The following is a 181,093-nucleotide window of genomic DNA, read 5'->3' on the forward strand; positions in this document are numbered from 1 at the left end:
TCGTCATCGTTTTGTAGTTTCGTCACCACAAAAATAGGACATACTGGTTCTTGCCTTTTTTTATGAGAAAGCCCTGTATGCGGGTGGTCAATACGGCGATGTACATTCCGTTAAAAATTGGTAATATCCAGTCGATGGCAACCTATTTTCATCACTACGATCTTTTTTACGGATTAATCTGCGGTATTTTAATAGCACTCATTCTGTATAATTTATTTGTTTACTGGGTTGTCCGTGACCGGCTTTTTTTATATTATTTCTTGTATATTCTCTTTTCTTCGTTAATCATTTTTAAGGCCGATAACCATCACCATGAATTTATTTTCAAGCAGATTCCGAATTTTAGTTTTGATATAAATTTTATATCAACAGTTGCTGTATTTTTTGTGCTGATATTTTCAAACAGCTATTTGAGGATAAAAGAATTAGCTCCTTTCCTCTATTGGATATTGTTTGGCCTGTGGGGTGTCGGTTTTGTGCTCTTGCCGAGTGACTGGTTACCCTACAGAGCTTGGGTCAGTGATGTTTACCAGTTGCTGTATATGGTTTTGATGATTGTGCTTCTGGCCACAAGCATTTACATTTATTTTCTGGGCTATAAACCTGCCCGTTTCTTTATTCTGGCTTTTGGGTTTTACACGTTTGGCGTTGTGTTTATTTTGTTAGGTTTTCTGGGAGTAACGCCGATGAATACATTATTATCAGCCTACACCTATCACATTTGTTCTGTGCTGGAAGCATTATTTTTTTCGTTTGCGGTTGCTCACCGGTTTAATACATACCGGACAGAAGCCAGAGATGCCAATGCGCTTGCGCTAAAACGGTCGCAGGAGCAGGAAGAGCTTCTGGTAAAAAATACCCGTTTACTAGCCGAAAAGATAAGAATCGAACAGGAAATGAATCATCTGAAAGATAACGAAGGCGTTCTCCGGTACATTCACCAGATTCAGGCTGGTCAACAACTGGTTAAGAAGATATCGATTCCGACGATAGAAGGCGTAATTATGTTTCCTGAGCAGGACATCAGCCGTCTTGAAGCAATGGGTAGCTACTGCACCATTCATCTGACAGACTATAAAAAAATTACGGCATCAAAACCCATGGCGCATTTTGAACAGGCAATTGATCCGAAACTGTTTATGCGGGTTCACAAGTCACATATTGTGAATCTGAATGATGTAGTCCGGTACGTAAGAGGGGAGGGCGGCTGGGTCGAAATGAAAGATAAAACGGAGGTGCCGGTATCCCGACGGCTTAAAGCCGAACTGCTGCAACGCCTTTCTATTGAGTCGCCAGCCGTTTAGAAAGCCGTTCCTACCATTCAGAAAACGGATTTGTTTTGACGCTGACGGGCCGGATACATTTGTGGCGAACCTTTTCTGCAAAGCCATACTGCCATGTCAAAGTCTGCTAAAACGCTTCTGTATTTCAGCTATTACCTTTTTGTTGTCGGGATAGAACTGACGTTTATCCCTAACGTATTTACCAAAACAGCCCAACTGCCGGTTACTGATGAACCGTATATACGTGTAGTGGGTGTATTAGCCTTTATTTTAGGTTTATATTATTACCAGGCTGCCCGGCACGACCTGACTCCCTTTCTGAAGGCTTCTGTCTGGGGCCGCTCCGTTTACTTAATTGCTGCTGTCGGGCTGGTTGTTTCTGCCATTGCTCCTCCGGTGTTTATCGTGTTTGGTTTCCTGGATGCACTCGGCGCTTTCTGGACGTGGCGGATGCTGCGGTACGAAGGTAAAATGTAATTGCCTTCCGGATAAGCAGATAAAACTAAACGACCGGACGTAAATAATTTTCGTTTAATTGTAAATCAAATAACTGATAAAGTCATGAAAAAAATCATCTTTATTTGCTTTAGTATGCTTGCTGTCTGTCAGGCCGTATTTGCTCAAACTGAGACGGAAAAACTATTTCAGACAATGGCCGAGAGTTATAAGAAAAATCCAAAAGAAGAAATCAGTAAAAATGCAGCTGAGGATTTCGTCTTAATTTCAGGAAACGGATATATGGCTAATAAAGCCAAAACAGTGGAAATATTTAAGCATGTGAAAAATGTTGATGCAAGTTTCGACAATTTAAAACTTCGTCAATATGGTAATACGCTTATTGCTACCGGTAAAGAACATTCAGTCCGGCATTATGATGATGGGACTCCGGATTATGTATCAGACTATTGGGTAACATATGTCTACGAAATCAAAGAAGGGAAACTGATTATGCTAAGTGCCCAGCATACAGCAATAGCCAAATAAAAATACTTTTTAAGTAAGACACACTGCCGGATCAATTAAAAATATAAGCCGGTTCGGGCAGACAGTCACAAATTTATCCGGTACGTTTTGAATGATTTTGCCCTGAATCATGTTAGGCATTATCAGTCACCAGGGTTTTCTACTTACAATGACACCCGGAATTACACGGCTGGTTATTGTAAGCTATTGAACAGTAGCGTGATTAGGGCGAAAATCAATTTTAATCGCAGGGCTTTGAATTCTGCTAGTATTATAATTTTTGGTTTGTAAGTTGCTCATTTTGAGTTTTTTATAGTTAGGATGTCCTTTCTTGGTACAACATAGGTACAACACACAGAAATTATCTGGACGTTTTGCAAAAGGCTAATTTTTACCCCAATTAAAATTCAGATAGCTTCAATAAGTTTATATTGCAGGAAAAAATATCATGCAGGTCATTTGCTTAGAGGAAGAAGCTTTCTTTGCTTTGATTGAGCAGGTCGTTGCACGGCTAAAGGAAAACCATGCCCAGCAGGAAGATAAATGGGTTACAGACGAAGAGGCCATGCGTCTGTTAAATATCAAATCAAAAACTACTTTGCAGAAGCTCCGGGACGAGGGCCGGATTCGATTCACCCAACCTCAGAAGAAGATCATTCTTTATGACAGATCTTCTATCATTACCTATCTTGAGCATAACGCTAGAAACACGTTTTAATCATGGAGGAGCAGGAAAAAGCCGAGCCAGAGTTCGTAAGAGGTTTTAATGAAGGTTATTTGATGGCCCAACATATGCCTGAACTCGCTGAGAAATTAGCTAAACTGGATAGCGATTTTATTCGGCTTGTGGGCTTTAAAGAGGGGCGTGAACAGTACAAGACCGAACAGTCCAAAATGCGTCTGCCAGGATGGCTCACAGGAGACCGACCCAACAGGGATAATACCATTGTTGATAAGACTAAAGATCGTGATATTGATTTGGAAAAATAACTCAGTCTTTATCAATATCCTTATCAACATCTTTTACCGGAGTTTGTGAGACGTCTGATGTTTCGGCTTTCGTAAAGCTGAGATTGTCGATAAACATGGCCGCAACCGACATCTTTGTTGTTTTTTCTTTAGGGACAGATTTGGCTGCGCTGTTTTCTTGTTTAGAGAACAGGGAATCCATATAATCCTGTGACGCCTCCAGATCTCTGGTTTGGCTATGAATCGTCTTCTTTTCTGAAGTACTCATCTTTGAGAAAGGGTTCGGAAAAAGACTTTCACGCACATTGTCTTTGACTATTCTGCCAGTTGCCTGATCCGCTTCTTTCACTTCTCTTTCAGCCTTATCCAGCATATCATGCTTAATCTGGCTTTTATCATGCTCTAGACCTGCAATAATACGTTCACGATCAAAGCGTTTCGGCTGAACGAAGCCTGGCGGTCTAAACGCGGGGGCAGGTTTACTGTTTTGAGGGACGTTTTTAATCTGTTCATCGATCTGCTGCACACGTTCCTGGGTTTGTTTAACCTGCATGCCAATATGACTGAACTCAGGCGGAAATGCCTTATTCGTATGATTGTCGTTATCCATACCTCCTTATGTTTTAGCTTGACGGTCAGTATACTTATGCTAATATACAAAATAGGCTGAACTCTTGTTTGCAGGAGAGTAAAATATGGACTGGCAGCGTGATATTCTTGGCAACAATACAGGTCAGCCTATGCATGCCAACGCCATTGAAGAAGGTCGTTTATATACCATTCAATGGAGCGACTTGGAGCGTAGTAGTGCAGTTCTGCCTAATCTGGAAACGAAAGGGCGAGAATTAATTCAACAAAAATTAGGCTATCTGCCACACGATGTCTGCATATTGGAACAAGAGCCATTTATTCGTGCTCTGATTCAGGCAAATCGCACTGGTTATATATCGGATGCTGATTTTGACCGGCAAGTTGATGAGCATATCAAGCTTATCCGCAATGCTGACATGCGGCATAATACATGCTGGGTTTATGAGGTCGAAATATACGATAGCTATTGGAAGACGTATGTTCCCTGTGGATATACTGTCAAAAAGCGGCTGACAACATTTTTAGGGTATACACCTGAGCTCAGACATTCACTGATTGCTGAAATGTGGTTGCGAGATGTGATGGCTCAGGACGAAGTTCATTTACCCGATTATCCCATAGCCGTCGATTATCGGGCTATAGCATTGATTAAATACCGTGAGGTTTTGTTAGAGCAGGGAAAAGAGGCAGCAGATGCCTCTCCATTTGAATATGGTTTATTGTATATGTAATCAATTAAAAGAAGAATATCACCTTCAGAAGAATAAGCGGAAATATAAACCTTAGTGCTTATAGTCATTTTGAATAATCATAGATTCCTGTAAATTGCCGATCTGTTAAAAGCTATAAGAAAGTGGTAATAAATCCTATTACCCGTTAACACCAAGTCTTCATTACACGCCAGATCAAACTCTATGCCGCTCAGTTGGAATGAAATTAAAACACGTGCTGTCACTTTCTCAAAAGAATGGAAAAGGGAAAGCAGCGAAGACGCTGAAGCAAAATCATTTTGGGATAGTTTTTATAGCGTTTTCGGCATCAGTCGATGGTGCGTAAATATTCAACCAGACCTCATTAAAGCTCATCAAACCTCAGATAAAGTTGTTGATCAATGCTATAGGCTCCAGCCTTTCACAACAGAGCTAAATCGGATGGAATACCTTTTTGGACTTTATGGGCAATATACTCTGCCAATCATGGGCGCTCCCTCAAAAAACGCCAAAGTAAAAAAATCAACGACTGCAAAAGAAAGATAAACAGATGATACCTGATTTTCAGACGTTGATGCGTCCAGTCCTAGAAGAAGCTAATTCTGGTGAAGTTCATATAAGAGATGTGATTAAGCGTCTTGCATTAAAGTTTCAGCTATCGGATGATGAACTTATGGAAATGCTGCCCAGCGGAAAGTATCCTAAATTTGAGAACAGAGTACATTGGGCTAAAAGTTATCTTAAGCAAAGCGGTTTAGTAAATATAACTAGACGTGGCTTTTTTACGATAACTGACAGAGGAAGAAAAGCACTATCCGAAAATCAGACGATTAATACAAAATATTTAAAACAGTTTCCTGAGTTTAACGAGTTTTCCAAAGCCCGTGATTCAGACATGAGTCTTAATAATTCAATCGCTGATGAGCCTACGCCTGATGAAGCATTAAGAGCGGCATATACAAAAATTAATGCTTCACTTGCCGCAGATTTGTTAGATAGGGTACGAAATTCTTCTCCTGCTTTTTTTGAAGATGTAATTGTGTCATTGCTTCTAGCCATGGGGTATGGTGGTACATCTGAACAAGCTGGTCGGGCAATAGGACGCACAGGGGACGATGGAGTGGATGGTGTTATAGATCAAGATCCACTTGGTGTAGATCAAATATATATACAAGCAAAACGCTATGCAGAAGGTAATAATATTGGATCTAGTGCGCTTAGAGACTTCTATGGTGCTCTTAATCTTAAAAAGGCGCAAAAAGGTATTTTTGTAACCACTTCCTCTTTTAGCCCAGCGGCTATCCAGACTGCAAGAGATTTAGGCATGCGTATTGTATTGATTGATGGAATTGAGTTAACAAAACTGATGCTAAGATATAATGTCGGTTGTCGAAATGAAGATATCCTTTACCTAAAGAAAATAGATGAGGAGTTCTTTAATGATCTCTCAGCTTAATTGGTATTTAAAAATCCAATGCTTTTAGCAAATGGCATGAGCAATCGCCAATAAAACCTCTTATAAGAAGAGTAATGAATAGCAAATATTGAATGCTCTTGGTATCAATTTTACATTAAAAGTAAGGAAATAATTACATGCAAGATAAAAGAGGAAGTCTTTGGAGAAAATGGGATTTACATTTTCATACACCATCTTCATATGACTATGAAGATAAGTCAGTTTCAGATGAGGAGATTATAAATGTACTTATAAAAAATGAAATTGAAGTTGTTGCTGTAACAGATCATCATAAAATTGATATAGTTAGAATTAAAAACTTACAAAAAATTGCTGCAGATAATATTACAGTTTTACCAGGTATTGAATTTTTAGGGGATGTAAGAGGTAAAGAGCCTATTCACTATATTGCTATCTTTTCAGAAGATTGTGACTTAGACTATATATGGGGGCAAATTGAGAATAGGACAGACATAAGAGATATAAAAGGACGAGGTAGAAAAGAAAATGAAATTTATTGCGACTTATTAGATACAAGTAAATTAATAAAAGAACTTGGCGGTATTATTACAATCCATGCTGGTTCAAAAACCAATGGGATTGAAAATATAACTAATTCTTTACCTCACACTCTTGCCCAAAAAGAAGATATTTCACAAGTAATTGATATTTTTGAGTTAGGTAAAGAAAAAGATATCCAAGGTTATGAAACACACGTTCTGCCTCACTTACAAAAAAAAATTCAAAAAAGATTACCTCTAATTATTTGTTCTGATAACCATAATATCAGGCAATATTCAAATAAACAAAATTTATGGATAAAAGGAGATAGGAATTTCTCCACTTTGAAGCAATTACTTAATCAGCCAGATAGGGTATATGTTGGACATAGACCTATAGCTTTACAAACAATTGAATCTAGCCCAACAAAATATATTGAAAGAATTAATATAAAGAAAATAGCGAACTCAGATCTCGATGAGGTATGGTTTAATAATATAGATATACATTTTAATCCCGGTCTTATCGCCATTATTGGTAATAAGGGTAATGGTAAAAGTGCTTTAGCTGATATTCTAGGATTATGTGGAAATACACATAACCACTCTGGGTTTTCGTTTCTAAATCCAAAGAAATTCTGGGAAAGCAAAAAGAAAAAATCTAATAATTTTGAGGCTACCTTAACTTGGAAGAATGGGAAAGTCGTAACTTATTGCTTATCACACGATATTGATACTAGCCAAGATGAGAGAATTAAATATATTCCACAAAGCTATTTAGAGAAGTTGTGTGCTTCCATTGAAGAAGGAGCATTTGAAGAAGAATTAAAAGATATTATTTTTTCGCACATACCTAGTTATGAAAGGTTAGGTCAAAATAGCCTAGATGAATTAATAGTATTCAAGACACAGATAATTAGAGACCAGATAGAAAAGATAAAAAGTGAGTTATCTATCTTAAATAGTAAAATTTTATTGTTAGAAGAAAAACAGAATCCGGACTACCTAAATAAGTTAGAAGAGTTACTTCGACTAAAGCAAGATGAATTAATTGCACATATAAATCTGAGACCTGTTTATCAAGACCCACCCGAACAAGTAAATGGAAGTGCAGATAATACAAATGTATTGATTAAAAATTTGCGAGCAGAGTTTGATACTATAAATAACAGCTTACTTAGCTATAAAATAGATATTTCTAAATTAAATAAAGAATTAGAGTTCCTTAAACAAAGAAAATTAAATCTTGATTTGCTAGCAGAAAATCTCCGGAATGAACAAGCCGAGAATAAAGTATCGCTGGAGCCTTTTGGTATAGATGTTGGATCTGTTTTTAGCTTTAATATTGATACAACAGCTTTACATGCCTTGATTATAGCTAAAGAAGCAGAGTTGTCTTTTCTAGAGGGACTTATACGTCCTGACGCTGACCTTTTAATACGTCATGAGCAAATAAAAGCTGAAATTATAGAATTACAAACTACTCTTGATAGACCAGCTAGATTATACCAAGAATATCTCAATAATTTAGAACGTTGGACAGCAATTGAGCGAGAGATTAATGGTTCCGTTGATAAAGAGGGTTCTATTGAAAATATAACGTACTTAATAAGTTATGTTAAAAATGAGTTAGAGCCTGAAATTAAAATTAAATTCTCTGAACGGAAAAAACTTATCAAGGATATTTTTGATAAGAAAAGAGAGATTCTAAATATTTATAAAGAGTTATATAAATCTGTTACTGACTTTATACAAAGTCACGAAAGTTTAATGAAGGCATATAAAATAACTTTTGATACATTATTTAAAGAAAATGGATTGATAAATAAGTTTGAAAGTATTATTAACTTTAATTCTTCTGGTAGTTTTTATGGGGTAAATCAAGGTTTATCTAAATTAAAGGATTTCTTTGATAGCTGTACTTTTGCTGATAGTGATGAAGCATACTCTTTTGTCTTTAATATTTTAGACCATATAAAATATGATAATCGACAAGGGAATAAGTCATTTAGGGATATCAGAAAACAATTGAAATCAGGTAATAATCCAGTTGAATTTTATAATTTTATATGTGCACTAGATTACCTTGTTCCTGCTTATGATTTGAAGCTTAGTAGTAAAAATGTGTCAACTTTATCGCCTGGTGAGCGTGGAGCATTATTGTTGATTTTTTATTTGGTGTTGGATAATAATCATATTCCTCTAATTATTGATCAGCCTGAAGAAAACTTGGATAACCAGAGTGTATATAATATTCTTGTTCCATTTATTAAAATGGCTAAGTCCAAGAGACAGGTTATCATTGTTACACACAATCCAAACCTCGCTGTAGTATGTGATGCAGATCAGATTGTATATGTTCGGATAGATAAAGAAAATAAAAACGAAGTTTATATACAATCTGGAGCTCTTGAAAATGGTGATATTTCTGCAAAAATTGTTGAAATATTAGAGGGAACTTATCCTGCTTTTTCTACGAGAATGAATACATATAAAAATATTTCAGGAGTATTTTAGTGCTCAAGTGCATTATCAACTTCGTTTTCCTCTATGTGATGAGTTTTATGAATTTATCGTTTTTCTAAAGTGCTACTAATTTTGAATTTTATTTTATCTTTTGAAAATTTATATTCTTTTTTTAATTGCAAAATATGATATATTTTTAAGCAAAGTGGCTGTAAGTGTTCGCTGAGGCTTTTTGATAAGGGATTATTATATAATTAATGGTTTGATCAAGTAATAAATTTTTTCGCCCTAGTATAACTACTTTCTAATAGATATAATATGTGGTCTGATAACGAAACTACTAAAGATCTACTTGGCTTTCAAGTACATGCTGAATTGTTAGAGAACTTAGTTCTCGACGATGGTATTCTGCCTGTTACCATTGGAGTATTTGGTGATTGGGGAAGTGGCAAGTCCAGTATTATGCGCATGATGGAAACCCGGTTAAAAGGTCTCGACGATCAAACGGTCTGTCTTTATTTCAATGGCTGGGTATTTGAAGGGTATGATGATGCCAAGGCCGCTCTGCTAGACTCTATTCTAAAGGTTTTTGATGATGAAAAGCGTTTTGGACCCAATGTAAAAGGAAAGGCTACACAACTTTTTAAGTCCGTTAACTGGATGAGGGTCATGGGCTTAGGCTTTAAAAATGTAGCCTTGCCTTTGATTCTCGCTTCTATGAGTGGCCCTGCTGGCTGGGTCTCGGCCATATCGAATTTACTTCCTGCTGGAGTATTTGATAAAGTCGCCGGAAAGCTCGGTCTAGGCAAAAAGAAAGATAAAGAAAGTGAAGACGAAGATGTGCTTGATTGGGACTCTTTGCTAAAAGAGCCACCAGAAGACAAAGCTATGCTCGTAAGGGAGTTCCGACAAAAATTTGAAGAGTTGTTGGATGAGACGAAAATTAAACGTTTGGTCGTTCTCATTGACGACCTTGATCGATGCAGTCCAGAAAGACTGATTGAAAATCTGGAAGCTATAAAGCTTTTTCTTAATGTACCTCGTACAGCATTCATAATAGGTGCAGACCCACGCATTGTAAGACATGCCATTGAATACCGCTACAAAGCGCGGATCACATCTGATGATCCTACCAACGCCGATGCCAAGACAGAGAGGATTAGTGACCAGTTTGTAAAAGATTACCTTGAGAAGTTAATTCAGATACCTTATCACTTGCCACGCTTATCAGATCCTGAAGTAGAGACATATTTGTCACTACTTTTCTGCGAAAAGAATCTACTACAGGCTACGCATGAAAAAGTAATTAGTAAATTCGCTGAGTTTAGAGCAACAAACCGCTATGGTGCTTTTGGCTTTGCTGATATTAACTCGCTATTGACTCCTAATGAGGCAGAAAAACTTCAGCAGAATGCACCTTTGGTCACTTCATTGGGGCCCGTTATTACCGAGGGTCTAAAAGGTAATCCTCGGCAAATCAAGCGTTTCCTAAATTCGTTCACATTACGTACAAGATTAGCAACTGTTGCCAATATTACATCCCTTAAACTGGACGTATTGGGTAAGCTTATGGTGTTGGAATACATCGAACCTGATCTATTCCGTAAGTTATACGATTGGCAGTCAAACCAGAAGGGTGAGTCTGAAGAGCTAGCTAATTTGGAAAGTTTAGCGGCTGAATCTAAGGCCGATGAAATCAGTAATAACTACGGATCTCAATGGAATGCAGGTCAAGTGTTGCGTTGGCTGCGTGTTGAACCAAAATTAAAAGATGTCGATTTACGCGACTATTTCTGGCTTTCGCGTGATCAGCTTTCCGGCAGTATCAGCGGCGCATCGCTTGTTCCGCCTTTGGTTAAAACGCTATTTCGAGAGCTAATGGAACATGGCTCCGAAACAATATTGGTAGCTAGCGCTGCAAAAGCAAAGTCGAGCTTGATGGAAAACGAACATGACCTATTATTAGGCCTGTTAGAGCAGGAAGTTGTAAAACGGTCGGAGGTTGCAGTTGGCCACCTAGTTTTCTTCCAACTTATTGCGACTGGAATGCCAACAGCACTACCACGTTATAAAGCTACATTAAATAAAATCAGTCATGACAAAATTCCATTTAGCTTGCACAACAATATCAAGATGATTGGCAGTAAGGTGCCTGAAATATTAGAATTATTAGATGTTTATAAAGTAGGTTCACCAATCCGAAAAGCCATTGATGGCAAGAAAAAATAATGGGTACGACACAACGAATTATTCCTGGGGTAACTGGTGAGCCTAACTGGGGCGATGTGAGTCGTGGTGTTACCTCAGTTGCTGGTACGATTAGTAAGGAAGAACAAGAAGCTGAAAAAGCTGAACCAAATTTGAAACGCCAGCAGAAGCTGAAAACGCGTCGAAAAGGTCAGGTTAATGCAGCCGTAGAGCGTCTCCTGCGGGCGGCTGGTGGCAGAACTGTTGTCAAACAGGGTGGTTCTAGGTCTGTAGGTCGTGCGGGCATACAAGTTGCCCGTAGACTTTCGACATTTTTATCGACTGTAAGTACTGGAGGTCTCGCCAATGCGATCTCTACGGTGGAGTCACCGTTGGCTGATCTTGCAGGTTTAACAATAGAACAGATTATTCAGCGTGTCATCGTTTTATGCTCAGACACGAGTACCGGCATGGACGAGACTGCCGCTATGGCGGCCTGTAATCATGTTATGCAGCAACTAGCTGAACAAGCAGATACACCTCAAGAATTGGAAGCATCGATACAAGAGGTAGTGGCAACTGATAAAGTGGATTTTTTGCTGTGCGAATATTTTGGATTTTATATATTCGAACACCTATCACAGCGTTTTCAGGAAAAAATTACCCAAGTCCGGGGTCAACCTTTAGCTGCGGCAACCTTCAATGAAATCAAGCTTGATATTATTGGCCGCATTCGTGTAATGGCTGCCACACGACCTATATCTCGTATTAATTGGCAGGGTGCTCAAGGGAATCAAATAATTGAAGACATTTTCGACAACGTAATGGCAATCTTTTTACCATGAAATTAAATCTAACTGTTACTTCTCCTGCAACCTTAGATACGGATAAAGTCTTACGGGCAATTATCGTCTTTAACGACCCCCGATCCAATCAGCAGACTCAGCGTGCTGAAGTAGTCATTGACTGTGCCGAAATAATCGATTTTTGTGTACATGCACCAAGTGTAGCTTTTGATTTCTTTTTTCTAGCCTCCTGTGCCTACGGTATCGATCGGTTAATTGAAAGACGTCCATATTCAGTAGATGGATGGTCTAGAGAGCTAAACATTACTATTCCTGTGATAGATAGAGCCGCTTGGCAGGGGCGTGAAGTGCAGGTATCAGGTATTCTTTCTTTCTTGACTGGTGACTATTGGGGTGTGACATTTACAGACAGTCCACTGGCTTTACCAGCTAAGACACATATTCCACTAACTCATCCAGAAGTAGACCACATCAACTTATTTTCTGGTGGGCTTGACTCTTTAATTGGTGCCATTGATTTCTTGGCCAGAAAGCCAGAAGCAAAACTGTTACTTGTCTCTCATTATGATCCAAATATGCATGGGCCTAAAAGTGACCAGGATAAGTTATATAACTTATTAAGCCACCATTTTAATCGGCCTATTGCATGGAGTAATTCAGTAGGCGTGTTCCTTGAAAATGCAAGTCAGCCTACCCGTGAGAACACACTACGTAGTCGTTCTTTGCTATTTATCAGTTTAGCTGTTATTGCTGCAAGCGCCAATGGTAAGAGAGTTCCGATTTGGGTGCCAGAAAATGGTAGTGTTTCTCTTAACTATCCACTCAGTGCTTCACGGCGTACCTCATGTAGTACGCGAACTACTCATCCACGGTTGCTAGGTGATATTCGAGTGCTACTAGAAAGTCTTGGCTTACCGTTTGATATTATTAATCCTTATGAGTTAAAAACAAAGGGTATGATGGTCGCTAGCTGCGAAGATCAACCTTTTCTACTGAGTATTGTAGATCAATCGAACTCTTGCGGTAAACGTGGACATAGAAAGGGCTGGATTCGTATGAACGCTTCTCACTGTGGTGTATGTATGCCATGTGTCTATCGCCGAGCTGCGTTAAAAGGTTTTATAGACACTACAACGTACGGTACAAATTTGGAAGAACTTTATAGAGATAATACAACAGGACGTTTCCCGACGAAACGGGGGCAAGATATTGATGCCTGCTTAGAATTTCTAAATGTTCCGCTTACGTTGCAGCAGATACAAAGCGAACTAATTATAAATGGCATAAATGACCTAACCCAATTACCAGACTTTGCTAATGTCGTAGAGGCCACTCGGCAGGAACTTAAAGATTGGGTTAAATTAAGTTCGGAAAAAACGATCAGAGCTAAAGCTGGGCTTCCATGATTGATACACATTGTCATATAGACTTGTATCCTAACCCGCTGATGGTAGCTAAAAGATGCGAAAAAGCAAATGTCAATACTTTAGCTATGACTAATTTACCCAGTCATTTTGCTCAAGGGATTCATCACTTGCAGGGTTTTCGCAAAATTAGATTAGCATTAGGTATGCACCCACTCTATGCCGAAAGGCATGCTAATGAGTACAGTCTATTTGAAAAATATTTAGATCAAACTTCCTATATAGGAGAAGTAGGGCTTGATTTTAGCCGTGAAGGATTTGCAACCCAAAATGAGCAGCTTCGTAGTTTTCGATTTGTTTTAGAAAAAGTGCAGAATAAAAAAAAGTTACTTAGTATACACTCTCGCGGGGCCGAAAAAGCAACGTTAAGTTTATTATTAGAGAGAGGAATAGAGTTGGCTATTTTTCATTGGTATACAGGTCCTACATCGATAATAAATGAAGCTACAGAAAATGGTTATTATTTTTCGGTCAACCCTGCTATGATCAGATCTAACACAGGACGCGCTACGATTGCTGCAATCCCACGTCAAAAAATATTGACCGAAACGGATGGCCCTTTTGTTCAAATAAATAATACACCAGCTGAACCCGCTGACGTAAACCTTGTACTTGACTACTTGTCAAAATGCTGGAGAGTTTCATTCGAAGAAGTAGAGGCAACAGTCAAATCTAATTTTTTAAACCTTATAGGAGCTTTGCGATAGTTTGAACCAAGTAGGGTCAAAAGATTTGGCTTATTGGGCTACCCAAGCGTATATAGGCTATATTCCGCAACCAGGCTTGATCTGGGCGGTTGTTTTAACTTCAATAACAGAATTGTTTATGTCGGCAGTTGTTTTCCTGCGTTAATAAATCTCACTTAGCGAGCCCCCTCCATTACTTCAGTCTAGAGGCTTTAACGATTTTGTTTTATAAAGTTTTCATCCAATGATTTGTATAGAAGTATACGATCATTAACCCTTAAACATTTCCTCCTCTTCTTTTCAGTTTCTCAATCTGTAAAGTCTTGCCTTTCAGGGTATTTTCTATCTGCGCTAACCGAATTTTAAGCTAATTCTGTTCAAAGGTAATCCATCGTACACAACTGAACAAAATTACGCTTAACCCGCTATGAAACAAGCTATTGCCTACTATCGTGTTTCCACTCACAGGCAGGGGCGTAGCGGTTTGGGCTTAGAAGCACAACAGGTAGCAGTCGTCAATTACTGCCGACTTAGTGGCTATGAGTTGATTGATGAAGTCATAGAAGTCAAATCGACACGTAAACAACAAGATGCCTTGTTTGAAGCGCTTGGGCGATGCCGACTATCCAAGGCAACGTTAATGGTGGCTAGGCTTGACCGCTTAGGTCGGGATGTGGAAAAAATTGCGCGTCTGGTTAAATCTGATGTTGAGATTGTTGTCACAGATAATCCTCATGCCAACCGGTTTACCATCCACATTCTGGCTGCGGTTGCAGAGGAACAGCGTCAACGTATTAGTGACACTACTAAAGACGCACTGGAGGCTGCCAGAAAGCGGGGAGTAATCTTGGGAAAACATGGAAAGACGCAGGCTAAACGTAATAAGAAAGCCGCTCAGGATTTTGCAGATCGTCTTTCACCTACGCTCCGGAAATTAAATAAACGGGGTATCACCACTGTACGGGCCATTGCGAGGGAACTCAACCGGAAAGGCATTCCTACTTTTCGGGGCAATAGCCAGTGGCACCCCAGCACTGTATGCACATTACTAAACCGGCTTAAATAAAAAATACGATGGAAACTATAATTGCAACGACGCAGTCAATTCCCCAATGCTTACTTTTTGATGACCGCTTATTGCTTGAAGCTGCGTTATGGAAAGATGCCTTAACCTTTTCGGCCATCAATGCCAACTGTGATTGTGATGCGTATTATAACCCTCAAACCGATGAAAGCTTTAATACCTGTCAAATCACCTCATTTACTGCTTCGGCCGATTAACCCAGAGTATTCCTATATCGTCAATTGTGCTTATCCACATTCACTCCGTCTGTTGACCAAAGCACAAGCAGACATTTTGGCAGTAATTGACGGACAATCTTCAATAGCCGTATTGAGCGAGCGTTTAGTTATTTCCACTGTTGTTTTAGAGGACTTTTTGAACCTCCTCGCTCAAACAGAGATCGTTAAGTTTGATCACCATTTCAGTAAGCCGCAGAAACCAGCTACGCCACAATCACTTAACTTTTGGATTCATATCACCAATCGCTGCAACCTGGCCTGTAGCTACTGCTATATTTCGACTTTAAATACGACCGAGGGTATGTCGGAGGCAACCAGACAGCAATTATTGGAAAAAGTACTCCAAACGGCCATCCGGCGTAAGCTGAGGCATATTAAATTCCGATTGGCAGGTGGCGAGCCCTTAACTCAATTTAAAGCCTGGAAAGTCTTTATCCCTGAAATTCGTCAACGGTTAGCGGAAATAGGTTGCCGTTTTGAAGCATCGTTCATTACCAATCTGACCATTTTAACGGATGAGATCATTTCGTTTTGTCAGGAAAATGCCATAAGCTTTGGCATTTCATTGGATGGTCTGGAAGAATACAATGATAAAAGCAGACCTTTTAAACAGGGGGCAGGTACGTTTAAATATATTGATCGTCATTTGCGTACATTATTGGCAAACCAAATCCCGGTAACGACCAATACAGTGATAAGCAATCAGAACCTGTCAGGATTACCGCCCCTGACCCGCTATCTGATTGAGTTGGATGTTCCATTTCGGTATTCAGTTGTTAAAGGCGAGGGGATTGACGCCGAACGGTTGGAAAGCAGCCTGTTAGCTTCCTATGCGATTATGGAGGAAGCAATTGGACAGGGCTGGTCATTCTCGCGTCGTCACCAGTTCTGTGATCTCAAACCACATGAGCTGGGATTTCAGACGTGTGCCTCAGGCTTTTCAGGTGGAGCTATTTATGTCGATGGAAGCCTGAATTACTGCCATGTTCATTTCGGGGATAATAGCCAATCCACCCCCTCTATCTTTGATCCGTCATTAGATCTGGTAGATATGATTGAGCAGGGCAGCCATGAGGAACATAATCGCTCGGATGATTGCCGGACCTGCCGCTACAGTTCGGTTTGTACTAGTGGCTGTCCCGTTTACCGGGTGAATGGTAAAGACCCGCAATGCAGCCTTTACCACCGCATTATTCCGGTAATATATGACCTTCAGGCAAAAGAACGGCTAAAGCTTTTACACGACTTTAAGATCCTTTAACTCCTTCGGCATATCCTCTTTTCAGACTGTGACAGGAAAGGTCTGGCTGAAATGACGATAGATATGACGATGTTAATTTCGGTACTGGCGTTATTAGGCTTGTTTTGGCAGGTACATTTGCAACGAACCCATAACGAAAAATCACTTAAACCCTTGGGTCAGATCGATTTCAGAGACCGGGGAAATCAGCTCTATATTCGTGTGAGTAATAATGGCTTAGGACCGCTGATTATTGATCGGCTCTGTTTCATCAAGGACGGAAAGACCTATAAGACTATTGAAGAGTGTCTGGAACTGGATCGGCGCTCCTATTCACGGATAGACAGCAATGAGTCTATACAAAAAGTGATTTTACCCAATTCGTTCCTGACAATTTTTGAAACACATTTTGAAGAGCATGAGGGTGATGTGGTCATGGGCCATGTCCGAAAACAATTAGCTCCAATCGCCTTAAAAGTAGAATTCCGCGATATTTACGACAATAAAATGAGTCTTAACCGCAATTTTCAGTGGTTTCTAAGGCATGACTTAAGCGATAGTAAAAGTGTTTGATTTTCAGTGATATGTATTGTATATATCCATGCTGGATATAGGTTCAGACTAGCATAAATTAAAATTTGACATCAAATACTAATTGTGGTACAGCATTAAAAACTAACTTTGATGAAACATCAAAAACTAGTAACGGTGCATTATGGCAAGCCCTGCCGAAAAACTGGCTCAATCCCTAGAAGTTCTCCACTCTTTGCAACAAACTCAGAAAGCTATTGCCATCCGAGGCAACGACTTAACCCGTACCCATCGGGAACGCTTACTCAAGAATGGTTTTTTAAAAGAAGTCCTGAAGGGATGGTATATTGCCACCAGACCTGATGAACAGCTGGGGGACACGACCGGCTGGTACGCATCTTTCTGGCAATTTTGTGCGGCTTATCTACAGGAGCGGTTTGATCAGCAATGGATTTTGTCGGCTGAGCAATCCTTAGCCTTGCATAGTGGGAATTGGGTCGTTCCGGGACAACTGCTGGTCAAGTCACCAAAGGCCAATAATAATCAAACTAACCTGCTGTTTGGCACGTCCTTGTTCGATATAAAGGGTACGGTACCTGATGAGGATGAATTAGTGATCAAAGACGGAATACGGGTTTATTCCTTGGCGGCTGCATTGATTTTCTGTTCACCCGTTTTCTTTACCCGTTCGGAGATGGATGCCCGCAATGCTTTGTCATTAGTGCGGGATGCCTCCGATTTACTAGCGATTTTATTACGGGGAGGGCACAGTGTGATCGCCGGTCGGTTGGCTGGTGCTTTTCGCAACATGGGCAATCATAAAATCGCTGATGAATTGATCCAGACAATGCAATCGGCTGGTTATAACGTCCGTGAAGATGATCCATTTACCTCACCATTTGCAGGTATCTTATCGTTTCGGGAAACCTCACCCTATGTCAACCGAATCCGGCTGTTGTGGCAAAGTATGCGCGGGCCGGTTATTGATCGATTTCCGGCGGCTCTCGGATTGTCACAGAGCGTGGACAGCTACCTGCAACAGGTCGATGATGTATTTGTGACGGACGCCTATAATTCGCTTTCCATTGAAGGTTATCAGGTTACTCCTGCTTTGATTGAGCGGGTCCGTCAGGGCCAGTGGGACCCCGATCAGATCATTACCGATCAGGAACAAAAAAATGCGCTGGCAGCGCGTGGTTACTGGCAGGCGCATCAGGCAGTCAAGAAAACAATTAAATCAATTCTGCAAGGTCAGAATGCCGGTGAGGCTGTCGAAAACGATCACCGCATCTGGTATCGGGAATTATTTGCCCCCAGTGTAAGTGTTGGTTTGTTAAATGCCAGTGATCTGGCAGGTTATCGCACGGGACAGGTATATATCCGGGGCTCCAAACATGTGCCGCTCAATCGGGAGGCGGTTCGTGATGTGATGCCGGTATTTTTTGAGCTACTTGAGTCTGAGCCGGAGGCCTCGGTGCGGGTGGTGCTCGGCCATTTTATCTTTGTTTATATCCATCCCTATATGGATGGTAATGGCCGGATAGGGCGTTTTTTGATGAATGCGATGCTAGCCTCAGGAGGCTACCCTTGGACAGTCATTCCCCTCAGTGAGCGCAGCCGGTATATGCAAGCTCTGGAAAAAGCCAGTGCGGAACAGAATATTGGTGATTTTGCTAATTTTCTGGCTGGTTTGCTAGAGAAAAACAAAACTCCATAGTTCAGAGTGGCTTGCAAGTCTTTTCTGAAAAAATAGCCAGATGGTGCTGCAATTGTGCGGTCTTCATTAGTCTCGGCTGAAGGCCGAAGTTATAGAGTCAGTGGGACGGCCCGTGCACTGAATTATTGAGCATAGACGATGCAAATGCTGAAATCGGCGCCAAAGTCGACAACTATTATGTTATGCGAAAATATTCCAGCATAAACGACTGCAGTCATGTTCAATTTAAGTCTAATCGCCTTCCTCAAAACTAGCAAGACGACTGTCCGCTAATAGCCGACCATCCGACATATTTTGCCAATATCAGAGACTTTACTGGTGAAATTGATAGCTCAACACCTTTACAATTAAGCATTATTTTAGTAATTTAATATTTATGCATGAAAAAGGAATTCTAGATCAAAGAGCTTTACCATCCGCAGAGTTCGACGAACTTTGGGAACGTATCATTCTACCAGGTAAGATAAAAAAGCAGCTACAAGCGCAAGTATTACTCGAATTAACATTGAGATCTAAAATTCCATCTAAGGCCGCAATACCCCTTCATGGAATCATACTTTTAGTTGGTCCTCCTGGTACGGGCAAAACTTCTATTGCTAAGGGCGTGGCTTCTTCTGCTGCTGCTGCGTTGAAAGGCGCAAAAGTTGAATTCATTGAAGTTGAGCCACATGCGCTTACCAGTTCTGCATTAGGAAAAAGTCAGCGTGAGATTCGACGTTTTCTGGAGGAGGTAGTGTCAGAACAAGCTAATCGAAGCCCGCTTATTGTATTACTGGATGAGGTGGAAACGTTAGTTGCCGATCGTTCAAAGATGAGTTTGGAGGCAAACCCTGTCGATGTGCACCGCGCTACTGATGCTATGCTTGCTGGATTAGACAACCTTGCGGCAAAATTCCCTAAATTATTATTTATAGCTACTAGCAATTTTGAAGGCGCGTTAGATCCCGCATTCATTTCGCGGGCTGATCTTGTCTTGCGAATAGAGAAGCCCACCGCAGAAGCTTGTGAAGTTATTTTAACGGATACCCTGCATGCACTAGGTGAGCAGTGGCCAGAAATTAATAAAATTCCAAAACATGCTGATTATAAGACGCTTGTGCATGAAGTTGTGGGTATGGATGGACGACAGATTCGTAAATCAGTGATTAGTGCCTGCACACAAGATATTCAAGTCGTCTTGAATCCTGGCCTTCTGACCATTCAACATCTCAAACAATCCATCAAGCAGTCTAAACAGAATTAATAATGAGCATTGTTACTAGAAGATTTTCTGCTTGTCCGGTTAGAACATCAGCTAACACATGGAATACTATTGTGGATGTAATTGCATCAGCATCAGCGCAGGCTCGTCAAGAATTATTAAAAATAGAAGGTATAGCTGCTTCTATTATATCAGATGAAACGCCCAAGAAAAATCCTATAACAATTATAGGAAGTGGTTCTCGATTGCGAATATACTGTCTGTACGATGAAGACGGTTCTACGGAAGATGCAAGTGAAGCAAAGCTTAACTGGAATCCGTTTGAGAGTGATTGGGAAATCTATCTGCCTGTCGAGACGAATGATTTGGTTTGGGTTCGCAATGCACTAAAAGAAAAAGGCACACGCTTTAAAGCGTATGAACAAGGTACTACACCTGATATAGAAGATAGCTACAAATCCAGTAATGGCACAGATCAAGAACTGACTATTGATGTTTCAAAACTGTAAAAGAACATGAGTACGCTTGTCTCAGTAAACACTTATGCACATACCGTAACGTATGTTACGGATAAAATGCTAAAGTCGTTACGGTTCATTATAACTAGTACCGGTTTAGATCCTAATAAATTTGTAAGCGATTGGTCAGTTTACGAACGGGCAATCGAGACTTGGTTGACCTCTCGTCACCTCAGAACAGTCGTGTTGGAAGTAATAAGTTCATCAGGAACACTTGTCACGAGGTGTGATTTTGATATTGACTACACATACGGTAATGGAGAAGGGTCTATGTGGGTCGATACTGACGCCTTGAAGTATGCAATTGCAAAGTTTGGCACTATTCCATCAAACTGCACTTACAAAATAATATTGACAGTTGCACCTGGTGAGCCAGCTGTTTCTGGGTGGGGAGATGCTTCATTTCTTTCGACTGATGGTTTTGTTAAACAAGGGTTAGGCACCACAATTGGCACAAATGCTATTGGTGCTCAGGCTTCATATTGGAGAAAATCATGATATCAACTTTTGACGCTTTCAAGAAATTTAAATCCCGCTTGGAATTGAGAGCAGGAGAACAAACTAGAGCAAGTAATCTCCAACAGGAGGTTCGAAAGCTGGTCGCTAACCATTTTGCCGTTGACAGAGACTTTCTAACCGGCTCTTATAAAAGACATACGAAGACACGTCCACTAAAAGATGTGGATATATTCTTCGTATTGAACAAGGAAAAGGAAAAAAAATATTTGGATAATCCACTAATTTTACTTGAAGATATTTGTGAAACACTTGCTCCAGAATATGGAGAAAAATGCGTGAAGATTGGACGCAGATCAGTTGGGATTGATCTAGCTTATGATCCTAATGATGAAGATAAGATAATCAGTCTTGATGTTGTACCAGCCTTTGCTAAAAGTGATCATTATCAAATTCCGGATAGAACTCTAGAAAAGTGGGTATTCACTAATCCGGAAATTCACGCTGAAGAAGCGACTGCGGCCAACAATGCATTTAACTGTGAATGGAAGCCAATGGTTAAGATGATAAAGAAGTGGAATGAGAATCAAGGAAAGCCTATCAAGCCTTCTTTTCTTATTGAGGTAATGGCTATGGAGTTATTATATCCTCCATTCTCTGGAGGATATATTTACGAGCTCAAAAGCTTTTTTGCCACGGCTGCAGATCGCATTGCTGAAACTTGGAATGATCCGGCAGGATTAGGCACGCCAGTTTCTGATCAAATGGACTCAGCAATGATTGCTACTGCTCGTCAGAAATTGCAGCAGGCAGGTAAGTTTGTAGACCAAGCAATACAATTAGAGCGTACAGGTAACCAAGGTGGTGCGTTACGTGTATGGCGAGATAGTATTTTCGGTGAAATGTTTCCATTATCATGAGTGCAGAAGCAGAAATGGAAGGGCCAACTAATGAAACTAATAAGCCGTTTACGCTTATTAGTCCTATGGGCATGGGAGGAATAATTGGTGGTGATGGGTATTCATTTCAAGAACGCTACATAGTTTGTAAAATTCCAGAATGGCTCGCTAATAGTTCTTTTTTGAAATTGATGAACGAAGGAACTGGTGACGTAGACGTTGTTTATGCAGAAAATGGAAATTCGTATTATGATCATATCCAAGTTAAAGACCATAACGTTACTCCCGCAGAACTCTTGGAAGTAATTAAAGGTTTTGCTTCTATTGATAATGGAACAAGTAAAGTATATAGAAAATATATTTTGGTGGCACCTTCTACAAGTCAGATTGTAAAGTCTTTAGTAGACGCGGTCGCAAGATATAGGAATGCAGAAGAATTTTTTAATGACGAAAAGGGAGTGGAAGCTCTTAGTACTACTAGAGAAGCACTAGTAGAAAAAATTGCTAGCATTGGAGCAAGTGCATATACCGATATTATAAAGAACAAAGTATATTTCGAGATTGGAGTTTTTGATTTTAATGACAATCATGTTTGCAAACGTCAGTTCTTATCATCGCTTGCCGAGCATGAGCGTTACAAAGAATACTTATATCATCTGCTTGATCCTGTGTATTCTAAACTGATTGATGAGATTTCAGCTCATAGAGGTAAAGCGCTAGATCATTATAGAATACACAGTTTAATTGAATCTGCATTAACTGCGCCAGAAAAAATTAGCAGAGGCACTGTTCTATATATCCATAATTGGACAGCAGAAAAATATGATATAGAAGCCTCAATAACAGTAGATTGGTCTGAGCATTTCGTTAGATACACACGATCAGTTCCTGACCCTGATGTTTGGAACTCCACACTAATTCCTCAACTGTATAATGTTCAGCAAGATCTAGCAAAATCTACAAGTAACCGAGATATTATATTTAGAGGTAAGTGTGCTTTGTCGACTGGGTTCGCACTTGGAATGATCTTTCCTGAGATCGGAAACTGGAATTTTGAAATTTTCCAATATCCACAGATTTGGAGATCAACTGCAAAAAAAGTGGAAGTCTACAACTTGAAGTACGAGACTGTTAATCCGCTTGACTATGGTATTGGAATAGAAAATCAAGAATTAGCTGTAGTTTTTAATATTAGTGGAAAAGCAATGGATGAAGTTGTTGATTATCTAATAGAAAGTAATATATCAGTTAAACAGTTAGTACTAATTGATCCATCTAACACACCTGGTAATCTATCTATAAAAGATGATTCAGAAGCAGTCTCTTTAGCAAGTGCCTCTAAGGATATAATCAAAGAAATGATAGTCAGGTATAAGTCGAAGAAAACACATTTATTTTACTTTGGTCCTCTCGGACTATCTATATTTATTGGACAAAAACTGACTTCCGTTGGTCAAATTCAGCTTTATGAATTTCAAGACCCTGGTTACAAGGCTTCCTGCTTAATTAGAACGTAATCTAATAAGTTAACTAGCTTAATAACTGGCAAAAAAATATAACATTAGACCTATCTTAATCTAAAAAAAATGTTACTAACCGTAAGCTGTAAAAATCATGAGAGATAATAAGAAGAGCGACCCTTTTTTACATTTAAGTCTGTCCGAAAAACAAGACGTATTTGATGATTACTTTGAAAGAGATTTAGAAAGCTACTTCACATCAAGCGTTATTTGTTGCGATAAATGTATGTCAAGCTTTACGAAGCAATGGCCAGGCACTTATTCGCAAAGTGACGCATTATGCCATTGGAAAACAGAAGATTTTATCAAACAATCTAGGATTTCAGATGTATTTACAGCCGACGAAATTCAGTTGTTGTTACCCGGATTGCTTTGCCCTAAATGTGGTTCGAGCCTGAATGGTAGCGGATTTATGATTTATGAGCATCCTTTTTCTTTGCCTGATAACTTTGAGAATATACTTTCTGAAATTTCAAATATTGCAAATGAATTTCCATTCCTACTATTAACTCATCCTTTCGCAAAAAGCGTCTATGATACTATTGGAAGGATGAAAAATATTGTAGCTGTCACACATATGAAGAAAACCTTTTACAGAGGACGTGACGCATCAAATGGCGTATTTATTTCGCTAAACGATTTTAGTTATCCTCCAAAAGAATTTGTTACTGAAGGAAGATATAATCACAACGGTCATTCTATGCTATATTTAGCTGATTCAAAAGAAACTGTTTGGGCTGAAATAGGAGCTCCAACAACTAGCCTTTACATTGCTGCACTTACCATAGATATAAAGTTGACTGTGCTTGACCTTACAGTAAAAGATGAATGTAATAATACGGATGAAGAGACCATGCAGACTATTGCCGCTTCTTCAATCTGTGCTGCACCGAGACTGAGCACAGGTTGGAGTAAGCCTGAATATGTATTTACGAGATTTGTTGCGGATTGCGCTAAATCATTTGGATTTGACGCAATTAAGTACGGCTCAACAAAGAGCCCCCACGGATACAATTTGGTGCTATTAACACCACCGACTGATTTTAGTACTATTGCAACCCTCGAGAATATCAGTCTGAAAAAACCATTGTCAGAAAGTATCATTTCGTGAAATCTTTCATACTAACTGTGAAAGAACTTTTTTGGGTAGAATTGCTTTAAACGACCCGCGCAGTTTAAAATCGTAATAGTCATTATACTGCTGTTATTCTTATGTTATTATCCATGCCCTGAAAAAGAATTCTTAAAGACAACTCATGTCGATCGCCATATTATTCTTGACTCATAGGTCCCCTGTCATGCGAGCGGTAGAATATTGTTTAATTTAATAAACGGTATTCCTCATTTGATTACGAGCATATGTTATACTAAATCATGACAGTGTTCAGCTTAGCATCTTCAACACACTAGAGTATCGGATTAAGTGTCAAACGTGAATATGTTTGAATAATTACAATTCAAATTTAAAAAAGCACAAACATTTGACTGTTCCTCTGATGGAAAACTAAATGCAACAATATATTTGTAGTATTTAAAAAAAATAGTAATTGATCGTTTTTGAGAAATGAAATCGCAAAATATTCATCTGCCGCCAGAATATAAAAAAAGGTTTGATACTGTCAAGGCATTCAAGTTTATTTTGCCCTTATTAAAATTATTTGTACGTATAAAGGTTGCTGGAAAAAAGACAAAACTGTTTATAGAGGAAATAGAAAAAATAAACCGGTTTATGGATGAGTTTACGATAATGCTTGAAGAATTTAACGCAATATTTCAAAATAGATGCTGGATAATATCTGAGTCCACAGATATTCTGGTAGCAAAAAAAGCCATACTATTGGCAAAAGATGATAAGATTGATGAAGCTGAAATGTTATTGGCTTCATGTTTTGAAGGGCAAAAATTACAGCATACAATACAGCGATTATTAGGGATTAAAGCATTTCGCCAGCGAGAGCACCTTCTTGAAGAAGCAGCAATATTGTGCGGCGAGAAAAGATTTCTGGGAGCTATACCCTTATTGTTCATCATTATCGATGGAGTCGGTCAAGACTGTTTTGGTAAAGCTATTTTTAGTCAAGGTGTGGACTTAAATGAAATAAATGCAATCGCCGGCCATGCAGAAGGCATAGCCAATCTTACTATCGAAATGGCAAGAACCAGACAAGCGCTTAACCTTGAAGAGATAAACTTCCCTTATAGAAATGGCATCATGCATGGACGAGATGTTAATTTTGGTAATGCTATTTTGGCTGCAAAGCTTTGGTCTTATTTATCATGTGTTGCTGACTTAATCAGAGCTCGTCAAGAAAGTAATAATAAAAAACCAGAGGATGATGCTACACTATTAGATATTTTATCAAGCCATAAAAAGATCAAATTAGAACGTAAAGAGCTTGATGCATGTATAAAACGTCCAGCATTTGAAACAGAATGGAGTTTGAGCTCCCCAAAGCAAAACTCTTTACAAAGTGGAAGCCCTGAGCAGAAACTTTCAGAATTTCTAGGTATGTGGAAGCGTAATAATTTTGGCGAAATGGGGAAAATGACAGTTTATTTTGATAGTAGACCTATAAATAAGCGGGCAGGAGGTATTAGAAATGATTTAAAAGGTATTACATTAATTGACGCAAGTATTATAAAGGTTTCCGATGAAGCACCGGCTATAACAAATATTGATTGTCTGCTTACAGCTCAATTAAAAGGTAATCAAATAATTGAGAGCTTTACTTTTCGTTTAATTTATAGTGATGATTATAACAACCCTGTCACGAGAGGTAATTCCAGGGGTACGTGGAAAATTCTTGCATCTTACCAGGGCTGGGCTTGGAAACTACGCAGCATTTAGGGCAGATAAGGCATACTACATCACAGATACGATTCCTGCCGAGCTGGATTGTGGTTGTAATTATAATATCAATCATTTGATTAGTAACTGACTCTACATCGTTGCATAAAAAGATAAAATGATATTTTTATATAGACATTACTCTGGAATGGGGGCATAATTTGGGGCATGTAAGATGCGAAATCAACTGCATTCATAATCAATTCAAACGCTTAGGGTTGAAATGGCAATGCGACATCCGGCACCACTCTTTTTTTTACTGACATTATTTGTCTTTAACAAAGCGGGAATTATTCAATTTTCGCAATGCCTTAGGTTTATCCTGTCTTTATCAATATATTCCTATCATTCACCCACAGTAACCAAAAGTGGGGGCATGATTGGGGGCATGAAATGGCCCTTGGACTTCGAAATTGATAGTAACAAGCAGCATGAGGTGTAATCATGGCATTATCAAATATGGCATGCCAGACAGCTAAACCCAGAATCAAGTCTTATAAACTGGCAGATGGTGAAGGATTATACCTTGAAGTCACTCCGAATGGGACAAAGTTATGGCGCCTCAAGTACCGGCTTCACGGTAAGGAAAAGCGTATTTCTATTGGGGCCTATCCTGCCATTTCAATAGCAGATGCCCGTAAGGCCAAAGATGAGATTAAACGAGATATAAAAATAGGTATCGATCCTGTATTGAAACGACTCAAAGAGGCTCAAACGCAGGCATTGAAACAGCAGCTAGATTTTAAGTCGATGGCTCTGGAATGGTATAGCAAGCAGATTTCTTTATGGAAGCCAAAACATGCAGATATCATTAAACACCGTTTTGAGAAATATATATTTCCCTGCTTGGGCGGTTTCCCTCTTTCTGAAATTAAACCGGTTCTTATGCTGAATTGTATTCAGAAAATTGAAAAAACAGCTCCTGATCTCGCGCGCCGGATGAAGGCCATGTGTAGCCATGTATTTAAGTATGCTATTGCTACCGGTCGGGCAGATAGTGATCCTACATATGGTTTAGAGGCAGCAATGCAAAAGTTTAAACGAGGACATTATGCGTCCATTTCAGTGGATGAATTTCCTGAATTTTTAGCTTGTCTCAACAACTATGAGAGCAAAGTGCATCGACAGACTTTTTTGGCCATCAGACTTTTACTTCTGACATTTGTTCGTACATGTGAACTTGTAGAGGCGAGGTGGGATGAAATCAATTTTGATAAGGCTATCTGGATCATTCCTGCGGAACGCATGAAAATGAAGCTTCCTCATATTGTTCCATTAGCACAGCAGTCATTGAAAATTTTCCAAGAACTTAAAGAATTGAATGAAAACAGGGGTTTTATATTTCCTAGCTACTATAACACAAAGACACATATGTGTAAAAATACTATGCTTGTCGCAATAAAACGGATGGGTTACAGCGGTAAAATGACAGGTCATGGATTTCGATCACTTGCCTTGGGAATCCTGAAGGAGAAGTTGTGTTATCCTCACGAAATTGCTGACAGGCAACTGGCTCACGTTCCTAAAAGTAGTGTAGACCGCGCTTATGACCGTGCCCTGTTTCTGTCACAGCGTACAAAAATGATGCAGGAATACGCTGATTATATTGATGGAGTTCTGGAATAGGTTGTGTTATTACAAATTTTGAGGATAAGAGCATAAGGTACGTTTTCACACGTAACTTGATTGAATACTATAGAACTCTCAAAAAATCTACGATCAAAAAAAGGCTGTAATCTGAACATATCCTGATCCGCCCGAGCCTCCATCCCCAGACTTATTGCTACCTGAACAGGCTAAAGCACCGCCGCCGCCGCCGCCAGCACTACGACCGCCAGCTCCACCGGTTGGACCATCTATACAACTCAAGGTCGAGGCAGCACCATTTCCTCCTGATCCTGCTATAGCACCATTTATACCAGAAGAAGATGATGCAGAGTTAGTCGTTACGCTTCCAAATTGTGCTGAGCCGCCAGCGCCAAAAGCAGTAGAGGTTGTCATGTATGTAGTACCTCCACCTCCACCTCCGCCTCCGCCTGAAAACCCTGATGATGAGCTACCTGCGATTGCTGCGGCCAGTCCACCGCCTTTTCCGCCCGAAACTCCTCCTGTAACAGCAGTTCCGCCGTTGTTATTACCCCCAAAAGTCCATGTACCACCATTTCCTTTTATGCCACCAGCAGCAGATAGTAGGGTAGTAGATCCTGCAATAACAGTACTTGATCCGCCGTCAGTGCCCGCGTTGCCCATAGAACTGGCTGTAACTCCAATGCCCCCTGATCCGCCTGTACCAACAGTGATGTTTAGACTAGCTGGATTGCCATAGTTAGCTAAAACAAAATTTCCGCTTGCTGCGCCGCCTGACCCCCCGCCACCGCCACCACCCGTATTATATCCCGGGGTATATTTTCCGCCTGACCCGCCTCCACCTCCACCGCCTAAAACCACAATATATAGGGAAGTTGCATTTGCCGGAACTGTGTAAATAAAGCTTCCGGCAGAAGTATACTCAGTCATCTGTGCGCTTGAGCTTGTTGTTAAAGCTGTCCATGTAGTCCCGTTGCATACTTGTACTGTTGTTCCTGTATAACGTAAACGACCATTACGTGAGCTATTACATGTGCTGGAGTCATTTCCTAAGTCAATATTTTTTGTGCCGCTGGAAGTCCATATTTCTAATGGTAAAAAGGACGCACCATCACAGACCATTCTTTCGCAAACGTTTGAAGCACAGTTTTCGTAAGAGTTTCCCGCATGTGTGGAGTTTGAGCAGGGAGGTGTTTGTGCCCAAGAGCTAGAGGAAATGATAAATCCAACAAATAGAATAATAATAAGGTATGCGTTTATATAAAATTTCATTTCTTTGCTCCCTTGAATTAAAAGTAAGTCATTATACGAACGATTCCATTTCCACCACTTCCGCCAGCCCCCGAGCTTCCACTTGAATTAGCTCCCCCACCCCCGCCGCCAGCGCCTCGTCCCCCTGCGCCACCATTTCCTCCAAGAGTGCCACCGTTTCCTCCTGATCCTGCTAAAATACCATTCATACCCGCGCTACCTGCTATATTAGGTGTGCTAGTAGTGCCAGACTCTGCATATCCTCCCACACTAAATGAAGTTTGTATTGCTGATGCATTTAGCCCGCTACCCCCGCCGCCGCCGCCGGAATAGGTAGGTCCATTTCCAGCAGAACCTGCAGCGGAAGTATTTCCCCCGTTTGCACCAGAAGCGCCATTAAAAGGGGCTGCGCCACCTGAACCAGCTAAATTAATCCCACCACCATTGCCTTTTGTTCCCCCGTCAGCAGAAACTAGCCTTACATTATTTGCTATCACATAAGATGGAGTACCGTCCGATCCATTTATGCCATTTGTTCCTCCAGAAGGGTTACCGCCAGCACCACCACTGCCCACTACAATTATTAAATTTGTTGGATTTCCATATTTTGTTAAATTAAATGTTCCTCCAATCGCTCCACCAGAACTTCCACCACCCCCACCGCCCCGAGCAGTACCACTTCCGCCGACTGATCCTGATCCACCACCCCCACCACCCCCGATAGTAATTACTGTAATATGTGTGGCACCCGCTGGAATTGGATAAATCCCAGTGCCTACAGATGTAAAGTCAGTAATTTGAGGCCCTGGCAAAGTGCGCCAAGTGGTTCCACTACAAACTTCTATTATGGTTCCTGTCCATCTTAAGCGTCCAGTGCGTCCGGTATTACAGGTACTCGTGTCATTGCCTAAATCAATATTTTTGGTTCCAAGAGTTTTTGACCAGATTTCAAGCGGAACATAGGCCGAGCCATTACACACCATGCGCTCGCAATTATTACCAGCACAGTTTTCATAGGAGTTACCGGCATCGCTTGCGACGGCGCAAGGCGGGGTTTGCGCATAAGCAGTGCTATACACACCAATCAATAGGAGTGCGACAATTAATCGTCGCGGCCAGCGCCAAAGCGTTTCCATGTTTTACCGTTGCAATAGATAAAGAGATCAAGCGGCTTGTCGTAGAAAATGGTGCCGGGCGGCATGGCGCAGGGTGATCCAACAGGATCGGCACGGCCACCGACAACATGAGGTTCGGTAACCTGATAGAGCATGGGATTTACGCGCATCTGCGCGTAAATAGCCTTTAAAGACTGTTCTACATTTGGGTTAGAATCGGCCGCAGATGAAAAGCCGGTCGTCAGAGACCATATTGTTATTGTAAGAAAGAGTAATAATACGGCGCTGTATTTTAAGCGAAACGATAAACGGCCATTATGAATAATATGAAAATAGGGGGGGGGGGTCATGTATTGCTTACAACGAACATTGAATGGCCGTTTAAAAACCATTTCAGCCTTGTCGGATGCAGTAAAAGCATGAAGCATAAGGGGTTTCCTATTAGCGAGCGAAAGCCTCTCAGGCGGGCTCCTTATATAAGCATACCGGTTAAAGTGTATCAAATTTCTTAATAAATATCAGAGAGCTTTCCGGCTGCCAAGAATATCATAAAAAGGCTATGACTTTGTCCGTATATACATTATTCCTTATTAACAGGATAAAATTCCTATTGATTTCCGGCTACTTCTGCTGATAACATGAATATATTCCTAGTCATAGGACGTTGGCCTTGTTAATGTCTGCCTATAGCCCGAGCGATGGAGGATACCGATGACTGAAAAAATCGAACCCTTACTGGACCGCAAAACTGCTGCCCGTTATCTGAACGTTTCACCTGGTACACTGGCGGTTTGGGACTGTACAAAACGCTATGATCTTAAGCCGATTTACATCGGCAGATCGGTGCGTTATCGGCGGTCAAATCTGGACAAGTTTATTGAGCAGCGGCTGCATCGTTAAGTGCTGACTGCTTTATAAAACCCCTTTTCTCAACTTTGTCTAATGAGGTCGCCATGAATATTGATCAGGCGAAAGCCATTCCTATTGCCGAAATTCTTCTTAATCTGTCGATACACCCACGGCGGCAAACAGTTGATAAGTTACTTTATCTTTCACCTATAAGAAAAGAGAAAACACCGAGTTTCTGGGTCTATACCAAAGCCAATAGATGGCACGACTATGGAGATGGAAGAGGAGGGGACCCTATAGATTTGGCATGTGCTTACTTAAAACACACGAAAGAGGATTATACCGTTTCAGATGCATTACGGTGGCTGGGAAATATGTCTGTCGCTCCGCTTAACGTCCATTCCTTTTATCCGGACCCGCTGCCTAAGCCTGAACCCGAATTGATATTGAAAGATAAAAAGCCTATTCAGCATCTTGGATTAATTCAGTATCTGACAAAGCGTGGTATTGATCCGGATTTGGCTCGTTTATATTTAAAAGAAATTCACGTTCGAAACCGTCAGACACATAAAAGCTTCTTTTCGTTGGGCCTCGCTAATGTAGAAGGGGGCTATGAACTTCGGAATCCTTTCTTTAAGGGTTCACTTGGCCATAAAGCCATTTCATTTATACGGGGGCAGGTACCGAAACCAGATAGTATCCACCTGTTTGAAGGAGGCATAGACTACCTTTCGGCATTGATGCAGGCAAAAATACCAGGGTTCAAAGGAGATACGATTGTTCTTAATTCTGTAACCGGTTTGACAGAAGCCATTGCCTACATCCGGAATTATGGATACCGCGTTGCCTACAGCTGGCTGGATAACGATTATGCTGGAGGAAAAGCAACTCAGACTTTCGCAGCGTTTGCCGCCACTCAAGCCGATTTACTTCATAAGCCCATGAACCGGCTTTATATACCACACAAGGATGTCAATGCCTGGCATATGCATCAGCTTAACCTCTCTTTTTAGGGAGCCTATATGCAGTATAACATACAGTCTTTGTTTAAGGTCAATGAGGTCGAGATCGTGTACCGGAATAAAATTCCTTATCCGGATCGTATACACTCACCCGTTCGGCAACGGCATATGAGATCCTTTTACAGGCCTGGGATGATAACAAAGTCGAGTTGGTTGAACAATTTAAAATTCTCCTGCTTGACCAGCAAAATAATTGCCTGGCCATATCCAGTATTGCATCAGGCACCATGACGTCGTGTTTCGCCAATCCACGACTGATCTTCGCTACAGCGATCAAGTCAAAAGCCACATCTATTATTTTAGCTCATAATCATCCAAGCGGAAATTTAAAACCGAGCGCAAGCGACATCAGCCTGACGCGTAAACTCGTAGAAGGGGGTAAACTACTGGATATCTCTATTCTTGATCACCTGATCATTACACCGCGTAATTATTGTTCTCTCGCTGATGAAGGGCTGATGCCAAAATAGTATTCAGGTCTTGTCTGGTGTGATTGCATACCCTCTGTCTGCGGTTAGTCATTTAGCTGAATGCTTACCGGACAGCGCTCAGCGTCACCAACCACAATATTCGCCTGCGAGGCACAGCCTCGCATTCCCCGCCAGACCAATATTCTGGCTGGTTTGTTCGCTAAAGCCGCCCGGTTTTTCGCCATCAACTGACCAACCACAAACAGAAGGATATCTGAAATGACTTCTACACCAACCGACACTCAATATAATCATGGATCAGATACATCTCAGGGGGATATCTATAACCGTATTACTAATAAAATACTGGCTGATCTGGAAAAGGGGCAACTGACTTGGCGTAAGCCCTGGCATAGTGATCATTTAGCCGGCCATGTTACGCGGCCTCTCCGATGGAATTCAATCCCCTATACAGGAATTAATACCCTGCTTTTATGGGGGACATCCGCAGATAAGGGCTATATCTCTCCCTACTGGATGACCTTTAAACAAGCTGCTGATCTGAAAGCCAGTGTTCGTAAAGGCGAAAAAGGAACTCCGGTTGTGTATGCAGATAAGATAATTAAAGAGCATGAAAATGAGGATGGTGAACGTAGTGTAAGCCAAATTCCGTTTTTGAAAACCTTTACCGTTTTTAATGCCACTCAGATTGATGGTTTACCGGAGAAATTCTATCAGGGGCCTGAAATTACTTCTGTTAACACTCATCAAAGAAATGAGGCGCTCGATCTCTTCTTTGCTCAGACGAAGGCAGACATCTATACCGGAGGACAAGCTTCATATTCACAAATAACGGACCGTATTCAGATGCCGCCATTTGAGAGTTTTGAAAGCGTTACCCGATACTATGGCGTATTAGCTCATGAGTTGACTCACTGGACAAAACACCCTCAACGTTTGAACCGCGACTTAGGCCGTAAACGCTACGGAGATGAAGGTTACGCCCGCGAAGAGCTTGTTGCAGAATTAGGTGCTAGTTTTTTGGCTGCTGATTTGGGTTTTGAGCCTGTACCGGAGGAGTACCATGCAGCTTACCTGCAATCCTGGCTTGAGGCTCTACAGAATGATAAGCGCCTGATTATTACAGCTGCATCCCACGCTCAGAAGGCCGTTGAGTATATTCATAAACTACAGCCCTCCTGATCTCTGTATGGGACTGCCGGAAGGTGATGGATATATTGAGGCTTGTGGAGGCATCAGACGATCAATTTTCCTGTTTTGATCTGTTGACAAATGAATGGCAGCCTAAGCGAGACTGTCTGGCCAACGCTTATCCCTCATTTTTAACGTCGTTAAAAATGCTCTGCGACTTAGCCTGAAAATAGACACTATGTATCGATTTTCAGGCTTCGGGGAGCTATCCCGCCTGCCTGCGCTTTTTTCGCTACCATCATCAACAGCACAAAAAAGGAGATTTGCTGATGACAGACCAAACCGAAAATAATTCCAAAACCCCTACCCATGCTGTTTACGTAGTTGAAGTCAGAGAAGGCAGTAACAAATCTGAATGGCATCGGGTTGGAAGTGCGTGGGAGCATAGTGACCAGGACGGTCTCAATCTTTCAATCAATGCGTTAGGAATTGCCTATCTGCAAACTAAAGGACAGGGCGCAACTTTAGCTGTCCGCCGTAATAAGCAACAGCGCTAAATCAGAAACAGCCGGAGGGCCACAATCTCCGGCTGTCTTTCTGGTTTTTAAGACTAATATCAGATTGACGCCTTAGTTAATTTCGCTGTTCGATCTGTGCATCCGTTACCATTGTTCCTGTGTCTTCAATGATCCTGTAACGCTCATCCTGAACGATAATCCAGCGGACACTCATCTCAACCAGATCCAGAAATAGCGGCTCCAGACTATAACCGGTGATTGTTAGTGAGTATCCGGAAAATAGGAGCTGTATTATATTTTTTTCTCCATCAGATCGGAACTCGCCTGCAATCAGATAGGCGTAGTTAAGAAAATGCTGCCGGGCGTCCGGCCATAATATGGCAAGGCTTCGTGGTCGGTCAGGTGGAGTGTAAGCCGTTCCCTGATTTACTGTTTCCGGATCACCTGTTGGGTTGCCTTCCCGCATTTGATCAAAACGTAATTTAAAGCTGTGGCTCATAATGACGATCTTTACGTTTAGACGGTGATAAATTAGCGCTGTCCTTAGCGACCGGCGCGTTGTGTGGCGTTCTGGTTAGCTCCTCACGGATATGATGATGTATCAGATCTTCTGTCATATCAGACTGGAGGACCAGTTCTATGGCCGACTGGCGATCGCCCATCCGCGATGCGTATGACAGTAATGCTTCATAGTTATCAGTATAAATACGGGCTCGGTCACGTCCCCTTGAAACAGATACGTAGAATTGTTTAGCATCTGTTCCCGGAAATGTGGCGGCTGGCTGTGCAATAAAGACCTCATCTACGGTCTTGCCCTGTGAAGCATGTGAGGTGACACAATAAGCATACGCAAGATGGCCATACTGCTGGTTCAGCCTGTACTCTGCACGGCTGACTGGGTTCCGTAAAATGATAGGGCTGGACTTGCCAACTTTGACAACCTCTAAGACTTGTCCGTTATTAAGCCGATTTTTTTCCTGATCGAATCCGTTCCGTGTGATACGTACTTTATCTCCCTTGGCAAGCTTGATTTCTTCCGGCTTATAAAGTTCATAATCACTGCTTTTTCCAACGGGTAAAGGAAGTATATCTTCTCCATTGCGAATAAAAATACCTTTGGCTGAAGCCCGTTCTACTATCCACTGGCTTCCTCTTTTAATGCCAGGTCTATTCTGACTGAACTGTATAACCTGACCCGCTTGAAAATTTCGCCAGTCAGCTTTCTGAGCCTGGGTCAGATTTAAGTTGCTTAACCGGTTTACCGTTAGCTCTTTCTTTCCTAGATTTCCGTTGGCTTTGAGCTTCTCCCGAATCAGATGCGTTACATTGTCACCTTCAGCATGCGTGGGCGATACGACTAGTGCCGTTTTTCCGGCTTTAATTGTATCCATATAGTCCGCAACAAGCTGCTCATGAGGTTTTAGCGGGTCAACCTGCTGGATAAAGCCTATATCTTGTAGCTTCTTAAACGCATCGGTAACCTTTCCATCAGCAAGTGCTTCAACGGCCTCCCGATACGGAATATGCTTTTGCCGGTAAATCCGGCTTACCTCAGCCGTCCGTATTCCGGCTACGGTATTGAGTATACGTAGCGCATCTCCGCGCAGTACGCTGCTGTGTTGTCTACTGTCGCCCCCCAGAATAAGCCTCGCATTTTGCCGTTGCGCCAGTTCAAGTAAGGCTGTCATATCTGTGGTGCCAAGAAGCCCCGCTTCATCAACCCATAATACCTGATTTGTCAGTTGCTTCTGCAATGCAGGGTCAACAAGTAGTCTGGCGACTGTTTCAGCTTGGGTGAAACCTTCATTCCGCAAAACGTTCCGTGAAGCTTCAGAGGAAGGAGCTACTATCAGAACCTGTTTACCTGCTTTTTCAATATGCCCAACAGCTTCCTGCATTAAAGTCGTTTTGCCCGTACCCGCCGCTCCTCTGATAATTGAGACCCGGTTGGTAGTTGTCAGGATATGACGAATTGCCTCTGCCTGCTGGCCATCCAGTTTGAGTTCAGGGGCAGAATGGTAAAGTGGTTTAAGCTTGCCCTGATCCTGTCTGGCAAGTTTAACCATCTGCTGCTCTTCGCCTAAAACGGTCTTAGTTGTGCAAAGTATACGGCTGTTATTCTGAACCTGAATTAAGCGCTTATCCTGCCTGAAATGAATTGTCAGCGTATCCAGTGTCAAGTGCCGGTTACCAATACTGTGGCGATAGGCTGTTTCAAGCAGACGCCGGTCATGAATAACGGAAGCCCTTTCAAAGCCATGCTTGAGAGCATAGTCTATACAATGATCAGCCGTTAGGTTGGCTGATTCACGCACTTTGGCATGACGAATGGCTTGCTTACCAGTCTCTTTTTCATTTTCAGGTAGCTCCCTGATTTGTCGCCGCCAGTCTGATTTCAGGTCATCCAATGAAACGCCGTATTGTTTTCTGGAACGAGTGCGGGCACCTAGTTCACTGAGTTCTTTTGCGTCTGTAATGCCTTTCTCTTTTGCAATGCGTCCAATTTCATCAGTACGTTTAGAAAAGAGGTCAATAGCCGATTGGGGGACCCCGGAAATCTCAAAGGATTTGCCGGTTCGTCTTATATCGTAACCCAGATCAATCAACTGGTCTGATAAGCGTTTGTGAAACCGCGCTTGGTAGTATGGCATATCCCGTTTAATATCCCGAAACTGAACAGCTTTAATTTTTTGTTCTGTCTGATCATACGTTGCATTAAATACATAGCAATGAGCATGAAGGTGAGGGTCCGGAAGCTGACCATCTACAGGCCTTGCGGTCATATGAGTAAAATCTGCCCAAAGCATTTCGCCGGTTTGACGTTCGTCTTGAGTATAGTCTTTGCGCACCCGCGTTTTAGTATCAGCTTCAATATCCTGCATCGTTTGCCAGACAGCTTCCTGAAAGGCTTCTAACAAGTGATCATCCTTCGATAAGGCATGTAAGACAGAGAGGCTTTTAGGCGCATGAAAATTAATATCATAGCCTACCGTTCGTTCATCGCGGGTACGTGCTGTTAAGGGAGTGTTCGTAAGTGGATTACGGTTTTCGCACAATGCGAAAAACACCTCTCGGGTCACCGGCCCCGTCAGTCCCAGCCGTTCTGCCAGTTTCCCCTGGACCTGACCGCTGAGTTCCTGATCATTGATATAATAATCAGCCTGGCTGAGTGCTGACGTATAATAGGCTTTAGCGTGCCCCGAAGAGGTGCTTTGAATCATGCGGATCATGTGTCAATTGTAATGATGATTACCAATTGAACCCCTGACTTTCAGAGTCAGTTAATGAATAGCTATGGAGGATAATAGGTGGAGACCAGGCTATAAGCTGTGTTAGAACAGTATCTGGTTATGTCTATTGTTTTCATCAGACTTCTTCCCTTAGCACTGCTAAGGAGCTTTAGAGAGCGATGACCGCATCGTCTTCCTCGAAAAAACTGTCCACCAGCTGACGACGCATATCGGGGTCAGCAGGCCTTCGGCCATAAAAGTTAAAGCCGCGCGTTTCGTCGGCAGAACGGCCTTCGACAAAAGCGTTGACCAGCTCTTCATTACAGATCATCTCATCTATTTTATCCATGACAAAATGATCACCATTGCGATAAGCAGCCATATAGCTAAATGAATAGAAAATACTACAGAACATGAGCAAGTTGCCTAAAGCTTGGCCGAATATCCATAACAAAAAACCCACCATAAAACAGGCGACTGGCTCTAATAGAGTTGAGATCCGGCGTACATCTCCTTTATTACCTTCATAATCAAAATCTAAAAACCAAGGGTGAATCAATCCTGTTGAAAGGCTGAACCTTTTGAAATCAAAGACGGATGGTAAGCGTTTTATTTCTTCACGGCGCTGGTAGCTTACGTATAAAAAGACCACTACAAATAAGTACCAGGTCGCATAATGAAACAAAAATTCTTTTGAGCTCGAAGAGTGACGAAACTTATCTAACACAGAACTCAGCGCTGTAGGAAAAATAAGCAGTAATGCACTGATAATAAGCACATTTGAAAATGAAAAATAGCGCTCACCCATGTTGCGTCGTAAAAATACTTCGAGCACTAATCGAGGCCAAGAGCAAAATGTTAGAAAAAAGCCTAAGAAAGCGTCCTTGATAAGGTTTTGACGGCGAAATACTGTTTGGTAATAGAGATTTTTTTTCATGGTTTTACGTGTTTTAATAAATGATGAATTAAGGTTGATATTCTTGACTAAATGTCATCTTGACGTGATTAAGCCCCTTAAGAAGGCTATCGCCCTGACGATGCAGATAGCCTTCGACCTCGAATTTACACTTGGGTCCACCGGTTTTTAGGCGAACAAAAGCTTCTGGCCGTACCACCCGTTCGAGCTTGAGTGACTTTGACCGGGTTTGGGCAAAGTTTTGGGCAATGGTTGTGCTCTCGGATTGATCTTCAAAGAAGGCGTCCCCGATGAGCTCCGAAGCATACCGATTGGTTTCTATATCAGCGTTAGCATGAAAGATTTTAGTGCCTAATGTCCCCAAGAATGACTTGACGCGATATTCCGCTTTAGCTCCCCCCATCGAAGCATAGTAACTGGGAATATTCTGCGTGATGTAAACCGTACAAATACGGCTGCTACGAGCCGTCGCCTGATACTCGGCATCATGTTCATGGAGGAAGTGCTGGGCTTCATCCGCCCAAAGAAAGACAGGACGTCCATTTTGGTTAATGTCCCGCTTTTCCATGGCCCGTTGCCAGATATACTTGAATAGGATCTGGCAGTCCCGCCCAACCTTGTGATAGAGTTTGACGGGCAGGTTAATCAGAATAATCTTGCCATTCAGACTATCCTCAGGGGTAAATGTAGAACGCCCTTTGCAGAAGAGGGAATAGACGGGCTCCCGCAACAGACGAAACAAAAATCCGGAAAAGGTAAAATCAATAATTGACCTGGTCTTATCACTTAAGTTCAGATAGTTCTCCATAAAGAAAGTATCTAGGAATTTGAGGAGCCGGGCGTCGGGCAAGGCGTTAATCAGTCGCTGCTCAAACATTATATCATCCTGCAAGGCCTGGCGGTCTTCGACCGGTAATGAAGCTGCCCAGTGATCGATTTGCTGATTTACAACTTTACGAGCTGCTTCAAACGCCTGTTGAAATGGTTTGACCGTCTGATGATCTGTCAGAAGACTCTCACTTCCCTTGGGTATACTCATGACAATGTCATACATGTCCTGAATAGATACCTTGTCATAGGCAAGCTGGCACAAGTCGATTACATTGTAGAGCAACATATCCAACGCGGATTCCCAGAAAGCGTCATCTGACTTGCCGGCATCTTTTTCTTCACCCGCTCGAATAACGGTTTTGAGAACCTGTACTAAGTTATCGGTGAGAGCTTTTTCACCCATGGAATGGCGCGCTTCGTAATCGAGGAAATTGAAGGCGTGCTTTCCGCCTGGCTCCAGCACAATTAAATCCTTGCTGCGTCCGGCAAGTTGGCAACAGTGTTGCCACATTTGTTTTTCATCTGGTTTGGCTGTTAGAACCAGCCCCCCAAAATTATTTAATAAAAACTTACATAATATCGTATGTCCGGATCCAGAGGTCTTTCCACTGCCAATACCTCCAAATATTTGCGTGCCCTCAAGGCTGTTGCGAATGGTCCAGCTATTACACTCCGTCCTGGAAACCATTTCGATTAAAGGCTGGTCAAGATCGAATTGTTGCATTTCTAAAAGAGTTTTTTAGGTTAGATATCAGCGACAGAGATCGGTAAAGCTATCTGTGGCCGATGGGAATTATCTTTTATTTACGCAGATAGCAACCACCCAGCGGGCTTCTAACCATGAGCTGACCATACCGTGTGCGAACAACTTTGGGGCCTATACCATCCCATTCAAGTACAATTATGGCGAATGAAAAGCCGCATTGGTCTTTGACTTTAGTTATCATTGACTTTGAAGTTTAAAATTTGACGAATTGAAAGTTGTATTATGTTCAATGAGAACTAGCTGATCTGGGCCCTTGGATCAATTAGGTTACCAGCAAGCTAGTATTATTTATGTTTTTTGATGTAATTTTGTAATGTACATTACAAAATTATCCGGAGGAGGACTTTACAAAACCTGAAGCTGAAAATATTAAATAGACCATTTAATATTCTTGACCTAAAGGCGTAATCACTATCTCAATCAACCATGTCTGGAATTACCAAACAGCAGTTTAATACCCTTGAGGATTTATTCAGTTACTACAACGAAGCCCTCTTCAAAAACCAATTACCATTCTGTTTAATCAATCTATCACGACACCGGCGGGCGGCGGGTTACTTCATAGCTGAATACTGGAAATCAACCGATAACCAGACCAGACATGAAATTTCCATCAACCCTGATACGCTCTATAAAGGTGATGAGTATTGGCATAGTACCTTGGTGCATGAAATGTGCCATATGTGGCAGGCAGAGTATGGTGAACCATCACGCTATTCCTATCACAACAAAGAATGGGCAGCTAAAATGATCGAGGTTGGTTTAATACCATCCAGTACCGGCCAGCCTGGTGGAAAAAAAACAGGCCAGCATATGAGCGACTATGTTTTAAAAGATGGTCCATTTGAGAGAGCTTTCCAGTCGATTAGTCAGAAGTCTCTCCATAATCTGCGACTTCCCTTCATAACCAATATTACACTTACAACAGTCTTGCCCGAGACGGGAGCCGAACGTAAATCTGGCATTAAGATAAAATACTCTTGTAATTGTGGGACAAACGTATGGGGAAAATCAGGATTGCAGTTAAAATGTCTTCAATGCAATTCTATTTACAAAGAGAATGCACTGACACGCAAGGAGAACTTGTAGAAATGCACTGCTTAGCAGTTCTTGTAAATCGATGTTAGCAAGCCCAAAACACGGAGATATCGCTTATCATTAAATGGGAAAATAATAACCGTCAGCCCCACGTTGGAAAAAGCTCTGACCATTAACGACTAAAAAAGGCAGTTTTTTCTCTGATTGATCTTGGGCCAGATCACCGAACCCCCAATCGACAACTTGGGCCCAGGTTGAGCCACCGAAACATAGTTTGATCTTGATGTACATAATTTCTGAGTTTAGATGTTTGTCTTATTAGTTTAGTCCATTCAAATTAGCCTAAACGGAAATTAATGATACAGTGATCACATACTGGACTGGGCCCAGTCCAGTATGTGATTTCACATTGAAACACTGACTAAATGTCAGAAGAAATATGCTTCTGATTAAAAAATAGGGTCATTTTTGCTCTTGATGTGCTTTTCTTCATCAAATGGTTCCCAGGGATGTGTTGAGTCTAAACGCACCCAATTTGATCCGTCAGGGTGATTGTGAATGGTTCTGTTGTCTGGGTGAATAATAGCACGCTCTTCTGCTTCAGAATTGCTGTAGCCTCGATCTTGTAAACTTTCCATTGTTTCTAATTATTAATAAGACTCAAAAAAAACTCGTTAAGCATTAACTACGGCGTAAAGCCGCCTCCGGGCATCCAAATATCTCTTTACATTATGTATAAATTATGTATTATACCTTAGTAGATTTTACTTTATAAGGAGTTTAGTTATGAGTGAACCATCCTCGATTCCCCCTGTACAAGCGCTGAAATATGGAACAGAACCAGCTCCAACTCCTGAAACATGGAAAGATTTTTTTCAAGACAACGTAGGATCAGTAGCGGCTTTTAGCTATGTTGATGCTACGTACGACATGTTGGCAAAGCTGGAGCAGGTTATAAAGCTCAATGACTTTCAGGAGATGAAAGAAACTCTCACCGACTATTATATTGAGCGCTACAATTTCGTTAAACATGCTCTTGAAAATGATCTGTGATGTAAAGTTGTATAAAAAACTGATCTGCACGTTGAACTTTTCTTGCAGGTCTTTTTCAGAAAAACTATAGTTTTATGGAGTCAACTTATATATTGAGTCGATGGCAGGCTGTTGAATTATTTGTAAAAATAATTGCAAAATATGAAGATAAGCCTTCTCTTGAAATTGAAAAAGACCTCCCAGCCAAACTTCTTATGTATGGTCGGGCTGAGAAGTCGCTGGAAGTTGCAAAAAATGTTTTAGAGCCTATAGCTAATGCTATGGGTAGTCGTCAGTATTATCCTAAATTTCTATATGAGCTTAGTAACGAAATACGAAAAGGCTCTCCGGTTATTCGTACGTTTAGGAGGATGAACTTAGTGTTATGCTATTTGGGGGAGAGTGAAAGGCTATCAATTTATAACACAGTAGGGAATTTTGATGTAAAGCAAAATACGATTAAAAATACAGTATGGGTACTTTATACATATGAAAACTATTTCGATAGTGCTTTAGGCCAGAAGCAACCACTTTTATATTGTTATCCTGTTTATTTGTTAGATTATGGCTATACTAAAATACTAACTTTCGCTGCCAGAGATGGCGAAGTTGTTAGTAGGCATGAATATAAAGGTCAATATTGGATTAAAGAAAAAAGATATTTGCTAATGGATCTTCATATGGACGAAGCTCAAGAAAAAGAACTACGCGTAGTTTTTGATATAGGGCTTGGGGATATGAAAGAAGGCGATGTGGCATTAGGATATTATCTTAATGCAAGTAATAAAATCTATTTTGGTCCAATTGTGCTAGAAAAAAGTGCATATTCAAATATAGCTCAGCCAGCGATTTTTAAAAAGGATGATCCTCAGATTGATAAAGAGATTTGGGCGTATTTTGATGGTATAGAGAATATCCCTAACGAAGTAATGACCGAAGTGAAGATCAAGAAAAGACTGAAGAAATTCCTAAAATAGTACTTCCTGTAGAATTAGTAGCGAAAGGCACGATACTATAAATAATCACAAAAGATTACTTATACCGTAAAAAGAGTAGATAATAAGTACACTGAATAACAGTATACCAATTTTTATGCTTACATAAACTAAGACGTAATAAATGTAAATTACCCAATTATTATATCGAGTGCTTCATCAGCATCCTTATTGATAAAGTGGCCTTGGTAGCCAATCGTTGTTGTAATTGAGGTGTGGCGATAGAGCTTCTGTAGTAGCTGAATAGGAATCTTATCGCCGGAGAGATTTCCGAATGTATGACGGGCAATGTGCATAGTCAGTGGTTTGTGGATACCCGCAAAAGCGGCAATTTTTTTCAGATGCACATCCAGCCGCCTAATAGCTGAAGCAATTTTGCGCTGCACGTCGTAGTTGTCGGTGAAATCAGTCAGTACCTGTAATTCCGGAAAAACAAGGTCATTTTTATCGCCTTTCGGATATTGAGCAATAATTTTAACAACCTTGTCAGGTACTTTCAGCGATCCGGGTTTGGCGTTCTTACCCATGGTGTAATGTAGCCGGTCATTCTGAAAGTCAGAATGTCTCAGCCGCAGGACATCTGAAGCCCGCATACCCGCAAAGTAGAAAGCCAGCAACCATATATTACGGGCATGAGCCCAATATGCAGGGCATCCGGATAGATCGACGTTTTCAAGCAGCTTGACTTCGTCAGCGTTTAAACCAATCTTGTTAGCTTCCGGTAGCTTGATCCCGATTTTTCCTTTGCCAAACGGATAATATTTCTGGTCAACCAGTCCATCAGCAATTGCCTGATTAAATATTGTCCGGATGATAATCATGTAATTAGCAACCGTCCGGTCGCTGACATGACGTTTTCCTTTGAGGTGAGCTTTAAATTTATTCAGGACTGAGATCGTAATCTCAGGGAAGGTGATATCTCGGCCATCAAGGAAATTTCGGAATATATTCAGACGCGCTTGCTCTGTGGTAACCCTGTTGTATTTTCCCTGCTTACGCATGTTCTCAATAAAATCGTCCGCCAATGTGAAGAACGATCCTCCTTCTTTAGTTTTAATCTGCTTGCGCACGGCGTGTGAGGAGAGCGCCTTATGCTGAATATCCAGCTGGATCAGCTTATTGTTTGCTTCAGCTTTTTTACTCAGGATCAGATTATTCAGCCAGGTTGAATTTGAATGGCTTTTCTTGACCTTTTGCTGAGTTCTATCCCAATCAGCTTTACGGATATGCTGGCCTAAGTAGATATAGGATGTTCTTCGGTTAATGGTAATCCGAATGGCCAGGGGATAGAGACCGTCTGAGTTTGCTTTGCTGCGAAGTACGACTTTCAGGGAAGATGCCATAAATTTGTCAGCTTATTAGTGAATCGTTTTAATGTCAGTTTTGTTATGCCGTATCAGCACTGGCATGATCAGCTAAAACAAAGATAAGAAAACTTGGTACAACATAGGTACAACAAATTGCGGTTTAACCTGTATTTGTCTATTTTATCTGTTTTGTAAGTAGCTGATAATCATTACAAATTGATATATATTAAACCAAATAAAACCAATAATCGCAGGGCTTTGAACCCTGGACGGATCCAATGAGCAAACACGGACGCATTCTGGTCGCTATGAGCGGCGGCATCGACTCTTCACTGGCAGCAGTACTATTACACGAAGAAGGGTATGAAGTAATTGGTATGACGATGAAAACCTGGGATTATGCGTCCTCGGGTGGTACCAAAAAAGAAACCGGCTGCTGTAGCCTTGATTCTATCAACGATGCCCGTAACATCGCCGTTAGCCTGGGCTTTCCGCATTATATTCTCGACATCCGGTCAGAATTCGGGGATTATGTAATCGATCATTTTACCAACGAATACCTGTCGGGACGGACGCCGAACCCGTGTGTATTGTGTAATACGCACATTAAATGGGATGCCTTGCTCCGCCGTGCCGACCGCCTTGACTGCGAATTTATCGCAACCGGCCACTATGCGAATCTGCGCGAAGAAAACGGCCGGCAGGTGGTTTCGAAAGGTATTGACAACCTGAAAGATCAGTCGTATGTGCTTTGGGGGGTGTCACAGGAAAGCCTGAGCCGGACAAAATTACCGCTTGGCTACCTACGCAAATCCGAAATCCGGGAGATGGCCAAAGAACGCGGATTCATTGAGCTGGTTACGAAATCGGAGTCCTACGAAATCTGCTTTGTGCCGGATAACGACTACCGTGGTTTCCTGAAACGCCGTGTACCCGGGCTTGAAAAAGAAGTGGCCGGCGGAAACTTCGTGATGGAAGACGGCCGTGTGGTTGGTAAACACGAAGGGTATCCGTTCTATACCATTGGCCAGCGGAAAGGGCTTGGCATTGCGCTGGGACATCCGGTGTTTGTGACTGACATCCGGAAAGATACGAATGAGGTTGTGCTGGGGCTAGATCAGGATTTGTACCGCGATGGTATGCTGGTGAGTAAACTGAACCTGCAGAAATACGCCCGGATCGACCAGCCGCTGGAAACCGTGACCAAAGTGCGCTATAAAGATCAGGGCACTAAAGCCATTATTTCGCAGGAAAGCGACGACCAGATTAAGGTGTTGTTTGAACAGGGTGTATCGGCCATTGCACCCGGACAGGCGGCTGTTTTCTACGAAGGTGAAGACGTAATCGGCGGTGGCTGGATCATGAAAAGCTTCCGGCAGGAATAGATCTGACCGGCATTTCTATAAAACATGTACCTTGCAACAGGATTGACAGACAAACTGTCAATCCTGTTTTTTTATGCCTTTATTATCTGATTCCATTCACTATGATCGTCCGCGAAACACCCCGGCTGGAAATCCGGCAGTTGGTTATTGATGATGCCCCGTTTATTCAAACCTTGCTGACCAGCCCGTCCTGGATGGAGTTTATCGGCGACCGGGGCGTAAAAAGTGAAGCCGATGCCCGCTGGTATATCCGGGATGTGCAGCACGTGAATTATGAAAAATATGGGTTCGGCCTGTATCTGATTTATGAAAAGGCATTGCTGCTGCCGATTGGCCTGTGTGGGTTGCTGCAACGTGATTTTCTGGATGCCCCCGATATGGGATTTGCCCTGCTCGATGACTATGCCGGAAAAGGTTATGCCCGTGAGGCGGCAGAGGCTGTACTGGATTTTGCCCGGGAAAAGGGGTATCCGAGACTTTACGCGTTTACTATTCCGCATAATCCACGCTCGCAAGGGCTGCTGAGCCGGCTGGGATTTGCCCATACCCGTACTATGCCCAGCCCGGACGGCCTGCATGAGTTTTGGGTTTTTGAGCGTGTGCTATAACACCGGTTTGGAAACTTCAGGTGTTTGCAAGTTAGGCTGATCAGTGGCTACCGGTGGCCGATATCCTTTGAAGGGTACTGTCAGCATAGTGCCAATGCGCTGATGTTCATCAGGTTGCGCATAGGTGTCTAACCCATAAACAAGTTTATGGTTATCAACCTGCGCGAAGGTGCCCAGTAAGCGGTCCCAGACTGAAAAAATGTTGCCGTAGTTGGTATTAGAGAGCGGCAACGCAAAGTGGTGATGTACATGGTGCATATTCGGTGTGACAACCAGCCAGCCGATGGCTTTATCAAACCATGCCGGCAGCAGGATATTGGCGTGGTTAAACTGAGATAATATCACCGACAGGGACTGATAAAGAAAGAGCAGCCACATGGGAGCACCCGTCACGACAACGGCCAGCGTCGTAAATACAAACCGGATGACACTTTCGCCCGGATGATGACGGTTGGCCGTCGTGGTGTCAACGTGGGTATCTGAATGGTGGATGGTATGAAACTGCCAGAGCCACCAGACATGATGTTCCGTCCAGTGGGCCAGCCATGCCCCGATAAAATCCATCAAAAGCAGACCGATCGCCAATTGAGCCCATACCGGCATCTGCACCCAATGCAGAACCCCGATTTGCGCCTGTGCTGTCAGATCGACGGTTTTAACCACAATAAAGGCTAATACGAGGTTTACCAGAATGGTGGTAAACGTGAAAAAGAAGTTGATACCGGCATGGCTCCACTTTTTGTAGGAAAACCGGAACAGAGGAACAGTACTTTCGAGCAGCCAGAAAAATGTAATGCCGCTGACCAGAATCAGACTGCGGTGTAACGAGGGGATATGGTCAAAATAATTGATGAAGTCGTTCATGGGAAAGTACTGTTTTTTCTGCCTATAACAAAAATAAATACTTTCCCATAAAATGCCAGCCTGACCGGATTATTTGCGGGTCATGGTTTCTGCTTTTTGGTCAACCTCCTCCTGATCGCGGGCAATTTCAATACGTAATTTATGGTTTTCCCGCTCAAATACCTTCATTAGCACAATGAAATAAGAGAGCAGCAAGGGCCCGATAACCAGTCCCAGTATGCCGAATATGGGAACACCCAGCACAATGCCGACCAGTGTTATCAGCGGATGAACATCGCCCATCCGTTTGGCCAGCCAGATGCGCAGCAGGTTGTCAATATTGATGATCACAATCGCACCAACCAGCAGAATACCAACCCCCTGACCGGTGTTGCCACTGGAGATCTGCATGAGCGCAGCCGGTACAAAAACCACCGGCGTACCAAGTACCGGAATAAAGGCAAAGAAAAACGTAACCATGCCCCAGAACGCCGGATCAGGTACACCAAAAATCCAAAGCGTGAGCCCGGTCAGAACAGCCTGGACAAACGAAACCAGCGCCTGACCAAGCACATTGGCATTCACCATGTTCTTTAGTTCCTCGCCCAGGTTGTTCAAAGTCCCCGTTTTAAACGGCAGGTACTTCCGCAAGCCTTTCATGAACGACTCTTCTTCCATAAACATGAAGTAGAGTGCTACGTAGAGCAGGCCCATGATGATGATAAAATCCAGGGTGCCGCTGAGAACCGACGGAAACTGCTTACTGGCAAACGAAGCGCCCTGCTGCACCATCGACCGGATATTTTTCTCGTCGGTAATTTTGAATTTGGTCAGCTGTTCAACTTTACTGATCAGGTCAAGAATAGGCTCCGGATTCCGGCTATAGTACTGAATCCGGCTGGCAAGCAGTAAGCTCAGTGCCAGAAATGGCAGAATGATAACGACAAGTGAAAAAACGATCAGCAGGACAGTGACCAGTGTCCGGTTCCAGCCACGTTTGTGGACCAGATTGTGGAACCAGGGCCGGAAGACGACGTACAGAATTACCGCCCCCAAAAAGGCAGTGATGTATTGGCTGATGCCGACAATGATAAAGCCGCCAATGATAAACAGGCTGGCAATCAGTAATATTCGCTGTTGGTTGGGTGTATAGATATTCGACATGGTAATGTTTTTTACTCGTGATGGTTACAGAACAATTGCTGTATTCTGGTTTAGCTACAAACGCAGCAACGCAAAACACAGCAACTAAGGATTGTCTGTTAAACTGTCGAATATCAAAAATGTTAGCACTCCGTAGCGCTGAGAGCCAGACCGGCCTCGGAGGTCTCCTTGTATTTTGTGGACATATCGCGGCCGGTTGCCTTCATGACCTTGATGACTGAATCGAGGGAAATTTTCTGCATAGACGGCGCGCCGGAGGTGGCCAGCAGAAAGGCATTGTAGGCTTTGACGGCTCCCATGGCGTTGCGTTCGATGCAGGGAATCTGCACATAGCCGCCGATCGGGTCGCAGGTCATGCCCAGGTGGTGTTCGATACCGATTTCGGCGGCAGATTCGACCGCATCGATGGATTTGCCGGCTGCATAGGTCAGAAAGGCAGCCCCCATGGCCGACGCTGAACCGATTTCGCCCATACAACCCATTTCGGCCCCCGAAATACTGGCGTTGTGCTTCACCAGAAAACCAACCGCGGCCGCGGCCAGCATCCCTTTCCGGAGTGTCGCCTTATCGTAATGAAAATGATGCTTAGCCAGGTACGTCAGGCCCGGGATTACGCCGGAAGCGCCTGAGGTCGGTGCCGTTACGACAATGCCGCCGGCCGCGTTTTCCTCAGAAGCCGCCAGGCAGTAGGCATTCAGAAAGATCAGAAAACTGTCTGATGAGTGAGACATGCCCTTGGCCTGTTGGTAGAGCAGGGGGGCTTTCCGCCGCAGTTTAATCGAACCCGGCAGCGTACCCTTATGCCGCAGCCCGCGCCGGACCGCCTTGTGCATAAAGTCCAGAATCTGATCGATGCGCTGGTTAATTTCCTTCGCCGACCGTCCGGTCAGGGCAATTTCATTGGCCATGATGAGTTCTTCCAGCGTCAGGTTGTTGCGGGTCAGGTGCGCTTTCAGTTCTTTCATGGTCTGGTAAGGGTAGGGTGGTTCAACCGCGGCCGATGGTGTTTCGGGTTCCCCTTTGCGGATCACGAAGCCGCCGCCTATAGAATAATATTCTTCCTCCAGCAACACGCCATCGCCACCGGCCAGCCGCAGTACCATCGTATTGGCATAGGGCGAATCGTAGCGGCGGCGTTCAAAATAAATATCGGCCGGACCAACGGGATAGGTGTGGCCGTTGACAGAGATGGGATACTGTTGTTCTGCATCTTTCAGCAGGGCAAGCAGCTCGTCCGGATCGGTGGTTTCGGGCTGCCAGCCGAGCAGACCTGCAACAATAGCGCGGTCGGTACCGTGGCCTTTTCCGGTAGCACTCAGCGAGCCAAACAGCAGAATATCAATACGGTTTGCGCTGGCAAGCGTTTCTTCCGGTAATTCGCCGATGCGGGTGCGAAAGTCAAATGCTGCTTTCATAGGGCCGATCGTGTGTGAACTCGACGGGCCGGGGCCTACTTTAAATAAGTCAAAAACAGACGTTGTGATGGCTAAGGTACTCATAAAAACTCCGCCGTTAGGTTGATGAAGGAGGCCAAAAATACAAAAAGAAATGCCAGGCAATAAACCCGGCATTTCTTTTTGAGGGGTACTCAGAAATCAGATGTATAGACTAAAGCTCACATCAGTGTATTACTTACAACTGAGCTGCTAATTTTTGCTCCAGAATGTTTTTCGGAACAGCACCGACGATTTTGTCTACCTGCTGGCCATTTTTAAAGATAAGCAGTGTCGGGATGCTGCGGATACCGAATTTAGCAGGTGTAGCTGAGTTTGCATCAACATCCATCTTGGCAACGACTGCCTGACCCTCGTACTGACCGGCTAAATCTTCAACAACCGGGCCAATCATTTTACATGGTCCACACCACTCAGCCCAGAAATCAACCAGTACCGGTTTATCCGAATTAATCAGTTCATTAAAGTTAGCATCCGTTGCTTCCAGGGCATATTTGGTCTCTGCCATAGCTGTAATTGTTTATGTTTCTATTTGTTTAATGGCATAATATTTTTCAATTGGATTAAGTTCCCGATCCGTTGGCGAGTCTATCGTTTGCACGATTTAACAAGTTCGTTTGCGCTGATTCTGCCGGAGTTGTGTTATTTTGCGGTCTGGTACTTACTTTATTTCATGCAATCTATCAAAGCATTTCTGTTTGATCTTGATGGCGTAATTGTTGATACAGCCATTTACCATTATCAAGCCTGGCGCCGGATGGCCAATGAACTGGGTTTCGATATTTCCGAAGAATTTAATGAAGGACTGAAAGGCGTCAGCCGGATGGATTCACTGGAACTGATTCTGGAACACGGCCATGTACAGCTTCCGGAAGAAAAAAAGCTGGAACTGGCTACCCTGAAAAATGAATGGTATCTGGAACTGGTGAGCCGGATGACGCCGAACGATATTTTACCGGGCGTGCCGGCATTTTTCGCGCAGGTGCGGGAGGCCGGCCTGAAAACGGCGCTTGGGTCGGTCAGTAAAAATGCCGGTCTGATTCTGGAGCGCATCGGGATGACTGATCAGTTTGATGCCATTATCGACGGGAATAAAATCGCCAAAGGCAAACCCGATCCGGAGGTTTTTCTCAAGGGAGCAGCAGAGCTGGGCGTAAATCCGGCAGAATGTGTGGTCTTTGAAGATGCCGTGGCAGGGATTGAATCAGCAGTCCGGGCGGGTTCCCGGTCGGTTGGTATTGGGTCACCGGATGTCCTGACAAAGGCTGATATGGTGTTCCCGTCGCTGGAAAATGTTACGGTTTCGCAAATTTTAGCTCGTTTATAATCCATGCAAAAGCTCGAAACTGCCCGGCAGCTACAAGAGCGTCTATCGGCGGTATTAACGATCATTGATCAGGAATTCCGTCCGCTGACAGCTGATCAGCTGAGCCATAAACCGGCGCCCGACAAATGGAGTATGATTGACTGCCTGCAACACCTGAATCTGGCCGAACGGTTTTACATCCGGAACATCCAGCATAAGGTTGATCAGCTGGGGCTGATTCAGCACCAGCCGGCAGATCAGGAACTCAAATCCGGCTGGGTAGGACGAGCGTTACGTTGGGCAGTTGACCCGAACACGAAGATGAAGCTGCCGGCCCCGTCGTTTATCAAACCCCGGAAAACGCAGGAACTGGATGTGGCGGATGTATTGCAGCAATTTGTTGATTTGCAGCAAACACTACATGCGCAGATCGACAAGGCCATCTATCTGGACTGGAACACCACCAAACTGGCTACCTTATTCGGCAACAGTATTAAACTTCGTCTGGGCGACGCCCTGCTGATGCTGGTGGCCCACACCGAACGCCACATCAATCAGGCGCTGCGGGCGAAAGAAACAATAAACTAAGAAAGAAAGAAAGATATTTCGCAGTACCCACTTATGAGACCCATGCATGCGTAATCGGTAAATCCCTATTTTCGCATGCTATTTTTACCTCTGATGAAACAATATCTTATCAATGATCCCTGGTGTATAGTCGAAGAAGGCTTCCACCGTGACTACAATGAAATAACGGAAAGCGCCATGAGCCTCGGCAACGGCCGGATGGGGCAGCGTGGTAATTTCGAAGAACAGTTTACCGGCAAAACCTTGCAGGGTAATTACGTCGCCGGGGTGTATTATCCCGACAAAACCCGCGTGGGCTGGTGGAAAAACGGCTACCCTGAGTATTTCGCCAAGGTCCTGAATGCGGCCAACTGGATTGGGATCAACATCGATGTCGAATACGAAAGCCTGGACCTGAACCACTGCGATGTCCGTGACTTCCGCCGCGTGCTGAACATGCAGGAAGGCTATCTGGAGCGTTCGTTTGTGGCGATACTGAAAAGCGGTAAAGAACTGAAGGTAATTGCCAAACGCTTCTGCTCAATTGTTGATGACGAGGCCGGTGTGATCCGGTACGCCATTACCCCGCTGAACTTTGACGGTAAGATTACGATCACGCCTTACATCGACGGCGACATCCGGAATAAGGATGCCAATTACGATGAGAAGTTCTGGGACGAAGTGCGCAAGGAGACCGCTTACGGAGAAGCCTACATTGAACTGCGGACCCGTAAAACCGGCTTTCACGTTGCCACCGGTATGTGCGTTGAGATTGAGCAGAACGGCAGCCGGATTGATTACCAGTCGCAGCCGATAAAATACGAGAAATACGTAGCCAACCGCATAACACTCGACTGTGAGCGCGGGCAGGAAACGGCGATTTATAAGTACGCGGTTAACCTGTCGTCGCTCAACTACGACCCTGATCACCTGCTGGCCGACGCCCGTCAGTATATTCAGCGGATTACCCGTAAGGGATTCGACAAGATGCTGTTTGAACAAAAGCAGGCGTGGGCCGACAAATGGAAAATGAACGACATTACCATCGACGGTGATGTGGCGGCCCAGCAAGGCATCCGGTTCAATATTTTCCAGCTCGAACAGACATATACCGGCGAAGACGAACGACTGAACATTGGCCCGAAAGGCTTTACCGGCGAGAAATACGGCGGATCGACCTACTGGGATACCGAAGCTTACTGCTTACCGTTCTATCTGGCTACGGCCGATCAGAAAGTGGCCCGGAACCTGCTGGTCTATCGCCATAAGCAGTTGGGTAAAGCCATCGAAAACGCGCAGAAACTTGGCTTTAAGGCTGGTGCGGCGCTTTATCCGATGGTGACCATGAACGGTGAAGAATGCCATAACGAATGGGAAATCACCTTTGAGGAGATTCACCGGAACGGGGCCATTGCCTATGCCATTTACGATTATGTACGGTATACCGGCGATGAACAGTACCTGGCCGAATTTGGTCTGGAGGTACTGATTGCCATCAGCCGTTTCTGGAGTCAGCGGGTCAACTGGTCGGCTGCCAAACAGCAGTATGTGATGCTGGGAGTAACCGGTCCGAACGAATACGAAAATAACGTTAACAATAACTGGTATACCAACTATATCGCCGCCTGGACACTGCGGTATACCATCGAGGCCGTTGACAAGGTGAAAGCGCTGAATCCGGAAGCCTTTACCGAGCTGGCCGAGCGTATTCATTTCCGTGAAGAGAAAGAGGTAGCCACGGCGAAACACATCGTTGCGAACATGCACTATCCGTTCGATCCGGAGCGCGGCGTATTTCTGCAGCAGGAAGGCTTCCTGGACAAGGAGCTGATGCCGGTCAATGACATTCCGAAAGGACAGCGGCCGCTGAACCAGAACTGGTCATGGGATCGTATCCTGCGTTCGTGTTTTATCAAACAGGCCGATGTGCTCCAGGGCTTTTATTTCTTCGACGATGAGTTTGATACGGAAGCCCTGCGCCGGAACTTCGACTTTTATGAGCCGATGACGGTGCATGAGTCGTCGCTGTCGCCCTGCGTACACTCAGTGCTTGCGTCGAAGCTGGGGATGAAGGAGAAAGCGTACGAGATGTATCTCCGTACGGCCCGTCTGGATCTGGACGATTATAACAACGATACCGAAGATGGTCTGCACATTACGTCTATGGCGGGTACGTGGCTGGCCGTAGTCAAAGGTTTTGGTGGGCTGCGCGTGCAGAACGAAACCTTGCTGCTTGATCCGTATTGCCCGGATAACTGGCAGTCACTGGCCTTTAAGCTGCGTTTCCGCGGGGTATTGATACAGGTGTCGGTAACGCAGGACTCGGTAACGGTCGAGAATTTTTCAGCGCAGCCGATAACGCTTCAGCTGCTGGGTCAGCCGCTGACCATCGGCCGGGAAAGCACTGAAACAGTCGCGATTGCAGAATAATGAAGCGGCCCCGATCACATTGATCGGGGCCGCTTCGTTTATATAGTGTCTTCGTCTTCAAACGAGTTGTTGATAATCTCGATAAGTTCTGTTTTGCTGATGGCAGACTCTTCAGACTTGTCATAAATTGTAACAAGGAAAACCGTTTCGATGTCGTCAATCTTTTCGACATAGTAGGTTATAATGCGAAATCCGCCGCTTTTTCCCTTTCCTTTGCTCTTACTGGCAAGCCGTATTTTGTAAAGGCCGGCTCCAAGATCAGTTCCAAGTTTGGGGTTTTGTTCAAGTTCCTTTTCTAAGACCCTTAGTTCTTGAGTAAGCGATAGATATTTTTTTGCTAATCGTTTCAGCTTTCGGTCAAAATAAGGAAGGGCAAGAATTTCAGGCTTCATCTTCAAGTTCAGTTAATACCTGATCCAATGTTTTAGCCTTCAATTTTCCTTGCTTAATGAGTTTGATTTCTTTCAAACCTTCCTTAATCTGATCTTTAAGCGGGACGACATCTTCCGCTTCTTCCTGAATAATCATTTCCTTAAGCTCCCGTTTTACGCGGGACGGCAGCACTTTATATTGTTCAAACAAAATCTGGGCTGTTGTCATAATGGCACGTCATTTTGTCAATACCGGTGTATAGACAAAATTAAACAATTGACAGCCACAAAAAAATCCCCCAACCGCAAGGTTGAGGGATTGTATCGTCTGCTTTAGCAAGGCAATTGATTACATCATGCCGCCCATGCCACCGCCGTGTGCGTGTGCACCACCACCGGCAGGCGCTTCTTCCGGCTCATCAGCGATCACACACTCTGTTGTTAACAACAGACCGGCGATAGACGCTGCGTTTTCCAGGGCTAAGCGTGTTACTTTCTTAGGGTCGATGATACCGGCTGCGAACAGGTCTTCGTACGAGTCGTTTTTCGCGTTGTAGCCAAAACCACCAGTGCTTTCCTTAACCTTGTTGATTACTACAGAACCTTCGCCGCCAGCGTTTGATACAATGGTACGTAGTGGAGATTCCAGGGCTGTGCGGATGATCGCAACACCTGTTTTCTCATCGTCATTGATTGTCTGAACGCTGTCCAGTGAAGAGATTGCACGGATCAGCGCAACACCACCACCGGTAACGATACCTTCTTCAACGGCAGCGCGGGTAGCGTGCAGGGCATCGTCAACGCGGTCTTTCTTCTCTTTCATTTCAACTTCAGTAGCCGCACCAATGTACAGGATCGCTACACCACCTGACAGTTTCGCCAGACGCTCCTGAAGCTTCTCACGGTCATAGTCTGATGTTGTGTTTTCGATCTGTGCCTTGATCTGGTTTACACGGCCCTGAATATCTTCTTTGTGACCAACACCGTTAACAATAGTTGTATTGTCTTTGTCGATCAGGATTTTTTCGGCCTGGCCTAAGAACTCGATAGACGCGTTTTCCAGTTTGAAGCCACGCTCTTCGCTGATCACCTGACCACCTGTCAGGATCGCGATATCTTCCAGCATAGCTTTCCGGCGGTCACCGAAGCCAGGCGCCTTAACAGCTGCCACTTTCAGGGCACCACGGATTTTGTTAACTACCAGCGTAGCCAGAGCCTCACCGTCAACATCTTCAGCGATAATCAACAGCGGACGGCCTGTCTGAGCAACCTGCTCCAGAACCGGCAGTAACTCCTTCATTGACGAAACTTTCTTCTCAGAGATCAGGATGAACGGACGCTCCAGTTCAGCTTCCATTTTCTCTGTGTTGGTTACGAAGTACGGAGACAGGTAACCACGGTCGAACTGCATACCTTCAACCGTTTTAACTTCGGTTTCAGTACCACGTGCTTCTTCAACGGTGATAACGCCTTCTTTACCCACTTTCTTCATGGCCTCAGCAATCATGTTGCCGATTTCTTCGTCGTGGTTAGCAGAGATGGTCGCAACCTGGGCAATTTTACCGAAGTCGTCACCTACTGTCTGAGCCTGCTCCGCAAGGTTTTTCACAACGGCAATAACCGCTTTGTCAACACCACGCTTCAGGTCCATCGGGTTGGCACCGGCAGCTACGTTTTTCGCACCGATCGAATAGATCGCCTGTGCCAGAACAGTTGCTGTTGTTGTACCGTCACCAGCTGAGTCAGCTGTTTTTGACGCTACTTCCTTAACCAGCTGAGCACCCATGTTTTCCATGGCATCTTTCAGCTCAATTTCTTTTGCTACAGTTACACCATCTTTTGTGATCGCTGGTGAACCGAATTTTTTATCAAGGATTACGTTACGGCCTTTTGGTCCTAATGTAACTTTTACGGCATCAGCCAGTGTATCAACACCCCGCTTGATCTTGTCACGGGCTTCTGTGTCAAAAAATATTTTCTTTGCCATTTTTTAGAGAATGAATAATGAACAATGTAGAATGAATAATCTGGTTTGTATGTGTACAAAGCGCGTTAGCCCATTGTACAGTATACATCATCCATTAAGTAATTAGAGGATTGCGAAGATGTCTGATTCACGCATGATCAGGTACTCTTTGCCGTCAACAGTGATCTCTGTACCGGCGTATTTGCCGTACAGAACAGTATCACCAACTTGTACCGTCAGAGGCTCGTCTTTTTTGCCTGTTCCAACGGCCACTACTGTACCACGCTGTGGTTTTTCTTTGGCAGTGTCAGGGATGATGATACCAAAAGCGGTTTTTTCTTCAGCCGGGGCGGCTTCTACCAATACCCGGTCAGCTAGCGGGCGTACGTTCACTTTTACGTTTTCCTCTGCTGCTACCATAGCAATAAAGTGATTAAGGTTATAAATGAGAATTGTTAAATACTGATTTCTACTAGCCCCGATTGCCAATTACTGTGCCAGAATTCAGAACTGACATTTTTTCAGTTTCAGACCATTAGTTGGATAATATCGGGTTGGTACAGGCGTTTCTTAGGCAATGGCACAAAAAAGGCAAACAATGTTTTGGATTATTCTCTTTTTAGTGTACATTACTGTTACTTAAGTTTAAGTCCAACCGTAAATAATGTTCGCTATGAAACGCCTGGAATCTGACTGGTTGACACAGGGATGGCTGGATGCCGAATACAAAAAGTATGTCGTAATGGCATATTTGCATGCGGTTCAGCAAAACTTCTCTGACAAGAAACTTTACCCCGATTTACCCGAATTACGCCAGCATTACGAAAAAGGGCTACAATTCAGACAAGGCAAAGGTACGCTTAAAGCCGCGTTTCCCAAGAGTCCGATCCGATTTGACATCAAAACACAGTCGGTACGGTATAAAACCGAGGAAGCGGACAATGATTTTCTGGCAGATCTGGACGAGGTGGTTGACTTTGCCATTCCCCGTTTTCAGAAACTTTTTCAGGAAGGGCAACAGCTCTGGAATGAAATTCTGTCAGGGCTGAGCCTGATTCCGATTGGGCTCATGCCACTGCGTCCGGAAGAAGGCTATCTGCTTATTCACCGGACACGACAGGCCGAAACCCAGATTTACACCTATAACCTGACCTTGTATTCCGATGGCGAACCGGGCGGACGGTATGTACACATCCGGTACGTGGAGTCGATGCCGAAAAGCATTAACCTGACTTTTGAAAACATGAAACTGGATCTGGTACGCCGCTACCGGCATCTGCCAAACCCGGCGACATACATGCTTGAGAGCAGCTGGAATTATCCGGTACAGGAAACGTTACTGCCCATTGCCCGGCAGCTGATTGCCCGGGCCGCGCAGGCGTAGCTGTCTGGAAACAACTAAAACGGCATAAAAAAAGCCCTTCCGGTCGGGAAGGGCTTTTGCATATAGCGACGGTAAATTATTTCGTAGCTGAGCTCGGTGCTGCGGCTGGAGGAGGGGTTGTACCCGTACCGGCAGGTGCAGCGGCTGGTGTTTGCTGAGCAGGAGCAGGAGCGCCGGCAGGAGCCGCGGCCGGTCCGGCAGCAGGTACTGTACGCGTTGCAGCCCGGTCAACGTTTACCGATGAGGACTGTGTACCAACGCCTGATTTGTCAATCATGATGTACGATGCTAACGTCAGTACCATCATACCAACGCCGAGGCCCCATGTAATTTGTTCTAATAAATCGGTCGTTTTTTTAACGCCCATTAATTGGTTTGACCCTAATCCGCCAAGCTCGCCTGAAAGCCCGCCACCTTTTGAGTTTTGAACCAGTACGATCAGGATAAGCAAAACGGTAATAATGCAGATGATAATAATCGTTGCCGTTACCATGTAAACTGTTTAACTAATTGTAAGATCATTTTTGACAGGGCTACGAATCAAGTTCCGTGCCGGAATTTGCTGAACTTTCCCGTAGCTCGTCAATTCTGGACGCAAAGTACGCTTTTTTATCGGGATTTTTCAACAATAGCTTTTCATAGATTTCAATGGCCTGATTTACCTTTCCCTGCTTAATAAGTATTTTGGCAAAGCTCTCTGTGGCCAAAGAAAGTCCGGATGACGCATTGCGCTGCGCCAGATCAACCTGTTCGACAGGATCGGTAAGGCGGGCTCTGAACGGTGCGATACGGGGTTCGTTGCGGATGAACGTATCGATAATTTCAGACTGACGCTGACGTTCTTCCTCGTTAACCACAGGTTCTTTTTCCGGTTCAACGGCCGTTGACTGCTGGGCTAACTCAGTTTGTAATGTATTCTCCAGAAGAGGGAGCTCATCGGGCTCCGGAATAACTAATTCAGGCATTTTTGGCTCTGGCAATCGAATCAGCGGAACACCCGCCAACCCATTGTTTAGGCCCGACTTCGACTTGAAAAGCGCGTAACTTTCCTGTTGATAATCGTCAGGAATCGGTACTTGCCCGGCCGACAGTTCATTCAGACGGGAAAGCAGGTGATCTGACCATTGGAATTCATTATCAATCAGCCGGCGTAGTGCGTTGCGGCTCAGTGCATAGGCAGCTGCTTTACGTACATACGTGATGGTCTGGCTTTTCTGATGAACTGAAGCGGCTTTAGCCGTCAGCGAATAAAGCGCCTGACAATAAGGATACACTTGCAGGTTTTCCTGCAACTGCTGAAAATCACTATCCGTTAAGTCATTGGGATGGGTCACCCAATATGAAAGTGTTTCCTTATCAAGAGGCTGCATTACCGGTGGTGTCGGGTGTTATTAATTAATTTTCTAAAGTAGACAAAAACCACGTTCCGGCAAAAAAAGTTTCGGACCGGAATAAAGTTAATGTTAACAAGTTGCTGAATCTGAATACACTACCAGTCGGCGGCTGTTTTATTAAAAATATCCAGAACCAGCTGGTCCAGAATTTTAGGTACTAACCGGCTCTCGTTTTGGGTTAATGTCTGATTCTGCGGGAAATCCTGGTAAAACGAAAAGGATTGTTCAAAATTTTTGGTTTCGTCCTTGTTGTTCACAAACCGCACCTGTACCGTCACCTGTAAGCGGTTCAGACCTGCCTGATCGGATGCAGTAGGCGCAACAGCCAGCAGGTCATAGTTGGTGATAGAGCCTTCCAGCGATAAATCACCGTTGTTCGGCAACACTTTCAGGTTGGTATAGCGCTGGTAATATTCCTTAAGCTTTTCGTTGAAGTTCAGTGCCAGGTTGGCCGGACCACCTGCTGTCGCCATCGTAAAGTTGCTGATGGTAATCGACTTCAAATCAGGCGAAAGGGTCGTGCCTGTAAACGAATAAACGCCGCAGGAATTAAAGAAAAATGAAAATTGAATAATGAATACTGTCCGGATAACCCATCTGAAACCGGAAACTGGTTTCAGCATTATCCGTTTTACATTACTCATTTCAGATATTCGCTGCTTACTCTTCATCAATCTGGTACTGTTTAATTTTCCGGTATAACGTCCGTTCAGAGATGCCAAGTGCCTGAGCTGCGTACTTTCGCTTGTTATTATTGCGACGGAGTGCCTTCACAATCATTTCCTTTTCTTTTTTCTCCAGCGAAAGCGAATCATCTTCCTCGGTTTCATGCGAAATGTCCTCGATGGTGATTTCTTCGTCCTCGTCGATGTCATTGTAGGTATCAATGGCTTCGGCCGGCGGGAGCAGTTTGGCTACATGCGTCTCCGATGGCTCGGTTGACGGCACATAGGTATCGGTTTGGAGCGTATCGAACAACTCTTTATGATTATTTAAGATTTGCCGCCCATACTGCTCATTCCCCAACACTTCAAGCACAAGCTTTTTCAGGTCGGTCATGTCCCGGCGCAGATCAAAGAGTACCTTGTAGAGAATTTCCCGCTCGTTGAAGTTCTCGGTTGATCCGCTACCGGCAGCTGAAGGCACCATCACCGGCATCCGGCTTGCAGGCTGCTGCTGGGGCAGGTAACGGCCCAGCACATCGGTATCAACCGGCCGCGCGTGATCTGATTCGAGAATCGAAATCTGCTCAGCCATGTTTTTCAGCTGGCGGATATTGCCCGGAAACGGGTACCGGAGCAGCATCTGCTTGGCCGGCTCCGTTAACTGAATGGGTTTGATCCGGTAGCGTTCGGCAAAGTCGGTCGTGAATTTGCGGAACAGCAGTTCAATGTCTTCGCCGCGCTCGCGGAGGGGGGGCACGAAGATCGGGACGGTGTTGAGGCGGTAGTACAAATCTTCCCGGAAACGCCCTTTTTCGACCGCCTCCATCAGATTTACGTTGGTCGCAGCCACTACCCGTACGTCGGTCTTCATGACTTTCGACGAGCCTACGCGGATAAATTCGCCGTTTTCGAGTACCCGAAGCAGCCGGGCCTGCGTACCAATCGGCATCTCCCCGATTTCGTCGAGGAAGATGGTGCCGCCGTTCGTCGTTTCAAAATAACCTTTCCGCTGGTCAACCGCACCGGTAAACGAGCCCTTTTCGTGGCCGAATAATTCAGAATCAATCGTTCCTTCCGGAATAGCGCCGCAGTTGATGGCAATGAACTGCCCGTGTTTGCGGTGACTCAGGCTGTGGATGATCTTCGAAAACGATTCCTTACCGCTTCCGCTTTCACCCGTAATAAGTACTGTAAGGTCTGTAGCAGCCACCTGCATCGCCACGTTAATGGCGTAATTCAGGGCAGGTGCGCTGCCGATTATACCGAAGCGTTGTTTGACGCTTTGAATTTCCTGTAGATTCATGCTGTCAGGGTAAATATTCCAAATCACCCAAGTCTTTTACCCGACCCGTTGAGGCTTTATTAATTTTCAGGTCATTCAGGTGAACAAAATTTACCAGTAACCCTTCAAGATCTGCTTTTATACTTCTGGAGAAACAATCATCAAACGAAAGTCCTGTAACGGAAGTCAAAATGTCGATGCGTACCGGTTCGTAACCGAGTTGGATCACTATATTTTCCTGCATCAAATCAGGTTGTTGTAGACCAGAAGCCGCAAAACCGAAATCATGCAGAACCTGAATAACTTTCTTTGCATTCTCTGCCGAAATTGCTATCCAGAAATCAATATCACCGGTAAACCTGGGATGGCCGTAATATGCTACAGCATAACCGCCAACAACTAAGTATTCAACTTCGTGTATGTTGAGTAATTCGACAAACTCTCTGAAGTCTTGATGAAGGTCCAGCATATTGACGACGTAAGGTTTCCACAGCAGAAATACGTTCAACAGGTGTTCTGGTTAACCAGAACTGATGTGGCGAAACTTCATCAGTCTGCTTTCTAATGGTAATTACAGAACGATCAAGGCGTTGTAGGCTCATAAAAATCTGAGTTATGGAACGACAACTTCACCCCGTAATGTTGCAGGAGTACAGTCAGTGATACGGACCTGAACATACTGCCCTTTCTGCAGGTCGCCTTTCGGGAAAACAACCATTTTATTCTGGTCGTTCCGGCCACACAGCTCCTCGGCTGAGCGCTTCGATGTACCCTCAATCAACACTTTATGAACCTGTCCGATATTCCGCTGATTGCGCTCCAGCGAGAGTTTCTGCTGCAGGGCAATGATTTCGTTCAGCCGGCGGAGTTTTACGTCATGCGGCACGTCATCGGCATATTTTTTGGCTGCCGGTGTGCCCGGACGCTCCGAGTAGGCAAACATGTAGCCGTAATCGTAACGGGCGTACTCCATCAGTGTCAGGGTGTCCTGATGTTCTTCTTCCGTCTCTGAGCAGAAACCGGAGATCATGTCATGCGAAATACCGCAGTCTTCGCCCAGGATAGCACGGATCCGGTCAATTTTCTGAATATACCAATCCCGGTCATAGGTCCGGTTCATCAGCTTCAGAATCCGGCTGTTACCGCTCTGGGCCGGCAGGTGAATGTAGTTACAGATGTTTTCGTACTTCGCTATTGTGTGCAGTACATCATCCGTAATGTCTTTCGGGTGCGAGGTGGAGAACCGGACGCGCAGCTCGGGACTGATCTGCGCCACCCGTTCCAGCAAGAGGGCAAAATTAACATGCTCGCTGCCGTCGGCACTTGTCCACTTGTAAGAATCAACGTTCTGGCCAAGCAGCGTTACTTCCTTGTAGCCGTCAGCCACCAGCTGCTCGGCCTCGCGGACGATTGAATGGGCATCGCGGCTCCGCTCACGACCACGGGTATAAGGCACCACGCAGAAGCTGCACATATTGTCGCATCCCCGCATGATGGAAATAAAGGCGGTAATGCCGTTTGAGTTCAGGCGGATCGGCGCAATATCGGCATACGTTTCCTCACGCGAGAGAAATACGTTTACCGCTTTCTGACCGGTTTCGGCTTCTTCAACCAGCTTCGGAATATCGCGGTAGGCATCTGGTCCGGCCACAATGTCAACGATCTTTTCTTCTTCCAGAAGCTTGGTTTTCAGGCGCTCTGCCATACAGCCCAGCATACCGACAACCAACTCCGGTTTCCGCTTTTTCAGGGTGTTCAGCTGCTTCAGGCGGTTCCGTACCTTCTGCTCGGCATTGTCACGGATAGCACAGGTATTCAGGAAAATCAGATCAGCGTCGTCGGCGGTTGACGTGGTAGCAAAACCGGCATTCCGCATGACGGCAGCCACAATCTCACTATCGGAGAAGTTCATCTGGCAACCGTAGCTTTCGATATACAGCCGCTTCTTGCCCACCGCCAGCTCGTCTTCCGAGACGCGGGGCAGTTCAGTAGCTTCTTTATCTTCCGGGGTTAATATTGTGAGTGTTTCGGCAATACGTTCCATTGAAACAAATGTCAGTTCTGTGTTGATGTCTGGTTTGCAGGTGCCTGACTGCCTGAGTCTGGCTGGCGCAAATAGCTGAAATGGGTAAACAGCAAACCAAAACCAATTGGTTCTTGCAAAATTACAAAGATTAGGGGAAGTTTCCTGACATTTTGGCAGGTTAATTTAAAACGGATACCCAATACCAAAATTAACTACCAGTGGATTAGGCCCTTTTGAAAGCTGGCGCAGGGAGAACTTCGGCAGAATGAACCGCTCATCGATCCATTGCTTTGTTTCCGGGTCTACATACCGGCGGGCCGGATCCCAGACACGGATTGCGGCATCAAACCGGATGATAAAGTACGAGAAGTCAATCCGGACCCCGTAGCCGGTGGCCACGGCAATGTCCGATAAAAACCGGTTGGCTTTCAGGGTTGCCAGCGGTTTGTTCGGGTTCGGGCGCAACAGCCATACGTTACCGGCATCAACAAACAGCGCGCCGTTGACATCGGCCCCGAAATGAAACAGGCGGTGGCGTAATTCCGCAGAGCCTTCCAGCAGCAAGTCACCCGGCTGTTCGAACCGATAGGCAAACTGATCGTACCGGACCGTAGAATCCCGGCTGTACCGGAATTTCGGGCTATCTGGGTTTGTATCATCGGTTTCCGGCAGGGCTGAGCCCGGGCCTAACCGGCGCGGCAGCCACCCCCGGATACTGCTGCTCCCTCCGACAAAGAACCGGCGTTCGTAGGGAGCTGTTTTGTTGGGTCCGTATCCGTACAGAATACCGGTATTGAGCCGGAAGGCAAGGGTTGTATGCGGCCGGATCGGAATATACCGGCGGTAATCAATGTTCAGCCGCAGGTACTTATAAAACTGCAGACCGGTTACACTGGAGTCGCTCCAATGCTGAATCGTTTTGTTATTAAACAGGTTCAGCGTTGTGCCGCCGGATTCCAGGGCCATCCGGAAGAAGTTGGTGCGGCGGTTCAGCGTAGCGGCATTGGCATTATAGGTATAGGCAAAGCTGATGTTTGACGAGAAGGCCGGATTAAAGCTGTTGGCCAGAATGGTGTTGCCGCTCCGGGCCTGGGCTATGATAAAGTCGCGGTAAATCTGGCCGAATTCGCGGTTGGCAAAACTCGAATTGATAAGGTTGATGTCGGCAATATAAAACGTGAACTGCCGGGTCTGAGAAAGTTGCCAGTTGTAGGCCATAGTAGCCCGTAAGGTCCGGCGCAGGTAGTCCGGCCGGCTGGTAAACGTGAACCCGAGACCTACCTGGGTACGCGGGGTAAAGTGGCTGAAAATAAAGCGCGATTTTCCCGGAAACAGGATTTGCGGGAAGAGGAGGGACGTGCTCAGGGAGACTTCGGTGGCCATCAGGGCCCGGTCAACCCCCGGATAGCCGGCCTGTGCCTCGAGTCCGTAGCGGAAGTTGGTTTCCAGCGCTTCCAGTCCGTTAAACATGTTCCGGACGCGGAACGACACGTTACCGAAAGGCCCCGGAACACTCTGGTTCTGGTATAGCACAAAAAGTCCCCCTTCAAAAGTCGTTTCATACTTATCGAGCGGACTAAGCGTGATGTCGGTACGGAGCTTCCGGTTGGTGGTATCGGTAATGTTGACGCTGATGTATTTATACTGGTTCAGCATAAACAACTGGCGCTGGGTTTCGGCCAGGTCTTCCTGCCGGAACTGATTGCCGGGCCGTAACCGGATTTTGGTGCTGAGTAGCCGCGTAGCATATCGTGGACCGGAGTAATAGAAACGAATCCCGTTGCGGACATCGCCGGACGATTCGCGCAGGCTGTCGGTCTTTGGCAACGCAGTTATAATCCCGTTCGGATTATCGTTGATCGTGACCTGCACCTGACCGATCGTAAAGCGGGGGTGAGCGGTCTGGCCTGACGGATTAACAATCCGGAATAACCAGTCGACCTGACGGCGGGTGGAGTCACGGCTGAGTACGACCGAGGTGTCTGGCTCCGGCAGTACATACTGGCGGGAAAAGCCATAATACCCGTTATTCCGGAGCAGGGTTTCAATCCGGACACGTTCATTGAGCGCTTTATCTGTGCTGTACCGTTCGCGGGGCTTCACATAAGCATCGGCTCTGGCGCGTTTGACAATTGAATCGACGACGGGATCTTCGGCTTCAAAATCAACCTGACGGTTATAGAAACCGCTGCGTTCGTTGATCTGGTACGTGACCTGCACCTGACGGCGTAGGAGTGTATCCAGCCTGTATGTAACATAGGCATTAAAGAAACCGTTGTTAAACAGGTACTTCTGGATTTTCAACGCATTCGCCTGCCCGTCGCGCGGATAAAAATACGATGGCGGTTCGCCGAGGTTTCGCATCCGGCCGTTTCCTTCTTCAATGTATTTTTTCAGTTTCTTCGCCTGTCTGCCAAACCGGCGGTTCAGTTTTTTCAGCGCCTTCGGATCGTTGGTCAGTTGCTGGCTTTGTTGTTCAAATTCGGTAGTTTTGGCCTCCAGTTCCTTTACTGCCGCCTCCCGGTTATAGCTCTTTAAGCCCCATTCGTAGAACCACAGGGCAGGGGTAATGGGTAACCGTAAAATCCGGCGGTTAGGCTTTTGGGGCAGAAGGGCTTCCAGTTCTTCGGTGGGAATGGAGCGGTTACCCCGGATGGTCTGGCCATAGAGTAAATACTCACCAGTGCGTACTGAGCGGTTGCTGATACAGCCAGAGACTAACGTGGTAATGGCGGTGAAAACAACGAGCCAGCGCTTTGATAATACCATATATGCTTACAAATAATCAGCGAAAATACATCCAATCACTCCATCAGAAAAAATTCCGGCAACAATCGGGCGCTTTTCTGGTCGAAGGAGCCAAAAGTGTGCAGGAAGTGATTGCTTCTGACTTTACCATCGACCTGCTGCTGACCACGGAGGACTTCCGTAGCCAGAACGCCCGGCTGATAGACACTCAACGTATACCGGCCGAAATTGTGTCGGTTTCCGAGTTAGAGCGCGTCACCACGCTGGAAAGTAACAATGCGGCCGTGGCTGTCGTAAAAACGAAAGAAAACCGGCCTTTAGTCGCCGGACCGGATGAATTTGTGCTGGTGCTGGACGACATCCGCGATCCGGGAAATCTCGGAACCATTCTCCGCATTGCCGACTGGTATGGTATCCGCAAATTGATTTGCTCCGAAACGACGGCCGAAGTGTATAACCCCAAGGTTATTTCGGCCAGCAAAGGATCGTTTACCCGGGTCAGCTGGTGGTATGGTAATCTGGCCGGTTTTTTTGCGGAGGTTAACCCGCAGCGGGTTCCGGTTTACGGAGCCTTTCTGGATGGCAAAGACGTTCATGGCATGTCATTCAGTAAAGGCGGGTATCTGGTGATGGGCAATGAGTCTAACGGCATCGGACCGGCTGTCAGTCCGTTTATTACCGAAAAAATTACGATTCCGCGCTTTGGTGATGCTGAATCCTTAAACGTTGGGATCGCTACGGCAGTTATAGTAGATAACTGGAAACGTTCAACGAAGTAAAAGGCGGCATCTGCCGACGTAAGTATGGTAAGTCCTGTCATTATTCATAAAGTGATCGGCGGTGAGTTGCAGGAACCGCAGCCGGATTTGCTGGTCATTGAAGAGCCGCTGGAAATCCGGCTGGGTTTTGGCCCCGTCGATAACCGGCAGCAACGCAGTCTGAGTGTGACGATGCGGACGCCCGGCGCCGACGGCCCCGGTGCGGATCAGGAACTGGCGCTGGGCTACCTGTATGCCGAGGGGATTATTCGTTCGGCATCGGACGTAGTGTCCTGCCGGCACTGCGTGCAGGATGCAGCAAAGCAAGGCAATGTGCTGCGGGTGGAACTACAACCGTCAGTAACCATCGACTGGCAGTTGCTGGAGCGGCATACCTATGCTTCGTCTAGCTGCGGTATCTGCGGAAAAGCATCCATTGATGCCGTTCGGGCGAGTTGTCCGGCGAAAATGACCACGACCGGTTTTGCGGTGTCAGCATCGGTGTTACAAAGCCTTTCTGATCATGTGCAGGCGGCGCAGCGGGCCTTTGCCTATACGGGTGGTGTGCATGCCGCCGCCTTGTTCGATGCGGACGGTAAGGTACTTATGCTGCGGGAAGACGTCGGGCGCCACAATGCACTCGATAAACTCATTGGAGCAGCCCTCTGGAACGACCAGGTGCCGTTACAGCAGTACGGGATTTTTCTAAGCGGCCGGATTGGTTTCGAACTCGTTCAGAAAGCCTGGATGGCCGGAGTGCCGGTACTGGTTGCCGTCGGTGCACCGACGAGCCTGGCCGTTGACATGGCCAAAGAGGCCGGTATTACGCTGATTGGGTTCATGCGGAACCAGCGTTTTAATGTGTATACCGGTCTGGAACGCGTGATGGTGGATGAGGGCGTGAGGCTAGAAAAAAGGTAATACAAACGTAACAGCAAGGGCCGGCCTTTTGAAAAGGCAGAGGAGTAGTTTTACCGGAAAAACTGATTCTTCTGCTACCATGAAAATACACATTAACCTGCTGATAACCGGAGTGCTGCTGACTCCGCTTACGATACATGCCCAGCAAGTCGGGCAACCTTTGCCGGCCTGGAAAGAAGGCTATCTCGATATTCATCAAATCAATACCGGTAGGGGAAATGCGGGGTTTTATCAGTTTCCGGACGGCACAACGGCACTGATCGATGCCGGTGAACTGAATCTGACAGACCCCAGAACACTCGGGCCGCGAAACACGGCGGCCAGGCCAAACGACAGCCGTCATGCCGGCGAATGGATTGCCCGGTATTCCCGGAAAGCTCAGGGAAGCCGGCCCGACGCTGTGATTGACTATGCTATCATGAGTCATTTTCATGACGATCACATGGGGCACCCGTCGTCGCTGGCACGGCTGTCCTCCGGCGGTAATTACAAGCTGACTGGTATCACGGAAGTAGCCGAATTCATACCCGTTCGTAAGATCATTGATCGCGGCTGGCCGTCCTATGACTATCCGCGCCCGCTCGATATTGATCCGCTTGTGAAAAATTACCGTGCGTTTCTGGACTGGCAGATGAAAAACAACGGCCTGAAAGCTGAGCGGTTTGCCGCCGGCCGCAATGACCAGATTACACTGCTGAAACAGCCGGAAAAATACCGGGGCCTGTTTGAGGTACGCAACATTGCGGTCAACGGTGAGATCTGGACCGGTGTCGGTCAGGTTACGCGCCAGCATTTTCCAGAGTTGAAAAACCTGAACGAACTCCAGTACCCAAACGAAAATATGTGCAGTATGGCCCTGCGCATCAGCTACGGGAAGTTCGACTTTTTTACCGGCAGTGATATTCCGGGCGTATTGAAATTCGGGGCGCCGGTCTGGCATGATGTTGAAACGCCGGTATCGCAGGTGGTTGGACCGGTAGACGTGCATTTGCTGGATCACCACGGCAACCGCGATTCGCAGAACGGCACCCTGCTGGCAAATCTCCGGCCGAGGGTACTGGTGATTCCGGTCTGGTCGTCGGACCATCCGGGGCATGATGTACTGGACCGTATTTACTCGCAACAGGTCTACACCGGTGAACGGGATGTGTTTGCCACCGACATGCTGGAGGCCAATAAACTGGTCATCGGCAGTCTGCTGGACCGGCTGAAGAGTAATTCCGGTCACATCGTAATTCGGGTTGATCCGGGCGGCGATACGTTCAGAGTGCTTATTCTGGATGATACCGACGAGTCATTCCGGGTAAAGGCAATACATGGGCCGTATCAGTCACGGTGATGGTACCGTTACCGGATAGTTAACCGCCATACCGGAATTTTTTGTAAGTCGCCGAACAGTATGTAAGTTGAGCTGTTTTTATAAAAAGAAGTGAAGAAACACGAACGGGTCATCGACCTGCCTGCTATAACCTTATGAACGCGACGCCTCCGGAAGAATTAAGCGGTGAACTGACCATCGGTGAACACAAGACCGAAGCCGCCGGTCTGACCGCCATTGTTAAGTCATTTGAGCATGTCTTTACGCGGACAACGCCCGCACGGGGCTGGACGGCTCTCTACAAACTTAATCAAAAAGATGGCTACGACTGTCCGTCGTGTGCCTGGCCTGATCCCGATCATGACCGGTCATCCATTGCCGAGTATTGTGAAAGCGGGGCAAAGGCGGTTGCCGATGAGGTAATGACGCGGCATACGGCGTCGCCGGTCTTGTTCCAGCGGTATTCAGTGGCGGAGTTATGCGAAAAAACAGATTTCTGGCTCGGGCAGCAAGGCCGGCTGACGCAGCCGATGCTCCTGACGGAGGGGGCGACCCATTATAAAGCCATTAGCTGGAACGAGGCGTTCGGGCTTGTTGGCAACGAACTGAACGCACTGAGCTCGCCGGATGAGGCGATATTTTATACCTCCGGCCGGACAGCCAACGAAACCGCCTGGCTCTACCAGTTGTTTGTCCGCATGTTCGGGACCAACAACATGCCCGACTGCTCCAATATGTGCCATGAATCAACCAGTGTGGCACTGGGTGATACGCTGGGACTGGGAAAGGCGTCGATTGTATATGACGATTTTGAAAAAGCCGATGTGATCATTGTTATGGGCCAGAATCCTGGCACGAATGCACCCCGGATGATGACGCCGTTGGAAAAGGCCAAGCGCAATGGTGCAAAAATCATATCCATTAATCCGTTAGTAGAAACCGGACTAACCGGCTTCCGTAACCCGCAGAGCCCCCGCGATATGTTGATTGGCGGGCAGAAACTGACCGATCAGTTCCTGCAAATCCGGATCAATGCCGATCTGGCCTTGCTGAAAGCGGTTTGTAAGCTGCTGCTGGCCGAAGAACAAAAAGCGCCGGGAACCGTCTTCGATCAGGCATTTATCCGGACCCATACGGAAGGCTACGAACAGTTTATCAACAGCCTGAGTCATTATGAACTGGACGATCTGGTCGGGCAAACCGGCGTCTCACTGGCTGAAATTCAGCAGCTGACTGATACCATTAAACATACCCGGAAAATCATTATTTGCTGGGCGATGGGATTGACGCAACATAAAAACTCTGTGCAGACGATTCAGGAAGTCATTAATCTGTTGCTCCTTAAAGGCAGCATCGGCATCGAAGGGGGCGGGGCTGCCCCAATCCGCGGGCATAGCAACGTACAAGGCGACCGGACGATGGGCATCTGGGAAAAGCCCAAACCAGCCTTCCTGGATAAGCTGCAACAGGTAATCGGGTTTGCCCCTCCCCGTAAGGACGGCTACGACGTCGTAGCCGCTGTTAAGGCAATGCACGAAGGGAAAGCACACGTATTTTTCGGTATGGGCGGCAACTTCGCGCTGGCCACGTCGGATACCAACTACACAGCCGAAGCCTTGCAAAACTGCCGGTTGACGGTCCATGTCTCAACCAAGCTGAACCGCAGTCACCTGACACACGGAAAAACGGCCTTGATTTTACCGTGCCTGGGGCATTCGGACATTGATGTGCAGGCAACCGGTTCGCAGTTCCTGACAATGGAAAATACGACCGGTGTGGTGCAGATGTCGAAAGGGGTCGTTGAGCCGGTGTCTGAACACATGAAAAGCGAACCGGCAATTGTGGCCGGTGTTGCTAAGGCAACCCTGGGCAACCGGAACGGGATCGACTGGGATGCGCTGGTGGCAGATTATGACCGGATTCGGGAACTGATTGCTAAAACGGTGGATGGGTTTCAGGATTTTAATCAGAAAGTGCGCAAGCCCGGCGGCTTTTATCTGCCGAACGGCCCCCGCAAGCGCAGCTTTCCGACGAGCAGCGGCAAGGCTAAATTTACCGTGAATGCCCCGGAACAGGCCATCATGAAACCCGATGAACTGATGCTGATGACCATTCGCAGCCACGATCAGTTTAACACGACCGTCTATGGAAACGATGACCGGTACAGGGGTATTTACAACGAACGACGGGTCTTGTTCATGCACAAGGATGATATGGCAAACCGTGGTCTGGCCGAAAAGCAGGTCGTTGATTTACACAGCCAGTATGACGGTAAACAACGGACAGCCCATCAGTTTATGGTTGTGCCTTATAATATTCCGAGAGGTTGTGTCGCGGCTTATTTCCCCGAAACCAACGTTCTGATTCCGATTGACAGCAAGGCAGACAAGAGCAATACGCCGACTTCAAAATCAATTGTGATCACTGTTACGAAGGCCGTTTAGTGTGTTAATGTCCTGAATAAGCTGTTGCACATCCAGCGGAAGTGTTCCGTTATAGATGCCCCTGATATGCAGCTCTTCATCAACCAGAATCAGGTTTTCGGTGTGCAGAAAGTCGTTTTCCCCTTTCTGCACACCAATATTTTCATCAGCGAAGTACGATTTCCGCGCCAGTTTATAGATGGCGTCGTGATCGCCGGTGAGCAGGTGCCATTTGCTGTCCATCACCTGATGTTTAGTAGCATAAGCCCGTAGGGCGGGCACGCTATCCCGTTCGGGCGTAACGCTGTAGGAAAGCAGTACCACCTGTGGATTGTCCAGGAAGGCGGCCTGAATCTCAGCCATACTGTGGGTCAGACGCGGGCAAAGGCCGGGGCAACTGGTGAAAAAAAAGCTGGCTACATGAATCTTGCCCCGGACGGTTTTATCACTGACAGCCTTGTTGTTCTGATCCGTAAAACTAAAGCTACTGAGCTGATGTAGCCGGCTGATCCGTTCATCTCCTTCTGCCAGCCATAGCGGCGTAAAGTCAGCCGTGTTATAGTAGGGCAGGTGTTCTTCTTTTGGCGAATCCGTCTTGCAACCTGTCAATAAAAGTAGCAGGCTTGCAATGACAATCAGGTGTTTACCCATTTTTCAGTACTTTATTTGTGTTTTCGCCCATACAGCCTTTGGCGCCCAGGAGCCCATACCGGCGCCCGTTCCGCATTTCGTAATTTGCCTTGATCTGCCCGCTTTCAAACCACATTTGCTGCAAACCAGCCTCATGGCCTTCAGCGTCATAGTGGAAGGAGCTGAAACGCCGGCCGGTTGGATACCAGTTCTGGTGATGGCCAACCGGAACGTCACGTTCAAACGTATAATCGAAACGGCGCCTGCCATTGGGCCACCAGGCCAGATGACGACCGGTTTTATGGCCCTCCGCATAATACCGGATTTCGGCTGTCCGGCCGTTTTCGTACCATTGCTGGCTAACACCGTCCGGCTCCCCCTGCACATAAGCTGCTTTAGACTGAACGGTGCCTGACGGAAACCGGCTTATGACAACACCTGTGAATGGTATGCCCTGATACATGTACCGCTGCTGTACCGATTGAAGTCCCGGAGTCTGCGCATCCAGAATCAGTATGGGCGTGTTCGATGTGACACGCTGTGTACAGCTGCCTGCTCCCAAAAAAAGCAGTATGCTGATTGTCAGTAGCCTGCTCATTGTGATACTGTTCCCGGATTACCATAAAAGCCGTTGCCATTGATATATGGATCCTGGGCCGTAATATGGTAGTGATAAATTCCGCCGGGGTATTCCGTCGTCGCATGCGAATGACCGTGGTAAGCATCCAGATCGCTGTTCATGACGGCTTTCCCGTTTTCCACCGGTCCGTATACGGGATAGCCATCGAGCAGAAAGCCAAGTAGTGCCCCGCTGCCGTGTACTTTTGTCAAATAGGTTGGTTCAACGTGGTAATGATATTGGCCGGTTTGCTGCGGGTGGCCGTTATACTGGTCAAACGAATTGATTTCATTCGTCAGCGGTTGCGATGGGCCTGCATACTGATTGAAGAAAGGTACGCCATTGATCGAGACACCAATAGGGCCCAGCGGTGTTGCCTGTGGAGATGAGGCTTTCGTGGGCGTTAATGGTATGCGGAATACCAGATTCTGGGTACTGATGCTGTTCGGATTCTTTCTGTACTGGGCATTTGTGCCGTTATAGACTTCATACTGGCTGCTGGTTGCGCTGAAATACGGGCTTTTATGGTCCGGAATGCCCGTGCTCTTAATCACTACATAATTACCGTCAACTGAGACGGAAAGTGTACTGTTAAATTTTTTAAAAGCATCGGGAAGGGTGGTTGCCGAGGGCGTTACCGACGAATCGGAAGATTCTTTCTTACAGGCAAAAAGGCCGATGCCAAGGCTTACCGTGATGAGCAAGAACGTTTTCATGAGATTAATGAGCGATTGCATGTTATTGATTGTGGATTAGACGGGAATTGGGCAAAAAACACGCGGGATGAGAGCATATATTTTTCTTAGCTTTGAGCAAACGGTATTGACCGGCAGGTTGAGGCGTTGTTTCGGGAACTGAAAACCGGTCCTGGTTGTCAGTATGCAAAATACCCTTGATGATCAGCTATTGCCCTTTTTGCTGCGAAACCTGTACCTTTGCCCCGATTTTTATTTCTGAAAACACCCGGAGTACTTCCTGATGAATTATAAACAATACGATAACCTCAGTTATGCCAGCATCGCAGACGAGGTTTTGAACCATTGGAAACAGACAAATGCCTTCGAGGAATCGGTTCGGCTCCGTGAAGGTAAACCATCCTTTACGTTCTATGAAGGTCCGCCGTCGGCCAATGGAGCGCCTGGTATCCACCACGTTATGGCGCGGACGATTAAGGATATTTTCTGCCGTTACAAAACCCTGCAAGGCTATCAGGTGAAACGTAAAGGCGGTTGGGATACCCACGGCCTGCCGATTGAGCTGCAGGTGGAAAAAGAACTGGGCATTACCAAAGAGGATATTGGCAAAACCATCAGTGTTGAAGAATATAACCGGAAGTGCCGGGAAACGGTGATGCGGTTTACGGACCAGTGGAACGACCTGACCGAAAAAATGGGCTACTGGGTCGATCTGGATGATCCGTATATCACGTACCAGAATAACTATATCGAAACGCTGTGGCAGCTGCTGAAGCGGTTATACGACAAGGACTTACTCTATAAAGGCTATACCATTCAGCCGTTTTCACCGAAGGCGGGTACGGGCCTGAGCTCCCACGAACTGAACATGCCCGGCACGTATAAGGACGTGAAGGACACGACTATTGTGGCCATGTTCAAGGCGAAGCTGACGGGCAAGTCAGGCTACCTGTTCGACGCTGCCGACAGCGATGATATCTATATCCTGGCCTGGACGACAACCCCGTGGACGCTGCCGGCCAACTCGGCGCTGACCGTTGGGGCCAACATCGACTATGTGCTCGTCAAAACCTTTAACCCGTATACCCATGCGCTGGTCAATATCGTGCTGGCGAAAAACCTCATTGGCCGCTGGCTGAACGAGAAAGGCAAGGTTGAGGACGTAAACGACCCGGCATTTGGTACCTATCAGGCGGGTGATAAAGTGCAGCCGTGGGCCGTGATTATGGAATTTAAGGGCGAGCATCTGGAAGGAATTGACTATGAGCAGCTGCTGCCATACGTGCAACCGGATAAACCTGCCTTTAAGGTAATTCTCGGCGATTTCGTAACGACGGAAGACGGTACGGGGGTGGTACATACTTCACCGACATTTGGTGCAGATGACTTCAGGGTTGCCCAGGCCAATGGCATCCCGGCCATCATGGTGCGCGACGAAACCGGTAAGGAAGTGCCAATCGTTGATCGTCAGGGTCGTTTTGTGAGTGAAATCACCGACTTTGCCGGCCGTTATGTCAAGGAAGAATACTATTCGGATGAGGAACGGGCAGACCCCGAATTCCGGCCGACGGACGTTCTGATCGCCATCAAACTGAAAGAAGAAGGTAAGGCGTTCCGTGTTGAAAAATACGAACACCCGTACCCGCACTGCTGGCGGACAGATAAGCCGATTTTATATTACCCGCTCGATAGCTGGTTTATCCGGACGACAGCTGTTAAAGACCGTTTGGTTGAACTGAACAAAACCATTAACTGGAAACCGGAAAGTACCGGTACCGGTCGTTTCGGTAACTGGCTCGAAAACCTCGTTGACTGGAACCTGAGCCGCAGCCGGTTCTGGGGTACGCCGCTGCCGATCTGGCGGAGTGAAGCCGGTGAAGAGCTGTGCATTGGCTCGGTTGAAGAGCTGATGTCATTAAGCGAAAAAGCAGTTGAGCAAATGACTCAGATGCTGGGCGAACACCCTGAGTTTGCACAATACATTGAGCAGAATCAGTCACTCATTCACTCATTCGCTCAATCACAATTAGATATTCATCGTCCATACGTCGACCGGTTTGTGTTTGTGTCGGAATCGGGTAAACTGATGTTCCGTGAGCCGGACCTGATCGATGTCTGGTTTGACTCGGGGGCGATGCCGTATGCGCAGTGGCACTATCCGTTTGAAAACAAAGAAACATTCGATCAGTCATTTCCGGCAGATTTTATCTCGGAAGGGGTGGATCAGACGCGTGGCTGGTTCTTTACGCTGCATGCCATTGCCGGTATGTTGGGTACGCTGGACGGTACGGTCGAATCGTCGATTGCGTTTAAAAATGTCGTGTCAACGGGGTTAGTCCTGGATAAAAACGGCAACAAAATGTCGAAACGGCTGGGCAACGCCATTGACCCGTTCCGGACACTGTCGACCTACGGGGCAGACCCGACGCGCTGGTACATGATTACCAATGCCGAGCCGTGGGAAAACCTGAAATTCAACCTCGACGGGATCGGGGAGGTGCAGCGGAAGTTCTTCGGGACCTTGCTGAATACCTACAACTTCTTTGCGCTTTACGCCAACCTCGATAACTACCGCATCGAACAGTTTGACCGTGTGCCGTATGAGCGGCTGACGGAGCTGGACCGCTGGATTATCTCCAAGCTGATGACGCTGGTGAAAGAGGTGACAGAGCAGTTCGAAGACTATAACCCGACGAAAGCCGGTCGTCTGATTCAGGACTTTGTCTGCGATCAGCTGTCTAACTGGTACGTACGGTTGTCTCGCCGCCGGTTCTGGACCGGCGCGAGCGAAACCGGTGAACTGACCGAAGACAAACGCGCGGCCTACGAAACCCTGCAACACTGTCTGGCAACGGTAGCGCAGCTGATGTCGCCGATAGCGCCGTTCTTCTCCGACTGGCTCTACCGCAACCTGACAGAATCGGTACGGCAGGAGTCAATCGAGAAAAATACACCGTTCCAATACGATTCGGTACATTTTACAGACTGGCACCCGGTTATCAGTGAGTGGATTGATACTGAACTGGAAAAGTCGATGGAGCTAGCCCAGAACGTGTGTTCACTGGTACACTCGCTGCGGAAAGGGCATAAAATCAAAGTGCGTCAGCCGCTGACGAAAGTGCTGATTCCGGTCCTGAATGCCGAAACACGCGGATTAATCGAACACGTAGCGCCGATTATCCAGTCGGAGGTAAACGTGCGGGCCGTTGAATTCCTGGACGGTACGTCGGCAGAAGCTACGTCGGGTATCCTGAAGAAAAAGATCAAGCCAAACTTTAAGGCTCTGGGGCCAAAGTTCGGCAAACAGATGAAAGATGTAGCTGCGGCGATTACGGCCATGACCAGTGATGACATTGCCCAACTGGAACAGTCGGGTACGTTCCTGCTGGCATCGCTGAATCAGTCGATCTCGCTGGCGGATACCGAAATCCTGACCGAAGACGTGCCGGGCTGGCTGGTTGCCAGTGAGGGCGGGCTGACAGTAGCACTTGATGTGACAATTACCGATGAGCTGCGGCAGGAAGGCATTGCCCGCGATTTTGTGAACCGGATTCAGAATCTGCGTAAAGACAGTGATTTTGACGTAACGGATAAGATCACCATCGTACTGGAGCGTAATAACGACACGCTGGCGGCGGCCGTTGAAGCCAACAAAGGCTATATCTGTCAGGAGGTTCAGGCTAATTCGCTGGAATTGGTCGAAAGCCTGAACGGAGGTGCTTCTGAAATTGAAATGGACGAATTCCTGCTGCGCGTTGCGGTAGCGAAGGCGTAAAATAATAACTCCCCGAAAGTTTTAAACTTTCGGGGAGTTTAAAAAGATAGGGCGACGGTCACTCTTTAATTAAAATCCGCCGCGAGGCCCCATGCCACCAGGGCCCATGCCTGGTCCCATACCACCCCGCTCACGCCACGGGCGCTGCTCCTGGTTGTCCTGCGTCGGCATTGAACCCGACTTGAAGTTCCGGAGCGTATAGGTAAACGTCAGCATAAAATATTGCTTCAGTACCAGCGAACGTACGTCTTCACGGTACGTTTCCGTCAGGGTACGGGTAATGCTGGTGTTTTGGTTCAGCAAATCAAACACCGAAATTTTCAACTCGCCGGCCTGATTTTTCAGGAACTTCTTACCCACTTCCATGTTCCAGAGGGAGAACTGCTGGTTGAAACCCGCAGCCAGTCCTGAATAGCTGTAGTACGAGAAATCGGTCCGGTAGACAAAGCCTTTTCCGAAAATCCAGTTCAGACGTGCGTTAGCGGTTTGCACCGTATAGTTCGAGTTCGACTGCGTCTGAACGGTGTTCTGCTGTTGGTTGTAAGATGCGTTATAACCAAGGTTGAAGTCAAGTTTTTCGCTGATGTTGCTGCTGACAACGACCCCAGCGCTGCTGGCGTACTGATGGGCCAGATTCAGCACCCGGTTAATCAGACCAGGCGTACGGTTGTAGGTAAAGCTGGCGTTCACGTTGACCTGGCTCTTGATGGTTTTCAGCGGTAGACCACCCGTCACGAATGTACGGAAATTCATGTTGTTGTCGTAGTTAACCGGTTGGGTCAACTGAACACCCTGTTGCAAGACATAGCCGTTAGCCAGCGTCGTCGGGCGCTGGGCAATGAGTGTTGACGTACCGATCGGGTTTTGTGTATAGCCGAAGTTGATAAACGTAAGGAAACTGGCGGCTTTCGTCGGCTTGGTCAGTGAATACCGCAGACCAACATTATGACTGTATTCCTGCTTCAGCAGCGGGTTACCGGTCGAGACCTGTAACGGGTTGCTGTTATCGACCACATCCTGTAACTGCGTGATCGACGGCGCGTTGGTCGACGTACGGTAGGTCAGGCGGAGTTTGTTGTCCTGATTCAGCGTATAATCGAGCATCACCATCGGTAACAGGTTGATGAACGACCGGTCAATGTTAGTGAACTGCGGGAAGGTTTTCTGACCGGACAGTTCGGCGTCCTGTAAGTTAACTGTGGCAAATAAACCCAGTTTTTTGCCACGGTAGTTAATGCCCGTACCAACCTGATGCGTGACATAATCGTTGTTGAAGTTGTTGGTCAGCAACGTATCCAGCCGCTGTACCAGGTGCGTAAACGGGTTGTTCTGGTACGTGCGCTTATCGGCGTCGCTGTACCGGTAGCTTAGGTTATAGCTGAACTGCAGCTGTGTTTTTTTGCTAAGCGGTTCGGTGTACGACACGTTACCCGATACCTGATAGCCTTTCGACCGGTTCAGTGTTTTCTGGTCAATCAGGGTCGTGTCCGGGTTTGCACCGTAGAACGTGTTGTTCGATAGCAGGAAGCTTTTCTGATCGCGGTCGTTCAGTCCCATACCTAAGTTAACCGAAAGGCTGCGGCCCATTTTGGCAAACCGGTGCCGGTACAGAATGTTGTTCGACATGTTATAACCATATGTCTGGGCCGATGACGAGTTTGATCCCGTGTTCTGTAAGGCGTCTCCCTGGCGGGTTGAGCTCGTTACGTCGCTGTTTGACCGGTTGTCCTGAAAGCTCAGGTTCGGGGTAATCAGGAGGGAGTTGTTGCGGTCAATGGTATACTCAAACCGGAAATTAACGCGGTGATTGTTGTTCCGGCTGCCGGATGTCTGCGTCTCTTCGTAGCGCTGCGTCGTTTCCTGATTCAGGAAGTAATCACGAACGGTTGACTGCTCATTGCGGCTGTTGCCCTGGTTAAAGAAGTAGCTGCCCCGTACGGCCAGTTTTTTGCCCCACTGATCACTGTAGTTCAAGCCGACTGAATGGGTTGTGTTGATCCCGTTTGCGTTACCGACCAGAAAATTACTGGCGCCGCCACCGCCGAAGTTTCCACCCCCGCGGGCACCGCCACCGCCGCCTCCGCCGCCACGACCTCCGCCGCCACCGCCGCGGGTGCCACCAGCGCTTTGTACGCCTAACAGATCCTGACCGGAGAAATTTTGCTGATTAATATTATTCGACAGGCCGATAACGCTCAACCGGCGGTCGCCCTTAAAGAAGTTCATGCTGCCACCGGCCTGATAGGTATCGTTTGTGCCATAGCCGGCATAGACGCGGCCAAACTGACCGTTGCGGCGATCACCGCGGGTTACGATATTGATGGTTTTGCTGGTGTTGCCATCGTTAAAGCCGGTAAACTGAGACTGATCGCTCAACCGGTCGAAGACTTCGATTTTATCCACTACTTCAGCGGGCAGGTTCCGGAGCGCAATCGTCGGGTCATCGCCGAAAAACGGCTTACCGTCAACCAGAATCTGCTGTACGTTTTCACCCTGAACCTGAACCGTCCCGTTCTGGACCGTTACGCCGGGCATTTTCTTGATCAGGTCTTCGGTCTGGGCATCACGGTTTACCTTATAGGCACTCGCGTTGAACTGTAATGTATCGCCTTTCTGCTGCGCGGTCGGCGCTTTACCGACAACCTGCACTTCTTTCAGCTGTCTGGCTGATTCGAGCATTTGCAGTTTTCCAAGGCTCTGGTTTTCCTGAAGCAGGTTGACCGCCTGATTTAAGGCGTCAAAGCCAACATACGTAACCTGAAGCTGATAGGCACGCTGAGGAATTTTAGGGAACTGGAACGCACCATTAACATCGGTGACGGCATAGTGTTTTTCGGCCGTACTGTCCGAACGGGTTAATACAAGGTTTACCCCGATCAAGGCCTGTCCTTTGTCGTCAGTAACTGTACCCGACAGGATGCCGGAAGGAGAAGCACCCGCCGGTGGAGCCGTTTGCCCGAATGTAAACTGCCATGCTGAAAGAAGCAGAAACAGTGAAAAGAAAATTCTTCCAGGTTTCATAATTGTGTGTTCAGATTGTACCAATGAGTTAGCCGGACAAGACGTCCGGGATGAAAAATATATGGAATGAGGCAGCGGGTACTGCCTCATTCATAAACCAGTGCGGTAATTATTTGTTGCGTTGGCCGCCGCCGTTTCCGCCACCACCCGGGCGACCCTGCATCTCGCGCTTGCTGACAAAAACACCTTTTTCGTCGAACGTCAGCATTAGACGTTTCTCGCCTTCGGTCATCATCACCATGTACTGACCTTCTGTATTTTTACCGGCACGACGGAATTCCGCAGCGGAAAATTCTTTCTTTACATAATCTTTGATGCTTTGCGGCAGGTCTTTTTCTTCGACCTGGGCCATGTCGCGCATCATACCGCCGCGGCCACCGCCACGGTTAGTGCTGTCACGACGGCCTTCGCGGCGTGGCTGGTCCTGCGCAAAGCTCTGGCTGATGGTTAAGGTAGCCAACAGGCTGGCTGCTAAGATTACTTTTTTCATGATTGTGTTTAGTATTTATGTCTTAGGACGATTCGCTTGGTAAAACTTGCGGCGGGTAGCAAAAAAAATTAATGTTTTTCGTGTTTACGCCAGCCACCGAACGGAGGTCCGCCGCCACGGCCCATACCCCGGTCGACAAACGGCATCTCAATCAGGATCTTTTTGAGCTTTTCACGCTGTGCCGGCGTACAGATTGCCGCTACTTTCCGGAAATGCAGCAGGGTAATCACATCCATATTGGCCACCTGGTTATTGATCACCGAGGCTTTTTCCGTGAGCTGGGCCTGCGTCAGCGTGGTATCATCGAGGAGTTTATAAAACTCCTGACGTGCTTTTTTCAGGTCTTTAGCCATTGGCATCGTCTCCCTGAAATACTGTTTGCGCAGTGTGTCGAACTGAACGCGTTGTTCGGGAGAAAAGGCAAGGGTATCAGCTAAAAATGACTTCCACCGGTTTCCTCCGCGCCAGTGCGGCGGGTGTTTCGGGCCCAAGTACATCCACGCCAGCAAAGCGGCGTTCAGCACAACCAACGCAACAATAATACCGGTTAACAGGCGGGTTTTTGATTTCTCATTCATTGGCATCCCAGTTAAATTGAAGAAGATGATATTCGGCCACAAAGCCGTCATAAGTAGTCGATTCGGTTGTTGTAAGCTCGTTGCCGCCCTGGTTAAAGGCCACGGCAACATTGATCAGCACCAGCAGGCTTAAGGCCGCGATGGCATAGGCCGGATTCAGCAGCCAGTTGATTCGCTGTGCTTTCCGGTTGTCAAGACGGGCCTGCACCCGGGTATAAAAAAACGGTTTCGGTTCGGCAGGGTTGAGTTTACCCAGTTTGCCAAACAGATCGTTCCAGTTATCGTCTTGTGATGAGTACATGATTTAATGAAAGATTAGAATGTGTTTCAATTGCTTTTTTAAATTCTGTTTAGCTCTGTGAATCAGGGATTCAACCGAAGAAAGGGACGTTTGCATGACTTCCGCAATTTCCTGGTAACTCAATCCGTCCAGGTGGTGAAGCGTAAAGGCTACTTTTTGTTTGTCAGGGAACCGGGCGACGGCCGCAAACAAATGCTGCATTTGTTCCTTATCTTCCAGGGCTACTCCCGGATGATGAAAATCAGGCGGGTGGTAGATCACTTCGTTATGTGTTCCGAACAGACTGCTCAAAAAGGAAAACCGTTTCTGTGCTTTCTTTTTCTGAATGGCTTTCAGCGCATTCGAAGTGGCAATCCGGTAAAGCCAGGTCGATAGCTTTGCTTCGCCCCGAAAAGCCGAAATGGTCTCATAAACTTCGACAAATACCTCTTGTGCAATGTCTTCTGCCTCTTCGGCGTTTTGTACCAGAGCCAGAATCGTATTATAGACCCGACGCTGGTAGGTCTCTACCAGATAGCGGAAGGCTTTTTCATCGCCTTTCTTGAGTCGGGGTATCAGTTCTGCTTCTAAAATCAAGGTATTTTGTCGGGGTTATACGTACTTAGGTCAGAAAGTTGCCGGTAACTTGCGGCCTGAGATTAAAAAAATGTAAAAAGAACCGGTACTTTGTTGTTTGCTGAGCCAAAACCGATTAACACTGAATAATATGCATCAACTCTTACTTGCCGTTACATTTTTTCTGTTACTGACCAGTCCGCCCCGGATTGTGAAAGGCCCCTATATCCAGAACCTGACCGAGACAAGTGTGACCATCTGCTGGCATACCGACACACCGTCAAACAGCCGCGTATTATACGGCCTGCGGATGCATCAGCTGAACGGGGCAATCTTCAATAACCAGCAGATTACGGATCATTACGTCACGCTGAGCAATCTCGAACCCGGAACCCGTTATTTCTATTCATTCGGTAGCTCCGGAATCCGCCTTCAGGCCGATTCTACCCAGTATTTTACGACAGTACTGAAAAAAAATAAAAAATAATTATGGTCATACGGCTCGTATAGTATGTTGAGCTAACTCCCTTCAAAATCAGGTCTCTTACTCTTTTGTTGGGGACAATGTGTCTGATTTTTTTGTTACCGAATACTGTATTTTAGGTATTAAATTGTACTAATAGAGTTATTAAGTATCATTTGTACTTCGTAAATGGCATTCCTTTTGATAAGAGTATGATGAATATGTAATCCGTTTATATTCTCTCTTTTCTAGTAGCTAAGGATATGCCCATTCACTACACTCAGAACGTTTATGCACTTTTCAGAACAGGTATCAAAGCATTGTTGTTTGTTATCTGGTTCGTCTTGATTGGTCACTTGAAAGTATTTGGTACAACTGCTTTCATTACCGCCCCGCCCGCTATCAGTGTAGCTTCTGTTACGGCTTGTTCAGGCCAGATGGCAACTCTGGTATCAACGGGTTGTACGGGAACAATAATGTGGGAGGGAAATGGTGTGAGTATTGGAGGACCAACGAGTTCGATCAGTTTTCAGACCGCGCCGGTACAAACTCCAACCAATATCCCCTTTAAAATAACCTGTACCGAAAGTACGGGATCCGTTTCGACTACTGCGAACATTACAGTTGTTCCTGCACCGTCGCTTACACTTACGGTAGCTCCGGCAACCACTATTACCGAGGGTAATGCCGTAACGTTGACCGCTGCCGGTTGCGAGTACGGAACGATGCGCTGGTCTACCGGAGCTACTGACAACGGCAGAACACAGATCACCGCTCTGCCCCCTCAAACCACCACCTATACCGCTACCTGTACTGTCGGCGAAACCTGCGTGGCAACGGCAACCCGGACAATTACGGTTCAGCCTGTACCCAGACTATCATTGTCGACCCTGGTCAGTAAAGGACGGGCAAAAGTTGGCGAGGTGTTGACGTATACCGTTATCGTTTCTAATACCGGTAATGCCGCCGCCAACAATGTGGTAGTGGAAGAGTATATCTCTGCGAAAGCAACCTATATTCCTAATTCGGCAACCGCATCAACCGGTACGTTTACGGCGGGTATCCCGACCAATACCTGGGCGTTTGCGACATTGCCGGCCAACGCCTCGGCGACCTTAACCTATTCGGCCAGCGTAGTCGGAGAAGGCGTTGTAAATGTTACCAGTACTATCCAGAACGTAGATACAGTGCAGGTCTGTACGTCGATACCGATTCGCGTTTGTCCGGGCAGTAACTATGTCGTGCGGGTCAATGCGCCGGCCGGGTACAGTTCCTATAAATTTTATAATGGTACCACACTGGTGCAGGAAGGGCCGCTGAACAGCTATACTGCCACCACGGCCGGTGAATACAAAGTGCTGGTCGACGATGGCACCGGAACCTGCCAGCAGCAGTCCTGCTGTCCGTTGGTGATCGAAGAGGTACCGGCCACGCTGACACTTACATCCGCCACCGGTTCTACGCTTGCCATAGGGACCAGCACAACATTGCTGGCCGGTGGGTGTACAAGCGGTACGGTGGTTTGGGGTAATTCCTTCACCGGCGTCAGTCAGGTTGTATCACCAACAATAACAACGGCTTATGCTGCCACCTGTACAACGGCTGACGGCTGTACGGCAACCGCTGCTACAACTGTAACGGTTCTCAGTCCGCAGGTATCGGTACAGAAGTTTGTGTCGGCAACTAAGGCACAGTTAGGCAGTCTGGTTACGTTTACCGTGGTGGTTGCCAATACCGGGCCGGTAGCAGCGAGTGCGGTGGCTGTCCGTGATTCAGTTGGCGGCGGGGTCATTGTGCCGGCCTCTGTCAACGTCTCACAGGGAGCATTCTCGCCCAACTCGCTGACCAGCCTCTGGAATGTGGGTAACCTGCCGGCCAGTACAACGGCAACGCTGGTCTATTCAGTGAGTATCATTAACGAAGGCGTCGTATATGCGTCGGCGGCTACCGGCGGGCAGGTATCGCAGGTGTGTTTGTCGGTCCCGGTGAAGGTTTGTGTCGGTGATCCGGTGCTTATTGAACTGACCGCACCGGCCGGATATACCCGCTACGAATGGTACCGTGGTACTGAAAAGGTTTATGACGGTCTACTGACTAGTTTCACGGCCACCGCCCTCGGCGAGTACCGGGTAATCGGCTACAAAGGAGCTGTACAATGTCCTGATCTGACCTGCTGCCCGATTTACATCGAATCAGACAGCATTCCGCTATATACGGTGGCAGCGATTCGCCCGACCTGTCTGAGCAATCAGCCCCAGGCCAATGGTTCGCTCCGGCTGGCCGGTCTGGGTAGCGATACCAGCCAGTTTACCTACCAGTATTCAGAAGGGACGTCATTTAACGCCGCCGTAGCACTTCAGGCGACTCCGGTTCCGGTACCTGCCGGCGGGGTGATTGCCAGCACCCTGAATCAGGCGAAAACCTACACCGTGCGGGTATACAACACCCTTGGCTGTTTCCGCGACGTAACGGTCACCATGTCCGTCAGTTGCGACTGTCCGCCGAACCTTTGCGTACCGGTTACGATCCGTAAAACCAAATCAAGACCGTGACCCAATGTGGTTACCCGATCAAAATCGTAAAAATGGGTGACCACGTAAAAATGGGTGACCACGTAAAAATGGGCGACCACGTAAAAATGGGTGACCACGTAAAAATGGGCGACCACGTAAAAATGGGCGACTACGTGGGGTCGCCCCTACCTATTCCAGACAACGGGAAATGATCCGGCACACGGCTGTGATTTCGTCACTGGTGTTGAAATAATGCGGGGACAGGCGGATAATCCAGTCAATGCCCTTGCGTTGAAAATCGATCAGCGCTGCCTGTGCTTGCTGAGCCGTGAAGACAATACCTGCCTGCCGTAAGTCATCTTCAAGTGCCGGAAGCGACCGGTTTGCCACATGAAACGTCAGAATATTGCTTAGCACCGGGCCACGGTCCATCAATGTAAGGCCCGGAAGCGGAGCAAGGCCATGCCGGAGCTGTTGCATCAGGAGCTGATTATGGGCCGCAATCTGTTGGATACCAATCTGGTTTGCATACCGAATGGCTTCAGCCAGGCCCATAATCAGGAGCGAAATTTCCTGTGGTTCAAAACGACGGGCGGTGGGCTGGATGGTAAACTGATCGGGGGCAGTCCAGCTGGCTCCCCGGCGTTCGACAAACAACGGAGTAAGGCCAACCTGCAAAGCCTTGTCGGAGACGTACAGAAAACCGGTATTACGCGGGCCGCGCAGAAACTTGCGCCCCGTCGCCACCAGAAAATCGGGCCGGATCCGGGTGACATCCAGCGGCAGCTGCCCGACCGACTGCGCCGCATCGAGCAGGTACCAGACATCATACTGATGGCACAGCTGCCCGATTGCTTCGGCAGGCAACACTGTGCCGGAATTAGTGGGTATATGGGTAATGGCAACCAGCCGGGGGCTGTGCCTGCGTAACAGATCCTCCAGATGCGACAGATCCAGGTCACCGTCAGGCAGGTCATTAATCCGGATCAGCTGAATACCCAGCCGCTTTTGCAGCGAAAGAAAAACCAGCTGGTTGGAAATGTAGTCATTATTTGTGGTTAGTATCGTGTCGCCCTCGCGGAACGGGATGGATGACATGGCCCGGATAAAGGCGTCCGTTGCGCTGTAGGCATAGGCAATGTTATCAGGTTTTGTATTCAACAACAAAGCGGTTTCGTCGTAAAAACGGGCAATTTGCCCCGCCTGCTGCCGCTCAGCCCCGTAGCCGCCCAACTCATTTTCCAGCTGAAGGTGTTTTGTCATGGCGGACAAAACGGGCCCGGGCATGAGCGAAGCCCCCGCACTGTTCATAAACAAGGTATCACCGGTACAGCCGGGCGTATCCTGCCGGATTCGGTCAATACCGGGTAAAAACGTTAATTCTGTTTGCATGGAGCAAAAAAAGGATTTAAAACTGTACGGAAACAGATACACTTTACGGAATCTGCTTACGTACAGTTGCTGGCCGGGGCATTGCCTTTGCCCGAATTCCAGGTTAACTAACAAGATGAAAAAGCATCCGGAGAGGTCAATACGCCGGATGCTTTTCTGCCTTACCAGACCGTAATCCGGTCTTTTTCTGCTTTGTACATTTTATCGCCGGGCTGCACATTGAAGGCTTTGTAGAACGGCGTGAAATTCATCAGCGGACCGTTTACGCGCCATTTTGCCGGTGAATGCGGGTTGGTGTTAACGTACATTCCCATGTAAGCATTCCGCGTTTTCACCCGCCAGATCCGCGCAATCGAGATGAAAAAGCGCTGGTCGGGCGTGAAACCGTCAAGTTTTTCTGTGCTCTTGCCTTGTTTGGTCAGTTTAAAGGCGTCGTAGGCAATGGCCACGCCCGCAATGTCAGCCGTGTTTTCGCCAACTGTCAGGGCACCTTTCACGTGTACCGAATCCAGTACGGTAAACTGGTGATACTGGTCAATCACCTGCTGGGTTCTGGCTTTAAATTTGGCGTAATCCGATTTGGTCCACCAGTTGGCCACATTGCCATATTTGTCGTACTGAGCCCCCTGATCGTCAAAGGAGTGGGTGATTTCATGGCCGATTACCATCCCGATACCGCCGTAATTCAGCGCATCGTCGGCATTCACGTCAAAGTAGGGCGGTTGCAGGATACCGGCCGGAAACACAATCTCATTCAGCGGCGGATTGTTGTAGGCCGTTACGGTCGGCGGCGTGGTATGCCACTCGGTGCGGTCAACTTTCTTGCCGGTTTTAGCCACATTGTACAGGTAATCATTCTTATTCGTGGCCAGACGGTTTTCGAAGTAAGCCCCCCGCTGCACCTCAACGGCAGAATAATCCCGCCATTTATCCGGATAACCGATTTTTTCGGTGAACGCATACAGTTTTTCCTTCGCGCGGGCTTTGGTGGAATCACTCATCCAGTCCAGTTTCGTGATGCGGGTCTCGAACGCTTTTTTGAGGTTGTCGACCAGCACGGCCATCCGCTTCCGCGCATCTTCCGGAAAATACTTTTTTACGTAGAGTTGTGCCAGGGCTTCGCCCAGTGACCCGTCGACAGCCTGGGTCATTTCTTCGGCCCGTGTCTTCTTTACCGCCTGCCCTGTCAGCACTTTGGTATAGGCGAACGACGCATCGACAAACGGCTGGCTCAGGTAATTGGCATAATTGGTTAAGGCACGGGCTTTTAAATAGAGCTTCCAGTCTGCCAGCGGAACGGTGGTCAGCAGTTCATTCAGCTTGTCGTAGTAGCCAGGCTGAGCGACGTTTACCGAATCGGCCTGCACACCCAGATGCTGTAGCAGCGCAGGCCAGGCAAGCGCAGCGTGTTTCCGGGCCAGATCGGCCACGGCCAGTTTGTTATAGTTCGCCTTTACGTCGCGCCGCTCAATGTTTGTCCGGTGGGCGCCGGCCAGTTGCTTTTCCAGCCCATACGCCACAGCTGCTGCGTTTTCGGCGGCGGCCTGACTAGTGCCGGTCAGCTCAAACAAGTGGGTGAGGTAGGCACGGTATGCTTTCTGGATGCCGAGGGTCGACGAATCCGTTTTAAAGTAATACTCGCGTTCGGGAAGCCCGATGCCGGTTTGCTGGAACTGGGCAATGTTGATGCTGCTCTGCCGGTTGTCAGGACCAACGTAAAAGCCGATAACTGACCGGTTCCCTTCCTTGTGTTCGTTAGCGGCCAGCGCCAGCATGGATGCGACGTCATTCAACGCGTCGATGCGGGCCAGCAAGGGCTTGATCGGGTCATAGCCGCGCTTATTGATAGCCGTGGTATCCATACCGGAGGCGTAAAAATCACCGACCTTTTGTTCAAGGCTGCCTTTAGGCTGCGGGGTGGCCGATACACTGTCCAGAATGCCCTGAAGCCGGATGCGTTGCGGGTAGTTCAGGAAGGAATAGGAGCCGACGCCCGCCTGACTGGCCGGAATCTGGGCTGTATCGTTCCAGATGCCGTTTGCATAGGTGAAAAAATCATTGCCGGGCTTTTTCGTGGCGTCGATGCCGGTGATGACGACGCGTTTCGTGTTCGGAACCGTTCCCCGCTGACAAGCGGCTGCCGTTAACAGTACAAGGGTTACGTAAACAAGTTGTTTCATGTTTTTGACGGAAATGTACACCCAAAATCGTATTCAATCAACTGTTGCAGTCGATCGTAGGGGCGACCCCACGTGGTCGCCCGAAGTTGATTGGTGGTCGCCCGAAGTTGATTGGTGGTCGCCCGAAGTTCTGCACCCTCCGGTTAGTCGGGCAACCACGTGGGGTTGCCCCTACGGGTTTGTGACGAATGGGTCATACGGTCAGCGGGCAGGTATTTGTGCGTATTGCCATACACAAAAGAGCGCATACAAACTTCCCGAAAGGAGAGGGTTCATTTGTAGCTTTGTTGCATAGAGCGATTTCAGTTCTGCCCTCTTCATGCATAAAAAATTATACATAACCTTTTGGGAAAATCACTCGCGGAACGCAAGCGATAAGGGAAATTACTTTATCAGCACTAGTTTTCCAGGCTTTAAAATTGATGGATTGACACCAATCTCTCAACTAATATGGTTGTTTTTTCTTCTGGTAGAGTAATTACTTGCTTATTCAAGCAAATAACCCCTGTGCAAGCAACCATTGACCGTAAACTTGCGATCAAGAATTCACTAACACAGGGGTTATGCTAACTCGTATGTCAAAGCAACTGGTTTAACTACCTTACTTACGGGCAAGCGGTACCGGTAACAATGTAAGTATATGTATCAACACTTTCCTGACCGCAGGCATTCGCTGCCTTTGCCGTCAACGTATACGTCCCGGGCTTGGTAACACCCATGGCACTCAGTGAATACGTGCCCACACGCCGATACACATTGCTAAAAACATAACCGCCAGGGCCCGTAACCACAAATGATGTCCCTGTACCCTGCCCTTGAAGACTCACCGTGCAATTGCCCGGGCCCAGGACACTCGTCATCGTTACCGAGATCGCCTTTGCTATAGGCGCCACACAATTCACGGATACGGTTATATTGGCCTCCCCAACGCAACCGTTCTGGCTACCACTTACCGAATACACCGTCGTCGTCACAGGTGATACCGTTATGGCCGTCGCATTCGAGGGCGTATTCCAGGTATAACTATTAGCCCCCGAGGCCGTCAGGGTTGCACTTTGACCGCCACTCAAACTCGTTGACGAGGCTTCGATGCTTACCGTCGGCGAACTGTTCACCGTAATGGCAACCGTACTGGTACTTACAGGTACACCACCTGTACCGGCTACTGTTATCGTCAGTGTTTTTACACCAGACGTAGTCGCAGTAGCTGAAACTACGCTGGTGGATGTTGCACTTAACAAAACCCCTGCCGGAGCTACCCATGTATAACTATACGGCTTAATCCCGCCTGTCACTGCAACGGTCAATGATGTTGCACTTCCAGCACACAAGGTAGCAGGCATAGCCGAGGTCACAAGTGTAAGCGCACTAACCTGTACGGTTACGGTGGCAGTGGCCGTAAGTGAGCAGTTGCTGGTCGTGATACCCGTTACCGAATAGGCCGTTGTCGATGTTGGCGTGTCTATGGTACTAGCCGTCTGATCGCCAGTACTCCAGCGCTAACTGCTGGCTCCCGACGCACTAAGTGTAACGCTGTTGCCACCGCCAATGGTTAGGCTTGGCGTTGCGGTAACGGTTAGTGAAGGAGGAACAAGCGACCCGCAGCCGCCGGTTAAGTTGATGCTTTCGGCATAACCAACATCGTCAGCGTCATCTATTACCCAACCGGAACTTGAGCAAGGCAAATTTGTGATAGAGCCCGTGGTGGTATGGGCTATCAAATAATTATTATAATTGGCGTCAATAATCTCCCAGCGCGAATTCGCACTCGACCAAACGATGTTATATGAGGGTGCTGCAAAGTAAGAGGGGCTGCTTGTCCACCTTGGCGCCCCATTTTGTGTACCATTTACGGTATACGATACGGGTGCATAAGAAGGTCCTCCAAAACCCGAAATTCCTCCAACCCCGTAAGAAAGAGAAATGTTGCTGGGTGTATACGTACATGGAGCCTGGGCCTTTACCTCCAGGGTAGCCGTTAGCCCACTAAGCACTAGCATTACAAGAGCAAATAAATGTCTGGCATAGCAATCCATTTGCCATGCCGGCATAAAATCAAACAATGAACCTGTCCGACGACAACTTTGATACACAATGTACATGTTAACTATTAATTAAGGTTGTGTTGAAATTGGTACTCACTAGGGTGCCATTAGTCTCCATAGAGACTTAGTGGGTTCTCTTATTCACTGTTGAGTATAACTAAGGCCTTATTGGTAGAGGGATGAATGTTGAATGGGGCGTCTGAATAGAAGCTGGTTTAGGAACAGATCGCAGCACTTCAGTATCCAGTAAAATGAGTTTACCAGAAGTAGAAATTTTATATAGTCCTGAAGACATTTTATATGGTTACGCTGGGTTTTGTGGCTAAAAATTGCTCTTTCTTTTACGATAAACAAACTTTTTGGCCATATACCAACAAAAATATCTGCTAGTGATAGGAATTGGATACAAAAAGATTCCTTATTTCGGAGAATGGGCACTTGGGTATTTTCATGTCGATTCCTTTTTGACGCAGGAACTCAGCAGGATTCTGAAAATTGATCCCTCCATGGAGACGCTCAAATCGGAGCTCTCGCTATCCACCGCCAGAACGTTATACCTGGGCAAGTCGGCTCCCATAAATTGCCTGGCTATGATCAGCCGCTGGTGAGCAGGTTGCAGTTCACCGATAAATCATGGAAGAGGCCGCCTCAAACTGACGGTCGGTTGAGGCGGCACCGTATTCCTAATAGTGTTGGTGGATTGTCTTTTGTCCCTTTCGCTCCCGTGCTTGCGAGTTTTACTCACCAATCGCGTGGCTTCGACTTAGAAGCGTGTCGTGTCCGGGACCATCGTCGGCTACGTCGGCTGCTGTTTTTCTTATCAATGAGCCTGATATGGGCGATTGAAACGGGTAGCTGGTTAGTCAGGCAGGGCATAGCCATTCCTTGTCGGGTGGTTAACTCCGTCAGCCTACAGGTGTACAGTTTATTTCGGCATGGTCTGGATGAGTTACGTGACCGTTGTTTAAATCAACGGTCTCTTCAAGACGTAATTCCACTTTTGTGCTGTCTTTAGATAATATATGTAATAGAATGCTTACAGGGTCGGCTGATAGTTGTAACTGGAGCGAGCCAGACCCAATGCAGACACAGATATTGATTACCCGTGAAGACAGTCGGCTTAACGTTATGGACGCCGTCAATTTTATGCACCCTCCAGATGGATGGGCAACCACGTGGGGTTGCCCCTACGAATTGCCGTCTTGGCAGGAACTTCCCGGAATGTGCTGTAAAAAAGAGGATTCGTTGGTAGTTTTGTTGTATAGAGAGGCTTATGCCCGATCTTCATATGCACAAAAATCTATACATTACATGGCTGATCCTTCTGAACAGCCTGCCTTTGTTGGCTCAGCAACCAACCGCTTACCTGACCCGGATTCCATACCTGCAGGTGGTCACGCCAACGGGTATAACTGTCCGCTGGCGAACGGATAAGGCCGTAACCGGTCAGGTGTGGTACGGTACCAACCCCGACCAGATGACAGCCATCGCGTCGGAAACACAGCCGACCACCGAACACATCGTTTCGCTCACCGGCCTGCAACCGGCTTCTACCTATTTTTATGCCGTCGGACAGCCGGATACAAAAATCGCCTACGGGGCCGATTATACGTTTAAAACCGCATTGCCGGCCGGTGACCGCCGTCCGTTCCGGATCTGGGCGCTGGGCGATTTCGGGTGCGGTACCGACAACCAGTATGCGACCTATGACCAGTACAAAAAAGTCGCAGCGCAGAATCCGGCAAACCTTTGGCTATGGCTGGGGGACAATGCCTATTCGGCCGGATATGACGAACAGTTTCAGCAGTTTGTCTTTAACGCATATACCAAAACCTTGCCGAATCTGCCGTTCTGGCCGGTGCCGGGAAACCATGATTATGGCAATAATGCCGATGTACGCGACCTGCCGTATTTTAACCTGTTCAATTTCCCGCAAAAGGGCGAAGCAGGGGGGCTGGCATCCGGCTCAAAACAGTATTATTCCTTCGACTACGGGAATGTCCATTTTGTAGCCCTCGACTCGTATGGCTACGAAGCCGGTCTATGGCGGCTGGCCGATACAACCGGTACGCAGGTGCAATGGCTTAAACGGGATCTGGCCGCAACAAAACAGCCCTGGAAGGTGGTATTTTTTCATCACCCGCCGTACTCGAAAGGATCACATAATTCCGACACTGATCCTGAATTAATTGTAATCCGCGAGAACCTGACCGGCATTCTGGAACGGTATGGTGTTGATCTGGTTTTGTCGGGCCACAGCCACCTCTACGAACGGTCGTACCGGTTGCGGGGACTGAAAGGGCCGTCGACATCGTTCACGAAAAGCACTGATCTGGCAGAACAAACCAACGGGCGGTATGACGGGACGCCGAACAGCTGTCCGATGCTGGCAAAAGGGGAGGGTACGGTCTACATCGTGGCCGGTTCTGGGGGACAGATGGACCAGGCGGTTGCCGCCGATTATCCGCACGTAGCGATGGCCTACAGTAATACCACCGTGGGTGGTTCCGTGCTGATCGACATGAACGACAACCGGATGGACGTTAAATGGCTGACCAGTACGGGGCAAATCGGTGATCAGTTTACGATTCTGAAAAACACAAACCGCACACAGCGGCTTTCGCTGGAATATGGCGAACAACGCGAATTGCAGGCGTCGTGGCCGGGTGAGTATCGCTGGCAATCGGGCCAGACGGGCCGGTCAATTACCGTTTCGCCAACCCAGCCGGGCAGTTTTGCCGTGACTGATCCGCTGAACTGCCTCCGCGATGAGTTTCAGCTCAGTGTCCTGCCCAAACCACGCCTTGTACCGGCAACGCCTCCGGCAACATCGGTCTGCGTCGGCACCAGCTTTCCGGTGTTGATAACCGCTGAAAATTCGACGAAAGCTGATCAGTGGACATATGACATTCAGCTTTCTGATGCGGCCGGCCGGTTTGATGCGCCGACGGTCATCGGCAGCGGCACCCGCCAGAACCTGCGCGCCACGATTCCGGCCGCTTTGCCGGCGGGCAGTGGCTACCGCTATCGTGTGGTGACGAAATCGGTCGATTTTGCCGAATCGGTGGAGAGCGCCACGTTTGCGGTGAAAGGCCTCTCGATGGCCAGCCTCAGCGGTAACGCCACCATTATGCAGGGCAGCAGTACCCCGTTATCGATCACCTTTACCGGCGACGGGCCGTGGAAGGGCGTTCTGAGCGACGGAACAGCATTCTCCGCTACTACTTCGCCGGTTACGTTGACGGTACAGCCACAGGCGACCACTACTTATCAGATTCAACGCGTAGAGAACAACTGCGGGACTGGTATGGTATCAGGCCAGGCCGTGGTGACCGTGCAGGTAATTATGGGAGCCGGGGAGCTGGCAGGTGGTACACTGGCCGTGTACCCGAATCCAACGTCGGGCCAGGTGTCAGTAGACCTGACTTTGCCAACCCCACAGGCAGCTACGCTGACCGTGCTGAATACGCAGGGGCAGGTGGTGCAGACTAAAGGTTTTAAGGCCTCGACTGCGCATCATAGCCAGCTGCAACTGCCTGCCACCGCCGGAATCTACCTGATCCGCATTGAGGTCAACGGCAAGCAGGTGACGCGGCGGGTTGTGAAGTTTTTATAGCGCTGTTATAAAAACTCCCCGAAGGTTCTAAACCTTCGGGGAGTTCGTCTATTGCTTTTTAGTAGAAGATTTAGTGGTGGCACGACTCAAAGTCGTGCCACCACTGTTTTTACAACACCTGTCCCAGTCCGAACAGAATCACAAACAGCAATGTCGAAAGCGCCAGCTGACCTAGCCGCGGGTTCAGGCTGCCGGCCTGGCTATGATTCGCGATGGCACGGCCGTTGATAATGAACAACGGAAATGACAGCACATACAGGTAGCCAATCGTCGGAGCGCCCGACAGCACCGAATACGTCAGCGCCATAGCCATGCCGCCCAGCAGCAGAAACCAGTGGTACTGAATGGCACGGGCGCGGCCCAACCGCACCGGAATCGAATTCTTGCCGGTTTTAGCATCTGTTTCGATGTCACGGATATTGTTGATATTCAGTACGCCCGTGGCAAAAAAGCCCACACTGCTGGCAGGCAGCAGCAAGGTAGCGGCAAACGACATGGTTTGCAGATAATACGTGCCCATCACGCCGACCCAGCCGAAAAAGATCAGCACGGCAATATCCCCGAAACCGGCATAGCCGTACGGACGTTTGCCGTTGGTGTAGGCAATGGCGGCGGCGATACACAACACCCCGAGCACCAGAAAAATCCAGAATGTGTAGGACGTACCGGTGGCATCAGACGTGGTAATGGCCGGTTGCGACGTTGCTTCGATCAGCAGCCAGATGCCGGTAATGAGCGACAGGGCTGATGTCACCACGATACCTTTAAACATGGCTTCCTTTGTGATCAGACCGGTGGCCACGGCGCGGCGCGGACCTACGCGTTCAGCGGTATCCTTGCCTGATATCGCATCGCCGTAGTCGTTGGCGAAGTTAGACAGAATTTGCAGGAAGATGGTCGTCAGGGACGCCAGCAGGGTGATTGTCCAGCTGAACTGGCCGGCGGCAGCGGCTAAAAAACTGCCTAAGATAATGCTGGCCAGTGCCAGCGGGAGAGTGCGCGGACGGGCCGCAGCAAGCCAACTTTTCATACAGGTCTCAAAAATGAATGAGTGAATTACACAATCATTTGCTGATTCTGCAATTCACTCATTCAAACAAGCTTAAAAATTTCTATTCCAGACCAACTGCTTTCAGAAATTCCGGCGCTGTAGGTTTCACGGCCGAGGCAAAGAAATGGGTCACCTGACCTTTTTCGTTTACTACATACTTGCAGAAGTTCCACTTAGGTGCCTGGTCATTCCAGCCGTTCTGGTCTTTTTTCGACAGCCACTGATACAGCGGGTGCTGGTTTTCGCCAACCACGTCGATTTTCTCAAACATCGGGAACGTTACCCCGTAGTTTTTCTGGCAGAACGAAGCGATTTCCTGATTACTGCCTGATTCCTGGTTGCCGAAGTTGTTGGCCGGAAAGCCCAGCACCACTACTTTGTCGCCGTGCTCTTTGTAGAATTTCTCCCAGTCGGCGTACTGTGGCGTGTAACCGCAGGCTGAAGCGGTGTTGAGCAACACCACTTTTTTGCCTTTGAACTTATCCAGATTGACCGATTTGCCCTCCAGCGACTTCATCGTGAAATCGTACAGGGATTTTGTACCAGCATAGTCCATAGTTGCAGGAGCCGTGTAAACGGCGCTTTTGTTGCTGAAAATGTGTTTGATGATACGGCTTACCGACATGAAACTAGAAAGGGTAACGATGACCGCCAGTGTAGCGATGGTTAATAGAACGGGCTTTTTCATTGGTTTGGTTTACATTTTGTCAGGTACTTCAATGCCTAATAACGACATAACCTTACGAATGGTTTGACCGACTGCCTGAGAAATTGCAAGGCGAATCTGAGCTTTTTGTACGTCGGGTTCCTGCAGGATCGACACCTCGGCATAGAACTGGTTATACGTCTTCGCCAGATCATAGGCAAACTGGGCCAGCTGCGAGGGCGCATAGACCGCTCCGGCATCGGCAATCCGCTGCGGATACTGGCTCAGCAGGTAGATCAATTGCTGCTCAAGTTCGTGTAACTGAACACGTTCCGGAATAGCAATCCGTGTTAATTCTCCGGTCAGCAAACCGTTCTGTATCGCCTTGGCCTCTACCGATTTGGTCCGTGTATGGGTATACTGAATAAACGGCCCGGTATGGCCATGCACGTCAACCGACTCGGCAGGGTTGAACATCATCCGTTTCTGCGGATCAACCTTGAGCAGGTAATATTTCAGGGCCCCCAGGCCAATCATCCGGAACAGGGCGTCCCGCTGGCTTTCCGACATGTCGTCATACCGGCTTTTGGCGGCTTGCTCGGCGGCTTCAGAGGCGGCGTTGGTCACTTCGTGGATCAGGTCATCGGCATCAACTACGGTGCCTTCCCGCGATTTCATTTTCCCGCTTGGCAGGTCGACCATGCCATACGACAGGTGGTAGCAGCCCGGCGCGTAGGAACGGCCCAGTCGCTTCAGGATCGCAAACAGCACGTTAAAATGGTAATCCTGCTCGTTACCCACTACCCAGACCATGCGGTTGGTGCCGAAGTCCTGAAACTTAATATCGGTCGTGCCCAGATCCTGGGTCATGTATACCGATGTGCCGTCAGACCGGAGCACCAGTTTCTGGTCGAGTCCTTCGCTGGTGAGGTCAATCCAGACCGAGTTGTCGTCTTTACGGTAGAAAACGCCTTTTTCCAGCCCTTCCTCCACGACATCCTTGCCGAGGAGGTACGTGTTTGATTCGTAATAGGTTTTGTCGAAGCTGACGCCGATTTTGCGGTAGGTTTCGTCGAAGCCGGCAAACACCCACTCGTTCATCTGTTTCCAGAGCGAAACCGTAGCGTCGTCGCCCTGTTCCCACTTCCGGAGCATTTCCTGGGCTTCCTGCATCAGCGGGGCTTTTTTCTCGGCCGCTTCCTTGTCCATGCCACCGGCAACCAACTGCTCAATCTCAGCCTTGTAAGCCTTGTCGAACAGGACATAATATTTGCCGATAAAGTGGTCGCCTTTCATCCCGGCCGATTCCGGGGTTTCGCCGTTGCTGAATTTCTGGTAAGCCAGCATCGACTTACAGATGTGAATCCCCCGGTCGTTGACCAGACATGCTTTTACGACATCATAGCCATTCGCTTCCAGAATCCGGCTGACCGAATCGCCGAGGAAGTTGTTGCGGAGGTGGCCGAGGTGAAGCGGCTTGTTGGTATTCGGTGAAGAGAACTCAACCATCACCGATTCGTCTTTCTTCGGTAGGGTACCGAATGTCGGGTTACCCAGAATGCTGTTCAGCACGTTCAGCCACACGGCATCGTCAATGCTCAGGTTCAGAAAGCCCTGCACAGCATTGAAGCCGCTGACGACCGGCGAGTTTTCCTGAAGCCATGCGCCGATTTCCTGCCCGATTCCGTGCGGTGGTTTGCGGAGGGCTTTGGTAAGCGGGAAGGTTACGAACGTATAGAGTCCTTCAAATTCTTTTTTGGTCGGTTGCAGCGTTACCTCGTCGATGGTAGTGCCATACAAGGTGCTGATGGCTTGTTGAATATCCTGTTTAAGCTGGTCCTGAATGTCCATTTACATCATCTACCGCTTCAGCGGTGGTATTTTTATGGGCGCAAAAGTACTAAGCTTTCTCCGGTTTTCGTCCGGCAGGGATTCAGAATGTTGTAGCAGGGCGGGATAGGTAGATTATGCCGGGAGCCGGACTATAACCGTTTGCATGAGTAGTTGCCGGCACCCTGTTCAAATGATAATGAATGGGATAGGCTTTGATCTCCATGCCAAAACCATCAGCCCATTTAATCGGTTATCCGCTTAGACACACCAAAACCGTCAGCTACAGGAGGGCTGACTGGTAGAAAAACGGTAACTTAAGCCTTTTAGTCAAAAAACAATTGTATGCTTCAACGTCTCCTTTTCGGCATTGGTTTACTGGGTTGTTGCCTGGCGCAGCCTGTCTGGGCCCAGTTTGAACAGGCCAAACGGATCGAAATTGTCCCGGATGAAAATCAGGATGAGACGTTTGATGTGACACCCTTGCAGGAACGGGGAGCGTTGCTGACTGTACGCCGCAGCGGCTATTACGCCGCCTCATCCATGCAGTTCCGGTTTATCCGTTACACTACCGATCTGAAAGAGCAATGGGCGGTTGACTACAAACCGGACTATAAATACAATGCCGTTACCTCGTTCCACAATGCGGAATACATGTACTGGCTGTTCCACGAATCCGACTCGGAACGTTACCTGTTTTTCCGGATAAATCTGGAAGACGGTATCACCGAAACGTTTGAAGGGGAATTGTTATACGGCCTTACCGTGCAGCAGTTTAAGGTGCTGAACGGACAGGCCTATATCGGCGGTTACCATCGGGAACGGCCGGTAATTCTGTCGTTTTCGTTTTTTGACAAAACCATGAAAGTGCTGCCGGGCCTGTATTCAAACCATCAGGAAATCAGCAGCCTTGAAATTGATGAAGCGCGGCGGGAGGTGCATGTGCTGGTCCACACGATGCGGAAAAAATGCCAGTTTTCGCTGCGATCCTATAATTACGAAAGCAAACCGCTGCGTACTGTGGAGTTCGATGGAGCTGAGCGCAGCCTGATCTCGGGAAAACTGGTTCGCATCAATGAGCAGGAGCAGGTACTGATCGGCAACTATTCAACGGATTGTACGCCTTACTCGCAGGGCGTATATGTTACCCGTGTGCATGGCGCTGACAATGGTCCTGCCAATCCGGATAACATTCAGTTTATTGAATTTTCGCAGTTAAAGAATTTCTTTAACTACCTGAAACCGCGCCGGCAGGAAAAGCTGATTGCCAAAATTCTGAAGCGCAAGGAAACCGGCAAAGACTTTAAATTCCGGTACCGGCTGCTGGTCCATGATCCGATGCTGACCAGCGACGGGCTGGTACTGCTGGCCGAAGTATATTATCCGCAGTACCGGGGGACCGCCTTGCCGTATACCGGCAATGTTACCCGCAGTGCTGACCGCTATTACGAAGGGTACCGGTACACGCACGCCTTTGTGTGTGGGTTTGACCGGCAGGGTAATCTGTTGTGGGACAACTGCCTGCCGATTGAGGATCTTGAAAGCAGCGAGCTGACGGAGAAAGTGCAGGTCTCACAGCGGGATGACAAACTGGTACTGGCCTACCCGAATAAAGACAAAATCCATACTGAAGTGATTCAGGGAGCCAACACCCTGAAGGAGCGGGAAAATTTTTCGCTCAAGGATATGTATAAAAAAGGCGAACTGTTACAGTCGGATCATGAGAACATCATGGCCTGGTACGGGCAGTATTTTCTGGCCTGCGGCATGCAGAAATTCTCGTCGAGCCACGACGGAACGGGTAAAGAGGTTTATTATATCAACAAAATGACCTACCAGCTCAGCGATCTGAAGAAGGTAACCGAGACCTCAAAGCGAAACCCCTCAGCGCGCCGTTACGAATAAAATCGGCGTAACACCTTGCGTCTCTTTTTGCAGCACTGAGACGCAAAATATTGCGTCTCTACAGGAATTTGCGGATCAGGGTAATAACCAGATTCAAAACAACACTGACAACGATGCAGGTGACGATGGGGAAGTAAAAGCCGCCGTTTTTGCCTTCAATCCGGATGTCGCCGGGCAAGTGCCCCAGCCACCTCAGTTTATCCCCGAAAAAATAAATAAGCGCGCCAACGGCCACAATCGCAAGGCCGATATAGATGATGTATTTGCCGGAAGCAGGATTCATGGGACAAAGATAACCGGATCCGGCGTTCAGGCTGCAACTCCGTAAATCATGCTATAGGCTGACGGTAGTCATGAGAGCCGCAGGCGGGTTGATCTACTTTTGATTAACCAAATTCCTTGTGCCCCATGAAAACTATTCTTTTTGCTACAGACTTTTCGGAGGCCTCAGAAAATGCCTCGATGATCGCCATGCAGATGGCGGCTCAACTCAACGCACGGCTGGTGCTTTTTCATGCGTATCAGCCCTGGCTGTTCAAAACCGATTTTCCGGTAAAAGGCACCCTGAACCCCGAACTCCAGCGGCTGGAGGCCATGCGTAATCTGGCACGGCTGCGCCGGAAACTGGCTAAATCGTCGAATACAAAGGTAATGGCAGAAGTGGTTGCCCGTGAAGGCCTGACGCTCGACGTATTACAGGAGATCGTAAACGAATGTAAACCGGATGTGCTGGTGATGAGCACCGCCGGCGACGCGCCGCAGGCATCTCGGCTGTTTGGCAGCCTCACAACCGCCATGATCGCCCGAACCACCGTACCGATGCTGCTGGTTCCGCCAACGATTTCAACGCTGCATATCAGACAACTAACCCTCGCCCTTGACCTGACCAAAACGGTGGACGCCGTGGCGCTCGACAGTGTTGCCCGGTTTGCACTGGCCTTTGAGGCTGCGGTAGATATGGTCTGCATTACAGCGAACCCCGAAGACCCGGCTTTGCGCAAGGCGGCCGAACACATACGCGAGCTGTTCCGGTTGGTGCCGCATACCATGAGTCTGATCAAAGGCGAGCACCTGACCGAAAAGTTGCAGCGGTTTATCGACGAGCATAAAACCGATATGCTGGTGATGCTGCCACAGGCACATGGCTGGTTTGAACAACTCTTTACCGAAAGTAATACCCAACGCATGGCGCGTCAGTCGGATATACCGGTGCTGGCCGTCGTCTAATCAATAAAACTATGAAAACTGCCGTAAGTCAGCAAATCAGTGATTACCACCTGCTGCACCGGATCTGGCAAAGCGAGCTCCGGACCGCCGAACAGCAACTCGGCGTTTACCGTGAACTACTGGATTCCGTGAATGATCCGCAGGTTGCCCGCCAGAGTGCCCGGCTGGCCGATGAAATCGAGCACTACAAACGGCTCGTACCGGAAATCCTGCACGAAATGCATGATGTGGATGTAGAAATGGTCGTGGCCATCCGGAATCAGGAGCGGATCGACCAGGAAACCCGGAAGGACCAGCGGTACCTGCAGGAAAAGATGGACGATTTCGACGCCGACTACCAGCGCTTCCGTCAGCAGATCCGCCGTTTTCTGGCCGAAACATTAATTCACCCGCTATGACAGTGATCATAACGCAGGCCGTATCCGGACTGTAGTTTCGCGGCAGATTTAGTAGCAATTACCCAAGTTTGACATGATTATACTTTGTTTTTTTCTCCTCCACTGGTATCTATCGGTGTTTATGCAAACGTTCTTTCTGCATCGGTATGCAGCCCACCAGATGTTTACCATGAGTAAGGGTTGGGAGAAGTTTTTCTATGTACTGACGTTTATTTCACAGGGTTCGTCGTTTCTGAGCCCCAGAGCTTATGGAATCATGCACCGGCTGCACCACGCCTATGCAGATACCGAAAAAGACCCGCACTCGCCGGATTACTCTGATAACCTGTTCGATATGATGTGGAAGACCAAGAACTTTTACAATGATATCGTACACAACCGTGATCACATCGACCCTAAATTCAAAAAGGGTGTGCCGAACTGGGAATTTATGGAGTGGCTGGGCGACCGCTGGTTTGTGCGGATTGCATGGGGAACGGCTTATGTGCTGTTTTATATCTACTTCGCTACGTCGTGGTGGATGTTCCTGCTGCTGCCGTTCCATTTTCTGATGGGGCCGGTTCACGGCGCGATCATTAACTGGTATGCCCACCGTTATGGCTATACCAATTTTAAGGTAGACGATACGGCAAAAAACCTGCTGCCGTTTGACTTCCTGATGATGGGCGAATCGTACCACAATAACCACCATAAATTCGGCGGACGGGCTAATTTCGGAGGTTTCCGCTGGCACGAATTTGATCCGACCTATCCATTCCTGAAATTCCTGAATGGCCTGGGCGTCATCAAACTAAAATTGAATAACGACCTGAAATATATGTAGTCCGATTTCCTTGTGAGTGACCTTCCTCACAAATTTCATTACCAACTAACTACTAAAAAAAGCCGGAACTTCCGGCTTTTTTTGTTTTTGTTTGACAGGCCGGACCTTCCTGGAAGTTTAGAACTTCCAGGAAGGTCCGGCCTGTCAAACAAAATGATTAATTCCCGACCATAAACACGGCGTTACCGAAGAGCAGTTTCCCGTTATACCAGAAACCGCGGAACAGCGGGTTATCCGCCAGATACACAATCTGGCCGCGACCCATCTGCTGCACACCCATCGACAGGGTATTTTTCAGCTTTTCCTTCGCGTTTTTACCCGAGAAACCGGCAACATAGTTGTTCTCTTTCAGGTAACCGACGTTCCAGCCGTCCTTCAGGAAATCAAAGTTGTGGGTGTCCTGCACAAGGGCATAATAGCCGCCCGACAGTCCGAATGCCAGCGGGTGCGTATTATCCAGCGTGATGCGGTAAATACTGCCCGGCGATTCGTCAACGATAGCGTCGCGCTCGCGGTTGGCATACGTTTTCAGGGAATCAGCGGCTGATTTTTTATCTTTTGCTTTCGGGCTTTCGTCTTTTTCCGGTTTCGTTTTAAGATCAAAGTCTGCTTTTCCGGCCAGTGCATCCGCTGCACGCTCGATGGCAATCAGTTTGCCACCGGCACGGATCCAGTCTTTCATGGCGGTCAGCGTGCGTTCATTCAGGATGCGGCCATAACCCGAACCGGTTGGTAGTACCAGCACATCGAGGCGGTTCCACTGAATAGTGGCGAGGTCGCCCGGATTAATCAGCGTTACCGGATATCCCAGATCCTGATCAAAATAGTGCCAGACCTCACCGGATGACGTAGACGTTGTGCCTTCGCCGATGACCAGACCAACACGCGGAGCTTTCAGGACCATGACAAAGTCGGAGCCAAAGTCAGAACCCTTCGTTACGAAGCCGGTGCCCGCCGGCGTCAGAGCAACACCCGCCGATTTGGCGGCTTCCTGCACCATGGTATCAAACCGGTCGCCGAGGCGCTCGTTGCCGGCACGGGTGATCAGCAGCGTACCGGCGTTGTACGTTTTCCCATCCAGTTCAAACGTTTTTTCGGCCGACCGGACGCGTACTTTCTGGTTCAGTAAGGTGGCCAGAAGCTTTACCGATTGCAGCGACTCCCACGAAGCCAGGTAGGCATACGGTTTGCCGGCCGGAGCAGCGGCCGCAGATTGCGGCTCCTGATAGGCTACCGGGTTCATGCGTGTAGTCATGCCATAGGTTTGCAGGCCATAGGCATAGGGCAGTGACCAGGCTGTAATGTCGTACGTAACCGAATCTTCCAGCATCGATTTCGGCTCAAACAGGATTTTCAGCAGTGTCGATTTCGGCTGATACGCACTGATGACCAGGTCTTCGGCACCAATCGATACTGACTTGTCATTCTGCTGGGTCATGTAGTTAAACGCCGGTGCCGCCGATGCTTTACCAGCCATGCCATAGCGGATGCCGTTGCGGTCGAGCAGTTTACGCAGGGCACGAATGCGACCCAGATCACCCGAACTTTTAATGACATAGGTTTTATAGGGGCCAACCGGATTGGTCTGCGATTTTTCAAAAAAGCCGGTAAATTCCTTCACCAGGTCGGCTGATTTGTCCGCTGCGGCCTCCAGGGTAGCAAAGCTGGCAGCAACGTGGTGGTCAATACGCTGACGGAGCGTGAGGGTATCGCCGTCCATTTTCTCGATAGCCAGCCCTGAGCGGCTGTTACCACCTTGTTCGTAGGTCATGCCGATGGCGCCGTTGTAGGTCGGCCAGGTATCACCGTAACTCGGATAGAATAAGTCAAAGCGTTCGCGGGTGTAGTAGAGCCAGTTGTTGCGGTCAAAATAGCGGCTGCAATACTGGCCGATGACCTGCTGCATCTGCCGCTGGAAACCGGTAATGTCTTCGTGGTAGGGTTTTGCCGACGGTGCGAAGTAGTACGGGCTTTCAACACCCATTTCATGGAAGTCGCCGTGCAGTTGCGGCATCCATTGCTGGTAAAACGCCATACGCTGCTGTGTAATTTCCTGCGTTTGCCACGCCCAGTCGCGGTTCGGGTCAAAGTAATAGTGGGTGTAGCGACCGCCCGGCCACGGTTCGTTGTGTTCACGGGCAAACGGGATCGGGTTCGGGGTCGAGCCCAGCATCTGGTTAAACCAGTTCACATACCGGTCGTGGCCGTCGGGGTTAAGGTCGGCATCGAGAATAACCACGGCGTTAGATGCTACCTTACCGGCAATCGGGTGCGTACCGCTGACCAGCCCGTACAGTACCTCCATAAAGGCTTCCGAGCTGACGGCTTCGTTCCCGTGTACGTTATAGCTCAGCCAGGCAATGGCCGGTCCGGAGGCATTCACCGGTTTGCCGTCGAGCATACCGATGCGTTTGAGGTTATCCGTCCGGATTTCTTCCAGTTTAGCCATGTTGGCTTCGCTGGCCACGGCCACGGCCATCAGCGGGCGACCTTCATAGGTTGTTCCGTAGGGGAGCAGTTTAATACGGTTGGGAGCCTGACGGGCAATCTGTTCGGCATAAGCCAGTACGCGGTGGTGCGGAGTATACCGTTGGCCGATGCGGTAGCCTAAGAACTGTTCAGGCGTAATAACGGTGGTTTGTGCCAGCGCAGTAAGGCTCAGAAAGAGCAGACCGGCCAGCCATGAGAAGTGTTTCATGTAATGGTTATTCGTTGAAAGTTAGCGAACGGTAAAAATAGCAGTAAAAACGGGTGGAAATTATTTTTTGAGAAAATTTTGGTCACTGTATTTGCATTTTAAGAATATCACCGTACTTTTGCGGACCGATTTACGAGAACGCGCTCTTAAACGCCGACTCGTCAGCTTAGACGCCGGGGTTCATCTAAGCCAGGTTCAGAAACCCCACCCATATATGGCCGATTCGTCTAGCGGTTAGGACATCGCCCTTTCACGGCGGTAACACGGGTTCGATTCCCGTATCGGTCACCTAGGTTTGCATGCCGGGGTTCGTGCAAAACCAGTTCAGAAACCCCACCCATACATGGCCGATTCGTCTAGCGGTTAGGACATCGCCCTTTCACGGCGGTAACACGGGTTCGATTCCCGTATCGGTCACAAGGTTTGCATGCCGGGGTTCGTGCAAAACCGTTTTAGAAAACCCTGTCCTGACTGGCCGATTCGTCTAGCGGTTAGGACACCGCCCTTTCACGGCGGTAACACGGGTTCGATTCCCGTATCGGTCACCTTGAAAGCCCCTGAAGCAATTCGGGGGCTTTTTGTTTTGCATAGATTTTAGACACGGAGGGCACCTTCTTTCCTGTAAATATTGTTTTCTGCAAAACAGAATGACAAATAATTACAGCGCTATGAAGTATAACTATGTGGGTGAAACCGGACTGATGGTTTCCGAACTGTGTCTGGGTACAATGACGTTTGGCGGGCAGAATGCCGGCATGTGGGAAAGTATCGGCCAATTGCAGCAGCAGGAGGTCAATGACATCATCAAAACGGCGGTGGATGCGGGCATTAATTTTATTGATACCGCCAATGTCTACTCGTTTGGTCAGTCGGAGCAACTGCTGGGGCAGTCGCTGATTGAGCTGGGTATTCCGCGTGATCAGGTGGTGATTGCCACCAAAGTGCTGGGCCGTATGGACCCGCGTCCGAACAGTACGGGCCTCTCGCGTTACCACATCTTTAACTCTGTCGATGCCAGCCTGAAGCGGCTGCAGATGGATTACATTGATGTGCTGTACGTACACGGTGTCGATCCGGCCACGTCAATTGAGCAGATTGTTCATTCCCTGAATGACATTGTGAACAGCGGCAAGGTACGCTACATCGCCATCTGCAACTGGCCGGCATGGATGGTCGCCACGGCTCAGGAGATTGCCAAACGGAACGGCTGGCAGTCGTTTATCGGTCTCCAGTATTATTACTCAGCCGTTTCTCGGGATATTGAGCATGAACTGGTGCCGATGGCTAAACACCACAAGCTGGCTATCTTCCCGTGGAGTCCGCTGGCCGGTGGTTTTCTGTCAGGTAAGTTCACCCGCGAAGGGTCTACCGCCGGTTCGCGTCGTGAGTCGTTTGATTTCCCGCCGATCGATAAGGAAAAAGCGTATGACCTGGTCGACGTATTCAACGGGATTGCGTCGGCCCACGGGGTAACCGTCGCGCAGGTCGCGCTGGCATGGGTACGTCAGCAACCGGGTGTAACCAGCACGATCATCGGTGCCAAAAGTACGGCCCAGCTGACCGACAACCTGCAATCCGTAAACGTGCAGCTAACGACCGGTGACCTTAAAAAAATAGACGAAGTCAGTCCGCTGCCGAAGCAGTATCCGGGCTGGATGGTCGAGCGGCAATCGGCCTACCGGAATTAGCGTATCCCTCAGTTCATGCCACTCAAAGAAGCTTGGGCTTTTCTGAGTGGCATGAAAACTGAATTTCAGCCTAGTACATGGGTGGCCAGAATTTTCTGAAGTTCGTAGATATTTACCTGCTTATTAAATTTCTTTTGAATGCTCGGAATCGTTTCGCTGGATATCCAGATTTTTAATTCTGCATCCAGATCAAAATCGCCGGCAGTTTCGATGCTGAACCGGGAAATATTCTTGTAGGCTACGGACATGTATTCTACTTTTCTCCCTGTGATGCCTTGTTTATCCACAAGAATAAGCCGCTTGTTTGTAAAGATAAAGGTGTCGCGGAAAATCCGGAAGCCTACCTCAATCGCTTCGGAAGGGGTTAACAGATTACCGAATTCGGCGGTCAGTTCATTCGGCGAAACAGCGCCTGCGTTACCGAGAATAGACGAAAATAAGCCCATAAGATTTCGTTTTCTGAATGTGATGGTGAAAATTACAGCAGAACCGATGAGTCAGTCGTTAAATTAGTACTGACGGTTAAAAAAACAGATAACCTGCGTCAGGAAAGGATTGTTGTCAAAACCGTTTCATCACCTTCACAACCGCCTTACTGATAAGCTCATTGCCCTTGTCAGACGGATGGAGGCCGTCGTAGGTCGCGCCGATAGCGTCAACGGGGTAGGGATATTCGTCGGTGGCAGGGTCGAACGGGATGTCGATAAAGTCCGGGTAGCGGACGTTTTTATACTGGCCGGTAGCCGGATCCTTTACCCGCTTAAAGGCGACGAGGTTTTTGTGGCTGAGGTCTTTCAGGTGATAGAGGTCAATGACCGGCTGGTGCTCGTGCTTGCCGATGGAGTCGATGGCGGCCGCGACCTGTTCCAGCATTTGTCCGTTTTTAGCCTTGTAGGATCCGTAGGCGTTGTTTTTCGGATTGTTTATGTAAACGAAATCGACCCGCTGCATGGGTGTAATCAGCAGGATCGGGGCATCCGGATTCAGCGATTTCAGCTTGTCGATAATGGTCCGGTAGGCGCCGTAGATGGTTGCATTGCCGGTTTTTTGCGTATAATCCGTAAATCGCCCCAGGGGTTTACCACCCCACCAGTCGTTTGTCCCCAGAAAAACCGAGTAAATATCGGCTTTGGTGAGCCCCAGCTTATCAATGGATTCGGCAATGCGGATGACAGTCCAGCCATTGTAGCCCTTGTTGACATAATGCACGTAGGGCAGCTTTTCGGTTACCCGCGTCAGGTAGCCTTTCTGCACACGGTTGCCGGTTTCGTTAGCGTGGTCGTTGAGGTAGGTAATGGAATCGCCGAGGGCGAGCCAGGTCATGTCGGGGTGGGTAAAGGCAAATAACAGCGCAATGACAGGAATGCAGCAGAGCAACTTTTTCATGATTGATCGGGGTTAACGGAGAGATAAGTCAGCACGGACAGAAATTTAACCGTGCGGCGCTTATTTTTGCAGTTCTGTTCATCCTGAAATCCTGTCAAAAAAGAAAACGAATGAAAACGTTATTTGCGATACCGAATTGTGATACAGTGAAGAAAGCACGGACCTGGCTTGCCGCACAGGGCGTTGATTATCAGTTCCACGACTACAAAAAACAGGGGATTGACCGCGCTACGATTGAGCATTGGCTCACGCAGAAGCCTTGGGAGGAGCTCGTGAACCGCGCCGGAACAACCTGGAAAAAACTGCCGGATGCCGAAAAACCGGCCACGCAGGAGGCTGCGATTCAGCTCATGCTCGACAAGCCGTCGGTTATCCGCCGCCCGCTGATCGAACAGGACGGCCAGATTATCGCCCTTGGCTTTAAACCGGAACAGTACGAACAGGTGTTCGGATAAATCGGGTCAGGCCGGAAATGGCAGCACGTCGCCGGGCTTATACTGTGCCCAGACCGGATTGCCCGACCGCAGCTGGGTAGCTTCCGTTTCGATAACCCACTGTCTGGCATCGGTATCGAAAAAGAGACGCTGTATGACTTCCTGACCGCTTGTTTTTTCGGCTACAGGCGTATCGCTGATAATGGTCCCGTACTCCAGCCGGATGACCCGGTCTGCCAGTGTCCGGACATCATCGGCGTGGTGACTGACCAGCAACGTAGTGGTGCCCCAGGCCTCATGCAGGGTCAGCAGGGTCTGACGGAGTTCCGCGCCTGAGGCATCATCAAGGGCGGCAAACGGTTCGTCGAGCAGCAGCACCTGCGGGCGGCGGACCAGTGCCCGGACCAATGCTACCCGTTGCCGCTGACCGCCGGAGAGTTTGCCGGGCTTCTGGTGGATAAACGGCCGTAGCCCGGCCGACTCAATAAGCGTATCGGCCAGCAACGGAGAGCCCGGAACAAAGCGGATATTCTCCAGCACCGTCATGTTCGGAAACAGGGCCGAATCCTGAAAAACAAAGCCGATGGAACGCTGCTGAGGGGGCAGATTTACGCCCCTGGCCGTATCCAGCCACGTATTGCCGTGTACACGAATGCTTCCCGATTCCGGCTTTTCGAGCCCTGCCAGTAGCCGGAGCAGCGTGGTCTTTCCCGATCCGGACGCCCCGGTTATGGCAACGAGCTGCTTCTCCGGCACCTCCAGGCTGACCTCCAGCCTGCCGGCACCCGCTGCAAACAGCCGCGGAAACGTGAGCTGCATCTCAATCATATTGTAACCCGTTTGTTGATGCTGTAGACCAGCACCAGAATGGCAAAGGAAAGGCCGAGCAGTAATCCGGCGTAGGCGTGGGCCGTCTCAAAATGCAGCTGTTCCACCTCATCGTAAATGGCAATGGAGGCTACCCGGGTTTGTCCGGGCAGGTTGCCGCCGATCATGAGCACCAGCCCGAATTCGCCGATGGTATGCGCAAACGACAGGACAATGCCCGTCAGAATGGCTGGTTTGCAGTTGGGCAGTAATACTTTCCAGACCGTTTTTACCGGCGACTGACCGAGCGTATAGGCTGCTTCCCGCCACGACACCGGCAGGTTTTCGAGACCGGCCTGGATCGGATGAACCATGAACGGCAGGCTGTAGATCAATGAGGCAATAACCAGCCCTTTAAACGAGAAAACAAGCTGAATATCAAATGTATGCAACAACCAGCTGCCGAAGGCACCGGCCGGACTGAAGGCCAGCAACAGGTAAAAACCGACCACCGAAGGCGGCAGAACAATCGGCAGGCTGATTAACGCCTCAATGGCCGGTTTGAACCGGAAGCGGCTGATGGCCAGCCAGCCGGCCAGCGGAACGCCGGTCAGCAGCAGGAGCAGGGTGGTAATGCCCGCCAGCCGGAGTGTAAGCCAGAACGTTACCCAGATAGGTTCCCAGTCAATGGGGGTATGCATGCAAACGTAGGTTAAGAGGCTGAAAAACGGTAGCCATACTGCTGCAAAATACGGCGGCCGGTTGAGCTACGCAAAAACTGGATAAATTGCCGGGCTGCCTGAAGCGATTGCGTACGCTTCAGTATGACCACGCCCTGCGCAATGGGTGCATAGCCTGGCGGCGGTACGTCGATCCAGTGCCCTTTAGTCGTTGGCGCCAACACCACCGATTTGGCGGTAAACCCCGCCGCTACTGCGCCGGACATAATGTACTGATTTACCTGGGCGATGCTTTCGCCATATACCACTTTGGGTTGCAGGGCGTCCCACAGCTTATGGTGCTTCAGGAGCGATACGGCGGCTTCGCCATAGGGGGCCGTGGCCGGATTGGCAATGGCAATATGGCGGACCGATTCGCCGGTGAGCTGGCTCAGGCGTTTGAGCCGGGGTAAATCCGGTGCCCAGAGCACCAGCGAGCCGTAGCCATAGATGTATTGTTTTTCGACGGTCAGTCCGGCTTTAAACAGTGTTTCCGGATAGTCTGTATCGGCCGAAAGAAAGATGTCATACGGAGCGCCCTGCTGAATCTGGGTAGTCAGCTTGCCGGATGAACTGACAATGGCCGTAATCTGCACACCGGTTTGTTTCTGGAAAGGGATACGGAGGGCTTCCATCACAAACTGGGCGTTGGCGGCAACGGCAATTTTCAGTTCCTGCGCCATACCCGGTTGCAGCCCTGTGGCCGTCAGCAGGAGCAAGGCAAAGACAATGGGCTTCATCCGGTTCAGGTTGGTTTGTATCATCAGGCGCTATTTTCGGTCAAATATAACGGCTTCGGCCGATAGTTTGTTTCCGGAAACTGGTTTATGCGGGCTCTGAGTCCCCGCTTATGACGGCCTTGTTCAATTAAAAAATAAAAAAGTACATAAAAAGGGTATACAGGCCCTGAAGTCGTCTACTTCCCTTATGTAATGCAGGTTGATAGGCTGTACGTCAGGCCTGGTACAGGGCATATCTTCCGTACTGAAACAAACAGCAGCAGGCAAACGGATCACCAGTCCGTTTTACACCGGCTATGGGTAACGTGTAGGGTATACCGTTACGTATAGTCTGGTGCCTGATGACCGGATAATGATCTCATTATCCGGTTAAAACCTTAATTATTTTCTATACAAACTTTATGATCCGACGTTTCTCACCCATTGGGCGGGTAAGGAGAGGTATTGTCTTACAGTACCTTACGAGCCTGGTAGTATTGTTTATTACAGCCGCGCCGGTGCTTCGGGCGCAGTCATTTGTGCATCCCGGATTAATGCACAGGGAAAGTGATTTCGACCGGATGAAAACAAAAGTCACGGCCGGTGCGCAGCCCTGGAAGGCAGGTTGGGATGTGCTGATTGCTAATACCAATTCATCACTGACGCGGAATTTTACCAATCCCATACCGGCTACGGTTTACCGTGGTTTCGACGGCACCAATACGGAAAATTATGCGTCGCTGTTCCGGGATGCGGCGGCGGCCTACCAGACTGCACTCCGGTGGAAAATCTCGGGCGATAATGCCTACGCCGACAAATCAATTGCCATTCTGAACGCCTGGGCCGCAGGGATGACCACCATCAGCGGCACATCGGACCGGTTTTTACTGGCCGGTATTCAGGGCTATCAGCTGGCCAATGCCGCAGAGATCATGCGGTCGTATAGTGGCTGGACAACCACGGATTTTACAAAGTTTCAGACCTGGATGCTGACCGTCTGGTACCCGATGAACCATGATTTTCTGGTGAACCATAACGGGGCCTGCATCAGCAATTACTGGGCAAACTGGGACTTGTGTAACATGGCATCCATGCTGGCAATCGGCGTTTTGTGCGATCGGCGCGACATTTATAACGAAGCTGTCGATTACTTTAAGAATGGTGGCGGTATGGGCTCAATCAAAAATGTGGTGCCGAACCTGTACGGTGATCTCGGGCAGTGGCAGGAAAGCGGTCGTGATCAGGGGCATACCGTGCTGGGAGTAGCGCTGGCGGGGACATTCTGCGAGATGGCCTGGAATCAGGGCGATGACTTATACGGCTATGACGACAACCGCCTGCTGAAAGGCTTCGAGTACATCGCAAAATACAACCTCGGTTACGACGTGCCATTCACGACGTACCGCAATTGCATTGGGGTCGTACAGACCATTGTCTCGGCCGACGGGCGCGGCAATGTCCGGCCGGTTTGGGAAATGGTCTACAATCATTATGTGAACCGGAAGGGGCTGCCGGCACCCTATATCGCCCGGTTTGCGCAGATTGTCCGGCCTGAGGGCGGTGGCGGTAATTTCGGACCGAACAGCGGTGGCTATGATCAGCTGGGTTTTGGTACCCTTACCGCTTCCCTCGACGAACCGGTGCGCCCGAACAGCCAGACCATTACCTTTCCGGCTATCCCGAATAAAGACTATAACGCGGCCGATTTTTCGCCGGGTGCGACGGCTACCTCGAGCCTTTCAGTCGTTTATTCCAGCACCAATCCGCAAATTGCGTCGGTAAATGACGACGGCACGATTCATGTCCTGAAACCGGGGTCAACGACAATCATTGCCCAGCAAATGGGAAACAGCCAGTATAATCCGGCCGCTATTGTATCACAGACGCTGACGGTTAACCAGATTCCGGGGGTTACCGATGGCACATGGGCGAATACCGCCGGTATCGTCACCAGTACGTTATCCTCGACTTCGGGTAGTGCAAACCTGAACTGGCCGGGACAAACGTTTGTCGTCGGAGATCAGGTCCGCCTGACCGGTACTGTGCCCGGCGGCTTTTCGGCCAATACCAATTATAACGTTGTGGCTGCAACCGGTTCACTCATACAGCTTTCCTTGCGGCCGGGTGGTACGGCCATCACGGCAACCAGCTCCATCGCTAACGGTACGGGCAACCGGTTTCTGAAATGGTCAACGGCCGCAAACTGGAGCGGATCGGTGATTCCGGGCGGAGCGCAGGCCAATGCAACCTTTGGGGCTACATCGTTCGGCAACATCGGCGGGGTAACGCTGGATGGCCCGGTAACCGTCGGAACGCTGACTTATGCGGCTAACGGTACCTCGGAACTGACGCTGTCGGGCGGGCAGAACGGGGGGACGCTGACGTTTCAAACGCTGTCGGGAACCCCGTCGATCAACATGATTAATACCGGCTCACGGAAGCTGTTTCTCGGCAACTCAACGAATAACACGCGGATTCCGCTGAAAATTGCCGGTACACAAGGGCTGAATATTACCACCCCGATTTATGGCGGCAGCTCGTCTTATGCCGGTCTGCGCATTCAGGCAGCTATGGACTGGAGCGCGATGCAGGGAGGACTCAAACTGACGCAGGGAGCCATTGAACTACATAATACAACCAACAGCCTGACCGACGCCAATGATGTATTGCTGCCACCGGTCCGCTTTACGATGGGCACGGATGCCACAGCCGCGCTGATTTTCAACGGAGCCAGCCTTTATACCAGCAAGCAGACCGTCGGGGCACTCGATGGTACATCAGATGCCTTTATTTTTTCGCGGAATAACCTTACAAACGGCATCAGTACGCTGGTAATCGGCGCTGACAATGGGGATGGTGCATTTGAAGGGACAATCAGCTCCGGACCAACGTCAGACACGGTAGACAAAGGACGGGTAGTGATTGAGAAAACGGGAACCGGCACGCAAACCCTGTCAGGTAACCTGAAAAACGGCACCACGATGATCAGCGGAACGCCTTATTATTCGTCGGTAGCGGTCAACAACGGAAAGCTGATCCTAAGCGGCACCAATGAATACCTGGGCCTGACCAGCGTCAACAACGGAACACTGGTGGTAAACAGCGCACTCGCCGGACCGGTTTCAGTTACGGGCGGGATGTTAACGGGTACCGGCCGGACGGCGTCATCCGTCACTATCGGCAGTAATGGTTCGTTTGCACCCGGTACCGGAATTGGCTCGTTTACCGTCGCCGGTACCCTCAGCCTGACAAACGGTACCGGTTTTCTGCCGGAACTGAGCACGGCCGAAGGCAAGGCCGATAAGGTAATGGCAAACGGTGTATCGGTCAATGGTGCATCCCTGACAGTCAGTCACGTGGGCACTCCGTCGGCAGTATCGGTGGGCACGAGTTTTATGCTTGTAGAAAATACCGCGTCAACGCCGGTATCGGGCACGTTCGACGGATTCGCGGAAGGTAGTCTGCTTGAGGTAGGGGCTGTGCGTTTCCGGATTACCTATCAGGGTGGCGACGGCAATGACATTGCCCTCATCGTCGCAAAGGGTACCCAGACCATCACGTTTAATCCGCTGCCGGCCAGCCATCCGGGAGATCCGGACGTGGATCCGGCGGCAATCGCCAGTTCCGGTCTGGCGGTCAGCTATACCAGCTCAAATACGAATGTAGCAGCCGTTGTCGGCGGGAAACTCCGCATTACCGGTCCGGGGATAACGACCATAACAGCCAGTCAGGCGGGTAACGACACGTATGAAGCCGCAGCACCGGTTAGCCAGACGCTGTCGGTGACCGAACGCGTAGGCGCGCCGCCCCTGATCATTAGTTATCCGGCCACAGTCACCCTGACCGGCGCATCGACCCGTTTTTCGGTGGTGGCGCAGGGTGTTTCCTTTGTGGTGACAGGCCCGGGCGGTTACGTATTCAGCAACGTGCACAGAACAGCAGGCCAGTATGAGGTGGTGGCCGAAAACATTACACAGCCGGGTTCATACCAGTTACAGGTTACCGGCGAAGATGGTAGCCGGCTGACTATTCCGGTTGTTGTAACGGCGCCCGCCGGTAAACTGATCCTGAATCCGGCTGCTTCCGGTGGTAACTAGGCAAGCGATTAGCGGTTAACCGGTAAACAAATAAAACGGGGAGTTGTGCGTTTCCGGCGCACAACTCCCCGTTTTGGGTATAGGGCTGCTGCTTACCGGTTTTCGCCGAAAGACAGCGACTTAAACGATTTGGTCAGATCGGTCAGTGATTTTTCGACGCCCATCCGTTCGAGCGACGACGCCCCGACAAAACCGTGCGCGGTTGTCTGCTCCAGAATGATTTTTACATCGTCCGGCGTGTTGATCGGTCCGCCGTGGGCCAGAAAGAAGCAGTCCGGTTTTACCGCTTTAGCCGCATCAATGATAGCCTGTGTGCGGCTGACGGCTTCATCCATCGAGCAGCTGGCATCCACTACACCGATCGAGCCGCCGACGGTGGTGCCGACGTGGGCAATGATGGCATCCGCCCCGGCATCGGCCATGTTCCGCGCATCGTCGGGTGTGGCTACGTACACAATTGTGAAGAGGTCCATTTTATTGGCAATCCGGATCATCTCCACTTCTTTGGCGAAACTCATCCCGGTTTCCTCCAGCACGTTGCGGAAATGGCCGTCAACAATGGAATGCGTCGGGAAGTTGTTCACGCCTGAAAACCCCATTTCCTTTACTTTCAGCAGGTGATGCCACATGCGGCGGCGGGGGTCCGAACCGTGTACACCGCAGATAACCGGAATTTCTTCCACAACCGGCAGTACTTCAAACTCACCGATTTCCATGGCAATGGCATTGGCATCGCCGTAAGCCATCAGACCGGCCGTTGACCCGTGCCCCGACATTCTGAAGCGGCCGGAGTTGTAAATGATCAGCAAATCGGCCCCGCCTTTTTCAATGAATTTGGCGCTGATGCCCGTTCCGGCACCCGCCGCGATGATGGCTTTATGCTGGTCCAGCGTGGCCTGTAAGCGGTCTCTGACCTCTTGTTTGGTGTACGGGTTTCCTTTTCCTGTCCAGGGATTTGGCATAGTGGTTATGTATGTTTTGTGTTTATCGGATTATTCAGCCCGGTTTGGCAGCATATTCAGCAGGCAATCTACAACAAGGGCCGCAAATGCCGGCTCATTAATGTTGGCCGCCGTTTTAATAACCTGCACGGTTTCCGCCGCATGGGCCTCAATGGTGTCAAACAGTACCTGATTGACATCGGGCCGGAAAAAAAGCCCGCTCTGCGCATCCAGCTGTGACAGTCCGCCCGCCGGCAAGAGAACCGTCACCGGTCCCGGCGATTGATTCAGGACATCAGTCAGTTGCCGGCCGAGTGTACTGTTTTCGGCCTCGTTGGTCCGCATGAGCGTAACCACCGGCGACCAGCTGTAGAGCAACCGGTCGCGGAATCGGGCCGGAACAGTGTCGGTGGCCCCAAAATTAACCATATCCAGACAACCCGGGACAACTACCTGCGGAATACCGAGCCGCGTGGCGGCCTGAAGCCGGTCAGGGCCTGCACTGCAGATTCCTCCGCAGAGCTCATCGGCCAGTTCGGTGGTGGTAATGTCGAGAACGGCATCAAAAAAGCCGTCGGCAATGAGGCTTTCCATTGTCCGGCCGCCGGTCCCGTTCGCGTGAAAGGCAAAAACCTCAAAACCCTGCTGTTCCAGCATCCCGGTACACAGGTTGACGCAGGGAGTCGTGTTGCCGAACATACTGACCGCAATCCGGCCCTTGTTTCTGGTTTGCTTACTGACAGGCACCGCAGCCATGGCACAGATGCCGGCCGCTGCCCGCGCAATGAGGGTCAGGCTGATGCTGTTGAGTCCGGCGACATCGACAACCGAGGTCATCAGGGCAATATCCTTGCTGCCAACCTGGGCCGAAATGTCCTTGGCTGCCAGCGTACTCAGGCACAGCTTCGGAATACCGAACGGAACCGGCTGCATGGCCGACAGGGCGATAAATGTCCCGCCGCCGCCGCCCATACCGATAATCGCCTTTACCTGGTTCGCGTCAACGAGCTGCCGGACCAGGGCGGCGGCCCCCTGACCCATGATGTCAATGGCTCTGCCCCGGTCGCCGGAGTCCCGCAGCCCGGCAAGGGATTCATGCACCTGACGGGCTACAACATCGGCTTCGTAATCGACGGGAAAGAGCGTTGTGGTGCCCAGAACGCCCGTGTTGATGGTACAGACGGTTTCGCCACGGTCGAGAATACATTGCCGCAGGTACGCAAAGACCTCGCCTTTGGTGTCAAAACAACCGACAATGAGGATGGACTGGCTCATGGTAAAAGGGTACAGGTAAAAAGAATCGTTTTCCGGAAGGTAAAAACAAAAAAAAGAGCATTCCTACTTCGGTCCGGTGGTCCGGCGATCAGACCGTTTCATGTACGTTGATTTTACTGGGTGAAATGCCGAACTTCTTTTTAAACGCCCGGCTAAAGTAATTCGGGTCGCTGAAACCAACGTCAAACGTCACCTCGCCAACACTTTTTCCGCTCAGCAGTTCCTGCCTGGCCACAGAAAGCCGGTACTCATTAACGTACTCCTTCGGGCTTAATCCCGTCAGCCGGGTAAGTTTGGTATGGAGCTGAGAACGGCTGCAATGCATGTGTTGGGCAAGGCTTTCGGTCGTAATGTCCTTGTCTTTGTACCGGCTGATGACCAGCTCCGAAAAGCGGAGCATAAACGCCTGTTCCTTATTGGTTTTGGGCAAAGGGTGCAGCAGCGGCGACCCCTGATGCTGTGTCAGTTTTTTCTTCAGTAATGCCACGCTGCTCAGCTCATTTTTCACAATCAGGTCTAACTCCTTTAGATTGAACGGCTTGGCGATATACCCGTCTGCGCCGCAGTTCAGCGCGTTGATGATGGTACTGTCGTCCTGATCATTCAGCAGGAGAATAACCGGGATTGACTCGGTCAGCGGGTTTTTCTTCAGGGCCTGACACAGGCTTTCACTGGCTTTTTGCTGCAGGTCGTTTTCGCAGATAATGATTTCCGGCAGTATAGCTTCTGCTTTTTTCAGGGCGTCAGCGTATGAATGGACAATCTGCACCCGGTATTTCTCCTGAAAATGCCGCTTGAGGAACTGGGTTAAATCCTTGCTTCTGTCAGCGATGAGGAGCGTCGGCAGGGTGGCTGCACCGGCCTCTTCCGCCGTTGCCGGCGTCAGATCATCCGGTTCATCAACCACCTGTAGCAGGAGCGGATCGGCTTTTTTTGTAACGGGTGCGGGTTTGCTGACCGGGCTTTTCCGGATAGGAATTGCAACCGTCAGGCCATAGTCCGTCCCGTTTTCGTCAAAGTCGGCCTGACCGGATAATACTTTTAACAGGCTGAACGTCAGTGCCAGGCTAATGCTTGACGAGTTGCTGTAGGTAAACAGCTTTTCGTCTTCGGCGGTGGCTTCGTAACTGCTTTTCAGCAGGGCGAACAGGTCTGGCGCGCCGGAAAACGAGAAGCGGATAACCAGCTGGCATGCCAACGCTGCGCTCTGCTGTTCGACTTTTACGTCAACGGCAAGGGTACTGCCTTCCGGAACCTCGTGCGCACACAGGAAGTACAGGTTACCAACGAGCATTTCCAGTTTGCCGGCATCGAAAGAGGCCATCAGAAAAGGCAGCTGAAACGTCAGCCGCTTGCCGATTTGCCGCGACTGGAGCAACGGGTCAACGCCCTGCACCACCTCTTTCAGAAAAAGAACAATGTCCTGGTCCGATACAACCAGCTTCTGATGCTCGTTGCCGACTTTCCGGAGCTCGGTAATCTGATCGATCAGGGACTGTAACCGTCTGGCGTTCTTTTTAATAACCTTGTAATTGGTGGCCGAGTCATTGCGCCACGCCTGATTAGACCGGATCAGTTCGTCGATTTCGGCCATGATCAGGGTAATCGGTGTTTTAAATTCGTTGGATAAAAATGTAAAGAAATTCAGCTTCTGCTGGTTTAGTTCTTCGCTTTTCTCCTGCCGGGCCCGGGCCATCCGGGTTTCCAGTTTCTGGTTGTTCAGCAGCGTTATGAAGCGCCGGTAGAGGAGCAGCGCACCGATGAGCAGGCAGGTGTACAGCAGATACGCATAGCCGGAACGCCAGAACGGCGGATCGACAATAATGGTGAGCGTACGCTCTTTCGGGGATAACTGCCCGTTAGACTGGTAGGAGCGGACATGAAACGTGTACTCACCGGGCGATAAATTGGTATACGTCTGCGAATTAATGGTCGTTTTAGGGCCCCATGTCTCTTCAAAACCTTCGAGATAGCAGGAATAATAGTTCTGGCGGGTCTGGTAGTTGATGGCCACAAAATCCAGCGTAATCACGTTCTGGGAATAAGCCAGCCGTATTTCCGGTGTTTCATCGAGCGGCCTGGTCAGCACCTGCTGGCGGGCCGGATTAATTGTTTTATTAAAGAGTTTGAAGTCGGTGAAATAGACCGGCGGGTCAAAGGTATGTTTAGACACCGAGTCCGGATCGAAATAACATAACCCGTTGACACTCCCGAAATAAAGCCGCCCCTGCTGATCTTTCAGGTAAGACCGGAAGTTGAACTGGGTCGTTTGCAGCCCGTTGCTCTTATCAAAAATATGGTATGTATTTTTTTTCGGATTGACGGAAAATAAACCACCGTTGGTCGAAAACCAGAAATGCCCCGACCGGTCTTCCAGAATACCGTAAACCGTTTTATTGGGAAGATAGGTATTGAACCAGGGTTTACTGACGCGGCCGGTTTTACGGTCCCACTGGTAGACGCCGCCGTTCAGCAGGCCAAACCACATATTATGACGGCTGTCCTCGTAAATACTGATCACCTGATTACTGTGCAGGACAGGGGTGTTGCCGGTATGGTATCGGGTAATGTTGCCGGTGTCCGGATTATACCGGAAAATACCGTCGAAGCGGGTGGTGATCCAGATCATACCGGCACTGTCTTCGAGCAGGTTGTAGATGAATACCCGTTGAAAGATATCGGGCCTGAACACCTGGAATTTACCGGTTGCCGCGTCAAACAGGTTCAGGCCGCGGACGGTGCCGATCCAGTACCGGTCACGGCGGTCACAAAGCATCGTATATACCCCATCGTTCAGTAAACTCGTAGAATCACCCTCCCGGTGCATATACACGGTTTTCGCACCGGTCTTCGGATCAATGCGGTTGAGGCCGCCCAGATACGTCCCTGCCCAGACGATTCCCCGTTTGTCGATATACAGGCCGTGGACGTTATCGTCGCTTAATCCGTTGCGGCGGTTATGGAACGTATACCGGCCTGTTTGCGGGTCAAGTACCGAGATGCCGCCGTCTTCGGAGGCAATCCACAGCTTCTTTTGGGCATCGACCACGAGCTCGCTGACTGCTTTACCGGCAAGCCCCTGCCCGTCGGCATTCGCAAATGCATGGTTAAAGGGACGGCTCCGGGTCTGGGTGAAATTGACTCCCCCAAAGTACGTGCCGAACCAGACGGTGCCGTCGCGTGCCACATAACTACTGTATACCGCACGGTCGGACAGGCTATGCAGATCTTCGGCAAAAGAGCGGTCGATGTGTTTCGCTTCTTTACGGTCAGGGGTAATCATCACCACGCCCGACTCACTGCCCAGCCAGAAATTACCGTGCTGGTCTTCTGTCATGGTCCGGATTACCCGGATCGAATTTTTGATAAGCGTCTGGTACCACGGAATGGGGTGAAAGGCCATAATGGTTTCGTCGAGCCAGAGCAGGCCGGCATTTGTGCCCAGCCAGACAACGCCGTGCCGGTCCTTAAAAAACGTATAGTTCCGGAACGAGGGTAGCTTTTCCTGCCCGACATCGTTTACCGTCACCGATACAATCGACTCACCGAATTCGTTGATGATGCGGGGCTGGTTGCCGGTAAGAATGAGGTAGGTTCCTTTGCGGTACTCGCAGATTGTCTGTACGGATTGTCCCGCCAGAATATGCCGTTTCCGTCCGTCCGGATAAACCAGAAAAATACCGTTTCGGGTGGCCAGCCAGAGCACACCGGACGCCATTTGTTTGATCTCATGAATATGGGTAGCCTTCTGTTCGAGCGGAACCGGAAGAAAGCGGTCACTTTGAATGTCGTAGGCATAAAGCCCTGCGGTTGTGCCTGCCCACAGTTTTTTGCCGGCCGCATACACACAGTTCGCGCGGTTATGTTCAACGTCTGTATGCGTTGATGTAAAGCTGTAATTCCTGATCTTCTGACCGTCGTACCGGCTGACTCCGTCTCTGGTACCAAACCACATAAACCCTTTGTAATCCTGTGCTATACTGAAAACAGAATTATGGGCGAGGCCATGTTCTGACGTTAGTCTGGAAAAATAATAGGGTTGCGCCTTAATAGTAGATGACAGAACTAGTATAAAGCTGATAATCAGCAGAACATGTTTCATAACGGCATAAGCTGAGTACGATATAACCTTACCTGAACAAGAGTTCAAGGACCCGCACAGAATACCAAAAGCACCTGTTAGAGCAGGTTAATTGTATTTCTGTGCTATAAATCTGGATAAAAGTAATGATTTATGATGGAGGTTCATCTTAAAATTGCATAATCAAAACTTAAAATTATGCCAATGCGGTGAGGGCATAGCACAAGCTTACCAGAAAACTCAACCTTCTAATTTCTTCAATCCTAAATCGTGCTTATGAAGAGGAAAAACGTCTACCAGATTATGGTGACCAGCTGCATCTGGGTTTTCCTGATGTTACTGATCGCGCCGGGCCTTCGGGCGCAACAACGTACGTTGACGGGGAAAATAACCGGTGATAAAGGGGAGCCTTTACCCGGCGCTACTGTGCTCATTAAAGGTACGACCACGGGCACAACAACAAATGCTGACGGCGCGTATACGCTTTCTGTGCAGGGCAATCAGGCTGCACAAACGCTGGTTATTTCGTTTATCGGCTACTTAACCAAAGAGGTGCCCGTAGGGAATCAGTCGGTAATTGACGCATCCATCCTGCCGGACGACAAGAGCTTACAGGAAGTGGTCGTTGTCGGATATGGTACCCAGAAAAAAGAATCGCTGACGGGTGCCATCTCGGCCGTGACATCAAAAGATGTGGGCCGCGTGCATGCATCGACCGTAACCGGTACACTGGCCGGAAAGATTCCGGGCGTACAGTTCCGTCAGCCGGACGGGCGCCCGGGGGCCGCTGCCAATATCCAGATCCGGAACATGGGCGGTAACCCGCTGTTTATCATCGACGGTGTACCGAAGGATAAGTCGCAGTTCGATAACCTGTCGCCGAATGATGTGGAGACCATTACCGTGCTGAAAGATGCATCGGCATCAATCTACGGCTCCAGAGCGGCCAACGGGGTAATTATCGTAACAACCAAACGCGGTACGGTTGGCCAGAAAAGTACCATCAACCTGGATGCCTATTACGGATTCCAGAACTGGACGCGCTTCCCGAAAGTGGTAAATGCTTATGAATGGAACCTGGGTAAGGCCGAAGCCGAGGTAAACCGTAACGGAACCACGGCCATCACGCAATCAGAACTGGACAAGTACAAGGCCGGTACCGAATACGGGTATCAGAACTTCGACTGGTATGATTTTATCATTCAGCCCAATTCGCCGCAGTCGAACGTAAACCTGAGTGCGAGCGGCGGGTCAGAACGGATTAACTACTACATTTCGGCGACGCGGCTGGATCAGAATTCAGTTATGGGCCGGGAGTTTATCTTTAACCGGTCAAACATCCAGTCGAACATTGACGCCCGGATTACAGACCGGATCAAGGTCGGGCTGACCATTGCCGGCCGTCAGGAAACCCGCGAAAATCCGGGTGTACCGGGTGGGGATGATTATGTGGCGCCTAAGTTTGCGATTCTCCGGAACCGGCCGACCGAACGCCCGTTTGCCAATGATAATCCGGAGTACATAAATACCATCAGTAATCCTGCCTCCAACTGGGGCTATCTGAACTATGCCCGTTCAGGGTTCCTGAAAGAGGTCTATTCATCGGTAACCCCGCAGTTTACAGGCGAATACCAGACGCCGGTTAAGGGCTTGGTCCTGAAAGGCTTGTATTCGTACATGCTGCGCGACTCACAGCGGGAAGTGTTTGAGTATACCTACGATACGTATACCTACAACCCGACTACACAGCAGTATAACCGGACGGGCGGCAGCCAGAACCCTTACCGGCAGCGGGTAGTTAACAAAATCGATGAAAATATCGGTCAGCTCCAGCTCCTGTATTCTAATACATTCGGCAAACACTCAATCAATGCCATTGCGCTGACTGAACGTCTGAAACGGCGGGAGCGTAACGTGGAAGCCCGGACGGTGCCGAAGACCAATACCCTGCCCGTCATGCAGTTTGCGGATATCGTTGCTTATAGCGACGCTGACTTTACCCAGGCACGGGTTGGCTATATCGGCCGTGTGAACTACGGTTATGCCGACAAGTACTTTGTGGAAGTGGCCGCGCGGCGGGATGCATCCTGGAAATTCTCGCCGACCAAACGCTGGGGAACCTTCCCGTCGGTGTCGCTGGCCTGGCGGATTACCGAAGAGCCGTTCTTTAAAAAGCTGACCAACGATGGCCTGATTCTGAGCGACCTGAAAATCAGGGCTTCCTACGGGCAGTTAGGGGATGATAACGTGCGTCCGAACAACGCCGATCTGGATCCGTTTGCCTATAATCCGGGCTATAACTACAATACCGGCGTCGGGATTATGTCGGGAACAACGACGGTTGCGGCCCGTGACCGCGGAATTGCCTTTGACCGGATTTCGTGGCTGAAGGCCAACGTGACCGACATTGGTCTGGACTATTCATTGCTGAACAACCGGATTTCGGGTACGCTCGATTATTTCCGGCGGGTGCGTGACGGTCTGCCGGCGGTGAAAAGCGACGTGTTTGTGCCGAGCGAGTTAGGCTATGCGCTTCCGCAGGAAAACCTGGAGAAGGATGCCGTTGTCGGTGGTGAAGGCTCCATTACGTATAACGGGAACGTGCGGGGATTCCGCTTCTCGGTCGGGGCTAACCTGTCTTATGCCCGGACCCGGTATCTGACGCCGTACAACCCGCTGTTCGGTAACTCACTACTTGAATATCGCTCGTCGCTGGTAGACCGCTGGAGCAACATTTTCTGGGGCTACGAAGCCATCGGGCAGTTTAAGTCGCAGGAAGAAATTAACGCGTACGGGGTAAATAACGACGGTCAGGGAAACCGCACGATGATTCCTGGCGATCTGATCTACCGCGATCAGAATAACGACGGCGTTATCAACAGCTACGACGAACGGCCGATCGGGTATGCCATCAATACAACGCCGATTCTGTCGGGTGGTCTGAATATCAGCGTACAATACAAGGGATTTGATTTTGCGATGGACTTTTCGGGTGGCACCATGATGGCCATCAACCGGCAGTTTGAGCAGCGGAACGCCTACCAGAACACTGGTAACCTGCCGCGCCTGCTGTTCGATGACCGCTGGCACCGGGAAGATCCCCTGAATCCGGACAGTCCGTGGATTCCCGGCAAGGAGATCCCGCTCCGCTATAACGATACCGGCCACAGTAACATCAATAAAAACTCGACCTGGTGGCTGCTCAATATCAGCTATCTCCGGAACCGGACTATGGAACTCGGCTACACGCTGCCAACGCTGCTGACCCAGAAAGTGAAGCTTCAGAAAGCGCGTGTGTTTGTCAATACCTATAACCTGTTCTCGATTGATAATACCAGACCGTACGGGATTGACCCTGAAGTACAGGATGAAAACGGCTTGCAGTACCCGCAAACTAAACTGGTCAACTTCGGCGTTAACCTGAGCTTCTAAACCCGACTTACGTATGAAAAAATATATTATTTCCTTTGCTGCGCTGTTATCCCTGACAACGGCCTGTAAAGATGATAGTGAATTCCTGAATATCAAGTCAACCAACATCCTGCTGGTCGATGAGGTGTATAGTGATCCGCGGCTGGTTTTATCGGCTGCGACCGAACTTTACAACCGGATTCCGGATCTGGTGGAGCCGGGCAATTTCGGCATCATGGCCAGCTTTGACGAGGCCTTTGCATCCGGCGACTATGGCCGGCATCAGAACCGGGAGTACAGCTATGATGAGTGGAACTACTGGGATTACGGCTACATCCGCGAAATCAACCTGTTCATCGAGCGGGTGAATGCGGCGACCAAACTCACTGCGGCCGACAAAGCCCGGTTTGCGGCTGAGGGCCGGTTCCTGCGGGCCAATGCCTACTTTGAGCTGGTCAAACGCATGGGCGGTGTACCGCTGATTACTGAGTCGATGACGTATGATTACAGCGGCGATGCGTCTTCTCTGCGCAGACCACGGGCTAAGGAGTCGGATGTCTACGACTACGTAATCAGTGAATTTGAGGCGATTAAGTCTATTTTGCCCAAAACGCCGAACGAAAAATCGCGGGCTACCTATGGACTGGCTTTAGCGTCAAAGGCGCGGGCAGCCCTCTATGCCGGTTCCATTGCTAAATATGGTGCGAATACGCCGACCGTTTCCCTGCCGAACGGCGAAGTCGGGATTCCGGCATCAAAGGCTACCGGTTATTTCCAGACGGCGCTGGCTGCCGCCCAGGAGCTGATCAATTCCGGACAGTACTCGCTCTACCAGAAAGCACCGGATCTGGCGACGAATTTTGCCAACATTTTTCTGGACAAGGCAAATAACCCGGAAGTGATTTTTGTGGAAGATTATAAACTGCAGAGCGGTAAGGTACACAGCTTTGCGCTGGATAATCAGCCCCGTGCACTTACAGAAGAGGGCGAACGCGGCGGCCGTCTGAACCCGTCGCTCAATCTGGTACAGTCGTTCGAAAAGCTGGACAACTCCTTTGCGCCGCTGGCGATCAACAAGGGGGCAGCCAACGACTATATTTATTACGATAAGCCGGAAGATCTGTTTGCCGACCGCGACCCGCGTTTACAGGGAACGGTGCTGGTGCCGGGGGCCATCTTTAAAAACCGCTCGATTGACATCTTTGCGGGGCTGATTCTGGGCGACGGCAGTATTCTGTCGGGCGATCAGCTGGGACAGCTTAAGACCGTCAGCGGGGTATCGGTGCAGGTGGTTGGTCTGTCGGGTCCGATTGAGGGCTACGACGGCTCGGCACAGGGTGGTTTTTACATGCGGAAATACAATGATCCGGTTACCGGTTCGGGCCAGATCGGTACGCAGAGCGAAGTCTGGAACGTCCGCTACCGGTATGCCGAAGTGCTGCTGAATGCGGCTGAAGCCGCGTTTGAGCTGGGTCAGAGCGCGCTGGCGGCAGGGTACATGAAGCAGGTCCGCGACCGCGCCGGCCTGACCAAAGCCCTGACACCGGGCGAAATCACGTTCGACCGCATCGTGCATGAGCGTAAGGTAGAACTGGCCTACGAGAACCACCTGCTCTGGGATATGAAGCGGTGGCGGCTGGCCCACGTAGTGTGGGATGGCAGCAACTCCGACCTGACGACGCAGCCCGGCAAAGCCACTGAACCCAGCACACGGGTCTACAGCCTGTGGCCCTACAAGGTGTACAGCCCCGGCAGCCCGAATCACAATAAATGGGCATTCCGTAAGATTCTGTCCGGCCGCGTCACGCAAAGCCACATGTTCCGGCTCGGCAATTACTACTCGCGGATCAGCGATGCCATCGTGAATAATAATCCATTAATCACACGGAACCCTAACCAGTAAGATCGCTCATGTCAATCAGCATTTCACGAATGAAGACCTCTTTTGTAGTGGCAGCGGCGCTCCTGTTCGGGATGACCGCCTGCGAGAAAGATAATTATACTGCGCCCAAATCAGAATTCACCGGCCGTATCGTCTACAAAGGCGAACCGTTGCTGATGCAGAGTGCGAATGTGGCGGCCACCAACGTATCCGACTTTCCGGTATTCATTGAGCTCTGGCAGAAAAAGTATAATAACCGCAGTTCCATCCGGATTCCGATTAAGCAGGACGGGATGTTTTCGGCACTTCTGTTCGACGGCGAGTACAAACTCATTGTGCCTAACGGGCAGGGGCCGTTTATGTGGAAAAAAACGGCCATCAATACACCGGATAGTCTGTCAGTTAACCTGAAAGGAAGTCAGGCTATGGATATTGAAGTGACGCCGTATTACATGGTCCGCAGCCCGCAGTTTACCGTCAGCGGCCGCAAGGTATCGGGAAGCGTTAAGCTGGAAAAGATAATTACAGACGCCGCCAATGGGAAAGCAGTAGAACGGGTGTCGCTTTACGTTAATAAATCACAGTTTGTTGATGCCGGTAACAGCATCAATAAGGCGGATTTAGCCGGTTCTGCAATCAACGATTTAAACAATGTGTCGCTGACAACTGCTGACATAGGGGCCATGGTACCGGCGCAGAATTATGTCTATGCACGGATAGGCTTAAAAATCGCCGGAGTGGAAGATATGATCTACACGCCGGTCCAGAAGGTAACGCTCCAGTAATCAGGAGGTTGGTTGTTAAGGAAGTAATAAGGGCCGCTGCCCTGAACCGGTACTGAAAGCGGCCCCTTATTTTTACCACGTTTAATTATGCCGTTATGAATACAACCCGTATGTGGAAAGCTTTTCTGATCACGTGGCTGCTGGCGCAGGCCGGGGCTTATGCTCAGACAAAAATCAATCTGTCCGGATTTCAAAAAAATAAAGGGGTTACCGTCACGGAGCAGGGGAGCCGGTTTACCGTTAGCTGGCCCGCGGCTTCGGGGCAGACCGCGCGGCTTGTGCTGGACCTGACCAATGGCAGTCCATTACTGAACAGCATTCAGCTGGCCGAAAAAGGGGTGTATAAAGAAGTCGCCGGCGCGCTCGATCCTGCCTTTGTGATCACCGTTGGCAAACGCGACCTGGTCTCCCAGAACGGCTGGAATATCTTTTTCGACAAGACAAACCGGCTGCCGTCAAAATCGTATGCGACGCAGCTCGAAAAACGGGGAGCAGCCGTCAAAACTGTTGGTACCCGTACCGTCATTACAATTTCAGACATGAAAACGGCGACGTTTGCCGGCAATCTGGAAATTACGCTGTATAACGGCAGTCCGCTGTTCAACGTAGCTGCGGTGATGGCAACCGAGATCGACTCCACGGCTTATCTGTATGATGCGGGGCTGGTAACCACCAAACCCGTCTGGAAAACACTGGCCTGGTCGGATACAGACAATACCATGCAGCAGGTGACGGCCAGCTTAGACCAGCTGAACAAGGCACAGGCGGTGAAATACCGGACCATCATCGGCGTCAGCGACAAGGGAAGTCTGGCCGTATTTCCGCCGCCGCACCAGTATTTTTATCCGTTAGACGAAGCGTATAACCTCGATTTTACGTGGTACGGAAAAAACTACCGCAGTCTCGTTCCCGAATTCGGGATTGGTATCCGGCAGGACCTGATGGGCGACCGCCGGTGGGTGCCCTGGGTGAATGCACCGCCTAAAACGCAGCAGCGGATGAATTTTTTCTGCCTGATCAGTACGGGGGCACCAGCTAAAGCCCTCGACGAGGTTAAACGGTTTACCAACAACGACAAATATCCGGAGGTGCCTGGCTACAAAACGATGTCAAGCCACTTTCACAACGAGCATACCATGAAGACGGTCCTGGCCGGTAAGCCGGTGCCGGAGGTGCCTAACTTTGTCAAGGTGTTTAAAAACTCGGGCGTTAATATCGTCCACCTGGGCGAGTTTCATGGTCCAGGCCATCCGAAAGGGCCTGATGATCAGCGGCTGCTGGAACTGAAAACGCTGTTCAGTGAGTGCCGCCGCCTTTCAGATAAAGATTTTTTGCTGCTTCCCGGCGAAGAGCCGAATAACTTCTTCGGCGGTCACTGGCTGGAGTTTTTTCCGAAGCCGGTGTACTGGATTATGTCGCGCAAACCCGATATGCCGTTTGTGACCGAAGATCCTGTCTATGGGAAGGTGTACCGGATTGCCGATAAAAACGACATGCTGAATCTGCTGAAAGCCGAAAATGGCCTTGCCTGGACGGCCCACGCCCGGACCAAAGGCTCTACCGGCTATCCGGACAAATACAATGAAGAGGCGTTTTTTCACTCGGAACACTTTTTCGGCGCGGCCTGGAAAAACATTCCTGCCGATATGTCGGAGCCGAGGTTAAGCCGCCGGGTGCTGGATCTGATGGACGACATGGCGAACTGGGGACACAAAAAGCACGTCATCGCCGAGTCGGATATTTTCTCGATGGAGCCCGAAAACGAAACCTATGCTCACTTGAATGTGAACTACCTGCAACTGGATAAACTGCCTGATTTCAAAGATGGCTGGCAGCCGGTGCTCGATGTCATGCAGCAGGGAAAGTTTTTTGTCTCGACGGGTGAAGTCATGCTGCCGGTGTTTACTGTAAACGGCAAATCGTCCGGCCAAACCCTGACCCTGCCTGCAGATGGTGCCGTAACGGTGAATCTCGGCGTTTCCTGGACCTATCCGCTGACCTTTGCCGAAATCATTTCCGGCGACGGGCAGCAGGTATACCGGGAGCGGATTGATCTGACCAACACCCTGCCTTTCGGCAAAAAACAATACCAGTTTAAGACTAATCTTAAAAACAGAACATGGGTTCGTATGGAGGTCTGGGATGCTGCCGTCAACGGCGCATTTACGCAGCAGATCTGGCTTAAACCGTAGCCATACGTTCTGAAGCTGACACAAATACGATGAAGCGTATGATCCGATAGTTTCCTATCTCCTCTCATTTAATATCACTTCTTTATGATGCGTTTTACGCTTTCATGGCTACTGCTTTGCCTTTTTTTAGCGGGATGTAGCCGAAACAGCCGGGACAGGCAGACAACTACCGGCGCCTCAGCGGCCGGCAAATCCGCAACCGGCGCACCGGTTGCGCGGCGGGGTGAAGTGCTGTTTATCGGGAATACCGGCAAGCACCATGATTCGGGTAAATACGCCCCCTGGCTGGCCATCTCACTCTTTAAACAGGGAATCAACGTGACGTACACGGTTGACCTGAACGACCTGAATCCGGAAAACCTGAGCCGCTATGACGGCATTATCATCTACGCCAACCACGAAAACCTGGCTCCGGCGCAGGAGGCGGCACTCAAGGCCTTCGTGGAGAGCGGGAAAGGGTTGATTCCCCTCCACTCGGCATCGGGTTGTTTTAAAAACTCGGCGTGGTACATAAAGACCATTGGCGGGCAGTTTAAATCGCACGGCACCGGCGCCATAACGGCGAAAATCGTGAATAAGAAACACCCCGCCATGCAGGGCCTGCCGGAGTTTACAACCACCTGGGACGAAACCTACGTGCACCAGAACCTGAACCCGGACATGACGGTGCTGATGACCCGGAAAGAGGGGGATCGCGAGGAACCGTATACCTGGGTCAGAAATGAAGGCAAAGGCCGGGTGTTTTATACGGCTTACGGCCATAATGACAGCACCTGGGTAAATCCCGGCTTTCAGAAGCTGGTGAGCAACGGCGTCCGGTGGGCACTGGGGCAAACGGTGCAGCAGCAGATTGCCGGTCTGGCCATTCCGAATGTGGATATTTATGAATCATCGGGCATTACCATTACCGACTACACAAAGCGGCATATGGTTCCCAAAATGCAGGAAGCCCTGAAACCCGACGAGTCGAAGAAGCTGATGCAGGTGCCGGTGGGCTTTGACATTCAGCTCTTTGCGGCCGAGCCGGATATTACGAATCCGATTGCCATGGCGTGGGACGAACGCGGCCGGCTCTGGATTGTCGAATCGGTCGATTACCCGAATACGTTCCTCGAAACCGACGGCGCGGCCAATGACCGGATCAAGATCTGCGAAGATACCAACGGCGACGGCAAGGCGGATAAATTTACCGTTTTCGCGGATAAGCTGAATATCCCGACCAGTATCGTATTTGCCAACGGCGGGGTAGTGGTGGCGATGGCCCCGCACCTGGTTTTCCTGAAAGACACCAACGGCGACGATAAGGCCGATGTCCGCGAGAATATCATGACGGGCTGGGAGAAAAATGATACCCACTTCGGGCCGTCGAACCTGCAATACGGGTTCAACAACAAGATATGGGGCGTGGTCGGTTCGGGGTATATCGGTACGACCAAAGACGGGAAATCCATGAATTTCAGAACGGGGGTGTATAACCTGAATCCCGACGGAACCGAGGTGGATTTTCTGGCCAATACCAGCAACAATACCTGGGGACTGGGGCTGACGGAAGACAACAATGTGTTCATTTCGACGGCCAACAACACCCACAGCGCCTTTTATTCGATGCCGGCCCGGTTTATGCAGCGGAACTTAGCCGGCTCAACGGTACAGGCAGTGCAGAAAATCGACGGTCATTATGATTCCCATACCATGACTCCGAACCTACGGCAGGTGGATGTGGTCGGGGGCTTTACGTCGGCAGCCGGGCACCATTTCTACACGGCCCGAAGTTTCCCGAAATCGTACTGGAACCGCGTCGCGTTTGTCTGCGAACCGACGGTCCGGCTGGTACACAATGCGATTATTGAACCTCAGGGCGCCGGTTTTGCCGAAAAAGACGGCTGGAACTTCCTCGCCAGTACCGACGAATGGGTTGGTCCGGTACACGCCGAGGTCGGTCCGGATGGCGCACTGTGGGTCGCCGACTGGTATAACTTTATCATTCAGCACAACGTATTCGTTGAACGGCAGGCCCCGTCAGAAATGGTGCTGCCGTTTAAAGACCAGCCGCGCGGACAGGGAAATGCCTTTATCAGCCCGCTCCGGGACGTGAATTTTGGCCGGGTTTACCGGATTGTCTACAAAAAAGCGAAGCCATACCAACCGGTGGCGCTGGCGAAAAACGATCCGAAAGGACTGGTAGCCGCCCTCGAAAACGATAACATGTTCTGGCGCATGACAGCCCAGCGCATGCTGGTTGAGTCGAAAGACCAGTCTGTTTTGCCGGAGCTGTACCGCATTATCGGTAAAACGACCGTTGATGAAATCGGGCTGAACAGTGCGGCCGTACACGCGATCTGGACCCTTCACGGGTTGGGCGCCTTGTCGGGCGCGAACACAGAGGCCATCCGCATAGTGACGAATGCCCTGACGCATCCTGCGGCCGGGGTCCGGAAAGCGGCAGCCGAAACCTTACCGAAAACATCGCAGTCGCTCGAACAGCTTCAGAAAACGGGCATGTTGAACGACCCGAATATGAACGTGCGGATGGCGGCGGTGCTGGCAACGGTGATGATGCCGCCGTCGGCCGAAACCGGCGCGGCCTTATACCGCGCATCGCTGAAACCGGATAACGAAACGGATGAATGGATGGCACGGGCGCTGTTTGCCGCGGCATCGACGCACCGGGATGGCTTTCTGGCCGAGGCAGCCAAAAATCCGCCGCCGGCTTCGGCTACCGAAACGAGTCTGGTACGGCGGCTGCTGACGGGCATCGACAAGGAAATATACGCCTTACAGCGCCGCGCAACGATCACGATGCCGCCCGACGTGACGGGTAAGGAGATTATCATCAAAGGCAACGTCACCCGTGGCAACCGCAAACTCGAAGGCTTTATTGTCGGTCAGGGTGGCAAGGAAGGAGGCTATGGCGTTTATGTCCAGAACGATCAGCTGACGATGGTCGTCAAACAGCAGGGCAAGATTTATTCGGCATCCACGAAAGAAGCCCTGCCCGAACGCTTTGATTTTGAGACGCAGCTGGCCGATAACGGTGCCATCAACATCCTGATCAACGGAAAGGTAGCGGCAACCGGTAAGGCCCCGTCGCTCTTTACCCAACCATTGTCGGAGGTAATCCGGGTGCAGCGGGACTTTGCCAATGAAAACTCAATCGGCGCCTATACCGGTGCCTACGATACCAGCTTTGATTTCGCGGGTAATGTGCAGAACGCGACACTCGAAGTAAGAAAACCTGCCCGGAAAGAGCCTGTTGCGGCACCGGCGGCAGTAGTTTCGGATAAGGCAACGGTTATTACCATTAAGGTGATTGAAGAGCAGATGAAGTATGATACAAAGCTGATTACGGTGAAGGCCGGTCAGAACGTGATCCTGACGCTCGACAATCCGGATATTATGCAGCATAACCTTGTGATCTGTAAACCCGGCACCACCGAAAAGGTCGGTAAGGCGGCGGATGCCCTGGCCCGTGATCCGAAAGGACTCGAGAAAAGCTACGTACCGCAGACACCGGATGTATTGGCATATACCAAACTGGTCAATCCCGGCGAGTCGTATACCATTGAATTTGTGGCACCGGCCAAACCGGGAGACTATCCGTTTATCTGCACGTTTCCGGGTCACTGGAGCATCATGCAGGGCGTAATGCGGGTCGAAAAGGCAACAGCAACGACAACATCCCGATAATCGAAAAAATATGAAACACGTACATGTAATCCGGAAAGCGGTACAGTCCGCCGCCTGTCAGCTCATCGTGGGGGGGCTGCTGTCAGGTATGGCCCTCATGATGACGCAGTGTAAGCCGGGGCAGACCACGGCCGCAAAGAGCGGCAAACCAATCCGGGTGCTCATCGTCGGCGGCGGCAGCTCACACAACTTCGGCATGTGGTACCGCAACGCCGACGGGCAAACGCTGGGCAAAGACGGGTTTGCCACGGTTAATTACGTGGGTGACCCGGACTCCATGCTGGCCTTTCTGCCCAAAGCCGATGTGTTGTATCTGAGCAACAACCGGCCCATTACCAATCCGGCCGTGCGTCAGGCAATCTTTCAGTTTGCCGATGCCGGAAAAGGGCTGCTGATCGCGCATGCGGCGATGTGGTATAACTGGAAAGACTGGCCGGAATACAACCAGCAGCTGGTCAGCGGCGGCTCAAGGGGGCACGATAAATACGGCACCTTCGATGTGACAGTGACGGTTCCTGACCATCCGGTGACGAAAGGCGTGGATCAGAAATTTACTCTCAAGGACGAACGCTATTATTACATCCCCGACGCATCCGGCCCGGGCATTGATGTGCTGGCCAGTTCGAGTGTGGCCGGCTCCGACAAAATCTTCCCGTCGGTCTTTGTGGTGAAGCACCCCAAAGCGCGGATTGTCGGTCTGGCGCTGGGCCACGATGCCGAATCGCATAATCTGCCGGTTTACCATAACCTGTTACGGAACTCGGTGAAATGGCTTGCCCGCCGGTAGCCGGGCCGCTTCCGCAACTGCGGATTAGTCCTGCATGTAGTTTACAACCCAATCATTATCAAACCTGTATTTAGTATGAGTGAGCAGAAAATTACCGTCGTTATTGTGGGCATGGGCTTTGGCAAAGAGTTTATCCCGATTTATCAAAGTCACCCGAATATCAAAGCCGTGGGTATCTGCACCCGGAACCGGAAAACTCTGGACGAGCTGGCGGCAAAATATAACCTCGACCCGAATCTGTGTTTTGAACACTTTGAGGATATTCCCGGCCGGGAGGATGTCGATGCGATTCACATCGTAACGCCGGTACCCGAACATGCCAAAATGACCCTGGCGTCGCTGAATGCCAATAAGCACACGGCCTGCACGATCCCGATGGCGATGACAGTGGAGGATTGTAAGGCGATTGTTGAGGCCAAACGGCGGGCCGGAAAAGTATACATGATGATGGAAACCGCGCTGTATACCCGCGAGTTTCTGTACGGGCTGGCCCTCGCCGAAAGCGGTGAATTAGGCCGCATTCAGTTCGTGCGTGGTTCCCATATTCAGGACATGAGCATGGATGGCTGGGCCGAATACTGGAAAGGCTACCCGCCGATGCTGAACGGCACACACGCGATCTCGCCGTTGCTGCGGATTAATAACACGAAGGCCGAAACGGTGGTATGCCACGGTTCCGGGCGCCTGAGTGAGGACCTGGCCAGCCGCTACGGCTCCCCTTTTGCGGTTGAAACGGCAACATTTACCCTGAAAAACTCCGATGTTATTGCCGAGGCCACGCGGTCGCTGTTCGATGTGGTACGGCAGTACCGCGAAAGCTACGATGTGTACGGTACAAAGATGTCGTTTGAGTGGGAGCAGCTCCAGGATGAGGAGCACGTGGTATTCGACGGGGGCGAAAACGCCCGCCGCGTTAACGTGCCGGACACCGACGAGCTGCTGATTGAACCGATCAAACACTTTACAAAACGGGAAAAAATCGACGACCCGAACCACGTATCGTTCCTGCAGGGGGCCGGGCACGGGGGCTCACACCCGCACCTTGTCCAGGAGTTTGTGGCGGCCATTATCGAAGGGCGCGACTCGGCCGTAGATGCCGAACTGGCGGCAAATTACACCTGTGCCGGTATCTGCGCCCATGAGTCGGCCATGAACGGTGGTGTCCGGGTGACCATCCCTGATTTTTCCGAAAACGCTTAATTAACCCTAACCCTGTTTAACCGGCTTCTCCGCTGCTGATTCCGGTCAGCAGCGGGAGGCTGACCTTACGCCAATGATTAGATTCGGGGTGAGTACCTTTGTGTGGGTGTCGCCGTTTTCGACCGGCGACTTCGGGTTGCTGCATAAAGTCGCGGCGATGGGCTATGACCTGATTGAGGTTGCTGTAGAAGATAAGTCGCTTATTGACTGGATCTTGCTGAAAAAGATGGCCCGGGAGGCGGGCCTCGCGGTAACGATCAGTGGTGCATTTGGCGCTGACCGCGATCTGGCCAGTGATAATCCGGACATCCGCAAAAACGGGCTGGCATATATCCTGGACTGTATCCGGCTGGCCAACGAGATGGAAAGTCCCGTTTTTACCGGTCCGGTCTATTCGGCCGTCGGGAAAACACGGCTTGTTCCGGAAGCGCAGAAGCAGCAGGAACGGAGCTGGTGCATCGAAAACCTGCACCTCGTCGGGGCGGCCGCGCAGGCGGCCGGTGTGGTGATCGGGGTAGAACCCCTGAACCGGTTTGAGACCGACATGATCAATACGGTTGATCAGGCGTTGTCGCTGGTGGACGAAGTTGGTCATCCGGCCATTCAGATTTCGCTGGATACGTTTCATAATAACATCGAAGAAAAGAACATTGCTGCTTCCATCCGGAAGATCGGCAGGGAGCGTTTGTGCCATGTTCAGGCCAATGAAAGCGACCGGGGTACGCCCGGAACGGGAAATGTCGACTGGAGCGGCATCCGTGACGCGCTGACGGACATCGGATACGAGGGAGCCATGGTCATCGAAACCTTCGGCGCGCCCTCTGCCGAACTAGCCCGTGCTGCCTCAATCTGGCGGCCGCTGGCCAACAGCCCGGACGAGCTGGCCAGTGAAGGGCTGGCGTTTTACCGGTCGTTTTTCGGATCCTGAACAGGGATTACGGCGCAACCCGACCCCTTGACCGGCCGCTTCGGCACCGGCAAGGGGTTTTTCGTTGCTGCACCGGCGGGCTTTCCGAAATTAGCACCGGCCGTTGTACCTTTGCTGCCGGGTACTGAATGCGGATACGTTTACTGAACTATGCAGGTATTGATTGTTGAAGACGATGAGCGGGTAGCCGATCTGATCCGGCGGGGGCTGGAAGAAGAAGGGTTTCAGGTGGAGCTGGCCCCGGACGGGCTGACGGGCCACCGGATGGCGCATGCCAAAACCTACGACCTGCTGATTCTGGACATTATCCTGCCCCGCCTCAACGGCCTTGACCTCTGTCAGCAGATCCGCAAGAGTCAGCCCGAAGTGCCGATTATGATGCTGACGGCCCTCGGTACGACCGACGATAAAGTTGAAGGCTTCGATGCCGGGGCCGATGATTACCTGGTGAAACCGTTTGATTTCCGGGAGCTTTTCGTCCGCATCCGGTCCCTGCTGAAACGTCAGGCCAAACGCCCGCAGGAGGCATTGCTGAGCCTGGCCGACCTGCAGCTTGATCAGCGGACCCGCACGGTCTGGCGGGCAGGGCAGGAAATTGAGCTTACCCCCAAAGAGTTTAACCTGCTGGAATACATGCTGCTGAATCAGGGGCGGGTGCTGCCACGCACCGAAATTGCCGAACGGGTCTGGGACATGAGCTTTGATACGGGCACCAACTTTATCGACGTCTACATCAATTACCTCCGTAAAAAAATTGACCGGGATTTCACGCCTAAGCTGATTCATACCAAGTCCGGCATTGGCTTTATTCTGAAAGAAGGATGAAAATTCGTAACCGGCTGACCATCCTCTTTACGGCCATTATCACGGCGATTCTCCTGTTTTTTGCCGTTACGGTGTATCTGGCCTATGCCGATTTCCGCGACGATCAGTATGTGAAACGCATTGAGCAACAGGCTTATACCAAGGTCCGGCTGTTGTTGCAGGGGCAGATTTCACCGTCGGTGCTGAAGGTCATCTACGAAAACCAGCCCAATACGCTTTTTCAGGAAGAAATGGCGGTTTACGATGATCAGTTTAAGCTGATATACCACGATGATATCAGCGAGGATTTTGTGAAGGAAACCTCAGCAATGCTGCAGCAGATCTGCCGGACCGGTAACGTACAGTTCAAGCAGGAGGACCGGCAGGTAGTCGGGTTTCTGTATCAGCACGGCGAACGCACGTATCTGGTAACGGCGGCGGCTTATGACGAATACGGGCTGTCGAAACTGGCTAACTTGCGGAACACAATCATCCTGACGTTTATCATCAGTATTCTGGTGGTAGTCGTTGCCGGACGTTTTTTCGCGAGTCAGGCGCTGGCCCCGATGGCCGATGTGGTGCGGCAGGTCGGGCAGATCACGGCCACCAGCCTGCACAACCGCGTACCCGAAGGCAACGGCAGGGACGAAATCGCCGAGCTGGCCATTACCTTCAATCAGATGCTCGACCGGCTCGAAAAGTCGTTTGAGGCGCAGCAGCACTTTGTGTCCAATGTGGCGCACGAAACCGGAACCCCGCTGGCCGGTATCATCGCCGAACTGGACCTGGCGCAGCGGCGGCCACGGCAAACGGAAGATTATCAGCAGATTATCCAGCGTGTGCTGGCCGATGCCCGCCGCCTCGGCCGCCTGACCGATGGCCTGCTGAACCTGGCCAAAGCCAGCTATGACCCTTCGGTCATTACCATGAAACCGCTCCGGATTGACGAAATCCTGCTGGATGCCAGTCATCAGGTAATCCGGAAAGACAGTGCCTGCCGCGTCGATATGGCTTTCGACCCACTGGCCGATACCGACGAGCCAATCATCGTCCGGGGCAATGAATACCTGCTTCGGGTGGCGTTTGCCAACATCATGGAAAACAGCTGCAAGTTTTCGGCCGACCACCACTGTCTGGTCACCATCCGGCAGGAAGATCAGGGGTGTGCCATTTATTTCAGGGACGAAGGCGTTGGGATTCAGCCCGATGACCTGCCTCATCTGTTTACTCCGTTCTACCGGGGCAGCCAAGCCAAACAGGCAGAAGGGCACGGAATCGGCTTATCGCTCACGTACCGGATCGTTACCCTGCATCATGGCCGGATTAATGTTCAGTCGGTGCCGGGAGCAGGTACTACATTTTGTATACACTTGCCGCTATAATAGTTCTTCTAACAGAATTCTAATAAAACCTTAAGAGCTTCCTAACAGTGCCCGGGCGGCTACACCCGTACTTTTGCGCTCGCCGACCGTAGCTGCATCTTCCTGTTTTGTACATCTTTCAAGTACCTGTCAGCGTATAGTCAGCAGACAGGTTGGCATCTTATCTTCACATATAAACAGCAGATGCCATATGATGAACTGTAAGGCCGGGATGCGTAACGGTGCTCCCCGAAGGCGCGGAGTACGTATGTGGGTGGCCGTCGTCGCCGGCATATGGGCGGGCTTGCCGGCTGAAGCCCAGCGTGTCCGGCCGCTGACCCTCAGCGACGTTATCCGGCAGGTACAGGAAAAAAGCCCCGAACTGCGGGCCGGAAAACTTAATCAGGAACTGGCGAAGGCGGATGTCGTTACGGCCGGGCTGCGCCCGAATCCATCGCTCAACAACCAGTCGCTGCAACTCATGCAGCCGTCTCATTTTCCGGAACGAACCGGCGCTCTGAATAACCGTAACCGGCAGGTATGGTGGCAGTTAACGACGCCGGTGAATGTGGCGGGACAACGGCAGAAAAGCGTAGCACTGGCCGAAGAAACCGTAGAGCTTCAGCGCCGGATGCTGGCCGAAACCGAACGGAATCTGCTGCGCGCGGCGGCTCAGACGTGGCTTGATGCCTGGAGCGCCAGGCAGACCGTATTGTACACCGAACGGCTGCAGCAGAACCTTGATACACTGGTTCAGATCAGCGATGTCCGGCTGAAAAATCAGGTCATTACCCAGTCCGACCGTTCCAGAACCCAGTTGCTGGCCGACCAGTACCGGTTACGCGGCCGCACCGCCCGGCAGGAATACCAGAACCAGCTGACCCGCCTGCACTACCTGCTGCAAACAACGGATAGTCTGGAAATCGACCGGACCGACAGTCTTTTTTTCCGGACCGATCCCCGGGTGTCGGAGCAACTGCTCGCCGAGCGTGTGCAGGGCCGTTCCGATGTGCAGGTAGCTGAGCAGGCCATTACGGTTTCCCAGCGGAATGCCGACCTTCAACATGCCTTACGGGTACCGCGCCCCGAACTGGGGGCCATCTACAACCCGCAGAACGGAGTTCCGTATGTGGGTTTTTATGGTACCATGGCGCTGCCGTTTTTCAACAAAAATCAGGGCGAAATTCAGAAGGCACGGGTGGCCGAAGACCAGTCCCGGCAGATCGCTGACTATACCCGGCGGCAGGCCCTGACCGAAATACAGGTCGCACTCCGGAGCTACGCCACGCAGCGGGATAACCTTACCCGCTATGCCGTTATCCGGCAGCAGGCGACACAGGTACTGGCCAGTGTCCGCTACGCCTACTTCCGGGGCGGCACAGCCATCGTCGATTTTCTGGAAGCGCAGCGGGCCATGCTGTCCATCGAAGAAGAATACCTGGCCACCGAAGTGGCTTACCGACAAGCGTACATTGACTTACTATTTGCTACGGGACAGATTCAGCGCATCGCCAACCCATGAAACGATTTATAGTGTGTATCAGCCTGTTTGCTGCCGGTTGTCAGCATCAGGAACAACCGGTGAAAACCACCGCCAATCAGGTCGTGCGGCCGACGGTAGAGCAGGGGGGGGAGCAGATTCTATATCCTGCCAACGCGCCGCAGCTGTCGTACTACCAGAGTGAAATAATCGGCCGGAAGGCTATTTCGACGAACTATCAGGCCCCGGCCCACGTGGTGGCGTCGGTGGTTTCGTCGCCGGGAGCATCGCGGGCTTTGGTTCTGTTCGATAACCCGGACCTTACCGCCGATTACAGTCAGTTGCAGCAGCACTTGGCTAATATCCGGCAGATTCAGGGCGTAAACATCAAACAGAAGGAAACCGAACTGGCCCGCGCGCAGGATCTGGCGCAGCACGGGGCGGCAACCGGCCGCGACGTGCTTGAAGCGCAGACCGAGCTGTCGATGGCGAAAACGGACCTTGCGAACGAACGCTCGCTGCTGGCCGAACACGAAACACAGCTTCAGGTTGCCGGTTTTAATCCGGGTAGTTTGCAGAATGCGCGGCCCGGTCAGGTGTGGCTCGTTTGCGATGTGCCGGAAAGTCAGGTCAATAAAATGAAGGTGGGCAGCCAGTGTACGATCCAGTTTACGGCATACCCCGATGAAATCATCACCGGCCAGATTGAATCGTTCGGCGATGTGGTGGATAACGTTACCCGTACCATCAAGCTCCGTATCCGGCTGAACAACAGCCAGGGACGCTACCGGCCGGGGATGTTTGCCAACGTTACGTTCGGCATGTCGGAAGGCGAAACGCTGACGATCCCGCAAACGTCACTCATCACCGTACAGGGCAAAGACTATGTGTTTCTGACGGATGGCAACCGCTTCAGCCGCCGTCCGGTGCTGATCGGCCCGCAGACCGGCGAACGGATTGTGGTGTATAGCGGCATCCGTCCCGGCGACCGTGTCGTCACGAAAGGTGCCATTCAGTTAAAAGGTCTCAGTTTTGGTTATTAAGCCGGTCCGGTATGATTCAATCCATAATTTCATGGGCGCTTGATAACCGCATTGCGGTCGTTATCACGGCGTTTCTCCTGATGGTAGCCGGGCTGGTGAGCTTTACCTACCTCAAAATCGAAGCGTATCCCGACATCGCCGATACCAACGTCATCGTCATTGCGCAGTACGAAGGGCGCGCGGCCGAAGAGGTCGAACAACAGGTAACGATTCCCCTCGAACGGGCGCTGAACAATACCCCGAAAGTAATTGCCCGCCGCTCCAGGACCATTTTCGGACTGGCCGTAGTGCAGCTGAATTTTGAAGACGGTACCGACGATTATTTCGCCCGTCAGCAGGTCATGGAACGGTTGTCGGCCGCTGAATTGCCGGATGGCGTTACTCCTGAACTCGGGCCGCTGACTACCGCCGTGGGGGAAATTTACCGCTATGTGGTAGAGGCACCGGAAACGTTCACCCCCATGGACCTGCGCGACCTGCAGGACTGGGTAATCCGGCCCGCCATCACGCAGGTGCCCGGCGTGGCCGATGTCGTGACGTTTGGCGGACCGGTAAAACAATTTCACGTACTGACCGCCCCCGAGCGGCTCCGGAAATATAACCTCACCCTCGAACAGGTGATTCAGGCGGTGCAGGTCAATAACCAGAATACCGGCGGGAACGTCGTCGAACGGGGCGATCAGGGCTTTGCGGTTCGCGGGTTAGGGGCCATTCAGAATGCCACCGATATCGGAAACATTGTGCTGACGAATATCAACGGCGTACCGGTCTATGTCCGCGATGTGGCCAGTGTGGAACAGGCTCCGCCGCAGCCGCAGGGTATTCTGGGGTACACCATTCCGGCACAGGGCATCGATGTGAACTCCGGTGTGGAGGGTATTGTGTCGCTGCGTCGCGGTCAGAACCCGACCGAGGTGCTGAAAGCCGTGAAGCAGCGCATGAACGACCTGGAAGAAAATGACCTGCCGAAGGGCGTTCATATCAAAGTGATCTACGACCGGTCGTCGCTGGTAAATTATACGCTCGACACGGTGTCGCACACCTTACTGGAAGGACTTTCGGTGGTAATCATCATTCTGATCCTGTTTCTGGGAGATGTGCGGTCGGCACTCGTAGTGGCCGTTACGATTCCGTTTGCGCTGCTGTTTGCCTTCATGCTGATGAAGCTGACGGGCATTCCGGCCAACCTGCTGTCGCTCGGAGCCATTGACTTCGGAATCATCGTTGACGGGGCCTGCGTGATGGCGGCGCACCTGATGCATGCCTACCGCGAAAATGCCGCGCACCAGCGATCCGAAAGTATCGTCAGCCTCACCGGCCGAGCCGCCAAAGAGGTGAGCCGCGAAATCTTTTTCGCGGTTATGATCATTATTCTGGCCTATGGTCCGATCCTGACCATGCAGCGGGTAGAAGGTAAACTGTTTTCGCCGATGGCGCTGACGCTGGCCTTTGCGGTCATTGGCTCGATGTTGTTTGCCCTGACGCTGATTCCGGTTCTGATGAGTCTGGTATTCCGGCGGTTTGTGGAACATCCGAAGCCGAAAAAGCACGGTAAAACGGTCTTCAGCCGGTTAGAGGGGGCCTATGAACGATTGCTGCTCCGGACCTTCCGGCAACCGCGCATCGTGGTGCTGATTGGTATGGCCGCTGTCTTGTTCGTACTGACCTTTGCGGTGAAAATCGGTACCGAGTTCCTGCCGACACTCGATGAGGGGTCCATCTTTATGCGGTCCTTCCTGCCGTCGGGTACCAATATCCGGACCAACCAGACCATTGCGCCGGTGATCCGCCGGACAGCCACGCACCACCCGCAGATTGAAAGCATCATCACCCAGTCGGGCCGCAATGACGACGGTACGGACCCGTTCCCGAGCAACCGGACCGAGATTCTGATGGTGCTGAAGCCTTACGATGGCTGGGTACATGATACCACCAAACAAACCTTACTGCTGACCATCAAGCGTGAGCTGGAACAGCAATTGCCGGGCATCAGCCTGTCGTTCGGGCAGCCGATTATTGACCAGGTGACTGAAATCGTAACCGGCTCGGCTTCCGATCTGGCCATCAACATCACCGGCAACGACCTGACCGTGCTGCGGAAACATGCCGACGATATTCTGAAGATGGTCCGCAGTGTCGACGGGGCGTCGGAATCGGGGATTGAGCAGGAGGGCCCGCAGGCGCAGATCAGTATCCAGATTAACCGCCAGCAGGCTGCCCGCTACGGCATCAACGTGGCAGCGATACAGACCATGATTGAAGCCGCTATCGGCGGAAAAACCATCAGTACGCTCTACGATGGCCCGAAACGCTACGATATCGTGGTCCGGTTTTTCCCCGAAAACCGGAATAACCTCGACGTAATCAAAACCCTTCAGGTACCGGCTCCGAACGGGGCCCTGATTCCGATGAGTCAGCTGGCCAGTGTCGGACTGGTCGACGGACAAACCAATATTTACCGTCTCGACGGCAAACGGCTGGTCACGGTCCGGACCAATATCCGGGGTCGGGATCAGGGCAGTTTTGTGCAGGAGGTGCGCCGGAAGGTATCAAAAGCCATTAAACTACCCCACAGCTATGCCATCAGTTACGGCGGTCAGTTCGAAAACCTCGAACGGGCGGGTAAGCAGCTGGGCGTGGCCATTCCGCTGACGTTTTTCATTGTGTTAGGGGTGCTGTTCCTGCTGTTCCGGCAGATGGGTTCGGCGCTGATGGCGGTAGCCTGCGTCCTGTTCGGCGGTGCGGGTGGCATCAGTGCGCTGCTGCTGCGCGGCTATAACTTCAACGTGTCGGCGGGAGTAGGTTTTGTGTCGCTGTTCGGGCTTTCGGTGATGGCGGGGGTACTATTGTTATCGGCCATACAGCGCGAACGGGAGCTTGCCCGTGACGAGCCGCTGGCGCTGACGGTGGCAAAGGCCGCGGCTTCGCAGCTGCGCCCGATCCTGATGATGCTGATTGTCGCCATTATTGGTCTCGTGCCCGCCGCCATTTCGTCAGGTATTGGCTCCGACGTGCAGCGCCCGCTGGCCACGGTGATCATCGGCGGGCTGCTGTCTACCCTGATTTTTACCCCGATTCTGCTGCCTCCGCTGTATTTCTGGGTGGAACGGAAAAAGAAGCGGGCGGTTGTGTGATTGCGTGAATTTGGGCGACCACGGCGCGAATTATTGGGCGACCCCATGGGGTCGCCCCTACATATCATCCGTACGGGCGACCCCATGTGGTCGCCCTTTTTTATTTATCTGGGTCGCCCTTTCTATTTATCTGGGTTGTCCTTTTTATTTCATCGGTGGTCGTCTTTTGTATTGCATCGGTGGCCGTCCTTTTTTTATTATTCCTGCCTCCGGATAGTGAGCCGCAAGATGTTGCGGCTCTACGTTTGTATACTAAACGCAGCAATTAGACCATATATAGGGTAAACCCTAAATTTGCAGGCCGTGGGGTTTTCACTATTCCCCGACCGATGTAAATAGTCCTAATTTTGCTACACAATATTCAATTTAAGTGCTGTATGATTCGGGTGTTAATTGCGGATGATCACAACGTGTTTGTGGAGGGAATCGAATCACTGATATCAGGGTCAGCAGAGATTGTGGTAACCGAACGTTGCCACACGGTACAGTCGGTAACGGAGCGGTTGGCACAGACCGGTATTGATGTGGTGTTGCTGGATATTTCGTTTCCACAGATCGAAGACGGCCTCGGACTGTGCGAGTTTATCACCCGTACCTATCCGTCAACAAAGGTTATTGCGCTGACAATGCACGATGATGCGAGTCTGATCAAGCGGGTGGTGAAAAAAGGGGCTAAGGGCTATTTACTCAAGAATACCACCAAAACGGAGCTGTTACAGGCGATTCAGACGGTGTACGGTGAGAAGCAGTATTTCAATGAGACCATCATGCAGATTCTGCTGGACGACACGCCGAAAAACCGGAGAGCCTCCCACGGGCTGGGGGCCAAACCCAACCTGACGCCCCGCGAGTCGGAGGTGCTGAACCTGATCTCGCAGGGACTGACCACACAGCAAATGGCTAACCAGTTGTTTGTCAGTGTGAAAGCGGTTGAGTTTCACCGGAGCAGCTTACTGATGAAATTCGGTGTTCCCAATACGGCCTTACTGATTAAAACCGCCATGGAACTGCATTGTATTGATTAAGCATGCTTTAACGATACCTACGTGAACTTGACAACAGGGTTTAGGGCAATGACAGGGAGACCGGTAACGGTTATCGGGATATTGCTGTGCCTGTTGACGGGTAACACGGGGTGGGGGTATGCCAAAACGGAGCCGGTAGATAGTCTGAAAGAGCAGATTGCAACGCTGGTAAAAGCAAGAAAGTACCGGCTGGCAGCGGATACGTATCAGGAACTGGGCTGGATTTACAACAAACGGTTCGGGTGGTATAACAAGTATTCTATCGAAGCCTTTCTGAACGGGATGCGGTATTACGGTCTGGTCGGGGATTCGGTCGGGTATTACAACGCACAGATTGCCATCGGCGATTACTATTCGCAGGATACGTTCATGAAAAACGCGGCGGTTAAATACACGAAGAATGCCATGCGGTATTTTTCACGTGCCGGCAACATGCACAAAGTGATCGAGTGCCGGATCAGTCTGGCCAACATCCTGCAAAACTCAAACGCGGTTAACGCAGCCCTGATTACAGATCTGCGTCGTACGGTGCAGTTGAGTAAGGAGCATAAGGAGGCCTATTTTGACGCCTATTCGCAAAACCTGCTGGCGAGTTCGTATTCCCGGCTGCAACGGCCCGACTCGGCGCAGTTCTACGCGGCCAGTAGCCTGGTCATGGCGAAAGAGCAGAAAATCAACTGGCTGATCAGCCTGAATTACTTTTATCTGGGGCTGGTCGAGCAGTTCCGCGGGCAGCAGCCGGCCGCACTGGATTACTTTCAGCGCAGTTTCAAGCTGTCGGTGGTGGATAAAAATATCGGGATTCTGCGGGAGCTGTCCCGCCATATGGCAACCAGTTATGCCCTGCTGGGCGACCACAAAAAGGCGTATGACTGGTCGCTGAGAGCCTTGACATACTCAAATGAGTTTTACACCTCAGAGCAGACAAAAGGCATTCAGGTACAGGAACTTGATAACCAGATTAAATCGCTGGAAGTCGAAAAAAAGCTGATTCAGGAGCAAAACCGCACGCAGAGTGTCGTGAATTATATGTTGGTAGCGGGGTTGGTAGTATGTGTGCTGGGCGTGGTGGCACTGGTCTTTCTGCGTCGTCAGCAAAAGCTGATTGCCAGTCAGCAGGCGGTGATTGCGGATCAGCAAATCCGGAAACTGGAACTGAAATCGCTGCGGGCCATGATCGACGGGCAGGAGAGCGAACGCAGCCGGATCGCCCGTGACCTGCACGATGGGCTGGGGATTCAGCTTTCGCGGATCAAGCTCTTTGTGGAGGCCCATCAGGAGCAGCTGCCGCTCTCGGTCAAAGAGCCACTGAACCAGTTTCTCGACGAAGCCTGTACCGAAACACGGGTGATTTCAAACGACTTACGGCCTTATGCGCTGTCAACATTCGGGCTGGTGCCGGCACTCGAAGATCTGGTACAAAAGCTCAATCTGGTGAATCAGACGCGGCTGGAGCTGGAACATTACGGTGAACTGCCCGCGCTGAACGACGAAGCATCCGTGATGCTCTACCGCGTCATTCAGGAATTATTGAACAACGGCCTGAAACACGCCCGTGCCGAGACCATTACGGTTCAGCTTATGGCAAACGATGAAGCGGTGCTGGTCAGCGTTGATGACAACGGTATCGGCGGGAATTTTGCCGATAGTCCGCCCACGGGCACCGGCAGCGGTATTGCCAATGTGAATTCACGGATTTCGTACCTCGGCGGGCAGGTTATGTGGCACAGCGAGGCCGGAAAAGGCACTTCGGTTATGATTTCACTACCCCTGAACCGGCTCATTAAGCAATCAATCATATAGTCTGTATATAAACCAAAAACGGAAAGCAGGGAGCGTACACCAACGAATCTCTACCATGTCTATTTTCTAAGATTACAAACCACCCTTTTTCTTTTGTTATATGATAAAACATATGCTTTCAGGGGTTTTCGTCGTGGGTATCTGTATGGGTACGCATGCACAGGACCGCACCATGGCCAGAAAAGCGGTCGATCGAAACCGGCCTCTTCTGGCGACAATCAAGGAAGCCGGGGCAGCAACGGGTGCTGCGTCGGATGTCAAAGCCGTCGTGAAAGGGGTCGTATCCGACGATAAAGGAAACAAACTGCCCGGCGCTACGGTCTCGGTAAAAGGCACATCCGTAGGGACAACCTCGGATGCCGAAGGCCGTTTCTCGATCAACATGCCGGCGGGGTCGCGGGTGCTGGTCGTTTCGTTTATCGGGATGAAAACGCAGGAAATCGAAGTCGGTTCCCGTACTAATGTCGATGTGGTAATGGTTATGGATGACCAGTCGCTGGATGAAGTCGTGGTCCGGATCGGCTATGGTACGACCAAGCGCTCTGACGTAACCTCATCCATCACCAGCATCAAGGCTACCGACCTAAAAGACATGCCGGCGGCCGGGGTAGATCAGTTGCTGCAAGGCAAAGCAGCCGGGGTAACCGTCACCAGCAACGGCGGACAGCCGGGCGGCGGGGTCTCGGTGAAAGTACGCGGGGTAACCTCAATCAACAGCAATGATCCGCTGTTTGTGATCGACGGTGTACCGTTTGTGGGTGGTAACACGTCATCCAGCAGCGGCTATGCCGGTCTGGGCGGCGGCGACGGTCAGACCGGGAACAGCGTCATGGCCATGCTGAACCCGAATGATATCGAGTCGATTGACGTGCTGAAAGACGCTTCGGCACAGGCGATTTATGGCTCACAGGCGGCCAATGGCGTCATCCTGATCACGACCAAAAAAGGCAAGGCCGGCGAAGGAAAAATCAATTACGAGATGTATACCGGTGTGTCGGAAGTGGCCCGCCGCCTCGACCTGATGAACCTGCGCGAGTTTGCGCAGTACCAGAACGAGGTCCTGCCGATTATCGGCAATCCGGTTGCCGACGAATTTAAAAAGCCTGAATTACTGGGCGAAGGTACCGACTGGCAGGAAGCCATGTTCCGCCGCGGAAAAGTACAGAATCACCAGCTGAGCTTCTCGGGTGGCCGCGATAAAACAACGTATTACCTGTCACTCAACTACTTCGACAACACGGGTATCCTGCTAGGGTCTGACTTTAAGCGGTATGCTACCCGTTTCAGCCTCGACAACCAGCTCAAAAGCTGGGCCAAAGTAGGGGTAAGTGCCAACGTGTCGCGGAGTGTTCAGAACGTGTCACTGGCCGATGCGGCGGAGGGAACCATCTGGTGGGGGGCCATTACCAGCCCGCTGATTCCGGTGAAAAACCTGGACGGCAGCTGGGGTGGCGGGCAGACGGTCGGCGGGGTGCAGTACAGCAATGCCAACCTCGTCGGAAACAGTCAGTACCGTGGCAACACCAAAACGACGAACAATATTTTCGGCAGCCTCTATGCCGAAATCCAGTTTACCAAAGACCTGACACTGCGCAACGAAATTTCGTACTCGCTCGGGCAGGACAACAATGTGGCGTTTCAGAAAGCCGGAAACGTGGGGGGAACATCCTTCCGCAGCAAACTGATTGATTCACGCTCCGACAGCTACTATTATTCGATCACCAACTACCTGAATTATAACAAGTACTGGAAGAAACACGGGGTGCAGGCCACGTTAGGCCATCAGGCACAGGCCTCCTACTACCAGGGCATTTCGGGTACAAAGGTTGATTTGCAGGCCAACATTTTTGACCTGAACACGGGTAGCTCCGACCAGACAACCTGGGGCCTGAGCGGCGGGAAAGGACAGTGGGCGATGGAGTCGTATTTTGCCCGCGCCAACTATACCTACGATGAGCGGTACTCGCTGTCGGCCAGCTTCCGGGCGGATGGTTCGTCGAACTTCGGCCCGAACAACCGCTGGGGGTACTTCCCGGGTGTGTCGGCCGGCTGGACCGTTACGAACGAGAAATTTGCCAAAGGTGCTATTTCCAATGTGCTGAGCCACATGAAGGTACGTGTCGGCTACGGGGCTGTGGGTAACCAGAACTTCCCGGGCGGCGCACCAAACCCGGCCTACGTGGGTGCCGTGCAGTTCTTCTCGGGGCCGGTTGGTTTCGGTTCTTCGAACATGATCAACGGTATTCCAAACCCGAACCTGAAATGGGAATCCGTTAAAACAACGAACGCCGGTATTGACCTGGGCTTCCTGGGCGGCCGCATCGACGCTACCATCGATGTCTACAAAAAAGTAACGTCCGACATGATCATCTTCCTGACCGGTCCGAACCTGATCGGTGTCGGCGATCAGTGGGATGACCTGAAAGCACCGCTGGGTAATGCCGGTCAGATGACCAATACGGGTATCGACCTGAGCCTGTCGACGGTGAACATCAAAAAAGGTGATTTTACATGGAAGACCAACGGCGTGCTGACGCAGTTTACCAACAAATACGAAAAGGCAGCAAGCGCGGCCTCGGCACTCGACGGGAAGGTTTACTACAACAACTACCTCGTGACACACACCACGCCGGGCCGTCCGGTCGGGTCGTTCTGGGGGCTGGTGACGGATGGATTGTTCCGGACCCAGGAAGAGTTGGCCAAAGCACCGTCGCAGTTTGGCTATAAGGTAAATCAGAATGAGACCTGGCTGGGTGACATCCGGTATAAAGACATCAACGGAGACGGTAAGGTCGATGCCAATGACCTGACATTTATCGGTAGTCCGTTGCCGAAATTTACCTGGGGTCTGACGAACTCGCTGACCTACCGCGACATTGACTTCTCGATCTTCCTGCAAGGCAGTCACGGCGCGAAGGCGTTTAACTTCCTGCGCTGGCAGCTCGAAGGCCTGAACAATGCCTGGTCGAACCAGATGCGGACGGTAATGGACCGGTATACCGACACCAACCCGGACGGGACACTGCCACGGTTTACGGTGACGAACAAAAACAACACGGCGATGTCCGACCGCTACGTGGAGGATGCTTCGTACTGGCGCATTCAGAACATTACGCTGGGCTACCGCGTGCCGCGCACGATCCTGAACCGGGTGAAGATGTCGAACCTGCGGATTTACGGCAGCATTCAGAACCTGAAAACGTTCACGCACTATTCGGGGTATGACCCTGAAATCGGGGCGTTCAACAACAGCATCAAGCTGATGAACGTCGACACCGGTCACTATCCAAACCCACGGACCTTTACCCTTGGCGCGAACGTGCAATTCTAAACCTGTTGAGTGATTGTGCGATTTAGCGAATGAGCGAAACGCTGAAGAAGCAGCAAGGCAAGGTCACTAAATCACGCAACCACTCAATCACTCAATTAAACAGACATGAAACGGAATTTCATATATGCTGCGATGATGACACCGGTGCTGATGCTGTCGTCGTGTAAGGAAAGTTTTATTGACCGCCCGTCGCTGTCGGGCACGACAACCGGTAACTATTATAACAATGCCGATGAGGTTCGGGGGGCTACCAGTACGCTTTACAGCGGTCTGCCGTGGCGGAACTTCGAAAGCCGGGCACAGGACGCTATCGGCGATGTGATGTCGGGTAATATGTTTACCTATACCGATGTCGAGTACCTGAACTTCACCGTGTCGTCGGCGTCGGAGCGGATCGGCGCGGCATGGGGTGCGTTTTACAAAATCATCGGGTATGCCAACGTGATGATCAAGACCTTCGAGGAGAAAAAAGCGGCCGGCGGCGGCGCGAGTTACCTCGATCCTGCGATTGCCGAGTGTCATTTTGTGCGCGGGATGGTGTATTTCTACATCGCACGGACCTGGGGGGCTGCTCCGATCATTACCGATCCGGGCGCTACGGCGCTGTCGGGGAACTTCAACATTCCGCGGTATCTGCAAAAAGACGTGCTGCGGTTTGCGCTCGAAGAACTGAAGCTGGCGGAGGCCGGTCTGCCGGAGTCGGATGTGCCGGGCCGGTTGACCAAATACGCCGCCAAGGGCATGATGGCCAAACTGTATCTGTATCAGAAAGACTACACCAACGCGAAAGCCAAAGCACAGGAAGTAATCAGTTCGGGCAAGTACATGCTCGTGGATGATTACTACGGCATGTTCACCAAAATGAGTATGAACAACAATGCCGAAACCCTGTTCTCGATCCAGCACCAGCTGGCGCAGGACCCGTGGGGAACCGGCAACATCAAAAATCCGGACCGTGGCGCCAGTAACCTGCGTACTGCCGAAGCCGATGCCTGGGAGATGTATGTGCCGTCGCTTGATTTGCTGAAGGAGTACGAATTCGGTGACCTGCGCCGCCGCTGGTCGGTGATGGAACATGGCTGGACCAACGCCAGCTGGAAGCCACAGCGGGTAAATGCCCCGAAATACAACGAGTTCATGGCCGGCGGGTTCAAATACGATACGTTGCAGTCGGCCGATGCGGGCGGGAACCTTGGGCCAACACGGTCGAATATTGCCAAATACTTTGCCGGTCCGGGCAAGAGTTTCGGCGGTGAATCGGTGCTGGGGCAGAACTCGGGCAACAACGTCGTTCTGCTGCGCTATGCCGACATTCTCCTGATTTATGCCGAGGCTGTTTTGGGGACGAATGCGTCCACGAACGATGCCAGCGCGCTGGATGCCGTTAACAAGGTACGGAAGCGGGCCGGTCTAGGTCCTAAAACATCGGTAACGCTGGACGAAATCCTGCACGAACGGCGTGTGGAGTTTGCCTTTGAGGGGGATTACTGGTACGATATTCAGCGTCAGGGTTTTACGAAGGCTAAGGCGATGATTGCAAAACAGAACCGTGGCTCAGTGAACGCCCCGAACTACATCACCACCTTCACCGAAGACAAGATGTATCTGCCGATTCCGGCCGGTGAGATTGTGCAGGACCCTGAACTGTCAAAAGAACCCGTGCCGTATTACAACTAAAATACTGATCCTTAACTACGTATGCAGATGACTTTCAAACGATTCAAACATATAGCAGCCCTGTCGGTGCTGACCTTGTCGGCAGGGTTGATAGTGACTTCCTGCGTGAAGGACACCGACGGCCGGCCACAAATCAGTCCGGGCAGTATGTCGCTGAACGCCATTGCCCCCGATTCGGCGGCAGGCGGAACCGTGGTAACCCTGACGGGAAGCGGCTTAGGCGATATCCGGTCAGTTGTATTCGAAAAGCAGAATATTCCAGCCGGTTTCCAGCCCACGCTGAACACGGATAACGCCCTGATTTTCCGGATTCCGACGGATGCGATTGGCGGCCGCCAGAAAATTACGTTTACCAACAGTGCCGGTACATCGGCGTCGGTGACGTTTAAGGTCCTGGCCTATCCAACCATTGCCAGCGTGTCGAATTACAACTTCACCAAAGGCACTCAGATCACGCTAACGGGTAATAACCTGGACGATGTATCGGCAGTGGCCATTGCCGATTCGGTAAAAGGTATTTCGGATGCCGCGACAATTGTATCGAAAAGTAAAACCCAGCTGGTGGTGCAGATGCCGGCTACCACGCTGAACCGTGGTACACTGAGTATCACCAACGGTACCGGCCGCATCCGGACGCGGCAGGAGTTTGTGTACATGGACAAAGCATACCAGATTTTTACGGACGCGTACGGAGCCGGTTATCAGGATGGCTCATGGGGCGATGCCGGTGCCGTGTCAACAAAAGAGTTTAAGACCGGTACTGCATCCGTCGGCAAAACCTACCAGAAGGGCAACTGGCACCTGATTGGTTTCTCAAACTGGTCAGCGCCGATCAGCTATTCTTCCGATTATACCTACATCACCGGCTGGATTAAAGGTGCCTCTGCTGATTACTCACTGTATATCACGACAGACGCAGGCAAGGGCGGCTTCGGCGATTACATTGCCACCAACAAGATCGATGTAAAAGCCGGTGTCTGGAATTACTTTAAAATCAAAATTTCAGATATGGACCTGTGGGTGCCGGGTAAAAAGCTGACGCAGCTTGGTTTCCGGATTCAGGGGCCTGACAAACAGGATGAGACGTTCTATTTTGACGACATCATGCTGGTAAAATAACCGCCCGTCAGACAGTTATTAATTATTGATCAAACAGGCCAGGCACGTTGTCTGGCTTGTTTTTTTGCCACAAAAGCACAAAGGCAAAAAGTAGCACGAAGTTGTTTACTTTTAACGCTTCGTGCTGCGTAGGTTCTTCTCGTCTTCGTGGTTCAAAAAACAGTGTGGCTAATGTTAACGCCTATGAAGTATAGCTTACTTACGATTGTTCTGGGCTGGCTGTCGATTGCCGAAAGCTGTGCAGGGCCGTCGCTCATCGATAAAGACGCTACGAAAGAAACCGTAGCGCTGTATAAAAACCTGCATAAACTCTCCCGGAAACACATCCTGTTCGGGCATCAGCATGCAACGGAGTATGGCCACGGCTGGTTTGGTGATGCGGACCGGTCTGATGTAAAATCAGTAGCAGGTTCCCATCCGGCGGTGGTCGGCGTCGATTTCAGCGGGCTTTCCGGTCGTTCAGAGCGGGAGATCGGGGTGAATGTGGAGAAATTGCGCAAAAACATTGCTGACACCTACAACCGTGGCGGTATTACCACCGTGGCCTGGCACTTTACCAATCCCGTTACGCCACAGACCGGATTTTACTGGAAGGACGGTTTATCGGCTCCCGCAGTCAGCAACATTGCTCCTGGTGGCAACCAGCATGACGCCTATAAAATCATTCTGAAAACCATTGCCGGGCTGGCAAACTCGACCCGCGGGGCCGACGGGAAACTGGTGCCCATGATCTTCCGGCCGTACCATGAGCAGGATGGCAACTGGTTCTGGTGGGGGAGACCACACTGCACGGCGCAGGAGTTTACCGGTTTATGGCGGTTCACGGTCGGTTATCTGCGCGACAGCCTGCACGTTCATAATTTTATCTACGCTTTTTCGCCGGATTGCCTGTTTACGACTGAACAGCAATACCTCGAACGGTACCCCGGCGATGATTTTGTCGATATGGTCGGCATCGACGATTACGCTGATTTCGGCCGCAACGGGCGGTATAATCTGGAAGCAGGCGTGCAAAAACTCCGGATTGTCTCGGACTATGCCCGGAAAACAGGCAAAGTAGCGGCGTTCACCGAAACGGGCCTGGAATCGGTCCCCGACGCAACGTGGTGGACCGAAAAACTGTTGCCTGCCCTGCGGGCGGAAGATATACGAATGGCTTATGTGCTGGTGTGGCGCAACGATACCCGCAGCCCGACGCACTACTATGCACCCTATCCGGGACAAGCCAGCGAGGCGGATTTCAAACGCTTCTACGCCGATCCGTTTACCCTGTTCGAAGCCGACCTGCCGAAGGTTTACCGTCGCTCGTTTCTCGGGTTGTAGAGGGAGAACCACAAAGGCGGTAAGAACCGAAGTGGCACGAAGTTTTTTTGGCCACAAAGTCGGTAAGAACCGAAGCGGCACGAAGTTTTTTTTAACCACAAAGGCGGTAAGAACCGAAGTGGCACGAAGTTTTTAAAAGAATATAATATAACCTTCGTGCCCCTTCCTTACTTCCTGTCTTTGTGGTAATCAGTTTGTGCCCCTTCCCTCCTTCGTGGCCCAAAAAAATTAAAAGACAATCTCGTGTGTCAGGAAATTGGCCCGGTTGTCACCCATGATGCTGACACTGGCCGTCAGCGGTTTTTTCGACCAGTCGATGGTAATCAGCCCGAAGTTGAGCTTCACCACCATGTCTTTTACCCGGTGTTTATTCGGTTCGTCGCGCGGCGCCGCCCAGGTATGGGTCAGACCGCTGCTCGTGATGTCGTACAGGTCATAGCCCAGGCCCGGAATCTGCGTTTTCGAAATCTCCCCGATATGCCGGTCGCCGCTGATCAGCATGGCCCCCTTTGGCTTTGTTTTGCCCAACAGGTCCCAAAGCCGCTTTTGTGCCGTCGGGAAATTACCCCACTTTTCGTACGGATGGTCATCGGAGATAAACTGAATGCCGCAGCCGATGATGTGTACATCGGCAGTTGAGTTGGTGAGTTGCTGCTCCAGCCAGGTCCACTGCGCTTCGCCGAGGATGTCGCCCGAAGGGTCGGGTACGTTATTTTTGCCGCCGCTATCCTTTTTCAGCGGATCGCGGAAATAGCGGCCGTCCAGCAGAATTACCTTTACCTGTTTGCCTTTCGGGCCATACGTATGTACTGAATAACCACCTGTCTGTTTCCGCAGCGGGTCATTGGCCGGTACATCCAGGAAGTCCAGCATGAGTTGCTGGCTTTCTACCCGTTTAGGGTATTCCTTCCCGCCGTCATTGACCCCGTAGTCGTGGTCATCCCACACCCCTATAATGGGCGTTGACTGCCGGAGCGCCTGGTAACCGGGCTCCGATTTCTGCCGGTTGTATTTCGCCCGGAGCGTGTCCATGTTCTGGCTGTCGCCATAAATGTTATCACCAAGCCAGATCCACAGGTCCGGTTTGGCGGCGACTACATCGTCCCAGAGCGGTTTGGGGCGCTTCTGATCGCTGCATGAGCCAAACGCGATGGTGGTCAGCGGCTTCGTGGCAGCCGTTGTTTGTTGACGGGGCGACTGGCAGCCGGCCAGCAGACCCACACCGGCCAGAGCCAGCGGAAGTAAGAATTTCATAGTTAGGGACATTGGATTACTACCTGCAAAAGTAATACAGACCGCCAGTTTAACGGGAGACCGCCTGTTAAGCATTTATTGTCTGTGCGGGGGCGGACATTAAAAAGGTGTTAAATCCTGACGGAATGATAGATAATAAAAGAACGTTCGTTTATTTTTGAATCAGCTATGAGATTACGGGACGAAAACAAAGAGCTGGCTATCAGGGAAAAAGCACTTGGAATGATTGTAGAGGAGGGCTTCGACGGGCTGAGCATGCAGAAACTGGCCAAAGCTGCGGGGGTATCACCTGCCACGATTTACATTTATTTCAAGGACCGCGACGACCTGATCATGCAGATTTTTGAGACTGAAAATACGCGCATGACCGAAATTACCCTCGACGGATTTAGTCCGGAGATGCATTTTGAAGAAGGACTCCGGATTCAGTGGCTGAACCGGGCGAGGTATTGCCTGGAAAACCCCGAACGTATGCATTTTATGGAACAGATCCGGTATTCTCCGTTTCACGAACGGCTACAGGGGTCATCGAAGAGTACGTTTATTCATGCCATGCGCACGTGGGCACAGCATGCAATTGCGCGCGGCGAGCTGGTGCCGTTGCCGATGGAGGTATACTGGTCCGTTGCGTTTGCCCCAATGTATCAGCTGGTTAAATTCCATATGTCCAGACACGGACTGCCCGGTTCAAAAAAGTTTACGCTCGATGAGCCGATCATGAACCAGACCCTTGAATTAGTCATCAAAGCCTTAACACCCCAATAACAACGCACAATGCAGGCACAACCGGTAAACAACAAACTGACTCCCTACCAGAAGGGGATTATCGCGATTCTGGCCTTTATTCAATTTACGGTCGTCCTTGACTTTATGGTACTGTCGCCGCTCGGGGCCCAGCTCCTGACCGAACTCAGCATCACAACGGCCCAGTTCGGGTGGGTTGTCTCCGGCTATGCCTTCAGTGCCGGGGTGTCGGGACTTTTAACGGCCGGTTTTGCCGACCGTTTCGACCGGAAAAAGCTGCTCCTGTTCTTCTACAGCGGCTTTGTACTTGGTACGTTATTCTGCGGGCTGGCTCCGAATTTTGAAGCCCTGCTGGCGGCCCGTATCATCACCGGCCTGTTTGGCGGGGTAATTTCGTCGATCGGCTTTGCCATCATCACCGACTTATTCGACTGGCAGATGCGGGGCCGCGTCATGGGTTTGGTGCAGATGTCGTTTGCGGCCAGCCAGATTCTGGGCATTCCGGTGGGATTATACCTGGCCAATAATTTTGGCTGGCACTCGCCGTTTCAGATGATTGTGGGGGTAAGCGTGCTGGCTGGAATATTCATGGTCTGGTTTATGCAGCCGGTTACGGCCCACCTGAAACTACAGACCGACAGCAATCCGTTCCGGCACCTGATCCATACGGTGTCGAAGCCCGCTTACCTGCGCGGATTTGCCGCCACGGTGCTGCTGGCTACGGGTGGTTTTATGCTCATGCCGTTCGGGAGTACTTATGCCATTCATAACCTGGGTGTTACGGCCGCGCAATTGCCCCTTATTTATACCGTAACCGGTGTTTTTTCGATTGCTTTCGGGCCGCTGATGGGCCGGTTGAGTGATAAGATCGGTAAATTCAACCTCTTTTCCTATGCTTCTGTCTGGGGGATTGCTATTACCATCATCTACTGTAATCTGGGGCAAACGCCGTTATGGCAGATCATTGCGCTGAATGTGTTGTTGTTTGTCGGGATTTCGGGGCGGATGATTTCGTCGCAGGCGCTGATTTCGGCGGTTCCTGAGGCCAAAGACCGCGGGGCGTTTATGAGCATCAATGCCTCGATTCAGCAGGTAGCGGGCGGGGTGGCATCGCTCGTGGCGGGTCTGATTGTGGTACAGCGGCCGGACGGTTATCTGGAGCAATACCCGTTGCTGGGTTATATTGTGTCGGCAGCAACCCTCATCACCATATTTATGATGAAGGTGATCAACAATCAGATCAGTAAGAAGCCGGCCGGTGTTGTAGCCGGTCCGCCGGTGGTCGTTGCCGGCGAATGAGGGGAGCATACAAACAAAACTGGGCAGCTAAAAGCCGCCCGTTTTCGTTTCAAACTTAACAATCTTGCATAACAACAAGATGTGCAAAATTAGACAAAAAGTTAATTCGGGTATACTTATGGTATTGAAAAAGTATGCTCTTTTCATGATTATTTTTTAGGGTGGTGATACCGCTTTAACCGGTATCGCCGCCCTTTTTAAATTTTTATGTAAAAAAAAGCCCTTTGCTGTAACGTAATCAAAAAAAAGTTTGACAAATAGCAACGGTTTGCCGGGAGCCCGCGTACTGTCAGGTAAATCAATCAACTGTTATGTATGCGCTGGCATCTTTATCTTTTCGGTTTGTGTCTGGCCTTTGTGATGGCCGCCTGTTCTAAAGACGATCCTGAACCTGACGCAGCGACGCAGGTAGCGGGCGAATACCCGATTTCGTACTATCGGGCCGATTCCGCAGACGTCACCCTGTATGAGTTTAACCTGCCTTATACCGCAGGTACAACAACGTTATCCGGTTCCATTACGGCCCGCCGGGACTCGGCAAATGTGCTCTTTCTGACGCAAACCATTAAGATTACCGGTGAGGCGGATGAGACAAGTACATTGGGTCAGGTGAAACTCCAGGCCGTAGGCAGCGGCTACGATATGTATTATGGTACGCAGAAAGTCGGTTCAATCGACGGAACCAATATTTCCATTGATGATCAGGCCGTTGACCCGACAACCGGTACCCGATACCGGACAATTATTAACGGAAGAAAATAACCTCCCCCAACCCATTAACAACCCTGTGAGATGAGCAACGACATGGATTCGTGCTCCCGGAAAAGAACTAGTAGATGAATGAGTTAACTAGATAGGTGGAAAGGCAGGAAAAAGAGGGAATTGTTTTCCCTCTTTTTTTTTGACCGGTTGATACTGTTTTACTTACCGGCTCAGCTAAAAAACAATCAGCCGGAATGTGCCTCAAAGACCGGAAAAATACAACTAATTTAGTTTATTTGCGTTCTGAAATAAGAAACGGCCTGTGTCTCTACGAAAAGACCTGGCTATAATCATAACGTCAGTGCTGATTTTCCGGCCCGGACTGACCTGTTCCGTAAGCCAATTGACGGCCCTTCACTGTTCCGGATACCCTGTTGAATCTGCACAGTACATGATCAGGTATGGTCTGATTCTGCCGGTCAGTCAATTGGTTAATTAAACATGCCGATGGCAAAAAAACTTAAATTTACTCCGGCAGGAAACTCGCCGTTTTTCGTCACGTTACGCGAACGGGTGGATGCCTATTTTACACAGCAAGCGCTTTCTCCCTATGCTAACAAAGCAATGTGGGCGAAAGCCAGTTTTTTTTTAGGAGGGTATATCGGGCTGTATGCCCTGATATTATCGAACCAGTTCACGCCGTTGGGTATGCTTGGCTTAAGCCTGTTGCTGGGTGTTTTTGCGGCCTGTATCGGGTTTAATGTGTCTCACGATGCTGTCCATGGCGCTTTTTCATCAAGGCCGTGGGTAAACCGCCTGCTCGGGAATAGTTTTTATCTGCTGGGTGCCAGTCCTTACGTCTGGAAGATTACCCACAATGTGGTGCATCACACCTATACCAACATTCCCGGTCATGATGAGGATATTGAGGTAGCGCCGGGGCTGGTGCGCCTGAATCCCGATGATCCGAAGTACCCCTGGCACCGGTTTCAGCACATCTACACAATTCCCTTGTATTCGCTGGCGTCCCTCTCATGGGTGTTCCGTAAAGACTTTGTTAAGTTCTTTAAAAGCAAAATCGGTCAGCACAAAAACGCGGAACACACCCGGCGGGAATATGTCAATCTGTTTGTCGGAAAGGCATTGTATTACATCGCGTTTCTGGTGATTCCTTACCTGGTACTGGACCTGTCTTTCTGGCAGTTGCTGACGGGCTTTGTGCTCATGCACCTGGCCGAGGGGCTGGTGTTAGGATTGGTGTTTCAGCTGGCGCACGTGGTCGAAGGAACCGATTTCCCGTTGCCCAACGACACAGGAATGATGTCGGAGTCGTGGGCGGTCCATCAATTGTATACGACAGCCAACTTTGCTCCCGACAGCTCATTGGCAGCGTTTATCTGCGGCGGACTGAACCGGCAGATTGAACATCACCTGTTCCCGAAAGTCTGCCATATTCATTATCCGGCCATTACGGCCATTGTTAAGGAAACCGCCCTGGAATTCGGGTTGCCTTATCTCGAAAACCGGAGTTTTGCCTCCGCCCTGTATTCACACTACCGTGTACTGTATCAGTTCGGGCGTTGATAAGCACTGCGGCCGGACCATTGAAAACCGGATTTAATTTACCTTAAGTCATCTGTTGTGCATGTAAACTGAAATAATCTGCGTACTTTACATGAGCTCAACAGAGCAAGGCAATCTTCACAATTTTAATGATGACTAAACATGCATAAATACACGGGATTGCACAATATAGTACGGCGACTAGGCATTCAGATTGTTCATTGGGCGGGGCTGACTGACCGGGTTTTCCGGCCGGTCATGATTCCGGTACCGATAAACTGCGACCGGAAACACTGAGATGCCTTTCATGTGACGGATAAGCAAACTGCGAATAGATTAAACAAAAAAAACATGCCCTGGAGCATGTTTTTTTTGTTTATCAATATATGGTTCTGACGTTTAGATCAGCTCTACATCGACTGCATTGACGCCGCGTTTACCTTCAACTACATTGAACTTTACCTGATCGTTCTCCCGGATCTGATCAATCAGACCAGAGATATGAACGAAGATATCGGATTGTGAATCCTGGGTCGAAATAAACCCAAATCCTTTGAGTTCATTGAAAAATTTAACAATACCTGTTTGCATTTTTACTTTTTTAATTTCAGTAAATCTACGTCTATAAATAATGGTATCCTATTGATTTTCAGATTTATTCGAAAAACAGATAAAATTGATCAGAATAGTAGATAATGCGGACTTTATTCCTGCTTTTGGCGGGTTAAACGGGTATACCAATACCCGTAACTCCCTTGATTTGCTACTATTCATTGCCGCGATAGCCAGCATTTGAGGAATAGAACTATACATAGTTATGTCAACTTACCGGTTTACGTATATTTTTGCATTATGGTGATATGGATACTTGTCTTATATGGGCTGACACTTCTATTACTGACGGTGCATAATATTAGCCGCTTAAGTCTGGTCATTGCCTATTTCCGGAAGCGGTCCCTGCAAAAGGCCAATGAGCTTCCTGCGGCTTCATCTGATCAACCCGATTTACCTTTCATAACCGTTCAGCTGCCGGTATTTAATGAATTGTATGTTTCTGAGCGTTTGCTTGATGCCGTTGCTGCCCTGAAATACCCGGCGGGCAGGTTAGAGATTCAGGTACTCGACGATTCAACGGATGAAACGGTAGACATTATCGCGCGCCGTATAGCCGATTTTCAGCAGCAGGGAATTCCTGTGCAGCACATCCGGCGGCCACATCGGACCGGATTTAAGGCAGGTGCACTCGCCTATGGCCTTACCTTGTCAAAAGGGGAGTTTATTGCTGTTTTCGATGCTGATTTCGTACCGGAGCCTGACTTTTTACTCCGTACTGTACCGAATCTGGCTGATCCGCAGGTTGGTTTTGTGCAGGCGCGGTGGGAGCATCTGAACCAGCGTTACTCCCTCCTGACGCGCCTGCAGGCTTTCGGGCTGGATGCACACTTTACCGTTGAGCAGAGCGGGCGGTATGTCGGCGATTACTTTGCAAATTTTAACGGTACGGCCGGTATCTGGCGCAAAACCGCTATTGAGCAGGCGGGTGGCTGGCAATCCAATACCCTGACCGAAGATCTTGATTTAAGTTACCGGGCACAACTACAGGGCTGGAAGTTTAACTATCGGGAGGATATCGGTGCCCCTGCCGAGCTGCCGGTTGAAATGACTGCGCTCAAATCCCAGCAGTACCGCTGGCTGAAGGGTTCCGCCGAATGTGCCCGTAAACTAACGGGAAGCGTAATCCGGCAACGAAGTATTCCGGCAGGGGTGAAGGCCCATGCACTGATGCATCTGTTCAGTAATCAAATCGTATTTCTGGTACTCTTTTTAGGGGTGTTAAGCGTGCCGATGCTGTACCTGCGCCGGTACCTCCCATGGGATATTACAGCGTTTGAAATCAGCTTTTTTATCCTGAATCTGGTGACTCTGGGCACATTTTATACGATCCCGGTTTTTGTCCTTAATTACCGGAGAAAGCCGTTTCTGATCTGGCATTTTTTTATGTATTCTACCCTGATGATGGGCTTATCGCTGCATAATTCGGTAGCCATTATGGAAGGATACCTGAACCGGAAAACGCCGTTTGTCCGTACACCGAAGTTTAACCTGAATAATGCAGGCGGAGGCTGGCAGACCAACAAATACATTATGCCGAAACTGTCGTGGCTGACAATAGTGGAGGGGATTCTGGTATTATATTATGCCGGAGGCCTGTACCTGGCTTACTGGCTGGATGAATACCGGCTGGCACCGCTCCACCTGATGATGGCTACCGGATTCGGGTACGTATTTGTACTGAGTGTATCGCACACATTTATCCTGTTCCGGTCAAGGCTGCGTGCTGAGCCGGTAGTAGAAACAGCAGACCTGGCTGTACAGGAAGTTAACGCCTGATGTAATTGATGTTTCTGTAAATAAACGAGGCGGCCATAAATTGGCCGCCTCGTTTTGCTTTTTATGGTGACGTACAGTGTTACGGGCATTTGGTGCCGGTAACTGTAAATGTTTGCGTTGTTGGAATACTTAAACCACAATCATCAGTCGAAAAAGCAGTTAAAGTATATACGCCCGGTTGTGTAACCTGCAAGCCTGAAAATGTATAGGTGCCCGGAATACGATACACATTGGTGAAAACGTACCCGTTGGGGCCTGTAAATGTAAATACGGAGCCTGAACCCTGACCGGTAAGCGTTACTGCACAATTCGGGCTGCCCAGGGCCGCGTTAACCGAAATATTTTGTACGGTGGCATTGGCAAATGAAGAAGCCAGTACCTGCACGGCGATAGAAGCCGTCCTTGAGCAGTTTGTCGCATTATCCGTTACCGGAAAATAGAGCTGTACAGCGCCTGGATTGAGCTGGTAAGGCGTAAATGTGTTCGTAGCCATATTATAATTACCGGCAAGTTGGGTAAGCCCAGGATCTTTATACCAGACACTGCCAACTGTCAGATGATTACCGCCTCCAACCTGAATGACGGAGGATGTGCTGCAACTGACGCTGGTAGGGAGAATAATCAGATCATTATTAGTCACATTCGGAATATCATTTATCTGCAGGTATGAAATCGCCCCGTTATTCGTGATATCTGTATTACCATGAGCCTTTGACGTGTTTACAATCATGATTCCCTGGTTGGTAAGTGCTCCCACATTGCTGAGGTTATCATACAGCGTCAGCGCGGCGCAGTTACTGTTGGAGAACGTAGCACCTGGTTCATTATAAAAGCCAAGCGTGGCTGGCACACCGGTCGAAATGCTCAGGCTGGCTTTATTCGTGAACACCCCGGTGCCGGACCCTCTCGCATTTTCGAAGTTTACCTGTGTTGCCCGATCCACGCTGATGCCGCCGCCCACATTATTGAAAGCGGATTCGTTCCAGAATCCCCACGAACCACTACCGGCAATACTGCCGACCTTAATACTGCCGGTGTTGGTAAATGTATTATTCTGATGCCGCAGACCGGTAATCGTTGCATTATCGACGGTTATCACGCTATTGTTGGTAAACAGGTGACTATTCCATAAACCCCAGCTACCGATACTGGCTGTATTACCAATACTGATTGTAGCATTGTTTGTGAATGTAGCGCCGTAATCATTATGAAGGCCGGTAATGCGCGAACGGTTAATGGTAATTTCGCCACCATTGTTGTTAATAAATGTCGCTCCACCGTAATTATACAACCCCCAGTCTCCAACGGTACTGGAAGCACCGATAGTGATCTGTCCTGTATTTGTGAAGGTATTTGAGCCATTATATAAACCATGGAGATAGGTTCCCTGTACAATGTGATCAATGCTGATCGTACCGCTGTTGGTAAACGTACTATAATTGTAGAGGCCTGTCTGCCCGCCACTGTAAGAGCGACCGATGGTGATGATGCCGGCATTCAAAAAAGTATTGCTGCCGGAAGTATAGAGCCCGATTGAACTGTTACCATTGATGTGGTCAATGGTAATAGTGCCGCTCAGCAGGTTAGAGAATGTACCGCCATTTTGTAGACCCCGCACGCCTCCGTTACCGTTTCTGCCAATTTCAATTAAGCCGCTATTGGTAAAATACGAATTAAAAGAGGCAGTGTGAATCGCATCGTTTGTTACGTTATCTACCTGAAGGACTGCGCCTGGTCCGTTGACAAATGTCGTTGAATTTAACATCGCCGGAGAGCCGGTTGTAGTGCTGAGGCCAATGGTGATCGTACCGCTGTTCGTAAAGGTATTGTTTGTATGATGCAATCCGGTTTTACGGGCACGCTCGATAGTAATAACCCCGGTATTCCGGTTGGTGAAAAGCCCCCTGTTATTTAGCCCGGGTGAGTCAAACTCAACCGGCCCTTTTGTTCCGAGTTTAATGGTACCGGCATTGTCGAAAACCGTATACGGATCATTTTGAAGGCCAAAACCATTACCATCAATCCGTATTTCCTTGCCGGCCAGATTGATAAACGTGACACTGGAGCCGGAGTTGCTTGTATTATAAATACCGTGCGCCTGGTCCGTTGCGTTTTGCCCGATATTAATACTACCTGCATTGGTGAATGAACATGGGCCGGTTGATTGAGCTTGATTCTGAATCCCGGTACCAGCTCTGTCAATTTTTATATCTGAACCAGTGGTTGTAAAGAAGGTATGGCTACCACTTGATTTGGTGATATTGAACAAACCCATATTGTAGGTAGATGTATAGTTCTGGCCTATGTATAGCTTTCCGTCATTCGTAAATGAAGAAGCAGCGGTACCGGTATTTTCGTTATATACACCTGTACCCGAACGATCGATGATAATGGTGGCGCCGGCGGTATTGATAAAAGTAACCGCCGAATTGCCGCTGCTCAGATTATGAATACCCGGACCACCGACAGACGCCTGCTGACCGATCTGAATACTACCGGCATTGGTAAATGAAACGGGGCTGGTACCAATCAGGTTAAAGATAGCCGTTGATGAACGGTCAATTTTTAAAACCCCTGTCGACTGATTATTAAACGTACTGAAGTTATAAATCCCTGGTCCGAAACTGTTTGTGTTCTGGCCGATCGCAATGGTTCCGGAATTGACAAAAGAGCTGCCCGACCGGTTGTTGATGTTTGCTCCGCCTGCCCGGTCAATTCTCAGTTCACCACCGGCGTTATTCTGGATAGCGACCTCGTTATAAATAGCGGCGGACCCCACGGAGGCGCTCCCTCCTAAGTAAAACTTACCGGAGTTAGTCAGGGTTGCCGTTGATATAACGGAGGTACGGTTCCAGAACCCCATGTACTGTGTGTTGTCAATCCGTACTTCGCCGGTTCCGTTGATGGTAAACACACCGTCGTTAACGATACCATAAAACTTAGAGGAACTACTGCTGATAACGAGCAACCCGCTGACAGTAACAGTGCCAAGATTCTGAAAGGCTGCGGTAAAAACAGGATCAGAAATAAGTTTTGAATCCACAACGGATAAACTGCCACCACTGCTTATCGAAAGCGATGCGCCAACTTGAACTTCAACGTACTTAGCCAGGGCAGAAACGCCGGACTCAATAACAGGCGTGGCTGTTCCGGGCGGAATTACGACTTCATCAGCAGCAGACGGAACGCCGCCTGGACTCCAGTTTCCCGCAGTGTTCCAGCTGCCGGAGCCGGAACTGATCCATGTTTTCTGGGCAAGTAGCGGAGTTATACTCAAACTTAACAGCATGAGCATAGCACACATCAGGCGAGAGGACCGGGTCCATCGCCAATTCATAAACGTTAGCATAACGTAACAAATAAGGAAGAGATAAATAAAAAAAATATGATTGAAGAAACGAGAAGGGAGAAAAGTAGCCCAAGTTTCTGAAAAACCAGGAATTTATCCAAGTACTTATTTAAATTAATTAATTTAGTGTATATGTTAACTTATGTTAATGTTTTGTTTAAAAAATATGTTTAATAGTTTGTATTTCGTCAAAAAAAACGCCTGTACTTGACTATACAGGACACAAGTGCAGGCGTTTCTGCCGGCTGAAAGGGGAGGAGTTCGTTGCTGTTTGATAACTCAACAAAGAAGGGATGCCCGCAGGTGAACGGGAGTGAAGAGAAGTGCTCTGGTTTGCTTTGCTTACTAACTTGCTCATTCAAAGGCACGGCAGGCCAGCAGGCACGCCGTGATATTCTCCAGTCCCTGTCGTAGTTCCTCCGTGGTCGGGTAGCCGAAGCCGATGCGCATGTAGTTGTCGGAGCGCTCAAACCAGTGGCCGGCTCCAACCATGGTTTGGTATTGGTGATACAGGGTGTGGTAAAACTGATCGGTATTGATGCCCGCTTCGGGATTGATCCGCGCAAAACCGACGACACCGGCTTGCGGCGGATGCCAGGTGATCAGACCGGCATTTTCGGTGAACCATGTATTTATGACATCATAGTTTTGCCGGATGTGGGCATGTACGGGCGGGAGCAGTTCGACTTTTCTCCGTAACAGGTTTTCTGCAATAGCTTCGTCCAGAATAGAATTACAGATGACAATCTGCTCTTTAGCGGCCAGAAAACGGGTCATTAACGCCTGATCCCGGCAAACAATCCAGCCAATCCGGATGCCGGGCACTCCGAATGCCTTTGACAGAGAACAGACAGAAATAACGTGCGGGGCCTTTGTCGCTTCGTAAGGCTGTAACGGTGTCTGAAAGTTCAGGTCCCGGTACGTTTCGTCAACGAGCAGATAGCAGTTGTGTTCGCGGGCCAGCGCAATAAGGGCATCTATGGTTTCGGGCGCATACAACTGCCCCGTCGGGTTGTGCGGATTCGTAATGCTGATAAGCCGCGTTTCGGGCCGGATCGCCTGCCGGATTGCTTCGACATCAATCTGAAAGCCGGTCTCAAACAAAAGATCGATGATCGTGGTCGGGCAGCCGATAGCGCGGGGTGTTTCGAGGTTGGTGCTGTAGTTGGGCCGGATCACAATCAGGTGATCACCGGAACTGAGCAGCGAGGTAGCAATGATAAACAGAGCCGTGGCTGCACCGGTGCAAACCAGTACGTCCCGGTCAGTGAGTCCGAAACCATCCGGTCCGGAACCTTCCGGTTGGGAGCCATCCGCGGCGATGAGTGCACAGAGTTCCGGTTTGCCACGGTGGTGTGCATATGCCAGCACCAGCTCGTTCAGCGCTCCATCCGGCAGGACCTCGCCCAGTGTCCGGTCGCGTACCGAACTTTCGGCCAGATTATACCGGATGGTGTCGTAGCCCAGTTCTTCGGGCGATTCGGCCTCAATGGGCATACGTTCGTAGCGCATAACGGGTTTATTTGTGTTTGGAAATCCAGACAAAGAACAGCACCAGCAGGATAAAGCCCGCTACCAGCATCGCAATTTTCCAGAACGATTTCGGCCGTTCGCCGGCCACCTGTCCGGTTTGCCCGTTGATCATGAAGCGGTACAGCTTGCCGTTATACATATAGGCACAGATCCAGAGCGGCATCAGTAAGTGCTTGAAAGTCTGGTTGCTCAGCTGTGTGTCGACCTGAAGGCCGCGCTGTGTATCACCGCCCAGTTGCTGCGAGCAGGCATTCTCTTCCCGGTAGCGGATCTGTTCTTCGGCTTTGCGGGCACTTTCGGCCAGATCAATGCTATAGACTTCGGCTTCCCAGCCGAGCAAAAAACGCGGGTCATAATCGACCACGCCGTTCATGTCGTAATGACTGACGTCCTGCACCGTACTTTCCTGTTTCGACAACTGCCGGGAGGCCATCAGCAGAACATCGTCGTAAAACTGCGAATGACTGCCCGACCGGTATTCCCAGCGGGTGCGCTGTTCCTGCCGTGTGATCGCATTACCATTCTGGTCGCGGGCCTGAACCTGAACGTAATAGTGAAAACCGGCCTCACCCGTCCAGTTTGAATAGGCCTGGGCATCGAAGGTCCAGTAAGGGATATAGATCCCGTGCAGCTGATCGAGCATAGCACCGGCCTTCAGGTCCGACGGGGCCAGCCAGTTGTTGCCGACCCAGCTTTTAAACCGTTCGGTGGCGGCGGCCTTCGACATGCGGAAGGGAAGCACCCCCGCCGGTTCGATCACACGGGTTTTCTGCGCGTCGGGGTTGACGTTTTTCGACCCGCAGAAGGCACAGGTGATGGTCGGCGTCTCGAGGTTAATCTGGGTATGGGCCCCGCAGTTCTGGCACGTAAATAAGTGCTTTTCTTCAACCGGTGCGTTGGGGAGCTGCTGATTTTCAATGCGGAACGTAAGCGGATTCTCCTGAAGATTTTTCTGCGTGAACGGAATGTCTTCGGTATTGCCGCAGTAGCCGCATTTCAGTTTCTGGGCGTCGGCCGAAAAGGTGAGCTGGGCACCACATGTCTTACAGGGGGCTTTGATAAAAGCCGCATCAGGCATTGGATTCATGGGAATGGTATCAGGGCGTTGGGGATGTAAACGGGTTGCGTCCCCAACACCGGAATGACTTACAGACGGGCTAGTAATTCAGCTTTTTTGGCCGCAAACTCTTCTTCGGTCAGAATGCCGGCCGCTTTAAGTTCGCCGAGTTGCTTCAGCAGACCAAGCACCTCGCCTTTGTCCTCTTTTGGAGCTTGCTGCGGGGGCGGCGTATTACCGGCGGCAGCATTGTTCATGAAGTTGCCGAGGCCACCCATCAGAATGGCGGTACCGGCAGCGCCACCGCTTTCGGCCGCATCTTCGATGGCCATGCCGGCCTGAAACTGCTGAAAACGGGCCATATCACCGACCATATTCATTTGGGTCGTTTTGTCGAGGAACGCTTCAACCTCTGGTGGCAGGCTGGTGTTTTCAATGTAGAATTTAGTAAGCTCCAGCCCGTAGGGTGAGAAATCGCTTTGCAGCATCGGCAACAGCTTGTCGCCCAGTTCACGGTAGTTGCGGGCCATGTCGTATACCGACACGCCGGCTTCGCCAACGGAATCAGAGAAATTAGTGATGATCGCTGATCGCAGCTGATCTTCCACATCGCCGATACGGACGACCGGATTGGTGCCTGAAAACTCCTTGATGAACTTACCACCGTCGGCTACGCGCAGCGCAAACACACCGAAGGCCCGGACGCGTACCTGCTTCAGCTCCGGATCGCGGATGATGATCGGGTTCTGCGTGCCCCATTTCAGGTTGGTAAACTGGCGGGTCGAGACAAAATAGACATCAGCCTTAAAGGGTGATTCGAAGCCCATTTTCCATGACCGCAACGTCGTCATGACCGGCATGTTCTGGGTCGTCAGCTGGTAACGGCCCGGGGGGTAGATATCGGCGATCTGCCCTTCGTTCATGAACACCGCCATCTGCGATTCGCGAACGGTCAGTTGTGCACCGTATTTGATGTTATTGCCCTTATCGGGAAATTTCCAGATGACCGTATCCGTTGAGTTATCTACCCAGTCAATTACTTCGATGAACTCGTTCTTGATGAAATCAAAAAGTCCCATGTTTCGTCGCGGTTATATTTGTATGCGCAATATACACGTAGAGACGCAACATCCTGCGTCTCCTTTATTATAGGTAAAATTTTACCCCTGACCGGATAACAGGCAGTACATACGGTAGGGACGCAAGCTAGAGACGCAAGATAGGGACGCAAGCTAGAGACGCAAGATGTTGCGTCTCTACGATCGGGGATAAGCGCTTTTGCGGTATCAGGCGGTCTGCCGGAAGGAAGCGGGGAAATAGGCGGTGAAGGTTGCTCCGTGTCCAACCTGACTGCGGGCGGTAATGCTGCCGCCGTGGAGCTCCACCACTTTTTTGCAGATCGCCAGGCCCATGCCGGTGCCGGCATACTGATTGGCGCCGTGCAGCCGCTGGAAAAGCTGAAAAATCCGCTCAAGATATTGTTCGTCGAACCCGATGCCGTTGTCGCTGACGTCAATGGCAAACCACTGTTCGGCCGGTAGGTCGGCCGGTAGGTCGGCCGGTAGCTGATCCTGGTCCGGATCAATAGGGCGGGCGCCGATCCGGATCATCGGTGTGCTGTCTTTACCGGCAAATTTAAGGGCGTTGGCAATCAGGTTCTGAAACAACTGTCCCAACTGGACCGGATGACCGAATACCACCGGTAAATCGCCGGTGTCGAAGGTCGTTTCACTGAAACGCGGCATCATTTCCAGATCATCCAGCACCGATTGCACGAGCTTATTCAGGTCAATGCGTTTAAAATCATTCTGTTTGGGGGTCAGGCGGGAATAGGTAAGCAGGTCCTGAATCAGGTTCTGCATCCGTCGTGCAGCGGCCTGCATGCGCCGCACGACGTCGACCCCGTACTCATCCAGCGTCGGGGCATACTGGTTCATCAGCACATCCCCGAAGGTCTGCACCTTTCGCAGCGGCTCCTGTAAATCGTGCGACGCCACATAGGCAAACCGCATCAGATCATCGTTACTGCGGTGCAGGTCGCGGATGGTTTGTTCCAGCTGCGACTGATATTGCTCCAGCTGCTGGCGGGCCGCCTGTAGTTCTTCATTGTCGCGCAGGGTCTGCTCCACGATTTTCTGCGCGTGAATATCAACCAGAAAGCCGGTCCAGTGCCAGATCACGTTTGTCGCATCCACCAGCGGCGTCAGTGATGCCAGGTGCCAGAGGTATTTGCCGGTTTCGGCGTTGCCGATGCGCACCTCCATGCGGAAGGGCTGACCCGAAAAGGAGTGATTCACCCATTGTTTCCAGAATGTCTGGTAATCTTCGCGGTGAAGAATACCTTCCCAGCGGGTGTCGTTCAGTTCGGGCAGGGTTTTGCCGGTAAAGTCGATCAGCCAGCGGTTGGCATAGAGCAGTTCCCCTTTCGGGTTAAACGAAAAGATCATCATCGGCAGCGAATCGGTCAGGGTGCGGTACTGGTTTTCGCTGACCCGCAGCCGGTCGGCCATCTCCTGAAGCTGAATGTTTTTGCGTTTAATCTCGTCGTAGGGCGACAGCGGCGGATCGTCGTGAAAGGCGCTTGTCCACAGCTTCAGTGTACTGTTGCTGACCGGCAGCGTAGCCGGCAGTTTATAGTGAATCGTAATGTCTGTGCCGGTGGCCGTTTGCGTTACCTGTAGTTTGGTTACCAGCCTTCGGGCATACCTTACCGCTTCTGCGCCGGTATTCAGGTCATGGGAATGACCGGCCAGACCGCTGATATGTGCTACCAGAAACCAGATCTGACCGGTATTCCGGTCGGCGGCAAGGGTGAGGCTGGCCCCTTCGCCGAGCTCAATCGCAAGGCGGGCAATTTCTGAAACCGCGGTAGCAAACGTGGTTTGGGCCGACAGCGACAAACCGGCCAGCTCCGCGAGTTTCATGGTTCGCTTGTGCGCCAGAATCAGGTCCAACTCATTGTCGAGAGCGACAGACGTAATTGTGTGCATGCGGTTAGGTTGTTTGAACGATGAGCACCGAAGTGTCATCTGTTTTACGCGAAAAATCCTTGTGCAACGCTGCCGCCAGTACCGCCGGATCGTGGCTCCGGACAGCGACAAACCGGTTCGTGTCCCAGCGCGATTTCAGGCCGTCAGACGCCATAATCAGGGTCTGCCCGCGTAGATAGGGCGCTACCTGCTCATTCATGGTCCGTGGCAGATTGCCGCCCAGAATGCCGTTGTACGACATAAACGTTTTCGGTATATCCTGAAGGTTCAGGCTACACAGGCGGGTGGTGATGTTTCCGATGCCGCAGAACCTCCACTGGCCGGCCTGGATATCCAATATACCGACTGTGCCCACCAGCCCCCGCGTTTTCAGTACCGCCTGATGAATTTCCCGCAGGATTGTGACCGGGCTTGTGCTGGCAGATGCAGTAAATGTTCTGATCGCCAGTTGGGTAGCCGCTTCTGCCTCGGGGCCGTGTCCTAAACCGTCTGCCAGGAAAATATGCAGCTGGTTGGCCGCATACTTTACGGCATAACCGTCTCCGCACACCTTTTCGCCGGTTTTCGGCAGCAGCAGCGTACCGATGCGGGTGGGTTTACCCTGCGGCGGATGAATGCCGGGGAGGTAGATCCGCGACAGTGCCACCGTGCCCCAGTTCGGCAGTGTATAGAGATCAAAAACATCAGAAAGCCGCCGGATCGAGCCCAGACCATGCCCCAGCGTATTGGTGGTTGACATACCGTCTTCCATCATACGGGTCGGGTTACTCATGCCCGGGCCGTTGTCGATGCTGAGCAGTTCGAGGCCGTAAACCGTGGTATCGCCCAGTGGCCGGACCAGGATTTCGCCCCCGCCGGCATGTTTAATAAGATTAGATGACAGCTCGGCGACGATCAGGTCGATTTCGGCGAGGCGCTGCCCCGAAAAACCGGTCTGAACGGCCAGCTGATGAATATCGCGCTTTAAAAATGCCAGGTAACTCCGGTCAGTGGCATTGTAAGCGTATTGAATTGACTTATCCATTTTTCCATTTTACAATGGTAACTGTTGTGCCAACTCCCACTGTACTTTTAATATCAAATTCGCTGACGAGCCGTTTGGTGCCCGGCAGCCCCAGTCCCAGACTCCGGCCGGTTGAAAAGCCATCCTGCATAGCCTGCTTAATATCGGGTATGCCCGGTCCCTGGTCTTTAAACGTCAGCCGGATGCCGTTTTCGCGGCCCCGGGTGATGACTTCGATCAGAACATCGCCGCCGTTGGCATACCGCAGCATGTTCCGGACCAGTTCGCTGGCCGCCGTTATCAGCTTTGTCTGGTTGACAACCCCCATGCCGATCCGGACGGCAAACTCCTTCACACGGTTGCGGAACAGAATCACATCCTGTTCGCGCTGTATCGAATACGCATCTTTATTCAGGACTACCAGCATCGTCGTCCCCGTTTGGCGCATCCTCTTCGCTGTCTGCCACCCGAATCCGTGATTGGAGCAACTGCATGCCTTTTTCTACGTTTAGTGCCGTCTGAACGCCCGGCAGCGTGAGTCCCAGTTCGATGAGGGTGATGGCTACCGCCGGCTGCATACCCACCACCACCGTATGGGCATCCAGCAGGCGGGCCATACTGGCGATGTTACCAATGATGCGCCCCATGAACGAGTCGACGATGGATACCGCCGAAATATCAATCAGGACGCCCTGCGCACCGCTTTTGCTGATGGCCTGGACCAGGTCAGATTCAAGCATCAGGGCCAGCCGGTCGTAGAGGTCTACCTGAATGGTCACCAGCAGAAAGGGACCCATTCGTAAGATCGGAATACGTTCCATGCGGTATTAAATCATAAACGGTTTTGGTGGCTGCGTTTTCCGGACTTCCAGCTTTAACATGCCAAAGGCGTGTTTGAGTGCGCTGGCTAACGTAGCTTTCGTAACAACCTGCGACAGATCGATTCCCAGCTGTACGACCGTCTGCGCAATCTCGGGCCGGATGCCGCTGATGATGCACTCGGCGCCCATCAGGCGGGTAGCGCTGACGGTTTTGATCAGGTGCTGCGCCACCAGTGAATCGACCGCCGGGACGCCGGAAATGTCCAGAATGGCAATTTCGCTGCCGGTATCGACAATGGATTGCAGCAGGTTTTCCATTACGGTCTGTGTGCGGGCGCTGTCCAGCGTTCCGATCAGCGGCATGGCCAGAATCTGATCCCAGACGCGGATAACCGGGGTCGAGATCTCCGAAATCTCGTCGGTTTGCCGCAGAATAACTTCCTCACGGCCTTTGATAAACGTTTCAAAGGTATTTGTGCTGAGTTCATCGAAGAGACGGTTCAGCGCCCGCGTCGACTCATAGAGCGCCGCAATGTCCGATCCGGCTGATTCTTCCTGAATGTCCAGTATCGCATTTTTCAGGCTGAGTACATAGAAACTGGTTTCACGGGGCGAAAAACCATGCCGGGCGCGCGAAATAGAGATCCCTGCCAGGTATTCCTGGATCGGTTCCAGGGCGTACGGGTCGAGCTGAATAGTCTGTTCGTTCAGATTATCGACAACCAGATTCACGATGCCTTCAGATTGCTCCCGCAATTCATCATTCGAAATCAGGTCATCACGTAACGACTCAAGAGTAAGCTGGTGTTGAATCCAGCGTTCAAGGATCTGTTGCTTTTTACTGCGCAACAAAGCCAGCATATCATGTTGCATATTTGGTAGACTTGAATGAATGAGGTCAGGACAGCCATACGATCTTTACATATGGCGTTAACTTGCTTTAACGTGCTGAAAATAGATGTTGTTTTCTTGATTAGAAAAATATCTTTGAAATTTCTATCAACAGGTTCAGGGTTAAATATATGTTACTTTTTTGTTTGTGTTTGCTTACAAAAAACAAAATCCCTACCCGCATGTCAGTGCGGCAGGGATTTTATAGCGCTGAATCAGGATCGGAACCTGTTACCACATGGCCGGATAATGCACTGAAAGCATTTACCGTTTCAGCACATTATCCGGTCAGGCAGTTAAAAAATATAATTTGTCGACAGGAACTCTGATTTGTGTTCGCCGACGATTTCATTCAGAATTTCCTTGTTGGCCGCCGTGTCTTTGGTCGCAACAACCGTCCGGATTGAGAACGAACGCAGGGCATCTTCCACCGACAGTGTTCCCTCGGCCGAATCTTTGCGGCCCGTGAACGGGAAGGTGTCCGGTCCGCGCTGACACTGTGCATTCAGGTTTACCCGGCTTACCTGATTCACCAGCGGGTCGATCAGGTGGGCCAGCTGGTCAGGATCCGTGCCGAACAGCGACACCTGCTGCCCGTGATCCGACGAAATGATGTACTCAATCGGCTCCTCAATCGAGTCGAACGGTACCACCGGAATTACCGGACCGAACTGCTCTTCGCGGTACAGTTTCATGCCTTCCGCAACCGGATAGACAACGGCCGGGAAGAACAGCGACTCCACATACGTACCGCCGCCTTCATTGATCACCGATGCGCCTTTGGCTTCGGCATCGCGGATGCATTCGGTCAGATACGCCGGCTTCTGGGGCTCCGGCAGCGGGGTAATCTGTGATCCTTTCTGCCACGGCATGCCCGGTTGCAGCTTGTTCACCTCTTCGGCCAGCCGCTTCAGGAACTGATCGGCGATAGAGCGGTGTACCCACACAATCTTGATCGCCGTGCAACGCTGACCATTAAACGACAGCGTACCGAGCATACATTCTTTCAGGGCCAGTTCGAGGTCGGCGTTTTCCAGAATGATCGCGGCGTTTTTGGCATCCAGTCCCAGCACCGCTTTCAGGCGGTTTACTTTCGGGTGCATTTTCTTCAGCTGATCGGCCACACGGCTCGACCCGATCAGGGTCAGCACGTTGATTTTGCCCGACTGCATCAGGGCCGGTACCACCGTAGCGCCCCGACCGTAGATGGTGTTGACAACCCCTTTCGGGAAACACTCGCGGAACGCTTCGAGCATCGGATAGTGCAGCAGGGTACCGTGTTTCGGGGGCTTAAACAGGATGGTATTACCCATCAGGATCGCCGGAATCAGGGTGGTATAGGTCTCGTTCAGCGGGTAGTTGAACGGCCCCATACACAGCACCACGCCAAGCGGCGAGCGGCGGATCTGACCGATAATGCCCTGTTCGATGCGGAAACGCGATGAGTTACGGTCAAGGTCTTTCAGTGCCCCGATGGTATCGTAAATGTATTCAACAGTACGGTCAAATTCCTTAATAGAGTCGCCCAGCGTTTTGCCGATCTCCCACATCAGCAGATTCACGACCTGCTGTTTGCGCTCAAGCATCCGGCCCACAAAACGTTCCATGCAGGCGATGCGGTCGGCAACCGACATGGTGGGCCATTCGCCGCGGCCATTGTCGTAAGCCTGTACAGCGGCGTCCAAAGCTTCCATGGCTTCGGTTTCGCCCGTCACCGGATAACTGCCGATGACCTTTCGCTTCAATCCGTCTTCCGACTGCACATAAACGGGTGAAACAACGTCGGTCGTCATACCACCCCACTGGCGCATTTCGCCGTTGATCAGGTACTCACGCTGATCGAGGGGTTGAATGAGGTACTCAGCAGGAATGTCGCTTTCTGACTGAAAAAGCGCTGCTAACTGATTAGAAGAGGTAGACATGGTTTTGTTGTAATAGAACCAATAGAATAACACGTTCCGGTCATTCTTCGTTGCAAAAGTAATATTGTCACCAAAGTAACCTATCGGTACTCTCCTGTACGGGCCAAATTGGCTAAGTAATGCTTGTGATTGGTTAAAGAACAGGTATGCGTTTGCTTAACTTTCCGGCAAGCTTAAAACTTCCGGCAAGCTCAGAAAAGGCTACGGTTATGGAATGGTTTACTCAAAGATAGTTGCTATATACTGAAACGATTGGGTTATTAACTAATGTGCAGATAAACTTGAGATAGTGTCCATATTTAGGACGTCTTTGTAATTATCAATCAATTAGTTATCAATACGATGAGACCTACATTCGTTCGTCCGATTACACAACTGGCCGGCTTCGTTTTTACACTCGGCCTGATGAGTGCTGCGCCAACTCAGTCAACAGAGGTGTGGGTAGCGACTGATCCGGATACACGTTCCATCACACGGATGGAGTTTTCCGGTAATCGCAGCCGTGTCCGGATTCTGGCCGCCTGTAGCCCCACTGATTGTGACTGGGGAACCGTCAGCGTTCGTAACCTTGACCCGAAAGGGGTGAATAGCCCGGGGGAGGGGCAGCCATACGAACTGGTTGTGGATCAATCCATTGCCCGCCGGGAGATTCGCCTTAACGTGCAGCAGGAAATGACCTATTTCATGCGTACCGTTTATAAAGACCGCCGGCCGTCAAAAGAGAGTCAGGGAACGCTCCGCCGTCAGTAAATAAGCAAGCCAATACCATGACTATAAACTTGTTTGCGGGTACTGTGGGACTGCTGCTGACTACCCTGACGGCTACGCTGGCCCAGCGGATTGAGATTATCAAACCCGAACGGACCGGGAAGGAAATTACGTTAACCCGTCCTGAATTCACGGCCAGGCCTGAAGCCGTCCCCGCCGAAAACGGGCTGTATCGCTTTACGCACCACCTGGTGGTAGTCTGCAATGATGATCAGTCGGGAGAAGCAGGGGAACTGTCACATTATCTGAATATTAACAATGGTGTGATCGGCGTTTTTCCGGACAATATGCTGACCATGACCAAAGGGCAATTGCCATCCGGTGAGGGAGAAATGGATTTCTGGGCCATCCTGCCCAGTATGACCCAGCGGATGTTTATCAAGTCGCCTGAACATGGCAAACTGTTAGTGCAGATGACTGCCGGCGATGGTATGAATAGCACGACTACCGCACGGTTCGATGCCTGGAATCAGGGAGATATGTTCTGGCGAACGGCGAAGGTCATCAAAAAAACAACGCTGCCCGCGCGGCTAATTGAAGGAAATACTAAACCGATACCGGTCGAGGTGTACGAAGCGACCGGCCCGGAAGGACGGGTACATATGTGGCTGGTTGATCTTGGACCAGCCACCGGGCAGTATGCCTCCCTTAAAACTAACCATGCCGTGGTGGGTATGGGCGGTATTGGTTTGTTAATGAACCATTTCAATAAACATGTTTATCTGGTGTTCCAGATCAATGATGTGCCGAATACAAAGGGTTGCCGGTTAGTCTCGTTTTACCCGAAAGCCCGTCAGTTTTCGGGGGGCGGTTACAAACCCTTCGGCGATTTGATGCTGGGTAAAATGGCCGGAGCTCAGCGTGAGCAGCAACAGCAGCCCGAAACCACGGCCGCCGGTGAGGAGGAAGAGGATCCTCAACTCCGTGCATTGCTCCGGCAACGACACGAGCTGGGTGCAGCGGCCTCGAAGAAAGCTGCCGATGGGGCGGCCAATGCGGCGCTGCTGAACGACCTCAGCGAAATGACCCGGACGACAATGGCTATGGCTGCTAACGTTGATGAACAGTATAAAATGGCGGATATTGACCTGAAAATTGCGCAGCGTCGGTTAGAAATCGAACTGGATCACATGCGGGAGGATCGCGGGCCGGAGGCTGACAAGCGCCGGGCAGACATTCGCCGGAAGATGGATTGTGTGGGCCGTCAGCGCGGACTCTGGCAGCAATACCGCCTGGATGCTGCCAAACTCAAAAAACAATTCGAAGGCCGTGATACCGATTATGATTTTATGGAAAAGCTGGGGGAGATCTCTACCCGTTTTTATACCCGGTTAACACAGATTTGCCAGTAAGCCTACGCTTATACCGCTGAAAAACAGGACCGGACTCGTTAGCGATATGTGGCCGGACGCTCGTTCGTCAGTGGCGGCCGGAGCACTCACCCGTCATTACCGTCGCTACCGCAGGCCTTGTGAGTGTAACCGCTACCAAAAACGGTTGTTCGGCATCGGCATCGGTGAACGTGACGCAGCAGTCTGTCCCTGCGGCGGGCCTTGTGGCCAGCGGGCCTGTCAGCTGCGCGGCCGGTACGGTAACGCTGACGGCATCGGGCGGCAGCCAGTACAGCTTCAGCGGCCCGGGCGTAGTGAGCCAGTCGGGCAACACGGCGACAGTCAACGAGGCTGGTACCTATACCGTTGAGGTGACCGGCAATGCTGCGGGCTGTCAGAGCTCGGCGTCGGTGCAGGTAACGGCCGACAACACGATGCCGCAGCCGGTAATCACCGCCAGTCAGACCATCTGCGGTGGTCAGACCGTTAATCTGACGGCCGGCGGGGGGACCACTTACCGCTGGAGCACCGGCGCGCAGACGGCGTCCATCGCCATTAGTCCGGCCCAAACCACCGTCTACAGCGCCACGGTAACGGCCGCCAACGCAGGGTCGCCTGCCGGCTGTTCGGCCACCGCACAGACGACGGTGACCGTCAATCCACAGGCCACCCCGCCGACAGTAACCACGCAGGTAGGCGGCACGGGTAGTACCAACAGCCTGACGCTGACGGCGGGCGGTTGCGGAGCGGGAACCACAACCCGCTGGACGGGACCCAACAACGCCACGGCAACCGGTAGCACGTGGGTATATTCGCTGACGCAGACCAGCGCCACGTTCGCCGTCTGGTGCCAGCCCACGACCGGATGCAGCAGCCAGACGGTAACCATTCCCGTTTCAAAAGTTAACCCGCTGGCGCCGATCATCCAGGCCAGTCCGCGGTTAATCTGCGCCGGAGAGTCGGTGACGCTGACGGCCACCGGCTGTGCATCACCGGCGGCTACGCGCTGGAGCAACGGGCAGACGGGTAATCCGCTGCTGGTGAATCCGGCGCAGACGACCACGTTCTATGCCGTCTGCGAGGCCGGCCAACTGGCCAGCGAGACCTCCAACAGTATCCAGATCACGGTTTCCAACCCGCTGTCGGTTACCGGCCGCACGGTATATGCCGAAAACGAAACCATTCTATTGACGGCCACCGCTTCCCAGACGGCCGGTGTGAGTTACGCCTGGAGCGGTCCCAACGGCTTTACGGCGACGGGTGCCACCCTGCAGCGGATCGGCGCAACGACCGTCTATAGCGGCACCTACAGCGTCACGGCCAGTTCGACAACGGGCTGTGCGGGTTCGGCCTCGGTAGTGGTGACGGTGACGCCGTCGAGCGTTACCTCCTGCACAGGTGTGTCGGTAAGCATAGTGGCCCCGGCCAGCCTGACGGCAGGACAGCCCCTGAGCCTGAGTGCGGTGGTGAGTCCGGCCAGTACCAGTGCGGTCTACAGCTGGAGAGGTGCGAATAGTTTTACGGCTACCACCGCGTCGGCCGGCGTCCCGGCCACTACAACAGCCAACAGCGGCCCTTACAGTGTGACGGTAACATGGTCTGGGAACAGCTGCACGGCGACGGCCACGACCACGGTAACGGTTCTGCCGGCCAGTACCACCTCATGTAGCGGGGTTTCGGCCAGTATTGTGGCGCTAACCAGCATCACCGCCGGACAGACGCTGAGCCTGAGCGCGGTGGTGAATCCGGGCAGCGCCAGTGCGGTCTACGCCTGGACCGGCCCGGCGGGCTTTACCAGCACGGCCCCGGCTCCGACCATCCCGAACACGACAACTGCCCACAGTGGTAACTACCAACTGATAGTCAGTCTTCCGGGTGGCTGCACGACTACCGCCAGCACCAATGTAACGGTGATTGTGAGCCCGGTAGTAAGTGCTACGGATTGCAACATCCGCATTGTTGCCAAAGACGCAACCGGCACCGAAACGGATTTAATCCCGCGCAGCACCACCGCCACAAGCGGGACCAGCTCGCTGACGCTGAGTGTCGCGCATCTGGATGGCTTAGCCCTCACCGGCTATACCTACCAGTGGAGCCGGCAGTCGGGCACCTCAGCGGCCCTGTCGGTGGGTAGTACGCCGGTGCTTTCAGCTACCGCTATCGGGGAATATAAGGTGGTGATGACTTCACCGGAAGGCAGCACCTGTACGGCCTTCATCACCCTGCGCAGCAAACCATGCCGACAGGTGGCCCATACGTATAACTGTGGCACGACACCCGCTACGCCGGTGGGCAACGTGAACGACCCGCTGTTGACCAACCTGGCCCCCGGCGACACCATCCGCACCGGCGACTTTGATGTGGTAGTAATGACCGTTGCCGGCGGCTCGGGCGGCTGGACGGGTACGGGCTACACCGAAATTCCGTACCTGAAAAACACCCGCATTGCTGTGGAGCTGAAAGGGGCCGTGGTGAATGATTGTTATGAACTGGTCGGTGGGACGGTTGTCTCGGCCTATGACCCGAACTGGGGCGGTTTGCAGGATGTGACGCAGGTAGTGAACTTAGCGCAGGATGCCATAACGCAGTTAATTGACATCTATGCCAATTATACCGGTACACCGGCGGAACGGGAGAAAATAAACACCCTGAATGCAGCACTTTGCGCCCGTCTTTCCGGTAACAATCAGTTAACAGCAGAGCAGAAAGCAACATTTGCGGCTGATTGTCAGTCGTATCAAACGGCATCGGCAGCATTTACGGCCTGTTATGCGGCTAATCACCCCGAAACGGGAACGGCTACCGGTGGAGGGCGTGTCGCAGTTAAAGTAGCAGCAGCATCTGAGCAAGTATGTAGAGAACCTTTTGAAATACTAAGCCAAATTAGTAATTACTTTGATTCAAATAAAAGCAAAGATGAATTAAATCCAGTATACTGGAAAAGTATATTTTCAAATCTACAATTCACATTCACACAGAGATCTTTTGCCCCATGGCAAAAATTTGGCGATATATTTACATTTAGGCAACGATCTTTTTATGGGGACAATAGAGGTTTTTCTTTACTTAAATCTTCAACAGAATTTAATTCAAATTTCGCTACAGCGCGTTTACATCAAATAGCCAAAATGATTTGCAAATAATCAATTATTATTTGCAAATCATTTTGCTAGCCGGACTATAGGCTTTACAAATTTCTTTGGTGACGAAAGAACTGCCTTTTCATCTGTAAAAGGAGTAGAATCATTTAAAAATTTTACAGTAAAAATGCAAGTTGAAGGGAGTGACCCACTAGTTGGTGCAGTTATCCTACCTAGGCTAAAACCTATATATATTGATGGGGCTCCTGATATTGATTGGAAAGCCGAAGTAAAAACCATGATAAAAGAGCTGAGTGGACAATATTTTTTACAAGTTACAGCTATGATAAAAGGGAAAGGATTTCCGGCCTATGAGTTGTTTATAACTGACAATTCCATGAATCACATTTTTCTACATACATATCCTGCTCCCAATAGACTAGACAGGGCTTTCTCATAAAAAAAGGCAAGAACCAGTATGTCCTATTTTTGTGGTGACGAAACTACAAAACGATGACGA

General features: G+C 49.8%; 147 protein-coding genes and 3 tRNA genes. 87 read left to right on the plus strand and 63 right to left on the minus strand.

Translation table 11 applies throughout. The features are described from left to right. Positions 1-134 precede the first annotated feature (134 nt). From AC23NW_RS21460 to AC23NW_RS21480, 5 genes are all read left to right on the plus strand, one after another. Positions 135-1,304 carry a 7TM diverse intracellular signaling domain-containing protein gene (locus tag AC23NW_RS21460; RefSeq protein WP_487452115.1) on the plus strand — a complete coding sequence of 390 codons (1,170 nt, stop codon included), beginning with the start codon at positions 135-137 and terminating at the stop codon, positions 1,302-1,304. A 93-nt stretch (positions 1,305-1,397) separates the two neighbouring features. Continuing rightward, the gene (locus tag AC23NW_RS21465) at positions 1,398-1,760 is read left to right on the plus strand and encodes a hypothetical protein (RefSeq protein ID WP_487451918.1); all 363 of its coding nucleotides are present in this window, start codon (positions 1,398-1,400) and stop codon (positions 1,758-1,760) included. A gap of 84 nt (positions 1,761-1,844) precedes the next feature. Continuing rightward, complete coding sequence (locus tag AC23NW_RS21470; RefSeq protein ID WP_487451920.1) at positions 1,845-2,267, plus strand: nuclear transport factor 2 family protein; 423 nt, start codon at positions 1,845-1,847, stop codon at positions 2,265-2,267. Between the two features lie 427 nt (positions 2,268-2,694). After that, positions 2,695-2,964 carry a helix-turn-helix domain-containing protein gene (locus AC23NW_RS21475; RefSeq protein WP_487451922.1) on the plus strand — a complete coding sequence of 90 codons (270 nt, stop codon included), beginning with the start codon at positions 2,695-2,697 and terminating at the stop codon, positions 2,962-2,964. A gap of 2 nt (positions 2,965-2,966) precedes the next feature. Beyond that, complete coding sequence (locus AC23NW_RS21480) at positions 2,967-3,236, plus strand: hypothetical protein (protein ID WP_487451923.1); 270 nt, start codon at positions 2,967-2,969, stop codon at positions 3,234-3,236. Between the two features lies 1 nt (position 3,237). Here the strand turns inward: AC23NW_RS21480 and AC23NW_RS21485 are convergent, their stop codons facing one another. Then, positions 3,238-3,825 (minus strand): hypothetical protein, encoded by a 588-nt coding sequence (locus AC23NW_RS21485; RefSeq protein ID WP_487451925.1) that lies wholly within the window; start codon positions 3,823-3,825, stop codon positions 3,238-3,240. A gap of 85 nt (positions 3,826-3,910) precedes the next feature. Here AC23NW_RS21485 and AC23NW_RS21490 point away from each other — a divergent pair, with 85 nt between their 5' ends. The 21 genes from AC23NW_RS21490 (at position 3,911) to AC23NW_RS21590 (ending at position 27,899) form a co-directional block, all read left to right on the plus strand. Further along, on the plus strand, positions 3,911-4,537 hold the full coding sequence (locus tag AC23NW_RS21490; protein WP_487451927.1) for a hypothetical protein: 627 nt from the start codon (positions 3,911-3,913) through the stop codon (positions 4,535-4,537). A 183-nt stretch (positions 4,538-4,720) separates the two neighbouring features. Continuing rightward, positions 4,721-5,062 carry a type IIL restriction-modification enzyme MmeI gene (locus tag AC23NW_RS21495; protein ID WP_487451928.1) on the plus strand — a complete coding sequence of 114 codons (342 nt, stop codon included), beginning with the start codon at positions 4,721-4,723 and terminating at the stop codon, positions 5,060-5,062. 4 nt (positions 5,063-5,066) lie between these two features. After that, complete coding sequence (locus AC23NW_RS21500) at positions 5,067-5,972, plus strand: restriction endonuclease (RefSeq protein ID WP_487451930.1); 906 nt, start codon at positions 5,067-5,069, stop codon at positions 5,970-5,972. Between the two features lie 137 nt (positions 5,973-6,109). After that, positions 6,110-8,989, plus strand: a complete 2,880-nt coding sequence (locus AC23NW_RS21505) for a TrlF family AAA-like ATPase (protein WP_487451932.1) — start codon at positions 6,110-6,112, stop codon at positions 8,987-8,989. 267 nt (positions 8,990-9,256) lie between these two features. Next, entirely contained in the window at positions 9,257-11,167 is a 1,911-nt protein-coding gene (locus tag AC23NW_RS21510; RefSeq protein ID WP_487451934.1) for a KAP family P-loop NTPase fold protein, read from the plus strand. After that, a complete protein-coding gene (locus tag AC23NW_RS21515) occupies positions 11,167-11,970 on the plus strand; it encodes a hypothetical protein (protein ID WP_487451936.1) in 804 nt (267 codons plus the stop codon). The genes AC23NW_RS21510 and AC23NW_RS21515 overlap by 1 nt, the downstream gene beginning before the upstream one ends. After that, positions 11,967-13,337 (plus strand): Qat anti-phage system QueC-like protein QatC, encoded by a 1,371-nt coding sequence (gene qatC / locus AC23NW_RS21520; RefSeq protein WP_487451938.1) that lies wholly within the window; start codon positions 11,967-11,969, stop codon positions 13,335-13,337. Before AC23NW_RS21515 ends, qatC begins: the two co-directional genes overlap by 4 nt. Further along, positions 13,334-14,062: a Qat anti-phage system TatD family nuclease QatD gene (gene qatD / locus AC23NW_RS21525; RefSeq protein WP_487451940.1), complete on the plus strand. Its 729-nt coding sequence runs from the start codon at positions 13,334-13,336 to the stop codon at positions 14,060-14,062. The genes qatC and qatD overlap by 4 nt, the downstream gene beginning before the upstream one ends. Positions 14,063-14,468: 406 nt before the next feature. Then, the gene (locus tag AC23NW_RS21530; RefSeq protein WP_487451941.1) at positions 14,469-15,107 is read left to right on the plus strand and encodes a recombinase family protein; all 639 of its coding nucleotides are present in this window, start codon (positions 14,469-14,471) and stop codon (positions 15,105-15,107) included. Between the two features lie 8 nt (positions 15,108-15,115). Then, positions 15,116-15,322 (plus strand): hypothetical protein, encoded by a 207-nt coding sequence (locus tag AC23NW_RS21535; RefSeq protein ID WP_487451943.1) that lies wholly within the window; start codon positions 15,116-15,118, stop codon positions 15,320-15,322. Then, positions 15,270-16,604: a radical SAM protein gene (locus AC23NW_RS21540; RefSeq protein ID WP_487451945.1), complete on the plus strand. Its 1,335-nt coding sequence runs from the start codon at positions 15,270-15,272 to the stop codon at positions 16,602-16,604. Before AC23NW_RS21535 ends, AC23NW_RS21540 begins: the two co-directional genes overlap by 53 nt. Before the next feature lie 63 nt (positions 16,605-16,667). Then, positions 16,668-17,156 carry a hypothetical protein gene (locus tag AC23NW_RS21545; RefSeq protein ID WP_487451946.1) on the plus strand — a complete coding sequence of 163 codons (489 nt, stop codon included), beginning with the start codon at positions 16,668-16,670 and terminating at the stop codon, positions 17,154-17,156. A gap of 142 nt (positions 17,157-17,298) precedes the next feature. After that, positions 17,299-18,831, plus strand: a complete 1,533-nt coding sequence (locus AC23NW_RS21550; RefSeq protein WP_487451947.1) for a Fic family protein — start codon at positions 17,299-17,301, stop codon at positions 18,829-18,831. 376 nt (positions 18,832-19,207) lie between these two features. After that, the gene (locus tag AC23NW_RS21555) at positions 19,208-20,074 is read left to right on the plus strand and encodes an AAA family ATPase (RefSeq protein WP_487451949.1); all 867 of its coding nucleotides are present in this window, start codon (positions 19,208-19,210) and stop codon (positions 20,072-20,074) included. Positions 20,075-20,076: 2 nt separating this feature from the next. Then, the gene (locus AC23NW_RS21560) at positions 20,077-20,541 is read left to right on the plus strand and encodes a hypothetical protein (protein WP_487451950.1); all 465 of its coding nucleotides are present in this window, start codon (positions 20,077-20,079) and stop codon (positions 20,539-20,541) included. A gap of 6 nt (positions 20,542-20,547) precedes the next feature. Further along, positions 20,548-21,048, plus strand: a complete 501-nt coding sequence (locus tag AC23NW_RS21565) for a hypothetical protein (protein WP_487451952.1) — start codon at positions 20,548-20,550, stop codon at positions 21,046-21,048. Beyond that, positions 21,045-21,926 carry a CBASS oligonucleotide cyclase gene (locus tag AC23NW_RS21570; RefSeq protein ID WP_487451954.1) on the plus strand — a complete coding sequence of 294 codons (882 nt, stop codon included), beginning with the start codon at positions 21,045-21,047 and terminating at the stop codon, positions 21,924-21,926. The genes AC23NW_RS21565 and AC23NW_RS21570 overlap by 4 nt, the downstream gene beginning before the upstream one ends. Next, positions 21,923-23,422: a dsDNA nuclease domain-containing protein gene (locus tag AC23NW_RS21575; RefSeq protein WP_487451956.1), complete on the plus strand. Its 1,500-nt coding sequence runs from the start codon at positions 21,923-21,925 to the stop codon at positions 23,420-23,422. The genes AC23NW_RS21570 and AC23NW_RS21575 overlap by 4 nt, the downstream gene beginning before the upstream one ends. Before the next feature lie 97 nt (positions 23,423-23,519). Continuing rightward, positions 23,520-24,536, plus strand: coding sequence for an RES family NAD+ phosphorylase (locus tag AC23NW_RS21580; RefSeq protein WP_487451957.1), 1,017 nt, complete (start codon positions 23,520-23,522; stop codon positions 24,534-24,536). A 453-nt stretch (positions 24,537-24,989) separates the two neighbouring features. Further along, complete coding sequence (locus AC23NW_RS21585) at positions 24,990-26,273, plus strand: hypothetical protein (protein WP_487451958.1); 1,284 nt, start codon at positions 24,990-24,992, stop codon at positions 26,271-26,273. A gap of 444 nt (positions 26,274-26,717) precedes the next feature. Beyond that, entirely contained in the window at positions 26,718-27,899 is a 1,182-nt protein-coding gene (locus AC23NW_RS21590) for a tyrosine-type recombinase/integrase (RefSeq protein ID WP_487451959.1), read from the plus strand. Between the two features lie 93 nt (positions 27,900-27,992). Here the strand turns inward: AC23NW_RS21590 and AC23NW_RS21595 are convergent, their stop codons facing one another. The 3 genes from AC23NW_RS21595 to AC23NW_RS21605 are packed head-to-tail and all read right to left on the minus strand — an operon-like array spanning position 27,993 to position 30,654. Further along, the gene (locus AC23NW_RS21595) at positions 27,993-29,132 is read right to left on the minus strand and encodes a glycine-rich domain-containing protein (protein ID WP_487451960.1); all 1,140 of its coding nucleotides are present in this window, start codon (positions 29,130-29,132) and stop codon (positions 27,993-27,995) included. Positions 29,133-29,149: 17 nt separating this feature from the next. Then, positions 29,150-30,247 carry a glycine-rich domain-containing protein gene (locus AC23NW_RS21600; RefSeq protein WP_487451962.1) on the minus strand — a complete coding sequence of 366 codons (1,098 nt, stop codon included), beginning with the start codon at positions 30,245-30,247 and terminating at the stop codon, positions 29,150-29,152. Continuing rightward, positions 30,214-30,654, minus strand: a complete 441-nt coding sequence (locus AC23NW_RS21605; protein ID WP_487451963.1) for a hypothetical protein — start codon at positions 30,652-30,654, stop codon at positions 30,214-30,216. The genes AC23NW_RS21600 and AC23NW_RS21605 overlap by 34 nt, the downstream gene beginning before the upstream one ends. Positions 30,655-30,937: 283 nt before the next feature. Here AC23NW_RS21605 and AC23NW_RS21610 point away from each other — a divergent pair, with 283 nt between their 5' ends. The 5 genes from AC23NW_RS21610 to AC23NW_RS21630 all read left to right on the plus strand — a co-directional run bounded on the left by AC23NW_RS21610 (position 30,938) and on the right by AC23NW_RS21630 (position 34,216). Further along, on the plus strand, positions 30,938-31,126 hold the full coding sequence (locus AC23NW_RS21610) for a helix-turn-helix domain-containing protein (protein ID WP_487451965.1): 189 nt from the start codon (positions 30,938-30,940) through the stop codon (positions 31,124-31,126). A gap of 53 nt (positions 31,127-31,179) precedes the next feature. Continuing rightward, complete coding sequence (locus tag AC23NW_RS21615; protein WP_487451966.1) at positions 31,180-32,088, plus strand: toprim domain-containing protein; 909 nt, start codon at positions 31,180-31,182, stop codon at positions 32,086-32,088. A gap of 158 nt (positions 32,089-32,246) precedes the next feature. Further along, positions 32,247-32,567 carry a JAB domain-containing protein gene (locus AC23NW_RS21620; RefSeq protein WP_487451967.1) on the plus strand — a complete coding sequence of 107 codons (321 nt, stop codon included), beginning with the start codon at positions 32,247-32,249 and terminating at the stop codon, positions 32,565-32,567. Positions 32,568-32,786: 219 nt separating this feature from the next. After that, positions 32,787-33,710 (plus strand): ArdC family protein, encoded by a 924-nt coding sequence (locus AC23NW_RS21625; protein ID WP_487451968.1) that lies wholly within the window; start codon positions 32,787-32,789, stop codon positions 33,708-33,710. Between the two features lie 278 nt (positions 33,711-33,988). Then, complete coding sequence (locus AC23NW_RS21630) at positions 33,989-34,216, plus strand: hypothetical protein (protein ID WP_487451970.1); 228 nt, start codon at positions 33,989-33,991, stop codon at positions 34,214-34,216. A gap of 76 nt (positions 34,217-34,292) precedes the next feature. Here the strand turns inward: AC23NW_RS21630 and AC23NW_RS21635 are convergent, their stop codons facing one another. The 4 genes from AC23NW_RS21635 to AC23NW_RS21650 form a co-directional block, all read right to left on the minus strand. Then, positions 34,293-34,676 carry a hypothetical protein gene (locus AC23NW_RS21635; protein WP_487451971.1) on the minus strand — a complete coding sequence of 128 codons (384 nt, stop codon included), beginning with the start codon at positions 34,674-34,676 and terminating at the stop codon, positions 34,293-34,295. Beyond that, positions 34,660-37,407: a MobF family relaxase gene (gene mobF, locus AC23NW_RS21640; RefSeq protein WP_487451972.1), complete on the minus strand. Its 2,748-nt coding sequence runs from the start codon at positions 37,405-37,407 to the stop codon at positions 34,660-34,662. Before mobF ends, AC23NW_RS21635 begins: the two co-directional genes overlap by 17 nt. A 169-nt stretch (positions 37,408-37,576) precedes the next feature. Beyond that, on the minus strand, positions 37,577-38,344 hold the full coding sequence (locus AC23NW_RS21645) for a hypothetical protein (RefSeq protein ID WP_487451974.1): 768 nt from the start codon (positions 38,342-38,344) through the stop codon (positions 37,577-37,579). Between the two features lie 28 nt (positions 38,345-38,372). Continuing rightward, the gene (locus AC23NW_RS21650) at positions 38,373-39,878 is read right to left on the minus strand and encodes a type IV secretory system conjugative DNA transfer family protein (RefSeq protein ID WP_487451976.1); all 1,506 of its coding nucleotides are present in this window, start codon (positions 39,876-39,878) and stop codon (positions 38,373-38,375) included. A gap of 468 nt (positions 39,879-40,346) precedes the next feature. Here AC23NW_RS21650 and AC23NW_RS21655 point away from each other — a divergent pair, with 468 nt between their 5' ends. Beyond that, the gene (locus AC23NW_RS21655; RefSeq protein ID WP_487451977.1) at positions 40,347-41,009 is read left to right on the plus strand and encodes a SprT-like domain-containing protein; all 663 of its coding nucleotides are present in this window, start codon (positions 40,347-40,349) and stop codon (positions 41,007-41,009) included. A 69-nt stretch (positions 41,010-41,078) separates the two neighbouring features. Here the strand turns inward: AC23NW_RS21655 and AC23NW_RS21660 are convergent, their stop codons facing one another. Together AC23NW_RS21660 and AC23NW_RS21665 are read right to left on the minus strand one after the other, a co-directional pair. Further along, positions 41,079-41,249: a hypothetical protein gene (locus tag AC23NW_RS21660; RefSeq protein ID WP_487451979.1), complete on the minus strand. Its 171-nt coding sequence runs from the start codon at positions 41,247-41,249 to the stop codon at positions 41,079-41,081. A gap of 158 nt (positions 41,250-41,407) precedes the next feature. Further along, complete coding sequence (locus tag AC23NW_RS21665) at positions 41,408-41,596, minus strand: hypothetical protein (RefSeq protein WP_487451980.1); 189 nt, start codon at positions 41,594-41,596, stop codon at positions 41,408-41,410. Between the two features lie 148 nt (positions 41,597-41,744). Between AC23NW_RS21665 and AC23NW_RS21670 the strand changes: the two genes are divergently transcribed. Together AC23NW_RS21670 and AC23NW_RS21675 are read left to right on the plus strand one after the other, a co-directional pair. After that, positions 41,745-42,011 carry a hypothetical protein gene (locus tag AC23NW_RS21670; RefSeq protein WP_487451981.1) on the plus strand — a complete coding sequence of 89 codons (267 nt, stop codon included), beginning with the start codon at positions 41,745-41,747 and terminating at the stop codon, positions 42,009-42,011. A 74-nt stretch (positions 42,012-42,085) separates the two neighbouring features. After that, the gene (locus tag AC23NW_RS21675) at positions 42,086-42,967 is read left to right on the plus strand and encodes a hypothetical protein (RefSeq protein WP_487451983.1); all 882 of its coding nucleotides are present in this window, start codon (positions 42,086-42,088) and stop codon (positions 42,965-42,967) included. Between the two features lie 149 nt (positions 42,968-43,116). Here AC23NW_RS21675 and AC23NW_RS21680 read toward each other — a convergent pair whose 3' ends face one another. After that, on the minus strand, positions 43,117-44,328 hold the full coding sequence (locus AC23NW_RS21680) for a phage integrase SAM-like domain-containing protein (RefSeq protein ID WP_487451985.1): 1,212 nt from the start codon (positions 44,326-44,328) through the stop codon (positions 43,117-43,119). A gap of 242 nt (positions 44,329-44,570) precedes the next feature. Between AC23NW_RS21680 and mnmA the strand changes: the two genes are divergently transcribed. Further along, positions 44,571-45,677 (plus strand): tRNA 2-thiouridine(34) synthase MnmA, encoded by a 1,107-nt coding sequence (gene mnmA, locus AC23NW_RS21685; protein WP_293845564.1) that lies wholly within the window; start codon positions 44,571-44,573, stop codon positions 45,675-45,677. A gap of 101 nt (positions 45,678-45,778) precedes the next feature. After that, positions 45,779-46,285 carry a GNAT family N-acetyltransferase gene (locus AC23NW_RS21690; RefSeq protein WP_487451987.1) on the plus strand — a complete coding sequence of 169 codons (507 nt, stop codon included), beginning with the start codon at positions 45,779-45,781 and terminating at the stop codon, positions 46,283-46,285. Here the strand turns inward: AC23NW_RS21690 and AC23NW_RS21695 are convergent. The 4 genes from AC23NW_RS21695 to trxA all read right to left on the minus strand — a co-directional run bounded on the left by AC23NW_RS21695 (position 46,280) and on the right by trxA (position 50,254). After that, positions 46,280-47,149, minus strand: a complete 870-nt coding sequence (locus AC23NW_RS21695; RefSeq protein ID WP_487451989.1) for a sterol desaturase family protein — start codon at positions 47,147-47,149, stop codon at positions 46,280-46,282. The genes AC23NW_RS21690 and AC23NW_RS21695 overlap by 6 nt on opposite strands. 69 nt (positions 47,150-47,218) lie before the next feature. Further along, on the minus strand, positions 47,219-48,292 hold the full coding sequence (locus tag AC23NW_RS21700; RefSeq protein ID WP_487451991.1) for an AI-2E family transporter: 1,074 nt from the start codon (positions 48,290-48,292) through the stop codon (positions 47,219-47,221). A 122-nt stretch (positions 48,293-48,414) separates the two neighbouring features. Beyond that, positions 48,415-49,791 carry an L-serine ammonia-lyase gene (locus AC23NW_RS21705; RefSeq protein ID WP_487451992.1) on the minus strand — a complete coding sequence of 459 codons (1,377 nt, stop codon included), beginning with the start codon at positions 49,789-49,791 and terminating at the stop codon, positions 48,415-48,417. Between the two features lie 133 nt (positions 49,792-49,924). Continuing rightward, positions 49,925-50,254 carry a thioredoxin gene (gene trxA / locus AC23NW_RS21710; RefSeq protein ID WP_293845767.1) on the minus strand — a complete coding sequence of 110 codons (330 nt, stop codon included), beginning with the start codon at positions 50,252-50,254 and terminating at the stop codon, positions 49,925-49,927. A 165-nt stretch (positions 50,255-50,419) separates the two neighbouring features. Here trxA and pgmB point away from each other — a divergent pair, with 165 nt between their 5' ends. From pgmB to AC23NW_RS21725, 3 genes are all read left to right on the plus strand, one after another. Beyond that, positions 50,420-51,073 carry a beta-phosphoglucomutase gene (gene pgmB / locus AC23NW_RS21715; protein WP_487451994.1) on the plus strand — a complete coding sequence of 218 codons (654 nt, stop codon included), beginning with the start codon at positions 50,420-50,422 and terminating at the stop codon, positions 51,071-51,073. Positions 51,074-51,076: 3 nt separating this feature from the next. Continuing rightward, a complete protein-coding gene (locus tag AC23NW_RS21720) occupies positions 51,077-51,640 on the plus strand; it encodes a DinB family protein (RefSeq protein WP_487451995.1) in 564 nt (187 codons plus the stop codon). Between the two features lie 93 nt (positions 51,641-51,733). Continuing rightward, entirely contained in the window at positions 51,734-54,049 is a 2,316-nt protein-coding gene (locus AC23NW_RS21725) for a glycoside hydrolase family 65 protein (protein WP_487451997.1), read from the plus strand. A gap of 38 nt (positions 54,050-54,087) precedes the next feature. On the opposite strand, the gene AC23NW_RS21730 is transcribed toward AC23NW_RS21725, so the two are convergent. The 4 genes from AC23NW_RS21730 to AC23NW_RS21745 form a co-directional block, all read right to left on the minus strand. Then, positions 54,088-54,441, minus strand: coding sequence for a type II toxin-antitoxin system RelE/ParE family toxin (locus AC23NW_RS21730; protein ID WP_487451999.1), 354 nt, complete (start codon positions 54,439-54,441; stop codon positions 54,088-54,090). Further along, positions 54,431-54,649: a hypothetical protein gene (locus AC23NW_RS21735; RefSeq protein WP_487452000.1), complete on the minus strand. Its 219-nt coding sequence runs from the start codon at positions 54,647-54,649 to the stop codon at positions 54,431-54,433. Before AC23NW_RS21735 ends, AC23NW_RS21730 begins: the two co-directional genes overlap by 11 nt. A gap of 120 nt (positions 54,650-54,769) precedes the next feature. Continuing rightward, complete coding sequence (gene groL / locus AC23NW_RS21740) at positions 54,770-56,407, minus strand: chaperonin GroEL (RefSeq protein ID WP_293844900.1); 1,638 nt, start codon at positions 56,405-56,407, stop codon at positions 54,770-54,772. A 102-nt stretch (positions 56,408-56,509) separates the two neighbouring features. Further along, entirely contained in the window at positions 56,510-56,806 is a 297-nt protein-coding gene (locus AC23NW_RS21745) for a co-chaperone GroES (RefSeq protein WP_071501602.1), read from the minus strand. A gap of 253 nt (positions 56,807-57,059) precedes the next feature. On the opposite strand from AC23NW_RS21745, the gene AC23NW_RS21750 reads away from it, so the two are divergent. Next, positions 57,060-57,770 (plus strand): hypothetical protein, encoded by a 711-nt coding sequence (locus tag AC23NW_RS21750; RefSeq protein ID WP_487452002.1) that lies wholly within the window; start codon positions 57,060-57,062, stop codon positions 57,768-57,770. A 76-nt stretch (positions 57,771-57,846) separates the two neighbouring features. Here AC23NW_RS21750 and secG read toward each other — a convergent pair whose 3' ends face one another. The 7 genes from secG to tamL form a co-directional block, all read right to left on the minus strand. After that, on the minus strand, positions 57,847-58,263 hold the full coding sequence (gene secG / locus AC23NW_RS21755; protein ID WP_487452004.1) for a preprotein translocase subunit SecG: 417 nt from the start codon (positions 58,261-58,263) through the stop codon (positions 57,847-57,849). Positions 58,264-58,303: 40 nt separating this feature from the next. Continuing rightward, the gene (locus tag AC23NW_RS21760) at positions 58,304-59,140 is read right to left on the minus strand and encodes a hypothetical protein (RefSeq protein ID WP_293844890.1); all 837 of its coding nucleotides are present in this window, start codon (positions 59,138-59,140) and stop codon (positions 58,304-58,306) included. A gap of 119 nt (positions 59,141-59,259) precedes the next feature. Beyond that, the gene (gene lptE, locus AC23NW_RS21765; RefSeq protein ID WP_293844888.1) at positions 59,260-59,667 is read right to left on the minus strand and encodes an LptE family protein; all 408 of its coding nucleotides are present in this window, start codon (positions 59,665-59,667) and stop codon (positions 59,260-59,262) included. 157 nt (positions 59,668-59,824) lie between these two features. Further along, the gene (locus AC23NW_RS21770) at positions 59,825-61,132 is read right to left on the minus strand and encodes a sigma-54 interaction domain-containing protein (protein WP_487452006.1); all 1,308 of its coding nucleotides are present in this window, start codon (positions 61,130-61,132) and stop codon (positions 59,825-59,827) included. Positions 61,133-61,136: 4 nt separating this feature from the next. Then, a complete protein-coding gene (locus AC23NW_RS21775; protein ID WP_487452008.1) occupies positions 61,137-61,619 on the minus strand; it encodes a nucleotidyltransferase in 483 nt (160 codons plus the stop codon). Positions 61,620-61,724: 105 nt separating this feature from the next. Further along, a complete protein-coding gene (gene miaB, locus AC23NW_RS21780) occupies positions 61,725-63,155 on the minus strand; it encodes a tRNA (N6-isopentenyl adenosine(37)-C2)-methylthiotransferase MiaB (protein ID WP_487452009.1) in 1,431 nt (476 codons plus the stop codon). Between the two features lie 165 nt (positions 63,156-63,320). Next, positions 63,321-65,906 (minus strand): translocation and assembly module lipoprotein TamL, encoded by a 2,586-nt coding sequence (gene tamL, locus AC23NW_RS21785; protein WP_487452011.1) that lies wholly within the window; start codon positions 65,904-65,906, stop codon positions 63,321-63,323. Between the two features lie 2 nt (positions 65,907-65,908). Between tamL and AC23NW_RS21790 the strand changes: the two genes are divergently transcribed. The 4 genes from AC23NW_RS21790 (at position 65,909) to AC23NW_RS21805 (ending at position 71,326) form a co-directional block, all read left to right on the plus strand. After that, positions 65,909-66,664 carry a TrmH family RNA methyltransferase gene (locus tag AC23NW_RS21790; protein ID WP_487452013.1) on the plus strand — a complete coding sequence of 252 codons (756 nt, stop codon included), beginning with the start codon at positions 65,909-65,911 and terminating at the stop codon, positions 66,662-66,664. Between the two features lie 24 nt (positions 66,665-66,688). Continuing rightward, positions 66,689-67,564, plus strand: coding sequence for a formate dehydrogenase accessory sulfurtransferase FdhD (fdhD, locus tag AC23NW_RS21795; RefSeq protein ID WP_487452015.1), 876 nt, complete (start codon positions 66,689-66,691; stop codon positions 67,562-67,564). Positions 67,565-67,643: 79 nt separating this feature from the next. Further along, positions 67,644-68,903 carry a ComEC/Rec2 family competence protein gene (locus AC23NW_RS21800; RefSeq protein WP_487452016.1) on the plus strand — a complete coding sequence of 420 codons (1,260 nt, stop codon included), beginning with the start codon at positions 67,644-67,646 and terminating at the stop codon, positions 68,901-68,903. A gap of 134 nt (positions 68,904-69,037) precedes the next feature. Next, positions 69,038-71,326 carry an FdhF/YdeP family oxidoreductase gene (locus AC23NW_RS21805; protein ID WP_487452018.1) on the plus strand — a complete coding sequence of 763 codons (2,289 nt, stop codon included), beginning with the start codon at positions 69,038-69,040 and terminating at the stop codon, positions 71,324-71,326. On the opposite strand, the gene AC23NW_RS21810 is transcribed toward AC23NW_RS21805, so the two are convergent. The 3 genes from AC23NW_RS21810 to AC23NW_RS21820 are packed head-to-tail and all read right to left on the minus strand — an operon-like array spanning position 71,294 to position 73,270. Beyond that, positions 71,294-71,956, minus strand: a complete 663-nt coding sequence (locus AC23NW_RS21810; protein ID WP_487452021.1) for an SCO family protein — start codon at positions 71,954-71,956, stop codon at positions 71,294-71,296. The genes AC23NW_RS21805 and AC23NW_RS21810 overlap by 33 nt on opposite strands. Continuing rightward, positions 71,949-72,533: a toxin-antitoxin system YwqK family antitoxin gene (locus tag AC23NW_RS21815; RefSeq protein ID WP_487452023.1), complete on the minus strand. Its 585-nt coding sequence runs from the start codon at positions 72,531-72,533 to the stop codon at positions 71,949-71,951. The genes AC23NW_RS21810 and AC23NW_RS21815 overlap by 8 nt, the downstream gene beginning before the upstream one ends. Beyond that, a complete protein-coding gene (locus AC23NW_RS21820) occupies positions 72,530-73,270 on the minus strand; it encodes a YHYH protein (RefSeq protein ID WP_487452024.1) in 741 nt (246 codons plus the stop codon). The genes AC23NW_RS21815 and AC23NW_RS21820 overlap by 4 nt, the downstream gene beginning before the upstream one ends. Before the next feature lie 262 nt (positions 73,271-73,532). On the opposite strand from AC23NW_RS21820, the gene ileS reads away from it, so the two are divergent. After that, positions 73,533-77,024, plus strand: coding sequence for an isoleucine--tRNA ligase (gene ileS / locus AC23NW_RS21825; RefSeq protein WP_487452026.1), 3,492 nt, complete (start codon positions 73,533-73,535; stop codon positions 77,022-77,024). Between the two features lie 69 nt (positions 77,025-77,093). Here ileS and AC23NW_RS21830 read toward each other — a convergent pair whose 3' ends face one another. The 5 genes from AC23NW_RS21830 to AC23NW_RS21850 all read right to left on the minus strand — a co-directional run bounded on the left by AC23NW_RS21830 (position 77,094) and on the right by AC23NW_RS21850 (position 81,990). Then, positions 77,094-80,045 (minus strand): outer membrane beta-barrel protein, encoded by a 2,952-nt coding sequence (locus AC23NW_RS21830; RefSeq protein WP_487452027.1) that lies wholly within the window; start codon positions 80,043-80,045, stop codon positions 77,094-77,096. A 109-nt stretch (positions 80,046-80,154) separates the two neighbouring features. Continuing rightward, complete coding sequence (locus AC23NW_RS21835; RefSeq protein WP_293836158.1) at positions 80,155-80,535, minus strand: hypothetical protein; 381 nt, start codon at positions 80,533-80,535, stop codon at positions 80,155-80,157. A gap of 68 nt (positions 80,536-80,603) precedes the next feature. Further along, positions 80,604-81,113 (minus strand): Spy/CpxP family protein refolding chaperone, encoded by a 510-nt coding sequence (locus tag AC23NW_RS21840; RefSeq protein WP_487452029.1) that lies wholly within the window; start codon positions 81,111-81,113, stop codon positions 80,604-80,606. Further along, positions 81,106-81,414 (minus strand): hypothetical protein, encoded by a 309-nt coding sequence (locus AC23NW_RS21845; RefSeq protein WP_487452030.1) that lies wholly within the window; start codon positions 81,412-81,414, stop codon positions 81,106-81,108. Before AC23NW_RS21845 ends, AC23NW_RS21840 begins: the two co-directional genes overlap by 8 nt. 3 nt (positions 81,415-81,417) lie before the next feature. Then, positions 81,418-81,990, minus strand: coding sequence for an RNA polymerase sigma factor (locus tag AC23NW_RS21850; RefSeq protein WP_487452032.1), 573 nt, complete (start codon positions 81,988-81,990; stop codon positions 81,418-81,420). Between the two features lie 130 nt (positions 81,991-82,120). Here AC23NW_RS21850 and AC23NW_RS21855 point away from each other — a divergent pair, with 130 nt between their 5' ends. From AC23NW_RS21855 to AC23NW_RS21865, 3 genes are all read left to right on the plus strand, one after another. Continuing rightward, positions 82,121-82,456 (plus strand): fibronectin type III domain-containing protein, encoded by a 336-nt coding sequence (locus tag AC23NW_RS21855; protein ID WP_293836166.1) that lies wholly within the window; start codon positions 82,121-82,123, stop codon positions 82,454-82,456. A 239-nt stretch (positions 82,457-82,695) separates the two neighbouring features. Further along, positions 82,696-84,984, plus strand: a complete 2,289-nt coding sequence (locus AC23NW_RS21860; protein ID WP_487452033.1) for a DUF11 domain-containing protein — start codon at positions 82,696-82,698, stop codon at positions 84,982-84,984. Continuing rightward, on the plus strand, positions 84,981-85,157 hold the full coding sequence (locus tag AC23NW_RS21865; protein ID WP_487452035.1) for a hypothetical protein: 177 nt from the start codon (positions 84,981-84,983) through the stop codon (positions 85,155-85,157). The genes AC23NW_RS21860 and AC23NW_RS21865 overlap by 4 nt, the downstream gene beginning before the upstream one ends. Here AC23NW_RS21865 and AC23NW_RS21870 read toward each other — a convergent pair. The 4 genes from AC23NW_RS21870 to AC23NW_RS21885 form a co-directional block, all read right to left on the minus strand. Beyond that, the gene (locus AC23NW_RS21870; protein WP_487452036.1) at positions 85,135-86,337 is read right to left on the minus strand and encodes an aminotransferase class V-fold PLP-dependent enzyme; all 1,203 of its coding nucleotides are present in this window, start codon (positions 86,335-86,337) and stop codon (positions 85,135-85,137) included. The two genes, AC23NW_RS21865 and AC23NW_RS21870, sit on opposite strands and share 23 nt — an antisense overlap. 161 nt (positions 86,338-86,498) lie before the next feature. Beyond that, positions 86,499-88,517, minus strand: coding sequence for a M13 family metallopeptidase (locus tag AC23NW_RS21875; protein WP_487452037.1), 2,019 nt, complete (start codon positions 88,515-88,517; stop codon positions 86,499-86,501). Between the two features lie 605 nt (positions 88,518-89,122). Further along, positions 89,123-89,824 carry a hypothetical protein gene (locus AC23NW_RS21880; protein ID WP_487452039.1) on the minus strand — a complete coding sequence of 234 codons (702 nt, stop codon included), beginning with the start codon at positions 89,822-89,824 and terminating at the stop codon, positions 89,123-89,125. A gap of 192 nt (positions 89,825-90,016) precedes the next feature. Next, complete coding sequence (locus AC23NW_RS21885; protein ID WP_487452040.1) at positions 90,017-90,202, minus strand: hypothetical protein; 186 nt, start codon at positions 90,200-90,202, stop codon at positions 90,017-90,019. A 1,648-nt stretch (positions 90,203-91,850) separates the two neighbouring features. On the opposite strand from AC23NW_RS21885, the gene AC23NW_RS21890 reads away from it, so the two are divergent. Beyond that, positions 91,851-94,178: a metallophosphoesterase gene (locus AC23NW_RS21890; RefSeq protein ID WP_487452041.1), complete on the plus strand. Its 2,328-nt coding sequence runs from the start codon at positions 91,851-91,853 to the stop codon at positions 94,176-94,178. Positions 94,179-94,287: 109 nt separating this feature from the next. Here AC23NW_RS21890 and AC23NW_RS21895 read toward each other — a convergent pair whose 3' ends face one another. The 3 genes from AC23NW_RS21895 to argS form a co-directional block, all read right to left on the minus strand. Continuing rightward, positions 94,288-95,208 (minus strand): 1,4-dihydroxy-2-naphthoate polyprenyltransferase, encoded by a 921-nt coding sequence (locus tag AC23NW_RS21895; RefSeq protein WP_487452043.1) that lies wholly within the window; start codon positions 95,206-95,208, stop codon positions 94,288-94,290. A gap of 82 nt (positions 95,209-95,290) precedes the next feature. Continuing rightward, positions 95,291-95,917, minus strand: a complete 627-nt coding sequence (locus AC23NW_RS21900) for a glutathione peroxidase (RefSeq protein WP_293836182.1) — start codon at positions 95,915-95,917, stop codon at positions 95,291-95,293. Positions 95,918-95,926: 9 nt separating this feature from the next. After that, complete coding sequence (argS, locus tag AC23NW_RS21905; RefSeq protein ID WP_487452044.1) at positions 95,927-97,726, minus strand: arginine--tRNA ligase; 1,800 nt, start codon at positions 97,724-97,726, stop codon at positions 95,927-95,929. Positions 97,727-98,050: 324 nt separating this feature from the next. On the opposite strand from argS, the gene AC23NW_RS21910 reads away from it, so the two are divergent. Continuing rightward, a complete protein-coding gene (locus AC23NW_RS21910; RefSeq protein WP_487452045.1) occupies positions 98,051-99,610 on the plus strand; it encodes a hypothetical protein in 1,560 nt (519 codons plus the stop codon). Positions 99,611-99,668: 58 nt separating this feature from the next. Here AC23NW_RS21910 and AC23NW_RS21915 read toward each other — a convergent pair whose 3' ends face one another. After that, complete coding sequence (locus AC23NW_RS21915) at positions 99,669-99,893, minus strand: DUF2905 domain-containing protein (RefSeq protein WP_293836188.1); 225 nt, start codon at positions 99,891-99,893, stop codon at positions 99,669-99,671. Positions 99,894-100,018: 125 nt separating this feature from the next. On the opposite strand from AC23NW_RS21915, the gene AC23NW_RS21920 reads away from it, so the two are divergent. From AC23NW_RS21920 to AC23NW_RS21930, 3 genes are all read left to right on the plus strand, one after another. Further along, positions 100,019-100,837: a universal stress protein gene (locus tag AC23NW_RS21920; protein WP_293836190.1), complete on the plus strand. Its 819-nt coding sequence runs from the start codon at positions 100,019-100,021 to the stop codon at positions 100,835-100,837. Between the two features lie 11 nt (positions 100,838-100,848). Then, entirely contained in the window at positions 100,849-101,235 is a 387-nt protein-coding gene (locus tag AC23NW_RS21925; RefSeq protein ID WP_293836192.1) for a hypothetical protein, read from the plus strand. A gap of 73 nt (positions 101,236-101,308) precedes the next feature. Beyond that, on the plus strand, positions 101,309-102,058 hold the full coding sequence (locus AC23NW_RS21930; protein WP_487452046.1) for an acyl-CoA desaturase: 750 nt from the start codon (positions 101,309-101,311) through the stop codon (positions 102,056-102,058). 157 nt (positions 102,059-102,215) lie between these two features. On the opposite strand, the gene AC23NW_RS21935 is transcribed toward AC23NW_RS21930, so the two are convergent. Beyond that, a complete protein-coding gene (locus tag AC23NW_RS21935) occupies positions 102,216-104,756 on the minus strand; it encodes a M14 family zinc carboxypeptidase (protein ID WP_487452047.1) in 2,541 nt (846 codons plus the stop codon). A 216-nt stretch (positions 104,757-104,972) separates the two neighbouring features. Here AC23NW_RS21935 and AC23NW_RS21940 point away from each other — a divergent pair. The 4 genes from AC23NW_RS21940 to AC23NW_RS21955 all read left to right on the plus strand — a co-directional run bounded on the left by AC23NW_RS21940 (position 104,973) and on the right by AC23NW_RS21955 (position 106,444). After that, positions 104,973-105,044, plus strand: a tRNA-Glu gene (locus AC23NW_RS21940). Between the two features lie 57 nt (positions 105,045-105,101). Beyond that, positions 105,102-105,173 (plus strand) — tRNA-Glu (locus AC23NW_RS21945). A 56-nt stretch (positions 105,174-105,229) separates the two neighbouring features. Then, positions 105,230-105,301, plus strand: a tRNA-Glu gene (locus AC23NW_RS21950). Positions 105,302-105,424: 123 nt separating this feature from the next. Beyond that, positions 105,425-106,444 carry an aldo/keto reductase gene (locus tag AC23NW_RS21955; RefSeq protein WP_487452048.1) on the plus strand — a complete coding sequence of 340 codons (1,020 nt, stop codon included), beginning with the start codon at positions 105,425-105,427 and terminating at the stop codon, positions 106,442-106,444. Positions 106,445-106,509: 65 nt separating this feature from the next. Here AC23NW_RS21955 and AC23NW_RS21960 read toward each other — a convergent pair whose 3' ends face one another. Both AC23NW_RS21960 and AC23NW_RS21965 read right to left on the minus strand, forming a co-directional pair. Continuing rightward, positions 106,510-106,890 carry a PH domain-containing protein gene (locus AC23NW_RS21960; RefSeq protein WP_293839308.1) on the minus strand — a complete coding sequence of 127 codons (381 nt, stop codon included), beginning with the start codon at positions 106,888-106,890 and terminating at the stop codon, positions 106,510-106,512. Between the two features lie 115 nt (positions 106,891-107,005). Then, positions 107,006-107,830 carry an SGNH/GDSL hydrolase family protein gene (locus AC23NW_RS21965; protein WP_487452049.1) on the minus strand — a complete coding sequence of 275 codons (825 nt, stop codon included), beginning with the start codon at positions 107,828-107,830 and terminating at the stop codon, positions 107,006-107,008. 110 nt (positions 107,831-107,940) lie between these two features. Between AC23NW_RS21965 and AC23NW_RS21970 the strand changes: the two genes are divergently transcribed. Continuing rightward, on the plus strand, positions 107,941-108,285 hold the full coding sequence (locus tag AC23NW_RS21970; RefSeq protein WP_487452050.1) for an ArsC family reductase: 345 nt from the start codon (positions 107,941-107,943) through the stop codon (positions 108,283-108,285). 6 nt (positions 108,286-108,291) lie between these two features. Here the strand turns inward: AC23NW_RS21970 and AC23NW_RS21975 are convergent, their stop codons facing one another. Genes AC23NW_RS21975 through modA form a run of 3 tightly spaced genes read right to left on the minus strand, consistent with a single transcriptional unit; the run spans position 108,292 to position 110,554 of the window. After that, positions 108,292-109,092 (minus strand): sulfate/molybdate ABC transporter ATP-binding protein, encoded by an 801-nt coding sequence (locus AC23NW_RS21975; RefSeq protein ID WP_487452052.1) that lies wholly within the window; start codon positions 109,090-109,092, stop codon positions 108,292-108,294. Then, entirely contained in the window at positions 109,089-109,772 is a 684-nt protein-coding gene (gene modB / locus AC23NW_RS21980; protein ID WP_487452054.1) for a molybdate ABC transporter permease subunit, read from the minus strand. Before modB ends, AC23NW_RS21975 begins: the two co-directional genes overlap by 4 nt. 11 nt (positions 109,773-109,783) lie before the next feature. Beyond that, a complete protein-coding gene (modA, locus tag AC23NW_RS21985) occupies positions 109,784-110,554 on the minus strand; it encodes a molybdate ABC transporter substrate-binding protein (protein WP_487452056.1) in 771 nt (256 codons plus the stop codon). 377 nt (positions 110,555-110,931) lie between these two features. Between modA and AC23NW_RS21990 the strand changes: the two genes are divergently transcribed. Next, entirely contained in the window at positions 110,932-114,606 is a 3,675-nt protein-coding gene (locus AC23NW_RS21990) for an alginate lyase family protein (RefSeq protein ID WP_487452058.1), read from the plus strand. A 92-nt stretch (positions 114,607-114,698) separates the two neighbouring features. Here AC23NW_RS21990 and AC23NW_RS21995 read toward each other — a convergent pair whose 3' ends face one another. The 3 genes from AC23NW_RS21995 to AC23NW_RS22005 all read right to left on the minus strand — a co-directional run bounded on the left by AC23NW_RS21995 (position 114,699) and on the right by AC23NW_RS22005 (position 120,924). Continuing rightward, positions 114,699-115,568: a phosphoenolpyruvate hydrolase family protein gene (locus tag AC23NW_RS21995; RefSeq protein ID WP_487452060.1), complete on the minus strand. Its 870-nt coding sequence runs from the start codon at positions 115,566-115,568 to the stop codon at positions 114,699-114,701. A 30-nt stretch (positions 115,569-115,598) separates the two neighbouring features. After that, positions 115,599-116,822 carry a Tm-1-like ATP-binding domain-containing protein gene (locus tag AC23NW_RS22000; protein WP_487452061.1) on the minus strand — a complete coding sequence of 408 codons (1,224 nt, stop codon included), beginning with the start codon at positions 116,820-116,822 and terminating at the stop codon, positions 115,599-115,601. Positions 116,823-116,910: 88 nt separating this feature from the next. Continuing rightward, positions 116,911-120,924 carry a two-component regulator propeller domain-containing protein gene (locus AC23NW_RS22005; RefSeq protein ID WP_487452062.1) on the minus strand — a complete coding sequence of 1,338 codons (4,014 nt, stop codon included), beginning with the start codon at positions 120,922-120,924 and terminating at the stop codon, positions 116,911-116,913. A gap of 255 nt (positions 120,925-121,179) precedes the next feature. Between AC23NW_RS22005 and AC23NW_RS22010 the strand changes: the two genes are divergently transcribed. From AC23NW_RS22010 to AC23NW_RS22100, 19 genes are all read left to right on the plus strand, one after another. Beyond that, on the plus strand, positions 121,180-124,335 hold the full coding sequence (locus AC23NW_RS22010) for a SusC/RagA family TonB-linked outer membrane protein (protein WP_487452064.1): 3,156 nt from the start codon (positions 121,180-121,182) through the stop codon (positions 124,333-124,335). A 13-nt stretch (positions 124,336-124,348) separates the two neighbouring features. Beyond that, on the plus strand, positions 124,349-126,217 hold the full coding sequence (locus tag AC23NW_RS22015; RefSeq protein ID WP_487452066.1) for a RagB/SusD family nutrient uptake outer membrane protein: 1,869 nt from the start codon (positions 124,349-124,351) through the stop codon (positions 126,215-126,217). Between the two features lie 29 nt (positions 126,218-126,246). Continuing rightward, a complete protein-coding gene (locus tag AC23NW_RS22020; RefSeq protein WP_293846033.1) occupies positions 126,247-126,981 on the plus strand; it encodes a DUF3823 domain-containing protein in 735 nt (244 codons plus the stop codon). A 95-nt stretch (positions 126,982-127,076) separates the two neighbouring features. After that, on the plus strand, positions 127,077-129,173 hold the full coding sequence (locus AC23NW_RS22025) for a CehA/McbA family metallohydrolase domain-containing protein (protein ID WP_487452067.1): 2,097 nt from the start codon (positions 127,077-127,079) through the stop codon (positions 129,171-129,173). Between the two features lie 87 nt (positions 129,174-129,260). Next, positions 129,261-132,860, plus strand: coding sequence for a PVC-type heme-binding CxxCH protein (locus AC23NW_RS22030; RefSeq protein WP_487452117.1), 3,600 nt, complete (start codon positions 129,261-129,263; stop codon positions 132,858-132,860). A 10-nt stretch (positions 132,861-132,870) separates the two neighbouring features. Next, positions 132,871-133,647, plus strand: a complete 777-nt coding sequence (locus AC23NW_RS22035) for a ThuA domain-containing protein (RefSeq protein ID WP_487452069.1) — start codon at positions 132,871-132,873, stop codon at positions 133,645-133,647. A 75-nt stretch (positions 133,648-133,722) separates the two neighbouring features. After that, positions 133,723-134,847 carry a Gfo/Idh/MocA family protein gene (locus tag AC23NW_RS22040; protein ID WP_293841748.1) on the plus strand — a complete coding sequence of 375 codons (1,125 nt, stop codon included), beginning with the start codon at positions 133,723-133,725 and terminating at the stop codon, positions 134,845-134,847. Between the two features lie 73 nt (positions 134,848-134,920). Further along, positions 134,921-135,775 carry a sugar phosphate isomerase/epimerase family protein gene (locus tag AC23NW_RS22045; RefSeq protein ID WP_487452070.1) on the plus strand — a complete coding sequence of 285 codons (855 nt, stop codon included), beginning with the start codon at positions 134,921-134,923 and terminating at the stop codon, positions 135,773-135,775. Positions 135,776-135,925: 150 nt separating this feature from the next. Continuing rightward, positions 135,926-136,600, plus strand: a complete 675-nt coding sequence (locus AC23NW_RS22050; RefSeq protein WP_487452072.1) for a response regulator — start codon at positions 135,926-135,928, stop codon at positions 136,598-136,600. Beyond that, on the plus strand, positions 136,597-137,961 hold the full coding sequence (locus AC23NW_RS22055; RefSeq protein ID WP_487452073.1) for a sensor histidine kinase: 1,365 nt from the start codon (positions 136,597-136,599) through the stop codon (positions 137,959-137,961). The genes AC23NW_RS22050 and AC23NW_RS22055 overlap by 4 nt, the downstream gene beginning before the upstream one ends. A gap of 190 nt (positions 137,962-138,151) precedes the next feature. Next, positions 138,152-139,462: a TolC family protein gene (locus AC23NW_RS22060; protein WP_487452075.1), complete on the plus strand. Its 1,311-nt coding sequence runs from the start codon at positions 138,152-138,154 to the stop codon at positions 139,460-139,462. Then, positions 139,459-140,463 (plus strand): efflux RND transporter periplasmic adaptor subunit, encoded by a 1,005-nt coding sequence (locus AC23NW_RS22065; RefSeq protein WP_487452076.1) that lies wholly within the window; start codon positions 139,459-139,461, stop codon positions 140,461-140,463. The genes AC23NW_RS22060 and AC23NW_RS22065 overlap by 4 nt, the downstream gene beginning before the upstream one ends. Before the next feature lie 11 nt (positions 140,464-140,474). Continuing rightward, positions 140,475-143,597: an efflux RND transporter permease subunit gene (locus AC23NW_RS22070; RefSeq protein WP_487452078.1), complete on the plus strand. Its 3,123-nt coding sequence runs from the start codon at positions 140,475-140,477 to the stop codon at positions 143,595-143,597. Between the two features lie 377 nt (positions 143,598-143,974). Further along, the gene (locus tag AC23NW_RS22075) at positions 143,975-144,622 is read left to right on the plus strand and encodes a response regulator transcription factor (RefSeq protein ID WP_293841907.1); all 648 of its coding nucleotides are present in this window, start codon (positions 143,975-143,977) and stop codon (positions 144,620-144,622) included. Between the two features lie 48 nt (positions 144,623-144,670). Next, the gene (locus AC23NW_RS22080; protein WP_487452081.1) at positions 144,671-146,425 is read left to right on the plus strand and encodes a tetratricopeptide repeat-containing sensor histidine kinase; all 1,755 of its coding nucleotides are present in this window, start codon (positions 144,671-144,673) and stop codon (positions 146,423-146,425) included. A gap of 100 nt (positions 146,426-146,525) precedes the next feature. Continuing rightward, a complete protein-coding gene (locus AC23NW_RS22085) occupies positions 146,526-149,756 on the plus strand; it encodes a SusC/RagA family TonB-linked outer membrane protein (protein WP_487452083.1) in 3,231 nt (1,076 codons plus the stop codon). A 105-nt stretch (positions 149,757-149,861) separates the two neighbouring features. Beyond that, complete coding sequence (locus AC23NW_RS22090; protein WP_487452085.1) at positions 149,862-151,433, plus strand: RagB/SusD family nutrient uptake outer membrane protein; 1,572 nt, start codon at positions 149,862-149,864, stop codon at positions 151,431-151,433. A 27-nt stretch (positions 151,434-151,460) separates the two neighbouring features. Continuing rightward, positions 151,461-152,552: an IPT/TIG domain-containing protein gene (locus AC23NW_RS22095; RefSeq protein WP_487452087.1), complete on the plus strand. Its 1,092-nt coding sequence runs from the start codon at positions 151,461-151,463 to the stop codon at positions 152,550-152,552. Between the two features lie 183 nt (positions 152,553-152,735). After that, positions 152,736-153,875, plus strand: a complete 1,140-nt coding sequence (locus AC23NW_RS22100) for a glycoside hydrolase family 26 protein (protein WP_487452088.1) — start codon at positions 152,736-152,738, stop codon at positions 153,873-153,875. Positions 153,876-154,103: 228 nt separating this feature from the next. Here AC23NW_RS22100 and AC23NW_RS22105 read toward each other — a convergent pair whose 3' ends face one another. Next, positions 154,104-155,129, minus strand: a complete 1,026-nt coding sequence (locus tag AC23NW_RS22105; protein WP_487452089.1) for an alkaline phosphatase D family protein — start codon at positions 155,127-155,129, stop codon at positions 154,104-154,106. A gap of 168 nt (positions 155,130-155,297) precedes the next feature. Between AC23NW_RS22105 and AC23NW_RS22110 the strand changes: the two genes are divergently transcribed. From AC23NW_RS22110 to AC23NW_RS22125, 4 genes are all read left to right on the plus strand, one after another. Beyond that, the gene (locus AC23NW_RS22110; protein ID WP_487452091.1) at positions 155,298-155,894 is read left to right on the plus strand and encodes a TetR/AcrR family transcriptional regulator; all 597 of its coding nucleotides are present in this window, start codon (positions 155,298-155,300) and stop codon (positions 155,892-155,894) included. Between the two features lie 9 nt (positions 155,895-155,903). Beyond that, positions 155,904-157,172, plus strand: a complete 1,269-nt coding sequence (locus tag AC23NW_RS22115) for an MFS transporter (protein WP_487452092.1) — start codon at positions 155,904-155,906, stop codon at positions 157,170-157,172. Positions 157,173-157,487: 315 nt separating this feature from the next. Beyond that, positions 157,488-157,934, plus strand: coding sequence for a hypothetical protein (locus AC23NW_RS22120; protein ID WP_487452093.1), 447 nt, complete (start codon positions 157,488-157,490; stop codon positions 157,932-157,934). 447 nt (positions 157,935-158,381) lie between these two features. Continuing rightward, positions 158,382-159,458: a fatty acid desaturase family protein gene (locus AC23NW_RS22125; protein ID WP_293845318.1), complete on the plus strand. Its 1,077-nt coding sequence runs from the start codon at positions 158,382-158,384 to the stop codon at positions 159,456-159,458. A gap of 378 nt (positions 159,459-159,836) precedes the next feature. On the opposite strand, the gene AC23NW_RS22130 is transcribed toward AC23NW_RS22125, so the two are convergent. Next, complete coding sequence (locus tag AC23NW_RS22130; protein WP_293845315.1) at positions 159,837-160,028, minus strand: cold-shock protein; 192 nt, start codon at positions 160,026-160,028, stop codon at positions 159,837-159,839. A 312-nt stretch (positions 160,029-160,340) separates the two neighbouring features. On the opposite strand from AC23NW_RS22130, the gene AC23NW_RS22135 reads away from it, so the two are divergent. Beyond that, positions 160,341-161,828 carry a cellulose synthase family protein gene (locus AC23NW_RS22135; protein WP_487452095.1) on the plus strand — a complete coding sequence of 496 codons (1,488 nt, stop codon included), beginning with the start codon at positions 160,341-160,343 and terminating at the stop codon, positions 161,826-161,828. 79 nt (positions 161,829-161,907) lie between these two features. On the opposite strand, the gene AC23NW_RS22140 is transcribed toward AC23NW_RS22135, so the two are convergent. The 10 genes from AC23NW_RS22140 to AC23NW_RS22185 all read right to left on the minus strand — a co-directional run bounded on the left by AC23NW_RS22140 (position 161,908) and on the right by AC23NW_RS22185 (position 175,394). Beyond that, entirely contained in the window at positions 161,908-165,105 is a 3,198-nt protein-coding gene (locus AC23NW_RS22140) for a beta strand repeat-containing protein (protein ID WP_487452097.1), read from the minus strand. 426 nt (positions 165,106-165,531) lie between these two features. Beyond that, positions 165,532-166,689, minus strand: coding sequence for a pyridoxal phosphate-dependent aminotransferase (locus AC23NW_RS22145; protein WP_487452098.1), 1,158 nt, complete (start codon positions 166,687-166,689; stop codon positions 165,532-165,534). Positions 166,690-166,696: 7 nt separating this feature from the next. After that, positions 166,697-167,797: a TFIIB-type zinc ribbon-containing protein gene (locus AC23NW_RS22150; RefSeq protein ID WP_487452100.1), complete on the minus strand. Its 1,101-nt coding sequence runs from the start codon at positions 167,795-167,797 to the stop codon at positions 166,697-166,699. Positions 167,798-167,856: 59 nt separating this feature from the next. Then, positions 167,857-168,846, minus strand: coding sequence for an SPFH domain-containing protein (locus tag AC23NW_RS22155; protein ID WP_293845491.1), 990 nt, complete (start codon positions 168,844-168,846; stop codon positions 167,857-167,859). Between the two features lie 207 nt (positions 168,847-169,053). After that, entirely contained in the window at positions 169,054-170,757 is a 1,704-nt protein-coding gene (locus tag AC23NW_RS22160; RefSeq protein WP_487452101.1) for a sensor histidine kinase, read from the minus strand. Positions 170,758-170,761: 4 nt separating this feature from the next. Beyond that, a complete protein-coding gene (locus AC23NW_RS22165) occupies positions 170,762-171,781 on the minus strand; it encodes a SpoIIE family protein phosphatase (RefSeq protein ID WP_487452103.1) in 1,020 nt (339 codons plus the stop codon). Next, positions 171,774-172,208 carry an anti-sigma regulatory factor gene (locus tag AC23NW_RS22170; protein ID WP_487452104.1) on the minus strand — a complete coding sequence of 145 codons (435 nt, stop codon included), beginning with the start codon at positions 172,206-172,208 and terminating at the stop codon, positions 171,774-171,776. Before AC23NW_RS22170 ends, AC23NW_RS22165 begins: the two co-directional genes overlap by 8 nt. After that, positions 172,168-172,581, minus strand: a complete 414-nt coding sequence (locus tag AC23NW_RS22175) for an STAS domain-containing protein (protein ID WP_487452106.1) — start codon at positions 172,579-172,581, stop codon at positions 172,168-172,170. Before AC23NW_RS22175 ends, AC23NW_RS22170 begins: the two co-directional genes overlap by 41 nt. 6 nt (positions 172,582-172,587) lie before the next feature. Then, positions 172,588-173,454: an STAS domain-containing protein gene (locus tag AC23NW_RS22180; protein WP_487452107.1), complete on the minus strand. Its 867-nt coding sequence runs from the start codon at positions 173,452-173,454 to the stop codon at positions 172,588-172,590. 314 nt (positions 173,455-173,768) lie between these two features. Continuing rightward, positions 173,769-175,394, minus strand: a complete 1,626-nt coding sequence (locus tag AC23NW_RS22185) for an NADP-dependent glyceraldehyde-3-phosphate dehydrogenase (RefSeq protein ID WP_293843240.1) — start codon at positions 175,392-175,394, stop codon at positions 173,769-173,771. A gap of 342 nt (positions 175,395-175,736) precedes the next feature. On the opposite strand from AC23NW_RS22185, the gene AC23NW_RS22190 reads away from it, so the two are divergent. The 4 genes from AC23NW_RS22190 to AC23NW_RS22205 all read left to right on the plus strand — a co-directional run bounded on the left by AC23NW_RS22190 (position 175,737) and on the right by AC23NW_RS22205 (position 181,033). After that, complete coding sequence (locus tag AC23NW_RS22190; RefSeq protein ID WP_487452109.1) at positions 175,737-176,144, plus strand: hypothetical protein; 408 nt, start codon at positions 175,737-175,739, stop codon at positions 176,142-176,144. Positions 176,145-176,161: 17 nt separating this feature from the next. After that, positions 176,162-177,514, plus strand: coding sequence for a hypothetical protein (locus AC23NW_RS22195; RefSeq protein WP_487452110.1), 1,353 nt, complete (start codon positions 176,162-176,164; stop codon positions 177,512-177,514). 119 nt (positions 177,515-177,633) lie between these two features. After that, complete coding sequence (locus AC23NW_RS22200; RefSeq protein ID WP_487452111.1) at positions 177,634-180,636, plus strand: hypothetical protein; 3,003 nt, start codon at positions 177,634-177,636, stop codon at positions 180,634-180,636. A 124-nt stretch (positions 180,637-180,760) separates the two neighbouring features. After that, complete coding sequence (locus AC23NW_RS22205; protein ID WP_487452113.1) at positions 180,761-181,033, plus strand: hypothetical protein; 273 nt, start codon at positions 180,761-180,763, stop codon at positions 181,031-181,033. Positions 181,034-181,093: the final 60 nt, after the last annotated feature.

This window comes from Arsenicibacter sp. R0_47 (assembly GCF_057652235.1).

Coding starts and splice junctions, on each gene's coding strand:
- qatD (WP_487451940.1), top strand. CDS start 13,334: ATGATTGATACACATTGTCATATAGACTTGTATCCTAACCCGCTGATG.
- pgmB (WP_487451994.1), top strand. CDS start 50,420: ATGCAATCTATCAAAGCATTTCTGTTTGATCTTGATGGCGTAATTGTT.
- AC23NW_RS21970 (WP_487452050.1), top strand. CDS start 107,941: ATGAAAACGTTATTTGCGATACCGAATTGTGATACAGTGAAGAAAGCA.
- AC23NW_RS21565 (WP_487451952.1), top strand. CDS start 20,548: ATGAGTACGCTTGTCTCAGTAAACACTTATGCACATACCGTAACGTAT.
- AC23NW_RS22000 (WP_487452061.1), bottom strand. CDS start 116,822: ATGAGCCAGTCCATCCTCATTGTCGGTTGTTTTGACACCAAAGGCGAG.
- AC23NW_RS21665 (WP_487451980.1), bottom strand. CDS start 41,596: ATGGAAAGTTTACAAGATCGAGGCTACAGCAATTCTGAAGCAGAAGAG.
- AC23NW_RS21935 (WP_487452047.1), bottom strand. CDS start 104,756: ATGAAACACTTCTCATGGCTGGCCGGTCTGCTCTTTCTGAGCCTTACT.
- AC23NW_RS21580 (WP_487451957.1), top strand. CDS start 23,520: ATGAGAGATAATAAGAAGAGCGACCCTTTTTTACATTTAAGTCTGTCC.
- AC23NW_RS21735 (WP_487452000.1), bottom strand. CDS start 54,649: ATGACAACAGCCCAGATTTTGTTTGAACAATATAAAGTGCTGCCGTCC.
- AC23NW_RS22055 (WP_487452073.1), top strand. CDS start 136,597: ATGAAAATTCGTAACCGGCTGACCATCCTCTTTACGGCCATTATCACG.
- AC23NW_RS21465 (WP_487451918.1), top strand. CDS start 1,398: ATGTCAAAGTCTGCTAAAACGCTTCTGTATTTCAGCTATTACCTTTTT.
- AC23NW_RS22040 (WP_293841748.1), top strand. CDS start 133,723: ATGAGTGAGCAGAAAATTACCGTCGTTATTGTGGGCATGGGCTTTGGC.
- AC23NW_RS22180 (WP_487452107.1), bottom strand. CDS start 173,454: ATGCAACATGATATGCTGGCTTTGTTGCGCAGTAAAAAGCAACAGATC.
- AC23NW_RS22080 (WP_487452081.1), top strand. CDS start 144,671: ATGACAGGGAGACCGGTAACGGTTATCGGGATATTGCTGTGCCTGTTG.
- AC23NW_RS22150 (WP_487452100.1), bottom strand. CDS start 167,797: ATGAATCCAATGCCTGATGCGGCTTTTATCAAAGCCCCCTGTAAGACA.
- secG (WP_487452004.1), bottom strand. CDS start 58,263: ATGGTAACGGCAACGATTATTATCATCTGCATTATTACCGTTTTGCTT.
- AC23NW_RS21915 (WP_293836188.1), bottom strand. CDS start 99,893: ATGAATCCTGCTTCCGGCAAATACATCATCTATATCGGCCTTGCGATT.
- AC23NW_RS22125 (WP_293845318.1), top strand. CDS start 158,382: ATGGCAAAAAAACTTAAATTTACTCCGGCAGGAAACTCGCCGTTTTTC.
- AC23NW_RS21635 (WP_487451971.1), bottom strand. CDS start 34,676: ATGAGCCACAGCTTTAAATTACGTTTTGATCAAATGCGGGAAGGCAAC.
- AC23NW_RS21505 (WP_487451932.1), top strand. CDS start 6,110: ATGCAAGATAAAAGAGGAAGTCTTTGGAGAAAATGGGATTTACATTTT.
- AC23NW_RS22065 (WP_487452076.1), top strand. CDS start 139,459: ATGAAACGATTTATAGTGTGTATCAGCCTGTTTGCTGCCGGTTGTCAG.
- AC23NW_RS22130 (WP_293845315.1), bottom strand. CDS start 160,028: ATGCAAACAGGTATTGTTAAATTTTTCAATGAACTCAAAGGATTTGGG.
- AC23NW_RS21920 (WP_293836190.1), top strand. CDS start 100,019: ATGAAAACTATTCTTTTTGCTACAGACTTTTCGGAGGCCTCAGAAAAT.
- AC23NW_RS21470 (WP_487451920.1), top strand. CDS start 1,845: ATGAAAAAAATCATCTTTATTTGCTTTAGTATGCTTGCTGTCTGTCAG.
- AC23NW_RS21700 (WP_487451991.1), bottom strand. CDS start 48,292: ATGTCGAATATCTATACACCCAACCAACAGCGAATATTACTGATTGCC.
- AC23NW_RS21660 (WP_487451979.1), bottom strand. CDS start 41,249: ATGTACATCAAGATCAAACTATGTTTCGGTGGCTCAACCTGGGCCCAA.
- AC23NW_RS22165 (WP_487452103.1), bottom strand. CDS start 171,781: ATGGATAAGTCAATTCAATACGCTTACAATGCCACTGACCGGAGTTAC.
- AC23NW_RS21510 (WP_487451934.1), top strand. CDS start 9,257: ATGTGGTCTGATAACGAAACTACTAAAGATCTACTTGGCTTTCAAGTA.
- AC23NW_RS22050 (WP_487452072.1), top strand. CDS start 135,926: ATGCAGGTATTGATTGTTGAAGACGATGAGCGGGTAGCCGATCTGATC.
- fdhD (WP_487452015.1), top strand. CDS start 66,689: ATGGTAAGTCCTGTCATTATTCATAAAGTGATCGGCGGTGAGTTGCAG.
- mnmA (WP_293845564.1), top strand. CDS start 44,571: ATGAGCAAACACGGACGCATTCTGGTCGCTATGAGCGGCGGCATCGAC.
- AC23NW_RS21855 (WP_293836166.1), top strand. CDS start 82,121: ATGCATCAACTCTTACTTGCCGTTACATTTTTTCTGTTACTGACCAGT.
- AC23NW_RS21595 (WP_487451960.1), bottom strand. CDS start 29,132: ATGAAATTTTATATAAACGCATACCTTATTATTATTCTATTTGTTGGA.
- AC23NW_RS21845 (WP_487452030.1), bottom strand. CDS start 81,414: ATGTACTCATCACAAGACGATAACTGGAACGATCTGTTTGGCAAACTG.
- AC23NW_RS22160 (WP_487452101.1), bottom strand. CDS start 170,757: ATGCACACAATTACGTCTGTCGCTCTCGACAATGAGTTGGACCTGATT.
- AC23NW_RS21675 (WP_487451983.1), top strand. CDS start 42,086: ATGGAGTCAACTTATATATTGAGTCGATGGCAGGCTGTTGAATTATTT.
- AC23NW_RS21590 (WP_487451959.1), top strand. CDS start 26,718: ATGGCATTATCAAATATGGCATGCCAGACAGCTAAACCCAGAATCAAG.
- AC23NW_RS21545 (WP_487451946.1), top strand. CDS start 16,668: ATGACGATGTTAATTTCGGTACTGGCGTTATTAGGCTTGTTTTGGCAG.
- AC23NW_RS21770 (WP_487452006.1), bottom strand. CDS start 61,132: ATGAATCTACAGGAAATTCAAAGCGTCAAACAACGCTTCGGTATAATC.
- AC23NW_RS21655 (WP_487451977.1), top strand. CDS start 40,347: ATGTCTGGAATTACCAAACAGCAGTTTAATACCCTTGAGGATTTATTC.
- AC23NW_RS22100 (WP_487452088.1), top strand. CDS start 152,736: ATGAAGTATAGCTTACTTACGATTGTTCTGGGCTGGCTGTCGATTGCC.
- AC23NW_RS21630 (WP_487451970.1), top strand. CDS start 33,989: ATGACAGACCAAACCGAAAATAATTCCAAAACCCCTACCCATGCTGTT.
- AC23NW_RS21610 (WP_487451965.1), top strand. CDS start 30,938: ATGACTGAAAAAATCGAACCCTTACTGGACCGCAAAACTGCTGCCCGT.
- AC23NW_RS21615 (WP_487451966.1), top strand. CDS start 31,180: ATGAATATTGATCAGGCGAAAGCCATTCCTATTGCCGAAATTCTTCTT.
- AC23NW_RS22195 (WP_487452110.1), top strand. CDS start 176,162: ATGACTATAAACTTGTTTGCGGGTACTGTGGGACTGCTGCTGACTACC.
- AC23NW_RS21760 (WP_293844890.1), bottom strand. CDS start 59,140: ATGCAGCCTCTTGATAAGGAAACACTTTCATATTGGGTGACCCATCCC.
- AC23NW_RS22030 (WP_487452117.1), top strand. CDS start 129,261: ATGCGTTTTACGCTTTCATGGCTACTGCTTTGCCTTTTTTTAGCGGGA.
- AC23NW_RS21570 (WP_487451954.1), top strand. CDS start 21,045: ATGATATCAACTTTTGACGCTTTCAAGAAATTTAAATCCCGCTTGGAA.
- AC23NW_RS22015 (WP_487452066.1), top strand. CDS start 124,349: ATGAAAAAATATATTATTTCCTTTGCTGCGCTGTTATCCCTGACAACG.
- AC23NW_RS22075 (WP_293841907.1), top strand. CDS start 143,975: ATGATTCGGGTGTTAATTGCGGATGATCACAACGTGTTTGTGGAGGGA.
- AC23NW_RS22085 (WP_487452083.1), top strand. CDS start 146,526: ATGATAAAACATATGCTTTCAGGGGTTTTCGTCGTGGGTATCTGTATG.
- AC23NW_RS22185 (WP_293843240.1), bottom strand. CDS start 175,394: ATGTCTACCTCTTCTAATCAGTTAGCAGCGCTTTTTCAGTCAGAAAGC.
- AC23NW_RS21995 (WP_487452060.1), bottom strand. CDS start 115,568: ATGCCAAATCCCTGGACAGGAAAAGGAAACCCGTACACCAAACAAGAG.
- AC23NW_RS21750 (WP_487452002.1), top strand. CDS start 57,060: ATGAAACGCCTGGAATCTGACTGGTTGACACAGGGATGGCTGGATGCC.
- AC23NW_RS22025 (WP_487452067.1), top strand. CDS start 127,077: ATGAATACAACCCGTATGTGGAAAGCTTTTCTGATCACGTGGCTGCTG.
- AC23NW_RS21515 (WP_487451936.1), top strand. CDS start 11,167: ATGGGTACGACACAACGAATTATTCCTGGGGTAACTGGTGAGCCTAAC.
- AC23NW_RS22095 (WP_487452087.1), top strand. CDS start 151,461: ATGACTTTCAAACGATTCAAACATATAGCAGCCCTGTCGGTGCTGACC.
- AC23NW_RS21930 (WP_487452046.1), top strand. CDS start 101,309: ATGATTATACTTTGTTTTTTTCTCCTCCACTGGTATCTATCGGTGTTT.
- AC23NW_RS22155 (WP_293845491.1), bottom strand. CDS start 168,846: ATGGGACTTTTTGATTTCATCAAGAACGAGTTCATCGAAGTAATTGAC.
- AC23NW_RS21490 (WP_487451927.1), top strand. CDS start 3,911: ATGGACTGGCAGCGTGATATTCTTGGCAACAATACAGGTCAGCCTATG.
- AC23NW_RS21860 (WP_487452033.1), top strand. CDS start 82,696: ATGCCCATTCACTACACTCAGAACGTTTATGCACTTTTCAGAACAGGT.
- AC23NW_RS21550 (WP_487451947.1), top strand. CDS start 17,299: ATGGCAAGCCCTGCCGAAAAACTGGCTCAATCCCTAGAAGTTCTCCAC.
- argS (WP_487452044.1), bottom strand. CDS start 97,726: ATGGACATTCAGGACCAGCTTAAACAGGATATTCAACAAGCCATCAGC.
- AC23NW_RS21605 (WP_487451963.1), bottom strand. CDS start 30,654: ATGCTTCATGCTTTTACTGCATCCGACAAGGCTGAAATGGTTTTTAAA.
- trxA (WP_293845767.1), bottom strand. CDS start 50,254: ATGGCAGAGACCAAATATGCCCTGGAAGCAACGGATGCTAACTTTAAT.
- AC23NW_RS22105 (WP_487452089.1), bottom strand. CDS start 155,129: ATGAAATTCTTACTTCCGCTGGCTCTGGCCGGTGTGGGTCTGCTGGCC.
- groL (WP_293844900.1), bottom strand. CDS start 56,407: ATGGCAAAGAAAATATTTTTTGACACAGAAGCCCGTGACAAGATCAAG.
- AC23NW_RS22115 (WP_487452092.1), top strand. CDS start 155,904: ATGCAGGCACAACCGGTAAACAACAAACTGACTCCCTACCAGAAGGGG.
- AC23NW_RS21895 (WP_487452043.1), bottom strand. CDS start 95,208: ATGAAAAGTTGGCTTGCTGCGGCCCGTCCGCGCACTCTCCCGCTGGCA.
- AC23NW_RS21730 (WP_487451999.1), bottom strand. CDS start 54,441: ATGAAGCCTGAAATTCTTGCCCTTCCTTATTTTGACCGAAAGCTGAAA.
- AC23NW_RS21575 (WP_487451956.1), top strand. CDS start 21,923: ATGAGTGCAGAAGCAGAAATGGAAGGGCCAACTAATGAAACTAATAAG.
- AC23NW_RS22060 (WP_487452075.1), top strand. CDS start 138,152: ATGATGAACTGTAAGGCCGGGATGCGTAACGGTGCTCCCCGAAGGCGC.
- AC23NW_RS22110 (WP_487452091.1), top strand. CDS start 155,298: ATGAGATTACGGGACGAAAACAAAGAGCTGGCTATCAGGGAAAAAGCA.
- AC23NW_RS22175 (WP_487452106.1), bottom strand. CDS start 172,581: ATGGAACGTATTCCGATCTTACGAATGGGTCCCTTTCTGCTGGTGACC.
- AC23NW_RS22145 (WP_487452098.1), bottom strand. CDS start 166,689: ATGCGCTACGAACGTATGCCCATTGAGGCCGAATCGCCCGAAGAACTG.
- AC23NW_RS21870 (WP_487452036.1), bottom strand. CDS start 86,337: ATGCAAACAGAATTAACGTTTTTACCCGGTATTGACCGAATCCGGCAG.
- AC23NW_RS22010 (WP_487452064.1), top strand. CDS start 121,180: ATGAAGAGGAAAAACGTCTACCAGATTATGGTGACCAGCTGCATCTGG.
- AC23NW_RS21875 (WP_487452037.1), bottom strand. CDS start 88,517: ATGAAACAACTTGTTTACGTAACCCTTGTACTGTTAACGGCAGCCGCT.
- AC23NW_RS21835 (WP_293836158.1), bottom strand. CDS start 80,535: ATGAAAAAAGTAATCTTAGCAGCCAGCCTGTTGGCTACCTTAACCATC.
- AC23NW_RS21500 (WP_487451930.1), top strand. CDS start 5,067: ATGATACCTGATTTTCAGACGTTGATGCGTCCAGTCCTAGAAGAAGCT.
- AC23NW_RS21600 (WP_487451962.1), bottom strand. CDS start 30,247: ATGGAAACGCTTTGGCGCTGGCCGCGACGATTAATTGTCGCACTCCTA.
- AC23NW_RS21475 (WP_487451922.1), top strand. CDS start 2,695: ATGCAGGTCATTTGCTTAGAGGAAGAAGCTTTCTTTGCTTTGATTGAG.
- AC23NW_RS22205 (WP_487452113.1), top strand. CDS start 180,761: ATGCAAGTTGAAGGGAGTGACCCACTAGTTGGTGCAGTTATCCTACCT.
- AC23NW_RS21680 (WP_487451985.1), bottom strand. CDS start 44,328: ATGGCATCTTCCCTGAAAGTCGTACTTCGCAGCAAAGCAAACTCAGAC.
- tamL (WP_487452011.1), bottom strand. CDS start 65,906: ATGGTATTATCAAAGCGCTGGCTCGTTGTTTTCACCGCCATTACCACG.
- AC23NW_RS21805 (WP_487452018.1), top strand. CDS start 69,038: ATGAACGCGACGCCTCCGGAAGAATTAAGCGGTGAACTGACCATCGGT.
- AC23NW_RS21560 (WP_487451950.1), top strand. CDS start 20,077: ATGAGCATTGTTACTAGAAGATTTTCTGCTTGTCCGGTTAGAACATCA.
- AC23NW_RS21925 (WP_293836192.1), top strand. CDS start 100,849: ATGAAAACTGCCGTAAGTCAGCAAATCAGTGATTACCACCTGCTGCAC.
- AC23NW_RS21745 (WP_071501602.1), bottom strand. CDS start 56,806: ATGGTAGCAGCAGAGGAAAACGTAAAAGTGAACGTACGCCCGCTAGCT.
- AC23NW_RS21695 (WP_487451989.1), bottom strand. CDS start 47,149: ATGAACGACTTCATCAATTATTTTGACCATATCCCCTCGTTACACCGC.
- AC23NW_RS21890 (WP_487452041.1), top strand. CDS start 91,851: ATGCACAAAAATCTATACATTACATGGCTGATCCTTCTGAACAGCCTG.
- AC23NW_RS21555 (WP_487451949.1), top strand. CDS start 19,208: ATGCATGAAAAAGGAATTCTAGATCAAAGAGCTTTACCATCCGCAGAG.
- AC23NW_RS21815 (WP_487452023.1), bottom strand. CDS start 72,533: ATGAGCAGGCTACTGACAATCAGCATACTGCTTTTTTTGGGAGCAGGC.
- AC23NW_RS21960 (WP_293839308.1), bottom strand. CDS start 106,890: ATGGGCTTATTTTCGTCTATTCTCGGTAACGCAGGCGCTGTTTCGCCG.
- AC23NW_RS22005 (WP_487452062.1), bottom strand. CDS start 120,924: ATGAAACATGTTCTGCTGATTATCAGCTTTATACTAGTTCTGTCATCT.
- AC23NW_RS21535 (WP_487451943.1), top strand. CDS start 15,116: ATGGAAACTATAATTGCAACGACGCAGTCAATTCCCCAATGCTTACTT.
- AC23NW_RS21460 (WP_487452115.1), top strand. CDS start 135: ATGGCAACCTATTTTCATCACTACGATCTTTTTTACGGATTAATCTGC.
- AC23NW_RS21990 (WP_487452058.1), top strand. CDS start 110,932: ATGATCCGACGTTTCTCACCCATTGGGCGGGTAAGGAGAGGTATTGTC.
- AC23NW_RS22045 (WP_487452070.1), top strand. CDS start 134,921: ATGATTAGATTCGGGGTGAGTACCTTTGTGTGGGTGTCGCCGTTTTCG.
- AC23NW_RS21690 (WP_487451987.1), top strand. CDS start 45,779: ATGATCGTCCGCGAAACACCCCGGCTGGAAATCCGGCAGTTGGTTATT.
- AC23NW_RS21820 (WP_487452024.1), bottom strand. CDS start 73,270: ATGAAAACGTTCTTGCTCATCACGGTAAGCCTTGGCATCGGCCTTTTT.
- AC23NW_RS22190 (WP_487452109.1), top strand. CDS start 175,737: ATGAGACCTACATTCGTTCGTCCGATTACACAACTGGCCGGCTTCGTT.
- AC23NW_RS22170 (WP_487452104.1), bottom strand. CDS start 172,208: ATGCGCCAAACGGGGACGACGATGCTGGTAGTCCTGAATAAAGATGCG.
- AC23NW_RS22035 (WP_487452069.1), top strand. CDS start 132,871: ATGAAACACGTACATGTAATCCGGAAAGCGGTACAGTCCGCCGCCTGT.
- AC23NW_RS21840 (WP_487452029.1), bottom strand. CDS start 81,113: ATGAATGAGAAATCAAAAACCCGCCTGTTAACCGGTATTATTGTTGCG.
- AC23NW_RS21965 (WP_487452049.1), bottom strand. CDS start 107,830: ATGAAAAAGTTGCTCTGCTGCATTCCTGTCATTGCGCTGTTATTTGCC.
- AC23NW_RS22090 (WP_487452085.1), top strand. CDS start 149,862: ATGAAACGGAATTTCATATATGCTGCGATGATGACACCGGTGCTGATG.
- AC23NW_RS21670 (WP_487451981.1), top strand. CDS start 41,745: ATGAGTGAACCATCCTCGATTCCCCCTGTACAAGCGCTGAAATATGGA.
- ileS (WP_487452026.1), top strand. CDS start 73,533: ATGAATTATAAACAATACGATAACCTCAGTTATGCCAGCATCGCAGAC.
- AC23NW_RS21955 (WP_487452048.1), top strand. CDS start 105,425: ATGAAGTATAACTATGTGGGTGAAACCGGACTGATGGTTTCCGAACTG.
- AC23NW_RS21720 (WP_487451995.1), top strand. CDS start 51,077: ATGCAAAAGCTCGAAACTGCCCGGCAGCTACAAGAGCGTCTATCGGCG.
- AC23NW_RS21975 (WP_487452052.1), bottom strand. CDS start 109,092: ATGATTGAGATGCAGCTCACGTTTCCGCGGCTGTTTGCAGCGGGTGCC.
- AC23NW_RS21900 (WP_293836182.1), bottom strand. CDS start 95,917: ATGAAAAAGCCCGTTCTATTAACCATCGCTACACTGGCGGTCATCGTT.
- modA (WP_487452056.1), bottom strand. CDS start 110,554: ATGATACAAACCAACCTGAACCGGATGAAGCCCATTGTCTTTGCCTTG.
- AC23NW_RS21830 (WP_487452027.1), bottom strand. CDS start 80,045: ATGAAACCTGGAAGAATTTTCTTTTCACTGTTTCTGCTTCTTTCAGCA.
- miaB (WP_487452009.1), bottom strand. CDS start 63,155: ATGGAACGTATTGCCGAAACACTCACAATATTAACCCCGGAAGATAAA.
- AC23NW_RS21810 (WP_487452021.1), bottom strand. CDS start 71,956: ATGGGTAAACACCTGATTGTCATTGCAAGCCTGCTACTTTTATTGACA.
- AC23NW_RS21650 (WP_487451976.1), bottom strand. CDS start 39,878: ATGCAACAATTCGATCTTGACCAGCCTTTAATCGAAATGGTTTCCAGG.
- AC23NW_RS21790 (WP_487452013.1), top strand. CDS start 65,909: ATGCTTACAAATAATCAGCGAAAATACATCCAATCACTCCATCAGAAA.
- AC23NW_RS22120 (WP_487452093.1), top strand. CDS start 157,488: ATGCGCTGGCATCTTTATCTTTTCGGTTTGTGTCTGGCCTTTGTGATG.
- modB (WP_487452054.1), bottom strand. CDS start 109,772: ATGCATACCCCCATTGACTGGGAACCTATCTGGGTAACGTTCTGGCTT.
- AC23NW_RS22020 (WP_293846033.1), top strand. CDS start 126,247: ATGAAGACCTCTTTTGTAGTGGCAGCGGCGCTCCTGTTCGGGATGACC.
- AC23NW_RS21910 (WP_487452045.1), top strand. CDS start 98,051: ATGCTTCAACGTCTCCTTTTCGGCATTGGTTTACTGGGTTGTTGCCTG.
- AC23NW_RS21800 (WP_487452016.1), top strand. CDS start 67,644: ATGAAAATACACATTAACCTGCTGATAACCGGAGTGCTGCTGACTCCG.
- AC23NW_RS21540 (WP_487451945.1), top strand. CDS start 15,270: ATGAAAGCTTTAATACCTGTCAAATCACCTCATTTACTGCTTCGGCCG.
- AC23NW_RS21645 (WP_487451974.1), bottom strand. CDS start 38,344: ATGAAAAAAAATCTCTATTACCAAACAGTATTTCGCCGTCAAAACCTT.
- AC23NW_RS21480 (WP_487451923.1), top strand. CDS start 2,967: ATGGAGGAGCAGGAAAAAGCCGAGCCAGAGTTCGTAAGAGGTTTTAAT.
- AC23NW_RS21530 (WP_487451941.1), top strand. CDS start 14,469: ATGAAACAAGCTATTGCCTACTATCGTGTTTCCACTCACAGGCAGGGG.
- AC23NW_RS21495 (WP_487451928.1), top strand. CDS start 4,721: ATGCCGCTCAGTTGGAATGAAATTAAAACACGTGCTGTCACTTTCTCA.
- AC23NW_RS22070 (WP_487452078.1), top strand. CDS start 140,475: ATGATTCAATCCATAATTTCATGGGCGCTTGATAACCGCATTGCGGTC.
- AC23NW_RS21585 (WP_487451958.1), top strand. CDS start 24,990: ATGAAATCGCAAAATATTCATCTGCCGCCAGAATATAAAAAAAGGTTT.
- AC23NW_RS21485 (WP_487451925.1), bottom strand. CDS start 3,825: ATGGATAACGACAATCATACGAATAAGGCATTTCCGCCTGAGTTCAGT.
- AC23NW_RS21705 (WP_487451992.1), bottom strand. CDS start 49,791: ATGAGTACCTTAGCCATCACAACGTCTGTTTTTGACTTATTTAAAGTA.
- qatC (WP_487451938.1), top strand. CDS start 11,967: ATGAAATTAAATCTAACTGTTACTTCTCCTGCAACCTTAGATACGGAT.
- AC23NW_RS21725 (WP_487451997.1), top strand. CDS start 51,734: ATGAAACAATATCTTATCAATGATCCCTGGTGTATAGTCGAAGAAGGC.
- mobF (WP_487451972.1), bottom strand. CDS start 37,407: ATGATCCGCATGATTCAAAGCACCTCTTCGGGGCACGCTAAAGCCTAT.
- AC23NW_RS21625 (WP_487451968.1), top strand. CDS start 32,787: ATGACTTCTACACCAACCGACACTCAATATAATCATGGATCAGATACA.